General features: G+C 71.3%; 194 protein-coding genes and 2 pseudogenes (2 of these 196 cut by a window edge). 86 read left to right on the top strand and 110 right to left on the bottom strand.

Features of this window, described 5'->3' with window-relative positions; translation table 11 throughout:
* Positions 1–560: the 5' portion of a polyprenyl synthetase family protein gene (locus ACIBI9_RS06850; RefSeq protein WP_397220982.1), read on the bottom strand. 451 nt of this gene lie to the left of the window's left edge; only the first 560 of its 1011 coding nucleotides appear in the window; its start codon is at positions 558–560; its stop codon lies beyond the left edge, outside the window.
* Positions 561–739: 179 nt separating this feature from the next.
* On the opposite strand from ACIBI9_RS06850, the gene ACIBI9_RS06855 reads away from it, so the two are divergent.
* The 7 genes from ACIBI9_RS06855 (at position 740) to ACIBI9_RS06885 (ending at position 8199) form a co-directional block, all read left to right on the top strand.
* Positions 740–2029, top strand: a complete 1290-nt coding sequence (locus tag ACIBI9_RS06855) for a cytochrome P450 (RefSeq protein ID WP_397220983.1) — start codon at positions 740–742, stop codon at positions 2027–2029.
* Complete coding sequence (locus ACIBI9_RS06860) at positions 2026–2865, top strand: terpene synthase family protein (protein WP_397220984.1); 840 nt, start codon at positions 2026–2028, stop codon at positions 2863–2865. The genes ACIBI9_RS06855 and ACIBI9_RS06860 overlap by 4 nt, the downstream gene beginning before the upstream one ends.
* Positions 2862–4358 carry a prenyltransferase/squalene oxidase repeat-containing protein gene (locus ACIBI9_RS06865; protein WP_397220985.1) on the top strand — a complete coding sequence of 499 codons (1497 nt, stop codon included), beginning with the start codon at positions 2862–2864 and terminating at the stop codon, positions 4356–4358. The genes ACIBI9_RS06860 and ACIBI9_RS06865 overlap by 4 nt, the downstream gene beginning before the upstream one ends.
* Positions 4359–4525: 167 nt before the next feature.
* Positions 4526–6841 (top strand): nitrate- and nitrite sensing domain-containing protein, encoded by a 2316-nt coding sequence (locus ACIBI9_RS06870; protein WP_397220986.1) that lies wholly within the window; start codon positions 4526–4528, stop codon positions 6839–6841.
* Positions 6838–7257: a roadblock/LC7 domain-containing protein gene (locus tag ACIBI9_RS06875; protein ID WP_185077532.1), complete on the top strand. Its 420-nt coding sequence runs from the start codon at positions 6838–6840 to the stop codon at positions 7255–7257. The genes ACIBI9_RS06870 and ACIBI9_RS06875 overlap by 4 nt, the downstream gene beginning before the upstream one ends.
* Positions 7254–7631 carry a DUF742 domain-containing protein gene (locus ACIBI9_RS06880; protein ID WP_397220987.1) on the top strand — a complete coding sequence of 126 codons (378 nt, stop codon included), beginning with the start codon at positions 7254–7256 and terminating at the stop codon, positions 7629–7631. Before ACIBI9_RS06875 ends, ACIBI9_RS06880 begins: the two co-directional genes overlap by 4 nt.
* Entirely contained in the window at positions 7612–8199 is a 588-nt protein-coding gene (locus ACIBI9_RS06885) for a GTP-binding protein (protein ID WP_397220988.1), read from the top strand. The genes ACIBI9_RS06880 and ACIBI9_RS06885 overlap by 20 nt, the downstream gene beginning before the upstream one ends.
* A gap of 44 nt (positions 8200–8243) precedes the next feature.
* Here the strand turns inward: ACIBI9_RS06885 and pip are convergent, their stop codons facing one another.
* Positions 8244–9176: a prolyl aminopeptidase gene (gene pip, locus ACIBI9_RS06890; RefSeq protein ID WP_397220989.1), complete on the bottom strand. Its 933-nt coding sequence runs from the start codon at positions 9174–9176 to the stop codon at positions 8244–8246.
* A 31-nt stretch (positions 9177–9207) separates the two neighbouring features.
* On the opposite strand from pip, the gene ACIBI9_RS06895 reads away from it, so the two are divergent.
* Complete coding sequence (locus ACIBI9_RS06895; RefSeq protein ID WP_397220990.1) at positions 9208–9621, top strand: DUF6157 family protein; 414 nt, start codon at positions 9208–9210, stop codon at positions 9619–9621.
* Here the strand turns inward: ACIBI9_RS06895 and ACIBI9_RS06900 are convergent.
* Both ACIBI9_RS06900 and ACIBI9_RS06905 read right to left on the bottom strand, forming a co-directional pair.
* Positions 9618–10166, bottom strand: coding sequence for a dihydrofolate reductase family protein (locus tag ACIBI9_RS06900; RefSeq protein ID WP_397220991.1), 549 nt, complete (start codon positions 10164–10166; stop codon positions 9618–9620). The two genes, ACIBI9_RS06895 and ACIBI9_RS06900, sit on opposite strands and share 4 nt — an antisense overlap.
* 109 nt (positions 10167–10275) lie before the next feature.
* Complete coding sequence (locus ACIBI9_RS06905; protein WP_397220992.1) at positions 10276–10989, bottom strand: class I SAM-dependent methyltransferase; 714 nt, start codon at positions 10987–10989, stop codon at positions 10276–10278.
* Positions 10990–11223: 234 nt separating this feature from the next.
* Between ACIBI9_RS06905 and ACIBI9_RS06910 the strand changes: the two genes are divergently transcribed.
* The 5 genes and pseudogenes from ACIBI9_RS06910 to ACIBI9_RS06930 all read left to right on the top strand — a co-directional run.
* Entirely contained in the window at positions 11224–11490 is a 267-nt protein-coding gene (locus ACIBI9_RS06910) for a hypothetical protein (RefSeq protein ID WP_397220993.1), read from the top strand.
* Positions 11491–11517: 27 nt separating this feature from the next.
* A complete protein-coding gene (locus tag ACIBI9_RS06915) occupies positions 11518–11922 on the top strand; it encodes a hypothetical protein (protein ID WP_397220994.1) in 405 nt (134 codons plus the stop codon).
* A gap of 400 nt (positions 11923–12322) precedes the next feature.
* A complete protein-coding gene (locus ACIBI9_RS06920; RefSeq protein ID WP_397220995.1) occupies positions 12323–12922 on the top strand; it encodes an RNA polymerase sigma factor in 600 nt (199 codons plus the stop codon).
* A complete protein-coding gene (locus ACIBI9_RS06925) occupies positions 12915–13874 on the top strand; it encodes a CU044_5270 family protein (protein WP_397220996.1) in 960 nt (319 codons plus the stop codon). Before ACIBI9_RS06920 ends, ACIBI9_RS06925 begins: the two co-directional genes overlap by 8 nt.
* Before the next feature lie 210 nt (positions 13875–14084).
* Positions 14085–15143: pseudogene (locus ACIBI9_RS06930) on the top strand (IS701 family transposase); the annotation flags it as partial.
* 219 nt (positions 15144–15362) lie between these two features.
* Here ACIBI9_RS06930 and ACIBI9_RS06935 read toward each other — a convergent pair.
* Positions 15363–15668 (bottom strand): hypothetical protein, encoded by a 306-nt coding sequence (locus ACIBI9_RS06935; protein ID WP_397220997.1) that lies wholly within the window; start codon positions 15666–15668, stop codon positions 15363–15365.
* Positions 15669–15847: 179 nt separating this feature from the next.
* Here ACIBI9_RS06935 and ACIBI9_RS06940 point away from each other — a divergent pair, with 179 nt between their 5' ends.
* The gene (locus ACIBI9_RS06940) at positions 15848–17281 is read left to right on the top strand and encodes a hypothetical protein (protein WP_397220998.1); all 1434 of its coding nucleotides are present in this window, start codon (positions 15848–15850) and stop codon (positions 17279–17281) included.
* Here the strand turns inward: ACIBI9_RS06940 and ACIBI9_RS06945 are convergent.
* A complete protein-coding gene (locus tag ACIBI9_RS06945) occupies positions 17176–17643 on the bottom strand; it encodes a hypothetical protein (RefSeq protein WP_397220999.1) in 468 nt (155 codons plus the stop codon). The genes ACIBI9_RS06940 and ACIBI9_RS06945 overlap by 106 nt on opposite strands.
* Before the next feature lie 272 nt (positions 17644–17915).
* On the opposite strand from ACIBI9_RS06945, the gene ACIBI9_RS06950 reads away from it, so the two are divergent.
* Entirely contained in the window at positions 17916–19475 is a 1560-nt protein-coding gene (locus ACIBI9_RS06950; RefSeq protein ID WP_397221000.1) for a serine/threonine-protein kinase, read from the top strand.
* On the opposite strand, the gene ACIBI9_RS06955 is transcribed toward ACIBI9_RS06950, so the two are convergent.
* The 4 genes from ACIBI9_RS06955 to ACIBI9_RS06970 all read right to left on the bottom strand — a co-directional run bounded on the left by ACIBI9_RS06955 (position 19462) and on the right by ACIBI9_RS06970 (position 26639).
* Positions 19462–22008 (bottom strand): polysaccharide lyase family 8 super-sandwich domain-containing protein, encoded by a 2547-nt coding sequence (locus ACIBI9_RS06955; protein ID WP_397221002.1) that lies wholly within the window; start codon positions 22006–22008, stop codon positions 19462–19464. The two genes, ACIBI9_RS06950 and ACIBI9_RS06955, sit on opposite strands and share 14 nt — an antisense overlap.
* A gap of 59 nt (positions 22009–22067) precedes the next feature.
* Complete coding sequence (locus tag ACIBI9_RS06960) at positions 22068–23288, bottom strand: cytochrome P450 (protein ID WP_397221003.1); 1221 nt, start codon at positions 23286–23288, stop codon at positions 22068–22070.
* Positions 23289–23422: 134 nt separating this feature from the next.
* Entirely contained in the window at positions 23423–25750 is a 2328-nt protein-coding gene (locus tag ACIBI9_RS06965) for a tetratricopeptide repeat protein (protein ID WP_397221004.1), read from the bottom strand.
* A 184-nt stretch (positions 25751–25934) separates the two neighbouring features.
* Positions 25935–26639: a TetR/AcrR family transcriptional regulator gene (locus ACIBI9_RS06970; RefSeq protein WP_397221005.1), complete on the bottom strand. Its 705-nt coding sequence runs from the start codon at positions 26637–26639 to the stop codon at positions 25935–25937.
* Positions 26640–26733: 94 nt separating this feature from the next.
* On the opposite strand from ACIBI9_RS06970, the gene ACIBI9_RS06975 reads away from it, so the two are divergent.
* From ACIBI9_RS06975 to ACIBI9_RS06985, 3 genes are read left to right on the top strand one after another with little or no spacing between them, the layout of a single operon-like run.
* On the top strand, positions 26734–28140 hold the full coding sequence (locus ACIBI9_RS06975; protein WP_397221006.1) for an MFS transporter: 1407 nt from the start codon (positions 26734–26736) through the stop codon (positions 28138–28140).
* Positions 28137–28484, top strand: a complete 348-nt coding sequence (locus ACIBI9_RS06980) for a nuclear transport factor 2 family protein (RefSeq protein WP_397221007.1) — start codon at positions 28137–28139, stop codon at positions 28482–28484. The genes ACIBI9_RS06975 and ACIBI9_RS06980 overlap by 4 nt, the downstream gene beginning before the upstream one ends.
* A gap of 56 nt (positions 28485–28540) precedes the next feature.
* Positions 28541–29266, top strand: coding sequence for a DUF998 domain-containing protein (locus tag ACIBI9_RS06985; RefSeq protein ID WP_397221008.1), 726 nt, complete (start codon positions 28541–28543; stop codon positions 29264–29266).
* Here the strand turns inward: ACIBI9_RS06985 and ACIBI9_RS06990 are convergent.
* Positions 29208–30197, bottom strand: a complete 990-nt coding sequence (locus tag ACIBI9_RS06990) for a hypothetical protein (protein WP_397221010.1) — start codon at positions 30195–30197, stop codon at positions 29208–29210. The two genes, ACIBI9_RS06985 and ACIBI9_RS06990, sit on opposite strands and share 59 nt — an antisense overlap.
* Before the next feature lie 237 nt (positions 30198–30434).
* Here ACIBI9_RS06990 and ACIBI9_RS06995 point away from each other — a divergent pair, with 237 nt between their 5' ends.
* Complete coding sequence (locus ACIBI9_RS06995; protein ID WP_397221011.1) at positions 30435–31928, top strand: APC family permease; 1494 nt, start codon at positions 30435–30437, stop codon at positions 31926–31928.
* 99 nt (positions 31929–32027) lie between these two features.
* Here the strand turns inward: ACIBI9_RS06995 and ACIBI9_RS07000 are convergent, their stop codons facing one another.
* The 7 genes from ACIBI9_RS07000 to ACIBI9_RS07030 form a co-directional block, all read right to left on the bottom strand.
* Positions 32028–33668, bottom strand: coding sequence for a cation acetate symporter (locus ACIBI9_RS07000; RefSeq protein WP_397221012.1), 1641 nt, complete (start codon positions 33666–33668; stop codon positions 32028–32030).
* Entirely contained in the window at positions 33665–33994 is a 330-nt protein-coding gene (locus ACIBI9_RS07005) for a DUF485 domain-containing protein (protein WP_397221013.1), read from the bottom strand. The genes ACIBI9_RS07000 and ACIBI9_RS07005 overlap by 4 nt, the downstream gene beginning before the upstream one ends.
* A 210-nt stretch (positions 33995–34204) precedes the next feature.
* Positions 34205–37039 (bottom strand): glycosyl hydrolase family 95 catalytic domain-containing protein, encoded by a 2835-nt coding sequence (locus ACIBI9_RS07010; RefSeq protein WP_397221014.1) that lies wholly within the window; start codon positions 37037–37039, stop codon positions 34205–34207.
* 93 nt (positions 37040–37132) lie between these two features.
* A complete protein-coding gene (locus ACIBI9_RS07015; protein WP_397221015.1) occupies positions 37133–37957 on the bottom strand; it encodes a carbohydrate ABC transporter permease in 825 nt (274 codons plus the stop codon).
* Positions 37954–38838: a carbohydrate ABC transporter permease gene (locus tag ACIBI9_RS07020; protein ID WP_397221016.1), complete on the bottom strand. Its 885-nt coding sequence runs from the start codon at positions 38836–38838 to the stop codon at positions 37954–37956. Before ACIBI9_RS07020 ends, ACIBI9_RS07015 begins: the two co-directional genes overlap by 4 nt.
* Positions 38835–40091, bottom strand: a complete 1257-nt coding sequence (locus ACIBI9_RS07025; protein WP_397221018.1) for an ABC transporter substrate-binding protein — start codon at positions 40089–40091, stop codon at positions 38835–38837. Before ACIBI9_RS07025 ends, ACIBI9_RS07020 begins: the two co-directional genes overlap by 4 nt.
* Positions 40092–40124: 33 nt before the next feature.
* The gene (locus ACIBI9_RS07030; RefSeq protein ID WP_397221019.1) at positions 40125–41288 is read right to left on the bottom strand and encodes a trans-sulfuration enzyme family protein; all 1164 of its coding nucleotides are present in this window, start codon (positions 41286–41288) and stop codon (positions 40125–40127) included.
* Between the two features lie 11 nt (positions 41289–41299).
* On the opposite strand from ACIBI9_RS07030, the gene ACIBI9_RS07035 reads away from it, so the two are divergent.
* On the top strand, positions 41300–42340 hold the full coding sequence (locus ACIBI9_RS07035) for a LacI family DNA-binding transcriptional regulator (RefSeq protein WP_397221020.1): 1041 nt from the start codon (positions 41300–41302) through the stop codon (positions 42338–42340).
* 41 nt (positions 42341–42381) lie between these two features.
* On the top strand, positions 42382–44520 hold the full coding sequence (locus tag ACIBI9_RS07040; protein ID WP_397221021.1) for a helicase-associated domain-containing protein: 2139 nt from the start codon (positions 42382–42384) through the stop codon (positions 44518–44520).
* Positions 44521–44532: 12 nt separating this feature from the next.
* Here the strand turns inward: ACIBI9_RS07040 and ACIBI9_RS07045 are convergent, their stop codons facing one another.
* From ACIBI9_RS07045 to ACIBI9_RS07090, 10 genes are all read right to left on the bottom strand, one after another.
* Positions 44533–46020 (bottom strand): cation acetate symporter, encoded by a 1488-nt coding sequence (locus ACIBI9_RS07045; RefSeq protein WP_397221022.1) that lies wholly within the window; start codon positions 46018–46020, stop codon positions 44533–44535.
* A 67-nt stretch (positions 46021–46087) separates the two neighbouring features.
* Entirely contained in the window at positions 46088–46516 is a 429-nt protein-coding gene (locus ACIBI9_RS07050) for a hypothetical protein (RefSeq protein WP_397221023.1), read from the bottom strand.
* Complete coding sequence (locus ACIBI9_RS07055) at positions 46516–47262, bottom strand: LytR/AlgR family response regulator transcription factor (RefSeq protein WP_397221024.1); 747 nt, start codon at positions 47260–47262, stop codon at positions 46516–46518. The genes ACIBI9_RS07050 and ACIBI9_RS07055 overlap by 1 nt, the downstream gene beginning before the upstream one ends.
* A gap of 33 nt (positions 47263–47295) precedes the next feature.
* Positions 47296–48474, bottom strand: coding sequence for a histidine kinase (locus ACIBI9_RS07060; protein WP_397221025.1), 1179 nt, complete (start codon positions 48472–48474; stop codon positions 47296–47298).
* Positions 48475–48490: 16 nt separating this feature from the next.
* A complete protein-coding gene (locus ACIBI9_RS07065) occupies positions 48491–48895 on the bottom strand; it encodes an HIT family protein (protein WP_397221026.1) in 405 nt (134 codons plus the stop codon).
* Positions 48896–48904: 9 nt separating this feature from the next.
* On the bottom strand, positions 48905–49630 hold the full coding sequence (locus ACIBI9_RS07070) for a DUF1838 family protein (RefSeq protein WP_397221027.1): 726 nt from the start codon (positions 49628–49630) through the stop codon (positions 48905–48907).
* Between the two features lie 35 nt (positions 49631–49665).
* Positions 49666–50091 (bottom strand): protease inhibitor I42 family protein, encoded by a 426-nt coding sequence (locus ACIBI9_RS07075; RefSeq protein WP_397221814.1) that lies wholly within the window; start codon positions 50089–50091, stop codon positions 49666–49668.
* 51 nt (positions 50092–50142) lie between these two features.
* Positions 50143–50808 (bottom strand): DUF3618 domain-containing protein, encoded by a 666-nt coding sequence (locus ACIBI9_RS07080; RefSeq protein ID WP_397221028.1) that lies wholly within the window; start codon positions 50806–50808, stop codon positions 50143–50145.
* A complete protein-coding gene (locus tag ACIBI9_RS07085) occupies positions 50805–51185 on the bottom strand; it encodes a phage holin family protein (RefSeq protein WP_397221029.1) in 381 nt (126 codons plus the stop codon). Before ACIBI9_RS07085 ends, ACIBI9_RS07080 begins: the two co-directional genes overlap by 4 nt.
* A 257-nt stretch (positions 51186–51442) precedes the next feature.
* A complete protein-coding gene (locus tag ACIBI9_RS07090) occupies positions 51443–52204 on the bottom strand; it encodes a methyltransferase domain-containing protein (protein WP_397221030.1) in 762 nt (253 codons plus the stop codon).
* A gap of 89 nt (positions 52205–52293) precedes the next feature.
* Between ACIBI9_RS07090 and ACIBI9_RS07095 the strand changes: the two genes are divergently transcribed.
* Positions 52294–55257 (top strand): DEAD/DEAH box helicase, encoded by a 2964-nt coding sequence (locus ACIBI9_RS07095; protein WP_397221031.1) that lies wholly within the window; start codon positions 52294–52296, stop codon positions 55255–55257.
* Between the two features lie 2 nt (positions 55258–55259).
* Complete coding sequence (locus ACIBI9_RS07100) at positions 55260–56024, top strand: SWIM zinc finger family protein (protein ID WP_397221032.1); 765 nt, start codon at positions 55260–55262, stop codon at positions 56022–56024.
* Positions 56025–56046: 22 nt separating this feature from the next.
* Here the strand turns inward: ACIBI9_RS07100 and ACIBI9_RS07105 are convergent, their stop codons facing one another.
* The 8 genes from ACIBI9_RS07105 to ctaD form a co-directional block, all read right to left on the bottom strand.
* Complete coding sequence (locus ACIBI9_RS07105) at positions 56047–56985, bottom strand: diacylglycerol/lipid kinase family protein (RefSeq protein ID WP_397221033.1); 939 nt, start codon at positions 56983–56985, stop codon at positions 56047–56049.
* An 84-nt stretch (positions 56986–57069) separates the two neighbouring features.
* Complete coding sequence (locus ACIBI9_RS07110) at positions 57070–59814, bottom strand: immune inhibitor A domain-containing protein (protein ID WP_397221034.1); 2745 nt, start codon at positions 59812–59814, stop codon at positions 57070–57072.
* Positions 59815–59960: 146 nt separating this feature from the next.
* Complete coding sequence (gene frdD, locus ACIBI9_RS07115) at positions 59961–60302, bottom strand: fumarate reductase subunit FrdD (RefSeq protein WP_397221035.1); 342 nt, start codon at positions 60300–60302, stop codon at positions 59961–59963.
* Positions 60299–60682 (bottom strand): hypothetical protein, encoded by a 384-nt coding sequence (locus tag ACIBI9_RS07120; RefSeq protein ID WP_397221036.1) that lies wholly within the window; start codon positions 60680–60682, stop codon positions 60299–60301. Before ACIBI9_RS07120 ends, frdD begins: the two co-directional genes overlap by 4 nt.
* Entirely contained in the window at positions 60679–61401 is a 723-nt protein-coding gene (sdhB, locus tag ACIBI9_RS07125) for a succinate dehydrogenase iron-sulfur subunit (RefSeq protein WP_397221038.1), read from the bottom strand. The genes ACIBI9_RS07120 and sdhB overlap by 4 nt, the downstream gene beginning before the upstream one ends.
* Positions 61394–63127, bottom strand: coding sequence for a fumarate reductase (quinol) flavoprotein subunit (gene frdA / locus ACIBI9_RS07130; RefSeq protein ID WP_397221039.1), 1734 nt, complete (start codon positions 63125–63127; stop codon positions 61394–61396). The genes sdhB and frdA overlap by 8 nt, the downstream gene beginning before the upstream one ends.
* A gap of 4 nt (positions 63128–63131) precedes the next feature.
* The gene (locus ACIBI9_RS07135) at positions 63132–63365 is read right to left on the bottom strand and encodes a hypothetical protein (protein WP_394490852.1); all 234 of its coding nucleotides are present in this window, start codon (positions 63363–63365) and stop codon (positions 63132–63134) included.
* A 33-nt stretch (positions 63366–63398) separates the two neighbouring features.
* A complete protein-coding gene (ctaD, locus tag ACIBI9_RS07140) occupies positions 63399–65048 on the bottom strand; it encodes a cytochrome c oxidase subunit I (RefSeq protein ID WP_397221815.1) in 1650 nt (549 codons plus the stop codon).
* Positions 65049–65389: 341 nt separating this feature from the next.
* Here ctaD and ACIBI9_RS07145 point away from each other — a divergent pair, with 341 nt between their 5' ends.
* Together ACIBI9_RS07145 and ACIBI9_RS07150 are read left to right on the top strand one after the other, a co-directional pair.
* The gene (locus ACIBI9_RS07145) at positions 65390–66217 is read left to right on the top strand and encodes a TIGR03619 family F420-dependent LLM class oxidoreductase (protein ID WP_397221816.1); all 828 of its coding nucleotides are present in this window, start codon (positions 65390–65392) and stop codon (positions 66215–66217) included.
* A gap of 95 nt (positions 66218–66312) precedes the next feature.
* On the top strand, positions 66313–67518 hold the full coding sequence (locus ACIBI9_RS07150) for an aminotransferase class I/II-fold pyridoxal phosphate-dependent enzyme (RefSeq protein ID WP_397221040.1): 1206 nt from the start codon (positions 66313–66315) through the stop codon (positions 67516–67518).
* A 1-nt stretch (position 67519) separates the two neighbouring features.
* On the opposite strand, the gene ACIBI9_RS07155 is transcribed toward ACIBI9_RS07150, so the two are convergent.
* On the bottom strand, positions 67520–68089 hold the full coding sequence (locus tag ACIBI9_RS07155; RefSeq protein WP_397221041.1) for a hypothetical protein: 570 nt from the start codon (positions 68087–68089) through the stop codon (positions 67520–67522).
* A 100-nt stretch (positions 68090–68189) separates the two neighbouring features.
* Between ACIBI9_RS07155 and ACIBI9_RS07160 the strand changes: the two genes are divergently transcribed.
* From ACIBI9_RS07160 to ACIBI9_RS07190, 7 genes are all read left to right on the top strand, one after another.
* The gene (locus tag ACIBI9_RS07160) at positions 68190–69551 is read left to right on the top strand and encodes an FAD-binding oxidoreductase (protein WP_397221042.1); all 1362 of its coding nucleotides are present in this window, start codon (positions 68190–68192) and stop codon (positions 69549–69551) included.
* A gap of 204 nt (positions 69552–69755) precedes the next feature.
* Positions 69756–71894, top strand: a complete 2139-nt coding sequence (locus ACIBI9_RS07165) for a protein kinase (protein WP_397221043.1) — start codon at positions 69756–69758, stop codon at positions 71892–71894.
* A gap of 66 nt (positions 71895–71960) precedes the next feature.
* The gene (locus ACIBI9_RS07170) at positions 71961–72599 is read left to right on the top strand and encodes a TetR/AcrR family transcriptional regulator (protein ID WP_397221044.1); all 639 of its coding nucleotides are present in this window, start codon (positions 71961–71963) and stop codon (positions 72597–72599) included.
* A gap of 53 nt (positions 72600–72652) precedes the next feature.
* Positions 72653–74185, top strand: coding sequence for an acyl-CoA carboxylase subunit beta (locus ACIBI9_RS07175; protein ID WP_397221817.1), 1533 nt, complete (start codon positions 72653–72655; stop codon positions 74183–74185).
* Positions 74182–76056: a biotin carboxylase N-terminal domain-containing protein gene (locus ACIBI9_RS07180; protein ID WP_397221045.1), complete on the top strand. Its 1875-nt coding sequence runs from the start codon at positions 74182–74184 to the stop codon at positions 76054–76056. The genes ACIBI9_RS07175 and ACIBI9_RS07180 overlap by 4 nt, the downstream gene beginning before the upstream one ends.
* Entirely contained in the window at positions 76053–76814 is a 762-nt protein-coding gene (locus ACIBI9_RS07185; protein WP_397221046.1) for an enoyl-CoA hydratase-related protein, read from the top strand. Before ACIBI9_RS07180 ends, ACIBI9_RS07185 begins: the two co-directional genes overlap by 4 nt.
* Complete coding sequence (locus tag ACIBI9_RS07190; RefSeq protein WP_397221047.1) at positions 76811–78859, top strand: acyclic terpene utilization AtuA family protein; 2049 nt, start codon at positions 76811–76813, stop codon at positions 78857–78859. Before ACIBI9_RS07185 ends, ACIBI9_RS07190 begins: the two co-directional genes overlap by 4 nt.
* On the opposite strand, the gene ACIBI9_RS07195 is transcribed toward ACIBI9_RS07190, so the two are convergent.
* Positions 78848–79711 carry an ROK family protein gene (locus tag ACIBI9_RS07195; RefSeq protein WP_397221048.1) on the bottom strand — a complete coding sequence of 288 codons (864 nt, stop codon included), beginning with the start codon at positions 79709–79711 and terminating at the stop codon, positions 78848–78850. The two genes, ACIBI9_RS07190 and ACIBI9_RS07195, sit on opposite strands and share 12 nt — an antisense overlap.
* A gap of 27 nt (positions 79712–79738) precedes the next feature.
* On the opposite strand from ACIBI9_RS07195, the gene ACIBI9_RS07200 reads away from it, so the two are divergent.
* From ACIBI9_RS07200 to ACIBI9_RS07220, 5 genes are all read left to right on the top strand, one after another.
* On the top strand, positions 79739–80545 hold the full coding sequence (locus ACIBI9_RS07200; protein WP_397221050.1) for a GNAT family N-acetyltransferase: 807 nt from the start codon (positions 79739–79741) through the stop codon (positions 80543–80545).
* Positions 80546–80700: 155 nt separating this feature from the next.
* The gene (locus tag ACIBI9_RS07205; protein WP_397221051.1) at positions 80701–81714 is read left to right on the top strand and encodes a phosphotransferase family protein; all 1014 of its coding nucleotides are present in this window, start codon (positions 80701–80703) and stop codon (positions 81712–81714) included.
* A gap of 86 nt (positions 81715–81800) precedes the next feature.
* Positions 81801–82055, top strand: a complete 255-nt coding sequence (locus ACIBI9_RS07210; protein WP_397221052.1) for a hypothetical protein — start codon at positions 81801–81803, stop codon at positions 82053–82055.
* A 57-nt stretch (positions 82056–82112) separates the two neighbouring features.
* Positions 82113–82964, top strand: a complete 852-nt coding sequence (locus ACIBI9_RS07215) for a helix-turn-helix domain-containing protein (protein ID WP_394490826.1) — start codon at positions 82113–82115, stop codon at positions 82962–82964.
* A 69-nt stretch (positions 82965–83033) separates the two neighbouring features.
* Entirely contained in the window at positions 83034–83300 is a 267-nt protein-coding gene (locus ACIBI9_RS07220) for a hypothetical protein (protein ID WP_394490824.1), read from the top strand.
* A 376-nt stretch (positions 83301–83676) separates the two neighbouring features.
* On the opposite strand, the gene ACIBI9_RS07225 is transcribed toward ACIBI9_RS07220, so the two are convergent.
* From ACIBI9_RS07225 to ACIBI9_RS07240, 4 genes are read right to left on the bottom strand one after another with little or no spacing between them, the layout of a single operon-like run.
* Positions 83677–84642: an ABC transporter substrate-binding protein gene (locus ACIBI9_RS07225; protein WP_397221053.1), complete on the bottom strand. Its 966-nt coding sequence runs from the start codon at positions 84640–84642 to the stop codon at positions 83677–83679.
* 14 nt (positions 84643–84656) lie between these two features.
* Positions 84657–85604: an ABC transporter permease gene (locus tag ACIBI9_RS07230; protein ID WP_397221055.1), complete on the bottom strand. Its 948-nt coding sequence runs from the start codon at positions 85602–85604 to the stop codon at positions 84657–84659.
* Positions 85601–86410: an ATP-binding cassette domain-containing protein gene (locus ACIBI9_RS07235; RefSeq protein WP_397221056.1), complete on the bottom strand. Its 810-nt coding sequence runs from the start codon at positions 86408–86410 to the stop codon at positions 85601–85603. Before ACIBI9_RS07235 ends, ACIBI9_RS07230 begins: the two co-directional genes overlap by 4 nt.
* Positions 86411–86458: 48 nt before the next feature.
* On the bottom strand, positions 86459–88807 hold the full coding sequence (locus ACIBI9_RS07240; protein ID WP_397221057.1) for a GMC family oxidoreductase: 2349 nt from the start codon (positions 88805–88807) through the stop codon (positions 86459–86461).
* Between the two features lie 179 nt (positions 88808–88986).
* Here ACIBI9_RS07240 and ACIBI9_RS07245 point away from each other — a divergent pair, with 179 nt between their 5' ends.
* The 3 genes from ACIBI9_RS07245 (at position 88987) to ACIBI9_RS07255 (ending at position 92975) form a co-directional block, all read left to right on the top strand.
* A complete protein-coding gene (locus ACIBI9_RS07245) occupies positions 88987–90048 on the top strand; it encodes a hypothetical protein (RefSeq protein WP_397221058.1) in 1062 nt (353 codons plus the stop codon).
* Entirely contained in the window at positions 90045–90974 is a 930-nt protein-coding gene (locus ACIBI9_RS07250; protein WP_397221059.1) for an acetoacetate decarboxylase family protein, read from the top strand. Before ACIBI9_RS07245 ends, ACIBI9_RS07250 begins: the two co-directional genes overlap by 4 nt.
* A gap of 66 nt (positions 90975–91040) precedes the next feature.
* Entirely contained in the window at positions 91041–92975 is a 1935-nt protein-coding gene (locus tag ACIBI9_RS07255; RefSeq protein ID WP_397221060.1) for a peroxidase family protein, read from the top strand.
* 18 nt (positions 92976–92993) lie between these two features.
* Here the strand turns inward: ACIBI9_RS07255 and ACIBI9_RS07260 are convergent, their stop codons facing one another.
* The 6 genes from ACIBI9_RS07260 to ACIBI9_RS07285 all read right to left on the bottom strand — a co-directional run bounded on the left by ACIBI9_RS07260 (position 92994) and on the right by ACIBI9_RS07285 (position 100302).
* Positions 92994–93512, bottom strand: coding sequence for an N-acetylmuramoyl-L-alanine amidase (locus ACIBI9_RS07260; RefSeq protein ID WP_397221061.1), 519 nt, complete (start codon positions 93510–93512; stop codon positions 92994–92996).
* 197 nt (positions 93513–93709) lie between these two features.
* The gene (locus tag ACIBI9_RS07265; protein ID WP_397221062.1) at positions 93710–95767 is read right to left on the bottom strand and encodes an ArnT family glycosyltransferase; all 2058 of its coding nucleotides are present in this window, start codon (positions 95765–95767) and stop codon (positions 93710–93712) included.
* Positions 95764–96939: a glycosyltransferase gene (locus tag ACIBI9_RS07270; protein ID WP_397221063.1), complete on the bottom strand. Its 1176-nt coding sequence runs from the start codon at positions 96937–96939 to the stop codon at positions 95764–95766. The genes ACIBI9_RS07265 and ACIBI9_RS07270 overlap by 4 nt, the downstream gene beginning before the upstream one ends.
* Before the next feature lie 24 nt (positions 96940–96963).
* On the bottom strand, positions 96964–98337 hold the full coding sequence (locus ACIBI9_RS07275; protein ID WP_397221064.1) for a sensor histidine kinase: 1374 nt from the start codon (positions 98335–98337) through the stop codon (positions 96964–96966).
* On the bottom strand, positions 98334–99035 hold the full coding sequence (locus tag ACIBI9_RS07280) for a response regulator transcription factor (protein ID WP_394490800.1): 702 nt from the start codon (positions 99033–99035) through the stop codon (positions 98334–98336). Before ACIBI9_RS07280 ends, ACIBI9_RS07275 begins: the two co-directional genes overlap by 4 nt.
* Before the next feature lie 64 nt (positions 99036–99099).
* Entirely contained in the window at positions 99100–100302 is a 1203-nt protein-coding gene (locus tag ACIBI9_RS07285; RefSeq protein ID WP_397221065.1) for a cytochrome P450, read from the bottom strand.
* Between the two features lie 86 nt (positions 100303–100388).
* Here ACIBI9_RS07285 and ACIBI9_RS07290 point away from each other — a divergent pair, with 86 nt between their 5' ends.
* Positions 100389–100946: a TetR/AcrR family transcriptional regulator gene (locus tag ACIBI9_RS07290; RefSeq protein ID WP_397221066.1), complete on the top strand. Its 558-nt coding sequence runs from the start codon at positions 100389–100391 to the stop codon at positions 100944–100946.
* Positions 100947–101021: 75 nt separating this feature from the next.
* Here the strand turns inward: ACIBI9_RS07290 and ACIBI9_RS07295 are convergent, their stop codons facing one another.
* Complete coding sequence (locus tag ACIBI9_RS07295; protein WP_397221067.1) at positions 101022–102530, bottom strand: phytoene desaturase family protein; 1509 nt, start codon at positions 102528–102530, stop codon at positions 101022–101024.
* 220 nt (positions 102531–102750) lie between these two features.
* Here ACIBI9_RS07295 and ACIBI9_RS07300 point away from each other — a divergent pair, with 220 nt between their 5' ends.
* The 3 genes from ACIBI9_RS07300 to ACIBI9_RS07310 all read left to right on the top strand — a co-directional run bounded on the left by ACIBI9_RS07300 (position 102751) and on the right by ACIBI9_RS07310 (position 107041).
* Positions 102751–103677 (top strand): pseudouridine-5'-phosphate glycosidase, encoded by a 927-nt coding sequence (locus ACIBI9_RS07300; protein ID WP_397221068.1) that lies wholly within the window; start codon positions 102751–102753, stop codon positions 103675–103677.
* Positions 103674–104639, top strand: coding sequence for a carbohydrate kinase family protein (locus ACIBI9_RS07305; protein WP_397221069.1), 966 nt, complete (start codon positions 103674–103676; stop codon positions 104637–104639). The genes ACIBI9_RS07300 and ACIBI9_RS07305 overlap by 4 nt, the downstream gene beginning before the upstream one ends.
* A gap of 83 nt (positions 104640–104722) precedes the next feature.
* Positions 104723–107041 (top strand): hypothetical protein, encoded by a 2319-nt coding sequence (locus ACIBI9_RS07310; protein ID WP_397221070.1) that lies wholly within the window; start codon positions 104723–104725, stop codon positions 107039–107041.
* 14 nt (positions 107042–107055) lie between these two features.
* Here ACIBI9_RS07310 and ACIBI9_RS07315 read toward each other — a convergent pair whose 3' ends face one another.
* The 6 genes from ACIBI9_RS07315 to ACIBI9_RS07340 form a co-directional block, all read right to left on the bottom strand.
* Positions 107056–109986, bottom strand: a complete 2931-nt coding sequence (locus tag ACIBI9_RS07315) for an ATP-binding protein (protein ID WP_397221071.1) — start codon at positions 109984–109986, stop codon at positions 107056–107058.
* 47 nt (positions 109987–110033) lie between these two features.
* Complete coding sequence (locus ACIBI9_RS07320) at positions 110034–110468, bottom strand: GNAT family N-acetyltransferase (RefSeq protein WP_394490786.1); 435 nt, start codon at positions 110466–110468, stop codon at positions 110034–110036.
* Positions 110469–110538: 70 nt separating this feature from the next.
* A complete protein-coding gene (locus ACIBI9_RS07325; protein WP_397221072.1) occupies positions 110539–111675 on the bottom strand; it encodes an acyl-CoA dehydrogenase family protein in 1137 nt (378 codons plus the stop codon).
* A gap of 2 nt (positions 111676–111677) precedes the next feature.
* Positions 111678–112583 carry a hydroxymethylglutaryl-CoA lyase gene (locus tag ACIBI9_RS07330; RefSeq protein WP_397221074.1) on the bottom strand — a complete coding sequence of 302 codons (906 nt, stop codon included), beginning with the start codon at positions 112581–112583 and terminating at the stop codon, positions 111678–111680.
* Complete coding sequence (locus ACIBI9_RS07335) at positions 112583–114541, bottom strand: acetyl/propionyl/methylcrotonyl-CoA carboxylase subunit alpha (protein ID WP_397221075.1); 1959 nt, start codon at positions 114539–114541, stop codon at positions 112583–112585. Before ACIBI9_RS07335 ends, ACIBI9_RS07330 begins: the two co-directional genes overlap by 1 nt.
* A 3-nt stretch (positions 114542–114544) precedes the next feature.
* The gene (locus tag ACIBI9_RS07340) at positions 114545–116113 is read right to left on the bottom strand and encodes a carboxyl transferase domain-containing protein (RefSeq protein ID WP_397221076.1); all 1569 of its coding nucleotides are present in this window, start codon (positions 116111–116113) and stop codon (positions 114545–114547) included.
* A gap of 62 nt (positions 116114–116175) precedes the next feature.
* On the opposite strand from ACIBI9_RS07340, the gene ACIBI9_RS07345 reads away from it, so the two are divergent.
* The 4 genes from ACIBI9_RS07345 to ACIBI9_RS07360 all read left to right on the top strand — a co-directional run bounded on the left by ACIBI9_RS07345 (position 116176) and on the right by ACIBI9_RS07360 (position 119295).
* Positions 116176–116769 carry a TetR/AcrR family transcriptional regulator gene (locus ACIBI9_RS07345; RefSeq protein ID WP_397221077.1) on the top strand — a complete coding sequence of 198 codons (594 nt, stop codon included), beginning with the start codon at positions 116176–116178 and terminating at the stop codon, positions 116767–116769.
* An 84-nt stretch (positions 116770–116853) separates the two neighbouring features.
* Positions 116854–117459, top strand: coding sequence for a PadR family transcriptional regulator (locus tag ACIBI9_RS07350; RefSeq protein ID WP_397221078.1), 606 nt, complete (start codon positions 116854–116856; stop codon positions 117457–117459).
* A gap of 1 nt (position 117460) precedes the next feature.
* Positions 117461–118438 carry an ATP-binding cassette domain-containing protein gene (locus ACIBI9_RS07355; RefSeq protein ID WP_397221079.1) on the top strand — a complete coding sequence of 326 codons (978 nt, stop codon included), beginning with the start codon at positions 117461–117463 and terminating at the stop codon, positions 118436–118438.
* Between the two features lie 2 nt (positions 118439–118440).
* Positions 118441–119295 carry an ABC transporter permease gene (locus ACIBI9_RS07360; protein ID WP_397221080.1) on the top strand — a complete coding sequence of 285 codons (855 nt, stop codon included), beginning with the start codon at positions 118441–118443 and terminating at the stop codon, positions 119293–119295.
* Between the two features lie 66 nt (positions 119296–119361).
* Here the strand turns inward: ACIBI9_RS07360 and ACIBI9_RS07365 are convergent, their stop codons facing one another.
* Positions 119362–120651, bottom strand: coding sequence for a hypothetical protein (locus ACIBI9_RS07365; protein ID WP_397221081.1), 1290 nt, complete (start codon positions 120649–120651; stop codon positions 119362–119364).
* A 256-nt stretch (positions 120652–120907) separates the two neighbouring features.
* Between ACIBI9_RS07365 and ACIBI9_RS07370 the strand changes: the two genes are divergently transcribed.
* Complete coding sequence (locus tag ACIBI9_RS07370) at positions 120908–123130, top strand: thiamine pyrophosphate-dependent enzyme (protein ID WP_397221082.1); 2223 nt, start codon at positions 120908–120910, stop codon at positions 123128–123130.
* Positions 123131–123133: 3 nt separating this feature from the next.
* Here ACIBI9_RS07370 and ACIBI9_RS07375 read toward each other — a convergent pair whose 3' ends face one another.
* Both ACIBI9_RS07375 and ACIBI9_RS07380 read right to left on the bottom strand, forming a co-directional pair.
* The gene (locus tag ACIBI9_RS07375; protein WP_397221083.1) at positions 123134–124822 is read right to left on the bottom strand and encodes a protein kinase; all 1689 of its coding nucleotides are present in this window, start codon (positions 124820–124822) and stop codon (positions 123134–123136) included.
* A 45-nt stretch (positions 124823–124867) separates the two neighbouring features.
* The gene (locus ACIBI9_RS07380; RefSeq protein WP_397221084.1) at positions 124868–125566 is read right to left on the bottom strand and encodes a M50 family metallopeptidase; all 699 of its coding nucleotides are present in this window, start codon (positions 125564–125566) and stop codon (positions 124868–124870) included.
* A 34-nt stretch (positions 125567–125600) separates the two neighbouring features.
* On the opposite strand from ACIBI9_RS07380, the gene ACIBI9_RS07385 reads away from it, so the two are divergent.
* Genes ACIBI9_RS07385 through corA form a run of 3 tightly spaced genes read left to right on the top strand, consistent with a single transcriptional unit; the run spans position 125601 to position 128094 of the window.
* Positions 125601–126485, top strand: a complete 885-nt coding sequence (locus ACIBI9_RS07385) for an amidohydrolase family protein (protein ID WP_397221085.1) — start codon at positions 125601–125603, stop codon at positions 126483–126485.
* Between the two features lie 7 nt (positions 126486–126492).
* On the top strand, positions 126493–126960 hold the full coding sequence (locus ACIBI9_RS07390) for a nuclear transport factor 2 family protein (protein ID WP_397221086.1): 468 nt from the start codon (positions 126493–126495) through the stop codon (positions 126958–126960).
* 15 nt (positions 126961–126975) lie between these two features.
* Positions 126976–128094, top strand: coding sequence for a magnesium/cobalt transporter CorA (corA, locus tag ACIBI9_RS07395; protein WP_397221087.1), 1119 nt, complete (start codon positions 126976–126978; stop codon positions 128092–128094).
* A gap of 85 nt (positions 128095–128179) precedes the next feature.
* Here the strand turns inward: corA and ACIBI9_RS07400 are convergent, their stop codons facing one another.
* Complete coding sequence (locus ACIBI9_RS07400; RefSeq protein ID WP_397221088.1) at positions 128180–128947, bottom strand: Clp protease N-terminal domain-containing protein; 768 nt, start codon at positions 128945–128947, stop codon at positions 128180–128182.
* 33 nt (positions 128948–128980) lie between these two features.
* Positions 128981–129736 (bottom strand): IclR family transcriptional regulator, encoded by a 756-nt coding sequence (locus ACIBI9_RS07405; protein ID WP_397221089.1) that lies wholly within the window; start codon positions 129734–129736, stop codon positions 128981–128983.
* Positions 129737–129742: 6 nt separating this feature from the next.
* Between ACIBI9_RS07405 and ACIBI9_RS07410 the strand changes: the two genes are divergently transcribed.
* The 4 genes from ACIBI9_RS07410 to ACIBI9_RS07425 are packed head-to-tail and all read left to right on the top strand — an operon-like array spanning position 129743 to position 133454.
* The gene (locus ACIBI9_RS07410; protein ID WP_397221090.1) at positions 129743–130825 is read left to right on the top strand and encodes a cupin domain-containing protein; all 1083 of its coding nucleotides are present in this window, start codon (positions 129743–129745) and stop codon (positions 130823–130825) included.
* Positions 130822–131646 carry a fumarylacetoacetate hydrolase family protein gene (locus tag ACIBI9_RS07415; protein ID WP_397221091.1) on the top strand — a complete coding sequence of 275 codons (825 nt, stop codon included), beginning with the start codon at positions 130822–130824 and terminating at the stop codon, positions 131644–131646. Before ACIBI9_RS07410 ends, ACIBI9_RS07415 begins: the two co-directional genes overlap by 4 nt.
* Positions 131639–132310: a maleylpyruvate isomerase family mycothiol-dependent enzyme gene (locus ACIBI9_RS07420; RefSeq protein ID WP_397221092.1), complete on the top strand. Its 672-nt coding sequence runs from the start codon at positions 131639–131641 to the stop codon at positions 132308–132310. Before ACIBI9_RS07415 ends, ACIBI9_RS07420 begins: the two co-directional genes overlap by 8 nt.
* A gap of 49 nt (positions 132311–132359) precedes the next feature.
* Positions 132360–133454, top strand: a complete 1095-nt coding sequence (locus tag ACIBI9_RS07425) for an FAD-dependent monooxygenase (RefSeq protein ID WP_397221093.1) — start codon at positions 132360–132362, stop codon at positions 133452–133454.
* On the opposite strand, the gene ACIBI9_RS07430 is transcribed toward ACIBI9_RS07425, so the two are convergent.
* The 8 genes from ACIBI9_RS07430 to ACIBI9_RS07465 all read right to left on the bottom strand — a co-directional run bounded on the left by ACIBI9_RS07430 (position 133427) and on the right by ACIBI9_RS07465 (position 144013).
* Complete coding sequence (locus tag ACIBI9_RS07430; protein WP_397221094.1) at positions 133427–134980, bottom strand: heparinase II/III family protein; 1554 nt, start codon at positions 134978–134980, stop codon at positions 133427–133429. The genes ACIBI9_RS07425 and ACIBI9_RS07430 overlap by 28 nt on opposite strands.
* A gap of 54 nt (positions 134981–135034) precedes the next feature.
* Positions 135035–135784: a hypothetical protein gene (locus ACIBI9_RS07435; RefSeq protein ID WP_397221095.1), complete on the bottom strand. Its 750-nt coding sequence runs from the start codon at positions 135782–135784 to the stop codon at positions 135035–135037.
* Positions 135777–136388 carry an RNA polymerase sigma factor gene (locus ACIBI9_RS07440; RefSeq protein ID WP_397221096.1) on the bottom strand — a complete coding sequence of 204 codons (612 nt, stop codon included), beginning with the start codon at positions 136386–136388 and terminating at the stop codon, positions 135777–135779. Before ACIBI9_RS07440 ends, ACIBI9_RS07435 begins: the two co-directional genes overlap by 8 nt.
* A 58-nt stretch (positions 136389–136446) precedes the next feature.
* Positions 136447–137412, bottom strand: a complete 966-nt coding sequence (locus tag ACIBI9_RS07445; RefSeq protein WP_397221097.1) for a winged helix DNA-binding domain-containing protein — start codon at positions 137410–137412, stop codon at positions 136447–136449.
* A gap of 17 nt (positions 137413–137429) precedes the next feature.
* Positions 137430–139520 carry a DUF3488 and transglutaminase-like domain-containing protein gene (locus ACIBI9_RS07450; protein WP_397221098.1) on the bottom strand — a complete coding sequence of 697 codons (2091 nt, stop codon included), beginning with the start codon at positions 139518–139520 and terminating at the stop codon, positions 137430–137432.
* Positions 139521–139738: 218 nt separating this feature from the next.
* The gene (locus ACIBI9_RS07455; RefSeq protein WP_397221099.1) at positions 139739–140857 is read right to left on the bottom strand and encodes a DUF58 domain-containing protein; all 1119 of its coding nucleotides are present in this window, start codon (positions 140855–140857) and stop codon (positions 139739–139741) included.
* On the bottom strand, positions 140858–141907 hold the full coding sequence (locus tag ACIBI9_RS07460) for an AAA family ATPase (RefSeq protein WP_397221100.1): 1050 nt from the start codon (positions 141905–141907) through the stop codon (positions 140858–140860). It abuts the gene before it with no gap.
* A gap of 15 nt (positions 141908–141922) precedes the next feature.
* A complete protein-coding gene (locus ACIBI9_RS07465; protein ID WP_397221102.1) occupies positions 141923–144013 on the bottom strand; it encodes a hypothetical protein in 2091 nt (696 codons plus the stop codon).
* Positions 144014–144227: 214 nt separating this feature from the next.
* Here ACIBI9_RS07465 and ACIBI9_RS07470 point away from each other — a divergent pair, with 214 nt between their 5' ends.
* The 3 genes from ACIBI9_RS07470 to ACIBI9_RS07480 are packed head-to-tail and all read left to right on the top strand — an operon-like array spanning position 144228 to position 151120.
* A complete protein-coding gene (locus tag ACIBI9_RS07470; RefSeq protein WP_397221103.1) occupies positions 144228–145424 on the top strand; it encodes a hypothetical protein in 1197 nt (398 codons plus the stop codon).
* Complete coding sequence (locus tag ACIBI9_RS07475; protein ID WP_397221104.1) at positions 145424–147421, top strand: hypothetical protein; 1998 nt, start codon at positions 145424–145426, stop codon at positions 147419–147421. The genes ACIBI9_RS07470 and ACIBI9_RS07475 overlap by 1 nt, the downstream gene beginning before the upstream one ends.
* Before the next feature lie 33 nt (positions 147422–147454).
* Positions 147455–151120 (top strand): chromosome partitioning protein ParA, encoded by a 3666-nt coding sequence (locus ACIBI9_RS07480; RefSeq protein ID WP_397221105.1) that lies wholly within the window; start codon positions 147455–147457, stop codon positions 151118–151120.
* On the opposite strand, the gene ACIBI9_RS07485 is transcribed toward ACIBI9_RS07480, so the two are convergent.
* Entirely contained in the window at positions 151113–152414 is a 1302-nt protein-coding gene (locus ACIBI9_RS07485; protein WP_397221106.1) for a citrate synthase, read from the bottom strand. The two genes, ACIBI9_RS07480 and ACIBI9_RS07485, sit on opposite strands and share 8 nt — an antisense overlap.
* 85 nt (positions 152415–152499) lie before the next feature.
* On the opposite strand from ACIBI9_RS07485, the gene ACIBI9_RS07490 reads away from it, so the two are divergent.
* Complete coding sequence (locus ACIBI9_RS07490) at positions 152500–153720, top strand: LeuA family protein (RefSeq protein WP_397221107.1); 1221 nt, start codon at positions 152500–152502, stop codon at positions 153718–153720.
* Here ACIBI9_RS07490 and ACIBI9_RS07495 read toward each other — a convergent pair.
* Positions 153717–155003, bottom strand: coding sequence for an MFS transporter (locus tag ACIBI9_RS07495; RefSeq protein ID WP_397221108.1), 1287 nt, complete (start codon positions 155001–155003; stop codon positions 153717–153719). The genes ACIBI9_RS07490 and ACIBI9_RS07495 overlap by 4 nt on opposite strands.
* An 87-nt stretch (positions 155004–155090) precedes the next feature.
* On the opposite strand from ACIBI9_RS07495, the gene ACIBI9_RS07500 reads away from it, so the two are divergent.
* Entirely contained in the window at positions 155091–155726 is a 636-nt protein-coding gene (locus ACIBI9_RS07500; RefSeq protein WP_397221109.1) for an HAD family hydrolase, read from the top strand.
* A 28-nt stretch (positions 155727–155754) separates the two neighbouring features.
* Here ACIBI9_RS07500 and ACIBI9_RS07505 read toward each other — a convergent pair whose 3' ends face one another.
* The 3 genes from ACIBI9_RS07505 to ACIBI9_RS07515 are packed head-to-tail and all read right to left on the bottom strand — an operon-like array spanning position 155755 to position 161377.
* A complete protein-coding gene (locus ACIBI9_RS07505; protein WP_397221110.1) occupies positions 155755–156648 on the bottom strand; it encodes an NAD-dependent epimerase/dehydratase family protein in 894 nt (297 codons plus the stop codon).
* 55 nt (positions 156649–156703) lie between these two features.
* On the bottom strand, positions 156704–160267 hold the full coding sequence (locus tag ACIBI9_RS07510) for an AAA family ATPase (protein WP_397221111.1): 3564 nt from the start codon (positions 160265–160267) through the stop codon (positions 156704–156706).
* Positions 160268–161377 (bottom strand): exonuclease SbcCD subunit D, encoded by a 1110-nt coding sequence (locus tag ACIBI9_RS07515; RefSeq protein ID WP_397221112.1) that lies wholly within the window; start codon positions 161375–161377, stop codon positions 160268–160270. It abuts the gene before it with no gap.
* A 107-nt stretch (positions 161378–161484) separates the two neighbouring features.
* Between ACIBI9_RS07515 and ACIBI9_RS07520 the strand changes: the two genes are divergently transcribed.
* Positions 161485–162978 (top strand): alpha/beta hydrolase family protein, encoded by a 1494-nt coding sequence (locus ACIBI9_RS07520; protein WP_397221113.1) that lies wholly within the window; start codon positions 161485–161487, stop codon positions 162976–162978.
* On the opposite strand, the gene ACIBI9_RS07525 is transcribed toward ACIBI9_RS07520, so the two are convergent.
* Complete coding sequence (locus tag ACIBI9_RS07525; RefSeq protein ID WP_397221114.1) at positions 162951–163874, bottom strand: alpha/beta hydrolase; 924 nt, start codon at positions 163872–163874, stop codon at positions 162951–162953. The genes ACIBI9_RS07520 and ACIBI9_RS07525 overlap by 28 nt on opposite strands.
* A gap of 1 nt (position 163875) precedes the next feature.
* Positions 163876–164763 (bottom strand): crotonase/enoyl-CoA hydratase family protein, encoded by an 888-nt coding sequence (locus ACIBI9_RS07530; RefSeq protein ID WP_397221115.1) that lies wholly within the window; start codon positions 164761–164763, stop codon positions 163876–163878.
* 89 nt (positions 164764–164852) lie between these two features.
* On the opposite strand from ACIBI9_RS07530, the gene ACIBI9_RS07535 reads away from it, so the two are divergent.
* Positions 164853–166286 carry an LCP family protein gene (locus ACIBI9_RS07535; RefSeq protein WP_397221116.1) on the top strand — a complete coding sequence of 478 codons (1434 nt, stop codon included), beginning with the start codon at positions 164853–164855 and terminating at the stop codon, positions 166284–166286.
* Positions 166287–166297: 11 nt separating this feature from the next.
* Here the strand turns inward: ACIBI9_RS07535 and ACIBI9_RS07540 are convergent, their stop codons facing one another.
* From ACIBI9_RS07540 to ACIBI9_RS07555, 4 genes are read right to left on the bottom strand one after another with little or no spacing between them, the layout of a single operon-like run.
* Complete coding sequence (locus tag ACIBI9_RS07540; protein WP_397221117.1) at positions 166298–167242, bottom strand: asparaginase; 945 nt, start codon at positions 167240–167242, stop codon at positions 166298–166300.
* Entirely contained in the window at positions 167235–168059 is an 825-nt protein-coding gene (locus tag ACIBI9_RS07545; protein WP_397221118.1) for an amino acid ABC transporter permease, read from the bottom strand. Before ACIBI9_RS07545 ends, ACIBI9_RS07540 begins: the two co-directional genes overlap by 8 nt.
* A complete protein-coding gene (locus tag ACIBI9_RS07550) occupies positions 168056–168700 on the bottom strand; it encodes an amino acid ABC transporter permease (RefSeq protein WP_397221119.1) in 645 nt (214 codons plus the stop codon). Before ACIBI9_RS07550 ends, ACIBI9_RS07545 begins: the two co-directional genes overlap by 4 nt.
* Positions 168700–169608, bottom strand: coding sequence for a glutamate ABC transporter substrate-binding protein (locus ACIBI9_RS07555; RefSeq protein ID WP_364830572.1), 909 nt, complete (start codon positions 169606–169608; stop codon positions 168700–168702). Before ACIBI9_RS07555 ends, ACIBI9_RS07550 begins: the two co-directional genes overlap by 1 nt.
* A 106-nt stretch (positions 169609–169714) precedes the next feature.
* On the opposite strand from ACIBI9_RS07555, the gene ACIBI9_RS07560 reads away from it, so the two are divergent.
* Positions 169715–170851: an ROK family transcriptional regulator gene (locus ACIBI9_RS07560; protein ID WP_397221120.1), complete on the top strand. Its 1137-nt coding sequence runs from the start codon at positions 169715–169717 to the stop codon at positions 170849–170851.
* 37 nt (positions 170852–170888) lie between these two features.
* Positions 170889–171479 (top strand): annotated as a pseudogene (locus tag ACIBI9_RS07565) (phosphotransferase); the annotation flags it as partial.
* On the opposite strand, the gene ACIBI9_RS07570 reads toward ACIBI9_RS07565, so the two are convergent.
* Together ACIBI9_RS07570 and ACIBI9_RS07575 are read right to left on the bottom strand one after the other, a co-directional pair.
* Positions 171418–172623 carry a serine hydrolase domain-containing protein gene (locus ACIBI9_RS07570; RefSeq protein WP_397221121.1) on the bottom strand — a complete coding sequence of 402 codons (1206 nt, stop codon included), beginning with the start codon at positions 172621–172623 and terminating at the stop codon, positions 171418–171420. The pseudogene ACIBI9_RS07565 and the gene ACIBI9_RS07570 sit on opposite strands and share 62 nt — an antisense overlap.
* A 130-nt stretch (positions 172624–172753) precedes the next feature.
* Positions 172754–173218 (bottom strand): Lrp/AsnC family transcriptional regulator, encoded by a 465-nt coding sequence (locus ACIBI9_RS07575; RefSeq protein ID WP_397221122.1) that lies wholly within the window; start codon positions 173216–173218, stop codon positions 172754–172756.
* 103 nt (positions 173219–173321) lie between these two features.
* Between ACIBI9_RS07575 and ACIBI9_RS07580 the strand changes: the two genes are divergently transcribed.
* Positions 173322–173894, top strand: a complete 573-nt coding sequence (locus ACIBI9_RS07580; RefSeq protein WP_397221123.1) for an RBBP9/YdeN family alpha/beta hydrolase — start codon at positions 173322–173324, stop codon at positions 173892–173894.
* Positions 173891–174085, top strand: a complete 195-nt coding sequence (locus ACIBI9_RS07585) for a DUF1737 domain-containing protein (RefSeq protein ID WP_397221124.1) — start codon at positions 173891–173893, stop codon at positions 174083–174085. Before ACIBI9_RS07580 ends, ACIBI9_RS07585 begins: the two co-directional genes overlap by 4 nt.
* On the opposite strand, the gene ACIBI9_RS07590 is transcribed toward ACIBI9_RS07585, so the two are convergent.
* Positions 174086–174829, bottom strand: a complete 744-nt coding sequence (locus ACIBI9_RS07590) for a hypothetical protein (protein ID WP_397221125.1) — start codon at positions 174827–174829, stop codon at positions 174086–174088.
* A complete protein-coding gene (locus ACIBI9_RS07595; protein WP_397221126.1) occupies positions 174826–176193 on the bottom strand; it encodes an alpha/beta fold hydrolase in 1368 nt (455 codons plus the stop codon). The genes ACIBI9_RS07590 and ACIBI9_RS07595 overlap by 4 nt, the downstream gene beginning before the upstream one ends.
* Before the next feature lie 245 nt (positions 176194–176438).
* Between ACIBI9_RS07595 and ACIBI9_RS07600 the strand changes: the two genes are divergently transcribed.
* The gene (locus ACIBI9_RS07600; protein ID WP_397221127.1) at positions 176439–177287 is read left to right on the top strand and encodes a phosphotransferase family protein; all 849 of its coding nucleotides are present in this window, start codon (positions 176439–176441) and stop codon (positions 177285–177287) included.
* Here ACIBI9_RS07600 and ACIBI9_RS07605 read toward each other — a convergent pair.
* The gene (locus ACIBI9_RS07605) at positions 177284–179695 is read right to left on the bottom strand and encodes a xanthine dehydrogenase family protein molybdopterin-binding subunit (RefSeq protein WP_397221129.1); all 2412 of its coding nucleotides are present in this window, start codon (positions 179693–179695) and stop codon (positions 177284–177286) included. The genes ACIBI9_RS07600 and ACIBI9_RS07605 overlap by 4 nt on opposite strands.
* 59 nt (positions 179696–179754) lie before the next feature.
* Here ACIBI9_RS07605 and ACIBI9_RS07610 point away from each other — a divergent pair, with 59 nt between their 5' ends.
* Positions 179755–180624: an FAD binding domain-containing protein gene (locus tag ACIBI9_RS07610; protein WP_397221130.1), complete on the top strand. Its 870-nt coding sequence runs from the start codon at positions 179755–179757 to the stop codon at positions 180622–180624.
* A complete protein-coding gene (locus ACIBI9_RS07615) occupies positions 180621–181100 on the top strand; it encodes a (2Fe-2S)-binding protein (RefSeq protein ID WP_397221131.1) in 480 nt (159 codons plus the stop codon). Before ACIBI9_RS07610 ends, ACIBI9_RS07615 begins: the two co-directional genes overlap by 4 nt.
* 30 nt (positions 181101–181130) lie before the next feature.
* On the opposite strand, the gene ACIBI9_RS07620 is transcribed toward ACIBI9_RS07615, so the two are convergent.
* Positions 181131–181796: a GntR family transcriptional regulator gene (locus ACIBI9_RS07620; RefSeq protein ID WP_397221132.1), complete on the bottom strand. Its 666-nt coding sequence runs from the start codon at positions 181794–181796 to the stop codon at positions 181131–181133.
* A gap of 129 nt (positions 181797–181925) precedes the next feature.
* Here ACIBI9_RS07620 and ACIBI9_RS07625 point away from each other — a divergent pair, with 129 nt between their 5' ends.
* Positions 181926–183233 carry an MFS transporter gene (locus ACIBI9_RS07625; protein ID WP_397221133.1) on the top strand — a complete coding sequence of 436 codons (1308 nt, stop codon included), beginning with the start codon at positions 181926–181928 and terminating at the stop codon, positions 183231–183233.
* 92 nt (positions 183234–183325) lie between these two features.
* Positions 183326–183532, top strand: coding sequence for a hypothetical protein (locus ACIBI9_RS07630; protein WP_397221134.1), 207 nt, complete (start codon positions 183326–183328; stop codon positions 183530–183532).
* On the opposite strand, the gene ACIBI9_RS07635 is transcribed toward ACIBI9_RS07630, so the two are convergent.
* From ACIBI9_RS07635 to ACIBI9_RS07650, 4 genes are all read right to left on the bottom strand, one after another.
* Complete coding sequence (locus ACIBI9_RS07635) at positions 183533–185521, bottom strand: class I SAM-dependent methyltransferase (protein WP_397221136.1); 1989 nt, start codon at positions 185519–185521, stop codon at positions 183533–183535. It abuts the gene before it with no gap.
* A 24-nt stretch (positions 185522–185545) separates the two neighbouring features.
* Positions 185546–186550: an enolase C-terminal domain-like protein gene (locus ACIBI9_RS07640; protein ID WP_397221137.1), complete on the bottom strand. Its 1005-nt coding sequence runs from the start codon at positions 186548–186550 to the stop codon at positions 185546–185548.
* Positions 186551–186561: 11 nt separating this feature from the next.
* Complete coding sequence (locus ACIBI9_RS07645; protein WP_397221138.1) at positions 186562–187935, bottom strand: MFS transporter; 1374 nt, start codon at positions 187933–187935, stop codon at positions 186562–186564.
* Positions 187936–188008: 73 nt separating this feature from the next.
* Positions 188009–188743 carry a TetR/AcrR family transcriptional regulator C-terminal domain-containing protein gene (locus tag ACIBI9_RS07650; protein WP_397221139.1) on the bottom strand — a complete coding sequence of 245 codons (735 nt, stop codon included), beginning with the start codon at positions 188741–188743 and terminating at the stop codon, positions 188009–188011.
* 109 nt (positions 188744–188852) lie between these two features.
* Between ACIBI9_RS07650 and ACIBI9_RS07655 the strand changes: the two genes are divergently transcribed.
* Positions 188853–190295 (top strand): MFS transporter, encoded by a 1443-nt coding sequence (locus ACIBI9_RS07655; protein ID WP_397221141.1) that lies wholly within the window; start codon positions 188853–188855, stop codon positions 190293–190295.
* 42 nt (positions 190296–190337) lie between these two features.
* On the opposite strand, the gene ACIBI9_RS07660 is transcribed toward ACIBI9_RS07655, so the two are convergent.
* The 5 genes from ACIBI9_RS07660 to ACIBI9_RS07680 all read right to left on the bottom strand — a co-directional run bounded on the left by ACIBI9_RS07660 (position 190338) and on the right by ACIBI9_RS07680 (position 197634).
* Entirely contained in the window at positions 190338–191477 is a 1140-nt protein-coding gene (locus tag ACIBI9_RS07660; protein ID WP_397221142.1) for a VWA domain-containing protein, read from the bottom strand.
* The gene (locus ACIBI9_RS07665; RefSeq protein ID WP_397221143.1) at positions 191474–193738 is read right to left on the bottom strand and encodes a DUF5682 family protein; all 2265 of its coding nucleotides are present in this window, start codon (positions 193736–193738) and stop codon (positions 191474–191476) included. Before ACIBI9_RS07665 ends, ACIBI9_RS07660 begins: the two co-directional genes overlap by 4 nt.
* A 67-nt stretch (positions 193739–193805) precedes the next feature.
* Positions 193806–194870 (bottom strand): AAA family ATPase, encoded by a 1065-nt coding sequence (locus ACIBI9_RS07670; protein ID WP_397221144.1) that lies wholly within the window; start codon positions 194868–194870, stop codon positions 193806–193808.
* Positions 194867–196240 (bottom strand): DUF5691 domain-containing protein, encoded by a 1374-nt coding sequence (locus tag ACIBI9_RS07675; RefSeq protein WP_397221146.1) that lies wholly within the window; start codon positions 196238–196240, stop codon positions 194867–194869. The genes ACIBI9_RS07670 and ACIBI9_RS07675 overlap by 4 nt, the downstream gene beginning before the upstream one ends.
* Complete coding sequence (locus ACIBI9_RS07680; RefSeq protein ID WP_397221148.1) at positions 196237–197634, bottom strand: SWIM zinc finger family protein; 1398 nt, start codon at positions 197632–197634, stop codon at positions 196237–196239. The genes ACIBI9_RS07675 and ACIBI9_RS07680 overlap by 4 nt, the downstream gene beginning before the upstream one ends.
* A 112-nt stretch (positions 197635–197746) precedes the next feature.
* On the opposite strand from ACIBI9_RS07680, the gene ACIBI9_RS07685 reads away from it, so the two are divergent.
* From ACIBI9_RS07685 to ACIBI9_RS07700, 4 genes are all read left to right on the top strand, one after another.
* On the top strand, positions 197747–198292 hold the full coding sequence (locus ACIBI9_RS07685; RefSeq protein WP_397221149.1) for a cupin domain-containing protein: 546 nt from the start codon (positions 197747–197749) through the stop codon (positions 198290–198292).
* A gap of 22 nt (positions 198293–198314) precedes the next feature.
* Entirely contained in the window at positions 198315–201572 is a 3258-nt protein-coding gene (locus tag ACIBI9_RS07690) for an NACHT domain-containing protein (RefSeq protein WP_397221150.1), read from the top strand.
* A 71-nt stretch (positions 201573–201643) separates the two neighbouring features.
* Positions 201644–202516, top strand: coding sequence for a UTP--glucose-1-phosphate uridylyltransferase (locus tag ACIBI9_RS07695; RefSeq protein WP_357731356.1), 873 nt, complete (start codon positions 201644–201646; stop codon positions 202514–202516).
* Between the two features lie 76 nt (positions 202517–202592).
* Positions 202593–204143, top strand: a complete 1551-nt coding sequence (locus ACIBI9_RS07700) for an aldehyde dehydrogenase family protein (protein ID WP_397221151.1) — start codon at positions 202593–202595, stop codon at positions 204141–204143.
* A gap of 62 nt (positions 204144–204205) precedes the next feature.
* Here ACIBI9_RS07700 and glnII read toward each other — a convergent pair whose 3' ends face one another.
* The 3 genes from glnII to ACIBI9_RS07715 form a co-directional block, all read right to left on the bottom strand.
* Positions 204206–205225 carry a glutamine synthetase gene (gene glnII / locus ACIBI9_RS07705; protein WP_397221152.1) on the bottom strand — a complete coding sequence of 340 codons (1020 nt, stop codon included), beginning with the start codon at positions 205223–205225 and terminating at the stop codon, positions 204206–204208.
* 176 nt (positions 205226–205401) lie between these two features.
* On the bottom strand, positions 205402–208368 hold the full coding sequence (locus ACIBI9_RS07710) for an AAA family ATPase (RefSeq protein WP_397221153.1): 2967 nt from the start codon (positions 208366–208368) through the stop codon (positions 205402–205404).
* 10 nt (positions 208369–208378) lie between these two features.
* Positions 208379–209059 carry a hypothetical protein gene (locus tag ACIBI9_RS07715; RefSeq protein ID WP_397221154.1) on the bottom strand — a complete coding sequence of 227 codons (681 nt, stop codon included), beginning with the start codon at positions 209057–209059 and terminating at the stop codon, positions 208379–208381.
* Positions 209060–209339: 280 nt separating this feature from the next.
* Here ACIBI9_RS07715 and ACIBI9_RS07720 point away from each other — a divergent pair, with 280 nt between their 5' ends.
* Positions 209340–209675: a carboxymuconolactone decarboxylase family protein gene (locus ACIBI9_RS07720; protein ID WP_397221155.1), complete on the top strand. Its 336-nt coding sequence runs from the start codon at positions 209340–209342 to the stop codon at positions 209673–209675.
* On the opposite strand, the gene ACIBI9_RS07725 is transcribed toward ACIBI9_RS07720, so the two are convergent.
* Positions 209635–210813: a PQQ-dependent sugar dehydrogenase gene (locus tag ACIBI9_RS07725; protein WP_397221156.1), complete on the bottom strand. Its 1179-nt coding sequence runs from the start codon at positions 210811–210813 to the stop codon at positions 209635–209637. The two genes, ACIBI9_RS07720 and ACIBI9_RS07725, sit on opposite strands and share 41 nt — an antisense overlap.
* A gap of 25 nt (positions 210814–210838) precedes the next feature.
* Between ACIBI9_RS07725 and ACIBI9_RS07730 the strand changes: the two genes are divergently transcribed.
* Positions 210839–211588: an SDR family NAD(P)-dependent oxidoreductase gene (locus ACIBI9_RS07730; RefSeq protein WP_397221157.1), complete on the top strand. Its 750-nt coding sequence runs from the start codon at positions 210839–210841 to the stop codon at positions 211586–211588.
* A gap of 105 nt (positions 211589–211693) precedes the next feature.
* On the opposite strand, the gene ACIBI9_RS07735 is transcribed toward ACIBI9_RS07730, so the two are convergent.
* Positions 211694–212908 (bottom strand): ABC transporter ATP-binding protein, encoded by a 1215-nt coding sequence (locus tag ACIBI9_RS07735; protein ID WP_397221158.1) that lies wholly within the window; start codon positions 212906–212908, stop codon positions 211694–211696.
* A gap of 179 nt (positions 212909–213087) precedes the next feature.
* Here ACIBI9_RS07735 and ACIBI9_RS07740 point away from each other — a divergent pair, with 179 nt between their 5' ends.
* The gene (locus ACIBI9_RS07740) at positions 213088–214146 is read left to right on the top strand and encodes a LacI family DNA-binding transcriptional regulator (RefSeq protein WP_397221159.1); all 1059 of its coding nucleotides are present in this window, start codon (positions 213088–213090) and stop codon (positions 214144–214146) included.
* A gap of 22 nt (positions 214147–214168) precedes the next feature.
* Here the strand turns inward: ACIBI9_RS07740 and ACIBI9_RS07745 are convergent, their stop codons facing one another.
* The 3 genes from ACIBI9_RS07745 to ACIBI9_RS07755 form a co-directional block, all read right to left on the bottom strand.
* Positions 214169–215305, bottom strand: a complete 1137-nt coding sequence (locus ACIBI9_RS07745; RefSeq protein WP_397221160.1) for a hypothetical protein — start codon at positions 215303–215305, stop codon at positions 214169–214171.
* Positions 215306–215374: 69 nt separating this feature from the next.
* A complete protein-coding gene (locus ACIBI9_RS07750; protein ID WP_397221161.1) occupies positions 215375–216157 on the bottom strand; it encodes an SDR family oxidoreductase in 783 nt (260 codons plus the stop codon).
* A 51-nt stretch (positions 216158–216208) separates the two neighbouring features.
* A complete protein-coding gene (locus ACIBI9_RS07755) occupies positions 216209–216694 on the bottom strand; it encodes a glutathione peroxidase (protein ID WP_397221163.1) in 486 nt (161 codons plus the stop codon).
* Positions 216695–216906: 212 nt separating this feature from the next.
* On the opposite strand from ACIBI9_RS07755, the gene ACIBI9_RS07760 reads away from it, so the two are divergent.
* Positions 216907–217422 carry a GNAT family N-acetyltransferase gene (locus tag ACIBI9_RS07760; protein WP_397221164.1) on the top strand — a complete coding sequence of 172 codons (516 nt, stop codon included), beginning with the start codon at positions 216907–216909 and terminating at the stop codon, positions 217420–217422.
* A gap of 52 nt (positions 217423–217474) precedes the next feature.
* Here the strand turns inward: ACIBI9_RS07760 and ACIBI9_RS07765 are convergent, their stop codons facing one another.
* The gene (locus tag ACIBI9_RS07765; RefSeq protein WP_397221165.1) at positions 217475–218509 is read right to left on the bottom strand and encodes a WXG100 family type VII secretion target; all 1035 of its coding nucleotides are present in this window, start codon (positions 218507–218509) and stop codon (positions 217475–217477) included.
* Between the two features lie 725 nt (positions 218510–219234).
* Here ACIBI9_RS07765 and ACIBI9_RS07770 point away from each other — a divergent pair.
* Positions 219235–219684, top strand: a complete 450-nt coding sequence (locus ACIBI9_RS07770) for a lytic transglycosylase domain-containing protein (protein WP_397221166.1) — start codon at positions 219235–219237, stop codon at positions 219682–219684.
* Positions 219685–219711: 27 nt separating this feature from the next.
* Here the strand turns inward: ACIBI9_RS07770 and ACIBI9_RS07775 are convergent, their stop codons facing one another.
* On the bottom strand, positions 219712–220359 hold the full coding sequence (locus ACIBI9_RS07775) for a TetR/AcrR family transcriptional regulator (RefSeq protein ID WP_397221167.1): 648 nt from the start codon (positions 220357–220359) through the stop codon (positions 219712–219714).
* Between the two features lie 89 nt (positions 220360–220448).
* On the opposite strand from ACIBI9_RS07775, the gene ACIBI9_RS07780 reads away from it, so the two are divergent.
* Positions 220449–221561, top strand: coding sequence for a ferritin-like domain-containing protein (locus tag ACIBI9_RS07780; protein ID WP_397221168.1), 1113 nt, complete (start codon positions 220449–220451; stop codon positions 221559–221561).
* On the opposite strand, the gene ACIBI9_RS07785 is transcribed toward ACIBI9_RS07780, so the two are convergent.
* Together ACIBI9_RS07785 and ACIBI9_RS07790 are read right to left on the bottom strand one after the other, a co-directional pair.
* Entirely contained in the window at positions 221558–222895 is a 1338-nt protein-coding gene (locus ACIBI9_RS07785) for a sensor histidine kinase (protein WP_397221169.1), read from the bottom strand. The genes ACIBI9_RS07780 and ACIBI9_RS07785 overlap by 4 nt on opposite strands.
* A gap of 52 nt (positions 222896–222947) precedes the next feature.
* Entirely contained in the window at positions 222948–223421 is a 474-nt protein-coding gene (locus tag ACIBI9_RS07790) for a nucleoside deaminase (protein WP_397221170.1), read from the bottom strand.
* A 178-nt stretch (positions 223422–223599) separates the two neighbouring features.
* Here ACIBI9_RS07790 and ACIBI9_RS07795 point away from each other — a divergent pair, with 178 nt between their 5' ends.
* Entirely contained in the window at positions 223600–225384 is a 1785-nt protein-coding gene (locus ACIBI9_RS07795; RefSeq protein ID WP_397221171.1) for an ABC transporter ATP-binding protein, read from the top strand.
* Positions 225381–227213, top strand: coding sequence for an ABC transporter ATP-binding protein (locus tag ACIBI9_RS07800; protein ID WP_397221172.1), 1833 nt, complete (start codon positions 225381–225383; stop codon positions 227211–227213). The genes ACIBI9_RS07795 and ACIBI9_RS07800 overlap by 4 nt, the downstream gene beginning before the upstream one ends.
* Positions 227214–227217: 4 nt before the next feature.
* Here the strand turns inward: ACIBI9_RS07800 and ACIBI9_RS07805 are convergent, their stop codons facing one another.
* The 4 genes from ACIBI9_RS07805 to ACIBI9_RS07820 all read right to left on the bottom strand — a co-directional run bounded on the left by ACIBI9_RS07805 (position 227218) and on the right by ACIBI9_RS07820 (position 229295).
* Complete coding sequence (locus ACIBI9_RS07805) at positions 227218–227538, bottom strand: hypothetical protein (protein WP_397221173.1); 321 nt, start codon at positions 227536–227538, stop codon at positions 227218–227220.
* Between the two features lie 641 nt (positions 227539–228179).
* Complete coding sequence (locus ACIBI9_RS07810; protein ID WP_397221174.1) at positions 228180–228515, bottom strand: DUF202 domain-containing protein; 336 nt, start codon at positions 228513–228515, stop codon at positions 228180–228182.
* A gap of 17 nt (positions 228516–228532) precedes the next feature.
* A complete protein-coding gene (locus ACIBI9_RS07815) occupies positions 228533–228859 on the bottom strand; it encodes a YidH family protein (protein WP_185077672.1) in 327 nt (108 codons plus the stop codon).
* Between the two features lie 46 nt (positions 228860–228905).
* A complete protein-coding gene (locus ACIBI9_RS07820; RefSeq protein ID WP_397221175.1) occupies positions 228906–229295 on the bottom strand; it encodes a hypothetical protein in 390 nt (129 codons plus the stop codon).
* A gap of 72 nt (positions 229296–229367) precedes the next feature.
* Here ACIBI9_RS07820 and ACIBI9_RS07825 point away from each other — a divergent pair, with 72 nt between their 5' ends.
* A protein-coding gene (locus ACIBI9_RS07825) for a winged helix-turn-helix domain-containing protein (RefSeq protein ID WP_397221176.1) crosses the window boundary here: on the top strand, positions 229368–229370 show its 5' end (the start). 585 nt of this gene lie beyond the right edge of the window; only the first 3 of its 588 coding nucleotides appear in the window; the start codon lies at positions 229368–229370; its stop codon lies beyond the right edge, outside the window.

Consider the following 229370-nt stretch of genomic DNA (forward strand, 5'->3'; position numbering starts at 1 on the left):
GTCTTGCCCGCGACCATGTCCGTGTATTCGGCGATCGTGACCGCTTTGGGCCCGCGCCACGGCCGGTTCTCGAAGGCCATGTCCGCGGTCTGCCCGTTGACGAGCTCGATCAGCGCCGCCGACAGGTACGTCATCGCCTCGGGCCGTCCCGCGAGCTGGTTGACGGCCAGGGCCAGGAGGGCGTCGCCGGTCAGGAGCGCCGGCCCCACCCCGTACGCCTTCCAGAGCGCCTCCCGGTGCCGCCGCCGCTCGTCGTGGTCGATGATGTCGTCGTGCGCCAGCGAGAAGGCGTGCACCAGCTCCACCGCCACGGCCGCCGGGAGGGCCGACTCGGCGGTGCCGCCCACGGCCTCGGCGCTGAGCATCGCGATGGCGGGCCGCACGCCCTTGCCGCCGTCGCCTTGGTGCGGCCTCCCGTCGGCATCCGACCAGCCCAGCGCGAACGCGGCCATCCGGGCGCCCCACGGATGCAGGCCGGAAACCGCCTCGCGGAGGGCCGGGTCGAGCAGGGCCCGGCAGCGTGCCACGGCGGCGCCGCCTGGCTGATTGCTGAGATTCAAACGGTACTCCAACCCCGGTACGATCTTGAATCTACATGCACAAGCATGTGATACTCCACCCCGAACATTGACGTTTGTCAGGAAATGTCCGTCACTTGAGATGGACATCATGGAGGTTCGCAGTGTCGCTGGGCGGCGTGCCGTCGCATAAGGCCAGAACCCTTCCCTTCCTCCGATCCTTGGCCAAACACTCGCGAACACCCGTACACGCTTTCGAAGAGGCGAGCGACCGCGCCGGCGGCTCGCTCGTCCGGCTGAACATGGGTCCCTTCCGGCCGTACCTCGTCACCCACCCGGATCACGTCCAGCACGTCCTGAAGAGCAACCAGCCCAATTACGTCCGGGCCGGCATGTTCTGGGACCCGCTGGCGCCGCTGCTCGGTCAGGGCATCCTGTCGGAGGGCGAGGGCTGGGCGGCGAGCAGGAAGATCCTTCAGCCGGTGTTCACCGCCAGGTACGTCAACTCGCTCACCTCGCGCATGGCGCAGATCATCACCGGGCTCATCGACGCCATCGTCGTCCCCGGCCGCCGCTTCGACGTCGCCGAGGTCGTCTCGGCCCTCATCCACCCCACGATCGTGCGGCTGTTCCTGGGCGCGACGATCTCCGACGACGACATCAACCGGCTGGCCCCCGCCTACGACACGGGCGTCACGGCCAGGTCGATCAGGTTGCTGCTCCCATCCGTGCCGGAGCGCTTCCCGCTCCTCGGCGACCGGGCGTTCAAGCAGGCGATCAAGACCATCGACGAGGTCGTCTACCCCCGCATCCGCTACGCCAAGGCGCGCGGCGGCGCGGAGGCCGACCTGGTCTCACGACTGGTCAGCGCCCGCCAGAGCGAGCCCGACGCGGACCGGCTGATCAGGGACGACATGGTGGCCATCCACGGCGCCGCCACGGAGACCTCCGTCACCGCGCTCACCTGGGTCTGGCCGGTGCTGGACGCGCACCCGGAGATCGCCGCCAAGGTGTACGAAGAGGTCGACCGGGTGGTCGGGCGCGGGCCGGTGACCGTCTCGCACCTGCCCGAGCTCACTTATCTGAAGCTGTTCATGGACGAACTCGTTCGTCTCTACCCTCCGGGCTGGATCCTGCCCCGGACGGCGGCGGCGGCCGACCGCATCGACGGCGTCGAGATCCCGGCCGGGGCCACGATGGTGCTCAGCCCCTACCTGACGCACCGGCTGCCGGAGTTCTGGGAGCGGCCCCTGGAGTTCGACCCCGAACGGTTCGCGCCGGGCAACGACCGCGTGCGGCACCGGTACGCGTACTTCCCGTTCGCGGCGGGGCCGCACGTCTGCCTGGGGCCGCACCTGTTCATGATGGAGGCGCTGCTGCTGATCGCCGGGATCCTGTGCAAGTACCGTCCGGTGCTGCACACGACCGGGCCGGTCACCCCCCGCCTCACCTCGACGCTACGGCCCCCCACCGGGCTGTCGATGACGCTCGTCCCGGCGGGGCGCGCGTGAACAGCCTCGACGTCGCGGGCGACCTGGGCAGGACCAGCGCGCTCGCGGTCGAGTGCGCCCGCCGCCTCGCCGCGCACGCCGCCGAGCACCCGGAGCTCTTCCCGGCCAGGCCGTTCGACGCGGGCTTCTTCCACTCGCTGGGACTGGTCGGCGCGTTCGGCTCCCCCTGGGCCGCGGCGGAGGAGTTATGGGCGGTCAACCGCGCCGCGCTGTGGGTGTTCGCGGTGGACCTGCGCGTCGATCACGAGGCCACCTCACGCGAGGAGGTGACCGAGCTGGTCGCGGAGTGCCTGGCGGTGGCGGACGGGCAGGCGCCGCGCAGCCCGCTCACCCGGGTGCTCGCCGAGCTCCGCGACGGCTTACGGCGCGATCCCCGCTGGCGCGACCAGCTCGAACGCATGCTGACCGCCATGCTCAAGGAGTGGGACTGGCGCGAGTCGAAGGCCGGCCCCGCCCTGGAGACGTACGTCGCCAACGCCGACAGTTGCGGCTCCTCGTTCGTCAACCTCTCGCACTGGCTCCACACCGGCGACGCGTGGACCCTCACCCATCTCGACCTCGTCCGTGAAGCGGGTGACGAGGTGCAGCGTTACCTGCGGCTGCTGAACGACCTGGCCACGTACGACAGGGAAGCCCGCTGGGGCGACGCCAACGCCCTGACGCTCGGCGCCGGGCGCGATGAGGTGGCCCGGCGCATGGCCCGGCACGCGCGTACGGCGGCCGAGTTGATCGCCCCGCTCCACGAGACCAGCCCGAGAACCGCGCTCTATCTGGAGCGCCAGATCGGCTTCAACACCGGCTTCTACGGCGTTTCTGACTACTGGGGAGAGCTGTGAACATCGCCCAGGAGGCGGACGCGCTGATCGCCACGCTGATGGCAACGCCGTGGGGGCAGGTGTCCGCCTCGATCTACGAGACGGGGCGCCTGGTCACGCTGGCCCCGTGGCTGGCCGGACATGACGAGCGCATCGACTATCTCGTACGGACCCAACGACCGGACGGGGCGTGGGGCGCGCCGGACGGCTACAGCGTGGTGCCGACGCTGAGCGCCACGGAGGCGCTGCTGACCGCCGGGGCCACGGAACCCGCCCGCAAGGGGCTGGCCGCGCTGCACCGGCAGCTTCCGCGGCTGACGGACCTGCCCGACATGCCGGCCGCCGACCTGATCGTCCCGGCGCTGATCGCCCTCATCAACGCCCACGGTGCGGGCGACCCGCTGCCGCTGCCGCCCGGCCTGGACTCCTCCCGGATCGAACGCGTCCGGCGCGCGGTGTCCTCCGGCGCCACGCCGCCGGAGAAGCTGCTGCACGCGCTCGAGGTCGCGGGCCTGGTCTCGGGCGGCCAGAACTCCATCCGGCCGACGGCGATCGGCACCGTCGGCGCCTCCCCCGCCGCGACCGCCGCCTGGCTCGGCAGCGGTGCCCTCCCCGACGCCGACTCGGCCAGGCGGCACCTGGAGGCGGTCGTCACCAGGTACGGCGGGCCGGTCCCCGTCGGGCTGCCCATCACCGTGTTCGAACGCGGCTGGGTGCTGAGCTGGCTGGCCCGCGCGAACGTGCCCGTCGAGGTGCCCCCGGAAATGGTGGCGGACCTCAGGGCGGCGATCGGCCCCAGCGGCACGCCGGCGGGACCGGGACTGCCCGCGGACGCCGACACGACGTCCGTCGCGCTGCACGCGCTGGCGCTGCACGGCATGGCGCGCGATCCGGAGAGCCTGCTGGCGTTCGACGCCGGGGAGCACTTCTGCACCTGGCAGGGCGAGGACGGCTTCTCCATCAGCGTGAACGCCCACGTGCTCGACGCGTTCGGCGCGTACGCGGCCTCCCGGCCCGACCGGGCGGACGCGTACGCGGAGGTGCGGGAGAGGCTGGCGCGGCTGCTGGCCGAGCGGCAACGGCCGGACGGGAGCTGGGACGACAGGTGGCACGCTTCGCCGTATTACGCCACACTGAGTTGCGTGCTGTCGCTCAGCGAATACGGCGGCCCCGGCTTCACCTCCGCCGTGGCCAGGGCCCAGGCGTGGGTGCTGTCGACGCAGCGCCCCGACGGGTCGTGGGGCCGCTGGTCGGGCACGCCCGAGGAGACGGCGTACGCGATGCAGCTGTTGCTGCTGCCCGAGGCGATGCTCGATCGCGAGGTCGAGGAGGAGCACCAGCAGGCCGCAGCCCGCGGCTACGCATATTTGCAGCAGACAGGCGAAATGTCGGATTACCCGCCCCTGTGGCATGACAAGGACCTTTACACGCCGCTAGCAGTAGTCCGAGCGGCGATCCTGGCAGCCCAGCATGTCTATACGAGCCTAGCCCTAACTGGACAGATCCGGATGTAATACCACCGATCGGGATTTGCCCGCCTTGAGCGGGGTTTGAGGCATTGCTAAGGTATCCCGGTGCCGAATCCAAGAAATGGCCTCATATGCCTTGACATCCGGCTTAACGCAACCCCCGACCTGGACGGCTAAATATGCGTTTGCGCAACTTCGGCGTGCGGACAAAGGTGACAGCGCTGTTGGTGTCGCTGGTCGCGCTGTGGGCATTCGCCGCCTGGGTCACCTTGCGCGAGGGGGTGAACCTGCTCGGCGCCACGACCGTCGACAGCGGTGCGGTGCAACCCAGTGAGCGCCTGCTCGCCGAACTTCAGCGCGAGCGCCGCCTCACGCTGGTGTCCCTGGGCACCGGCGAGCGCGGCCCCGACAAGCTCATGCGCGATCAGCGGGCCAGGACCGACGCCGCGCACAAGGAGCTCGTGGAGTCGGCGACCAGTGCCAGCGTCCAGTTCGCGGCCGACGCCCCGCTGGCGCGCCGCATCGACGAGGCACTGACGACCGCCGAGGGAATCGACGCCGTCCGGAAGGGGATCGACGGCGGGCGCTCAGACCGCGGCCGGGCGGCCGACGCCTACAACCAGCTCATCGACTCGCTCTACCGCATGTTCGACTCGGTAGCCGCGCTTGACGACAAGGAGATCGCCAAGGACGCCCGCACCATGCTCCAGATCAGCCGGGCGAGCGAATCTCTGGCGCGCGCGGACGCGCTCGCCGCCGGCGCGCTGGCCAAGGGTGGGTTCACCCCGTCGGAGCACACCGAGTTCGTGCAGCTGACGGGCTTCTACCACATCTCACTCGACCAGGCCGCGGTCCAACTCCCGGCCGAGGACGCGGCCGCCTACAGCGCCTGGGCGAAGAGCCGCGCCGTGTCCCAGCTGCGCACGCTGGAACAGCGGATCGCGCAGGAGTCCGACGGCATGGCGCCGACGGTGACCAGCACGGAGTGGCGCACGGCCACCGAGTCGGCCCGCGTCGCGCTGGAGAAGTTCATCGCCGACGGCGGTGACCGCCTCGTCGACCGGGCCGTGCCCGGCGCCGTCGGCATCATCCTCCGGCTCGTGCTGGCCGGAGGTCTCGGCCTGATCGCGGTCGTCGCCTCGATCGTGCTGTCGATCACCACGACCCGGCAGCTGCTCTCCCAGCTGCAGAAGCTGCGCGACGCCGCGCACGAGCTGTCCGACGACCGGCTGCCCGGCGTCGTCGAGCGCATCGGCCGCGGCGAGGACGTCGACCTGGCCAAGGAGGTACCCGCGCTGGACTTCGGCGACGACGAGATCGGCCAGGTGGGCCAGGCGTTCAACACCGTGCAGCGCACCGCCATCAGCGTCGCCGCCGAGCAGGCCGAGCTGCGCCGCAGCATCCGCGACATCCTGCTGAGCCTGGCCCGCAGGACGCAGGGCCTGGTCCACCGGCAGCTCACCGTGCTCGACGTCATGGAGCGCCGCGAGACCGACCCCGAGGAGCTGAAGGAGCTCTTCCGGCTCGACCACCTCGCCATCCGCATGCGCCGCAACGCGGAGAACCTGATCGTCCTGTCCGGCTCGGCCCCCGCCCGTACGTGGCGCCGCTCGGTCCCCATGGTGGACGTGGTCCGCGGCGCGCTGGCCGAGGTCGAGGACTACACCCGCGTCACGCTCATGCCCATGGGCGACGTCGTGCTCGTCGGCCGCGCCGTCGGTGACGTCATCCACCTGCTCGCCGAGCTGATCGAGAACGCCGTGTCGTTCTCGCCCCCTTACACGAACGTGCAGGTCAGCGGCCAGCTCGTGGCCAACGGGTACGTGATCGAGATCGAGGACCGGGGCCTGGGCATGAAGCCCGAGGACCTCGATGCCGCGAACGAGCGCATCGCGGACCCGCCCGAGTTCCGCATCACCGGCACCGCCCGGCTGGGCCTGTACGTGGTCAGCCAGCTGGCCAGGCGCCACGAGATCCAGGTGGTGCTCAAGGCGTCGCCGTACGGCGGGACGACGGTCGTGGTGCTGCTCCCGCAGGAGCTCGTACAGCTCGATCCCACGCCCGAGCCGCAGGACGGCGGCCGGCGCGAGCGGCTGCCACGCAGGACGACGGCGGTGGCCGCGGCGGCCACCGGGATGGCCACCGGCGCGCGGCCGGTCACCGGGGAGAACGTGCGCACGCTCAAGCCCGCGCGCCCGATTCCGGTTCCGGCACCGGTCCCGGCGCCGGTCCCCCAGCCTTCCCGCCCGATCACCGCTGTGGAGACACAACCCGAAACGCCAGCCGAACCGGAGCAGAAGCCTGTGACCGAGTTCACGTCGAACGGGCTGCCCCTCCGGGTGCCCCAGGCCAACCTGGCGCCAGCGCTGCGGGACGACACGCCCACGCAGCCCGACTTCGAGGAGGACGATGACGAGCGCTCGCCGGAGGAGATCCGCGCGATGATGGGATCTCTGCAGTCAGGCACCCGTCTTGGCCGCACCGAGGCCGCCAAGATGCTGGATGAGCAGTCTGGAGATGAGGCATGACCCCTACCTCCGGCACCGACCTGAACTGGCTGCTCGACGACCTCGTCGGCCGTGTCAAGGAGGTCGAGCACGCCATCGTGCTGTCGTCCGACGGCTTGCTGATGGCCTCCTCCGCCGCGCTGCAGCGGACCGACGGCGAGCACCTGTCCGCCGTCGCCTCCGGGCTGCAGAGCCTGGCGAAAGGCGTCTCGGACCACATCTCCGGCGGCTCCGTGCGGCAGACGGTCGTGGAGTGGAAGAACCAGTTCCTCATCGTGACCACGGCGGGCGAGCGCGCCTGCCTGGCCGTCCTGTGCGCGCAGAACGCCGACATCGGGCTGGTGGCGTACGAGATGGCGATGATGGTGGCCCGCGTCGGCCAGTACCTCACCTCGGGTGCCCGCAACGCCGAGGCCGTGGCCAGGAGCGACCGGTGAGAGGCGCGGACGAACCGACGGATGAGCACTGGGTGGATCCGGAGATCATCCGCCCCTACGTGGTCACCCGCGGCCGCACGCAGCCCGTGCACGGCCGGTTCGACCTGATCTCCATGGCCCTCGCGGTGGGCCCGCTGCCGGGCCCCGACGCGGGGCTCGACCCGGAGCACCTGCGCATCCTCCAGCTCTGCCGCGAACCCAAGTCGGTCGCCGAGATCGCGGCATACCTCGACCTGCCGGCCGGCACCATCCGGGTGCTGCTCGGCGACCTGTTCGACCGCGAACTCGTCTCTGCCCAGGAACCACAATCCGAGGTGGACATGCACGACATGAAGATGTACAGGGCGGTGCTCGATGGTCTTCGCTCGCTCTGAGCGTCCGCGCCTGCCGACGGCGATCAAGATCCTGATCGCGGGCGGCTTCGGCGCGGGCAAGACGACGATGGTGGGCGCTGTCTCCGAGACCCGGCCGCTGCGCACCGAGGAGGTCCTGACCGACCGCGGGATAGGCGTCGACGACCTCACCTCGGTGGAGGCCAAGCGCACCACCACCGTGGCGATGGACTTCGGCCGGATCACGCTGGGCAACGACTACGTCCTGTACCTGTTCGGCACACCGGGCCAGGAGCGGTTCTGGTTCGTGTGGGACGAGCTGGCGGAGGGGTCGCTGGGGGCCGTCATCCTGGCGGACACGCGACGCCTGGCCGACTGCTTCCCGTCGGTCGACTACTTCGAGCGGCGCGGGACGCCGTTCGTGGTGGCCGTCAACTGCTTCGAGGGGTCGCCCACGTTCGAGCTGGACGAGGTACGGCTGGCACTCCAGCTCAGCCCCTCCGTCCCGATCATCATGTGCGACGCCCGCAAGCGCGACTCTAGCCGCGAGGTCCTGATCGCCCTGGTCAAACACTCGGCCCGGCTCCGCGCCGAGCCGGTCGGCAGCTAGCACCCGGGAGGCGCCCGTTCATCAGGGGCGCCTCCCGGGGTTCTTCAGCGGAATCGGTCCGTCGCGGCGATCATCTCCGCCATCATGTCCTTCCCGCCGTGTCCCTCGCCGCAGACCACGAGCTCGCTGCCGGGCCAGCTCTTGTGGAGCTCCCAGGCGGTCTCCAGGGGCCCGCTCACGTCGAGCCTGCCGTGGACCAGCACCCCCGGGATGCCCTTCAGCAGGTGTGCCTGCTCCACCAGGTCGCCCTTCTCCGGCAGGAAGCAGTCATTGCCCCAGTAGTGGGTCACCAGCCGCGCGAACGTCATCCGGAAGACGGGGTCCTGGAAGTGCGGGTTCGGCTGGTACTGCGGGTCGAGGCTCACGTGCGTGTCCTCCCAGTCGCACCAGTCGCGGGCGGCCTTCTCCCGCGTGCCCGGGTCGGCCAGGAGCCTGGCGTAGGCCGCGGCCAGGTTCCCGTCACGGTCCTGCTCGGGCACCCCGTCGCGGAAGCGCTCCCACTCCTTGGGGAAGACCCGTCCCACGTCCCGGGTGATCCACTCGATCTCCTTGCGGCGGCCCGCCGTGACCGCCAGCAGGATCACCTCGCTCACCCGTTCCGGGTGGCGCTGCGCGTAGGCCAGGCTCAGGGCCGAACCCCACGAGGCCCCGACCAGCTGCCACTTCTCGATGCCCAGGTGCGCACGCAGCAGCTCCATGTCGGCGATGAGGTGCTGGGTGGTGTTGACCGACAGGTCGGTCTCCGGCAGCCCGGCGTTCGGCGTGCTGCGTCCGCACCCCCGCTGGTGGAACAGGACGATCCGGTACGCCTCGGGGTCGTGGAACCGCCGCCAGTTCGCCGAGAACACGCCCCCTGGGCCACCGTGCACGATCAACGCCGGCTTGCCCGCCGGGTTGCCGCTCACCTCCCAGTAAACCTGGTTGTGGTCGCCCACGTCGAGCAGGCCCTGGTCGTACGCTTCGATCGGAGAATACATACGCGCCAAGGTAAGGGCTCATGATGGGACGGTGAACTATCTCGACACCTTGATCGCCGTGGCCGATGACTGCCCTGTCGAGAGCAGCGTGGTGCCCACCCCCCGCGCCGGGAAGAAGACCGTCGCGGTGCTGCAGTACGAACTCCTCCGCGAGCGGCCGTTCCAGCTGACCCAGGAGGACGTCCTGTTCCTGTCCTGGCTGATGCGCCAGTCGGGTTTCGAGGACAGGACGGACGACGAGGTGAGCGCGCTGCGTGACGCCTTCTTCGCCAAGGATCAGCCGTGCCTGCGGGCTTCGCCGCTCCCCAAGAAGTACGGGTTCGGATTGCTGGCCGACGCCGAGGGGCGGCTGGCCCTGTGCCCGATGGAGTCCGAGGCGTACCGGGCCGGGCTGGAAGACGGCGCCGTGACCGTCCTCAAGGCGCTGCGCTCGAGCCGCCGCTAATTGCCGCCGGCCGGGACGTAGGTCAGGTTGAGCACACCGGTCTCGAACGTCTCCGACTTGACCAGCTTCAGCGCGTGGGTCGGGCCGTCCTCGAACAGCCGCTGCCCATGGCCGACGGCGATCGGGTGGACGAGCAGGTTGAGCTCGTCGAGCAGCCCGTTGGCCAGCAGCCACCGCACGGTCGTCGCGGAGCCGGACACCTGGATGTCACCGTCGACCTTCTCCTTGAGCTCGCGCAGCTCGGCGGCGACGTCGCCGTTGACGACGGTGGTGTTCTCCCAGTCCGCCTTCTCCAGGGTGCTCGACACGACGTACTTGGGAACGGCGGCGAAGGTCGCGGCGACCTCCTTGTCGCTCTCCGCCGACGTCCAGTACGCGGACCACTCGTCGTACAGCTTGCGGCCCATCAGCATCGCCGCCGCGCTCTGCATGCCCGCCTCGACGACGGCGCCCATCTCGTCGCTCCAGTACGGGAAGTGCCACTGTTCGGGCGACTCGACCACGCCGTCGAGGGAGATGAAGAAGCTCGAAATGATCTTGGCCATGGTTCCGTTCCTTGCGTCTTGGAGGCGCCCTTTTCGGCGTGCTCAGAGCATAGGCAGGAGGGAATCCGCAGATCTTGTACAGAAGCGACACGGCCCCGGGGAGCCGGCCTTACCTGGCGTTCTTGCGGGCCATCAGCACCTCGAGGCGCACCGGTTCGACGAACCGGCCGGTCGGGTCGGCCGCGAGCAGAGCGTCGGCGATCTCTCGTTCGAAGGCGGGCCGCCGATCGCCGAGCAGGCGCCGCAGCGGCAGCGACGTCGAATACAGGTAGCCGATGATCCGCTTCGCCGTCCACGACCGCTCGAATTCATGGACCACCCGGGCGACATGGGGAAACGGCGAATCAGCCAGCACCACCGTATGAGGCTTGGCCGGCGTCCCGGCGGCCGTCGCCGGAAGGGGGCCCAGGAACCGGTGCTGTACTTCTTCGATGGCGTGCTGCCAGGCGGTGATCTGCCGCGCCAGGCAACCGTCATTGGCGATCACCACACCGCCTTCGTCCTCCACCATGCCGCCCAGCGCCTCCAGCACCTGCTCCCGCTCCATCCAGTGGAACGAGCGCCCCATGGTGACCAGCCGGAACCGCCCCAGCCCACCCGGCAGGTCCGCCGAGCCGCCGCGCACCCAGGTCACGTTGCCGACCTCACCCGCGAGCGCCTGGCGGGCGGCCTCGGCGAGCATGTCCGGCTCAGGATCGACGCCGACCGCCTCCGCGACGTGCCCGGCGAGCGGAAGGGTCAGCTGACCGGTGCCGCAGCCCAGGTCGAGCAGGCGCCCGGAGCCGTCGAGCCCGAAACGACGGATCAGATCGTCGAAGAACACCCCTGGATAACCCGGACGGAACCGCGCGTAGAACCGGCCCGTCCCGGCGAACAGCCCATTCCCAGACACGTTCCATTAGTATCCGTGCCGGATCATCCTCGACCAGTACTCCAGTGACAGTTCGCGATCATGGTTCGGATCTGCGGACAGCGGCGTGAAGCGTCGATACCGGGACGAGATCTCCGCCTGCGATGATCAACCCCGGCCCGGCCCCGTTTCGAGGAAGACGACCGCATGAGGCTTTGGGCGCTTGCCCTGACGATCACGTCCGTTGCCATGATCGTCCCGCCGTCGGCCGTAGCCGAGGCTCGCCTCGACCCTGTCGCCGCACTGCGCCGCCAGCTCGCGAGCGGCAACGGCGTCGAGGCTCGCCTCGACCCTGTCGCCGCACTGCGCCGCCAGCTCGCGAGCGGCAACGGCGTGACGTTCTCGAACGTCCTGGTCTCCACATCCTGGGATGGAGAGCCGCTGACTTTTCGGCGGTTGATCAGCAAGTCCTAGGAGCCCCTCGCCCTGACCTGTGGCGATATGCGGCTGAGCAACCCCGGAACGCTCAAGGCCCTGCTCGCCAGCACCAAGGCCAAGTACCCCGCCGGCGTGTATGACGGCACCCGCACCACCCTGCACGAGGGGATCATCACGCTGGGCGAGGTCGCCAAGGCGGACCCCGACCTCCTTGTCGGCGCAGATCGACCCACAGGCAAGTACGCAGGAGTCCGCATCGACTGGAAGCTCTGGATAGGGCAGGACCAGCTCGTCCGCCGATGCCATGTTTCCTACTTGCTGCCCGGCGTTCCGGGGATGGACGACTTCGACCCCCTGCAACTCGTCGAGGACGTCCGGTTGTCGCGGTGGGGCCGCGCGACCGACATCAAACCGCCTGCAGCCGATCAGGTAGCGACCCACGACGAGCTCATCAACATCCCCGAATAGACCCTCGCCAACGGCGGCCCAGGCTCGCCGACCGCCTTTCCGACGAGTGGGGAACGTCCGGCCGTCGTCGCTGCCAGCGGAGCTTCACAACGCGAACTCACCACCACGGCTCGGTGTCGCATGAAGGTAGATCATGTTCGTGGTCGTCACGGGACAGGCATACCGCCACTCACGCCAATCTCATCTGCGCAGGTCAGCAATGGTTCGCTACTAAACGCAGCCAAGATCTCTTGTCGTACGTCTCCGGTCTATCGTCAGAACTGCACTCGTTCCCGGCGCCTTGCCTCCCCGCTTTCCGCCTCTGGGTCTCGCGATCTTCCAATCTTTCTCATGCAGGCGAGAACTCAGGTCGGGGCTTCGGGTGAAAGAGGGTGACAACACCGAGGAACGGAGCACAGGCTTGACGGCTGATGTGAGCCTGGAGGACGCGGAGCTCATCCAGCGGTCCAGGCGCGATCCCACCGCCTTCGCGGCCTTATTCGACCGGCACGCACCCGCCTTGCACCGCTATGTGACGCGGCGGCTGGGCGACTCACTGGCCGACGACGTCGTGGCGGAAACCTTCTTGACTGCCTTCAAGCGCCGCGCCCGCTACGACGTCAGTTACCTCGACGCCCGTCCGTGGCTGTACGGCATCGCCGCCAACCTGATCGGCAAGCACCGTCGTGCAGAACAGCGGTTCTACTTCGCCTTGGCAAGGACCGGCGTCGACGGGGTGGCGGAGAGCTACGCCGATCGGGTCGAAGCTCGGGTGTCGGCGTCGGCGGCGCAGCGCGATCTCGCGGGGGCGCTCGCGGTGCTGTCGCCGGAGGATCGCGAGGTGCTTTTGATGATCGCATGGGCGGATCTGAGCTACGAGGAAGTGGCGCTCGCCCTTGGCGTCCCCATCGGCACGGTCCGCTCGCGGCTGCATCGCGCCAGGAAGAAGACGCGCGCGGCGCTGGGCGGCGTTGATCCGTCCGCCATCGTGGTGGATGAGGAGGAGGCAAACCGTGGATGACCTGAAGATCCTCGCCGGGATGCGGGCGGACGCACCGTTGCCGGACGCCGATCGGCTACGCAGGCTCCGCCGCCGGGCGACACGGCGCGGGCGTAGGTTCGCGATCATGCCGTCCCTGCTCGTCGCAGCCGTGGCGGCGGTCGTGATCGTGGTGGTCGCCGTCTCGGCGCTTCAGCGGACCTCGGAGGTGCGGCCCCTGCCCCCCGTGGGGACGATCCTGCTGAACTCGGAGACGGTGCTGGAGCGGGCGGCCAAGACGGTTGAGAAGCGGGCCGCCGCACCGGAACCCCGGCCCGATCAGTGGGAGTACACCAAGATCTTCAATGTCCAGCCTGCGGACGGCCAGACCAGGACGCACGAGAGCTGGCTGCGCTACGACGGCAAGCAGAGCGCCGGACGGGATCCAGAGGGGAACTTCCGGGTGCAGGATATTCCACCCGATCCGGGGGATGACGACCTGTCGCCCCAGCAATACCGGAAAAAACTGCTCAAGCTTCCCACCGATCCGGACAAGCTGCTCGCCCATGTCGCAGGCGACCGGCACTGGATCGACTATCCCAAGGAGAAGGGGGTGCCCAAGCAGGTCGAGGACCCGGCCTCGCGTGCCTATCGCATCCTCTCGCTGTATCTGAAGCAGGAGGCGGTCATGCCGCCCAAGCTCGAGGCGGCCATCTTCCGCGCGCTGGCGAAGATTCCGGGGGTGAAGATCGAACAGAACGTCAGGGACGCGACCGGGCGAACGGGGCTGGGCCTGTTCCGGTCCACTATCGGCGAGGAAGTCCGACGCCGCTACCTCATCCTCGATCCGCGCACCTATCGGGTCATGGCCGATCAGTCGATCTGGCTGCGCGATGAGATGATCAGGGGGGAGGTGGCATTCCGGAAGGGTGCGGTCTACGCCGATGTGTGGCTCGCGACCGGCATCGTCGACGAGCCCGGAGAGGTCCCCTAGCGTCTCGTGCTCTTGCCAACCAATTCTGTGAACCCACAGGCAGGGGCCCGCGTGGCGGGCCTCCCGGCCGCCTGAGATCCGTTGAATTGCCGAAGCACGGAGGCGTAATAGAGCAGGCAGCGTGTGGCGAGATGGGCCGTCGTCTGTTCCACGCCGGTCTGGCGGTCTTCCTGGTCAGGCCACGTGTCATCAAGGTGACTGCGGCACCAGGTGAGGTCGGGTCACGTGGCGACGGCCACCGCGCGATCATTCGGAGTTTGTGAAGGCCGGTTCGGCCGCGTCGAACCACGCCGCGCCGCGACCGCTTACGTGCGTGGACTACTTGCCGACATCGATCGCAAGAATTGCTGGAACCTGGCCCAACACGCCGGGCTTGCTGGCCCGCAGGCGCTGCGGCGGCTGCTGCGCACCGCTCGCTGGGACGCCGACGCGGTACGCGATGACGTCCGCGCTTTCGTCATCCACCGGCTCGGCCCCGACGGCGTGCTGATCGCCGAACCAACAAGGGCGGCGGTTCGGCGGGCGTGCAGCGGCAATACAGCGACACCGCAGGCCGGATCGAGAACTGCCAGATCGGCGTCTTCCTGGCCTGCGCCACCCCGGCGGGACGGACGCTGCTGGACCGGCGGCTCTACCTGCCCGAGCACACCTGGCTGGCCGACCCCGGCCGCTGCCTCGCGGCCGGTGTCCCGGACGAGATCGCCTTCGCCACCAAGCCCGCCCTGGCCACGGCCATGGTGCCGGCCGCCCTGGAAGCCGGCGTCCCCGCCCACTGGGTGGGCGGCGATGAGGTCTACGGCCAAGACCCGCGCCTGCGCGCCGCCCTGGAGGGACGCCGACTGGGGTACGTCCTGGCCATCGCGGGCAACCGGCGACTCGAGCTCGAGGGCGTCCAGGTGAGCGCGGCCGAGGTCTCAGCAAGAGTGGCCGACCGGCACTGGCACCGTTACCGCGCCGGAGCGGGGGTCAAGGGACCACGCTGGTATGCCTGGGCCCGGGCCCGCATCGACGAAAGCGAGACCCAGGGGTATCGGTGGCTTGCTGATCCGGCGCAACCTCACCACCGGCGAGCTTGCGTTCTACCGCTGCTACGCGCCCACCCAGCAGCCGCTGATGGCCCTGGTCAAGATCGCAGGAACTCGGTGGGCGGTCGAGGAGTCCTTCCAGACCGCCAAGGGCCAGGTCGGCCTGGATCACTACCAGGTGCGCGGCTGGACAGCCTGGCATCGGCGCATCACCTTGGCCATGCTCGCCCTGGCCCTGCTGGCCGCCGTCGCCGCCGCCCAGCCGTCCAGCATCACAGATGAACGCATCCCACTGACCCTGCCCGAGATCCGCCGACTGCCGGCCACCCTGCTGCTGACCCGGCACTACCCAATCAGCGATGTCCTGCGCTGGTCAGACCGGCGCCACCGGCACCAAGCCACCGCCCGAGACTGCCACTACCAGCGCAGAGCCGAACCATGATCGCGAAATGTCACTGGAGTGCTAGCCGAAGTTGTTGGTCTGCTCGTTGTGGTCGCCGATCTGCACGCCCTTCCCCTCGTGGATGTGCGCCACGGCCCCGGAGCCGGGCGGCGTGCGCGGCCCGAGCTCATCCTGCGCGGGTGCCTGCCGCTGCCTGATCCAGCCGGTGACGGCGAGCGTGAGTGCGGCCAGCTCGCAGAAGGCGGCGATCACCCCGGCCGGTCCCGCCGCCTTGTCCATCCCGGCCACCGCGACGTACGCGCCCAACCCCGCCGCGACGACCGCCCCGGCCGCCACGGCGGCCCACATCAGCACCCGCCACTTCATATCTCGCATCATTCGCCCGGACCGTGATCGATGCCTATATGGGGTTGGTTGTTAAGACCTTTCCGATACGTGGCGGCCAGGGATATCGCCTTGACGGCGGGCGGCGCGCGAGAGAAATGTGGAGGAGGCCAGGGGGGCGAGTCGGCATGGGCGCGTACAGGCGATACATCAGCAGGCCGGTGTCACGCTCGACGGAGCGGGACCAGCCGGCGGCTCGGTCGGTGTCCGCGGACGCCCGGCCGGGCCCGGCACCGCTCGGCCCGCCGCCGCTCGGCCCGCCGCCGCTCGGCGCGTCGGTGCTCGGCGCGTCGGTGCTCGGCGCGTCGGCGAACAAGTCGGCGGCACAACGTCTGGAGGAGCGGCGGGAGCAGATCGCCGCGGATCTCGACCGGCTCACGGCGGCCGTGCGCGGGCTGGAGGAGCACGCGCCTACACCGCGCCGGTCCGCTCAGGCGCGGAAGCACCTGGCCGAGATCAAGAGACTGGAGGCGGAGCTGCGGCGGCAGCCGGGGCGGCATCCGCTCGCGGCCGTCCTCGCGCCGAAGGACACGCCTTCGGCGAAGCTGCTGGCGAAGACGTCGAGTCTGCGGAGCCGGGTGGAGGCCATCATCTCCCCGGTGCCGGGCTCGCGGCCGGAGAGTGAGCGGCAACCGGTACGAGGCGAGACCAAGCCGCTGCAGGGCCCCGAGTCGCGAGCCGCGTCGGCGACCGTGCCAACGGCGACCGGGCCGGCGGAGACCGGGCCGGCGGTGGAGACCGTGCTGAGTGTCGGGCGGCAGTCCGCGGGCGGTGTCACCGTCAAGGAGACCGTGCTGGGCGAGCGGACCCGCAAGGTGGACATCCGCGGCTCCTGCGGCGTGGTGGTCGGCTCGGGCAACCGGCAGCACAACCACTTCCACTACCAGTTGGCCGACCGCCCGCTGTCCCTGGCGAAGGTGCTCAACGCGACGCCCGCCCACAAACGCGCCCTGGCCAACCTCATCGAGAACCCCGCCAGTGCCCGCGCCAACCACGCCATGCGCTCCCTCCTCGGCAAGGAGGCGGCCAAGGTCATGGCCCGCGACGACGCCGTCACCGCGAGGTCGGTGCCGAAGCGCGTCCGCCTGTCAGGGGTGCTCGGCCCCGGCGGCGAGATCGTGGTACGCGGCTCCGCGGGCGTCGTGGTCGGCCGGGGCAACGTCCAGAACAACCACTTCCACTACCGCATCGAACGGCCCGACGCGCTGCTCGCACGTGCCCTGGCCGAGAACGCGGGCGCCATGCGGGCCATCGGCGAGATGTACCGGGACCCGGCGGGCCGGATGGCCGACCGGGACCTGGGCGCGATGTTGACGAAGCTCGTCACGGCGAAGAGGCCGGCGGCCGACGTCGTCCAGGCCCACGGCGGCCGGACCGAGCGCGTACCGGACGGCCGCGGCGTCATGATCGGCTCGGACAACGTCCGGATCGACGAGGTCCACTCCCCCAGCCGTTCCGGATGGCGCGCGCTCCTCAGGAGCGCGCTCGATCAGAACGTCCCGGCCAGTGCCGACACCAGGCCGTCGGTCGACAGCGAAGCGGGGCAGAGCCGCCAGTCGCCCTCGTCGCTCAACCTGAGCAGGGACAGGTGGTAGCCGTCGCGCAGCACACCGACCGCGAGATGCGCCCTGCGGACGCCGAAGCTCTTGCCACGCCGCCACCTGCCGAGGCGGGTCACGACGGTCACCTCGGTCACCAGTACGCATCCGTGCACATCGTCCGGCCAGGTCACCTTGGCCAGCTCCGTCCCGAGATCGCCCGGACCGAGCGGGGTGAGCGGGATGGCCAGGAGGGCCTCCGGCGGCACCTCCTCCAGCGGGTCCAGGGGGTAGGCGACCCCGAGGTAGGTGTCGCGGTCGGTCAGGGCGTACATGCGGTGCGCCCCGTCCCATCCCTCACCTGCGGCGTCGCGCCCGGCCGCGATCACCGCGGCCGTCAACGCGTCGCGACCAGCCACGAAGGCATCATCCCCCTCGACGCGCGAGAGGAAAAGCGGGTTCCTCGCCGGCTTGGGCGATTCGTGCGGCAGCGGCTCATCGTGGCGGTGGGCAGCGCCGCCGGCCCAGTGCCCGCCGGCCGGCTCGGCGGCGGCCCCGGCAGGTGGCTCATCCGGTAGCGCGACGGCCCGGGCCCTGTTGCAGGGCCGACCCAAGGGGGCCATTGAGCCCATATCGACGTGACTGATGTGATACGTGTGGATCTCATGCGTGATCACCATGAGGAGCCGCTGTGCAGCCCCTGACGACGTCCGACCCGCGCGAGGTCGGACGGTATCGCCTGATCGCCGAGCTGGGACGGGGCGGCATGGGCCGGGTGTTCCTGGGCAGCGGCCCGGACGGGCGGCTGGCCGCGATCAAGCGGGTGCGTGCGGAGTTCGCCGAGGACGACGAGTTCCGGGCGCGGTTCGGGCGCGAGGTGGAGGCCTCCCGCAAGGTGTCCGGGGCGTACACGGCGGCGGTGATCGATGCCGATGTCCACGCGTCCGCGCCGTGGCTGGCCTCGGTGTTCGTTCCCGGCCCCTCCCTACGTGAAGCGGTCGACGCCGTGGGGGCGCTGCCCAAGCGGTCGGTGCTGCGGCTGGCCGCGGGGCTGGCCACGGCCCTGATGGCGATCCATCGGGAGAATCTCGTGCACCGGGACCTCAAGCCCTCGAACGTGCTGCTCGCCGACGACGGGCCCCGGGTGATCGACTTCGGGATCGCGCGGGCGGCCGACAACGACGGGCGCGGTCAGGTGACCAGCACCGGCTGGCTGATCGGCTCGCCCGGGTTCATGTCCCCGGAGCAGGCCGAGGGCCGGCCGGCGACTCCTGCCAGCGACGTGTTCTCCCTCGGGGCCGTGCTGGCCGTGGCGTGCACCGGCCAGGAGCCGTTCGCCGGGCCGGCGGCGCCGCAGATCCTGTACAACGTGGTGCACACCGACCCCGATCTGAGCATGATCCCGGAGGGGCTGCGCCGGATCGTCGAGGGGTGTCTGGCCAAGGATCCGGACCTCCGCCCCACCCCGGGCCGGTTGCTGGACTCCATCGGCCGGATCGCCCCGTCCTCGCAGCCGTGGCCCGCCGAGGTGCACGAGCTGATCGCGCGGCAGCGCACGGAGCTGGCCCGCCTCCTCGATCAGACCGCTCCGCTGAGCAGGCGCGTGAACGGCCATCATGTCCACGAGGAAACCCGCGAATACCCCGAAAAGGCTCTCGAGGTGTCGTGGACCGGCAAGGAGCCGATCACGGACTACGCGAAGCGGCATCGCCTGCACACGTGGTTCTACGGCACGCTCGCCCTGGTCGTGTTCGTCCTGTCGATGCTGGCCGACGTTCCGGGCGATCCGATCATGACCGGGTTGTTCGAGACCCCCAACGAGGTGCGCTGGGGCATGCTCGCCGTCAGCCCCTTCCTCTATTTCGCGGGATCGGCGCAGGCCGCGGCCGCGGCTCGCGGCGTCCAGCGGCGGATGGCGGCGTGGTCGCTGCGCATCGGCCCGCAGGGCATCACGGCCGGCGGCGGACCGCCCGTCCCGTGGACGGCGATCGAGGCGGTCCGGCTGGCCCCGGTGAAGGCCAACCCGCTGTATCAGGGAAACGCGGCCTGGCCGTACGTGTTCGACGGGCTTCATGTGAAGCTCGGCACGACGTCACCGACGCCCGATCCTCCGGCCGGATGGCCGTCGCCGGGCGGCGGGCCGAGCAGTCGTTCCGACGGCTGGATCCCGATCTGCGTGCTCGGCCCGCTGACCGCGCAACAGCGGAGCGAACTCGACGCGGCCCTCGCCCGGCACGTCAGCGCAGGGTAGCGGTGAAGGTGCGGCCGTGGGCGTGGCGGGTCGTCGCCTGGATGACGGTGCCGCCCGGCACGCGCCGTACCGTCACTCCCTCGTCGGCCGACTCGAGCCTGTGGGACGCGCCGCGCAGGACGACGGTGACGCGGTCGCGTTTCATCGTGGGGTCGGACAGGGCGACGACCGTACGCTCGCCGGACTTGACGATGACCGAGACGGGGCCGTCGACGATCAGGTGTCCGGCCTGGCGGGGGCCGTCGGAGAAGACGTTGGCGGCGACGATCCCGAGCGCCTTGTGCTTGACGGCCTGTACGTGCCGGTCGTTGGCCAGGACGGTCAGCGGGCCGTCCGCGTAGCGGCGCAGGCGGGCCTCGGTCGCGTTCGGGACCAGGGCGTAGGCGAGGGCGGGGACATCGCCGCCGGTGGGGTGGGTGATCGAGGCGGTGAAGACGTTCTTGGTGACGCTGGTGTCGGGGTTGGACGTACGTACGACCCTGCGGCTGCGGGTCACCGCCTCCAGCGCGGCCGCGACGGGCTGCCGGGTGAGGAAGGCGTACCCGATGGCGGTGGCGCGCGTGCCGTTGGCGTAGCGAAGCCAGCGCGGCGGCGTGGTGTCGCCCGGCTGCCAGGCCCGGCCGCCCCAGCTCTCGCCGGTGAGCGCGACCGTGTCGCCCGGGGCGGCGATGCGGCTGTCCACGGTGGTCACCGCGGCGCGACCGCCCTGACCGGAGACGCCCGCGGCCAGCACCACGATCTCGTCGTCGAACATGAACCAGGACTTGGTCGCGCGGGCGTTGCGGTAGGCGACGAAGTCGTCGGGCAGGATGCCCGCCTGTTTGGCGGTGTAGGCGGCGTCGTCGGACTGGACCATGCCGGCCGCGCCGTACGCGCCGAGCGTCGCCCCGCCGGAGAAGGCGTTCCCGGCCTTGGGGAAGTACACGTAGGTGTTCTGGGACTCCGAGGAGGAGGTGAAGTTCAGCGGGTGGCCCGGGTTCTCGTACCAGAGCCGGCCGTACAGTTCGGGCACCGTCCGCCGCTCCTCCACCGGCGCGGTCACCCCGGCCAGCCGGTACGGCGAGACGGCCGTGTAGTAGTCGACGCCGAACACCTGGCGCTGGTCCTCGCCCGCGAGGTAGAGGTAGTACGCGCCGTCGCCCTGGAACCAGGGCATGAGGTTCTCGCCGCTCATGTACTCGTATTTGCTGATCCGCTCGGAGCTGCGCGCCAGGGCGAAGGCGTAGCCGGGGCGGCGGTGGACGGTCCTGTCCATGGAGTTGAACGCCACGCAGCGCGCGGACGGGTTGAGGTCGGCGGCCGCGATGGCGGAGTCGGCGCGGATGGCCGCGTACCGGGCGACGCTGACCGGAGAGACGAAGGCGGCCGTGTCGGCGGCCGGCAGGAACCTGACGTACTTCTTCAGCGCGAGAGCCTCGGCGCCCTCGACGTGGTCGGCCAGGTCGGCGATGGCCTCCACGACCACCCCGACGTCGGCGTAGCCGGTGGTCGTGCGCGAGGCCGCCCGCCCCTTGACGATCTCCATCATCCAGCCCTCGAAGATCAGCGGGGCGAAGCCGTCGGCGACCCAGCGGTACACCACCCCGGCCAGCTCGGAGGATCCGCCGCTCGTCGCGCCCTCCAGCATCTTGAGGGTCTGGACGACGCGGGTCAGCAGGATGCGCCCGTAGGAGCCGGTGTAGGCGACCGAGTGGTGCTGGATGAAGGAGCCGTCGCGGTAGTAGCCGTCGGTGTTGCCGTGCTGGAGGTTGTAGGGGTCGATCGTGGCGAAGACGGTGGCCTGGTCGGTGATGGCCTTGCCGACGCGGGCGTCGTCGCCGGTGAGCGCGCCCTGCAGGATCCGGTTGGCGGTGATGTCGGCCAGGTTCGCCCCGGTGTGGAAGCGCGAGTCGAGGTCGACGTCGCCGTTCTTGCCGTTGCGCAGGTAGGCGTCCATCGAGGCGATGTACGTCGCGGTCAGGTCGGGCCGGTCCGCCCGCACGCGTTCGGCCAGCAGGGCCAGGGTCCTGCTCACGTGGGTGGAGATGCCGATCTCCCAGTTGTGCCAGTTGCCGTAGTAGCCCGCCGCCTGGTCGCCGTAGTAGCGCTCGTGCAACCACTGCAGGCCGTCGAGGACCCGCCGCTGGACGGCGGCGTCAGCGTCGAGCTGGCCGCCCGGCGTGCGGGTCGCGAGCGCGATCTCGTACAGGTACTGGTACGCCAGCCGCAGGCTGGCGTCGTCGGTGCCGAGCCTCAGCCCGGAGAACAGCTCCCCGGTGCCCGCCTGGTCCATGGCGGTCAGCCGCTGCCGGGCGGTCGCGGTGATCGACGCGAGCTTGGCGGCGACCTCGGGCCGGGCGTTGACGTCCGGGGTGCCCGCGAAGATCGCCACGGTGTTGGCGAGCAGCCGCGCGTGGTCGATCCCCGCGGCGGCGCGTGAAGGGGTGGCCGCGGCGAGCAGACCGGCGGCGGGGAGCAGGGAGAGAACCTGGCGGCGAGACATGTGCGGCACGGCGAGCTCCAGGCCGTTGGGGGGATATGCCGGGCTCACCATACATGATCTCTTTCGCCGGTCCAGGGAGGCGAAACCCATGCTCCCAGTCCGGCGGCACGTCAGGGCTGAGCGACACCGAGGTTGACCGGCAGCGACAGCGGGCCGATCGTGAAGAACGACGGCGAGTACGGGATGTCGTCGGGGTCGATCGCGAGGCTGAGCCCCGGCAGCCGCCGGTACAGCGTGGCGAGTGCCAGCCGGCTCTCCAGCCGGGCCAGCGGCGCCCCGATGCAGTAGCGGGGACCGTGGCCGAAGCCGAGGTTGGCGGGCTGCTCGCGGGTGATGTCGAACTCGTTCGCGCTTTCCCCGTACTCCGCCGGATCGACGCCGCTCGCCTGGTAAACCACGCCGACGGCCTGGCCCTTGGGGATGTGCACCCCGGCGATGGTCACGTCCTCCGCCGTGAAACGGAAGCTGGTCATCATCACCGAGTGGCGGTAGCGCACGGTCTCCTCGACCACGTCGGCCCACCGGTCCTCCGCCTTGGCCAGCGCGAGCTGATCGGGGCGCTGGGCCAGTGCCACGATGGCGTACCCGAGCAGGTGGACAGTGGTCTCGTGGCCGGCGACGAGCATGATCCACAGTACGCCGACCAGTTCGTCGGTGGTGAGCCTGTCGCCCTCGTCGCGGGCCTGGACCAGGCCGGAGGTGAGGTCGTCGCCCGGCTCCCGCTGCTTGCGCTCCACCAGTTCGTGCAGGAAGGCCTGGAGGTCGTTCTGCGTCGCGAACGCCACCTCCGGCGGAGTGGTGTGGGCGAGCAGCGTGGAGGTCCAGTTCCGCAGGCGGAGCCGGTCCTCGGCGGGGATGCCGAACAGCTCGCAGATCACCCACATCGGCAGCGCCTCGGTGAAAGCCGGCACCAGGTCGACGCCGTCGCCGGCGGCCACCACCTCGTCGAGCAGCTCGTCGATGATCTGCTGGATCCGCGGCTCCATGGCCTGCACCCGGGACGGCGTGAACGCCCTGCTGATCAGACCGCGCAGGCGCCTGTGGTCGTCACCGTCCATGGTGGACAGGTGACCGCCCTGGATGATGGCGCGCAGCGGCCAGTCCTCGGGGATCGATCCGTCGTGCAGGGCGGGCCAGTGCCGGGGGTCCCTGAGGAAGGTCTTGTTGTCGCCGGCGAGGATCTCCCGTACGGCCTTGTGGGTCAGAGCCAGGTAGGCGGGCACGCCCCCTGGGAACTCCACCTCGACCACGGGAGCGATCTCCCGGAACCGGATGCAGGTGTCGAGCGGGTTCTCGTCCACGGCGGGGAACGAGGGGAGGTTTGTCGTCATTTGCCGCCCTTGGGGGAAGAAGTCGGTAAGTGACCAGCGATCCCCATCAAATATCCGCTGTGATCAAGAAACAACAGCAGCCAGTGATCAGTAACGTGATGGTTACCTTGCGTTCGCCGGTGCTGGTCGGGAGTTCAGGACGACGGGCTCTCGGCCGACCAGCGGGCGAGGCTGGCGCGGGCGCCGCGGGTGAGGGGGTGGCCGGCGCCTGAGGCGCGCTCGCGGACGGGGAGCAGGTCGGCCAGGAGCCGGGCGGCGGCGGCAGGGTCACCCGCGCGGCCGGTGAAGTCGGCGTGCAGTTCCCTGGCGAGCAGGGTCTCGTTGGGATGCTCCCTGCCCCAGGCGCGTTCGAAGAGCGGGATCAGGTCCGCGAGGCGGTCGCGCGCCTCCCGCGGATCGCCTGCCTCGCCGATCCAGTTGGCGAGGTCCCGGGACGTGGCCAGGGTCTCGGGGTGGTCGGGACCGTTGCGGCGCTTGCGGAGGGCGAGCAGCGCGGCGTACTGGTCGCGGGCGCCGACGGCGTCTCCCGTCTGGCCGGCGAAGTGCGCCAGGCAGCCGCGCAGGGTCAGCGTGTCGGCATGTTCGGGTCCCCACACCCGTTCGGCGACGGGCAGCAGCGGCGTGGCCACGTCGCGGGCGCCGGCGGAGTCGCCCAGGTGGCTCATCCAGTTGGCGAGATCCATGCGCGCGTAGAGCGTCTGGGGATGCTCGGGGCCCAGGACCTTGTCGAGGAGGGGCAGCAGCCGCGTGTACTCGTCGTGGGCCTCGGACCTGGCCCCTGCCTCACCGGTCCACTCCGTGAGGCGGACGCGCAGGGTCAGGGTCTGCTCGTCCTCAGGGCCGAAGTGCCGCTCGAACAGGGGCAGCAGCCGGGCGTACCGGTCGCGGGCGGCGACGGCGTCACCCGCCATGCCCTCGAACCCGGCCAGCCTGGCGCTCGCGGCGAGCGCCGACGGGTGATCGGCTCCGGCGCGCTCGCGCGTGGCGTCGACGATGCGCCGCTGGAGCCGTACGGCGGTGGCGTAGTCGGCGATCGCGTCGAGATGGTCGACGGTCCGGCCCAGACCGGGAGCGTCCCCCTCCAGCAGGATCACGACGTGCGGCAGCAGGCGGGCGTAGACGGGCCGGCCTGCCGGGTCGGCGGGGTGAGCGGGCAGGCAGCCCTCCAGCGCCGCCGCGGCCCGCGCCCGCAGCGCGGCCCGCCGCCGGTCGTCGAGCTGGTGCAGGGTGACTGCCTGTACGAGCCGGTGCACCGAGACGCCGTCATCGACGAGATGGACCATGCTGAACGAGGCCAGCGTCCCCAGCGCTTCGGCCGTGTCCAGCTCGTCGGCGTCCACGGCGCGGACCAGCACGTCGCGGGGCAGGTCGTCAGGGGCGAAGCAGGCCAGCAGGTCGAGCAGGTCGATGGCGAGCGGGCCGATCTCCTCGATCCGGGCCCGGGTGACCGCCCAGGCCCTGGCCACGAGCCGTTCGGGGTCGCCGCCGGCCGGGGCGGAGGCGTACATGCGCGTCGGCGAGGCACGCAGCAGATCGCGGTAGCGGCGTGCGCCGACGCCGGGAGTGTGGGCGATGTAGGCACCTGCCTGGGCCAGGGCGAGCGGCAGATCCCCCAGTTCGCCGGCCAGAGCGTCCAGTTCCTGGGAGTCTTGGGAGCTCGTGAGCTCGGCCAGCAGGGAGACGGCCGCCTGCCGGGGCAGGACCTCGAGGGTGATCGGGGTGCACAGGTCGTGCCAGCCGACGGTTCGCCGGGTGGTGACCAGGACGTGCCCGCCGTGCAGCCGCCCCAGATAGGGCCGCAGCGAGGCCGCCTCGGCGATGTCGTCGAACACGAGCAGCCAGCCCGGATGGGCCGCCAGCCAGGCCATGGCCCAGGTGACCGCCTCCTCGTTGGTGGCCCGGCTCGCGGCGGACGACGCGGCGCCGGCCGCGATGCTGCGGGCCAGGTCGGCCACGCCGTTCTGCAGCGTTTCGGGGGTCGCGGCGTCGATCCACCAGATCAGGGAGTAGCGGCCGCGATTCCTGTCGGCGTACTGGAGCGCCAGCTGGCTCTTGCCGACCCCGCCGAGCCCGCACACGACCTGGACGGTCAGCCGGGCCGTGTCGTCGAACGCGCCCTCCAGCCGGGCCAGCTCCGGCTCGCGTCCGACGAACACGCGCGACGCGGGGCGGGGCAGGGCCGCCAGCCCGGACGGCACCCGTAACCGCGCGGCTTCCGGCAGGGGCTGCGGGGCCGCTTCCGCGGGGACGGCAGGGGCCGCCGAACCGAGGGAGCGGCGCGCCAGGACGAGCCCGTACACCGAGCCCCCGAAACCGGCGACCCCGACGAACGCGCCGATCACGCTGGCCAGTTTGTCGGCGTTGTCCAGACCCGTACGGAAGAACAGCACGCCCAACGCGAGGAACACCACGCCGGACGCGAGCGCGCCGACCCAGGAGATGACGTGCCGCCTGTTCGCCATGCCCTCATCATCGTCGCCCCCGTCCTCCTGGCACCATGGCTGACACGAGGACTTATAGTCCTTGACCGGCGCATCCCCGGCCGATGCGCTGACGACGGAAGTGCGCGGGTGTGCTGTGCGGTGGCTCGAGCGCGCGGGGCGACGAGAAACGGCCGGCTCGGGGACGGCCCGAAGGCGGGTGAGGTCAGGCGGGTGGGGTCAGGCCGAGGGACGTGATCAGGGCGATCATCTCGTCGCGGTAGATCGCGGCCGGGTCGCGCGTGAGTGTGCGCAGGTGGCCGTAGATCTCCAGCGCGACCAGGCCGTGCATGCGGCCCCACACCCGTAGCGTGAGCGCCACCGCGTCCGGCGGCAGGTCCGGGAACGTGGCCTGGATGTCCGCCGCCAGGCCGGGGTCGAAGTCGGACCAGGTGTAGGCGCCCGGGCCGGGCCCGGTCCAGGCGGCCGCGACCAGGCCCGTGAGCCCCCGGCACGCGCGATGTTCGGCCTCCTGCGCCGGGCCGTCCTCGGGGGGCTGGTAGCCGGGGACCGGGTCGCCGTAGATGAGGCGGAAGCCCTGCGGGTTGGCCAGGGCCCACTCGCGTACGGTTTGCGCCCAGGCCAGGACGCGGCCGCCCGGGTCGGCGGCGGGAACGGCGTCGCGGGCGGACTCCGCCCTGTCCACCAGGGCCGTGTAGAGGTCGCCGATGAGCGTGGTGACCAGGTCGTCGCGGGTGGCGAAGTAGCTGTAGATGGCGCCTGCCGTCATGCCCATGTCGCGGGCGATGGCGCGCAGCGAGATGGCGTCGGGGCCGCCGGCCGCCATGAGCTTGAGCGCGATCTCCTTGATCTCCGCCGTGGTCTCCGCGCGCAGCCGCTCACGCCTGCTCATCGTCGTCTGGTCACCCACGCTTGACAGTCTACAGCGTTGGACTACTGTTCCCCGTGTGCAAATTGAACGGCGTGTAGAAAGTCTTCGCCGTGTAAGAGGAGGGGATTCCGGAGTGACGTTTGCCGCCTCTCGTGCGCCGACCGACGTGGGCCGTTCCGGGCTCAGGCTGGCGCTGCTGGCGTTCACCCAGCTCATCGTGGCTCTCGACTACAACATCGTTTACGTGGCGCTGCCCGACATCGGGACGGCACTGGGCTTCAGCGCGCGATCCGTGCAGTGGGTGGTGAGCGCGTACGCCATCGGGCTCGGCGGGCTCCTGCTGCTCGGCGGCCGGGCCGTGGACAAGCTCGGCGCACGGCGCACGTTCATGCTCGGACTGGCGCTGTACGGCGTGGCCTCCCTGGCCGGCGGGCTGTCCCCCGGCTCCGGCGTGCTGATCGCCGCCCGCGCCGTCCAGGGCGTCGGCGGGGCGCTGCTCACCCCGGCCACGCTCGCGCTGATCTACCGGGGGTTCGAGGAGGGGCCCGCGCGCAACCGGGCGCTGGGCGCGTGGGGCATGGCCGGCAGCGCCGGGCTGGCCGCCGGGTCGCTGCTGGGCGGCGTGCTCACCAGTGCCCTGGGCTGGGAGTGGGTGTTCTTCGTGAACGTCCCGCTGGCCGTCGGCGCCGTCCTCGCCGCACCCCGGCTGCTCCCCTCCGACGGCCGTCCCGCGTCCGGGCTGCGCGGCTTCGACGTGCCGGGCGCGCTGCTGGCGACGGCGGGGTCGACGCTGGTGGTGTTCGGCCTGGCGAGCGGGCCGGAGGCCGGATGGGGGTCGGTACGCGGCGCCGGGTCGCTGGTCGCGGGCCTGGCACTGCTGGGGCTGCTGGTGCTGGTCGAGGCGCGGGGCCGGGATCCGCTGATCCCGCTGCGGCTGGTCCGGCGGCGCGGCCCGGCCACCACGATGGTGGTGATCGCCGTGTTCCAGGGCACGCTGGGCGGCGCCTACTACGTGCTCACCACGTACCTGCAGCCGGTCCTCGGCTACAGCGCCCTGGAGGCGGGGCTGACGTTCCTGCCGCTCACCCTCGTCTGCATGGCCGCCGCGCTGAAGGCCGCCCCGGTGATGCTCGGCAGGTGGGGGATCCGTACGACGCTCAGCGTCGGGATGCTCGGCGCCGGAGCCGGGATCGCCGCGCTGACCGCGGGCATGCCCGCGGGCGGCGGCTTCTGGACGCTGATGCCGGGCAGCCTCGTCTGGGGATTCTTCGGCGGCGTGGCCTTCGTCGCCCTGTTCGCGGCGGCCGGCGCCGGGGTGGCGCCGGAGGCGCAGGGCGTCGCGTCGGGCCTGGCCAGCACGGCCAAGGAGGTCGGCGGCGCGATGGGGCTGGCGGTCTTCGTCGCCGTCGCCACCGCCTCCTCCGACCTGTTGGGCGGTCTGCACGCGGCCGGCTGGGCCGCCGCGGCCGCCACCGTCCTGGGCGGTCTCGCCGCCCTGGCACTCGAACCGAACCGAACCACGGAAGGAATCACGTCATGATCGACGACCTCATCGGCAGGTACCTGGACGTCTGGAACGAGCGCGACGCCGCCGCCAGGGACCTCCTGCTCAAGACCGTGCTCACCGACGACTCCGTCTACTCCGACCCCGACTACGCCGGGCTGCGCGGGCACGCGGAGCTGTCCGAGGCGATCGGCCGGGCCCAGGAGAACTTCGGCGACCTGGTGTTCACCCTCGGCACGCTGATCGGCGCCCATCACGACACGGCGCTGTTCACCTGGCGGCTCGGCGCGCCGGGCTCGGACACGCCGGTGGCCACCGGCTACGACGTCGTGGAGTTCGCGGGCGACCGCATCAGCCGCGTGGTCGGTTTCTTCGAATAGACCTCCTTGTCAGGCTGGATTGACAGCGACTCGCCTGTCAGTCTAGCTTGACAAGCATGCGAACTCTCACACCTGCGGGCCCCGCCCCCATCGCGGGGCCCGCCGACCCGACGCCCAGGCGGCTGCTGCTGTGCGGGGTGGTCGCCGGGCCGCTGTTCGTCATCGCGTTCCTCGCCCAGGGTGCCCTCCGCCCTCACTACGACCCGCTGCGCCACCCGGTCAGCTCGCTCGCGCTCGGGCCGGGCGGCTGGGTGCAGGCGGTCAACTTCGTCGTGGCCGGCCTCCTGACGCTGGCCTTCGCCGCCGGGCTGCGGCGGACGCTCCGAAGGGTCTGGGGCCCGGCCCTGGTGGGGAGCTGGGGCGCCGGCCTGATCGGCGCCGGGGTGTTCACCGCCGACCCGGTGAGCGGCTACCCGCAGGGCACTCCCGACCTGCTGTCCGAGTACGGCAGCACACACGCGGCGTTGCACGACTACCTCTCGTTGGCGGGATTCGCGGCGATGGCCGCGGCCTGCCTGGTCTTCGGGGTGGGGTTCGCGCGGGACCGGGAGCTCGGGTGGGCGACGTACTCGGTCGCCAGCGGCGCCGGGTTCACGGTGGCGATGGCGCTGGCCACGATCGCCTTCAGCCAGAACCCGGCACTGGTCGCCCACGGCGGGCTCTTCCAGCGCGTGGCGGTGACCATCGGCTGGGCCTGGCTGACCCTGCTGGCGCTCCGGCTGCTCAGGCGGCGACCCGCCGGGCCGCGAACACCAGCAGGACGACCGCGCCGACCGTCATGATCGCGTTGCTGGCCAGGTCGGCCGCCGGGCTCGCGGGCGCGATCACCTTCCACGGGAACGAGTGCCACGCGTACGTGAGCACGGCCCCGGCCGCGAGCGCCAGCCGGTGCGCGTCCGACCAGCCGGCGCGATGCGACCAGCGCCTCACCAGGGCGCCGACCCCGGCGAACAACGCCAGATAGAGCAGCACGCTCAGCCACGCCGGGACGGACAGCGCGGCCAGCCAGGGCGAGAGGCCGGTGGGGTCGCACGCGTAGAGGAGCACGAAGAACGCGCCGGCCACCAGGGCGAACGCGAACACCACCCACGGACCAGGCGCCCGCCCCGCGACGGAGGGGGCGGTGCGGCGCAGGCGCAGGCCGAGCACGACGAGCGCGACGATCAGCACCCCGGCACCGGCGTACTGGATCGGGGTGGCGAACCAGCCGCCGAGCATGCCCGTGGCGAAGGCTCCGAAGACGAAGTAGATCGCGAAGAACACGGCTACGGCCCAGAACCCGCGTTTCTTCAGCCACGGCTCGGTGCGGCGCGGACCGGCCAGCGTCTCCATGATCGCGATCGGGACGCCGATGCTCCAGACGGTGTGCACACCCACCATGAACATCAGCCACGGCACCCCGGTCCCCAGCGCGGGAACGTAGCCGTAGTCGAGGATGCGCACGTCGTACCAGTTCCGGTTCCAGAGCGTCTGGGTGAGGAACGCCTCCTCGAACATCCCGTACGCCAGCCCGAACGCCAGCATGGCCGGCCAGCCGCGCCCGGTCCGCCGGACCGCCTCGCGGATGAGCAGGGCGCCGGTCCCGTAGAGGGGGATGGTGCCGACCACCGACACGACATCGGTGATCGCCATGTTCCCCATCAGGAACTCGGCGGTCAGCGGCGCCAGGAAGAACAGCCCGATCGCGGGCGCCACGCGAGCGAGTAAGGGCATCTGGTGAGTCGTTGTCACGACCTCCAGATAACACCACTTCGAGCAAAGTTACAATTGATGTAAAGATATTCGTGATGTAACAACCCTTCGACGTGACGGTCCTTCGAGCGGCACCTCGACCACCCGCGGGTGAGCGCCCCCCGCTACACGATCTCGGTGCCGCCGGACGCACGTGCTTGACGCCGGCCGTGGCCCGGCGGATCTTTGCAGGTAGGAGATCCGCCGGGAGGTCGCCCCATGGCCGAGAACATGGCCGAGAACGAGCTGCTGTCCGAGCGGGTGGCCGGAGGGATCCTGCCGCGGGTGCTGACCACCTTCGACATGGTGGCGATCTTCGTGTCGATCGTCCTGTTCATCACGAACGCCGCCGTCATCCAGTCCGCGGGCCCGGCCGCGTTCGGGTGGTGGATCATCGCGTTCGCGCTGTTCCTCGTCCCGTGCGCGATCGTCACCGGCCAGCTCGGCGCCATGTTCCCCGGCGAGGGCTCCATCTACCTCTGGACGACCAAGGCGTTCGGGCCGTTCTGGGGGTTCTTCGCCGGGTTCTGCGCCTGGTGGCCGGGTGTGCTGGTGATGGTGGCGACCGGGACGCTGACGATCTCGTTCCTCGGCTACGTCTTCCCGGCGCTCGGAGGGCTCTCCGTGCAGGCCCAGGGCGGGCTGATCGTGGTGATCCTGCTGCTCGCGGCCGTACTGGCGGTCCTGCGCTTCCGGCTGACGCAGAACGTGGTGAACGTCGTCTTCCTGGCGTACGGGCTGGCGATCCTGCTGATGTTCGCGGCCGGGATCGCGCACCTTGCCCAGGGGCACCCGGCGGCCACGAACCCGTGGGACTTCGCGGCGTGGAGCCCGTCGGCCGAGCACGGCCTCAACTTCGCGAGCTGGAGCTTCTTCGGCCTGGCCGTGCTGGCGCTGCTCGGCGTCGAGGTGCCGCTGAACATGGGGGTGGAGATCAGGCAGGAGCGGGCCGTGACCCGTTACCTGCTGTGGGGGTCGCTGGCCGTCATGGTCGCGTACCTGATCGCCACCTGGGGCGTGATGGTGTCGGTGCCCGCCGGGGAGGCGGCGAACATCACGGCCGTGGCCGACGCCGTGGGGATCGGGCTGGGCGAGTGGGCGGGCAGGCTGGTCGCGCTCGTGCTGGCGGCCATGTTCTTCATCATCACCGTCGTCTACAACTACTCCTTCGCCCGGCTGATCTTCGTGTCCGGGCTGGACCGGCGGCTGCCGAAGGCGGTCAGCCACGTCAACGCGCAGAAGGTGCCGGACGTGGCGGTCTGGATCCAGACCGTGCTGGCCGGAGTCTTCACGGTGGCGGCCTTCGTGGTGGTGCCCTTTGCCGCGGCCAGACCCGCCGACGCGCAGACCGAGGTCTACAACGTCCTGCAGGCCGCGGTCACCGTGATCTGGTGCCTGTCGATCGTGGTGCTGTTCGTGGACGTGCTGATCATCCTGCGGCGCTACCGCGACCAGTTCGAGGCGCGGCGGCTGGCCTCGCCCGCGGTGTTCTGGGTGGCCTCCGTCGTGGGGGCGCTGGCGTCGCTCGTGGGCGTGGTGGCCACGCTCTCCGGGTCGTGGACGCCGCTGATCTCCAACGACGCGGGCAAGGTCACGCTGTTCGGCGCCGAGATCGCGTACGGGATGTGGTTCTGGCTGGTCGGCGGGATCGCGCTGGCGTCGCTGCTGGTGGGCGCCCTGCTGTATCTGGTCGGGCGCCGGGCGCCCGCCTGAGGCGGGGCGGCACGGCGAAGGGCCCGGCCTCGCGGGAGGCCGGGCCCTCGGGTGCAGGCGCCTTCGGGGGCAGGGGGGAGGCGCCTTCAGGGGGGAACGTCAGTGCTCGGTCGCCTTCTCCGCGCCGACGCCGGTGAGGGAGCGGACCTCCATCTCGGCGTACTTCGCCGCGTTGTACTCCTTGCTGAGGATCGTGCCGAGCCACCCGAACAGGAAGCCGAGCGGGATCGACAGGATGCCGGGGTTGCTCAGCGGGAACCAGTGGAAGTCCACGCCGACGATCAGCGCGGTCGGCTTGACGCCGGCCGGGGGCGGCGGCGCCGAGACCACCGGCGAGAAGATGACCAGGACCAGGGCCGAGATCAGGCCGCCGTAGATGGCCGAGACCGCGCCCGTCGTGTTGAACCGCTTCCAGAACAGGCTGTAGAGGATCGCGGGCAGGTTGGCCGAGGCCGCGACGGCGAAGGCCAGGGCGACCAGGAAGGCCACGTTCTGGCCCTGGGCCAGGATGCCCAGGCCGATCGCGACGGCGCCGATGACCAGGGCGGAGATGCGGGCCACCACGACCTCCTGGCGCTCGCTGGCCTGGCCGCGCTTGAAGACGTGCGCGTACAGGTCGTGCGAGAAGCTGGAGGAGGAGGCCAGCGTGAGGCCCGCCACGACGGCGAGGATCGTGGCGAAGGCGACGGCTCCGATGAGCGCCAGCAGGATCGTGCCGCCGACCGAGCCGAAGATCTCCTGGCCGATGCGTTCGGCCAGCATCGGCGCGGCCGTGTTGCCCGCCGCGTCACCGGCGACGATCGCGGACTTGCCGACCAGGGCCGCGGCGCCGAAGCCGAGGACGAGGGTCAGCAGGTAGAACACGCCGATGATGCCGATGCCCCACAGGACCGACTTGCGGGCGTCCTTGGCGGTGGGGACGGTGTAGAAGCGGATGAGGATGTGCGGCAGGCCCGCGGTGCCGAGCACCAGGGCCAGGCCCAGGCTGATGAGGTCGATCTTGCCGGCCAGCCCCTGGGCCTCCGTGCCGTACTTCAGGCCGGGGATCAGGAAGCTGCCGGGGTTCGCCTTGGGGCCGCTGGTGGTGGCGGCCTGCCCGAGCAGGGCCGACAGGTTGAAGCCGAACTTGCCCAGCACCAGCACCGTCACCAGCGCGGCGCCGCCCATCAGCAGCACGGCCTTGACGATCTGCACCCAGGTGGTGCCCTTCATGCCGCCGAAGACCACGTAGACGATCATCAGCATGCCCACGCCGACGATGGTCCACGCCTTGCCCGCCGGGGAGGTGATGCCGAGCAGCAGGCCGACCAGCGCGCCCGCGCCGACCATCTGGGCCAGCAGGTAGAAGATGCTGACCACGATGGTGGACACGCCGGCCGCCGTGCGCACGGGACGCGGGCTCATCCGGAAGGCCAGCACGTCGGCCATGGTGAACTTGCCCGAGTTCCGCATCAGCTCGGCGACCAGCAGCAGCGCGACCAGCCACGCCACCAGGAACCCGATCGAGTACAGGAACCCGTCGTAGCCGGACAGCGCGATGATGCCGGCGATGCCGAGGAAGGAGGCCGCCGACATGTAGTCGCCGCCGATGGCCAGCCCGTTCTGCACGCCGCTGAACGAGCGCCCCCCGGCGTAGTAGTCGGCGGCCGTCTTGGTCTGCCGGCTCGCCCAGAACGTGATCCCCAGCGTGGCGGCGACGAAGGTGAGGAAGAGGATCATCCCCAGGGTTTGGGAGCTCATTTGGTCTTCTCCTCAACCTCGTGGCGGAGCTTGTCGGCGATCGGGTCGAGCTTCTTCTCGGCATGCCTGGCGTACGCCCACGCGATGAGGAACGTGGAGACGAACTGGAGCAAACCGAAGATGAGGCCGACGTTGATGTCGCCGAGCAGCTTGATCCCCATGAAGTCGCGCGCCCATCCGGACAGCACCACGTAGAGCAGGTACCACGCGAGGAACGCCACGGTCATCGGGAACGTCCAGGCGCGGAATCGCCGTTTCAGATCCTGGAACTCACTGCTCTCCTGAACTTCCTCATAGACCGATGCGTCATGTTCTTTAGTCGTCACGAGACCTCCACTGTGATGCGGATCACGCCCAACGTAAGAGCGCAACCTACCCGCCGTGGAGGTCCCCGGTGACGTTGTTCGGCGAGTCGCTGGGGTCCGGCGATTAGTTGGGGATGGGTTGCGGTGAAAGGTCTGTTGCGTGCGACGAGCGGTTGATCGCCCCTTTCATCGGGGTTCTTCTCAGCGGGGTTCTTCTCAGCGGGGTTCTTCTCAGCGGGGTTCTTCCAGGGAGAGCGCGAACAGGTGGAGCTGGGGCCGGGTGAGCGCGGGCAGGGTGAGCGAGCGCAGCTCCCTGGCCGGGTCGAGCGCCGCCTGCACCTCGAACAGCCCGACCCGCAACGAGTTGACGCCCGTGCGGCTGTGGCGGTGGGTGCAGCGGAGCACCTCCGTGGCGCCCGCCCCGGGCCGGCCGCCCCAGTCGGGCAGGACGAACGGCACCTGGGCGGTGGTCCCGTCGGCGTACGCGGCGGTCAGCGTGGAGGTGACGGCCCCGGAACTGGCCGCGCCCAGCAGCCGGACCTTGGCGTACTTCCCGGACGGCACGGCGATCGTCTGCCCCTGGCCGGCGACGTTGTTCGCGGCGCCGTCCCCGTACGCGGGGAAGACGAAGCTCAGTCCCTCGTGGACGAGCGGCCCGGCGGGCGGCAGTTCCTCGGCCGGATAGGTGTAGCCGGACCCGTCGAAGTCGCCGTCCGTCATCGCCTCGTGCGTGGAGACGCCGTCGTTGCCGAAGTACGCCGACAGGTCCACCGGCGTGGTGCGCCCGGGAGGCGGGACGGGCGGCAGTCCCCAGGCGTCCCCGGGCTTGCTCACCGGCACAGGTCCGATGACCGGGTCGGGCCGCGCGCCCGTGTGGACGAGCACCTCGCTCCCCTTGCCCAGGGCGATCTCCACGACGCCCTCCCCCAGGTCCTTCACCGGAGCGGGACGGCCGTCGGACAGCACGGCCGCGACCGGCCCGTCGAGCCCGTGCTTGAGCCTGAGCGGCGCCCCCGCCAGGCTCCTGATCCGGATGAACGAGGTGCGGCCGCCCTTGCGCACGGCCGAGACCAGGAACGCGCCCTGGGTCCGGAAGTCGTGGATCGCGACGTCCGCCCACGAGGCGGGCACGGCCGGGAAGACCCGGACGATCCCGCCCCAGCTCTGGCAGAGCATGTCGTGGAGGGACTGGGCGGCCGACAGCGGCGTCTCGATGACCGGCCCGGCCTCGGCGTAGTGGGTGTTGGCCGTGCACGGGTAGCGGCCGGCCGGGTCGAAGAAGCGGTCCAGGTAGGACAGCGAGGTGTCGCCCCGGCCCATCATGGCGTAGAGCGAGGCCGCGCCGGTGTAGCTGTAGCCGCGGTGCGCGCTCGTCAGCGACTGCCAGTGGGCGACCGACTTCTCGATCAGCTCGCGCTGCTCCGGCTGGTCCCAGTTGACCAGGTAGAGGGGGTAGATCATGAGGAGGTGGGAGTAGTGGCGGTGCGACTGCGCGTACGGCGTGCCGGCGCCGATCATGAAGCCGTCGGCGTCGGCCGGGTAGTCCACGAGCGTGGCCAGCACCTCCCGCCACCTCGCCTCGAGCGGGTCGTCGATCCCGAGCCGCTCGGCCGACTCGATCAGCGTCCGGCAGCCCCACCGGATCAGCGCCAGGTCGTAGTTGGTGTCCTGGGGCGGGGTGACCGGGTATTCGGGTGAGAGCGTGCTGGGCAGGTGCAGCCTGCCGTCCGCGCCCGCGGCCAGGAAGTGCAGGTAGTAGTTGATCGCCCGCCGCAGCAGCGGGAAGACCGTGTCGCGCAGCAGCCTGTCGTCCATGGTGTGCCGGTAGGTCAGCCACACGTTGTGCAGCGCCCACGTGAGGTCACCCACCTCCGCGCCCGAGCCGGGCGTGCCGACGCTCCGGTTGGCGAACATGTCGGAGCTGCGCCCCACCCCGGCCGAGTCGGCGCGGTAGGCGGCGGGCACGTTGGCGACGAGCTGGTCGCGGTTGCGGTCGAGCGTGCTGGTGAGCGAGTCGAGCTCCAGGTGGTTGGAGCCGTGGATGAGCCAGTACTCGAGCTGCACGTTGAGGTTCCACCACACCGCCGGCCACGGGGTGGACTCCAGCCAGGGGCCGGTGGTCGCCATGACCGGGCCGCCCGTCCGGCTGGCGCAGGCGACCTTGTAGAGCTGGATCCAGTAGAAGCTCTGCAGCCGCTGGTCGGGCAGGGAGACGAAGCTCTTGCCGTAGAAGTCGTGCCACCAGTCGCGGTGCCGCTTCTTCATGATCCCGTACGGCGGCGCGTTCCGGATCCTGGCGAGCGCGCTCTCCTGGGCCTCGGTCGCGGACGGGAAGCTGTGGCCCACGGTGACCAGGAGCGTCCCGTCCTTGGCGCGGTAGGCGGTGGCGGTCTGGCCGCCGCCCGTCAGCGGCTGGAGCACCTGCTCGACGTCGCCCGCGGTCGCGGTGGTCCAGGGCGGGTTGGGGGTGTAGCCACTGGGCGGGGCCTCGGAGACGGATCGGGGGCTGACGGCCTCCTCGGGGTGGAACGTCCAGCGGACCTGCTCCTCGCCGTCGGCCTCCGCCTTGGCCACGAGGATTTCGTCGTGGATGAACGCGGAGAAGGACAGCTTGCCCTTGTCCGTGGTGACGGTGCCGGTGGCCTCGGCGTCCCACAGGCTGAGCCGCCAGTCGACGGCTGTGATCGTGCCGACCGGGTCGAGGGTGACGTGGCCGACGGGCAGGCGGCAGGTGCCCCAGCCGCTGCCGAACTGGGGCCGGTGGTCCTGGACGCGGCCGTGCTGGACGGTGAAGCGGATCTTGTTCTGGCCGGGCTCCTGGTAGACCATGCTGCCCAGCAGGCCGTCGCCCAGGAACGGGCCCTCGTACCAGGACCTGGGCATCTTGCCCCAGAGCAGGTCCTGGCCCTTCATGAACTCGGCCCAGCGCACACGCTGCCGGAGCTGCCAGCCCCGGGCCGCCCCGGTGTGCTCGCTTTCCGCGAGCGCCGGGGCGGCGGGGACGAGGGCGAGGCCTAAGCCGCCGAGCACGGCACGGCGGGTCGGATCGTGAGAGGGGGGTGTCATGCGGACCTCACAGACGAGACATCGGGTCTTTCGCCTGTATGACACGCAAGGTGACCTCAGTCAAGGGTGGTCAGCCGAAATTCATCCGATGCATTACCCCTTAACGGCGCCCGCGGTGAGCCCTTCGACGATGTAGCGGCGGATGGCGGCGAACAGGACGAGGGTCGGCAGCACCGAGATCACGGTGGCCGCGGCCATCGAGCCCCAGTCGATGTCGTACTGGGTGATGAAGGAGTTCATGGCGACAGGGATGGTCTTGGCGTCCTCGCTGTCGATGAACGTGATCGCCAGGAACAGCTCGTTCCAGCACTGCACGAACGCGAAGATGAACGTGGCCGCGATGCCCGGCAGCATGACCGGGATGACCACCCGCACCATGGCCACCAGCCGCGAGGCGCCGTCCACCTGCGCGGCCTCCTCCAGCGCGACCGGCACCCGCTCGTAGAAGCCGCGCATGATGATCGTGGAGAACGGCACCAGCATGGCCACGTACACCAGCATCAGCCCGGCCAGCCGGTTGAGCAGGTCGAGGTCGGACATCAGCAGGTAGAGCGGGCCGAGCGCGATGAACAGCGGGATCATCTGCGTGACTAGGAACGCCAGCATCAGCGCGCCCCTGCCGGGGAAGGCGAAGCGGGCGAGCGTGTAGCCGCCCAGCACGCCGATCGCGGTCACCACGCCGGCCGCGACGAGCGAGACGAGCAGGCTGTTCAGCAGGTACGCGCCGAAGTCCGCGAACGAGAACAGGTCCTCGTAGTGCTCGAACGTCACGTTGCCCGGCCAGTACCTGAGCGGCATCGAGAAGATCTCGGGCTTGGGCTTGAGCGAGGTGACGACGATCCAGTAAAGGGGGAAGAGGGTGATCAGCAGCCAGGCGCCCAGCACGACGACCTTGGCAGCGGTCGCGACACGTCTCATCGGGATTTCTCGAATCTCGTCGCGTTCAGGTAGAAGACGCTGAAGGACAGCAGCAGGCCCAGGATGAGCAGGCCCACCGCGCCCGCCCGGCCGTAGTCGCCGCCGATGACCTGCTGGATGAGGAAGGTCGTGATGATGTCGGTGCCGCCGGCCGGGCCGCCGCCGGTCATCGAGTAGATGAGGTCGGGGAAGTTGAGGATCCAGATGATCCGCAGCAGCACGATGAGGGCGAGGGTGGGCCGGATGTGCGGCAGCGTCACGTGCCAGAACTGCCGCAACCGCGACGCCCCGTCCACGTCCGCGGCCTCGTACAGTTCCTTCGGCACCGACTGCAGCGCGGCCATGATCATGATGGCGAAGAACGTGACGCCGTACCAGATGTTGGCCACGATCACCGACGTCATCGCCCACCCGGGGGTGGCCAGGAAGCCGATGCGCTGGTCGATGAGGCCGGTCTTGAGCAGCAGGTCGTTGATCACGCCGAACTGCCCGTTGAACATCCACCGCCACAGCAGCCCGATCAGGAACCCCGACATGGCCCAGGGGAAGAACACCCACGCCTGGTAGAGACCCCGGCCGCGGAAGTGCCGTCGCAGCAGCAGCGCCAGCCCGAAACCGAGGAAGAACTGGAAGAAGAGCGACACGACCACCCACGTGCCGGTGTTCCGCAGCGCCGTCCAGAACCGGTCCTCCGACAGGACGGCCTGGAAGTTCTCCAGGCCGACGAAGGGCGTCGAGGTGATGTCGAACAGGTTGTAGCGCTGGAGGGCGATGACCGTGCCGCGGATCATCGGGTAGTACGTGAACAGGGCCACGAAGACCACGCCGGGCAGCAGGCACAGGGCGATGAACCTGGCCCGGCGGGCGGTGAACAGCCTCATGAGACCTTCTTGGCCTGGTCCGTCCAGAAGGCGTCCCACGACTTGAGCACCTCGGCCGTGGTCTTCTTGCCGGTGATCAGGGCCTGGACGTCACGGTCGGAGTCGACGAGGAACTGGCTCCAGCCCGGGTAGTCGACGGGCCTGATCGTGATCACCTGCTTGGGGTCCTGCTGGGCCTGCAGGTACGCCTTCCACGCCCCCTGCGAGAACTGCGGGTCGCTCTGGGCCTGCTTGGAGATCGGGATGAGCGAGTTACCCTTGGCGAAGGCGATGCTCTGCTTGGCCTCCGACAGGAACTGGACCAGCTTGACCGCCTCCTTCTGGTGCTTGGTGAACGAGGTGGCGCCCCATCCGGCGTAGCCGACGGGCTGGAAGGCGTATCCCGACGGGCCCTTGGGGATGGGGGCCGTCGACCAGGCCGTCATGCCGCTGTCCTGGACCGTCTTGATCACTTCGGGGTCCTGGATGAGCATCCCGGTGACGCCCGAGGTGAAACCCTGGACCATCTCGGGGTAGCCCCAGGAGACGGAGTCGGGCGGCGACGCCTCCTTGAAGATCTTCACGTAGAGGTCCATGGCCTGGGCGGCCTCGGGCGTGGAGAAGATCGTCCGCTTGTCCTTGAGATAGAACGATTTTTCGGGATTCAGGGCTTCGCCGTTGTACGCGCTGACCATCATGACCGCGTAGTCGGCCCCGCCCTTGCCGCCCCGGAACGAGTAGCCGAACCGGTCGCCCGAGGTCATCTTCTTGCCGGCCTCGTAGAGCTCCTGCCAGGTGGCCGGCGGCTGCGTCATGCCCCAGTCCGTACGGTAGAAGATCGTGCGCTCGTAGAAGCCGTACGGGATCAGGTACGCCTTGCCGCCGACCTCGACGGCCTTCTTCTGGGCCAGCTCGGTCAGGTCCGACCAGCCGGGCCACTCCGTGGTGGGCAGCTCGGCCAGCCAGCCGTTGTTGGAGAAGGACTTGGCCGTGTGGTCGCGTACTTCCAGCACGTCCAGGTCCTTCTTGGTCTGCAGGATCTGGGTGATCTTCTGGTCGGCGCTGTCGAGTGGCGGCGAGATCAGCTCCACCTTGATGCCCGGGTTGGCCTTCTCGAAGTCCTGCAGCAGCGTTTTGATGAGCTTCGTGCGTTCGGGACTGGTCAGGCTCTCGACCATGCGGAGCCGTACCTCTCCTGGGGACGACGAGCCGGAGCCGCAGCCCGCGAGCAAGAGCGTGGCGGCGGCCGCGGCCGCCAGGAGGGGGGTTCTCATGCTGAGCCTCCAGCTTTCAGACAGCGCTGTCAGTCACGCTAGGCGACCGACACCCTCCAGCGCTAGACCGAGATCCTTGATCAACGTGTCAGCGGGCTCCAGGCCGACCGACAGCCGCACGAGGCCGACGGGGATGCCCATGGTGGCCCGCACGCTCTCCTCGGTGGACAGGGCGGGGGCGTTCACCAGGCTCTCGAATCCACCCCAAGACACCCCAATCCTGAAATGTCGCAACTTGTCGAGGAAGAGTCCGACCTCCTGGCGCGATTCCGTGTCCAGCACGAGGCTGAACAGGCTGGAGAATCCCGACATCTGCCGCTTCGCGATGGCGTGCCCCGGATGGGACGGCAGCCCGGGGTGGTTCACCGCCCGCACGGCCGGATGCCCGGTCAGGAACTCGGCCACCGCCAGCCCCCGCTCCTGGTGCGCGGCCATCCGCACGGGCAGCGTGCGCAGCCCCTTGATCACCTTGGCCGCGTCGTGCGGCGACATGGCGGCCCCGTACAGCTGGTACTCGGTCAGCGCCAGCGGCCTGATCAGCCGGGAGGGGCCCACCACGACGCCGCCCACGAGGTCGCTGTGCCCGCCGACGTACTTCGACAGCGAGTGCACGACGAGATCGACGCCCATGGTCAGCGGCTTCTGGAAGATCGGCGTGGACCAGGTGTTGTCCATCACGCTCACCAGCCCGCGCTCCCGCGCCCACGCCGTGACTTCGGTGATGTCCACCACGGCGTAGGCCATGTAGGAGGGGGACTCGAAGTAGAGTAGACGGGTGCTCGCCCTGATAGCGCTGTCACACTCCGCGAGGTCGTTCACGTGCGTATGCGTGACCCCGAACTTCTCCAGGTAACGCAGGAACTGGGTGGTGGGCCCGTACACTGCGCCCAGCACCAGCACGTGATCCCCGGCCTTGACGAGCGAGGAGATGGTCGCCGAGATGGCTCCCATTCCCGACCCGAAACACTTGGCACGCTCTCCCCGCTCGAGCGCGGCGAGCTTACGCTGAGCGAGATCGACCGTCGGGTTGGTCCCCCGCCAGTAGACGTACCTCTCGTCCTCGCTCCTGATCGCCTCGCCGAGCTCCTGCGCGGTCCTGAACGTGAACAGCGAGTTCTCGAACACCGGCGGGTTGACCGCGCCCAACGCCCAGGGCTCGTCCTCGCCCAACCGGCCACAGATCCATTCGTCATCCATGGGGGCAGACTATGACAGCCAGGGATCTGGGTGACCGGGCGGCCTCGCGGGGCGAGGCCGCGGGCGCCCGCAAGCCGACCATGGCCGACGTGGCCAGGCACGCGGGTGTGAGCCTCAAGACCGTCTCCCGCGTGGTCAACCAGGAGCCGCACGTCAGGGCCTCGCTGCAGGAACGCGTGCAGGCGGCCATCAGCGCGCTCGGCTACCGCCGCAACGAGGCCGCCGCCCGCCTGGCCAGGGGCGCGACCATGCTGACGCTCGGGCTGGTGATGGAGAACATCTCCAACGAGTTCTACTCCCGCCTGGCCGCCGCCGTGGAGTCCGCCGCGGCCCAGTACGAGGCGCTGGTGGTCTTCGGCTCGTACGAGGAGAGCGCCGACAAGGAGCGCATGCTCATCGAGTCCATGTACGCCCGGGGCGTGGACTCCCTCATCGTCGTCCCCTCGGCGGCCGACCACTCGTGGCTGGCCGAGCACGCCTCGCTCACCACGGTGTTCGTGGACCGCGTGCCCCCGGGCCTGGAGTCGGCGGACGTGGTGCTGCTGGACGACGTGCGCGGCGGGCGGGCCGCGACCGAGCACCTGCTGTCCCGCGGCCACCGCCGGATCGCCCTGGTCTCGGACGACGACGGCATCAGCTCGGTGCACGACCGCGCGACCGGCTACCGCGCGGCCCTGCGCGCGGCCGGGCTGACGGCCGACGACGCGCTGACGGTCCGCGGGCTCTTCGACCCGTGGCGGGTCTCCCACGAGGTGAGCGGCCTCCTCGACCTGCCCGACCCGCCGACGGCCTTCTTCGCCACCAACAACCGCGCCGCGATCGGCATCCTTCAGGCGCTGCGGGAACGTCCGGAGCGGCCCGCGTACGTGAGCTTCGACGACTTCGCCCTGGCCGACGTGTTCAACCCCGGGGTGACGGTGGTCCGCTACGACACGGCCCGCCTGGCCCGTAGCGCGGTGGACCTCCTGCTGAACCCGTCGCCGTCGCCCCGCCGCGTCAAGGTCCCGGTCGAGCTGGTGGCCAGAGGCTCGGGCGAGCTGCCGCCCTCCTGAACACCGTGCGTGAGCGGTGTTCGTCTCGCTAGGGTCGAGGTGTGCCTCTTCCCGCCGCCGACCTCGCCCGGCTCCTTCGCAACCGGCCGGAGCTGGCCGCCGTCCCCTCCGCCGAGGCGCTCGAACGCCTGCTCGCGGCGCCGGAGCTGGCCGTGCCCGCCCTGCTCGCGCTCGACGCCGACTGCCACCTCGTCAGCCAGGCGCTGCAGATCCTGGGCGGCGAGGCGAGCCGCGCGGCGCTGGCCGAACTGCTCCACGACCCCGGCGACCGGCTCGGCGAGACGATCGAGACCCTGGCCGCGTGGGGGCTCGTGACCCTGAACGGGAGCACGGTGTCCTCGCCGCACCGGCAGGGCCTGTGGGCGAACCCGTTCGGGCTGGGCCGGCCGTTGCGCGAGCTGACCGCCGAGGACCTGAAATCCCTGGTCAAGGGGCTGGGCGGCAGGCCCAAGGGCCGCAAGTCGGAGCTGCTCGCCCAGGCGACCGAAATCGTGCGCGGCGGCCGGGCCGTACGCGCCCGCGCCGCCGCGTTACCGCGCGAGGCGGCGGCGCTGCTGGAGTCGATGGCCGGCGGGCAGCCGGTCTTCCAGCACTCCGTCTGGTACGGCTCCGGCGATGCGGACCATCCGGTCACGCGCCTGGCCGAGGCCGGGTTCGTGGTGCGGGACGGCTGGGAGTACGAGATGCCCATGGAGGTCGCGCTCGCGCTGCGCGGCGAGGGCTGGAAGCCGGAGCTCACGGGCCAGCCGGACGTGCCGTCCGTGGAGGTCACCGGGCACTCGGACGGGCTCGCCTCCGCGTTGGCCGCCGTCGACCAGGTGGAGGCGCTGATCGAGCTGACGGGGACGCAGCCCATCGCCGAGCTGAAGGCGGGCGGGGTGGGCGCGCGGGAGCTGAAGCGGCTGGCCAAGGCGCTCGGCGTTCCCGAGCAGGCGGTCGTGCTCTGGCTCGACCTCGCCTTCGGCACCGACCTGATCGCCTCCGAGGCGGGCGAGAGGCTGGCCGGCACCACGCTGGCCGATGAGTGGCTGGGCCTGGATCCGGCCTCGCGATGGCAGGCGCTGGTGGAGTCCTGGCTGGCGATGCCGCAGGCGGCCACGTTCAGGGTGACGGGCTGCTGCGACGAGCACATGACGCCGCAGGCGCCGCCGTACCAGTTCGAGTGCGGGGCCGGCGAGATCCGGCGGGCCGCGCTGCATGTGCTCCGGACGCTGCCTCCGGGGCGGGGATCGACCCCCGAGGGGTTGCTCCCGGCCGTGGACTGGCGGACGCGGGCGGCCAAGGAGTTCGCGCCGGCCGCCACCGGGTTCGTGGCCGCCGCCCTGCGCGAGGGCGAGCTGCTCGGGATGGTCCATGAGGGAGCGCTGACCGAGCTCGGCCGCGACCACCTCGACGGCGCCGGCGTGGCCGGCCGCTTCCCCAAGCCGACCACCACCGTGACCCTGCAGAACGACCTGACCGCGATCGTGTCGGGGGTGCCCGCGCCGCAGCTGACCGCGTTCCTGAACGGCTGCGCCGACCTGGAGTCACGCGACCGGGCCAGCGTGTGGCGCTTCTCGAACAAGAGCGTGCGCCGGGCGCTGGACGCCGGGACGACGGCCGACAGCCTGCTCGAGGAGCTGGCCCGCGTCTCCGCGAAGGCCGTCCCCCAGCCGCTGCGTTACCTCGTCACCGACGTCGCCCGCAGGCACGGCGCCGTCCGCGTCACCTCCGCCGCCGCCGTGGTGACCGCGGAGGACCCGGCGCTCATCACCGAGCTGTGCGGGACCAAGGCCCTGCGCAAGCTGGCACTGCGCGCCATCGCCCCCACGGTCGCCCTCAGCGCCCTGCCGCCCGACGAGACCCTTCAGCTGCTGCGGCAGGGTGGCCACGCCCCGGTCGCCGTGGCCCCGGACGGCACCATCAAGGCGGAGCCGCCCCGGCGCCACCGCCTGCCCGTGGAGCCCGACCCGGCGTGGGACGCCACCGCGATCCTCCAGGGCGGCGAGCCCGGCACGCCGGCCGAGGCCCTGTCCGTGGCCTCCGTCACCGGCGAACCGATCGTCATCGTCTGGCAGCGGCGCGAGCACTACATGGAGGACATCGAGCTCACCCGCGGCACGGTGTCCGGCTACTGCCACGACTGCGGCACCGAACACACCTTCCAGCGAGGCCGGATCAAGGAGGCGCACCTGCCCTGATCGTCGGCGGGATCACGAGGAGCGGGGGCGCCAGTCGCCGCGGTCGAGGTCGAGGTCCTCCGGGGTGTGCAGCCTGACCATGGTCCTGGCGACCCCGGGCGGCACGCGGTGCGGGGTCAGGAAGGACACCGACACCATCACCGCGAACGCGATCGGCACCGTCCACGCCGCCGGCTGGCCCAGTAGAGCCCCGGCGGGCCCGTCGTACGGACCGGCGACGATCGTGACGAGCACGGCCGCGCACGCCAGCCCGCCGCCCACGAACAGCCCGGCCAGCGCCCCCACGGTCGACAGGCGGCGCCACCAGATGCCCAGCACGAGCAGCGGGCAGAACGACGAGGCCGCCACCGCGAACGCCAGCCCCACCACGTCCGCCACCGGCAGCGCCCGCGCCCACAGCGCCAGCGCCAGCGGCACCGCGACCGCCATCAGCGTGGCGATCCTGAACGAGCGCACGCTGCCCTTGAGCAGGTCCTGCGCGATCACCCCCGCCACGGACACGGTCAGCCCCGACGAGGTGGACAGGAACGCGGCGAACGCCCCCGCCGTCACCAGCGCCGTCAGCAGGTCGCCCAGTGTGCCGCCGACCATCCGCCCGGGCAGCGTCAGCACGACCGTGTCGGTGCGGACCAGGTCGGGCGCGTAGAGGCGGCCGAGCCAGCCGTACACGGCGGGCATCAGGTAGAAGGCCCCGAGCAGCGACAGCACCACCAGCGTCGTGCGGCGCGCGGCCCGGCCGTCCGGGTTGGTGTAGAAGCGCACCAGCACGTGCGGCAGCCCCATGGTGCCCAGGAACGTGGCCAGGATCAGCGAGTACGTCGAGTACAGCCCGTACTCCTTGCCCCCGGCCAGCGGCACCTGCCAGGTGGCCGCGTCCTGCGGGCTGACCGAGGGCGCGCCGTCGCCCTTCCACGCCATCAGCAGGAACACCAGCGGCAGGGCCAGCGCCGTCAGCTTGAGCCAGTACTGGAACGCCTGCACGAACGTGATCGACCGCATGCCGCCGGACAGCACGTTCACCGCCACGACGACCGCGACCAGCAGGCCGCCCACCCACACGGGCGCGCCGGTGATCTCCCGCAGCACCAGGCCGGCGCTCTGGAACTGCGGCATCAGGTAGAGCCAGCCGATCAGCACGACCAGCACGCTCGCGGTGCGGCGCACGGCCATCGACTCCAGCCTGGCCTCGGCGAAGTCCGGCAGCGTGTACGCGCCCGAGCGCCGCAGCGGCGCCGACACCAGCACGAGCAGCACCAGGTAGCCGCCGGTCCAGCCGACGGGCAGCCAGAGCATGTCCACGCCGAACGACAGGATGAGCCCGGCGATGCCCAGGAACGAGGCCGCCGACAGGTACTCGCCGCCGATGGCCGAGGCGTTCCAGAGCGGGCTGACGGTGCGGGAGGCGACGTAGAAGTCGGAGGTGGTGCGGGAGACCCTGATCCCGAACGCCCCGATCAGCACGGCCGCCACCACCACGATCAGCACCGCCGTCAGACTCATGCGACCGGCTCCGCCGCTCGCATGAGCCTGAAAGGGCTGCGTCTGATTATTCGCTCGCTGCGCTCGCTCATCGGCGTTCGACCAGTTCGGCGAAGTGGCGCTCGTTGCGCTCGGCCTGGCGCACGTACAGCCAGGCGCCGATGACGAAGGCGGGGTAGATGAGCCCGGCGAGCACCGCCCACGGGAGCGGGATCCCGAGCAGGTGCACCGAGCGCAGCTCGGGGATGAGCAGGAACAGCAGCGGCAGCCCGCCGACCACGCACCCCAGCACCGTGCAGACGAACAGCGCCAGCCGGAACTGGGTGCGCAGGAACGAGCGCATGTAGACCTCGCCGAGCCGGGTCTGCTCGTCGATCTCCCGGGTGGCCGGGTAGCGGGGGCGGCGGGCGGCGGCCGTACGCGGGCTCATCACGGCCACCCGGCGCAGGGTCTCGCGCCGGGACGCCTCCGTGCGGGGCAGCGGCGCCCGCCGCCCGGGACGCGGTTCGGGGCTCATCACGACCTCGCCTTCCTGGCTCTGCGGACCAGCAGGTCGCGCAGCTCGCGCGTGTGGCGGCGGCTGACCGGCAGTTCGGTGTCCCCGACCCGCACCGTGCACTTGCCCGAGTCGATGTGCAGCTCCTCGATGTGCTTGACCGCCACCAGATGGCTCCGGTGCACGCGGACGAACCCGGCAGAGGCCCACCGCTCCTCCAGGGTGGCCAGCGGGATGCGCACCAGATGGCTGCCCGACGCCGTGTGCAGCCGCGCGTAGTCCCCTTGCGCCTCGACGTAGATCACGTCGGCGCTGGACACGAACCGCGTCACCCCGCCCAGTTCGACCGGGATCGTGTCGGTCTCCCCCACCTCCACGGGCACGTCGGCCGAGACCGCCACCCGCCGGATCGCCTCCGCCAGCCGCTCCGGGCGTACCGGCTTGAGCAGGTAGTCCTCGGCCTTGATCTCGAACGCGTCCACGGCGTGTTCCTCGTACGCCGTCACGAACACCACCCGGGGCGGGTTCGCGAACTGCGACAACAGCCGCCCGAGCACCACCCCGTCGAGCCCGCGCATCCGGATGTCGAGGAAAACCGCGTCGATCGGCCGGCCGTCGGCGATGGCGCGGTCGAGCAGCCGCAGCGCCGCCGCGCCGTCCCTGGCCGTGGCCACCTCGCCGATGCGGGGGTCGGCACGCAGCAGATACGACAGGTCTTCGAGGGCAGGCAGCTCGTCGTCGACCGCGAGGACCCGTAGTTGCGCCATAGACAGTGATAAAACCGACAAGAAAGATCGAGGTCAACGGGCAGAGACGCCTGGGTGATATTTCGGCAACCTGACGTTGACCTTGGTGCCCGCTCCCTGGGCGGTCTCGACCACGAGGCCGTACTCGTCGCCGTAGACCTGGCGCAGCCGCTCGTCCACGTTCGCCAGCCCGACGCCACCCGAGGCGGGGATGTCACCTGCGAGGATGCGGCGCAGCCGGTCGGGGTCCATGCCGAGCCCGTCGTCCTCGACGCTGATGCGGCACTCCGCCCCGGCGTCCTCGGCGATGATCGTGATGCGGCCGACGCCGTTGCGGCTCTCCAGACCGTGCCTGACGGCGTTCTCGACGAGCGGCTGCAGGCACAGGAACGGCACCGCGACCGGCAGCACCTCGGGCGCGATCCGGAGCGTCACCTGGAGCTGGTCGCCGAACCTGGCCCGCTCCAGGATCAGGTAGCGGTCGATCGAGCGCAGCTCCTCGGCGAGCGTGGTGAACTCGCCGTGCCGGCGGAAGGAGTAGCGGGTGAAGTCGGCGAACTCCAGCAGCAGCTCCCTGGCCCGCTCCGGGTCGGTGCGGACGAAGGAGGCGATCGTGGTGAGCGAGTTGTAGATGAAGTGCGGCGAGATCTGCGCCCGCAGGGCGCGTACCTCGGCCTCCATGAGCAGCGTGCGGGAGCGGTCCAGCTCGGCCAGCTCAAGTTGCGAGTCCACCCACCCGGCCACCTCCTGCGCGGCCCTGACCAGGCCGGCGGAGGCGTCCTGCCCGTAGGCGGCCAGGGCGCCCACGACCCGGTCGTCGGTGGTGAGCGGCACGACCACGGCCTGGCGGATCGGGCATTCGAGCAGCTCGCAGTCGATGGTCAGCACCTGGGTGCGGCCGTCCTTCAAGGTGGCCGCCGCGTGCTCGAACGCCTGGTCGGCGTGGTGCTCGCCGGCGCCGTCGTACACGAGCAGCCGTTCGCCGTCGGTGATGGCCAGCGCGGCCGAGCCGAGCAGCGCGCGCAGGTGCCGCGAGGCCCGCTCGGCGCCGTCGGCGGTCAGCCCGGCCCGCAGCGGCGGCCCGGCCAGCGAGGCGGTGTGCAGGGTCTCGAACGTGGCCCGCTCCGCCGGGCTGGTGCCCAGCTCGCGGCGGCCCCGCATGACCCGCCAGAGCACGATCGCGGGCACGCTGACGAGCACCGCGACCACGGCGACGCCCACCACATACTCCACGCCGCCTGAGCTTAACTCAGAGCGCCTTGGCTATCAGATCCGCGTACGACTCGGCCTCCTCGGTGGAGTCGTACTTGGTGCGCGGCCAGAAGAAGCCGCGCAGCCCGTCCTTCTTGTTGCGCGGCACGATGTGCACGTGCAGGTGGGGCACGCTCTGGCTGACGCGGTTGTTCATGGCCACGAACGTGCCGGCGACCTGCAGCCCCTCCTCCACCGCCCGGGCCATGGCCTGCACCCGCTCGAAGAACGGCCCCACGTCTGTCAGGTCGGCGAGCGTCTCCACGTGGGCCCTCGGCACCACCAGCACGTGCCCCTTGAAGACCGGCCGGACGTCCAGGAACGAGACCGCGACCTCGTCGGAGTGGACCATGGTCGCCGGTCGCTCGCCCGCGATGATCTCGCAGAACAGGTCAGTGCTCACCGCCCGACCTTATCCGCCTTGTCCGTCAGCCTGTCGGGCCCGTTCGGCGAAGGCCGTCCAGCTCGTCACGTTGGGCGCCGACCACTCGGCGGGGGCGTGCAGGAAGTGCTCGCCCACCCGCTCGCGCAGCCGCCGCGGCACCTCGGCCACCTTGGCGCCCCGGCAGTGGTAGACCAGCCCGCCCGCGCGCTGCCCCATCGCCATCCACGGCAGCCACGGCGAGACCCGGCACCACGAGAACACGCACGGCACGTCCGGCACGCCCGAGTCCAGGTCCTTGGCCGAGGCGAAGAACTGGAACAGCTCCAGCGCCCGGTAGGTGTCGTTCGCCGAGTTGTCGGGGTAGTCGGCGACCTTCAGGGGCGAGGGGTAGGCCAGGCGGATGTCGATGTTGTAGACCACCTGGTCGCCCAGGCGGGTCGTCGGCACGGGGTAGGCGCCGAGCCGCTGGTTGACCGGGTCGTTGAAGACGTGCTGCACCTCGACCGCCCGCTCCGTGAACGGGTTGTCCCAGGTGTCGAGCACCTCCCTCGTCTTCGGGTCGAGGTAGAGGGCCGCCTCCCTGGTCAGCAACTGCCAGCCGCCGTCGGTCTCGACCGCCCTGGCCACGTTCAGCCCCTCGAACCCGAACAGGTGGTGCGGCCCGCCGTCGTCCTGCCAGCCGTACACGTCGCCGGTCCAATAGGAGATGGTCTCCGCGCCGTCGGAGGAGGCGCGCACCCGGATGAAATCCATGATCCTCACAGTAACCGGCCGGCGGTCCGTGCGCTCTACCTGACCGTCACGGTGAAGACGGCCTCGCCCGACTGCTGCTTGCTCTGCTCGTCCGGCGGCGTCGTGGACTGGCCGCAACGCCAGCAGTCGTACAGTTTGATCTCCGTCGTGCCCGGGCGCTTGCTGTTGAACACGAAGTAGGTCGTGCCCCCGGCCCCGACCCCGCCGCTGCCCTCGGTCTTGTGCTCCTCGCTGATGAAGGAGGCGACCTTGGGGTCCGGCACGGCGACCAGCTTCCACTCGTCGCCCACCGACGGGTTGTCGGCGACGGCCAGCGAGAAGCGCTGGCCGGAGCGCAGCTCGACGGGCACGGTCGCGCCCTTGGTGCCCTTGACCACCATGCCGAAGTCGCTCACCGCTGAGCCCCCGCCGCACCCGGCCGCCAGCAGGGCGAGCATGGCGGCGGCGATCGTTCGACGCATCACCACGGCAGGGTATCGGCCCCCGCCGGCGCCGGCCGTACCCGTCCCTTTCTACCGGTGCGGGCGGCGGTGCCGACGCAGCATCATGCGGCGGACGACGAAGGCGGTCACGGCGCCGGCCGCGGCGACGAGCAGCATGGGCCGCTTCCGCGCCCGCCCTGCGGCGTCCTTGACCTGGTGGGGCGTGCCCTCGCGAACCTTGTCCGCCACCTCCGACGCCTTGTCCTTGACGGATCCGGCCATGCCCGCGGCCCTGTCCTTGGCGGTCTCGGCCACGTGGGCGGCCCTGGCCTTGACGTCGGCCTTGGCGGCCAGCGCTCCGACGGTGTCGCCCAGTTCCCTGCGGGTTTCCTCGATTTCCTTGCGCACGTCGCCTCCTTCTTCGTGGCGTACTCCCTGAGCCGTCCCGGACGAGTGGTGTGACCCGGACGAGTGATGCGTGCTGCTGTGGTGGCCACTGTGGTGGTGGCGCGGCGACTCCGCCTCGGCCCACTCGCGCTCCACGGCCGCGGTGTGGTCGTCGGGGACCGGGGGCTCGGGGAGAAATGTCTCATGCTCCGTACGTTCCTCCTCCGCCCGCCGGGCGTTCTCGGCCGCGCCCGGCCTGGTCGGAGGCACGTTGATGGACTCGCGTTCGGTCGGCGTGCCCACAGTCGCCCTGCGGGCGCCGACGTTTCCGGCGTGTTGCTCGCTGTATCCAGGGTCGGTCTCGCTCATCGCCGTGCCCTCTCCTTGACCATGTCGATGTCGGCCCTGACGCTCGCGAGGGTCTCCGACGGGACCGGCGACCCGGCGCGTCGCACCTGGCCCTTACCGACCAGGCCGAGCAGCCCGGCGATGACGAAGAGCACGCCCGCGACGATGGCGGCGGCGGCCCACGCGGGCAGGACCAGGGCCAGAAGCAGGATTGCTGTGGTCACGACCGCGGCGCCGCCGAAGAACGCGGCCATTCCCGCCGCGCCGAACAGCCCCGCGCCGAAGCCCGCGCGCTTGCCTTTTTCCGCCAGCTCCATTCTCGCCAGGCGGAATTCGTCCCTCACGAGCCTGGAGAATTGCTCGGAGAGGTCGTTGACCAGCTTGTGGGTGTCGTTCACAACGCTCGCCTCCTCCGCTGAGGAAGGCGACTACCCAGCCAAACGGCCTTCTATCACGCGGCTTTACCGCTTGGCGACCTTGAGCAGGAATCCGAGGGCCGACAACACCGGGTCTTTCTGCACGTCACACCAGTTGTCCGGCTGCTTGGGCTTGCTCCACGGAGACGGGAGCTCACAAGAGGGAGCCTGCGGCTTGGGCCGCTCACACCACGATCCGGGAGGGTTCATACCCAACATTCTACAACTTCAGGTATGGCTTATATAAGCCTTTCCTCACTCATTGCGCAGATGAGGTGGGCCAGCGCGGCCACCCTCCGGTAAGGGTCGGTCCGGCCCGCGCGCTCCTCCGCCGCCAGGATGTCGTCGATGTCCTCGGGCACGGGCGCGCCGTCGGGGGCGGCGTCGCAGAACACGCGCACGCCGTACCACTGCCGCACCTCCAGCCCCTGTACGGCCAGCCGCCGCGTGAGCTCGTCGAGCCGGTCGGCCCTGGCGGGGACGCCGAGCCGGTTGACGTAGCCGGTGGCCTCGAACGCCTGCAGCGCCCCCGCCCAGTCGCCCATGAGCCCGCTGCGCATGGCGAGGGCGTCGCCGTTGCGCACGAGGAGCGACAGCAGGCCGCCGGGCGCGAGGAGGCGGGCGAGGTCGGCGAGCAGCGGGTCGGGGTCGTCGAAGTACATCAGCACGCCGTGGCACAGGACGATGTCGAAGCTCCCCGGCTCGAACAGCTCCCGCAGCCGCTCGGCCTCGGCCCGGACCGTCCGGATGCTCATGCCCGGCTGGATCCCGGCCTCCAGGAGGTGGAGGAGGTCGCGGGAGGCGTCGAGGGCGGTGACGCGGTGGCCCCTGGCGGCCATCCTGAGCGCCTGAGTGCCCTGGCCGGAGCCCACGTCGAGGATGCGGCACGGAGTCCTGGGGAGGTGCTCGGCCAGCTGGCGGGTGACGAGGTCCTGCCGGACGACGTCACGCAGCGTCCCCAACCGGGCCGCCCATGTGCCCTCTGCCCCTGAGAACCTCATGTGCAGGATCCTAAGCGGGCCCGATCTTCCCCTCCTCGCGGGCCCCGGCCGGGAGCGGCGCGCCCGGGGGGAAGAGGTAGCCTGCCGGAGTGCTGGTACACGGGGTCTGGGCGGCCGGCGGGCTCGCCTTCTGGGCGGAGATCGCCGAGTCCGGCGACGCGTCCCACGGGGCCGCCCCGCGCCGGCAGACGGGGGGCGCGCTCCACCCGTTCGCCTCCCCCGCTTCCGGCGTCGCCGCCGCGCTCGGCCTCGACGACCCGCCGTCGCGGACGCTGGAGCTGCTCCTGCCGGGCTCGGCCAGGGAGCCGCTGCCCTCGCCCGAGACCGGCCGGCTCGCGGGGACGACCCGGCCGCGGCTGCGCCTGTGGCAGGTCCCCGCCGTCGTGCCGCCCGCCTCGGAGGCCCTGCACGTGCTGGACGGGCACGCCGGCACCGCGACCATGCGCCACTGGGCCGCCGTGGCGGCCTTCGCCCGCGACCTCGTACGCCGGGGCCGCGTCATCCCGCAGCTCGTCCCCTCCTCCACGAGCGGCGACCGTGGGTCCGAGGACGCCATGGCCATGTGGGCCGTGCCGGAGGCCGACGCGCGGGCCGTGTGGCGGCCGGTGGTGACCGGGGCCGACGCCGGATACTTCCGGGAGCTGGCGCTGGCCATGCCGCCCGCGTGCCGTACCTCCCGCGTCGAGCGGCCGTCCGCCGCCGTCCTCCTCGATGCCCTCGAGACGTTCGCCGACGCCCTCGTCCGCCAGACGCTCACCGAGCCCCTGGTCGTCCGGCCCAGGACCCTTCACGAACGCTGGCTGGCCGCCCTGACCGGCCCCGCGCCGCAGTGCCCCGACGTGCCCGGGCTGCGCCAGGAGCTGGAGCGGTGGCGCGAGAGCGTCGCGGCGGCCGAGGGCGCGACCCGGGTGTGCTTCCGGCTGCTGGAGCCCGCCGACACCGAGGACTGGCGGGTCGAGCTGGCGCTGCAGGCCGCCGACGACCCCAGCCTGTACGTCCCCGCGGCCCACGTCTGGAGCGGCGAGAAGGTGACGGGGCTGCCCGGCAGGCCCGAACGCGAGCTGCTTGCCGGGCTGGGGCGGGCCGTCCGGCTCTATCCCGAGCTCGACCGCGCCCTGCGCGGGCCCGCGCCGAGCGAGCTGGCGCTGGACACGGCCGGCGCGTTCGGGTTCCTGCGGCAGGCCGCGCCGCTGCTGCAGGCGGCCGGGTTCGGGGTGCAGCTGCCCCGCTGGGCCGGGCGTACGAGGCTGGGGCTGAAGCTGACCACCAGGGCCAAGGCGCAGACGGCGGCCACCGGCCAGGGGTTCGGCATGCGGGAGCTGGTCGACTTCCGCATCGACCTGGCGGTGGGCGACGAGACGATCAGCGAGGCGGAGCTGGCCGAGCTGGCCCGGCTGAAGGTGCCGCTGGTCCGGGTGCGCGGCCAGTGGGTGGAGCTGGACGACCGGCAGCTCAAGGCCGCGCTCAGGGCCGTGGAGGGCGCCCGTACGGGTGAGGCGAGCGCCGCCGACCTCCTGCGCCACGTGGTGCAGGAGGACGACGCCGAGCTGCCGCTGCTGGAGATCGACGCCGACGGCGTGCTCGGCGACCTGCTGTCCGGCCAGGCCGAGCGGCGGCTGACGCCCATCGCCACCCCCGCGGGGCTGGACGCCACGCTCAGGCCCTACCAGGAGCGCGGCCTGGCGTGGCTCAGCTTCCTGTCGGAGCTGGGCCTGGGCGGGGTCCTGGCCGACGACATGGGGCTGGGCAAGACGATCACCACGCTGGCCCTGCTCGTCCACGAGCGGGCCGCCACGCCCACGCTGCTCGTCTGCCCGATGTCCCTGGTCGGCAACTGGCAGCGGGAGGCCGCCAGGTTCGCGCCCGGCCTGCGCGTCTACGTGCACCACGGCGGCGGGCGTGACTCGGCGCTGATCCCCGGCGCCGATCTGGTGATCACCACGTACGGCACCGCCCAGCGCGACCTCGAGACGCTCGGGCGGCACGAGTGGCGCAGGGTCGTGTGCGACGAGGCCCAGGCGATCAAGAACAGCGGCACGCTCCAGGCCCAGGCCGTGCGCTCGATCCCCGCGGACGGCCGGCTCGCCCTCACGGGCACCCCGGTCGAGAACCACCTGGCCGAGCTCTGGTCGATCATGGAGTTCGCCAACCCGGGGCTGCTGGGGCCGCGCTCGCGGTTCAGGACCCGCTTCCAGGAGCCCATCGAGGCCCGCCAGGACGAGCAGGCCGCGCGGGCGCTGAAGCGGGCGACGGGCCCGTTCATCCTGCGCCGCATCAAGACCGACAAGTCGATCATCTCGGACCTGCCGGAGAAGCTGGAGGTCAAGGAGTGGTGCCCGCTCACCACGGAGCAGGCCACGCTCTACCAGGCGGTCGTGGACGACATGCTGGCCAAGATCGACGACAGCGAGGGCATCGAGCGGCGCGGCCTGGTGCTGGCCACCATGGCCAAGCTGAAGCAGGTCTGCAACCACCCGGCCCACCTGCTCAAGGACGGCTCCCGCCTGGCGGGCCGGTCCGGCAAGCTCACGCGGCTGGAGCAGCTGTCCGAAGAAATCTTGGCCGAAGGCGAAAAAGCCCTGCTTTTCACGCAATATGCCGAGTTCGGCACCATGCTGCAGCCGTACCTCGCCCAGCGGCTCGACACCACGGTCCTGTGGCTGCACGGCGGCCTGCCGAAGAAGACCCGCGACCGCCTGGTCGACCGGTTCCAGAATGACGAGGAGCCGATGCTGTTCGTGCTGTCGCTCAAGGCGGCCGGGGTCGGGCTCAACCTGACCGCCGCCAACCACGTCGTCCACGTGGACCGCTGGTGGAACCCGGCCGTCGAGGACCAGGCCACCGACCGGGCGTTCCGCATCGGGCAGCGCAAGAACGTGCAGGTGCGCAAGCTCATCTGCGCGGGCACCCTCGAGGAGCGCGTCGACCAGATGATCGAGCGCAAGAAGGCCCTGGCCGAGCGGGTGGTGGGCACCGGGGAGGACTGGCTGACGGACCTGTCGACCGAGGAGTTGCGCGAGGTGTTCAGGCTCACGGCGGAGGGGGTGGGCTGAGCATGCCGGACTGGTTCCAAGCCACCAGGCCGATCAAGGTCGAGGGCGGCATCCGGGCCCGCACCCAGCGCGGCTCCATCGGCTCCACGTGGTGGTCCAGGCGTTTCATCGACATCCTGGAGCGCATCTGCGACAAGGGCCGGCTCTCGCGGGGCCGCGCCTACGCCCGTCAGGGGCAGGTCCTGTCGATCGACCTGTCCCCCGGCGAGGTCAGGGCCGCCGTCCAGGGCTCGCGGCGGGAGCCGTACGCGGTCGTGATCAGGATCGAGGCGTACGACGAGCGGCGCTGGGCCGTCATCGAGGAGGCGATCGCCGAGCAGGCCGTCCACCGGGCCAAGCTGCTGGCGGGCGAGATGCCGGCGGAGATCGAGGAGCTGTTCGCGGCGCTGGGGATCGACCTGTTCCCGCGCGATCTCGACATGGACTGCTCGTGCCCCGACTGGGGGTTCCCGTGCAAGCACCTGTCGGCGGTGCTCTACCTGCTGGCCGAGTCATTCGACGACGATCCGTTCCTGGTGCTGGCCTGGCGCGGCCGGACCCGGGAGCAGCTGCTCGGCTCGCTGGCGGAGGAGGTGCCGGGGCTGGAGGTGCGGGACGTGCCGTTCGCCGACCGGCTGGCCGACTTCTACGCGCCCGGCGCCACGGCGCACCGGCCCGAGCGCCGCCCCGCGGCCGCCGCCCCCGACCTGCTTCTGCGCGTCTTCCCACCACCCGCCGACCTGGCCCGCACACTCACCCCGGCCTACCGGCGCCTCGCCGACTCCTGACACCCCCGCCGGTCGCGCGGGGTCAGCGGTCCTCGAAGGAGGAGGGCACCATGACGCGCACGCCGTTGGGGACCACGCGGAGGCGGATCGGGGTGCGTAGCCGTACCTCGCCGTCGACGTCGGCCGCCATCGGCGGGTCGGTCTCCAGCAGCATCTCCCGCCCCACCACGAACGGCCCGCCGGCCAGGCTGCGCCACCGCCCGGTGGTCGCCCTGATCAGGGTCTCGCCGAGCAGGCGCAGCTTCTTGCCCGAGCCGAGCTGGTAGGCCACCAGCATGCCGTTGTCGATGCTGATGTCCTTGGCCACCTGCCAGCCGCCGTGGAAGCGGCCGTTGGCGATGTTGAGCTGGTGGGTGAGCAGCTCGTGGCGCTGCCCCTCGACCGTGATGTACGCGCGGAACGGCGTGTGCCCCGGCAGGATCGTCAGAGCGGTCAGCGGGTAGGCCGGGCGCCCCACGACGCGCTTGAGCCACGGCTTGACCTTGCCCGCCACCTCGACGGACACCCCGAAGCTGGCCAGGTTGGCGAACGGCCGGTCGTCGGCCATGCCGAGGTCGATGTCGGCCACCTTGCCCTCGGCGAACACCCTGATCGCCCCCGCCAGGTCGAGCGGCAGGCCGAGGCTGCGGGCGAAGTTGTTGGTCGTGCCGAGCGGGAGCACCCCGAGCGCCACGTCGCGGTGGGCCACATGGCGCACGGCCGAGGAGAGCGTGCCGTCGCCACCGCCCACGACGAGCAGGTCGGGCTTGGTGGCCAGGGCCGAGTCGAGCAGCTCGCGCAGCCGCTTGGGGTTGTAGACCGACAGCTCCACCAGCGGCTCGAAGCCGAGGTTGTGGATCTGCTCGATCACCTCGAAATAGTGTCGGCGGCCGCGGCGCGAGCGAGTGTTCACCACCACTGCCACCTTGCGATCTCTCCGGATCGCCTCGGTGTGCTCGTCTTTGGTGCGCAATTCGCTCATGGTCACCAATGGTAGGTGCAGACCGCGCCACCTATGGCCGGACGTGGAAGGGCCGCCGGGACGCCCCGGCGGCCCTCCTGATCGTTACTTCTTCGGCGGGACGACCTGGACGATGGCGCCCAGGTTGCCCGGCAGCGGGCTCACCAGCTTGAACTGCACGCCCAGCGCCTTGCCCTCGTCACCGGGGTTGCCGGTGCCGAGCACCGAGCCGGAGGCCACCTGGCCGTACAGCTCCGTGGCGGGGGTGCCGTCCTGGTGCACCACGCGGGTGCTGTACGTCTGGTCGCCCTTCGACGGCACGACCACCGAGGCGTCGAAGTCACGGTAGTAGAGACTGCTGCCGATCTGCTCGAGGCCCGGGTACCAGGTCTTCGCGTCGGTGAAGGCCGGGACGCCCTTCAGCGCGGGCAGGTCCGTGCAGTACTCGCTGAACGGCTCGTCCGCCGCCTCCAGGCACTCCTTGAACGGGTACGTCTTGCCGAAACCGAACGCGGCGTTGGACGACTGGACGCGTCCCTGGAGGTTCTTCTGCAGCGTCGGGTCCTTCTCGGCCGCGGTCCCGGTGCGGCGCAGCGGGTCGAAGTGCGAGTCCACGACCAGCAGGCTGCCCTTGGGACCGAGGCTCGGCGGGAGCCGCAGGGTGTTGCCGATGTTGTTGTTGATGAACGTCGAGTCGCGGTACCACACCAGCAGGCCCGGCGCGTTGTACTTCAGCTTCTGCACCTTCCACGCCCCGTCGCGGGAGTAGTCGGTGTCGTAGGCGTACTGCAGGCCCTTGTCGAAGCCGTCGAAGTTGCGCCACTCGGCCAGGTAGAACCGGGAGATCTCGCGCTCGCCGTTGTTGCGGGTCCAGCCCTGGCCGCTGGTGTTGGTGAACGTGCCGCCGACGGCCTTCCACCCGTTGTCGCCGTTCTCGACGTCGTCGCTCCACACGGCCGTGCCGCCGTTGGTGAGCTGGAAGTCGTCGGCGTGCCAGCCGCGCTCCTGGAAGGCGGCGTCGGTGTTGTACGCCAGCCGCAGCTTGATCGTCTGCCCGGCGAACGGCGTCAGGTTGACGTAGTCGTGCCGCCAGCCGCCGGTGTCACCGGTGAGGCCGTACTTCTTCTCGCCGAAGGCGTGCAGATTCTTGTTCGGGTCCGGGTAGTCGTCGGGCGTGCTGACCTCGGCGCCGGCCTCGTTGAAGACCTTCTGCTGGGCCCAGGTCTGGCCGCCGTCGGTCGAGACCTCGACGAAGCCGAAGTCCCAGTCCTGCTCGATCACGTAGTTGTTCCACATCCACAACTTGAGATCGGACCCGGCGGGGACGGGCAGGTCGCGGGTCACCGTGAGGTTGGCCCAGTCCTGGTCGAGGCCGCTCCACCAGGCGTTCGAGCCGCTGTGGACGTCGATCATCTTGAGCGGCGTGGAGGCCAGGTTGACCCGGACGCCGTCCTCGGTGTACTTGGGCGTGCGCGAGGACTGTCCGACCGTGACGATCTTGGAGGCGTCGCCCGGGTTGAACGTCTTCGGGTTCGCCCAGCCGAGCACCCACTTGTCCCACAGGCCCATGTGCGACGGCATCGACTGGAAGATCGGGCCGGAGTGGGAGCCGCTGGACATCAGGTCCCAGAAGTCCACTGCCGAGCTGGCCTGGCCCGAGGTGTCGTACAGGTCGGGCAGGCCCAGGTCGTGGCCGTACTCGTGGGCGAAGACGCCGACGCCGGAGTCCTCGGGCTGCACGATGTAGTTGGAGATCCTCTTGTCGGTGCCGGGCACCTTGTAGCCGCCGGCGACCGCGCTGGAGTGGGCCCAGATCGCGTACGTGCCCTCGGCGCCGCCGTTGGAGGACTTGTCCTTGCCGGCGTGGACCAGCACCAGGTGGTCGATCACGCCGTCGGGCTCGTTGAAGTTGCCGTCACCGTCGGTGTCGGCGACGTCCTCGACGTCGTAGTCGGCCCACGGGAAGGTCGGCTGGGCCTTGACCAGGCTCTCGACCACGTCGATGGGCAGCTGCTGGGCGCCGCGCGGGTTGTCGGGGTGGCCGGACATGTCCTGGGGAGGACCGCCGCAGGCCGCGGCACCGTACCAGGCCTCGGAGTGCGGGACCTTGATCCAGCCGACCGCCGAGCCGGTGACGGAGTAGGCGCCCTTGGACATCTCCTCGTACATCTTCTTCATCGTGTAGCCGGAGATGTCGATGCCGGGCTTGCCGTCGCGCGGGTCCTTCAGGTCGGGGCGGACGCGCTCGGTGATGCCCTTGTCGGTGTAGAGCATCTTGTTGAAGTGCTCGGGGCTGAAGTCCTTGACCCAGAAGGAGTTGTTGTCCTTGTGCGGCAGCGTGGCCGGGTCGGGGATCTTGTTGTGCAGCGGCCCGTTCATGAGCGTGCCGGGCGGCTCCACCACGCAGTCGTTGGACTCGCTGTTGACCGTGCGCAGCCGGTTGAAGCCCGAGAAGTCGTCGTTGGCCTGCTCGTTGAACTCGACGAGGATCGTCAGGAGCTTGGCCGTGCGGGTCTGCTTGGAGTTCTTGAAAATCCATTCAGCGGGATTGCGGCCGGTCCTGATGGCCTCGTTCTCGCGCGCGGCGAGAATGCGGCCGGCGGCCGGATTTCCGCTGGTGAACTTGCGGTCGAACTTCTGTGCCGGACTGAGCGAGCGCTGGTTCTTGTCGTTGACCGACGGCTCCTGCGGGTCTTTCTCCACCGCCGGAGGAGCGTAGTTGATGTAGTAGTCCGCGGCGGTGGGCTCGTAGTTCGCGGCAGACGCCGCCTGAGCCGTGGGCGCGGACAGGGCGGCGCCGAGAAGGGCGACCGCCGGCAATGATGCTAATAAGCGCTTCGTGCTGGGCACCAGGAACCCTCTCTGCCCGGGGTCGCCGGGCGCATGGCCATAGGGGTGTGCAATGCCGGACGCTAGAGGGTGTTTCCACGAATCGTAAAGTACGTTGTTGAAATGTGATCAAAGGGGGACATTTACCGCACCGTTGGCATAAGAAATCAGAACAATATGAACCCGGCCACGATCCCGCCCGCGACCGCGCCCCCGTAGCAGATCACCGCGATGACCAGGTCGAACCTGGCGATGCCGAGCAGTTCCTCGCTGGTGAACCTGATCCGGTGCGCGGCGTGGAAGAGGCACAGCACGGCGACCCCGAGCAGCGCGATCCGTACCGGCACGGGGTCGAGCAGCGCGCTCAGCTGCTCAGGGGAGGGCCAGTCGACCACGCCGAGCGGCATGAGCACCCCGAAGAGCAGCACGAGCACCGGCAGCACGAATGCCGCCACCACTCCCCCGCCGCTGAAGAGCAGCCACAGGTACGGCTCCGGGGTGCGTCTCATGGCGACCTCAGGATGAAGTAGGCGATCAGGAGGGAGACCGCCACCCAGGCCGAGTGGTTGCCGCCCTGGATCATCCAGGCGGGCACCCGCCAGCCGTCCAGGCGGACGACCGTGGCCTTGGGGGCGAGGTTGAGGAAGGTGATCGTGTGGAAGACGGTGGCGGCCAGCGCGAGCACGTTGATCACGATCATCCACGGCCGGGCGGCCAGCGCGGCGAACTCCTGGAGGCCGCCGGTCAGCACCGCGTCGGCGAGCATCATCAGGAAGACGATCGACCAGGCCACGAAGACGCTGGTCAGCTCGCGCAGCACGAACACCGTGCAGTGGCGGGTGCGGACGAACCAGAGGCCGTCGCGCGGCGGGCGGTAGGTGGTCGTCATCGCCGGCTCCACGGCAGGACCGAGCGCAGGGCGGCGGTCAGCTTGTAGCGCTGGATGGCCTCGGCCGGGTCCACGTGCTTGGGGCAGACCCGCGTGCACTCGCCGACGAACGTGCACCCCCACACGGCGTCCTCCTGGTTGAGCACGTCGAACCGGTCGCCCATGTCGCGCGAGTCCAGGTTGTAGCGCTGGGCGAGCGCGATGGCCGCCGGGCCGAGGAAGTCGGGGTCGAGCACGTAGACGGGGCAGGCCGAGTAGCAGAGCAGGCAGTTGATGCACATGCTGTACTGCTTGTACGCCTCCAGCTGCTCGGGCGTCTGGGCGTACTCGGCGCTCAGCGGCAGCTCCTCGCCCTCCCTGATCAGCCAGGGCCGCACGGAGGACAGCTTGGCCAGGAACCCCTCGATGTCCACGACCAGGTCCCTGATGACCGGGAAGCCCTTCAGCGGCTCGATCCTGATCGGGCCCTCGCCGAACTCGGTGAGGAAGGTGCCGCAGGTCAGCCTGGGCTCGCCGTTGACGGTCATGCCGCACGAGCCGCACACGCCCATCCGGCACGACCAGCGGTACGACAGGCTGCCGTCGAGCTGGTCCTTGATGTAGTTGAGGCCGTCGAGGACCGCCCAGTCGGCCATGAGCGGCACGTCGTACCCCTGGAACACCGGCTCCTCGTCCTCGCCGGGCCGGTACCGGGCCACCTCCACCCTGATGTCAGTCACGGCCGTACACCCTTTCTCCCGGAGGCCAGCGGGTGATCGTCACGGGGACCAGCCCGACGGACGGGGTGCCGTCGGGTGCGCGGTGCACCAGCGAGTGCGCGAGGTAGGCGGCGTCGTCCCTGGCCGGGAAGTCGGTGCGCTGGTGCGCGCCACGCGACTCCTGCCGGTTCAGCGCGCAGGCGACGATGGTCTGCGCGACCTCCAGCATGGTGTGCAACTCCTGCAGGTTGATCAACTCGGTGTTGAACGCGGTGCTCGTGTCGTCGATGCGGACCTCCTCGGCTCGCTCGCGCAGCTCCGCGAGCGTGTCGACGGCCTTGGTGAGCACGTCGCCCGTGCGGTAGATGCCGGCGGCCCCTTCGAGCGTGTGCTGCATCTCCTCGCGCAGGTCGGCGATCCGCTCACCGGTGCTGCTGCCCTCCCGCACGCGTTCCAACCGGCGCCGCTCGTCGGCCCCCTGGCTCCGCACGGCGGCCGGCTCGCCGTCCCGGTGCGACCTGGCGAACTCGGCGGCGGCGATCCCGGCCCGGCGGCCGAAGACCAGGCACTCGGGCAGCGAGTTGGAGCCGAGCCGGTTGGCGCCGTTGATGCTCACGCATGCGGTCTCCCCGGCCGCGAACAGCCCGGCGACGGGGGTGGCGCCGTCGATGTCGGTGTGGACGCCGCCCATCATGTAGTGCACGACCGGGCGCACCGGGATGAGGTCGGTGGCCGGGTCGAGGTTCTGGTAGCTGCGGCACAGCTCCCGCACGAACGGGATGCGGGTGTCGATCTTGCCCTCGCCCAGGTGGCGCAGGTCCAGGTAGACGACCGGTCCGTACGGGGTGTCCACCGTGCGGCCCTTCTGCTGCTCGTGCACGAACGCCTGGGAGAGCCGGTCGCGCGGGCCCAGCTCCATGCTGCGCAGCTTCGGGGTGGGCGTGGGCGTGCCGAGGTCGTAGTCCTGCAGGTAGCGGTAGCCGTCCTTGTTGATCAGCCAGCCGCCCTCGGCCCTGGCCGCCTCGGTGATGAGGATGCCGGTGAACGGCAGGCCCGTGGGGTGGTACTGGACGAACTCCATGTCCTTCAGCGGCGCTCCCGCCCGGTAGGCCAGGGCCATGCCGTCACCGGTCTTGATGGCGGCGTTCGTGGTGAAGGGGAAGACACGGCCGCAGCCGCCGGTGGCCAGGATGACGGTCCTGGCGGCGATGGTCTCGATGCGGCCGGTCCTGATCTCGACGGCCACGACGCCGTGGACGCGGCCGTCGTCGACGACGAGCTTGGTGACGTACCACTCGTCGTACCGCAACACGTCCTGATATTTCAGGGTTGTTTGGAACAAGGTGTGCAAGAGGTGGAAGCCCGTTTTGTCGGCCGCGTACCACGTACGCATCTTCTTCATGCCGCCGAACGGGCGGACCGCCACGCGCCCGTCGCTCTCCCGGCTCCAGGGGCAGCCCCAGTGCTCGAGCTGGATCAGCTCCTGGGGCGCCTCCGCCACGAACGCCTCGACGGCGTCCTGGTCGCACAGCCAGTCACCGCCGGAGATCGTGTCGTAGCAGTGCTCGTCGAGCGTGTCGCCGACGCCGATCACCGCGGCGGCGCCGCCCTCGGCGGAGACGGTGTGGCTGCGCATCGGATAGACCTTCGAGACGACCGCCACCTTCAGGGACGGATCACTCTCGGCGACCGCGACGGCCGCCCGCAGGCCCGCTCCGCCTCCTCCGACGATGAGCACGTCGATCATTACGTCACTTCCCGTGGTCGGGTTGTATCGGGTCCTTCACCCGTTTGCCGTCGTGCCGGATGGCGGACAGGTGGATGCTGCCGTCGTGGTACTCGTGCCGGATCCGGCGGCAGCCGCAGTCGAAGAACTGGTCACGGATCACCAGGCCGTAGCCGTCGTCGTCGACGAGGCGCTCACCGCCGGACCTCTTCCCGCAGGGGGCCGTCTCGGGGGTGAAGGGGATTCGCGTGCCTGACATCGCCGATCTCCCTAGATAGGCGAAATTTCATGATCAGTCGGGATTCTCCGGGCGGGGCTCGGCCTCGGAGGATTCGTCGCGCTCGATCTCGGCCTCGTGCTCGACCACTGAGGGCACCTCCGCCTGCTCTCGGGGGTAGTGCAGGTCGAAGGCGGGCCGTTCGGAGCGGATCGGGGGCATGCTGACGAAGTTGTGGCGTGGCGGCGGGCAACTGGTGGCCCATTCGAGGGAGCCGCAGTAGCCCCACGGGTCGTCGAGCGTGACCTTGGGCGCGTGCCTGGCCGTCTTCCAGATGTTGTAGAGGAACGGCAGCGTCGAGGCCCCGAGCAGGAACGCCCCGACGGAGGAGATCTCGTTGAGCGTGGTGAAGCCGTCGCCCGGGCTGTAGTCGGCGTAGCGCCTCGGCATGCCGAGCTGGCCGAGCCAGTGCTGCACCAGGAACGTGGTGTGGAAGCCGACGAACAGCGTCCAGAAGTGCACCTTGCCGAGGCGGTCGTCGAGCATCCGGCCGGTCATCTTCGGCCACCAGAAGTAGAAGCCGGAGAACATGGCGAACACGACCGTGCCGAAGACCACGTAATGGAAGTGCGCGACCACGAAATATGTGTCGCTGATGTGGAAGTCGAGCGGCGGCGAGGCCAGGATGACCCCGGTGAGCCCGCCGAGCAGGAACGTCACCAGGAACCCGACGGCGAAGAGCATCGGCGTCTCGAAGCTCAGATGGCCCCGCCACATCGTGCCGATCCAGTTGAAGAACTTCACCCCGGTCGGGACCGCGATGAGGAACGTCATGAACGAGAAGAACGGCAGCAGCACCTGGCCGGTCGCGAACATGTGGTGGGCCCACACGGTCATCGACAGCCCGGCGATGGTGATGGTCGCGCCGACGAGCCCCAGGTAGCCGAACAGCGGCTTGCGGCTGAAGACGGGGATCACCTCGGAGATGATCCCGAAGAACGGCAGCGCGATGATGTAGACCTCGGGGTGGCCGAAGAACCAGAACAGGTGCTGCCACAGCAGCGGGCCGCCGTTCTCGCTGTGGAAGACCTGCGTGCCCAGCTTGCGGTCCGACTCCAGCACGAGCAGCGCCGCGGCCAGCACGGGGAACGCCATCAGCACGAGCATGCTGGTCAGCAGCACGTTCCAGGTGAACAGCGGCATCCTGAACATCGTCATGCCGGGCGCCCGCATGCCGATGATCGTGGTGATGAAGTTGACCGAGCCGAGGATCGTACCGAGACCCGACAGCGCCAGGCCCATGATCCACAGATCGCCGCCGATCTGCGGCGAGTACATCGCCGTCGACAGCGGCGTGTAGGCGAACCAGCCGAAGTCGGCCGCGCCGCCCGGGGTGAAGAACCCGGCCACCACCATCAGCCCGCCGAACAGGAACAGCCAGTACGCGACGGCGTTCAGCCGGGGGAAGGCCACGTCGGGCGCGCCGATCTGCAGCGGCATGACCACGTTCGCGAACCCGGCGAACAGCGGGGTGGCGAACAGCAGCAGCATCACCGTGCCGTGGATGGTGAAGAGCTGGTTGTACTGCTGCTGGCTGACCAGCTGCATGCCGGGGGCGACGAGCTCGGCCCTGATGACCATGGCCATGATGCCGGCCACGAGGAAGAACCCGAACGAGGTGATCAGGTAGAGATACCCGATGACCTTGTGGTCGGTCGTCGACATCCAGGAGGCGATGACGGTCCCGGTGCGGCGGCGCCTGACCCGCTCGATCGAGGTCTCGCGAACAGTCGTCACGGCTGCTCCCTCCAGTGCGGAGTGCTACCTGCGACGGACCGCTGGACGCCGCCCACCTCAGGCGCGATTCGGCTACCTGCGGCGGACCGCCGGCTGCGGCCCACCATGGCCAGCCCCGATCTACCCATTCCACGCCAACCAGCGCCGCTCGGGAAGGTGTTCTTTAACATTTGGCCCGGAAGCTTTGACATGCGGGCGAGGCATGCGACCCATGCGTGATCGTCGCTGGTGGATCGCATGAATCCGGCCTAGCGTTTCCAGGCGTGCCCATGACGTTCGGTTTTCACCTGCCCAACGGCTACGCCGGCGCCGGCCGCCACGGCGCCGCCAGGATCGCCGCGCTGGCGGAGGAGCTGGGCTACGACTCGCTCTGGACGGCCGACCACGTCGTGCTGCCCAGCCCGCGGGTCGAGCCCTCGCCGCTCGAACCCGACGCGCCGCTGCTGGACGCCGTGGTCTCGCTGGCGTTCCTGGCCGCGCACACCAAGCGGATCCTGCTGGCCACCGGCTGCGTGGTGCTTCCCCAGCGCGACCCGCTCGTGCTGGCCAAGCAGCTGGCGAGCGTGGACGTGCTCAGCGGCGGACGCCTGGTGTTCGGGGCCGTGGCCGGCTACCTGGAGCCGGAGTTGCGCGCGCTCGGCGTGCCCCTGGAGGGCCGCGGCGAGCGCACGGCCGAGTACCTGCGGGCGATGCGCGCGCTGTGGGAGCAGGACAAGCCCGCCTTCCACGGCCGGTACGTGTCGTTCGAGGGCGTCGATGCCCACCCGCGCCCGCTCGGACGCGTGCCGGTCGTCCTGGGCGGCCACACGCGCGCCGCGCACCGGCGGGCCGCCGAGCTGGCCGACGGCTGGTACGGCTGGATGCTGGGCCTGCGGGCGGCGGCGGCCCAGGTGGAGTCCGTACGCGCCGAGGCCGCCGCGGCGGGCACGATCCTGCACGTCTCGGTCACCCCGGCCCGCCCCCTCGACCCCGGGACCGTGCGCGCCTACGCCGACGCGGGGGTGGACCGTCTCATCCTGACCCACCGCCCCGGCCTGTCCCTGGCGGAGGTGGAGGACTTCCTGCGCCGCAACGCCCCCGACCGCCTCCTCACCTGACCCGCCACATGTCCCACATTGCGGATATCCGCAGGCTCATGTGGTGAGGTCTTCTATCCTTCGTAGCCGGACCCAACTTCGGAGGAGAAGATCCCGTGACTGCTCAGGCTGACTACGCCGCCCTCGTCCAGCGAGGGCTCTCGCTCGACCTCACCAGGGGCAAGCCGTCGCCGCGCCAGCTCGATCTCTCCAACGACCTGCTCAGGCTGCCCACGTCCTACCGGGCCGCCGACAGCACCGACGGCCGCAACTACGGCGGCCTGCAGGGCCTGACCGAGCTGCGCGAGCTGTTCGCGCCGCTGGTCCAGGTGCCCGCCGGCCAGCTCGTCGTCGGCGGCAACTCCAGCCTGGCCCTGATGCACGACACGATCGTGCACGCGCTGCTGACCAAGGTGCCGGGCGCCGCGCGACGGTGGGTGGAGGAGCCGGAGGTCACGTTCCTTTGCCCCGTCCCCGGATACGACCGGCACTTCACGATCACCGAGCGGTTCGGGATCAAGATGGTGCCCGTCCCGATGCACGCCGAGGGCCCCGACATGGACGTGGTCGAGCGCCTGGTGGCCGCCGACGCGAGCGTCAAGGGCATCTGGTGCGTGCCGAAGTACAGCAACCCGTCCGGCGTCACCTACAGCGACGAGACGGTCCGCAGGCTGGCCGCCATGCCGGCCGCCGCGCCCGACTTCCGCATCTTCTGGGACAACGCGTACGCGGTGCACCACCTCACCGACACCCCGGACGAGCTGGCCGACCTGCTGGCGCTCGCCGCCGGGCACGGCAACGCCGACCGCGTGTTCGTCTACGCCTCCACCTCCAAGGTGACGCTGGCGGGCTCCGGCGTGTCGTTCTTCGGCTCCTCGCCCGCGAACGTCGAGTGGTTCCTGCACAACACGGGCAAGCAGTCCATCGGCCCCGACAAGCTCAACCAGCTCCGCCACGTCGAGTTCCTGGGCGACCCGGCGGGCGTGGCCGCCCACATGCGGCGGCACGCGGAGCTGATCGGGCCGAAGTTCGAGCTGGTCGACAAGGTGCTGACCGAGCGGCTCGGCGACCTCGGCACCTGGACGAGCCCCGCGGGCGGCTACTTCATCAGCCTGGAGGTGCCGCACGCCGCCGAGGTGGTGGCCAGGGCCAAGGCCGCGGGCATCGCGCTGACGCCCGCGGGCGCGACGCACCCGTACGGCAAGGACGCCGCCGACCGCACGATCCGGATCGCCCCGACCTTCCCCGAGCTGGACGAGCTGGAGCAGGCCATCGAGGGCCTGACCGTCTGCGCCCGCGCGGTGGCGGAGGAGCTGGGCTGAGCTAGCGGCCGTTCCTGAAGCCGAAGATGTACTCGCGCGTCTCGCTCGGATGGAACGAGACGCCGACCCCCGGCTCGAACACGACGTTGTCGCGCGCGCAGTAATAGAGGTTCTCCCACACGGCCAGGGCCTTCTCCCTGGCCGGGGCCTCAATGGTGTCGCGCTTCCTGGCGCCGTACGAGCCGAGCACGTTCAGCAGCCCGAGCCCCCAGAACAGGCCGGTCAGGCAGAACGGGGCGAGCAGCACCTCGCCCCACTTGGGGTCCTGGCCCATGGCGATGACCAGCGACACGACCAGGTGCACCAGGGCCGCCACGAGGAGCAGAAGGTAGCCCTGGTTCCTGGCCCACGGGGTGTAGTGGCGGCTGGGGAACGACAGCCAGACCGCGAGCTGCGTACGGCTCATAACGTGTTTCGAGGCGCCCAGCGCCGCCGCCGTGGGCAGGTCGGCGACCTCGCGCACGCCGGGCAGCCGCACTCTGCCGATCTTGTACGTGGTCCCGGCGGCCACCGCGCCGGGGACCGCGACGACCTGGTCGGTCTCCGAACACACCGGGCACCTGACTTCCACCTGGGCAGTTTGGCCTTAAGTAACGACCTGCGCAAACCGGAAGGCGGAGCGTGTCCGGCCGGCCGTCCCGGCCGAGTGGTTTGCACCTAAAGTGCAAGGTGTGAAGCCGATTGATGCTTTGGTGAGCTCTCTGCCCGAAGGCCGTGTCCTGACCGACCCGGATGTGATCGACTCCTACGCCCGCGACCGGACGTTCGTGGCGCCGGGCAAGCCGCTCGGCGTGGTCCTGGCCGCCTCCCGCGACGACGTGGTCACGACGATGAAGTGGGCCACCGAGCACCGGGTGCCCGTGGTGCCGCGGGGCGGCGGCTCGGGCCTGGCGGGAGCCGCCGTCGCCGGCGACGGCTCGATCGTGCTGTCACTGGCCAGGATGAACGCGATCAGGGAGCTCTCCCCCGCCGACGAGATCGCCGTCGTCGAGCCCGGCGTCATCACCGCCGACCTGGACAAGGCCGCCAGGGAGCACGGGCTCATGTACGCGCCGGACCCCTCGTCGTACGAGATCTCCACGATCGGCGGCAACCTGGCCACGAACGCGGGCGGGCTGCGGTGCGTGAAGTACGGCGTGACCAGGGATTCGACGCTCGGGCTCGAGGTGGTGCTGGCCGACGGCCGCGTGATCGACACCGGCCGGCGCACGATGAAGGGCGTCACGGGCTACGACCTGACCGGCCTGTTCGTCGGCTCCGAGGGCACGCTCGGCGTCATCACCGCGGCCACGGTCCGGCTCAAGCGGGCGCCCGTGGCGCCCGCGGCCACGTTCGCGGCGGAGTTCGGCTCGCTCCGGGACGCGGGCGCGGCGGTCTCGGCGATCATGGCGGCGGGCTGCCAGCCGTCCCTCATGGAGCTGATCGACCGCGCCTCGCTGGAGGCCCTCGACGACTGGCTCAACATCGGGCTCGAACCGGACACCCAGGCCACGCTGATCGGCCAGTCCGACGCCATCGACAGCCAGGCCATGGTCGAGCGCATGGAGCGGTTGTGCCTGGAGAACGGCGCCTCGTTCGTGGCCGTGTCCTCGACCCCGCAGGAGGCCGAGGAACTGATCAGGCTGCGCCGGCTGGACTACCAGGCCAAGGAGCGGCTCGGGGCGTGCCTGGTGGAGGACGTGTGCGTGCCCCGGTCCCTGCTGCCCGACATGATCACCGCCATCGAGGAGACGTCCGCGCGGCACGGGGTGAAGATACTCACGGTGGCGCACGCCGGCGACGGGAACCTGCACCCGGTCTTCATCTTCGACCGCGGCATGGCGGAGCCGCCGGCGGAGGTGTGGGCGGCGGCGGACGAGGTGTTCACGCGCGCGCTGGAGCTGGGGGGCACGCTGACCGGGGAACACGGGGTGGGCCTGCTGAAACGGCGCTGGCTCGACCTGGAGTCGGGGCCGGTGGTCACCGAGGTCCAGCAGGGCATCAAGGCGGTCTTCGACCCCCTGGGCATCCTCAACCCGGGCAAGGCGATCTAGGTCTGGCCTGGTGGGTCTCGAACCGCGGGCACCTTGACCAAGCCGTGACATTGGGCCCGGATACCCGTTCGACCTGCGACGGAGGACTGACAGAGGCCTGACTTTCCTCGTCAAAACATGAAACTTCTGATAGGTCCGGCAGACGCCCCAACCATCACGCTGGTAGCGTTTTGCCCCATCTAATGGGTTGTAATGGGGGTCGACGTGAATCAGTTCCAGCCGCTGGCGGCGGACGATCCGCGGCGGCTGGGGACGTATGACATCGTCGCCCGGCTCGGCGAGGGCGGCCAGGGTGTTGTCTATTTGGGTAAGAGCGACTCCGGGGAGCAGGTAGCGGTAAAGCTGCTGCACCATGCCCTGGTGGCCGACGCCGACGCCAGGACCAGGTTCCTGCGCGAGGTGGCGGTGGCGCAGCGGGTGGCGAGGTTCTGCACCGCTCCGGTGCTGCACGCCGACCTGGACGGGAGCCGGCCGTACATCGTGAGCGAGTACGTCCCGGGGCCGTCGCTGCGTGAGATGGTCATCAACGAGGGGCCGCGGCGGGGTGCGGCGCTCGAACGGCTCGCGATCAGCACGGCCACGGCGCTCGCGGCCATCCACCGCGCCGGCATCCTGCACCGCGATTTCAAGCCCGCCAACGTGCTGATGGGGCCCGAGGGTCCCGTCGTGATCGACTTCGGCATCGCCCGCGCCCTCGACTCTCCCGGCGCGACGGCCACGGGGATGGCCATGGGCACGCCCTCGTACCTGGCGCCCGAACAGCTCAGCGGGGCGGCGGTGTCCGAGGCGGCCGACGTGTTCGCGTGGGGCGTCACGATGGTGTTCGCCGCGACGGGCAAGCCCGCCTTCGGCGCCGACTCCATTCCCGTGGTGATGAACCGGATCCTCAACGAGGAGCCGGAGCTCGGGCGGATGGAGGGGATGCTCGGGGAACTGGTCGGCCTCTGCCTCTCCAAGGACCCCGCGCAGCGGCCCAGCGCGGACGAGCTCATCGTCCGCCTCACCGGCCAGCCGGCCCCGAAGTCCGCCATCGAGCCGGTGACGGGCCAGCAACTCATCGGCGGCGCCGCCGCCGGCGCCAGTGCGGGCGCTGAGGCCGGCGCCCCTGCGGCGAAGGGCCAGGACGTCTACCCGGGCCCCTGGACCCAGCCCACCGGCCCCGCGGCACCTCCGCAGACGGGCCCGTACGGCCGCCCCGCCGCAGCCAACGCCCAGTCCGCCTCCCCCATGCCAGGCACCCAGCCCCAGGCCGGCCCCCAGCCGGGAACGCCCCATGGCGGTCCTCAGGCGCCTCACGGAGGCCCTCAGGCGCCGCAGGGCGGCCTGCAGGGTGCGGCCGCCGCGTCCGGAATGCCGCCGCACGGCCCCGGCACCCCTCAGGGCCAGCCACCCTTCCAGGCGGGAACCCCCGGCGGACCGGGCAGGCCCGGAGGGCAGGGCGGCCCCACCCGTCCCGGCGGCCCGTCAGGCCCCGGTGACGGCGCGCCCGCGAAGCAGCGCCGCACGCTGACGCTCGCCCTGTCCGGAGCCGCGGCCGCCGCCCTCCTCGTGGTCGTCGGCGCCGTGGTGGTGCAGGCCAACACCAAGCAGGTCCCGGTGGTGGCCGTCGGCAACTCCTCCAACAAGACCAACGGCGACGACGCCTCCGGCGGCGGCCAGCCCGTCGACCCGCCGCCCGGCGACCAGACCCCGCTGCCGCTGCCCACGGACACCTCGGTCTCGGTGCCCACGCTGAGCATCGAGCCGACGGAGAGCAAGAAGGCCAAGCACACCAAGCAGCCTGACCCCATCGTCCAGGTCCCGAACCCGGTCACCCAGGCACCTCAGCCCCAGACCACCACCAAGCGGCCGCAGCCCAAGCCGTCCGAGACCAAGACGAAGAAGAAGCCGTCCGACATGGTCGACCCGGTGGTGGAGCCGACGCTCAGCGACTCGACGGGCCAGCCGTCCTCCGGCCCGTCGACGACCCTTCGCCCCTCGGGCAAGCCGTCCAAGACCACCGCTCCGGGCAAGCCGAACCCGTACCAGGCGACGAGCCTGTGCGGCGCCGGTTACAAGGTCGTCGACTCCCGCTCCATCGCCGGCGGCAACGCCACCGTCTACCTTCTTTACAACACCGGCGCGGGCAAGAACTGCGTGGTCACGATGGCGCGTATGGTGTTCTCGCAAAAGGTCCAGATGAACGCGGTCCTCCAGGTGAAGGGCGGTTCCAGCGCCAGCAACCCCGGTAGCTTCTCCGCCTACGCGGGCCCCATCCGCCTGCCTGCGAAGCAGAAGTGCGTGATCTGGGGCGGCTCGTGGGGCGGTCAGACGTGGAAGTCCGGTTGGAGCCACTGCACCTGACCTGACGGCGACATCCGTTGAAAAGGGCCCCTTGTGCGGGGCCCTTTTTGCGTTAGCGTAGTTGACGTGATCGTCAGGTCTTCGGTGCCGACGTCCAGGGGCAGGCGGACGCGGGCCGCGCTCCTGCAGGCTGGGCGGGAGGCGTTCGAGGAGCACGGGTACGACGCTGTGCGGATCGACGACGTGTGCGGCCGGGCCAAGGTGTCCCATGGCACGTTCTACACCTACTTCGACTCCAAGGAAGCGCTGTTCGGCGAGGTCGCGGCGGCCGTGGTCGGGGAGATGTTCGCGGCGAGCGTGGTCGGCGCGGCGGCGGCCCCGGACGATCCGTACGCCCGGATCGAGGCGGCCAATCGGCTCTACCTGCGGGCCTGGGCGGCGAACTCGCGGCTGGTGCGGATGGTGGAGCAGGCGGCCACGTCCGAGGAGAAGTTCGGGCGGTTGCTGCTGGAACTGCGGGAGGTGTTCGTGCGGCGGGGCGCGGAGGGGTTGAAGCGGCTGCAGGAGCTGGGGCTGGCCGATCCGGAGCTGGATCCGCGGCTGACCGCCGTCATGCTGGGCGGGATGGTGGAGCACTTCGCTCATGTGTGGCTGGATCTCGGGGAGCGGGCCGACGAGCAGGTGGCGGTCGATCACCTGACACGGTTGTGGGCCAGGGCCATCGGGTTGACGGGAACGTCAAGTTCGTGGGAGGAGGGCGCGTGATCAGGAGCAGGCTCGACACCGGGGGCGACGACTACCGCGGGCGCCGCGAGGCCATGCTGGCCAAGCTGCACGAGCTCGACGCCGAGCACGCCAAGGCGGTGGCCGGGGGCGGCGAGAAGTACGTCGAACGGCACCGCGGGCGCGGCAAGCTCCTGGCCAGGGAGCGGATCGAGCTGCTGGTCGACCCCGACTCCCCCTTCCTGGAGCTGTCGCCGCTGGCCGCCTGGGGCAGCGAGTTCCCGGTCGGGGCCGGCATGGTGTCGGGGATCGGTGTGATCGAGGGCGTCGAGTGTGTGATCACGGCGAACGACCCCACGGTCCGCGGCGGCGCGTCGAACCCCTGGACGCTGAAGAAGTCCCTCCGGGCGGCCGACATCGCGCTGCGCAACAGGCTCCCGTACGTGAACCTGGTCGAGAGCGGCGGCGCGGACCTGCCGACGCAGAAGGAGATCTTCATCCCGGGCGGCCAGATATTTCGTGACCTGACCCGGTTGTCGGCGGCGGGCGTTCCGACCATCGCGTTGGTGTTCGGGAACTCCACGGCAGGCGGCGCGTACGTGCCCGGCATGAGCGACTACGTGGTGATGGTGCGGGAACGAGCGAAAGTGTTCCTGGGCGGCCCGCCCCTCGTGAAGATGGCCACCGGGGAGGAGTCTGACGACGAGTCCCTGGGCGGGGCCGAGATGCACGCCAGGATCAGCGGCCTCGCCGACTACCTGGCCCAGGACGAGCACGACGCGCTGCGGATCGGGCGGCGGGTCGTCCGTTCCCTCAACTGGCGCAAGCAGGGCATGAGCCCGCAGGCGGCGCGGGAGCCCCGATATCCGGCCGAGGAGCTGCTGGGGATCGTCCCCGAGGACCTGAAGGTGCCGTTCGATCCCCGCGAGGTGATCGCGCGGGTGGTGGACGGGAGCGAGTTCGAGGAGTTCAAGCCCCTGTACGGCGCCTCCCTCGTGACCGGCTGGGCGCGCGTCCACGGCTACCCGGTGGGCGTGCTGGCGAACGCGCGGGGCGTGCTGTTCAGCGAGGAGTCGCAGAAGGCCACCCAGTTCATCCAGCTCGCGAACCAGTCGCGCACCCCGCTCCTGTTCCTCCAGAACACGACCGGTTACATGGTCGGCAAGGACTACGAGCAGGGCGGCATCATCAAGCACGGCGCCATGATGATCAACGCGGTGTCCAACTCGACCGTCCCCCACCTCACCGTCGTCATGGGCGCCTCGTACGGGGCGGGCAACTACGGCATGTGCGGGCGCGCGTACGAGCCCCGCTTCCTGTTCAGCTGGCCGAGCGCCAAGTCGGCGGTGATGGGCCCGGCGCAGCTCGCCGGGGTGCTGTCCATCGTGGGCCGCGCGTCCGCGCAGGCCAGGGGGCAGGTGTACGACGAGGAGGCCGACGCGGCGATGCGCGCGATGGTGGAGGCCCAGATCGAGGCGGAGTCGCTGCCGTTCTTCCTGTCGGGCCGCCTGTACGACGATGGGGTCATCGACCCGCGAGACACCCGTACCGTCCTGGGCCTGTGCCTGTCCGCCGTCAACAGCGCGCCGGTGCCCGAACCGGCGGGATTCGGGGTGTTCCGGCCATGATCACCCGTCTGCTCGTCGCGAACCGGGGCGAGATCGCCCGCCGTGTCTTCCGCACCTGCGCTTCGCTCGGCATCTCGACGGTCGCCGTCTTCTCCGACCCCGACGCGGACGCGCCGCACGTGGCCGAGGCCGACCTGGCCGTACGGCTGCCGGGCGCCCGCCCGTCCGATACGTACCTGGACATCGGCCGCGTCCTGGACGCCTGCCGCGCCTCCGGTGCGGACGCCGTGCATCCCGGATACGGGTTCCTGTCCGAGAACGCGGAGTTCGCGCGGGCCGTGCTGGAGGCCGGGCTGGTGTGGGTGGGGCCGCCGCCCGAGGCCGTCGCGGCCATGGGGTCCAAGGTGGAGGCGAAGCGGCTGATGGCGGAGGCGGGAGTGCCCGTGCTTCCCTCGCTCGACCCGGAGGCGCCCGGGGAGTTCCCGGTGCTGGTCAAGGCGTCCGCGGGTGGGGGCGGGCGCGGCATGCGGATCGTCCGGGGGGCCGGGGAGCTGGCGCGGGAGGTCGAGTCGGCGCGGCGCGAGTCGGCGGCGGCGTTCGGCGACGGGACCGTGTTCGTGGAGCCGCTGCTGGAGAACGCCCGGCACGTCGAGGTGCAGGTGCTGGCCGACCGGCACGGCACGGTGTGGACGCTGGGCGAGCGCGAGTGCAGCGTGCAGCGGCGGCACCAGAAGGTCGTCGAGGAGTGCCCGTCGCCGGGCGTCTCGGCCGAGCTGCGGGGGCGGCTGTGCGAGGCGGCGGTCAGGGCCGCCCGGAAGATCGGCTATGTCGGGGCCGGGACGGTGGAGTTCCTGGTCAAGGAGGATCGGGTGGCGTTCTTGGAGATGAACACCCGGCTCCAGGTCGAACATCCGGTCACCGAGCTGGTCTACGGGGTCGATCTGGTGCGGTTGCAGCTCGAGGTGGCCGAGGGTGCCGCCCTGCCCGCGACGCCGCCCGAGCCTGCCGGGCATGCCGTTGAGGTGCGGCTTTATGCGGAGGACGCGGATTATCTGCCGCAGAGCGGGGTGTTGCGGCGGTTCGAGGTCTCCGGGGATGTGCGGGTGGATTCGGGGGTGGAGTCCGGGTCGGTGATCTCGCCGTACTACGACCCGATGCTGGCGAAGGTGATCGGGTACGGGCGGGTACGGGCGGAGGCGGTGCGGAAGCTGGTTACGGCGCTCCGGCGGGCGAAGCTCCACGGGGTCACAACGAATCGCGATTTACTCGTAAAAATCCTGACAAATCCGGCTTTTGGGGCGGGCGACACCCACACCGGCTTCCTCGCCCCCGACGGACCACTTCACGGCGTCCCCCCGGAGGGGGGCGACGAGCTGCCGGTGCTGGCCGCCGCCCTCGCCATGGCCGCCGGCAACCGCCGCCGGGCGAAGGTGCTGGCGGGCCTCCCGAGCGGCTGGCGCAACGTGCGCTCGCAACCGCGCCGGGCCCGCTTCGAGGAGGCCGAGGTCGTCTACGACCCGCTCCCCCAGGGCGTCACCGTGATCAGCGCGGAGCCGTACGAGGTGATCCTGGAACGCGACGGCGTCCGGCACACCTTCGAGGTGGCCTGCTACGACGAGGACGGCAAGGTCTACGTCGACCACGTCGGCGGATGCGCCGAGCTGACCCCGATCCCCCGCCTCCCCGAGCCGGTCGAGCACGTCGCCCCCGGCTCCCTGCTGGCCCCCATGCCGGGCAGCGTGCTCCGGGTCGAGGTGGAGCCCGGCGACCTGGTGACGAAGGGGCAGCCGGTGCTGGTGCTGGAGGCGATGAAGATGGAGCATCGGATCGCGGCGCCGTCCGACGGCGTGGTGTCGGACGTACACGTCGAAAAAGGCCAGCAGGTCGAAGCGGGCGCGGTGCTGGCGATCATCCAGGAGGGGACTTCATGACGAGTCTGGTGCACAAGGACCTGGTGGCGGGCGTCGCGACCGTCACGCTGGACTCGCCGCCCAACCGCAACGCCCTGTCCGTACGGCTCCTCTCCGACCTGTCCGACCGGCTCCGCTGGGCACTGGCCGAGCCGGAGGCCAGGGTGATCGTGCTGACCGGCACCGGGAACGTGTTCTGCTCGGGAGCCGACCTCAAGGAGCAGAAGGCCTCGGGCGCGGCGGTGACGGCGTCGTTCCCCGACGTCCTCACGCTGATCTGGGAGAGCCCGAAGCCGGTCATATGCCGCCTGAACGGCACGGCTCGGGCGGGCGGCCTGGGCCTGGTGGCGGCGTGCGACTTCGCGATCGCGCCGCTGACGGCGTCCTTCGCCTTCTCCGAGGTACGGCTCGGCGTCGTACCCGCCATGATCTCGGTGCCGGTGCTGCGCCGGGTCGAACCCCGGGCGGCGGCCGAGTACTTCCTGACCGGCGAGGTGTTCGACGCGGCCCGGGCGGCGGAGATCGGGCTGCTCACGCGGGCGGTACCCGAGGACGAGCTGGACGCGACCGTCGCGCACTACGCCGAGCTGCTGATCAAGGGCGGCCCCGAGGCGCTGGCCATCACGAAGCGGATGGTGCGGGAGGTGCCCGCGCTGTCGTTCGAGGAGGGCCTGCGGCGGATGACCGAGTTGTCCGCCGAGCGCTTCACCTCGGAGGAGGGGCAGGAGGGCATCGCGGCGTTCAGGGAGAAGCGGCCGCCCAAGTGGACCTCGCGATGACGCTGCGGATCGCGAACTGCAGCGGCTTCTTCGGCGACCGCCTCTCGGCCGCCAGGGAGATGGTCGAGGGCGGGCCGATCGACGTGCTCACCGGCGACTGGCTGGCCGAGCTGACCATGCTCATCCTCGCCGGGAACCGCCTCAAGGGCCGCCCGGGGTACGCGCCGACGTTCCTCCGGCAGCTGGAGGACGTCCTGGGACCCTGTCTTGATAAATCCATCAAAATAGTGACCAATGCCGGCGGCCTGGACCCGGCCGGCTGCGCGGACGCGGTCCACGACCTGGCCAACCGCCTCGGCCTCTCCCCCACGATCGCCCACATAACGGGCGACGACCTCACCGGCCGCCCCCTGGACCTGACCAACGCCGACACCGGCGAACCCCTCACCGCGACCCCCCTGACCGCGAACGCCTATCTCGGTGGCCGCCCGATCGCCACCGCCCTCGCGGCGGGCGCGGACGTGGTGGTGACCGGCCGCGTCACGGACGCCGCCCTGGTGACCGGCCCCGGCATCTGGCGCTACGGGTGGGGGCCCGAGGACCTGGACCAGCTCGCGGGCTCGGTGGTGGCGGGGCACGTCATCGAGTGCGGCTGCCAGGCGACCGGCGGGAACTACGCGTTCTTCCAGGACGTACCGGACCTGGCGCACTGCGGCTTCCCCATCGCCGAGCTGAACGCGGACGGCTCCGCCGTGATCACCAAGCACCCCGGCACCGGCGGGCTGGTCTCGGTCGGCACGGTCACGGCGCAGCTCGTGTACGAGCTCGGGAGCCCGCGCTACCTGGGGCCTGACGTGGTGGCCCGCTTCGACACGATCACCCTCGCGGACGACGGCCCCGACCGCGTCCTGATCTCGGGCGTCCGGGGAGAGCCACCGCCCGACACCCTCAAGGTGGCCGTCAACTACCTGGCGGGCTACCGCAACACGATGACCCTGGTGCTGACGGGCCTGGACGCGCAGGCCAAGGCCCGGGCCGCCGAGGACGCCCTGTGGGCCCGCGTCCCCCGTGACTCGTTCGACCGGGTGGACGTGGAGCTGACGGACTCGGGCCTGCTGCGGATCACCGTCATGGACGCCGACGAACGCCGCGCGGGACGGGCGTTCTCCTCCGCCGTGGTGGAGACGGGGCTCGCCAGCTACCCGGGCTTCTACGCCCTCACGCCACCGGGCAACGCCACGCCGTACGGGGTCTACTGGCCCGTCCTCATCCCCGCCTCGGAGGTCCGCCCCCGGATCTTCGTCAACGGCGACGAACTCCCTCCCCCCGCGCCAGGCATCGCCGGCACGCGGCAGGCCGCCAGTACCATCGCCACGCACTCCGTCCCGGCGCCGGAGACGGCGAGCGCGACGGGCCCAGTGGAGGCGGTGATCGCGGCAGGCGACGCGGTCGAAGCCACCACCCCGCACCCCGTCCCGGTGCCGGGTCGGCGGGAAGCAGCACGGCGCAGCTCGGCGCCTGCGGACGGCGCGCAAGGGGCTGGGAACGTCACCCGAAACGGCGGGCAAGAAGCCGGGAGCGGTGGTCAGGGGCTCAGGCGCTCAGGCGCGGGGCAGGCGTCCGCAGGTGACCGGCAGGCGGCTGGGGACGCGCCTTCGGGAGGCGTGCAGCCGACCGGGCAGACGTCGCCGATCGAGCCTCAGGCGGCTGAGCGGGCGTCGGTGATCGAGCCTCAGGCGGCTGAGCGGGCGTCGGTGGTCGGGTCTGAGGCGGGGGTACGGGTGCCGTTGGGGTGGATCGCCGGGGCGCGGTCCGGGGACAAGGGCGGGAACGCGAACCTGGGCGTCTGGGCCGACACCCAGGAGCGGTACGACTGGCTGGCCGCCCACCTCACCCCCGACACCCTCAAGCACCTCCTCCCGGCCCTGGCCCCGCACCGCGTCGACCGCTACGAGCTGTCCAACATCAAGGCGCTCAACTTCGTCATCCACGGCCTCCTGGGGAGGGGTGTGGCGGCGAGCCCGAGGATGGACCCGCAGGCGAAGGCGTTGGGCGAGGAGTTGCGGGCGAAGGAGGTGGACATACCTCCGCACCTACGCGGCTGATCGCCAGCCCAGCAGCCCGGCCCCGAGGAGCCCGGCCCGCACGCCGAGGGACGACGCCACCACCTCCGGCGCCCGCCGGAACGCCAGCCGTCCCGCCAGCCGCTCCCGCAGCGGCACCAGCAGCGCGTCCCCCGCCAGCGAGACCCCGCCCCCGATGACGATGCGGGCCGGGTCGAGCAGCAGGGTGTACGTGGCCAGCGCCAGGGCGAGCGCGTCCACGGCCGACGACCACACCTCCGCCGCCCGCGCGTCCCCCTCGGCGGCCAGGCGCACCACGTCCGCGGAGGTGCCCGAGCCGTACCGTGCCGCGATGGCCCCGCCCGACGCGTACGCGGCCAGGCATCCCCGCTGCCCGCACCCGCACGGCAACCCGTCGGGCCGGACCGGGATGTGACCGATCTGCCCGGCGAAGCCCCCGGCTCCCCCGTACAGCGAGCCCGACAGGACGACCGCGCCCGCGATACCCGTACCGATGGGGAGGAACAGGACGTCGTCCCCGCCCGCCCCGTAGGCCAGCTCGGCTTCCCCGGCCGAGCGGACGTCGTGCCCGAGCGCCACCGGCAGGTCCACGTCGGCAAACGACGAGACGGGCACGTCCCGCCACCCGAAGGCCGCGGAGTAGACGGCGTGGGTGGGCGTGACCAGCCCCGGCACCGCGAGCCCCACGGCGAGCGGGCGCCGCCCGGCGCGGGGCCGCGCCAGGTCGGCGACGAAGGCGGAGACGGCCGCGATCACCTGGTCGGCGCCACGAGGTGTCGCACGTCGCTCGAAATGCAGAATTGTCCCGTCACGGGCGACAAATCCGCCTTTGATGGTGGTACCGCCGACATCGACCGCAACGACGTAATCCATCGTGCCATCGTCCCCTAGGGTGCAATCATGACCATCCGCCGACTCACCCCACAGGACCTGGACGACTGCGCCCGCCTGGCCAAGGACCGCGGCTGGCCTCCGGAGCGCCACAAGTGGCGCCTCCTGCTCGAGGTCGGCGAGGCGTACGGCATCGACGCCCCCGACGGCGACGGCCTGGCCGCCACGAACGTCCTGACCCTCTACGGCGACGACCACGCCGTGGTCAGCATGGTCCTCACGGCGTCCAGGTACGCCAGGCAGGGGCTGGCCCGCCGGCTCATGGAGCACGTGATGGAGCGGGCCGGCAGCCGTACGGTCTCCCTCTTCGCCACCGACCACGGCCGCCCCCTGTACGAGCAGATGGGGTTCCGCGTCGTCGGCGGGGTCGTCAAGCACACGGGCGTGTTCGCGGGCGAGGCGTCGGGCCGGACCCGCCCGGCCGCGGAGTCCGACCTGGACGAGATCGTGAAGCTGGACGCGGAGTTGTTCGGGACGGACAGGTCGGCGCTGCTGCGGCGGATGTTCGACTTCGGCGAGCGGGTACGGATCGCGGACGGTGGCTTCGGCCACTGCTGGCGCAACGACGACAACACCGTGATCGGCCCGGTCGTGGCGCGGGACGAGGAGACCGCGCGGGCGCTGATCGGGGACCTCGCGCTGGACGTGGGCGGCGAGGTGCGGATGGACCTGGACGAGGCGATGGACGGCCTGGTCGCCTGGGCGGTCGCGCACGGCATGGGCGCCCCGTGGAGGACCGCGAGGATGGTGCACGGCGGCGACCTGCCGGGCGATCGCGCCTGCCATTTCCTGCCGTTCATGCAGGCACTGGGCTGACCGCACAGCGACAGGCGACGGGAAGGCGCCAAGCGACCCCACAGCGCCGGGCCGACTGGGCGGCGCCGGGGTGACGGGCCGGCGCTGGGTTGACCGGGTGTGTGGCGCTCTCGTAGGGTCGGGCGACCAGAATATGATTCTGCCGAAGGGCGATCATGACCTCCACCCACATCGACGTCAGCGCCATCGACTTCGCCGCGCTCGGCACGTGGATGGACACCCGGGGCCTGCCCGGCGGCCCGATCACGGGCGTCTCACCGGTCCTGGGCGGCACGCAGAACGTCATGGTCCGCTTCGAGCGCGGCGGCCGCCCGTACATCCTGCGCCGCCCTCCCCTGCACGCCCGAAGCAGGAGCAACGAGGTGCTGCGCCGCGAGGCGCGGGTGCTGGCGGCACTGCGCGACACGCCCGTGCCCGCGCCCAGGCTGGTGGCCGCGCAGTCCGAGCGGGAGCCGGTGTTCTACCTGATGGAGCCGGTCGACGGGTTCAACCCCTCGACGGGCCTGCCGGAGCCGCACGCCTCCGACGCCGCGATCAGGCACCGCATGGGGCTGGAGGCCGCCGCCGCGCTGGCCGAGCTGGGGCGGGTCGATCCGGGGGTGCTGCCGGGGTTCGGCAGGCCGGAGGGGTTCCTGGAGCGGCAGGTGCCGCGCTGGCTCAAGGAGCTCGACTCGTACGGCGAACTGGACGGCTATCCGGGCCCCGACATTCCGGGGCTGGCCGAGACGGCCGACTGGCTGGAGCGCAACCTGCCCCGGACGTTCACCCCGGGGATCATGCACGGCGACTACCACTTCGCGAACCTGATGTTCGCCTGCGACGGCCCCCGCGTGGCCGCGATCGTGGACTGGGAGATGAGCACGATCGGCGACCCTCTGCTCGACCTCGGCTGGCTGCTGGCCACCTGGCCCAGCAACAACGGCCACGTCCCCGGGCTGCCGGAGCCGCGCGAGCTCATCGAGTACTACGCGGCGCTGTCGGAGCGCGACCTGTCGGCCATCGACTGGTACGCGGTGATGGCCTGCTTCAAGCTCGGCATCGTCCTGGAGGGCTCGCACGCGCGGGCGTTCGCGGGAAAGGCACCAAAGGACATAGGGGACGTACTACACGCAACCACCCTGCAACTGTTCGAACGGGCACATCAGTTTATGGACGGTGTTCTCGGCTGATTTCCGGAAAAACGATCACTTCTTAACCCCCGAGTCGTACAATTGCGCGCAATTGCACCTGTTATCGGGGAAGGATCGTCATGCGAATGCGGTTCCTCGGCTCCACCTCGGAGGCGGGCGCCTGTCCCACCCTGTACGAGACCGACCGCGGCACCATCGTCGTGCAAGGTCTGCAAGTCACCGACGCGGAGGCGCTCGCGGACCTCCGTGACGTGCTCGACGGCGAGACCGCGGTCGAAGTTCCGCGCGAGCTCATCACCGAAATCGCCCGCCGGGTCCTCCCCGACGGCACGGCAACCGCTTTCCCGACCAGCGGAGAGACACCCTCGGCAACCGCTTGATCACAATTGCGAGTGACACTGGCATGATCGACGCAAGCAGGGCTAGCCTCTTGCGGCGTGACGTCGTTTCAGCAGGCGCGCATCGACCTCGGCGGCCAGTTACGACAGCTGCGCGAGGCCGCGCACCTGTCTGGCAAGGAGCTGGCCCAGCGGCTGGGCTGGCAGCCGTCCAAGGTCTCCCGCCTGGAGAACGCCCGGCAGACCGCCACGGAGGATGACGTGGTCGTGTGGGCGCAGGCCGTACGCGCCTCGCCCGACACGACCGACGAGCTCATCAGGCAGGCCATCGCGCTGCTCGAACGGCACGACGACTGGAAGCAGCGCCACCGCAGCGGCCTGGCCGCCCTCCAGGAGGACATCCGCGACCTGGAGGCGCGCACCAAGCTGTTCCGCGTGTTCGAACCGGGCATCATCGTGGGCCTGCTGCAGACCTCCGAATACGCCAGGCACGTCTTCCGCAAGGTCAAGCGCCTCTACAGCGCGGCCGACCAGATCGACGCGGCGGTGCGGGTGCGGATGCAGCGCCAGGAGATCCTGTACGACCGGACGCGCACGTTCAGGTTCGTGGTGACGGAGGCGGCACTGCGCACCGCCCTCGCCCCGCCCGAGGTGATGCGCGGCCAGCTCGACCGATTACTCGCCGTCAGCACACTGCCGAACGTCGAGTTCGGCGTCATCCCGTTCAGCTCGGAGCTGCCGTCGAGCCCGATCAACGGCTTCTGGATCTACAACGAGGCCATGGTCGCGGTGGCCACCATGACGAAAGACCTGATCCTTCGCGATCCCGATGACATCGCCTTCTACGTCCGGGCCTTCGATGACTACGCGAAGGTGGCGGAGTTCGACGAGCCGGGGCGGGAGGTCATCATCGGAATTCTTCACGATTACCGCAAACAAACATCACATTAACCGCAGCAATTGCTTGCCTCCCCACCCAAGATCGTGCAATTCTATCGCGAGACGTTGCGGAGGTGACGCATGATGCTTGATACCGCGCTCTGCCTCGAGCGATTCGCCTGGCACGCAGGTCGTCACGCTGACCTGACCGTCCAGAGCCTCGCCCTGTCGAGCGACCCGGCCTACGTGTCGGTCCGCAATCGTTTCTCGGCCACGCTGACGGAGACGGTGACGTGCTCGGACGAGGGCGCGTACATCACCTCGTGGGGCTACCGCCTGGGCACCGCCGAAGACGTCGAGTCCGCCGCCGCCCGCCTCGCCTTCCTCCTCGCCGCCCTCCCCGCCTGACCCTCACGGCGCCCGAAACACGGCTTACGGCCCCCGGCACGGATTTTCGGCCCGCACGCCCTGCGACGGGCCCCCGCCGCCTCAGCACCTCTCCGGCGGCGGCAGAAGCGCCCCTCCGGCACGGACTCCCACCACGGGCCCCACAACGCCGCCGCCAACACCCGCGCCTGCCAGAACACACCCCAGCGCCCCAGGACGCCCCTCACGCACGCCAGGCGCGCCGCTCAGGGCGCACCTCAACGCATGCCTCGCGCCGCGCCATCGGAGGCGCACGCCTGCGCGCCAGAGGACGGGCGACGGTCAACGCCGCTCGGTGCCGCCCGCCTCTCGGACACCCAGGCAGGGCCGGCACCGTTGCAGCGGTGAGCCGGGCTGGTCAGCAGCCGGCCTTGTAGAGGACCTTCTGCACCTCCGGCTGGTCCACGTTCTGCGCGGTGACGATGGTGGCGTCCGTCGGGATCGACGGCGTGACCTGCTGCCCCTTGACCGCCGCGACCGCCTGCTCCACCCCCTTGGCCCCGATGTCCCCGGGCAGCTGGGCGATGAGAGCCTGTACGACGCCGTCCTTGAGCTGCTTCACCTGCGCGGGCCCCGCGTCGAAGCCCACCATCTTGACCTGCCCCAGCTTGCCCGCCTGCTGGAGCGCGGACCCGGCGCCGGTCGCGGAGTTGAGGTTCGTGGCGAAGACACCGGCCAGGTCGGGATCCTTGGCCAGGGCGGCGTTGACGATCTTGGATGCCTCGCCGACGTCGTTGTGCGAGTACTGCACGCCCAGGTACGTGATCCCGGGATGCGAAGCCTTGATCTCCTCCTCGAATCCCTTGATGCGCGCGTCAACGGTGCTCACGCCCGGGTCCGTGGAGATGACCAGCGCCTTGCCCTTGTCGCCGATCTGCTCCGCCAGCGCCTTGGCCGCCGCCGCCCCGCCCTTGACGTTGTCGGTGCTGATCCTGGACAGGCCGATGCCCGGGTCCTCGACCACCGTGTCCACCAGGATGATCTTGATGCCCTGCTGCTTGGCCTGGGTCAGCGGCGCGATCATGGCCTTGACGTCGGTCGGCGCGATGAGCATGGCGTCCGGCTTGCTCGCCACCACGGAGTTGACGATCGGCGTCTGCAACGTCGGGTCGAACTTCTGCGGCCCCTGGACGTCCAGCGCCACGCCCAGCTCCTTGGCCTTGGCCTTCGCCCCGCAGGCCATGGTCTCGTAGAACTCCTCGCCCGCCAGCCCCTGCACGAGCGTCACCCTGATCTGGCCGCCGCCTCCGCTCTGCCCGCCCTGCCCGCCGCAGGCGGCGATCGTCAACAGCAGCGTTCCCAGAGCTGCCACAGCCTTGCGCATCGTGGTGCCTCCTCCTACTGGTCCCGGGCCCTGCGCCTCCACTGGTCGACGTAGACGGCGGCGACGAGCACGGCACCCACCACCACCTGCTGCCAGAACGGCCGCACGCCCAGGATCTGGAAGCCGTTCTGCAGCACGACCGGGATGAACACCCCGATGACCGTCCCGGCCACCGTCCCCACGCCGCCGAACAGCGAGGTGCCGCCGATCACCACGGCGGCGATGGCCTGCAGGTTGTCGGTGGAGTGGGCGGACACGCCGGTGATGCCGTACTTGGCGAGCGACAGCTGCCCGGCCAGCCCGGCCAGCAGTCCCGCCAGGCCGTACACCTTGATCAGGTGCCGGCGCACGGCCACGCCGCCGCGCCGGGCGGCCTCGGCGTTGGACCCGATCGCGTACGTGTGCCGCCCGAAGCGGGTCCAGGCGAGCATGAGCGCGAGCGCGGCGGTGATGGCGGCGCAGATCCACACGATCAGCGGTACGCCCAGCCAGCGCGCCAGCCCGAGGCCGAGGTTCAGGTCTGTGGGGGCGCGCAGATCGACCCCACCGGTGAGCAGCAGGGCCCCGCCGAGCGACATGCCCAGCGTCCCGAGCGTCACGATCAGCGCGGGGATGCGGCCCAGGGCGATCAGCACGCCGTTCAGCACGCCCCACGCCAGCCCCGTCACCAGGGCGGCCAGGGTGCCGAGCGCGAGCGAGCCGGTGGCGTCCATGACCTCGGCGGCCGCCACGGCCGAGAACACCAGCACTCCGCCCACCGACAGGTCGATGCCCGCCGTGATGATCACGTACGTCATGCCGGTGGCGAGCAGCAGCAGGATGGCCGCGTCGCTGACGAGGTTGAGCAGGTTGAACGAGGTCGGGAACGTGGTGGGCGCCAGGATCGAGAACGCCGCCAGCAGCGCGACCAGCACCAGGCCGATCCACACGACCTGCAGCTCGCCCAGCCGCGCACCCTTCATACGCCGCCCTCCCGCCCGCCGGAACCCAGCTCATCCGGCCGACCGTCCCCGTCCCGTGCTTCGAGCGCTCCGGTCATGGCCCCGACCAGCTCCTCCATAGAGACGCGCGCGGTCTCGAAGCGGGCCACCCGGCGTCCGAGCCGCAGCACCTCCACCCGGTCGGACACCGCCATCACGTCCTGCATGTTGTGGCTGATCAGCACCACGGACACGCCCGAGTCGCGCACGCCGCGGATGAGGTCGAGCACGCGCCGGGTCTGCACGACCCCGAGCGCGGCCGTGGGCTCGTCCATGAACACCGCCCGCCGCGCCCACGCCACCGCCCTGGCCACCGCGACGCCCTGCCGCTGCCCCCCGGACAGGGCGGAGACCGGCGCGCTCTGGGACGCGAGCCGCACGCCGAGCCGTTCGCACGCCTCGCGCGTGGCCCGGCGCATGGCGGCGTTGTCCAGCACTCCCAGCAGGCCGAGGAGGCCGGGCCTGAGCAGCTCCCTGCCCAGGAAGAAGTTGGCCGCGGGGCTGAGGTCGGCGCAGAGCGCGAGGTCCTGGTAGACGGTCTCGATCCCGGCGCCCCTGGCCTCCTCAGCGGAGCCGAACGCCACCGGCTCGCCGTCGACCTCGACCGTCCCGGCGTCCGGCCGTTCGACGCCCGAGAGGATCTTCGCGAGCGTGGACTTCCCCGCGCCGTTGTCGCCGATCAGCGCGACCACCTCGCCGGGCCGCAGGGTGAAGTCCGCGCCGCGCAGCGCCTCGACGTGGCCGTAGCTCTTCATGATCCCGCGGGCGGCGATCAGTGGTACGGCCATAAGAACATCAAGAAGGCGATTGACATCGTTGTCAAGGCCGCGCGGCCGTCAGGGCACCCGAGACACCCCCGCGAGGTCGTGGTAGGCGTCCCACAGCTCGCCCAGGAACAGCCGGCCGAACCGCACCAGTCCCGCCGCCCCGTCGGGCCCCCACGTGCGGAACGTCGTCAGCTGGTGCATGAAGTCCGGCAGGTGGATCCGGATGACCCCCGCGGCGACCACCTCGGCCTCCGCGTCGTCCGCCGGGCGGGTGTGCCCGCGCAGGACCCGGACGTACAGGGTGGAGGTGTCGGACCACACGTCGGCCCCGGGGTCGTCGTGCACGTCCTTGAACCCGGTGAGCGTCAGCGGGGCGTCCCCGTCGCCGGTGAAATGGAGGCGGTAGAGCATGCGCCGGCGGGCCGGGTCCTCGCCCGCCACGAACAGGTTGAACGACCCGTCCTCCACCCGCAGCCGGCCGCCGCCGAGCACGGGACAGGTCACCCACCCGGCGGCGGAGGCCTCGTGCCCGGCGTCGGCCACGAACCGCTCGACGTCGCCGGCGGTGATGGTCAGGTGGACCGCCAGCGGGTGCCCGTTCGCGCGCCCCAGCCGCTCGCCCTCCTCCGGGTCCGCGGAGCCGGGCATGACGTGGCCGCGCATCTCCTCGGTGAAGCTCAGGCCCGACGAGACCCCGGCGCGCCGCGCCGCCGTCCGGGGCGCGGTCTCCAGGACGTGCTCGCAGGCCCGGTCCGACAGGGCGGCGATGGTCAGGGAGGGGTTGACGCCGACAGGGCCGGGCACGCACGCCCCGTCCAGCACGTACAGGCCCGGATGCCCGAACACCTCGCCGTACTCGTCCACGACGCCCTCCGCGGGGTGGCGGCCCATCGGGGCGCCGCCGAGCGGGTGCACCGTGATCACCTTGCGGGCCAGCCACAGCGGGTTGTCGCGGTAACCGGCCCGCAGGACCCGGGCCACGTCCCGCATGGCCGCGCGCATCGTGGTGAAGTACTGCATGGACGTGCTGGTCGTCCAGTCGACGTCGAGGTAGCCGCGGCGCAGGCGCATGACGCCGTCGGGGATGTCGCGGCCCATGCCGAGCAGGCCCAGGGACCCGTCGGACAGGTGTCCGTCGCCGAGCAGCGCGGACAGTTCGGCGTTGATCCGGGTCCGCGGCGAGTGGCTCAGCAGGGCCCCGATCCTGCGCAGCACGAACCTGCCGGCCCTCCTGACCTGGCCGCGCACCCCGGCGAACTCCCCCAGCCACTCGGCGAAGGGCGGGTAGCCCGCGTCCTCGACCAGGAAGCCCCGGCGGTCCCCGTGCCCCGAGTCGGCCGCGTCCGGCACCCGGATGGCGCTGGTGATCACCGGGCCGCGGCTGCCCTCCAGCGAGCGGTGGCGGCCCGCGCCGTCGCGGGCGTCCGTGATCACGGTGAGCAGGTCGCCGTTGCCGCTGAAGCGGGCCCCGAGCATGGGGCTCAGTCCGGGGAACTCCGATCTGCAGGTCAGCAGCAGGTACGTCGTCCCGAGCGTGCCCGCGGCCAGGACGAGCCGGTCACAGGTGATCGTGCGCTGGGGCAGCCGCCGAGTGTTGACCCGGCGCCGCTCCTCGCCCGGTTCGTGCACCACGTAGCTCACGGCGTAGCCGCCGCCGGGCGCGGGGGCGAGCCACCGTACCTCGTGCAGGGTGCGCAGGTCGGCGCCGGCGTGCTGGGCCGCCGACAGGTAGGTGTGGTCGAGGGAGTTCTTGGCGCCGTCGTTGCAGCCCAGGTCGCACTCGCCGCGCAGCCGGCACGTCGTACGCGGCAGGCCGTGCAGGTTGCCGTACTCCGGGTCCGGGATGGGCAGGCCGGGAGCGGGCTGCCCGCCGGGCTCCGGGGCGAAGGCGACGGCCAGCGGCGGCAGCTCCCACTCCAGCCCCAGCCGCCCGGCCGCCTCGCGCATCGCGAGGGTCTTGGCCGTCGTGTCGTACGGCGGCTGGCCGAGGGGGTAGCGCTGGGGCTTGAGCATCCGCTCCACGGCGTCGTAGTGCGGGTCGAGGTCGGCCCGCGTGACGGGCCAGTGTTCGTAGCCGCCGCCGGGTAGCGGGCTCTCCTTGACGAACCACCGCTCCGGCTTGCGCAGCAGCACATTGGCGTAGATGAGAGAGCCGCCGCCGAGCCCGCTGGAGACGGCCGCGCCGAGCCCGCGGAAGCTCCACAGGTCGAACAGGCCGTACAGTCCCTCGCTCGGGTCCCACAGATTGCGTGCCATCGCGGCGGGCGCGCGCGGGAACGAGCCCGGCGGGTACGGCCGGCCGCGCTCCAGCACGACCACCCGCAGCCCGGCCTCGGCGAACCGGCAGGCCGCCACGGCGCCGCCGAACCCCGAGCCCACCACGACGACGTCGGCGTGCTCGCGGGCAGGACGTCTCACCTGGTCAGAACCGTTATGGCGCATTGTCTCTCCCTCGTCCGGAAGGGTCCGAAAAGCGGGGAGAGGTAGAATGTAAGAGTAACCGATCGGTGAGCTGAGCACCGGAATCAGAAGTCCAGGAGTCCAGACCAGGTCTGCCGGCCCGGAGCCGGCAGCGGCCCGAGATCGTGGCGATCGGTATGCATGGACGACCCGCTACACACGAACGCGTCGTACCCTTCACCGCCGGAGACGGCAAGAACCTGCGCCTCGTCAACGTGCGCGGTCACGCCCCGCCGACGAAGGCCCCGGTCATCCTCGTGCACGGCGCGGGGGTCCGGTCGAAGGTCTTCCGGGCGCCGGTGCCCGCCAACGTCGTCGACATGCTCGTCTCGCAGGGCTACGACGTCTGGCTGGAGGACTGGCGGGCCAGCATCGACCTGCCGCCCAACCCGTGGACCCTCGATCAGGCGGCGGGATACGACCACCCCGCCGCGGTGCGCAAGGTCGTTGAGGAGACCGGCGCGGACCGGATCAAGGCGATCATCCATTGCCAGGGCTCGACCTCGTTCATGATGTCCGCGTGCGCGGGCCTGGTGCCCCAGGTCGACACGATCATCACGAACGCGGTCTCCCTGCACCCGGTCGTCCCGCGCTGGTCACGCGCCAAGCTCCGGTACGCGGTGCCGGTCACGCACAGGTTCCTGTCCTATCTTGACCCGTCCTGGGGGGACCAACCGCCGCCGGGCGCGCCCGCGCTGATCACCCAGCTGGTGAAGGCCGCGCACGCCGAGTGCGGGAGCACGGTGTGCAAGCTGGTCAGCTTCACGTACGGCAGCGGCTGCCCCGCGTTGTGGCGGCACGAGAACCTCGGCGCCGCCACGCACGACCTCTGGATCCCGCACGAGTTCGGCCCGGTGCCGCTGACCTTCTTCCGGCAGATGGACAAATGCGTGCGCAGCGGCCGCCTGGTCGCCTATGAGCACATCGCCGGCCTGCCGGACGACTACACGGCGCAGGAGCCGCGTACCGACGCCCGGATCGTCTTCCTGGCGGGCGAGCTCAACCGCTGCTTCCTCCCGGAGAGCCAGCGCCGGTCCTACGATTTCTTCTCCCGCTTCGCCCCCCACCACTCCCTGCATCTCCTCTGCGGATACAGCCATCTGGACGTGTTCTTCGGCGAGCGCGCCCACCGCGACGTCTTTCCGCTGATCATCGAGGAGCTGGCCGGCACGCCGGCCCGGCACAGGGGGGACCCATGACCTTCACCGCACGACGCCGGCGCCCGGCCGGCAGAGTCGCCGGCCGATTCGCCAACGTGGACGGCATCCCGTTCCGGATGCCGGTGGGGACGCGGGGCAGCCCGGCGCTGATCGCCGCCTACCCGATCGACCCGCGCGGCGCGCGCGAGGCGCTGCCGGAGGAGCTCAGCCCGTACCGGATCCGCGGCGAGGGAGTGCTGCTGATCGCGGTCGTGGACTACCAGGACACCCCGATCGGCACGTACGTGGAGTTCTGCACCGGAATCCTGTGCACGCCGGGCGGCCGGCCCGCCCCGCCGCTGCTTCCGCTGCTGCTCCGCTCGGCCTTCGGCACCGGCGTCTACGTCGGCGACATGCCGGTGAGCACCGAGATCTCCGTCAAGGGCGGCCTCGGCATCTGGGGCATGCCCAAGCGGCGCGCCTCGCTCGACTTCGTCACCGACGAGTCCACGGTCAGCAGCCAGTACGACCTCGACGGCCAACTGGTCATGCGCGTGGACGTGCCGCGACCGCCGCACGCGTGGCTGCCGATGCGGTTCACCGGCATCGGCTACGCCTCCTTCCGCGGGATGCTCTGGAAGTCGTCCGTCACGCTCCACGGCCGGATGGGCCTGGCCTGGGGCGGCGGCCCGGAGAGCCGGCTTCTCCTCGGCGACCACGAGCGGGCGGCGTGGCTGAAGCGGCTGGACATCCGCGACCGGCCGTTCCTGACCGCCTTCATCCCCTCCGTGCGCGGGGTGCTCCACGACCGCGTGGAGGGCTGGTTCCGCACCTCGGCCACGCCTCCCCCGCCGCCCCGGGAGGGTCTGGAGTCCGTGGTCGGGCTGGGGCTCGGGCAGGACCGGCTGCCGCCTCCCGACCGCGCGGCGACGGACCGCCTGCTGGGCCCGTCCCGGCCGCCCGAGTACGCCGCGCCGATGCCGTAGCCGACCGCCCGTACCCGACCACCCGCAGCCGACCAACCCGCAGCCGACCGCTCACGGGGAGATCTGATGAAGCACCGCCTCCGTATCGCCGCGCGCCTCACGGCCGCCTCCACCCACGCCGCCGCGCCCGCACCCGAGCGCGCCGAAGCGCCCGAACGCGCCCGGCCGGCCGTCGGCCGGGAACCGCCGGTCGTCGGCGCGGGCTATCGCCGCTCGTGGTTCTGGACCGCCTACGACGCCGTGGCCCAGGCGCTCGACCACCGGTTCGGCTGGCACCGGCTGCCCACCCCGCTCGGCCTGGCGGTCCTGGTGGGCATCCGCAACCGGCTGCGCAAGCAGAACCTGTACGACACCGGCCGCCTGCCCTCCGCCGGCCCGCCGCCACCCGCCCCGGACCCGAAGGGCCACGACGTACGGCGGACCGCCAACGGCTCGTACAACGACGTGGACCACCCGGCCATGGGCATGGCCGGGACCCGGTTCGGGCGGAACGTCCCGTTCGACCACGCGTTCGCCGAGACTCCCGAGCGCGTCATGACGCCGAACCCGCGCGTGATCAGCCGGCGGCTCATGACCCGCACCGAGTTCCAGCCCGCGCGCTCCCTCAACGTCCTGGCCGCGACCTGGCTGCAGTTCATGATCAGGGACTGGTTCAGCCACGGGATCAGCCCGTCGGAGGACCCGTGGACCATCCCGCTGGAGCCGGGCGACGACTGGCCCGAACCCCTGCTGACGATCCCGCGGGTCCCTCCCGACCCGACCCGCCCGCCCGGCTACGAGGGGCCCGCGACCTCGCTCAACACGCTCACCCACTGGTGGGACCTGTCACTGGTCTACGGCCTCAGCGACGAGGAGCAGCGCGCCCTGCGTACCGGAACCCGGGGGCGGATCCGCCATCGCCCGTCCGGGCTCCGGGCGATGGCCGGCGGCAAGGCCGACCCGTCCCGCGAGCCGGGCTTCTGGCTCGGCCTGGTGATGATGCAGGGGCTGTTCGAGCGCGAGCACAACGCCATCTGCGAACGCCTCCACGCCGAATATCCCACCTGGAGCGACGACGAGCTGTTCGAACGCGCCAGGCTGATCAACGCCGCGCTCGTCGCCAAGATCCACACCGTGGAGTGGACGCCCGCGGCCATCAGCCACCCCACGGCGGTGACCGGCCTGCGGAGCAACTGGTGGGGCCTGGCCTCCGAGCCGATCAACAGAGCGCTGGGCAGGATCAGCCGGAGCGAGACGATCAGCGGCATCCCGGGTTCGCGCACCGACCACTTCGGGGTGCCGTTCAGCCTCACCGAGGAGTTCGCGGCCGTCTACCGGATGCACCCGCTGATCCCCGACGACTACAGCCTGCGCCACCTGCGCGACGACTCCGGGATCCGGAACACCACGCTGCGCGAGCTGTCCGGCCCCGCGGCGCTGCGGGTCGCCTCGGCCATCTCACCCGCCGACCTGCTGTACTCCTTCGGGACCGAGCACCCGGGCGCGATCGTCCTGCGCAACTTCCCGCGCCTGCTGCAGGAGTTCGAACGCCCCGACGGCAAGCTGGTGGACCTCGCGGCCACGGACCTGATCCGCTGCCGGGAGCTGGGCGTGCCCCGCTACAACGAGTTCCGCAGGCTGCTCCACCTGCCGCCGGCGAGCGGGTTCGACACGCTCACGGACGACCCGGCGCTGGCGGAGGAGCTGCGCGAGGTGTACGCGGACCGGCTGGAGGACGTCGACCTGATCGTGGGCATGTTCGCCGAGAAGCGCCCGGAAGGGTTCGCCTTCAGCGACACGGCCTTCCGGGTCTTCATCCTCATGGCCTCGCGGAGGCTCAACAGCGACAGGTTCTTCACCCCTGACTACGCCGAGCGCGTCTACACGAGGGCAGGGCTGGACTGGATCGCGAACAGCAGCATGGCCTCCGTGATCCTGCGCCACCATCCGGAGCTGCGCCCGGCCCTGCACCGCGTGGGTAACGCGTTCGCGCCGTGGCGCCGGTCCAGCGCCACGGCCTGAGGTGCCGTCCCCGCCGCGTCAGGCGAGCCGGTCGTCGTCCGACGGCAGATCGACGCCCGCCGCGGCGGGGACCGGCATGCCGGCCTCCACCCAGGCCAGCAGCTTCGAGCCGGGGCAGTCGGTGTTGCCCACGTGAGTGTGGGCGCGCTTGGCCAGCGTGCGGCCGGCCTTGGCGCAGGCCTCGTCGTACACGGCGCGGATCGCCAGCTTCACGGCGTCGGTCGGGTTGTCCATCCCGATGTAGGAGCATCCGATGCCGCTGATGTTGTGATCCGTGGCGTGGGCTCCCCGTACGTCCCAGCCGCGGCCCTCGTACACGGTGCCGTCGTCCCGCACGAGGAAGTTGTAGCCGATGTCGTTCCAGCCCCGGTCGTCCATGTGGAAGTCCTGGATCTGCCGCGGCGTCTGCGTCGTCGGTCCCTCGGTGTGGTGGACGACGAACTCCTTGCGCTTCGCCCACGGGACCTTGACGACGGCGTCCGGGTCTCTCGGCGGGCGGGCGTTCCATTCACTGCGCTTGACGATGTTGATCGCCATGGTCTCCCCCTAGTTGGTGCTCGACTTTCCGCACGTTAGGCGGCAGGCGAGCGGGAGAGCGGGGTGCGGCGCGCGGGCATGCCGGGATCGTTGGCCATATTTCATCCAGTCTTGGGCGACTTCGGCCTTGATGGGCAGCTGGCCCGAGAATGAGCGGGTTGATGGGTAGGGGCGCCGTCAAGGCGCCCCTTGCCCGGTTACGCGGCGCAGTCGTAGAGGCCGTCCTGGCCGTTTACGGCCTTGCAGTTCTGCTGGACCCAGGTGGTCACCTCGGTGTTGCCCCGGCCCGGCCCGCCGCGGTCGCCGCCCGACAGAACGTAGCGGAGTTGCCCGGAGGAGGTGAGCTCTTTGAGGCGATCCACGGTCATGGCGGCGTCACTGCCGGTGAAGCCGCCCATGGCCAGCACGGGCCTGCCGGTGGACAGGATGGTCGGCGACGCCTGCATGGCGCTGTTCACCGCGACCAGCCAGGTGGCCTTGCCCTGGTTCGCCAGGAGGTACTTGACCATGGAGTCGCTGATCCCGCCGCCGGGGCCGCCGCCCATGAAGCCCGCCCGGCCGACCCGTCCCGTCCCGGAGCCCGCGTCCTGCCCGCCGGGCGTCTGGTTGCTGGGCGTCTGGCCGTCAGGCGTCTGGCCTCCGGGGAAGTCGCCGCCGGGGAACTGACCGCCCGGGAACTGACCGCCCCGGAACTGGCCGCCCGGGCCGCCGCCCATCCGGCCGAAGCCCATTTGCCCCGCGTTCGGCCCGGCGGTCGGGTTCGTCCCGTTCACCTGCGAGCCCAGCGGCGTGACGGCGTACGCGGCGGGCCCCGCCAGCACCGCGACCACCGTGGCCGCCAGCGCGAGGGCCGCGATCCTGACCGTCACCTGCGCCCGTACCCTGGCCAGCACCAGCACCACCACGGCGGCCAAGGTCGCCCCGAGCACGACCCAGGCCAGCCACGGCGCCCAGTCGGGCGTGCGGCGCAGCACCACGAACGACCAGCCGCCCGTCAGGGCCACCGCCAGCGGCAGTGCCCAGGCCCAGGTCCGTGACCGCCGGTACTCCTGCCACATGGTCACCCCGCCCAGTCCGCACAGAGCCGCCACGGCGGGCGCCATCGCGGTCGTGTAGTACGGGTGGAAGGTGCCGCTGGAGAAGCTGAACACGACGTAGTGGACGACCAGCCAGCCGCCCCAGAGCAGCCACGCCGCCCCGGACGGACCCTCGATCCGGCGCACCCGCATGACCGCGGCGAACGCCAGCGCCACCACGCAGAACGGCAGCAGCCAGGAGATCTGCCCCGCCAGGACGTCGTTGAACAGCCGCCCGGCCCCGGACTCCCCGCCGAAGCCGCCGCCACCGCCGGGCCCGCCACCAGCTCCGCCGCCGGGGCCGCCGCCCTGGCCGAAGATCCGGCCGAGCCCGTTGTAGCCGATCACGAGGTCCCAGACGGAGTTGTCCGTGGAGCCGCCGACGTACGGCCGCGAGTCACTGGGCCAGAGGTCGACGATCACCATCCACCAGGCGCTCGACACCAGCATGACCAGGCCGGCCGCCAGCAGGTGCCCCACCCGCCTGAGCCACGGCACGCGGGCGCACAGCAGGTACGCCAGCGCGAAGGCCGGGACGACCAGGTAAGCCTGGAGCATCTTCGCGTTGAAGGCCAGCCCCACGAAGAGCGCGCACACCAGCAGCGACCGCAGGCGCCCGGTACGCAGCGACTCCAGGCAGAACCAGGCCGCCAGCACGAGCAGCAGCACGAGGATCGTGTCGGGGTTGTTGTCCCGGTTGATCGCCACGGTGATCGGGGTGAGCGTCATGACCACGGCCGCGACCAGGGCCGCCGCGTCGGCGTACGTCCTCCCGGAGCAGGCGCGGCGCACGGCCGAGTAGACGAGGCCGACGGCGGCCACCCCGGCCAGGGCCTGCGGGAGCAGCATGCTCCACGTGCCGTAACCGAAGATCCGCGCGGACAGCCCCATCACCCACAGCGCCAGCGGCGGCTTGTCCACGGTGATGAACGACCCGGCGTCCAGCGCGCCGAAGAAGAACGCCTTCCAGCTCTGCGTGCCGGACAGGACGGCGGCGGCGTAGTACTCGTTGGCGTTGCCGCTCAGCCCCCACGCGTACAGGACGAACGCGACGGCGAGCACCGCCCACATGGCGGGCCGCGACCAGCGCGGGTCCTCCTCGGCGCCCAGGAAGACGCGTGCGGGCAGGCTGCGGCTCGTGGCGGCCCGGTGCCCGGGCCGCATGGCGGTGGCGGTCATCGTGCCATCCTCCGCTTGGGGTTGAACACCCACACGCGCAGCAGCAGGAAGCGGACAAGCGTGGCCGCCGCGTTGGCGATGATGACCGCGACCAGCTCCCCCCCGTGCGAGACGCCGACGGGCAGCAGCGCGAGGCTCCCCGAGGTGAGCGCCAGCCCGACGAAGAACGCGATCAGGCCCTCGAACTGGTGCCGCATCGCCCCGACCGAGCCCTTGACGCCGAACGTGAAGCGGCGGTTCGCGGCGGTGTTGGCCACGGCCGTGACCAGCAGCGCGATCGCGTTGGCGGCCAGCGGGGAGACCATCTGCCGCAGCAGCGAGAACAGCGCCAGGTACGCCAGCGTGCTCACCACGCCGACGATCGCGAACCTGGGCAGCTGCTTGGCCATCCCCTTCGGCAGCTCGGCCCGCTGGACCCGGGCCGGCACCGGGATGCGGGCCGCTCCCCACAACGTCTTACGGGCGACCCTGGCCAGGCCGCGCAGGTCGTCGAGCGCGGTCTGGATGATGTCGACCCGGCTGTCCGGATCGTCCACCCAGTCCACGGGCACCTCGTGGATGCGCAGCCCGTGCCGTTCGGCGAGCAGCAGCAGCTCGGTGTCGAAGAACCACTGCTCGTCCTCGACGCCGGGCAGCAGCGCCTGCGCGATCTCCGTGCGGACGGCCTTGAACCCGCACTGCGCGTCCGAGAACCCGGCCCCCATCACCGAGCGCAGCAGCAGGTTGTACGAGCGGGAGATGAACTCGCGCTTCGGCCCCCGCTCGACCCGCGACGCCCTGGCCAGGCGGGTGCCGATGGCCAGGTCGCTGTGGCCGGACAGGAGCGGCGCGACCAGCGGAAGGAACGCGTCGAGGTCGGTGGACAGGTCCACGTCCATGTAGCTGACGACGTCGGCCTCGCTCTGCGACCAGACCAGCCGCAACGCCCGGCCGCGGCCCTTCTCGTCGAGGTGCACGGCCCGCACGTGCGGGAGCTGCTGGGCGAGCTCCGTGGCGATCTGCCAGGTGTTGTCACTGCTGGCGTTGTCGGCGATCGTGATGCGGAAGCCGTAGGGGAAGTTCCCGGTGAGGTACGTGTGCAGCCGGATGATGCTCCCGCGGAGCGCCCGCTGCTCGTTGTAGACCGGGACGACCACCTCGACCAGGCGCGTCCTTACTGCTGTTATCTCCATGCAGCCAGCTCACGGGTCGGGTCTTTAACGGGACTTATCCGATTCTGAGTTACGCATGAGAGTTCCGGGAAGGTCCATCGTCGCGATCGCTCCACCACCGGGCGCATTCGCCAGACGTACCTCTCCCCCGGCCTCCGCGACGGCCTGCGCCACGATCGCCAGGCCCAGCCCGGATCCGGGCAGGCCACGGGCGGACGGGGAGCGCCAGAAGCGCTCGAAGACGTGCGGCAGCTCCTCCTCCGGCAGCCCGGGGCCATGGTCGCGCACGGACAGCCGGCCTTCCCACAACGACACCTCGACCTGGCCGCCAGGACTGAACTTGGCGGCGTTGTCGATGAGGTTGAGCACGGCGCGTTCGAGGGAGGTGGCGCTGCCGACGACGTACCAGGGCCTGAGGTCGCTGACCACCTCGGCGCCGCGCAGCCTGGCCCGCTCGACGGCCGCCGTCACGACCTCGTGGAAGGCCAGCTCGACGTGCGGCTCGTGCTCGGTGTCGCCCCTGGCCAGCTGGAGGAGGTCGGCGACCAGCGTGGACAGCTCGGCGAACTGGGCCTTGACGTTGGTGAGCAGGCGTTTCTTGGCCTCGGGGTCGAGGCTGCGGCCGGTCTGCTCGCTGCGGAGGAGGAGGTCGATGTTGGTGCGCAGGGTGGTCAGGGGGGTGCGCAGCTCGTGGCCGGCGTCGGCGACGAGCTGTTTCTGACGCTCGCGGGAGCCGGCCAGGGCGGTGGTCATGGCGTTGAAGGAGGATGAGAGCCGGGCGATCTCGTCGTCACCTTCGACGGGGATGCGGGTGTCGAGGTCCTCGGTCCGCGCTATGTGCTCGACCGCTCTGGTGAGCCTGCCCACGGGGCGCAGTGCGGCACGGGCGATGAGCAAGCCGGCGGTCGCCGCGGCGAGCACGCCGAGCGCGGCCACCGCGCCAAGGAGCAACGCCACCATCTTCAGCGTGTTACGCAGCTGACCGAGCGGGACGGCATCCATCACGGCCATGCCCGGCCCCACGTTCTCGGTGAGGATGCGCATCTCCGTGCCGTCGTCGGCAACCCCGTTGTGCCAGTGCTTCGCCCCTGGGCTGGCGGCCACCCCTTTGTCCTCCTCGGTGACCACGAGGGCGGCGCTCGTGTAGCACGGAGGACGGTCGTCGGCGAAGATGAGCTGGGTGGTGCCCGGCGGGCCGTAATGGTCCTGAGGGTTCGGGACCGGGCCGCACTCGCGCTGGAGCCACTCCAGCTGCCCGCGTGGGCTCTTGCCGGGCGGGTTGCCGAGCTGCCGGTCCACCTGCTCATACAGCTGGTGTCGGACGATCATGAAGCACGCGCCCGCGCTGACCGCGACCGCCAGGGCGACGGCGACCGCGACCAGGAGTGTGAGCCGGGTGCGGAGGCTGCGCCAGATCACTGCGTGGCCCGTAGGACGTACCCCACCCCGCGCACCGTGTGGATCACGCGGGGCTCACCCCCGGCCTCGGTCTTGCGCCGCAGGTACATGACGTACACGTCGAGCGAATTGGACGTCGGCTCGAAGTCGAACCCCCACACCTCGCTGAGGATCTGGTCCCTGGTGAGCACCTGGCGCGGGTGCGCCAGGAACAGCTCCATCAGCAGGTACTCGGTCCGCGTCAGGTCCAGCCTGCGGTCGCCGCGCATGACCTCCCTGGTCGCCAGGTCCATGCGCAGGTCGCCGTACGTGAGCGTGTCGGCGCCCTCGTCGGGGCTCGCGCTCAGCGCGCCCCGCCGCAGCAGCGCGCGGACCCGGGCCAGCAGCTCGTCCAGCTCGAACGGCTTGACGAGGTAGTCGTCGGCCCCGGCGTCGAGCCCCGAGACCCGGTCGCCCACCGCGTCGCGGGCGGTGAGCATGAGGACCGGGATGTGGTTGCCCGAGGCGCGCAGCCGCCGGCACGCGGTCAGCCCGTCGAGCCGGGGCATCATGACGTCGAGCAGCACCGCGTCGTAGGTGTCGGCCGCGACCGCGTCCAGCGCCGCCTGCCCGTCGTTGGCCGTGACGACCTTGTAGCCCTCGAACTCCAAGCTCGACTGCAGCGCCTCGCGCAACGCGGGCTCGTCGTCCACTACCAGCAACCGTGCGGGCTCACTCATGCGACAAACGCTAGAGGCTCATCATGAAAACCTGATAAACGCAATCATGCGCGTTCCATGAGGATCACCACGCGACCGGCATCGCTTTGAGGCCGAAGATGGGGCCGTCGCTCTTGATCGGCAGCTGCTCGTCCGGCACGGTGACCCGCAGGCCGGGGATGCGCTCGAACAGCGTGCGCAGCGCGATCTCCATCTCGGCCCTGGCCAGGTTCTGGCCGAGGCACTGGTGGACACCGTACCCGAACGCCACGTGGTGGCGGGCCCCGCGCTCGACGTCGAACTCGTCCGGCCGCTCGAAAGCCCGCTCGTCCCTGTTGGCGGAGGCGCCGAGCACGAAGATGCCCTCGCCCTTCCTGACGAGCTGTCCGTCGATCTCCTGGTCCTCGACGGCCACCCGGTCGAAGGCCACCCAGTCCACGATCGAGTGGTAGCGCAGCAGCTCGTCCACCGCCATGGGCCACTTGTCGGGGCTCTCGCGCAGCGCGGCGAGCTGGGCGGGGTGGCGTATGAGGGTGAGGGCGGCGAGCGGGATCATGTTCGCGGTGGTCTCGTGGCCTGCGACGAGCAGCAGGAAGGTCACGCCCACCAGCTCGGCGTGTGTGAGCCGGCCGCTCTCGATCAGCCGTCCGAGCAGGTCATCCTCGGGCTGTTGCTCGGCCTTGGTGACCAGGGTGTCGAGGTAGTCCTTGAGCTCCATGATCGCGGTGTGGCTCGCGGTGGGGTCGTCGGCGTTGGAGAGCATCTCGCGGGTACGCGACTGGAAGAACTCGCGGTCGTCGACGGGGACGCCGAGCAGCTGGCAGATGACCAGCGACGGCAGCGCCAGCCCGAACGCCTCCACCAGCTCCGCCTCGTCGCCCTTGGCCAGCATGTCGTCGATGAGCTCGTCCACGGTGCGCTGGATGCCGGGCCGCAGCTCCTTGACGCGCCTGACGGTGAACTCGGGGATGAGCAGCCGCCGGAACCGGCCGTGCTCGGGCGGGTCGAGGTCGATGAAGTGTCCGACCGCGAACTCCTGTGCCGCGGCCAGCTCCTCGGGGGTGGGCGGCTCCGGTCTGAACTTCCAGTTGGGGTGACCGGGGGTCGCCGGGTTGGTGCTGATGCCCGTGCCCGACAGGACCTGTTTGGCCGCGGCGTGCCGGGTGACGAGCCAGATGTCCCCGCCGGGGAGCGAGGCTCGTACGAGAGGGGCCTGCTCGCGCATCCGCTCGTACTCGGGCGGGGGCGCGAACGGACAGGTGCGCTGGACAGGGAAGGTTTCAGCCATAGTCTGCTCCCGTACAAGCCGGATCGCATTGCTTACTTACGCGAAAGTAAGCAATCGTGGCCCGGCCGTCAAGTGATGGGAGCGGAATGGCAGGGCGGCGGACGGACACCCGGGATCGGATCCGGCAGGTGGCGCTGGAGCTGTTCGCCGAGCAGGGGTACGAGCAGACCACGCTGCAGGAGGTGGCGGAGCGGCTGCAGATCACCAGGCCGGCGCTCTACTACCACTTCAGCACCAAAGAGGCGATCCTGGAGAGCGTCGGGGAGCGGCTGGCCGAGTCGATCGACGAGCTGGTGGAGTGGGGGCACGCGCAGCCCAAGACCCCCGAGTCCAGGCGGGAGATCCTGCGGCGGATCGGCGAGCTGCTCGAGGGGCAGTGGCGTCCCCTGTTCAAGTTCGCGCAGGTGAACCAGGGCGTGATGCAGGGCCTGCCGGCCGGCGAGCGGATGCAGGCCGGGATCGTCAAGATGGTGTCCCTGCTGGAGGATCCGGAGGCCGGCCCGGTGCGGAAGTTCGAGGCCCGGCTGGCGGTGTTCGCGGTGATCCTGGGCAGCGTGCCGTTCCTCTTCGACCTGGACGTGCCGGAGGCGGAGCGGGCGTCCGTGGCCATGGAGGTGGCCACGAGGCTGATCGCCGAGGATTAAGCACAGGGGATCAGCGCTGGGGATCAGCGCTGGGGATCAGCGCTGGGGATCAGCGCTGGGGATCAGCGCTGGGGATCAGCGCTTCAGGACTGCCATGGCCGCGTTGTGGCCGGCGATCCCGCTCACGCCGCCGCCCCTGCGGGCGCTCGCGCCGCACATCAGGATGCGCTCGTGCCCGGTCTCCACGCCCCACCTCCCGCCCTCGTCCGCGTACGGCCAGCTCAGGTCGGTGTGGAAGATGTGGCCGCCCGGCAGCCCGGCCTCGTTCTCGAGGTCGACCGGGGTCTTGACCTCGGCGCACAGGGTGCCGTCGGGGGCCCTGAGCAGGCATTCCTCGATGGGCTCCGCGAGGACCGAGTTGATGGAGGCGAGGGTGGCGTCCAGAGCAGCCTTCCTCGCCTCATCCGGATTTTTCCGGAAAAGGCGGGCGGGCATGTGGAGGCCGAACAGCGTCATCGTCTCGGCCCTGCCCCTGAGCCTGGGCCCGAGGATGGACGGGTCGGTCAGCGAATGGCAGTAGACCTCGGCCGGCGGCAGCTCCGGGATCTCCCCGCGCGCCGCCTGCTCGTAGGCCGCGGCGAGCTGGTCGCGGCTCTCGTTGATGTGGAACGTGCCACTGAAGGCCGCCCGCGGATCCACGGACGCGTCCTTCAGCCGGGGCAGCCTCGTCAGCACCATGTTGACCTTCAGCTGCGCCCCCTCCGGCACCTCGCCGGGCCTGCCCAGCACCCGGTCGAGCACGGCCGGCGGCAGGTTGACCAGCACGTGGCCGCCGTTCACCGTGTGCTCGCCGCCCTCGTCCGCGAACGTGACCTCGCCGGACGGCGAGATCCCGACGATCTCGGCCCCGGTCCTGATCTCGGCGCCCGCCCGCCTGGCCGCCGCCTCGAGCGCCCCCGAGACGGCGCCCATGCCGCCGACGGGGACGTTCCACTCGCCGGTGCCGTCACCGATCACGTGGTAGAGGAAGCACCGGTTGGCCAGCAGGTCGGTGGCGGGGTCGGCGAACGTGCCGATGAGCGCGTCGGTCAGCACGACGCCGCGCACGGTGTCGTCCCCGAACCGCTCCTCCACCGTCCGCCCGATCGGCCGCCGGAACAGGTCCCGCCACGCCTCGGGGCCGACGAGCCGTTCGACCTCGGCGGCGGACGGGAGGGGTTCGAGCAGCGTGGGCGCCAGCGCCCGCGCCACGCGCGCGGTCATGTCGTAGAAGTCCTGCCACGCCTTGTGGTCGGCCTCGCCGCCGGTGACGCCCCTGAACGAGGCCGCCGTCGCCGCCGCGTCCTCGTTGTCGACGAGCAGGCCGGTGTCGCCCTTGGGCGTGTACGAGGCGTAGCGGCGGCGGCGCAGCTCCAGGTCCAGCCCCAGGTCGCGGACGATCGCGGAGGGCAGGAGGCTGACGAGGTAGGAGTAGCGCGACAGCCGTACGTCGACGCCGGGGAAGGCCTGCACGGAGATCGCCAGGCCGCCCACGTGGTCCTGCCGCTCCAGGACGAGCACGCTGCGCCCCGCTCCGGCCAGGTAAGCGGCCGCCACCAGCCCGTTGTGCCCGCCTCCGGCCACGATCACGTCATACGACCCCATCTCCGCACCATACGACCCCACCCACACCACCCGTCAACGCTCACTCTCGGACATTTCTCCAGATCCGCCGGGTCGCTGGCGGAGGCCGTACCCCCTGTGTGATCCTCAGGTGGACCGCCGCCCGATCAGCGCCGCAGCCTGCTGTGTTCCACAACAAATCCCGTAAAATACGCTTTTCGCCCTAGTAGGCCAGGACCACCCAAGGAGCACGAAACCCACCATGCGCAGCACCCCCGACTCCGTTCTGCAGCCGTCCGACGAGGTCGCCGAGGCCCTGGCGAGCGGCGCGCCCGTCGTCGCCCTGGAGTCCACGATCATCTCCCACGGGCTGCCGCAGCCGCGCAACCTGGAGGTGGCGCGCGAGCTGGAGGGGATCGTACGGGCGGCCGGCGCCGTCCCGGCCACGATCGCCGTGCTGGACGGCGTGCCCCGCATCGGCCTCAACGAGGTGGAGCTGGAGCGCATCGCGACCGAGTCCGGCCTGCGCAAGCTGGGACAGCGCGACCTGCCCGTGGCGGCGGCGCTGAAGGCCAGCGGCGCGACCACCGTGTCGGCCACGTCGTTCCTGGCCGCCCGCGCCGGCATCCGCATCTTCGCCACCGGCGGCCTCGGCGGCGTGCACCGCGGCTGGACCGAGGACCAGGACGAGTCCGCCGACCTCGACACGCTGGCCCGCACCCGCATCACCGTCGTCTGCGCCGGCGTCAAGTCGATCCTCGACGTGCCCGCGACGCTGCAGCGCCTGGAGACGCGCGGCGTGACCGTGGCGGGCTACCGCACGGACACCTTCCCCGGCTTCTACCTGCACTCCTCCGGCCAGCCCATCGAATGGCGGATCGAGTCGCCCGCCGACGCGGCGGAGATCATGCGGGGCCAGGACGCGCTCGGCGGCCAGGAGACGGCGCTGATCGTCGCCAACCCCGTCCCCGTGGACCAGCAGCTCGACCCCGAGCTCCACGACCGCGTGCTGGCCGAGGCGCTGGCCGCCGCCGAGCGGCAGGGCGTCAAGGGGCAGGCGATCACGCCGTTCCTGCTCGGCTACCTGGTGGACGGCACCGGCGGCGCCTCCCTGGAGGCCAACCTGGCCGCCGTGCGCGGCAACGTCGCCCTGGCCTCCCGGATCGCCCTGTCATGGCCGCGCCCGTGACGGACACCGTGACGGACACCGTGACGGGCACCGTGACGGGCAACGCCATCCTCGTCATCGGCGACGTGGTCACCGATGTGGTGGCGTTGCATGGTTCGCCGGTCATGTCGGGCACCGACACGGCGGCCGACATCCTCCTCCGCCCCGGCGGCTCCGGCGCGAACACCGCCGCCTGGGCCGCCCGCCTCGGCGCCGACGTACGCCTGTTGGCCAGGCTCGGCTACGACAGCAGCGAGTGGCACACCACCGAGCTGGCCAAGACGGGGGTCCGGCCGCACGTCACGGTCGATCCCGACCGCCCCACCGCCGTCGTGATCGCGATGGTGGACCGGAGCGGCGAGCGGACCATGCTCACCAACCGCGGCGCGGGCGGCCTGATCTCCGAGGCCGACTGGGACCCGGTCCTGCTCGACGGCGTCGCCCGGCTCCACCTGTCCGGCTACCTGCTGTTCGCCGAGGGCGGGCTGCGGCTGGCCAGGCTGGCGATGGCCGAGGCCGCCGCGGCCGGGATCGCGATCAGCATCGACCCGGCCTCCACGGGCCCGCTGCGCGACTTCGGGGTTGAACGTTTCATCCGCGAATCCGCCCCTGCCGGCCTGATCCTCCCGAATCTTGATGAGGCCCTCTTGCTGAGTGGAGCCACGACGGCGGAGCGCGCCGCCGTACTCTTGAGTGAGACATACGGCACAGCGATCGTGAAGCTGGGAGCACGGGGCGCGCTGGCCGCCGTGGACGGCGAGGTCGTCGCGGCGGCGGCAGGCGTGTCCACCGAGGTCGTGGACTCGACGGGAGCGGGTGACGCGTTCGCCGCCGGGTACCTCACCGGGGTCTTGCAGGGTGTCGGCGAGGAGGCGGCTTTGGAGGCAGGTTGCCGTGCTGGTGCCGCATGTGTGGCCCAGGTGGGCGGTCGGCCACGGTACGGTTTGGATCTGAACCGTCTTTACCCTATTCACACTGATTGATAGCTTGCCGCGTAAGCTGCACCATTAGCCACACGCGTTTCGGTCAGCACCACGCGGCTCACTGGGGAGGATAAGGTCCGCCGATGGAAGTCGAGTCATCGATCTGCCTGAGCGACCTAGTCCCTGCGCTGCGCTGGAGCCGCCCGCAGCAGGTGGCCGAAGCGCTGGGCGATCCGCGACTGCCGGCGGGATGGTGGCACTCCCTCGCGCTGTCGAGGGCGCTCGGCACGGCGGGGCTCGACTGGATCTGCGAGCGGCTGGCGCGGCTGGCCTCCTCCCGCTGGGACCACCTGCCGCTGGCCGACCTGCTGCCCGCGCTGACCGTCCACCACATCGATCCGGCGCTGCCGGGCTGGCCCGAGGACACCCGTACGGCGATCACCGGGCTCGGCGGCTGGCAGCGGCTGCGCCGCCTGTCCCCCAGCGACCTGGGCACGCCGTCGGCGACGCCCGAAGTGGTGATCGGCTCCGTCTTCCGCGAGATCCTGGGCCGCATCCCGGCCCAGCGTGAGGCTCCCGCCCCCGATCACCCCGAGGTCACCCGGCCGCTCATCCGGGGCACGGGCCCCTTCCCCGTCCAGGCCGATCCGGTGCCCCAGACCGGCATGTTCGCCGCCCAGAGCGGCGCCACCGAGCAGCGCCCCTTCCCGAACCAGGGCCAGGCCGACGCCGCGCCGCAGCGCCCGGCCGCCGCCGCGGACCAGCGCCAGACGGGCTCGTTCCCGGCCCAGCAGCCCTCGGGCACCGGGCCCCTGGCCGCCCAAGGGCAGGACAGCGGCCGCCAGACCGGTTCCTTCCCGGCACAGCCCGCGCCGGACGCCGGCGGGCCACAGCGCCAGACCGGCTCCTTCCCCGCACAACCGGCTCCGGACGCCCCGTCGCGGCAGACGGGGTCGTTCCCCGCGCAGACCGGCTCGTTCTCCGCGCAGCCGCAGAGCGGCTCGCTCCCGGCGCAGCCGCAGGGGTTCGCCGGCGAGGGCCTCCCGCCGCGCCCGGCCCCCGGCCAGTCCGACCGCGCCCCGCAGCGCCCCGCGGGCCCTCAGTCCGGCCCCCAGACCGGCCCCCAGCCTGTTCCCCAGCCCGGCGCCCAGCCCGGCCGCCAGGACAACGCCTCGGCCCCCGGCGGTCCCGTGTCCTCGGGCGGGCCCAGCACCGGGTCCATGCCCGCGATCCCGGGCGGGCCCAGCACCGGGTCCATGCCCGCGGTCCCCGGCGGTCCCAGCACGGGTTCCATGCCCGCCGTCCCCGGCGCGGCCAACGCCTCCAAGAGCAACGGCGCCCCGAGCTACGCGGCGCCCGTTCCCACCGCTCCGCCGGCCCCCAGCAGCCCCGTGCCGACCGACGCCGACCACGCGATGGTCCGGGTCGTGGACAACCTGTTCCGCAGCCTGGACAAGCTTGAGCTGGCCGTGGCCGTGCACCGGCTGTTCGCGGAGGACCCGGTCAGCCTGCGGACGCTCGCCCACAAGATGCTGGTCGACCGGGACGCGCTCTCCCAGGCCCAGCGCACGGCCGAGGAGCGCGTGCTGCACTGGCTGCGCTCCTCGGAGTCCGCGCCGGTCACGGGCCACATGTTCCGCCTGACCGAATGGCTCGGCGCGGCGGCCACCGAGGACCAGCTCATCGGTGCCGACCCCGCCCACCCCGTGATGGTCCCCTCGCTGCGCACCCCGCTCTGGCGCGTGCTGGTGACGCTCATGCCCGACCGCCGCCTCCAGGACGGCTGGCTGGTCGTGGGCGACCTGCACCGCCTGCAGGACCGTACGAGGCAGCTGCTGGCCTCGAGCCCGCCCGACGCGGACGTCGTGGAGCTGATGGGCGAGCTGGGCATCCGCGCCCACTCCGCCAGGGCCTGGTACGACGCCCTGCCCCAGGAGACGGACGCCGACCCGGTGGCCTCGGCCCCGTCGCCCGCCCAGCCCCTGCCCCGCCGCACGCCGGGCGCCAACGGCCACCACCACCGGGGCGGCCAGCCCATCCCGCCGGCCCCGGCGAACTCGATCGACCCGTCCGCGGCCCTGGCGACGCTGTCGGCGCTGTCGGGCGGCCGTTCGCCGATGCTCTCCGGGAACCTCGCGGGCGCTCCCCAGACGCCGCCTCCGCCGCTGCCGAGCCCGTCCTCGGACCCGCGCCGCTGGCAGCGCATCGAGGTGACCCCGGAGCATCTCAGGGGCGGCCCCGTGCCGGTGCCGGAGGGCTACGCGGCCCAGCTCGGCATGCGCCCCGGCACCCTGCTGTCGGTGACCGGTCCGGGGGACAACGCCATCGTCCTGGTCTGGCAGGGCCACCAGCCGGTCTTCGACTCCCTCCAGCCGGTGCTGATGCGCCTCAACGCCCGCCCCGGCGACCAGGTCTACGTCACGGTGGACGGCTACCGCCTGGAAGCCCAGCTGACGGGCTGAGCCTCACCCGCCGTTCACAGGGGCGCGTCGAACAGCCGCAGCCGGTAGGCGGTGGCGGCGGCCTCGCCCCGGCTGGCGACGCCCAGCTTGGCCAGGATGTTGGAGACGTGCACGCTCACCGTCTTCGCCGAGATGAACAGCGCCTCGGCGATCTCCCGGTTGCTCCGCCCGTTCGTCACCTCCCGCAGCACCTCCAGCTCGCGGGCCGTCAGCCCCAGCGGAAGCCCGTCGGCCGCCTCCTCGGCGCCCCCGATCCTGGCCCGCCGCCCGAAGGCGTCGAGCTGCTCCAGCAGCGGCGTCGCGCCCAACCGGCCGGCCAGCTCCCGCGCGCGGTCCAGCCGGGCCGCGGCCTCCTGCCGGTCGCCGCACGCCAGCGCCGCCTGCGCCGCGCCCACCAGGCACCGCGCCTCGGCGTACGGCTGCCGCAGCGCCGCCCACGCCCCCGCCGCCCGGTCCCAGGCCTCGAACTGCCACGCGGCCGGCTCGGCGGCGCCGTCGTCCGGCTCGGGACCCATCAGCGCCGTGAAGGTGAGGTGCTGCGCCTGCTGGAGGTCGCCGTCGACCTCGAGCTCCCGTCCCAGCGCCCGCAGCCGCGCCAGCGGGGTTTCCACATCCATGGTGGCGCGCCCTTGATGCGGCACCACGGAGCCGAGCAGGTCGGCGATGGTCACCAGCACCGGCCAGGAGTAACGCGGGGTCTCCAGCAGATCGCGCTCCTCCATGCCCCGCGCGGCCGCCTCCACCGCGGCCTCGGGCTCCCCGCGCGCCTGCAGCAACCGCACCTCCCTGCACAGGTGCGGCAGGACCGACTGGTCGCGGAAGGTCCCGCGCGACAGCACGCTCCGCGACGACCCCAGCAGCCGCTCCGCCCGGTCGAGCTCCCCGCGCGCCAGCGCGATGTCCACGGCGAACCCCTGCAGGCTGGCTTGGGTGGGCGCCGGCGGCGCGAGGTCGAGCGCGTGCTCGATCACCTCAAGCGCCTCGTCCCACTGCCCCAGTGACACCAGCGGCTCGGCCAGGTTGATCGCCAGGAACGCGCCGGACGTGCGGGCCAGCCCGTACTGGCGGGCCTCCTCGATGCCGTCGCGGGCCACCCGCGCGGCCCGCTCGTGGCGGCCCGCCCCCTCCAGCGCGTCGGACTCGGAGATCGCGCAGCGCATCAGCGCGTTGAACGCCTCGTCGCCGGCGGCGAGCCTGCGCGCCTCCGCGAACGCCTCCATCTGCGCCTCGATCTCGGAGAAGCCGAATCGCGCCCAGGCGAGGTCGATCAGCGCGTGCGCCTCCACCCTGCGGTCGCCCAGCTCGTGGGCGATCTCCATCGCGAGCCGGCCCGTGGTGAGCCGCTCCGACAGGGCCTCGCGCCCGTGGAGCATGCGGGACAGGGTCTCCAGGACCTGGGCGTGGAGTTGGCTCGGCTTGTCCGAGGCGACCAGCGCGGCCGCCTCGCGCAGGTCGTCGACGAAGCCGGGGCGGCCCAGGTCGTAGCGGGTCAGGCCGCGCTGGCGCAGCAGCTTGGCCGCCCTGACCGGGTCGGCGTCGCGGCCGATCTCGGCGAGGGCGGCGCTCGCCAGTGCGGCGGCCCGTTCGTACTCCCCGGCGAGGTGCGCGACCGTGGCCGTGTTCCTGAGCACGTCGATGCGGTCGCAGCCGATGCGCTCGGCGGCGTCGGGCACCTGGTCCCACAGCTCCAGCACCCTGGACAGCATCCCGAGCTGCTCGTCGTAGGCGGTGGACCTGCGGGCGACGCCGGCCGCCTGCCAGGCGCTGACCAGCGCCCAGGTGGAGTCGTGGGCGGAGTGCCAGTGGTGGGCCAGCTCGATCGCGCCGCGCGGGGCGGGCAGGATCGACAGGTCGCGCTCCAGCGCCTCGGCGTAGCGGGTGTGCAGGCGGGTGTGCTCGCCGGGCAGCAGGTCGTCGTGGAGCGCCTCGCGGATCAGCGCGTGCCGGAAGCAGTAGCCCTCGCCGTCGACGGTGAGCACGTTTCCCGCCACGGCGGGCCGCAACGCGCCGGAGAGCGCGCTCTCGTCGAGCCCGGCGACGGCGGAGAGCAGGTCGTGCTCGATGCGCTGCCCTCCGGCGCTGGCCACGCGCAGCAGCTCCTGCGTCTCGGCGGGCAGCCGCTCGACGCTGGCCAGCAGCAGGTCACGCAGCGACTCCGGCAGCGCGACGCCGCCTCCGTCGCTGAGCAGCGCCTCCACGAACAGCGGGTTTCCCTCGCTGCGCGCGTAGATCAGGTCCATGTCGGCGGCGGACGGCTCCCGCTCCAGGATGCCGGCCGCCTGCGCGACGGCCTCCCTGCGGGTGAGCCTGCGCAGCTCGATCCTGCGCACCCGCTCGACCCGGCCCAGCTCGGCGAGGAGCGGGCGCAGGGGGTGGGTGCGGTGCAGCTCGTCGGTGCGGTACGTGACCACGATCAGCAGGCCCGCCGCGGTCGGCTGGTAGCGGACCAGGAACGACAGCAGGTCGCGGGTGGACCGGTCGGCCCAGTGGGCGTCCTCGACGATCAGCAGCACGGGACGCTCTTCGGCCAGCCGCTCGAGCAGCCCCAGCACCTGCTCGAACAGCCGCGCCCTGGCCTCGGGCCCGTCTCCGTCCGGCTCCCCGAACTCGGGCAGCAGCCGCGCCAGCCCGCGCGTGGTGCCGCCGGGCACGAGCGCCGCCACCCCGTCGCGGCCCAGCTCGCGCACGAGCCCCCGCAGCACGGCGGTGAACGGCGCGAACGGCAGGCCCTCGGTGCCCAGCTCCAGGCACCCGCCGACGAGCACGAGCGCGTCGTCGGCCCGATCGGTGAACTCCTTGATCAGCCGTGTCTTGCCGACCCCGGCCTCGCCGCCGACGAGCACGGCGGACGACGCCCCGGCACGTGCTCCGACCAGCGCGTCGCCGAGGGCGGCGAGCTCACGGGCACGCCCGACGAAGCGGGGGCTGACGGCATGGATACTCACGCCCTAAGAATGCCATCAGATCAGGACAGAATTCCCAGCCGGCCGGGCTAGCGCAGGACCTTGCGGAAGAACGTGGCAGAGGCCTCGTAGCCCAGCGCGTGGTAGAACTCGGGCGCCCGCCGCGTGGCCATCGCCACGTAGCCCGCCTCCCGCGAGCGCGCCCACCGCTCGAACTCCTCCAGCAGGGCACGCCCGATCCCCTGGCGGCGCGACCCGGAGCCGACCATGGCCTCCTCGACCCAGGCCACCGGTCCGTTGGCGAACAGCGTCAGATGCACGAACCCCAGCAGGTAGCCATGAACGCGCCCGCCCACGACGGCCGCGAGCAGCAGGGCGTCCTCGTTGGCCAGCAGCTCGGGCAGGGCGGCGTCGAAGGCCCTGCGCTCTGGCCTGAACGTCAGACCGAACTCGCGCGCCAGCGCGAACACCTCGTCCGCGTCCGCCTTCTCCGCCCTCCTGATGAGAAGATCGTCAGCCGTCATGACTGACGACACTAGATCGTCCGAGGTCGCGGACGCAAACTCCGTCGATCCGGCGTCCCTCAGAAAACGCTCAAAGGTCGCCCAGGCCGAGCTGCCGGGCGATCAGCATGCGCTGGACCTCGCTCGTGCCCTCCCCGATCTCCAGCACCTTGGCGTCGCGGTAGAAGCGCCCCACCGGGAACTCGTTCATGAACCCGTATCCGCCGAACACCTGCGTGGCGTCCCGCGCGTTGTCCATGGCCGCGTTCGACGAGACCAGCTTCGCGATCGCGGCCTCCTTCTTGAACGGCGCCCCGGCCAGCATCTTCTCGGCCGCGTGGTAGTAGGCCAGGCGGGCGGTGTGGGCGCGGGCCTCCATGTCGGCGATCTTGAACTGGATGGCCTGGTAGTGGCCGATCGGGTGGCCGAACGCCTTGCGGTCCCTGACGTACTTGAGGCTTTCGTCCACGCACCCCTGGGCCAGTCCCACGCTGAGCGCGGCGATCGCGATGCGGCCCTCGTCGAGGGTCTGCAGGAACTGGGCGTAGCCGCGGCCACGCTCGCCCAGCAGGTTCGCGGCGGGGACGCGGCAGTCGCTGAAGGACAGCTCGCGCGTGTCGGAGGCGTTCCAGCCGACCTTGGAGTACTTCTTCGACACCGTGAACCCGGGCGTGCCGCTCGGCACGAGGATCGTGGAGATCTCCCGCTCGCCGGTGATCGCGGCCACGCCGACGACGGCCGTGATGTCGGTGCCGGAGTTCGTGATGAAGGCCTTCGTCCCGTTGATCACCCATTCGGCCCCGTCCAGCACGGCCGTGGTGCGCATCCCGCCCGGCACGTCGGACCCGCCGCCCGGCTCCGTCAGGCCGAACGCGCCCAGGGCCGAACCCGAGGTCAGCCTGGGCAGCCAGTGTTCGCGCTGCTCGCCGGTGCCGAACCGGTAGATCGGCATCGCGCCCAGCGACACCGCGGCCTCCAGGGTGATCGCCACGCTGGAGTCGACGCGGGCCAGCTCCTCCAGCGCCACGCACAGGGCGAAGTAGTCGCCGCCCATGCCGCCGTACTCCTCCGGGAACGGCAGCCCGAACAGCCCCATGGCGCCCATCTGCCGCACGATGTCGTACGGGAACTCCTCCCGTTCGTAGTAGTCGCCGATCACCGGCGCGACCACCTCGCGGGCGAACGACTCGACGGTCTTGCGCAGCTCTTCGTACTCATCCTTGAGCATGGTCAGCCTTTCGACAGCGCCTGTACGACGCGGGAGGGGCTGGGCCGGCCGAGCAGCTGCGCCAGCCAGGTGCTGGTGGACACGAGCTTGCCCAGGTCGAGCCCGGTCTCGATGCCGAGCCCCCGCAACATCCAGACCAGGTCTTCGGTCGCGAGGTTGCCGGTGGCGGACTCGGCGTAGGGGCAGCCGCCGATGCCGCCCGTGGAGGCGTCGATCGTGGTCACACCCGCTCTCAACGCGGCCAGGGTGTTGCCGAGCGCCTGGCCGTAGGTGTCGTGGAAGTGCACGGCGAGCCGCTCGGGGCGGCGGAACGCCTTGATCAGCGCGGTCACGTGCCCGGGCGTGCCCACCCCGATGGTGTCGCCGAGCGACAGCTCGTAGCAGCCGAGCCCGAGCAGCCGCTCCCCCACCGAGACGACCTGGGCGATCGGCGTCGGCCCCTCCCAGGGGTCGCCGAAGCACATCGACACGTACGCGCGCACCCGCACGCCGTTGTCCAGCGCCCGTGCCACGACCGGCTCGAACATCTCGAACTGGCTCTCCAGGCTGCGGTTGAGGTTCTTGGCGGCGAACGTCTCGGTGGCGCTGGCGAAGATGGCGATCTCGTCCACGCCGCGCTCGAGCGCCCGGTCGAGGCCGCGCAGGTTGGGGACGAGGACCGGGTAGCGCACGCCCGATTTCCTGCGCAGCCGGGCCAGCAGCTCGTCGGCGTCGGCGAGCTGCGGCACCCACTTCGGGTGCACGAAACTGGTCGCCTCGATCACCTTGTGCCCGGCGTCCGCGAGGCGGTCGATGAACTCGGCCTTCACCTCGACGGGCACGATCGAGGACTCGTTCTGCAGGCCGTCGCGCGGGCCGACCTCGTAGATCGTGACCTGCTGCGGCAAACCTTCCATCGGGTAAGGCATCAGCCCTCCTCCCCCACTACGGCCAGGACCGCGTCCATGTCGACCGGCTGACCGGCCTGGACTGCCAGCTCGGAGACCACGCCGTCGCGCGGGGCGGTGACCGTGTGCTCCATCTTCATGGCCTCGACGATCACCAGCGGCTGGCCTGCGGTGACCCGGTCGCCGGCCTGGGCCTTGACCACCAGGACGGTGCCGGGCATGGGACTCCTGACGACGCCGTCGCCCATGGCCGCCGCGCCTGGCCGGTCGCTGGGGTCGCCGATGAGGTGCCGGGTGAGCGCCCACGCCGCGCCGTCCCTGCCCAGCCAGAGCGTGTCGGCGTGGCGTACGCGCAGGTAGTGCTCGGCGCGGCCGCCGATCGTGACGGTCAGCTCCCCGTCGCCGAGCCGGATGCGCGCGGGCACGATCTCATCGTTCATCAGGACTTCTGCCGCTTCTTCGGGCAGGCCGCGGACCTGGACCGCGTGCACGCCGTCCCTCGACTCCAGCCGCCACGTCGTCCAGGCCCGCGCGCCCACCCGCCAGCCGTCCGTGACCTCCCACGGGTCGTCGCCCTGGGGCAGGGCGTGGAAGGCGAGCGCCGCCGCCGCGAGCACCTCGGCGGGCACGTCCGCGGACGGGACCAGCTCGGGGAGCACGCGCTCGACCAGCCCGGTGTCCAGCTCGCCCGCCTTGACGGCCGGGTGTTCGGCGAGGGCCCGCAGGAACGGGATGTTGGTGACCACGCCGAGGACGGCCGTGCGGGCCAGGGCGCGGTCGAGCGTCCTGAGCGCCGACGCCCGGTCCGGCGCCCAGGCGACGACCTTGGAGAGCATCGGGTCGAACTCGCTGCCCACGACGCCGCCCTCGACCAGCCCGGAGTCCACCCGTACGACGGGCGCGAGGCCGCCCGCAGCACCCCCGTCCGGCTCGCGCAACGCCAGCACGCGGCCGCCGGTCGGCAGGAAGCCGCGGGACGGGTCCTCGGCGTAGACGCGGGCCTCGACGGCGTGCCCGTCGAGCCGCACGTCCTCCTGCCCGAACGGCAGCGGCTCCCCGGCCGCGACCCGCAGCTGCAGCTCGACCAGGTCGAGCCCGGTCACCAGCTCGGTGACGGGGTGCTCCACCTGCAGGCGGGTGTTCATCTCCATGAAGTGGTAGGACCCGGTGGTCCCGTCCACGATGAACTCGACCGTGCCCGCCCCCACGTAGCCCACCGAGCGCGCGGCCTCGACCGCGGCCGAGCCCATGCGGACGCGCGTCTCGGGGCCGACGAAGGGTGAGGGCGCCTCCTCGATGATCTTCTGGTGCCTGCGCTGCAGGCTGCACTCGCGCTCGCCCAGGTGCACGACGTTGCCGTGGGTGTCGGCCAGGATCTGCAGCTCGATGTGGCGCGGGCTCTCGACGTACCGCTCGATCAGCAGGGTCGCGTCGCCGAACGCCGCGCGCGCCGTGCGCCGGGCCGACTCCAGGGCGTCGGGCAGCTCGGCGGCCGACCGTACGAGCACCATGCCCTTGCCCCCGCCGCCCGCGGAGGGTTTGATCAGCGCGGGGAAGTCGCGCCAGGACTCCAGCTCGTCGCCGGGCTCGGCCCCGCCGGGCACGACGGGCACCCCGGCCGCCGACACCGTGGCCTTGGCGCGGATCTTGTCGCCCATGGCGTCGATGGCCCCGGGCGGCGGGCCGACGAACACCAGCCCGGCCTCCGCGCACCGCCGCGCGAACGCGGCGTTCTCGGCGAGGAACCCGTATCCGGGGTGGACGGCCTGCGCGCCGGACGCCAGCGCCGCCCCGACAATTGCCTCAATATCCAGATATTTCGGCACTTGGTGGGATTGGTCGGCCTCCAGCACGTGCCGGGCTCCGGCGTCCGACGCCGTGTGCACGGCCACCGACGTGATGCCGAGCCGGCGCAGCGTGCGGATGACCCGTACGGCGATCTCGCCCCTGTTGGCGATCAGAACACGGTCGAACAACATGCGTCACATCCGGAAGACGCCGTAACCGGCGGGCTCGAGCGGGGCGTTGGCCGCCGCGGACAGCGCCAGGCCGAGGACGGTGCGGGTGTCGAGCGGGTCGATCACACCGTCGTCCCACAGCCTGGCCGTGGAGTAGTACGGGTTGCCCTGGTGCTCGTACTGGGCCCTGATCGCGTCGGCGTCGGCGGTGCCGACCGTGGTGAGCACGTTCGCGGCCTGCTCGCCGCCCATGACGGAGATGCGGGCGTTCGGCCACATCCACAGGAACCTGGGCGAGTACGCCCGCCCGGCCATCGCGTAGTTCCCCGCCCCGAAGGACCCGCCGATGACGACGGTGAACTTGGGCACCCTCGCGCACGAGACGGCGGTGACCATCTTGGCGCCGTGTTTGGCGATGCCGCCCGCCTCGTAGGCCTTGCCGACCATGAAGCCGCTGATGTTCTGCAGGAAGACGAGCGGGATCCGGCGCTGGTCGCACAGCTCGATGAAGTGGGCGCCCTTCATGGCGGACTCGCTGAACAGGATGCCGTTGTTCGCCACGATCCCCACCGGATGGCCGTGCAGGTGGGCGAACCCGGTCACGAGGGTCGAGCCGTACTCGGCCTTGAACTCCAGGAAGCGCGAGCCGTCCACGATCCTGGCGATCACCTCGTGCACGTCGTACGGCTGGCGGGTGTCGGCGGGCACGATCCCGTACAGGTCGCGCGGGTCGTGCCTGGGCGGCTCGGGCGCGATCGTGTCCCAGGGCCGCGGGGGGCGCGGGGCGAGGGTGGAGACGATGTCGCGGACGATGGCCAGCGCGTGCGCGTCGTCCTCGGCCAGGTGGTCGGTGACGCCGCTGACCCGCGCGTGCAGGTCGCCGCCGCCCAGCTCCTCGGCCGTGACCTCCTCGCCGGTGGCCGCCTTCACCAGCGGCGGGCCGCCCAGGAAGATCGTGCCCTGGCCGCGCACGATGACGGCCTCGTCGCTCATCGCGGGCACGTACGCGCCGCCCGCCGTGCACGAGCCGAGCACGGCGGCGATCTGCGGGATGCCGCGGGCGGACATGGTGGCCTGGTTGTAGAAGATGCGGCCGAAGTGCTCGCGGTCGGGGAACACCTCGTCCTGCTTGGGCAGGAACGCCCCGCCCGAGTCGACGAGGTAGACGCACGGCAGGTGGTTGTGCAGGGCCACCTCCTGCGCGCGCAGGTGCTTCTTGACCGTGATCGGGTAGTACGTGCCGCCCTTCACGGTGGCGTCGTTGGCGACGATCACGCACTCGCGGCCGGAGACCCGGCCCACCCCCGTGATGATCCCCGCGGCGGGCGCCTGGTCGTCGTAGAGGCCGTTCGCGGCCAGCGGCGACAGCTCCAGGAAGCGGGAACCGGGGTCGAGCAGGCCGTCGACGCGGTCGCGCGGCAGCAGCTTGCCGCGCTCGACGTGGCGCAGGCGCGAGCGCTCGGGGCCGCCCCGGGCGGCGACCTCCAGCCGCTCCAGCAGCTCGGCGGCCAGCCGCTCGTTGAGCTCGGCGTTGCTCTTGTACGCCTCGCCGCCGGGATCGGCGGACGACTTCAGCACCGGCCACTCGCTCATGACACCCCTCTCATAGCACGAGATGTTAGTCATCGTTAACGTAGTCGTCTAGCATGTGAGACGTGACCACCACCGCTCCTACCCGGAATCGCCGCAACAGGCGCGGGGAGATCCTGGAGGCGGCCGCCCGGCTGTTCGCCGCGCGCGGTTTCCACGGCGTCTCGATCGAGGACATCGGCGCCGCGGTCGGCGTCTCGGGCCCCGCGCTCTACCGGCACTTCAGCGGCAAGGACGCGCTGCTGTCGGAGATGCTGCTCGACGTCAGCTCGCGGCTTCGCGAGTCGGCCGCCGCGGTGGTCACCTCGTACCCGGGTCCTCAGGAGACACTGGACGCGCTGCTCAACGTGCAGATCACCTTCGCTCTCGAGCAGCCGGCGCTGATCACCTTGCACGACAGGGAGCTGGGCAACGTGCCCGAGCCCGAGCGGCGCCAGATCAGGCGGCTGCAGCGGCTCTACGTCGAGGAGTGGGTGACCGTGCTGGCCGAGCTGCACCCGGCCTGCCCGGCCGCGCGGCTGCGGGCCGCGACGCACGCCGTGTTCGGGCTGCTCAACTCCACGCCGCACAGCGCGGGTGAGCTGGGCGCGGGGGACATGCGGCCGCTGCTGCACGCCATGGCTCGGGCGGCCATCGCCGCCGCTGTTAGCGCTCGCTAACTTCCGGGGACATGCCCGAAATACCCTTCCCGTGCCAACTATCTAGATATATCGTCAAGATATCTCGATAGTTGGAGGTAAACCGTGGAAGAACCGGACCTCTGGGATCACCCCCACTCACCACCCCCGTTCCCACCCGGCCCGCCACCGGGTCCGCCGCCGGGGCCGGGCAACTTCGGACCGCCGTTCGCGCCGCACCCGCCGGGGCCCCACTTCGGCACCGTGGTCCACTGGGAGACGCCCGCTCCGCGGGTCCGCCGCGGCGACGTCCGGGCCGCCCTGCTGGCGCTGCTCCTCGAAGGGCCGCAGAACGGCTACCAGATGATCCAGAGCATCGAGGAGCGCAGCGGCGGCGTCTGGCGGCCCAGCCCCGGCTCCGTCTATCCGGCGCTGCAGCAGCTCGAGGACGAGGGCCTGGTGTCCGGCGACGAGTCCGGCGGGAGCCGTGCGTACCGGCTGACGGAGGAGGGCCGCCACCAGGCGGCCAGATACGCCGACGAGGCGCCGTGGGACGAGGTCGCCCGCACGGCCGTGCCGCCGGACCACCACGAGCTGCGCCTGCTCTGGGCCCAGCTCAACGAGGCGTTCTCCCATCTGATCCGCACGGCCGACGAGCGTCAGATCGCGGCGGCCAAGGAGCTGATCAAGAAGACGCGCAAGTCCATGTTCCAGATCCTGGCGGAGGGCTGAGATGGCGGCGGACGCGGCGGTCGCCGTGCGCGGCCTGCGCAAGACGTACGGGAAGGTCGAGGCCGTCAAGGGCGTCGACTTCGAGGTGCGCCCGGGCGAGGTGTTCGGCTTCCTCGGCCCCAACGGCGCCGGCAAGACCACCACCATCAGCATGCTCTGCACGCTGGTGAACCCCACCGGCGGCAGCGCCACCGTGGCGGGCCACGACGTGGTCAAGGACCGTGACGAGGTCCGCAGGAACATCGGCCTCGTCTTCCAGGACCCCACCCTCGACGGCTACCTGAGCGCCGAGCAGAACCTGCGCTTCCACGCCGAGCTGTACGGCGTGCCCAAGAGCGTGGTCGCCGACCGGATCCGGCAGGTCATGGAGATGGTCGCGCTGTGGGACCGCAAGGACGCCAAGGTGATGACGTTCTCGGGCGGCATGAAGCGGCGGCTGGAGATCGCCCGCGGCCTGCTGCACTCCCCGCGCGTGCTCTTCCTCGACGAGCCCACCGTGGGGCTCGACCCGCAGACCCGCTCGGCCATCTGGGGCTACATCAACCAGCTGCGGCTCCTGGAGGACATCACCATCTTCATGACCACGCACTACATGGACGAGGCCGAGTACTGCGACCGGATCGCGATCATCGACCACGGCGAGGTCGTCGTCATCGACTCGCCCGAGGCGCTGAAGGCCAGCATCGGCAAGGATCGCGTGCAGATCCAGACCTCCGACGACACGGAGGCGATCAAGGCGCTGCGGGAGCGGTTCGGGCTGGAGGCGGCCGTGCACGAGGGCGCGGTGACGTTCGCGGTGGCCTCGGGCGAGGAGTTCGTGCCGAGGCTGTTCGCCGAGCTCGGCATGCCGATCAGGTCGGTGAGCGTGTCGCGGCCGTCCCTGGACGACGTGTTCATGTCCTACACCGGCTCCACGATCCGCGACGCCGAGGCCGGCGACGGCAACATGGCGTTCATGAGAGCGATGGCGAGGCGATAGTCATGGCGACAGAGGCCATCAGCGTCCGCGTGCCGGTCCGCAGCGCCGGTCACGACCTGCGGGCGATCAAGGTCGTGCTCCACCGGGAGATGCTGCGCTTCGTCAACGACCGCACCCGCATGGCGTCCATGCTGGTGCAGCCCGTGCTCTGGCTGTTCGTGATGGGCACGGGGCTCGGGTCGCTGGTGCAGGGGGCGATCCCCGGGATCGACTACCGCACGTTCATGTACCCCGGCATGATCTCCATGACCGTGATCATGACCGGGATGTTCTCGGCCGGTTCCATCGTGTGGGACCGCGAGTTCGGCTTCCTCAGGGAGATGCTGGTCGCGCCCGTCTCGCGCGGGGCGATCGTGGTCGGCAAGTGCCTGGGCGGCGCCATCGTGGCCACCGGGCAGGGCATCCTCATCCTGGCCATGGCGGGGCTGGTGGGAGTCCCCTACTCGCCCACGCTCTTCGTGACGCTGCTGGCGGAGATGTTCCTCGCGGCGTTCACGATCACGGCCTTCGGGGTGATGCTGGCCGCCCGGATGAAGAACATGCAGACGTTCTTCGGTCTGATGCAGATGGCGATCATGCCCATGATGTTCCTGTCGGGGGCGATGTTCCCGCTGGCCAACCTGCCGTCGTGGCTGCACGTGCTGACCGTGGTCAACCCGATGACGTACGCGGTGGACCCGCTGCGCGAGGCGGTCTTCTCGCACCTCGACGTGCCGGCGCAGGTGAACGCGGTGCTGAACCCCGGGGTCCGGTGGTTCGACTTCCAGGTGCCGGTGGTCCTCGAGCTCGGCATCGTGGCGGCCCTGGGGCTGGCGCTGCTGGGGGTGGGCATCGCGGAGTTCAGGCGGGCGGAGTAGACGGAACGAGGCCCGGGGTGGTGTTCCCCGGGCCTCGTCCCCGCATCAGATCAGCGCTGCATCAGATCAGCGCTTGACCCGGACGTAGTCCGAGCCGCTGGTGGCGCCGTAGGTGTCGTCGTCACCGCCGAACACGAACCGCCAGCGGCCCGAGTTCCAGCCCTTGACCTTGGTGTAGAGCCCGCCGCCGTCGTTCGACCAGGTGGTCTTCACGTACTGCCACTTCTTCGAGCCCGCGGGCTTGAAGAACAGCGCGACCTTGCCCGAGTAGCCCTCCCAGGAGCCCTCGTCGAAGACCTGCAGGCGGCCCTTGAACTTCAGGTACTTGCCGCGCTTGACCGGCTCGGGGTACGCGTTGAACTTGATCAGCCGCGTGTCCGCCTTGGACGCCGTGGGAGGCGGCGCAGGCTCGTTGACCTTGACCCAGTCGGCGCCGCTCACCGAGCCGCGGACACCGCGGGTGCCCCCGTACTCGGCCCGCCACCAGCCCGAGGCCTGCGCGGGAGCGGAGGCCCAGAAGCGGCCGTCGCGGCCGGTCACGTCACTGGTGACGTACTCCCACCGGGACGAGCCGTCGGCCTTGAAGAAGATCGAGACCCGCTCGCCGGCCACGCCGCCGCGGTCCTCGACCAGCAGGGCGCCGCTGAACGTGAGCCGGTCGCCCTTGTCCACGGGCTCCGGACGGGCGTCGAAGCCGGCGATCCTGCTGCCCAGGGTGCCGCGCCTGACGTCGACCCGGTCGGTGTCGCTGACCGAGCCCTTGGCCGCGGACGTGGCCGCGAACTCGGCCCGCCACCAGCCCGTCTCGTCGGCGCGTACGGTGGCGCTGAACCAGCCGTTGCCACCGGTCGTCACCTTGGTGACATGGCGGTAGGCGTCGGTGCCGCGCTCGCGGAAGGTGACGGTGACGCTCTGGCCGCCGTACCCCTTGCCGTCGGCGAGGAGCTGGCCGGTGACCTTGATCAGGTCACCCTTGTCCACGGAGTCGGGGCTGGCGTCGAAGTCGACGATCTTGGTGTCGAGCACCTTCTTGACCGAGACCTCGAACGTGCCGCCGCGGGAGGCGCCTCCGGCGATGGCGAGCCAGCTCCACGTGCCGACGTTCGTGGAGTCGAAGGATTTGGTGCCGGACCACTTCGTCCAGTCGCCGTCCTTGGTGGAGGTCAGGTCGATGGGCTTGCCGACGCTGATGTCGCCCGGGGGCTTGAGCTGGAGCTCGGCCTTGTCGGCCCCCTTGGTGGCGAAGCTGAACGTGGCCGTGACCGCGCCACTGGTGACGTCGATCGGGGGGCTGGGACTGATCCCGACTCGGGTGATGACGGGATCCGCGGCCGCCGTCGCAGTGGAGGGGGCCATGACGATGGCTCCGGCTCCAAGCGCTATGGCGAGGGCGGCCACACGAATGCGTTGTAACATCCGGGTTCCTTTCTGGAGACCCAACGGTTCAACGCGGCATTGAGGGTGCCACGTGTGTCAATTAAGTAGACGTACGTGGCGACCGGAAAGTTTAGGATTCTGACAAACCGTTATATGTCGGGGTCAAACGGACCGCTCCACAACATGTCAGCCACGTCCGGCAGACGTCGGCGCCGATGAAAGACATAATCGAGGTGTGGCGCGCGACACAGTTGAGACTCATTTCACCCAGGCGGTTGCGACGCTGAAGGCGGGCCCCGCGCGAGATCCGGGGCTGCCGGTCCGCGAGGGCAGCTCGCTGACCGGCGAGCAGTGCATGAAGCTGTTCCTGCGCCAGCTCGACAGCCGCCTGCTGGACATCGCGGCCCGCTGGCTGCGCGAGCGTGACGAGGGCTACTACACGATCGGCTCCGCCGGCCACGAGGGCAACGCGGCGGTCGCCGCCGCCCTGCGGCCCACCGACCCGGCCCTGCTCCACTACCGCTCCGGCGCGTTCTACCTGACCCGGTCCGAGCAGGCGGGCAGGCTGCCCGAGCAGGGCATCCGCGACGTGCTGATGGGCCTGACCGCGGCGGCCGACGAGCCGATCGCGGGCGGCCGGCACAAGGTGTTCGGCCATCCCGACCTGGCCGTCATCCCCCAGACCTCGACGATCGCCAGCCACCTGCCCAGGTCCGTCGGCGTGGCGTTCGCCATCGAGCGGGCGGCGGCGGCGATCGGCTCGCAGGCTCGCTGGCCCGCCGACGCGATCGCGGTGTGCAGCTTCGGCGACGCCTCGATCAACCACGCGAGCGCCCTGAGCGGCTTCAACACCGCCTCCTACGCCACCTACCAGGGCCAGGCGCTGCCGCTGCTGTTCGTGTGCGAGGACAACGGCATCGGCATCAGCGTCCGCACGCCCAAGGGCTGGGTGGAGTCGGCCCTGCGGCGCCCCGGCATCGAATACTTCGCCGCCGACGGCTGCGACCTCGCCGCGGCGTACGACGCCGCGGTCCGCGCGGCCCGGCACGTACGCGAGCGCCGCTCCCCCGCCTTCCTCCACCTGACCACCGTCCGGCTCATGGGGCACGCCGGCTCCGACGTCGAGCAGGCCTACCGCACGCAGCGCGAGATCAGGGCCGACCTGGAGCGCGACCCGCTGGTGCGCACGGCGGAGCTGCTCCTGAGGGCCGGGCAGAGCACACCGGAAGAGCTGCTCAGGATGTACGAGTCACAGCGCGAGCACGTGCTGCGGCTCGCCCTGGAGACGACGCGCAGCCCGCGGCTCGGCTCCGCCAAGGAGGTCATGGAGCCGATCGCGCCGCGCAAGCCGGAGCTGATCGCCAAGATCAGCCCGATGGCGGCCTCGACCCCGGAGCGGGAGAAGGCGTTCGCCGGGGCGCTGCCCGAGCACGACAAGCCGATGACGCTCTCGCAGGCCATCAACCGCACGCTCGCCGACACGCTGACCGTCTACCCCGAGATGACCGTGTTCGGCGAGGACGTCGCCAAGAAGGGCGGCGTCTACGGCGTGACCAGGGGGCTGCAGAAGCGGTTCGGCGCCGGCCGGGTGTTCGACACGTTGCTGGACGAGCAGGCCATCCTGGGGCTGGCGCTCGGCGCCGGCGTGTCGGGGCTGCTGCCCGTGCCGGAGATCCAGTACCTCGCCTACCTGCACAACGCGCTCGACCAGATCCGGGGCGAGGCGGCCACGCTGTCGTTCTTCTCGCGCGGCTCCTACACCAACCCGATGGTGGTCCGGGTGGCCGGGTACGCCTACCAGAAGGGGTTCGGCGGCCACTTCCACAACGACAACGCGGTGGGCGCGCTGCGCGACATCCCCGGCCTGGTCATCGCCTCCCCCTCGCGCCCCGACGACGCGGCCGCCATGCTGCGCACGTGCCTGGCGGCGGCCCGTACGTCCGGGTCGGTGTGCGTGTTCCTGGAGCCGATCGCGCTCTACCACACGCGCGACCTGTTCGAGGAGGGCGACGGGGGCTGGCTCGCGCCGTACGCGCCGCCCGGGCGCTGGCCGGAGACGCACGTGCCGGTCGGGCAGGCGCGCTCCTACGGCGACGGGCGCGACCTGACGATCGTGACGTTCGGCAACGGCGTGCGGATGAGCCTGCGGGCCGCGGTGCGGCTGACCCAGGAGGGCTACGGGTGCCGCGTGCTCGACCTGCGCTGGCTGGCGCCGCTCCCGATGGAGGACCTGCTGCGGGCGGCCGAGCTGACCGGCAACGTGCTGATCGCCGACGAGACCCGGCACACCGGCGGCGTGTCGGAGGGCATCATGGCGGAGCTGGCCGACGCCGGGTTCTCCGGGAAGCTCGCGCGGGTGACCTCGTCCGACAGCTTCATCCCCCTGGGCGGGGCGGCCGACCACGTGCTGCTGTCGGAGGCGGAGATCGAGCAGGCGGCGCGCAAGCTCCTGGGGTGACCGCTACGGGTTCGAGCGGGCGACGGCGCCCCTGATGCACGTCGGCTTCGACCAGGCGACCGTCGAGCTCTCCGAGATGCGCAGCGGGACGCCCACCAGGAAGCAGTAGCCGCTGCCCGGGTCCAGTCCCGCGACGCGGGTGGCGGTGGTGCCCTGGCCCAGGGCGGTGATGGCCTGCTCGCCCTTCTTGATCGGGGAGCGCTGGAGGACCACCGGATAGCGTCGGGCGCTCGCGGGGAGCGTCCACTTCAGCTCGACGAGGGCGCCCTGGTCGGCGGTCACCTTCAGGCCGCGGGGGGCCAGCGCGGCGACGGACTGCTTGTCGATGGGCTCGGTGTCCTGGGTGCCCGGCTCGGACACCGAGGGCTGGGTGGTCTGCGATCGCTCGCCCTGCTGGAGCGACAGGTAGACGGCCGCGCTGGTGCCGCCCACGACGACGGCCGCCACGGCGGCGCCGATCACGAGGCCGCGCGGCAGGCGCCCCTCTCCGCCCGGCGCGGTCACCCCGCCCTGCGCCGGCGGGGTGGTGGCCGAGGCGATGGACGGCGGTACGGGCGCCCCCACCGCGTGGTAGCCGGGCGGCCCGCCGCCGGTGCCCGCTGCCCGCGCCTCCGGGGCGAACGGTGACGGCTGGGCTTCCGGTGCGAAGGGCGACGGCTGCGCCTCGGGGGCGAAGGGCGACGGCCGGCCGGGGCCGCCCGGCAGATGGTGGCCGGTGGACGGCAGGTGGTGGCCCGTCGTCGGGAGCTGGGGGCTCCCCGGGGGCCGGGGTTCGCCGGTCTGCGGTTCGTCGGTGCGGGGGCGCGGGACCGTGGACATCGCCGGTCCCGGGCCGGGGTCCTGGCCCACCAGGTCGGTCACCGACAGGCCCAGCTCGGCCTGCACCTCCTGCAGCCGCCGGGCGAACTCCCGCGCCGACCCGTACCGCACCTCCGGCTGCTTGGACATCGCCCGCAGGACCGTCTCGAAGACCGGCGGCGGCACGTCCGAGCGGTTGATCGGGGGTGGCTCGATGCTGAGCACCCGGTACATCAGGGGCGCGATCGACGGGTCCGTCGGGTTGTGGAAGGCGGGCTGGCCGGCCAGCAGGTGGTAGAGGGTCGAGCCGAGCGAGTAGATGTCGGTCGAGGCCGAGTGGGGCTGCCCGGTGAGCACCTCGGGGGCGGCGTGCAGCGGGGTGAACGCCTGCGACGTGGCCGAGATCTCCGAGGAGTCCACGACCCGGGCCACGCCGAAGTCAGCGATGGCGAGCTCGCCATATCGGGAGATGAGGATGTTCTGTGGCTTGATGTCGCCGTGCAAGACCCCGGCCTCGTGTACGGCGGCCAGCGCCCCGGCCAGCTTCACCCCGGCCCGCAGCACGTCGGGCACCGGCAGCGGGCCCTCCTTGCGGACCTTGTCGCGCAGCGAGCCGTTCTCGAAGTAGTCCATCGCGATGTACGGCTTGCCGGAGCGGGTGATGCCGGTGTCGAAGACGGTCACGACGTTCGGGTGGCCGGTCAGGCGGCCGGTGAGCTGCAGCTCGCGCTGGAACCTGCGCATCGTGCGCTGGTCGACCCGGTCGACGGACAGCACCTTGAGCGCCACGACCCGGTCGAGGCGCTCCTGATAGGCGCGGTACACGACGGCGAAGCCGCCCTGGCCCGCCTGATCGAGTACCCGGTAGCCGGGCGCGTCCTCGACTGGCAGCACGGCACTCCCCCCTGTTGCAGGCGAGTTTAGTGCGAATTTTGGGGGTTAGAGCGGATTCATGAGGTACGCGCCGAAGGCCGCGGACACGACCGACACCACCAGGAAGAAGAACACGTAGAACCCGCCGGGCAGGACCGTCAGCCTGGCCAGCTGGTCCGCGTCGGAGTCTCGCGCCTGCCGCCTGCGCCGCTTGCGCTGCAGCTCGATGATCGGCCTGATCCCGCCGAACAGCAGGAACCAGACCGCGACCAGGGCGACGACCTGCTGCACCTCGGCGGGCGCGTACATGATCAGGGCGAACACCGCGCCGCCGGTGGCGAGCAGGATCAGCGCGCCGTACAGGTTGCGGATCAGCAGCAGCATGCAGACCAGGAACAGCAGCACGCTCCAGATCAGCAGCGTGATGTGCCCCATCTCGGTCAGCCAGGCGGCGGCCAGCCCCAGCAGCGGTGGCGCCACGTAGCCGGCGAGCGCGGTCAGCACCATGCCGGGCCCGGTGGGCCTGCCCCTGGTCAGCGTCACGCCGGAGGTGTCGGAGTGGAGGCGGATGCCTTCGAGCTTGCGCCGGGTGACCAGCGCCATCAGCGCGTGGCCACCCTCGTGCGCGATCGTGATCAGGCCTCTGGTCACCTGCCAGGGCATGCGGAAGCCGACGAGCACGAACGCGGCGAGAGCCGAGACCCCCACGACCCAGGGGTCGGGGTCAGGCTGAACCTTGATCAGGTGGGCCCAGAGCTGTTCCATCGAGGAGAAACCCTATCCAGGTAGAGTCTCGTGCGTGGCCACAGAACAAGATTCTGACGCCCGGGTGCCGGACTGGTGGCGCGGGCTCGGGTTGCCCGGCCTCATCGACCTGCACGTCCACTTCCTGCCGGAGCGGATGGAGCGGCGGGTGTGGCACCACTTCAGGCATGGCGGCCCGCTGATGGGGAACGGCTGGAAGATCGAGTACGAGTGGCCGGCGGAGGAGCGGGTGGCGCGGCTGCGGGCCATGGGCGTGCGCGCGTTCCCCGCTCTCGCCTATGCGCACAAGCCAGACATGGCGCTCGATCTCAACGCCTGGACCCTGGATTTCGCCCGCCGTACACCTGAATGCCTCCCTTCGGCGACCTTCTACCCCGAGCCTGGCGTCGTGGAGTACGTGCGCCGGGCGCTGGAGGACGGGGCCAGGATCTTCAAGGTGCACCTGCAGGTCGGCGGGTTCGACCCGCGGGCCGTCGAGCTGGACGAGGTCTGGGGGCTGCTGGCGGACGCGGGGGTGCCGGTGGTGACGCACGCCAGTTCGGTGCCCGTGCCAGGCGGGCACATCGGCCCCGGGCCGATCGGCGAAGTGCTGCGCAGGCATCCGCGGCTGCGGGTGGTGATCGCGCATCTGGGGATGCCGGAGTACGACCCGTTCTTCGAGCTGGCCGCCCGCTACGAGCGGGTCGCGCTGGACACCACGATGGCGTTCACCGACTTCGCCGAGCTGGGCATGCCGTTCCCCGCGCGGCTGCGCCCGGCATTGCTTGATCTGGGCATTTCCGGCAAGGTGGTGCTCGGTAGTGACTTCCCCACGATTCCGCACCCCTACGCCCATCAGCTCGACGCGCTCGCCCGGCTCGACCTGGGCGATGTCTGGTTGCGGGCGGTGTGCTGGGACAACGGCAAGGCCATGATCTGATAGAGGAGTGAACGATCGGCACGTGGCGCTCATCAGCGCTTTCTATGACGCTCTGGGCCGTGCGGACTTCGCGGCCATGGAGCGCTGCTACCACCCCGAGGTCAGCTTCGGCGATCCGATCTTCCAGGAGGTCGAGGGGCGTGATCGCGTGATGACGATGTGGCGGCTGCAGCTCGGCGTGCGCGACGGCCTCAGGTCCGCCTACTGCGACGTGACGGCCGACGACTTCACCGGCACCGCGCACTGGACGGCCCGCTACACCTTCTCCAGGACCGGGCGCCAGGTCGTCAACGAGATCGACGCGCTGTTCAGGTTCGAGGACGACCTGATCGTCCGCCACCACGACGAATTCGACTTCAGGCGCTGGTCGAAGATGGCGCTGGGCAGGCCGCACGGGCTGCTGTTCGGCTGGACGCCGATGTGGCGCAAGACCATCAGAGACCGCGCCACGCAACGACTCGACGAGCTCTCATAGTTCCAGGAAGTGACCATGGCCAGGGTGAAGGGGTTCAGGCGCAGCGGCGACGTCCACGAGGAAGCGCCCGAGCACTCGATGGACCCGCGTGCCACGGAGGAGCGGCCCTACCGGCCGACCGTCATCGACAACGCCATCTACCGCGACGGCAGGCGCGTCGACACCCCCGGCTCCCTGGCCGACGCCTTCGAGCGCCTCAAGGATATGCCGGACAGCATGGCCTGGATCGGCCTCTACCGGCCGAAGGAGTGGGAGCTGGTCAAGCTCGGCGAGGAGTTCGAGCTGCACGAGCTGGCGCTGGAGGACGCGATCGTCGGCTCCCAGCGGCCCAAGGCCGACCGCTACGGCGACACGCTGTTCGTGGTGCTGCGGGCCGCCCGCTACCTGGACGACGTGGAGGAGGTCGCGTTCGGGGAGGTGCACGTCTTCGTCGGCCCCAACTTCGTGATCACCGTACGCCATGCCGAGGCCCCCGACCTGCAGGCCGTCCGCAAGCGCATGGAGTCCGAGCCCGAGCTGCTGCGGCAGGGCCCGCAGGCCGTCCTCTACGCCATCCTCGACGCGGTGGTCGACGGCTACGCCCCAGTGGTGGCCGGGCTGCAGAAGGACATCGAGGAGATCGAGGTCCAGGTCTTCGGCGGCGACCCGTCGGTGTCGCGGCGGGTCTACGAGCTGTCCGGCGAGGTGATCGAGTTCCAGCGGGCGACGGCACCGCTGGTGGGCATGCTCCACGCGTTCATCGCGGGGGCCTCCAAGCACGGGATGAACGACGAGCTGCAGAGCTACCTGCGTGACGTGGCCGACCACGCGATCACGGTGTCGGAGCGGATCTCCGCGTTCCGGCAGGTGCTGCAGGACATCCTGGTCGTCAACTCGACGCTGGTGACGCAGGCGCAGAACGCGGAGATGGCCCGGATGACGGAGGCGAGCATCCAGCAGGGCGAGGAGGTCAAGAAGATCTCCGCCTGGGCCGCCATCCTGTTCGCTCCGACGCTGGTCGGAACCATTTACGGGATGAATTTCGACTTCATGCCCGAAACGCACTGGGCATTTGGCTATCCATTCGCGATCGTGCTGATGGCGGCTGTCTGTCTGACCCTTTATCTCGTCTTCAAACGCCGCGACTGGCTCTGAGCGTCACCACGTGGCCCCGATCACGATCCCGACCACGATCAGGGCCACAAGGGTGACGCGGATGGCGGCGGACACCTCCTGATCCTCAGGCGTCCAGACCCACGTGCGCTTCCAGCCGTTCGAGCCGCTGGACGAGGGGCTGCAGCTCCTGGCGGACGGCGGCGGACAGCATCGCCTGTACGGCGGCGGGCTGCTGCGGGCCGCCCTGGGCCGCGGCGTCCTGCTGCGTCTGCGCCCGCAGGTGGACGTACCCGGCCAGGGCCGCCACCACGGCGCGCCGGGTGAGCCTGGGCTCGGCGCCCAGCCCGCGCAGGACCTGGCCGGCGGTCCCGTCGGGTTCGGCGACGAGGCCGAGCAGGAGGTGCTCGCAGCCGACGTAGTTGTGGCCGAGTGAGGTCGCCTCCGTGACGGCGAACTCCAGCGCGTTGGCCGCCGCCCCGCTGAAGTTGCGCGGCTCCGAATCGCCGGCCGCGCCGGAGGCGGGCAGGTGGCGGGCGAGGTCGCGACCGACCTGCTCGGGGTCGATCTCCACGGCCCGCAGGACGTGCAGCGCCAGGTTGGTCCCCTCGCTCAGCATGGCGCCCAGCAGGTGCTCGGTGCCGACGGCTGCCGCCCCTTCCGTCCGGGCCTGGTCGGCGGCCAGTTTGAGCACGGTGCGCGTCCTGGGCGTCAGGTGCCTCAGCGCCCCGGTCGGCTCCTCGAGGTCGAGGTCGCTCAGAACGGTCTCCCTGATGGCGGTCACCCGGCGGACCGCCTGCTCCAGCGCCCGCTGGCACACCGCAGACACCGGCACCCCGGCCTGCTTGACCGCTTCCGCGAGCTCGTCAGGCAGATAGACGTTTATCTTAGGCATACCCCTAAGATAACCCCCATGGGGTTACACACGTCAAGCGTCCGGGAAATCGGCCAGAGCCTGTTCCGCCTCCCTCACCGCGGCCATCAGCTGGGCCGCGAAGAACCCCACCCGGTCGGGGCCGAAGCGGGCCGAGGGGGCCGAGATCGACAGGGCGGCCAGGGCGGCGCCGTTCCCGTTGCGGAGGGTGGCGCCGATGGCGGAGACGCCGCGTTCCGTGCCGTCGATGTTGAGCGCGTAACCGCGGGCCCTGACGTCGTCGAGCTCGCGGGCGAAGGTGGCGCGCTCGTGGTCGGGAAGGTCGGGGTAGAGGTCGCGGAGCTGGTCGGGGGGCAGGGTGGCGAGCAGGACCTTGCCGCCGGAGGCCCGGCGGGCGGGCAGGATCGTGCCGCGGCGGTCGCCGACGTGGAGGATCTGCGACGACTCCACGCTGTCCAGGAAGCGCGCCTCCGTACCGACCCGGATCATGAGGTTCACGGTCTCCGCGGCCCGCGCGCACAGGGCCTCCATCGCGGGCCTGACCCGGGCGCGCAGCTCGCGCAGGACCGCCCCGCCCGCCCCGGCCTGTGTCGAGGTGAGGAACGGCCCCGGCAGGTACGTGTGCTGCTCGTCCTGCACGGCGAAGTCGCGGTAGACGAGCATGGCCAGCAGGCGGTGGGCGGTCGAGCGGGCGATGCCCAGCTCCCTGGCGACGTCGGCGACCTTGAGGCGGCCCTGGTCGCGCAGCATGTGCAGGAGCAGCAGCACGTTGTCGACGGAGCCCAGGGCGTACGCGGGCCTGTTCTTCATAGCAGAATGCTAGTGCCGTATGCAGAATCAACTCCTAGCGTGGGCTCCATGAACCCAGAGGAGAGGCTCTACGCCGACTTCGCGGCGGAAGGCCTGATTCCGTTGTGGACGCAGGTCGGCGACCTGATGCCGGAGCACCCGAAGCCGAAGGCCCGGCCGCACGTGTGGGAGTGGAAGACGCTCTACCCGCTGGCCGAACGGGCCGGCGAGCTGGTGCCCGTCGGGCGCGGCGGGGAGCGGCGGGCCATCGCGCTGGCCAACCCCGGCCTGGGCGGGATGCCGTACGCGACGCCGACCCTCTGGGCGGCCATCCAGTACCTGGGGCCGCGCGAGGTCGCCCCCGAGCACCGCCACACCCAGAACGCCTTCCGCTTCGTCGTCGAGGGCGAGGGCGTCTGGACCGTCGTGAACGGCGACCCGGTCGCCATGCGGCGCGGCGACTTCCTGCTGACGCCCGGCTGGCACTTCCACGGGCACCACAACACCACCGACGCGCCCATGGCCTGGATCGACGGGCTGGACATCCCGCTCGTGCACTACACCGACACCTCGTTCTTCGAGTTCGGCCCCGACCAGGTCACCGACACGACGACGCCGAGCGTGTCGCGTTCGGAACGGCTGTGGGCGCACCCGGGGCTGCGTCCCGTGTCGGCGCTGCGGGCCACGCCCAGCTCGCCGATCGCCGCCTACCGCTGGGAGCACACCGACCGGGCGCTGGACGAGCAGCTGGCGCTGGAGGACGAGGGCCATCCCGGGACCGTCGAGCCCGGCCACGCCGCCGTCCGCTACACCAACCCCACCACCGGTGGCGACGTCATGCCGACGATCAGGGCCGAGTTCCACCGGCTGCGGGCCGGGACCGCGACGGCCGCGCGGAGGGAAGTGGGGTCGTCGGTGTACCAGGTGTTCGACGGTGAGGGGTTCGTGACCCTCGACGGCGAGGAGCGGCGGCTGTCGCGCGGCGATCTCGTCGTGGTGCCGTCGTGGTGCGCGTGGTCGTTCCGCGCCGAGACCCGTTTCGACCTGTTCCGTTTCGCTGACACGCCCGTTTTCGAGGGCCTGCACCAATATCGAGAGGAGTCCGCGTGAGGCTCGCGACGCTGCGGCTGCCGAACCGTACGACCGCCGCCAGGATCGACGGCGACCACGCCGTGGAGGTCGGCGCGCCCGACGTCGGGGCGCTGCTGGCCGACCCGGGCTGGCGGGAGGTGGCGGCCGCCGCCGACGGGGCCAGGCACCCGCTGTCCACGGCCGACCTCGCCCCCGTCGTGCCCAGGCCGGGGAAGATCGTCTGCGTGGGGCTCAACTACCGCAACCACATCCTGGAGATGGGGCGGGAGCTGCCGGAGTATCCGACGCTGTTCGCCAAGTTCGCCGAGGCGCTGGTCGGGCCGTACGACGACATCGCGCTGCCCGCCGTCTCCGAGGCCGTCGACTGGGAGGGCGAGCTGGCGGTGATCGTCGGCACGGCGGCCAGGAACGTGTCGCCCGAGCAGGCGGCGGCCTCCATCGCCGGCTACTCCGTGATCAACGACGTGACCGCCCGCGACTACCAGTACCGCACGCTGCAGTGGCTCCAGGGCAAGACCTTCGAGTCGAGCACGCCGTTCGGCCCGTACCTCGTCACCCCCGACGAGCTGGAGGGCGTGACGATGACCATGCAGTGCGAGGTGGACGGCGAGGTGGTGCAGGAGACGGACACGTCCGACCTGGTGTTCGGCCCGGCCGAGCTGATCTCGTACGTGTCGCGGATCATCACGCTGCAGCCCGGGGACGTCATCGCCACCGGCACGCCCGGAGGCGTCGGCCACGCCCGCAAGCCTCCTCGGTACCTCGCCGACGGGAGCAAGGTCGTGACCCGGATCGCGGGCCTCGGCGAGCTGGTCAACGTGGCACGCCGCGATGCCTGAGCTGGGGTGGCTGGACGCCGGCACCGCGTACTTCGAGGCACAGGTACGCGGGGCCGACCTCGGACGGCCGAGCCGGCTGCCTGGCTGGTCGGGACGGCACGTGGTGGCGCACGTCGCCGCGAACGCCCGCGCTCTGGGCAGGCTGGTGCATTGGGCGCGTACGGGTGAGGAGCGTCCGATGTACGCCTCGGCCGAGGCCCGTGACGCCGAGATCGAGGACCTGGCCGCCCGGCTGGACGCCGCCGCGCTGGAGAGCCTGGCCGGTGAGACGTCCGAGGAGCTGCGCAAGGCCCTGGGCGAGCTGTCCGGCGACCAGTGGGACGCGCGGGTGCGGACCGCTCAGGGGCGGCTCGTGCCCGCGTCCGAGGTGGTCTGGATGCGGACGCGCGAGGTGTGGGTGCACGGCGTGGACCTGGGCGGGCGGTTCGAGGATCTGCCGGGCGAGCTGGTGGACGCGCTGCTCGCGGATGTGACGGCGCTGTGGGCACGGCGCGGCGAGGCACCCGCGATGGTCCTGCGCCCCACCGACCGCACCACCGCCTGGCCTCCCGGGGTGGACGGCCTGCCGGAGGTGCGGGGGACGGCCGCCGAGCTGGCCGCCTGGGTCACCGGGCGCGGCCCCGCCCCCGATCCCGCCGCCCCCGCCATCGGCCGCTGGCTCTGAAAGCGCGGCCGGGCGCGGGCGGCGAGGTGGTCAGCGGAGAGGAGGGCTCGTGGTCGAGGTGGTCGTCGTCGGAGGCGGCATCGGCGGGCTGGCGGCCGCCTTCGCGCAGGCGAGGGCCGGGCGGACGGTCCGGGTGCTGGAGCGGTCGGCCGAGTTCGGCGAGGTGGGTGCCGGGTTGCAGCTCGGCCCCAACGCCACCCGCCTGCTCCACCGCTGGGGCCTGCTGGACCAGGTGATCGAGAGGGGCGTGCTCCCCCGGCGGCTGGTCTTCAGGGACGCCCTGACCGGCGAGGAGCTCACCCATCTCGACCTGGGCGAGGACTTCAGGAGCCGCTACGGCGGCCCCTACGTGGTGGCGCACCGCGGCGACCTGCACGCCGTCCTGCTGCGGGCCTGCGCGGACGCGGGCGTGGAGCTCCTGAACGGCCGGCACGTCGAGCGGGTGGACGCCGGACGCGCCAGGGCCCATTGCGCGGACGGCGACGTGCACGAGGGAGACGTGGTGGTCGCGGCGGACGGCCTGCAGTCGGTCCTGCGGGCGCAGCTCGTCGCCGACCAACCCCACGATTCCGGATTTGTCGCCTATAGGGGTACGCGTCCGCTTCCGGGGGACTTCGACATCTCCGACGTGGTCGCGTACCTGGGCCCCGGCTGCCATTTCGTCCAGTACGCCCTGCGCGGCGGCGAGCTGCTCAACCAGGTGGCCGTCTTCCGCGGCCCCGGCGACCTGGCCCCGGCCTTCGACGGCTGCTGCGACGCGATCGGCAAGGGCCTGCCGTACCTGTGGCGCGACCGCCACTGGCCCATGCTCGACCGCCCGCCCATCGGCACCTGGGTGCGAGGCAGGCTCGCCCTCCTGGGGGACGCGGCCCACCCCATGCTCCAGTACCTGGCCCAGGGCGCCTGCCAGGCCATCGAGGACGCGCACGAGCTGGCCGAGCAGTCGGCGGCCGGCGACTGGGACCGGGCGCTGGCCGCGTACCAGGAGATCCGGGTGCCGAGGACGGCGCGCGTGCAGACCACGGCGCGGCTGTGGGGCGACATCTGGCACGTGGACGGCGTGGCCCGGGTGCTGCGCAACGAGCTGTTCCGGACCAGGGACCTGGCCGGCCACGACTACGTCGACTGGCTGTACGGCGGGTGAAGCGTGACGGGGCCGTCCGGGGTGTGGACGGTCAGCGCGTCGCCGGAGACCGACACGCGCGGATCGGCCGCGCCCGGCACGATCATGGTCAGCACGCCCGCGGCCGCGGGGGACACCACGGTCGCCACCTCGGCGGTCCGCAGGTAACCGGTCGAGACCAGCCCGGGCCGCACCCCCTGCCCCACCCCTGGGAACTGCAGCAGCGTCACCCGCCACTCCCCGTCCCCGAGCACCACCCGGCCGTCGTCCTGGGAGACCACCTTCAGCGACGGGTCGAAGTGCCACAGGCTGCGCAGGGTCCCGCCGGCGACGGAGTCGTGCACGGCCATCAGGTCGGGTCCGTGGTTGACGAGGACGCGCCGGGTCCTGGTCACCCCGTAGGCGTCGTCGGCCAGCTCGAAGGACTGGCGCGACGGCTCGACGGACGATCCGGCGAGCCGCGTGGCCTTCCCCGGCCGGAAGACCCCGTCCACGACGGGCACGTTGTGCGCCTCGGGTGAGCGCGTCCACTCCACGTACCCGGTGCGCTCGTAGGAGTGGAACCCGGCCTCGACGAGGATCCGGCGGCCCTGGGCGCTGTAGGTGACGCCGAGGTGGTCCTCGTGCCCGTGCAGCCGGCGGCCGGGCCCGAACCTGATCGAGTAGAAGGCGGACCGCGGGTCGTCCCAGGCGGTCCTGCCGAAGACATAGCCACCGTCGAACACCCGCACCACCGGCCCCTCGTGCGGGAACCCGTCGGCGCGGGCGTCGGCCGGGCTGTCGCCGATCGGGGCGAGGCGGCCGTCGGGCTGGGTGGCGTGCGCCACGTACGCCTCCAGCGCGGCCCGCCGGGCGATGAGCCGCTGGGGCGGTTCGGCGCCGCTCTCGCCGATCGCCCGCAGCGCCACGCCGAGCCGCCGGTGCACGTACAGGCCGTAGCGGGGGGCCTGCTCCTGGAGCACCCCCTGCGCGTCGACGGCCAGCTCGGCGGAGGCGGTCATCCTGCGGATGGCCAGATCGCGCCAGCGCGCCCGGCCGAGCCGGCAGCCGACGACGAGCAAGCCGATGTCCTGGTCCAGGCCGTGGTTGTGGCCCGCGCGGTAGAGCGACGAGTCGGCCAGGATCTCCCCGTGCTCGGCCAGGCTGTCCCAGAGTGTCCGGCTTCGTACGTGCTCGCTGAGGCACACGAGCGCGGGGGCGCGTAACGCGACCGCGTGCTCGGCCCACGCCCACGGGCTGACCGCGCGGCCGTGGCGCGGGTTCTCGCGGATCCAGTGCTCGGCCAGGGTGCTCGCGCGGTCGAGGTACGCGGGCTCGCCCGAGCGCTCGTACTCGGCGACCAGGCGGCCCATCCAGCGCAGCGTGTGCAGGTTCAGCGCCCAGGAGCGGTTGCCGTGCGGGTTCGCGGTCCAGTCGACGTCCGTGCCCAGCTCGACCGGCGGCAGGCCGACGAACGCGACCCGCCCGCTCATCACCTCCTCCACCTTGATCAAGGGAAACTGGTCGCTCAGGCAGATGGCTTTGCCCGAGGTCGTACGCCAGAACACGTCGGGGCTCCTGTTTCAGGGCGCGCGAAACCCACGCGCCGGCGTCGGAATGCTCTAGCGGGGACCCCGGTCGGTCCAGCCCGCCTCGATCACGCGCTCCGTGCGCGGGGACGGCCCGTCGTCGGTGCAGGAGAGCACCTGCGAGGTCGCCGGGTCGATGACGAGCGTGCGCTGGGTGCCGTCGGGCAGCATGTACGAGAACGCCTCCCCGGGGTGGCGCTCGCCCAGGTAACGGACCTCGGGCAGGTCGGCGAGCGCGCGGTATGCGGCGGCGCGCACGGCGGGCGGGGACGGCTTGGTCCACAGCAGGCCGCTGAGCGCGTCGGCGAGCAGATCCTTGGACGGCAACATGCCCGCCACCCGCTCCCTGAGCGCGACCGGGTCCGTGGGGAGGCTCTCGATCTGCTGGAACGTCAGGTCGCGCCCCGCCATGCTGAACGCCGACCGTCCCGTGACCGCCGTGATCCGGCCCTGGTCCGAGGTCCAGGCCCGGCCGTCCCTGGCCGCCCAGAGCTCGATCACCTGGGACCCGTTCCGGACCTTCTTGATGCGCCAGTAGGTCCCGTCGGGAACGTGGCCGGAGGCGGCGGTGCCGGCCGCCGCCAGCAGCACGGAACGTCCGGAGGCGGCCGGTTGGTAGATCACGAACGCCGCCGCCAGGGCCATCGCCACGGCGGGGAGCACCAGCCACGACAGCCGCCTGCGCCTGCGTGCCGCCGTCACCCGCCGCCACACCTTGGCCTGGGCGTCCGCATCGGGCTGCGGCCGGCCGTACAGCTCTCTGATGCGCTCCAGCTCATCCATGGACGAGCACCTCGATCTCGCCGAGCAGGGCGCGCAGCTTCTTCCTGGCCCGGCTCAGGCGGGAGCCGACGGTGCCGTACGGGATGCCGAGCGCGGTGGCGATCTCGTCGTGGCTCAGCCCGGCGAGCGCGACGAGCAGCAGGACGTCGCGGTCGCGGCGGTCGAGCTCGGCGAGGGCGGCGGCCAGCTCGGGGCGCAGGCTCTGGGCGCTGACGCGGCGGGCGACCGAGTCCTCGTGCCCGGGGGACTCGGGGTCGGGGGCGCAGCGGCCGAGCGCGCGCAGGGTGCGGGCTTCGAGGCGGCGCTGCTTGCCGATGAGGTTCGTGGCGATGCCGTACAGCCAGGCGCGCACGTTCGCGCGGGCCGGGTCGTACTGGGTCCGCTTGCGGAACGCGGTGAGGAACGTCTCGGCCACGACGTCCTCGGCGTGGTCGGGGCCGAGCCGCTGGGCGACGTAGATGTGGATCTCCCCGAAGTGGGCGTCGAACACCGCCGCGAACCCGTCGGCGTCGTCGAGAACGTTCGGCGGCGAGCTGCGCGTCCCCCCGTGGACGTGCGCGCGAGCCGTCCACGCCGCCGGCGTCGCGATGGTCTCCCCCGTCATGTGCTGCCTTCCGGTGAATCAGTGGTCATCTCTTATCACCCGATGCACCGGTTTGCTTTCACGGCCTCATTCCAGAAAACGGCGCCAGAAAACGGTGAACGTCGGCGACCTCGGCGTCGAGCAGGCCGTCCGGCAGCTCGTCGAACGGCTGGACGCTCACCCTCGCGCCCTTCCGCCCCCACACGCCCCTGATCACACCGCCCACCAGCACGACCGGCCGCAGGATCCCTCCCCCCGGGAACACCTTCCTGGCGTGCTCGGCGGCCAGGATCGGGTCGCGGCTGCGCCAGCCCATCAGGTACTCGTCGAAGGCGGGCGCGAGGCGGGCCACGGGCTCCTCATCGGCGAAGGCGGGCGGCGGTGGTTGGTCGGCGCTCAGGCGCCAGGCCGTGCGGGCCTCGCCGAGCGGCAGGCCCGACCAGGCGGCCAGGTCCTCGGGCTCGGCGGGGTGGTGGGCGCGGCGGTAGCGGATGCCCAGCTCCTTGAGCGCGCGGTCCCGGTCGGGCTCGGGGGTGATCGGGGCGCCCAGCCAGTCGGCGGCGTGCACGTACGTGGGCTTGCCCGCGCGGAGCGGGCCCAGCACGGCCAGGCCGTGGTGCGCCGCCAGCCCCACCAGGTGCACGACGCCCTGGCCGGTGGCCCGGCCCGCCAGGCGCTCCTCCAGGTCGGCCTTGGTGAGCGGGCCCTGGCCTTCGAGAGCGCCGGCGATGAGCCCGAGCAGGTCGTCGCCGGTGACGCCTTCCTCGTGGAGTCGGCGCAGGGTGTTCGTGGCGCGGCCGGTGAGGGCGTGCAGCCAGGGGAGGTCGTCGGCGTGCACGAAGTGGAGGGTGCCGCGCGGGCCCCAGGTTCTGACGATCTCGCGGGAGGTCACCGCGGCCTCGACGTCCTGCCTGGTGAGAGTGGCGGAGCGGGCGCGGAAGGCGAGCAGGGCGGAGGGGACGTCCTGGGCCTGCATCGCCGCCAGCTGTCCGACGATCTCGCCCGCCGTCAGGCCCGGGGGGCGGTGCAGGAGCTGGGGCTCCATGCTTCTCATACTCACCGTCATCTCAGGAGGAGGCGGTTGCGCAGGCGGGTGGTCAGGGGGGTTCGGGCGCGTACGGCTCTGCGGATGGCGTCGCTGCGCCGCCATGCCGCGGCGGCGGCGTCCTCGGTGACGGCCTCGGGGGCATACCGGACGAAATTCGAAATTTCGGCCAATGGCTGGATGTGAGTGGAAATATCCCCCGAGTCTGCCTGCCTGGCGACCACGTCCGCCGCCGTCAGAGCGTACTGGTCCCTCAACCCCAGGTCGTCACAGGTCTGCCGCCACGCGCCGAGCACCCGCTGCTCGGGCCCCTCGGCCCGGCGGCGCTTCCGCCTGCGCCACCACGGCAGGGCCACCACCACCCCGGTGTACGCCACCAGCAGCGCCCCGCCCGCCACCGACGCGATCAGCCAGATCGCCGGGCCGTTCGAAGGCTCCTCGCCGTTCCCCGTGGCCTGCGGCTGCGACGTCTTCGGCCGGTCGCTCCCGCCCTGGGTGAACTCGCCCTCCAGTTCCTCGCTCTCCTCGATGGCCGAGGACACGACGTCGTGGTCGTCCTTGGCTCCGCTGCGGCCCGGCGTGGGGTAGAACGGCCGCCAGCCGAGCCGATCGAACTTGATCTCCGCCCACACCATCACGTGACCCGATTTAACGCGATAAATCCCGCCGGACTCCTCGCCCGGCCTGAACCCCACCACCACCCGCGACGGCAGCCCGAGCGTCCTGGCCATGAGCGCGAACGTGGTCGCGAACTGCTCCGACGTCCCCCGGTGCGTCGTCTGCAGGAAGAACTCCAGCCCCTTGAGCGAGTGTCCGGGGGGCGCGGTGACGTCGTAACTGGCGTTGGTGCGCAGGTACTTCTGCAGCCGGTACGCCCGCGTGATCGGCGAGGTCGCGCCCTTGGTGGCCTCCTGGGCGAGCTTGCGGAACAGCCGCTGCTGCGGCCCGGCAGGGAACGCGGTCAGGGCCGGGTCGCCGACAGGCGTGGCGTCGAGCAGCTCCTGCTTGGACGGGCGGGCCACCTTCGAGGTCACCTCGTAGCTGAACCCCTTGGCGGGCTTGGCGCCGGCCAGCAGCGCGCCGCTCTCGGGGTCCACCACCAGCCCCCGTACGCCGCTGACCCGCTCGGGCCGCTCGGCCGCGGGCAGCCAGGTGCCCGGGAGCCCGTCGAACGTCACCTTCTGATGGACGACGTCCGCACTGCCCGTCCAGTCCGCCTCGGGCACCCGGCCGCCGGTGGGCTGGAACCGGGCCCCGGAGGTCCATCGGACGCCGTCGTACCGGTCGAGCACGGCCAGCCGCCAGTTGAGCGGTTTGTCGGCCTTGACGGTGAACAGCTCCCTGTCGGGGATCTGCAGCCACGCCGAGACCCGGTCCAGCGGGCTGACGCTGTCGACGCGTCGCGGGGGAGGGAGGTCGGCGTCCTGCCGCGGGTTGTACGGCTGCGCCGCGATGGGCAGCAGCGGGCCCACGACCAGCGCCAGCGCGGCCAGCGCGGCGGCGGCCGGCAATCCGGCCAGTAGCCAGATCGGGGGACGGTCGTCGCGCAGCAGCGCCAGCGCGGCGATCAGCACGAACAGCGCGCCCGCCACGGGGAGGTTCGAACCTTCGCCGTCCACGCCCAGCAGGAGCGCCGTGCCGTAGACGACCAGGGCCGGGACGGCGGCGGCGATCCTGGTGCGGGTGCGGGCCAGCGTCTCGGCGCCGATGACGGCGGCCGCCCAGACGAGGGTGTGGACGAGGACGAGGAGCTGCGGCTCGGGCTGGGCGGGGAGGAGGGTGGTGAGCAGGGCGTGCCACGAGTTCGCCACGTCGGCGAACACACCTGGGTTCGGGGCCTTGTAGAGGAGCACGGTGCCGGCGAACCAGAGGACGACGTCCAGGACCAGGGCGAGCCAGAGGGGGCGCCTGCCGAGGATCGCGGCGACGGCGGCGGGGGCGGTGGCGGCGGGGATCACGGCGGTCAGCAGCTCGGTGCCGGGGAACACCCGGTGGAACCCCCACCCGGCCGTCCCGGCGACGGCCGCCACCAGCACCAGCCCCGCCATCCGCCGCCACAGCGCCCCGCCCGCCCGCGACACGCCCTCACCGTCGGCACGCCCGCGCACCCCATCGCCACGCCGCCCCGCCCGGGACGATCTCAGGCCGCCACCGCTCGCCGACACCCCACCGGCCGCAGCCGCTGACGGCGCACTGACCGCCCAACCCGCGGGCGCACCGCCCGGGCGTCCCCCACCCCCCTGGGCTCCGGCCGCCGCCGCCCCGCCAGGCGTTGCAGCGCCCGACGTGCGCCCGTGCCGGCCGCCGCTCCTGGGGGACGGGGTGGTCATCGGGGCCCCCATGCGAGCGGGAGCGCGTCCAGGGAGCCGATCGGCAGGACCGACACCCCGGGGACCGCGACCGCCCCAGGGCCGACGTAGACGCAGATGACGCGGTCGAAGCGGCGGCGCACCCCCGCGACCCGTCCCGCCTCCGCGGGGTCCGGCGTGACCAGGACCAGGGAGCCGCCGCCCCGGGCCAGGCGCATCGGCTCCGTGACGCCGCCCGTGCCCGTCCGTACCAGGGCCAGGCGGTCCAGCACCGTCTCAGGGTCCTTGGCGTCCGGTACGGGGCCGTCGCCGGTGACGAGGCGCACAGGGAAGCCCGCCGTGGCGGCGGCGAGCGCGACCGAGGCGGCGGCGTCCACGGCCAGCTCCGTGAGGTCTCGGGTGTCCAGGACGACGGTGGTGGTGGGCAGGCTGGCGTCGATGAGCTGGCGGACCATGAGGGTCCCGGTGCGGGCGCTCGACCGCCAGTGGACGTGGCGCAGGTCGTCGCCGACGACGTACTCGCGGAGGGTGTGGAAGGTGACCGTGCCGCTGGGGGCGTTGTCGCTGGTGGGGCCCTCCAGGTGGTGGGCCCGGCCGGACGGGGGGACGGGGAGGGCGACCGTGCGGGGCCGTACCAGGAGGGTGACGGGCGAACCGTACGATCTGACGCGGCGCGTGAGCCCGAACGGGTCGGCCCGGACGAGCAGCAGCGGCCCCACCGGGATCTCGCCGCGGGCGTCCGTCGGCAGCGGGTACGACACCGTGCGGACGGCCCCCTTCGGCAGCCTGGGCAGGTCGACGGTGTGCTCCGCCGTACCGATCCGGTCCTGGGCGCGCAGGCCGGACAGGCCCCGGCGGCCGAGGTTGGTCACGTTCAGGACGGCGACGGCGGCGTCCCCGCGCGGCACCTTCAGGGGCGTGACCTCGCGCCGCACCTCCAGCCTGGGCCTGGGGGCGGTCCACGCGAGCGCGGCGGCCAGCGCGAGCAGGCCGCCGGTGGCGAGCACGACGGGCTCGGGGTAACCGAGCGCGAACCCCGCCGCGTACAGCGCGAGGGACCCGGCGAAGGTCCCCCAGCCCAGCGGGGTCAGCACAGTGGTGAGCCGCTGCCAGGGAGCCGGTGGCGGGGTTCGCACCTACGCCGCCTGCGGCACCGGCATCCCGGCGAGGATCTCGCCGAGCGCGGCCGCGGCGGTGACCTCGCGCAGCTCGGCCTCGGGCGTGAGGATCAGCCGGTGCGCCAGCACGGGCACGGCCAGCGCCTTCACGTCCTCCGGCACGACGTAGTGCCGCCCGGCCGCGGCGGCCTTGACCCTGGCCGCGCGCAGCAACGCCAGGCTGCCCCGGGGGCTGGCCCCGAGCCGCAGGTGAGGGCTGGTACGGGTGGCCGAGCACAGCGCGACGATGTAGTCGTACACGGCGTCGGCCACGTGGATCCGGGAGGCGAAGTCGATCATCCCGGCCACGTCCGACGACCGCGCCACCACCGGCAGCCGCTCGACCTGCGGCCCCGTCGGCATGCCCTTGAGCACCTCGACCTCGGAGACGTGGTCGGGGTAGCCGACGGAGATCTTCATCAGGAAGCGGTCGAGCTGGGCCTCGGGCAGCGGGTACGTGCCGTCCATGTCGACCGGGTTCTGCGTGGCCACCACCAGGAAGGGCCTGGGCACCGGATGCGGCTCCGCGTCCACCGTGACCCGGCGCTCCTCCATGACCTCCAGCAGCGCGGCCTGGGTCTTCGGCGAGGCGCGGTTGATCTCGTCGGCGAGCACGATGTTCGCGAAGACGGGCCCGTGGTGGAACTCGAACTTCTGGTGCGCCTGGTTGAAGATCGACACGCCGGTGATGTCGCTGGGCAGCAGGTCGGGAGTGAACTGGATGCGCCGCCACTCCGCGTCCACGCTGGCCGCGAGCGACCTGGCCAGCGTGGTCTTGCCGGTGCCGGGCACGTCCTCGATGAGCAGGTGTCCCTCCGAGAACAGGCAGATCAGCGCCAGCTCGATCGCCTCGTGCTTGCCCCGGATGATGCGCTCGATGTTGCCGGCGAGCAACTGGAAGCGCTGCGCGAACTGCCCGGCCAGCTGCGCGCTCTGCTGCGGCTGCTGCTGGTAGGACTGCTCAAGCCCCTGCTGCTGGTACGGCTGCGCGGTCTGCTCGAACTGGTCCTGGTAGTTGTACTGGGTCAACTGAGCCCCCCTCCCTCAGTCGGTGCACTCGAAGAGCGGCCCCTCGGGGAAGCCGCCGTCCGGAGTCGCCACCAGAGTGTCGCTGAGCCACCCGTTTCCGTACTGCGTTTCAACTTTGTTCCAAATGTCACTCGTGCTGCCGTCTTGCGACTCGGTGACAGATTGGCCCTTGACCTGGCAGATCACGGTCACCGTGATGTACTGGCCCTGCGGGATCTTGCCGACGTTGTCGGTGCCGTTCTTGGCGGGAGCGGGCCGGATCAGGGTGTTGGTCTGGTCGTTGTTCTTGTTCTTGTACTGCTGCCTCGGGTAGGCCAGGTCCACCTCGGTCGTGGCCACGTCCGGGCTCTCCCCCGCCGCGTTCTTGGCCTTGAGCTTGAACGCGTGCTTCTGGTTGTTCTTCAGCCCGTCCACCGTGAACGACGTGCCCTTGATGCCGTTGTCGGTCGCCGCGCCGGTCAGCTCGTACGTGACGCCGTCGTCGGCGTTCGCGGGGGCGCTCCAGCTCAGCTCGGCGCCCCGGTTCTTGGCCTTGGCGGTGAAGCCGGTCGGCGAGCCGGGCGCCACGCAGGGCTTGGCCCCGGCGCTGGGCTGCGACTCGACCTCGCCGCCCGCCCAGTGCGCGACCACCACGAACGTGTACTCGTTCGCGCAGTCCCCGCCCGTGAACTCGAACTGGAACGGCCCGTTCGCGTCCACCGACTGCGGCACGGACCGGCCGGCGCCGGACGAGGTCTTCAGCGTGTACCGCTCGACCTTGCCGCCGGTGGACGGGCTGAAGGTCACCGTCACCTTGCCGGGCCCGGACCTGGCGCTGACGGCGCCGGGCGCGGACGGCGCGCTCGCCGACGGGGTCGGCGTGGGCGATCTGGTGGGTCCGCGGCTCGGGGTCGGCGTGGGCTCGGCCTCGCGGGTCGGCTCGGCCTCACGGGTCTGCGTGGGACGCGGCTCGGTCCTCGTCGGTACGGGGTCGGGCCGGGTGTCCGTCTTGGACGGGTCCGGGCGCGGCGTCTGCTTGGGCTTGGGCGTGCTGGTCGGCCCCGGTACGTCGGAGTCGTCCTTGTCGACGTCGTGCTTGCGGCCCTCGGGGTCGATGACGACCGCCTTGTCGCCGTTCTCGTCGTTGGCCCAGAGCAGGCCGTCCTTGACGAACACGTCCACCGGGCCGGGCGCCTGGGTCACCTGGAGCGTGGTGGGCCGGCCGCCGGCCGCGCTGTCCCAGACGATGAGGGAGCCCTTGCCCTGGTCGGGCACGTACACCTTGGTGCCGAGCACCTGCGGCACCCCGAGCTTGGCGGGGTCGTCCGACTCGAACTTGGTGCTCAGCACCGAGTTGGACGAGGTGTCGATCACCACGAGCAGCCCCGAGCCGCCGGGCGTCAGGATCGGGACCAGCGGGCCCTCGGTCGTGGCGGGGGTGAGCGCGCCGCCCTTGGCGGCCTGGGCCACGCCCTTGGGCAGGGTGATCTCGCCGACGCCGCCGTCCGCGCCGATGACCGTGGCGGTGGCGGCCCGGCTGTTGACCACGACGGGCAGGCCGCCGGCGATCGTGACCGCCAGCTCCTCGCCCGGCTCGCCGACCTTGAGCGGGCTCGCCGCGGCGCCGTTTGACACCGGTACGACCTGGCCCTTCGCGGTCACGGGGACCCACAGCCGGCCGCCGCCGTCGATGCGGGCCGCGCCGAGCGGTCCAGGGAGGGTGATCGGGGCGCCGACGGCGTTGAGCGTGGCCGGGTCGATCCGCTGGACCTTGCCGGACGCCGGGTCCACCGCGTACCCGGTGTCGCCGGACACCGCGAGCTGGAGCCCTGCCGCGCCGAGGTCGCGGGTCTGGGAGACCTTGAGCTGGCTGGGGTCGATGCGGCTGACGTAGCCGGTGGCGTCGTCGACGAGCAGCACGTTCCCGCCGTCCTGCACGACGCGCAGTTGCCGGCCGGCCTTGTCGTCGAGATAGCCGTCGACCTCGCCGGACAGGCCGTTGACGTGCACGATCTTGCCCTTGGCCCGCGTCCAGAGCCAGGCGCCCACGTCGGCCAGCTTCGGGTTGGCGCTGGACACGCCCACGCCGAACCACGCCGCCGCGGCCACCATAACCACGGCGGCCACGCCCGCGATCACGGCCGTGGTTCGATCCCCTCGGAGCATGCGCAACTGCACGCGTAACTCACCCCGTATGTACGATTACAGAGCGTTTGCCCCCGTATTATCGGGCATCACACTAGCGCTCACCGGTCGCTTGTGCGTATGTACCGGCTGGTAGGGCTCGTGAGGTGGTTGTGGTGTGCCGAGACTGTCGGCGCGAAGCCGTACCTTAGTGCCCGTGTCCGAACAGCCCCTGACCCTCGACGCCGTCCTCACCGACGAGGCGGTCCTGTCGACCTACCGCCGGATGTTCGCCGCGCTGGCGCGCGACAGCGGCGCGGTCGTCGACGACCCTGCCCTGGTCGACATCGCCGAGACGCTGTTCTCGGCGTTCGCGGAGGCGGGCGAGGAGTGGCTGACGCACGAGCAGATGCGCTTCGCGTGCCGGGCCTATCCGGGCGACCAGTTCGACAACCGGCTGCGGGTGCTCAAGGGGCTCGGGGCCATCCGCGAGGTGTTCCCCAAGCCCAACCAGCTGCGTTACCGGGCCTCGTTCACGAGCGTGGTCGGGCTGATGTTCATCCGGCGGATGATGTCCGACGGCGGGCAGTCGGAGATGCACCGGCTGCTGGCGCTCGAAGACCTCAACGTCGCCGACCCCCGCACCACGATGGAGGAGGCCAGGCAGAGCGCGGTCAACCTGGCGCGGGCGTTCCGGCTGTGGGCGCTGGAGCTGATCACGCTCACCATGGGCACCATCGAGGAGCTGCGCGAGCAGGCGCCCAAGCTCTGGGGCACCGAGGAGATCGCCCGGCGCGCGCAGGGGCTGCACGGCACCATCCTGACGCGGTGGCCGGAGCTCGACCGGGTCTGCACCGACCTGCGGGCGGCCATCTACTCCTACAGCGACGCCTCCCGCCGCGCCGCCGGACGCCTGGCCGACTCGGCGGGCACCACCCGCAACCTGACGTTGCTGCCCACGGAGACGTGGCGCACGTTCTCGCAGACCGCGTCGCGGGAGCAGCTGGCGGGGGTGCTCGACGGGTTCGTGTTCGACGTGCCCGCACCCTGGCACGATCCGGCCGCCATCGCCCGCGCCGTGGACGAGGCCCCGCGCCCCGCTCCCGCCCAGCCCACTCCCCCGCGCTCCAACCTCCCCGACCCCGGTCCCGGCGACTCGCTCGACACCTCGCTCAGCGCGGCCATGGAGCGGCTGAGGGAGGTGGCGGAGTCGCTGCTGGGCGACGCCTCGCGGGTGGCGCTGGCCGACGTGCTGGGCTCCGACTGGCCCTCGGCGCGACGCGTGCTCGCCGACCTGACGACCGTGGACCTGCGGCCTGAGCTGCCTTACCGGCTGAAGTGGTCCGACGGGCTCTCGATCGACCCGGACCGCGAGCCGGCCTGGCTCTCCCAGGGCTACTTGGAGCGCACCTGATGCCCACCCCAAACCACCCGGACCCCGCTCACCCAGAAGCCGAGCACCTGGAGCCCAACCGCTCGGAGCCCGCCAGCACGGAGCTCACCCGCACGGAAGCCGGCCGTGCGGAGCCCGACCGTGCGGAAGCGTCCGCGCCCGACGCGCCTGCGCTCTCGGCGGGCGACGCCTCGGCGGTGTGGGCTGAGGCCCTGCCCGCCGACCGACCGGCCCCGGCACCGCACACCTCGGAGGCACCGCCCACCCTGGAGGCGGCCACCCGGGCCGACGCTGAAGCTGGCCCCCGCTCGACCACCCCTCGTGAGACCGATGGCCAAAGGACGGGAGTCGGCTCGCCTGCGCCGGGAGCCGAGCAGGCGGGCACGCCGGTGCGCGAGCGCTCGATGGGCGCTGACCAGGACGGCGCCCGTGCGGGGGCTCGTTCGAAGGGCGTCGCGAAGGCGCGGGCTCTGGCGGGTGCCCTTGACGGGCCGGCCGCGCATGTGCGGGTGCGGTCGGGCGGGCCGCTGTGGCTGGCGGCCGGGGAGCCCGCGCCGCCGGGCATGGTGCGGCTGACGCGGCCCGACTCCACCGGGCAGGCCCTGCCGGTGTGGCCCGACGGGGTGACGCCTTCGCTGCTGGAGGAGTACCAGGTGGCCCCCGTTCCGGTGGAGCGGTCCGGCGAGACCAGGCGGGTGCTGGCGGCGGTGCTCAAGTGCTGCTGGCCCGACCTGTCCGTGGACCCATGGCCGGGCGAGCCCGCGCCCGTGGAGCTGGTGCTCGACACGTACCGGGCGCTGATCGGCCGCACCGACGACCTGATGCGCAACTGGGCGATCGGCGCGATGCGGCGCCTGCACGACTCGGCGTGGATCGTCGTGGACGACGGCGTGGTCACCCTCGGCCCGCGCTGCGCGCTGTGGCCGGTCGAGTCGCACGCGCAGTTGCAAGAGCTGGTCCGCCGCCTGCCCGAGCCCGAACGTCCCGAGCTCACCGTGGTCGGCGACGCCGACATCGTGGCCGCCGCCCACCCGGCCGAGACCGTCCCCGACCCGGAGGCGGGGCTCGGGGGGCGGGTCGAGGGCGGATCCGCGGAGTTCGACGATCTGCTGGGGGCTTATGACGAGCGGCGGCGGGCGGAGCTGGTGGCGGCGTTCATGGTGGTGGAGCACGCCGCCGAGCCGGTGCAGGAGGTGCGCTTCGCCGCCCTGCGCGACCCGGCACTGCGCCACACGCTGAGCGAGATGCTGGCCAGGCGCGGCCGTACGCTGATCCAGCACCGCGACCGCTGGACCTCCGGCTACGACGACACCCAAGCCGCCGCCCTCACGACGCCCGCGACCATTACCCCGCACAAAGCCGCACACGAAGTCCCGCCCAAAGCCGCACACGAGGCCGCGCACGACGGCCCACACGAGGCTCCACGCAAGACCGCGCACGACGGCGGGCGTGAAGCCGCACACGAGGTCCCGCGCGAAGCCGCGCACGGGGCTTCTGAGGGTGCCGGCTCGGCTGCGGTGGAGAGCCTCTCCCCCACGGGCGCGGCTGTCGTCGGGGAGGCGGGCGAGGGCGTCGATCGGGCGGGCGGTGGCGAGCCGGTGGCCGCGCGGGCGGTGGGTCCTGCCGGTCGGTCCGCGGTCCCGGCGGGCGCGCGGTTGGGGGTGAGCGAGCGGGCCGTGCTGACGCTCGTCCTGGTGCACTCCGTCGCCATCCCGAGGGCCGAGGGGCTGTTGCCCGAGGACTCGTGGTTGTCGCCGCATCCCACGCCGGTGGACGAGCTGCGCCGCCACACCCAGCTGCCGATCGGCGAGCTGGAGGCGGCGTTGCGGGTGTTGCGGCACGCCGGGCTGCTTGGGCAGGTCAAGGCCGGTGAGGAGGCGGGCGGTTACGTGCCGGGGCCGCAGTTCCACCGGCTCACTCCGGCGGCTCGGCGGCGGTTGCAGGAGGAGCTGATCCTGGCGGCCGGGCCCAACACGCCGCTGGCGTCCGCCGTACGCGCCCGAAGATCGGCGAAGTGACCTCAACGGCACACGAATTCAGCGTCATGACAGATGGAAGGACTACGGGGGTTACAGGTGTCGCAGGTGGAGAACGTCGTCGGGGACCGGGTGCTGATCGCTGTTCAGGCGGTCAACATTTCGCGGCTCTCGACCCATCCGGTGCCCACCGTCCCCGGCACGCTCATCGTCGTGGCGGGCGCCGGGCCCAAGGACTCCAACGGCGCGGGCAAGTCGTCGTTCATCGCCTCGATCACGGCATTGCTCGGGGATGAGCAGTGGCGCTTCGCCTCGGGCGCCAAGGCGGTGTCGGAGCTGCTCTTCAACGCCGAACTGGCCAGCGGCGCCGGGTCCCGCCAGTGGGCGAGCGCCGACCACGGCTACATCGTGGGCGTCTTCGGCCCGCCCGGAATGAACGGCTTCGCCCCGTACGACGCGGCGGAGGCGGCAGTCGATGTTCCGGCAGGCGCGGCGGACGGTGCCGCGTCGGAGCGCGCCCAAGCTGGCACCGCGGCCCAGGGCGGCGCGGCGTCGACCGGTGTGGCGGGCGACGGAGCGGCCACGCGTGGCGCGACCGTCGCAGGGGGCGGGGGCGTCGCCGGTGGCGGCGGCGGGGAGTTTGTGCTTGAGAGTCAGGTGGCCGGGGCTGAGCTGAGTGGGGAGCTGTTCGAGGTGCCCGACACCTCGGGCGGGGCGCTCACCGTGTGGCTCAAGGTCAACCAGGAGGCGCCGCACCTGGAGATCCGGTGGCGGGAAGGGGTGCATCTGGCGGCCTCCCCGTCCGAGGCCGAGCGGGTGGCCCGGGCCGACGAGATCTGGGCGTCCCTGCCGAAGTCGGCCGGGCGGCGCGACGTGGTTGCGCGCGACCTCACCAAGGTGCTCTACGGCGACCGGATCAGGTGCGTGTCGTTCCTGTCCACGTCCGTACGCAGCAAGGTGGCCACGAACCTGCTCTCCCAGCCGCTCAACGAGATCTCGCCCGAACGCGTCTTCGAGGCCATCGCGGCCCTCACCGGCCTCGACGCCGAGCTGGAGCAGGAGCGGGAGGCCCGCCGCGACGAGCACGCCAAGCGGGTGCGCGCCGCGCAGGCGGCCGAACGGCTGGCGGAGTTCGAGACGGAGTCGAAGGCGCTGCTGACCACGTTCGACCGGCGTGATCAGGCGAGGATCCGGTTGGCGGACGCGCTGCGGTGCTGGCGCGGCAGGCAGGCGCGCAAGCTGGCCGACGCGGCGGGCAAGGACGAGGCGCTGGCCGCCGACCTGGAACGGCACCACGCGGCCGGTGAGGCGGCGGCAGAGGCGATCGCCATGGTCAAGGCGGAGATCGGCACGCTGCGGGAGGACACCCTCGACAGGCAGGTCTCGCAGGCCCGCAAGGAGCTGGCGGCGCTGCAGGCGCGGGCGGCCAAGCTGGACGCCGACCGTGCGGTGGCGGAAAACTCCGCCGACGAGCTACGCGGCCTGATCCCGGCGCTGGAGGAGACGCGCAGGTTCGCTGACGGGCGTGACGTGCCCACGGCGGAGCGGGAGCTGCGGGAGGTCCGGCTGCGGCTGAACGAGGCGCTCAAGGCGCTCGGGGTGGCCGACCAGGAGGTGTCCTCGGCGCAGGCGGCGCTGGACGACGCCGAGGGCGGTCCGGCGGCGGCCCAGCTCAACGCGCTGGCGGCGGCGGGCATCGGCGCCACCGGCCTGCTGGACGCGCTCGACGTGGCCGAGCAGGCCCGCGACGCCTCCCACACGCCCCCGGCCCAGTCCTCCGGCGGAGGTCGGGCACTACGCGGGGCGACCGGAGCGACCTTGGCCACTCCTGGGGCGGCTGGGGCCACCTTTGGGACGACCGGAGCCACACCTGGAGCGACCGGAGCGACGCCTGGAGCGCCTGGAGCTGCTTCTGGGGCGGGCGATGCCGAGGCGCTCGGCGCTGCCCTCAAAGCACGCTACGGGAAGACGCCCGGGGGCGGTCCGGGTGAGGTGGTCGCGCAGGGCGCCGGAAGCGAAACGGCTGGCGACGGCGACGGACAAGGTACCGGCGCCACGCAAGGCATCGGCACCGCGCAAGACGCTGGTACGGCGCAAGGCGCTGGACGAGGGTCGGCGAGTGGCGTCCGGGAGACCGGCGCGGCGAGTGGCGGTGTGGAGGGCGCTGGGCGCGGTGCGATGAGTGGTTCCGGTGGGCGGTTGGCCGGGGTGGCGTTGGGGGATTTGCGGGGGTGGCCGAATGAGCATGCGGTGATCGTCGATGCCGCGCAGCTCGACGACGCCGCTGCCGCCCTGGCCGAGTTGCCTGGGTCCGTGCTGGTCAGCTCGGCCGGGGTGAGCGTCGTGGGGGCGTTCGACGGGGTGGCGACCGGGCGGGAGGCCCGGATCAAGGCCGCCGAGCTGCGGCTCAACCGGGCCAAGGACGTCCAGGAGACGGCGGCGCAGGCCGTACGCGATGGAGAAGAGGACGTCGCGGAGGCGCAGCGGCGGCTGGAAGGGGCCAGGGCCGGGGTGCGCCTGGCCGAGCTGGAGGCGAAGCTGGGCGAGCGGCGGGCCAGGCTGACCGAGCTGAACGCGGCGATCGGCGAGCTGGCGCCGAAGGTGGCCGAGGCCGAGCGGCACACCGGGGCGCTGGACTTCCGGGCCAGGACCAGGGACATGGAGATCGAACGCCTGGAGGGGCGGCGGCACCGGCACGAGAGCGAGCGAACGCAGGCCCGCGATCAGGAGGCCAAGGTCGTCGCCGAGCGCGAGTCGCTCAAGCTCGACGCGCTGGCCGCCGACTGGGGCGGCACGGTCGAGACGGCCCGCGAATGGCTGAACGCGCTGCCCGAGGAGGAGCGGCCGAGGGCGGCCGAGGAGTGGTGGCGGGTCGCCGAACGCCACTTCGACCAGGCCTTGCGCGACACGTTCCCGGAGGAGGACGCGGAGATTCCCGAGGAGCTGCAGTTCCTGCTGAGCGAGCGGGGCGGGAGCACGGCGCGGGAGCAGGCGACGTTCGCGGCGGTGTGCGGGGCGCTGGCCTCCTATCTGAGGGGCCAGGAGGAGTACGAACGGCACCAGCGCCGCCAGATCGAGGCGCAGGTCGTCTCCCGGCAGCGCGACCTGTCGGCGGCGGCCAGAGGTGCCGAGGAGGCGGCGCAGTCGACGGCCGTGCACCGGGCGGCGCTGACGGCGGCGATCAAGGCGCGGCTGACGCGGGTGGCCGAGGAGTTCGAGAAGCTCGACACGTCGTACGGGGGTTACGGGGCGACGCTGGAGTTCCCGGTGCCGCCCGCGCCGGCCGATCCCGAGCAGCGCTGGCAGTGGCGGGTGACTCCGAAGTGGCGGCGCGGCGAGGGGCAGGGGTTCGTGCCGTACAACCGGCGGGCCAACACCGCGCTCATGGACGAGAAGGCCGTCAAGCTGGTGTGCGCGGCGGCCATCGCCTCGTCCGGAGGCGGCCACCTGTGCCTGGTGCTCGACGAACTCGGCCGCAACCTGGGCAAGGAGCACCGCAGGGAGGCGGTCTCGCTCTTCAGGCGGATCGGGGAGACGTACGGGATCACGGTGATCGGGGCGCTGCAGGACGACATGGAGCCGTACGCGATCGACGCCTGCGGGCAGTACATCAAGCTGCGGCGCTCGTCGGACGCGATGCCGTACAACGAGCCGCCGGTGATCGTCGGGCACGACCAGCACGCCGAACGGGTGCGCGCCCTGGCCGTCTACGTCGACAGGACGGCGGCGGCGCTCACTTGACGGGCGGGCCCGTGTAGGAGGCGCGCAGGCGGAGGAGGGCGCCTCGGTCGTACTCCTCCATCGCGTGCGCCAGCCACCCCGCCACCCTGGCCACCGCGAAGATGGCCTCGCCCGCGCCGCTCACCATGCCGCTGACGGCGGTGAGGGTGGCGAGGGCGAAGTCGACGTTGCGCTCCGGGAGGCGGCGCCTGCGCATCTCCTCCAGCACGGCGACCCCGGCGGTGATCCGGTCGTGCCCCGGTGCCGCCTCCTTGACCAGGTCGAGCAGGAGGGCGCCGCGCGCGTCGCCGTTCTTGTAGACGCTGTGGCCGAAGCCGGGGATGCGCTCGCCGCGGCGTACCCGCTCGGCGATCGCCCGGGCGGCCTGGCGCGGCTCGGCGACCTCGGCGAGCAGGCGTTCGGCGCCGTACGACGCGCCGCCGTGCAGCGGCCCGCCCAGCACGCCGAGCCCGGTCAGCACGACGGCGTACGGGTCGGCCTTGGCGGAGGCGGCGACCCTGGCGGCCAGGGTGGAGGCGGCGAGCTCGTGGTCGGCGAGCAGGACCAGGGCGGCCTGGACGGCGTTCAGGAGCCCGGGGGTGGCGGGGCGCGGGCACAGGCGGGACCAGAGCCGCTCGGCGATCGAGTCGCCCTGGGGCTCGCTGAGCTGCGGAAGCGCGTCGACGAGGCCCGCGATCATGCGGCGGCCGGTCGCGGCTACGGAGACGGGGTCGAGCTGGTAGCGCAGGGAGTCTGAGGCGCCCAGGACCGTGGTGATCACCTGTAGGCGGTCGAGGGGCAGGAGGTCGTCGGGGAGGCCGCGCTGTGCGGTCACGGCCGCCCGCAACGCATCGTCCTCGCACCGCCACGGCTCCGGCGTAGCGGGCGGCTGCGGGTCCCTTTGGTGGGCGGGCGCGGCGGACGGGCGGGGATCCGCCGACGTGGCGGGCGGGTGCGGCGGGGTGGTGGAGGGGGGAGGGGGTGAGGGGTGCCAGAGGGAGGGGTCGGCGGTCCAGAGCCAGGCGGCGACCGTTTCGAAGTCGCTGGTGAGCGCCAGCCCGAGCGCGTCGATCCCCCGGTAGTGGGGCCGGTCCACGCCCAGGGCTGTGATGGCCGACTCGATGACGAGCTCAGGCGGCTGGCTCCGGGGGCGGCCGCGGCGGGCGAGGCGCTCGATCTCCTCCGCCGAGAAGAGGCTGCGCCGCCCGTCCTCGCTGTGCCGCCGCTGCAGCACCCCACGGCTCACGTACGCGTACAGCGTGGCCGGTTTGACGCCGAGACGCTCGGACGCCGTGGCCGCGTCGATCCACTCCACGTCGGCGAGTCCCTCCGAACCGACAGATGATGGTTGATGAAAATCAATATTGATACACGTTGAAAGAGCATGTCAACGTGAAGGCATGCCAAAAGTTCACTTCCTCGATGTGACCAACCGGGACGGCGTGCAGACCGCGCGCACCGGCCTGTCGAAGTTCGGCAAGACCATGGTCAACTTCTATCTGGCCAAGCTCGGCGTGGCGCAGTCCGAGATCGGGTTCCCCTTCCTGTTCCACGAGGTCCCGTACGTCAAGGCGCAGGTGGCGCTGGCCGAGGCGGGGGCGTTCGGCGGGTTGCGGCTGTCGGGCTGGTGCCGGGGCGTGCCGCAGGACGTGGAGAAGGCGGCCCCACTCGGGCTCAAGCACTACAACCTGTCCATCTCGACGTCCGACTACATGATCCAGAACAAGTTCCGGGGACGGCTGGACCGGGACGCGATCATCAGGGAGATGACGGCCGCCGTGCGCACGGCCAGGGCCGCGGGCGCCGAGAGCGTGGGGGTCAACGCCGAGGACGGTTCGAGGACGGACGACGGGTTCCTGCTGGAGTTCGCGCTGGCGGCCAAGCAGGCGGGCGCCGACCGGGTGCGTTACTGCGACACGATCGGCGGCGACACGCCCGACAGGATCCGCGAGCGCTTCGCCAAGCTGGCCACCGCCACCGCGATGCCGGTCGAGACCCACTGCCACAACGACCTGGGCATGGCCGTGGCCAACTCCGTCTCGGGCGCCCTCGGCGACCTCGACGCGGGTCAGGACGCGTGGATCAACACGTGCGTGAACGGCATCGGCGAGCGCTCCGGCAACGCCGACCTGCTCTCGACCATCCTGGCCTTCCAGCATGGCTTCGGGCTCGACGCGGAGATCGGCGACGCCCTCGACCTGTCATGGGCCCGCAGGTTCGGCCTGTGGGCCGGCTATGCGTTCGGGCAGCCGCTGCCGTACAACCAGGTCGGGGTGGGACGCAACGCGTTCGCGCACGAGAGCGGCATCCACGCCGACGGCGCGCTCAAGGACCACGGCAACTACGAGCTGTACGACGAGGCCACGCTGGGCCCGTTCCCGGAGGACTGGCACACAAGGGCCGGCCGGGTGGTGCTGACCGGCGAGTACGGCGGCAAGGCCGGTTTCCGGCACGTCATGGACGGGCTGGGCACGGAGGTCCGCGAGGAGGACCTGGCGTTCCGGCTGGTGCAACTCTGCAACGCCATGACCGGCCGCCCCCTCACGGACGACGAGCTCCGCCTGATCGCCGCGTACCCGCGCGAGCTGTCGCTGCTGTTCCCCGGCTACGAGAACCCTTAGAGGCTGTCGTCGCCGGTCTCGGGAAGAGCGAGCAGGCAGAGCAGGCTCAGCAGGGCCATCGCCGAGACGTACGCGCCGACACCCATCACGCCTGCCCCGCTGGCCTGCAGGCTGGTGGCGACCAGCGGGGGCACCGCGCCGCCGAGCACGCCGCCCAGGCTGTAGGCCACCGAGGCGCCGCTGTAGCGGTACTGGGTCTTGAAGAGCTCCGGCAGGTACGCGCCCATCGGCCCGAAGACCAGCCCCATCACGCCGAGCGCCCCCGCCAGCGCCACGCCCACCAGGAGCACTGACCTGGTCTCCATCAGCGGGAACATCACCAGCCCCCACGCGACGGCCGCGCCCGTCCCGGTGAGCAGGGTGCGGCGGCGGCCCAGCCGGTCGGAGGCCATCGCGGAGACCACCGTGCCCGCGGCCATGAACACGACCCCGACCATGGTCAGAGCGAGCATGGTGGTCTTCGGGATCTTGAGCTCGGTGGTGCCGTACGCCAGGCAGTAGGTGGTGGCGGTGTAGAAGAGCGTGTAGGCGACGGTCATGGCGCCGGCCGCGAGCAGCACGCGCCGCCACTGGTGCCGCAAGAGGCCCGCGATCGGCACCTTGGCGATCCGGCGCTCGTCCATGGCCGCCTGGAAGACCGGCGTCTCGGAGATCTTGAGGCGTACGTACAGGCCGACGATCACCAGCAGCAGGCTGGCCACGAACGGCAGCCGCCACCCCCACGCCCCGAACTGCTCGTCGCTGAGCGTCTCCCCGAGCACGAGGAACAGCCCGTTCGCCACGATGAACCCGGCCGACGGACCGAGCTGCGGGAACATCGCGTACAGCCCGCGCCGGCCGGGCGGCGCGTGCTCGGTGGCCAGCAGCGCCGCCCCGCCCCATTCGCCCCCGAGCCCGATGCCCTGCGTGAACCTCAGCAGCACCAGCAGCACGGGCGCGATCACGCCGATGGCCGCGTAGCCGGGCAGCAGCCCGATCGCGACCGTGGAGAGCCCCATCACCAGCAGCGACACCACGAGCATGGACTTGCGGCCGACCCGGTCGCCCCAGTGCCCGAACAGGGCCGAGCCGAGCGGACGCGAGAGGAACGCCACCGCGAAGGTCGAGAACGCCGCCAGCTTGCCCGCCACCGGGTCCATACCGGGGAAGAACGCGGTGTTGAGCACCAGGGCCGCCGCGGTCCCGTAAATGTAGAAATCATAGAATTCGATCGCCGTGCCGACGAGGCTGGCGGCCGCGATCCTTGACCGGCTGGGTGCGGCGACCTGGGGGGACGTTGTCATATTTGTCTCACTATGCGAAATAGCGTCTTGTGAAGCGATACGAAGAAGCTATCAGCTGCGAAAAGACACCTCTGAAGGGAACGCGTCTTGGCTGTCGATCTTGTCATCTTCGACTGCGACGGAGTGCTCGTGGACAGCGAGCCGATCTCCGTACGCGTGGGCACGGCGGCGCTGCGCCGCCTGGGCTGGTCGATTGACGAGACGGAGTACATCGAGCGGTTCGTGGGCTGCACGAACGACTACTGGGACGAGCAGGTGGGCGAGACGCCGCCGGGCTGGCGCGAGCAGCTCATCGCCGAGTACACGGCGGCGGTCAAGGCCGAGCTGCGCGCCATCCGAGGCATCGAGGAGGCGCTCGACCGGCTCACCGTGCCGAGCTGCGTGGCCTCGAACGGCCGGCACAGCGTGATCCGCCACAGCCTCGAGCTCGTGGGGCTGGCCGGGCGGTTCGACGGGCGGGTGTTCAGCGCCGAGGACGTCGCCAGGGGCAAACCGGAGCCGGACCTGTTCCTGCACGCGGCGGCCACACTGGGGGCGGAGCCGGAGCGGTGCGTGGTGGTGGAGGACAGCCCGTTCGGGGTGACCGCGGCGATGCGCGCGGGCATGCGCTGCCTGGCCTTCGCCGGCGGCCTCATCCCCGCAGACCGCCTCGCCGGTCTGGGCGCCACCCTGTTCCACGACCCGGCCACGCTGCCGGAGCTGATCACCTCTCTCGAACACTGAGACGGCGGCGGCGCCCTGAACAGCGTCGTCACCCCTGACGGGTACGCCCGTCTTCATCCAGGTAGTCGCGCCACGACCGCTTCGGGGTCCAGCCCAGCAGCCGGTGGGCCTTGTCGCACGAGATGCCCGAGGAGTCCGTACGGGAGAGCGGCCGCAGCTCGATCCGCTCGCCGTAGTGCTCCCGCAGCTTGGCGGCGAAGTCGTGCCCGCCCGCGTTGTCGGGCGCGGCGATGTAGAACACCTCGTGACCGGGCAGGTCGGACTCGACGGCCAGGACGATCGCGTCCGCGAGGTCGTACACGTCGGTGTAGCTCCACAGCCCCGCGCCGATCACGGAGGCGTCGCGGACCTGCGGTCCGATGTTGCGCTCGTAGTTGCCCTCGTGCTGCACCCAGCTCGGCCGCAGCGAGATGCACCTGATGTCGGAGCGGCGCACCGCGGCGTCCATGAGCTGCTCGCCGAAGTGCTTGGACAGCGCGTACGGGTCCTGCGGCCGGGCTGGGTGCTCCTCGTCCACCGGCGCGTAGTCGGGCAGGAAGGGGCGGTCGGCGAAGAAGTAGCCGGGGACGGTCTCGCTGGAGATGTTCACGAAGCGGGGGACGCCGAGACGGATCGCCGCCTCGATCATGTTGAACGTGGCCATCAGGTTGTTCTGGAAGACCACGTGCGGCGCGTTGGCGGTGGGGTCGGGGATGGCGGCGGCGTGCACGACCGCGTCGGCCCCGTGGACCACGGCGTACGCCTGCCCGGCGTCGGTCAGCTCGGCCTGCTTGTAGGCGGGTTCGCCGGGCTCGTGCCGCTCCCAGATCGGGCGCGTGAGATCCACGCCGGTCACCTCGTGACCGGCCTCGGCCAGCGCCTTGACGGCAGCTCGGCCGACCTTGCCATGGGCTCCGGTGACGACGACGCGCATGGGCTCCACTCCTTCATGGGGTTCGGTGCGAGCAATCTACGCGAGGTCGCGCCGGCGTCGCCGCTCAGCCCACCCCCGACAGCGACACGGTCGACCCGGTGCGGGTCTTGGTGACCTTGAGCTGGGCCGTGATCCTCGAGCGCAGCTCGGCGACGTGGCTGACGATGCCCACGGCCCGCCCGCCGTCGCGCAGCCCGTCGAGGATGTCCAGAACGCCGTCGAGGGTGTCCTCGTCGAGGGTGCCGAAGCCCTCGTCCACGAAGAGCGTGCCCAGCTCCGTGCCCCCGGCCTCGGCCGTGACGACGTCCGCCAGCCCCAGCGCCAGCGCCAGTGACGTGATGAAACTTTCACCGCCGGACAGCGTGGCCGGATCGCGGTCGACGCCGGTCCACCCGTCGGCGACCCGCAGCCCCAGCCCGCCCCCGGAGCGCCCGCGGGACCCGGCCGTCTTGCGCAGGTCGTGGCGCAGTAGGTAGCGGCCCCCCGACATGTGGTCGAGCCGTTCGTTCGCGGCGTCCACCACCTGCCGCAGCCGCTCCCCCAGCACGTACGACGACAGGCTCATGCTCCACTGGTTGTCGCCGGACGTGCCGCTGGCCAGCGCCGCCATGCGCTCGGCCAGCCGGTGCCGCTCGGCCGCCGGGCGCCAGCGCTCGATGCGGTCGGACAGCTCGCCATGCAGCTGGGCCAGCCGCTCCGCCCTGGCCACGGCCCGGTCGCGCGCGCTCGACAGCCTGGTGTGCGCCTCCTCCAGCCGGTCGCGCTCGCTCCCGATCGAGGCCAGGTCGGGCGCGGGCGCTGCGGCGGCCGCGACCAGCTCGGGGTCGGCCAGGACGCTCGTGACGGCGGCGTGCTCGTCGTCCAGCCGGCGCAGCGCCTCCGCCCGCCGCTCCCGCTCCGCCGGGCTTCGGAACGCCGCCTCCGCCTCCGGCACGTCCGCGAACCCGGCCTCGGTCGCCGCCTCCTCCGCGGCCTGCCGGGCCCTGGCCAGCTCGTCGAGGGCCGCCACCGCCGCCTGCGTGGCCTCCAGGGCCTCCCGCAGCAGCTCGGCCTCGTCGTGGAGCCTCGACAGGCGCGCGGTCAGGGTGGGATCGTCGCCCCGCGCCGCGTCCAGCCGGGCGCTGAGCCGCCCGGCGTCCCCGCTCAGCTCCTCATGGCGGGTGCGGTACGACGCCAGCCGCGCCTCGACCCGCCGCCGCTCCTCCTCCAGCTCCAGGCGCTCCCGGTTGAGCGCCGCCGCCTCCCGCGCCAGCACCGGCTCCCCGTCCGCCGACGCCCGCAGCCTGCGCAACTCCCGCTCGGCCCGCGCCAGCACGGCCGGCCCGTCCAGAGGCGCGGGCTCCGGGTCTCCGGTGAGCCCACCCGGGCCGTCCGGACGAGCGGACTCCTGATCTGCGGTGAGCAGGGCCGTCTGGATGAGGCGGGTGCGTTCGGACTCCAGGTGGGTGTGGTGGGCGCGGTGGCCGGCGAGGGTCTCGGCGATCTCCCTGGCCTGGTCCCTGACCCGTTCGCGCTCGATCTCGACGCGTTCGAGCGCCGCGGCCAGGGCGGGCTCGCGGTCGGCCACCGCCTGGAGGCGGGCCAGCTCCTGCTCCGCCCCCAGCACCTGCGCCTCGGCCGTCTCGACGTCCAGGCCCCCGGTGGCCTCGACCACGTCGGCGTGCCGGGACTCGAGGGAGGCCAGGGCGCGTTCGGCGGCCTCGCGCTGGGCCAGGGCGGCTTCGTGGGCGCTCTCGGCCTCGTGCTCGTCGTCGGCCGAGGGCGCGCTGGGGACCGGGGAGGCGGGATCGGGGTGGTGGTCGGAGCCGCAGACCGCGCAGGGCCAGCCGTCGGACAGGTCGCGGGCCAGCTCCGCCGCCATGCCGTCGATGCGGGCCTGGCGCAGGTCGAGCCAGCGTTCGCGGAGCGTCTGGGCGTGGTCCACGAGCGCCTGGTGGGCGGCGGCGGCCGCCTCCAGCTCCGCGGCCAGGGCCTCGCGGCGGTGGGTGGCCTCCAGCGCGGCCCTGGCGGCGTCGAGGCCCGCGCCCGCGGCGGGGATGGCCGCCGCCTGCGCCTGCACCTCGGCGAGGGCCGCGGCGGCGTCGGCGATCCGCTCGGGCAGCTCGGCCTCGGCGGCGGACACCTCGGCCTCGCGCTGCGCCAGCGCGTCGAGCTCCGCGGCCAGCCTGGCCAGCTCGTCGTCGATCTCGATCAGGTGGGCGGCGGCGTCGCGTACGGCCTGCGCGGCCGGGATCCTGGCGGCGTCCACGCGCGCCTCGGCCAGCCTGCCCTCGGCCTGCTCGATGAGGGCGGGCAGGGCGGCCAGCCTGGCGCCGACGGCCTCGTCGGCGCCGACCAGCTGGGCCAGCTCCTCCTCCACGCGCAACAGGTCACGCCGGACCACCGACAGCCGGGCCTCCTCGGTGAGCAGCTCCGACAGCCGCGCGATCTCGGCCTGCCGCTCCCGCTCCAGCGCGGCCAGCTCACCCGGCGACGACTCACCCGCCGAGCGCCCGTCCGGCCCGGCGCCGACGGCAGATGAGCCCTCCGAAGACGAGCCGTCCGAAGGTGAGGGGCCGGGGGCGTCGGCCGCGTGCCGGGCGAGGAGGGGGCGGGCTCGGGCGAGGGCGTCGGCGGCCAGGGAGCGCGCCTTGGCGGCGGCCTCCGAACGCTGCCTGACCGCCGTGATCAGGGGCACCACGCGATCGGCCCTGGCGGCGTCGTCGAGGATGGCCTGCAGGTCGGCCCGTTCGTCCGCCCGCTCGTCAAGGGTGCGGCGCAGGGTGAGCGCCTCGGCGTGCCGGCGCTGCCGGTCGGCCAGCGCGGCGGCCTGCTCGAACCGCAGCCGCGCCGAACGCGCGGCCTGCCCGGCCACCTCGTGCTCCTCGCCCGCCCGGCCCACGACGGCCCGCGCGGCATCCAGCAGCGCCCCCGCCCACCGCAGGGGATCGTCCTCAACCGAGGAGGCCTCGTCCAGGTCGCCGCCCGCCGCCTCCTCGACCCGCTGGACGGCGAAGTCGACCTCCTGCCGGAGCTCCTGCGCCTCCCGGAAGGCGAGCTTGCGGTGCTCGGCCAGCCACGACTCCGCCTGGGTGAAGACCTTGACCGAGAACAGCCGCTCCAGCAGCCTGCGGCGCTCCTCCCCCTCGGCCCGCAGGAACTTGGCGAAATTGCCCTGGGGCAACATCGCCACCTGGCAGAACTGGTCGGCGTTCATGCCCAGCAGCCCGCCGATCAGGTCACCGGCCTCGTCCAGCCGGGTGGTCAGCCCCTGCCACTCCGACCCGTGCCACTCCGAGACGACGACCTTGGGCTTCTCCTCGGTGAACCCCGTCCCGCGCAGCTTGGGCCGCTGCCAGGACGGCGAGCGCTGGATGCGGAGTAACCGCCCGCGGATGGACACCTCCAGCGTGACCGAGGGCCCGGCCGAGGGCGGGGCGTGGTCGCAGCGCAGGCTGCGGGCGTCGTTGCGCTGCCCGGGCACCTGGCCGTAGAGGCCGAAGCAGAGCGCGTCGAGGATCGTGGTCTTGCCCGCGCCCGTGGGCCCGTGGACCAGGAACAGGCCCGCCTCGGCCAGCGCGTCGAAGTCGACCGTCTCGGTGCCCGGGAACGACCCGAACGCCGTCAGCGAGAGCCGGTGCGGCCGCATCTACGCCATCGTCTCCTTCACCCTCGACGCCTCGATCGCCTGTCTTAGCAGGTCTTCCTCGTCACGTGCGGCAGGCTCGCCGCGTACTTCCCTGACGAAATCGAGGGCCACCTCCGCCTCCGGCCGCCCACTCAGCCGCACGGGCCGGGCGGCTGGCGCGGCACCGACCGGGTCGAAGGAGAGGGCGAGGGTGTGGGGGAAGCGGGCGCGCAGCCGGTCCATGGCGGACCTGGGGCGAACGGCGTCGGTGAGGGTGACGTGCAGCCAGTGGTCCTCGTGCGGGGTGTGCCGCGGAGAGGTCAGCAGCTCCTCCAGGTCGCCCCGCAACCGCCCCACGGGCCGCGGCACCGGCGCCGGCACGAAGTCGACCCCCGAGCCGAGCGTGACCAGCCACGAGCCCTTGACGTGACCGACCTCCGAGAACGAGTACGCCAGCGGCGACCCCGAGTAACGCACCGTCTCCGACATGCGCTGCCGCCCGTGGAGGTGGCCCAGCGCGACATAGGACACCCCGTCGAAGGCCGACAGCGGAACGTGGGACACCCCGCCCACGCTGATGTCGCGCTCGCTGTCGCTGGCCTGGCCCCCGACGACGAAGCAGTGCGACAGCACCACCGAGGCGCGGTGGCGGGCGGCGTCGGCCCTGACGCGGTCCATCGCGTACGTGAGGGCGGCCGTGTGGCTCCGGTCGGGCAGCTCCCAGGCGTGGCGGACCAGCTCGGGCTCCAGGTAGGGGATGCCGTAGAAGGCCACGTCGTCGATCAGCACCGGCTCCCAGGCCAGGTCGGGCGAGGTGCGCACGTGCACCCCCGCGGCCTCGAAGAGGGCCGAGCCGAAGCGCAGCCGCAGCGCCGAGTCGTGGTTGCCGCTGATCAGCACCACCCGCGCCCCCGCCCCGCGCAGCCGCCCGAGCGCCGAGTCGAGCAGCGCGACCGCGTCGACCGGCGGCAGCGCGCGGTCGTAGACGTCGCCCGCGACCGCCACCACGTCGACCTGCTCCGCCCGGACCGTCTCCACCAGGTGGTCGACGAACGCCTGCTGCGCCGAGAGCAGGCTCTCGCGATGGAACGAGCGCCCCAGATGCCAGTCCGAGGTGTGCAGGATCCGCATGTCGCAGGAAGCTAACAGTTCTCACCGACAAATGCGGCCTCTTCCGTCCCGCGGGCCGGGAGTAGGCTAGAAGATCGGCGGGCAAACCAACGCACATGGGGAGGCCGATGCGCACTGGCCGTGGCACCTTGAGCGTCGCCGCCGGTCTGGTGCTGGTGGCTCTCGCGACGGTCGGATATGTACTGCCGCCCGCGTTCGATCCGCCACCGCTCAAGGTGGATCCAGCCTTCCAGACGATCCCGGCGCAGCCCGCGGGCGAGCTGCGGCCGGTGGTGGCGGTCGATCCCGTCCGCAGGGAGGAGATCTCCATCTCGGCGGAGGGCCAGCGCCTGGACGGAACGCTCCGGGTGCCGCTGACGCCTGGACGCCACCCGGCGATGGTGTTCGTGTCGGGGTCGGGCAACGGGTCGCGGACGGAGTTCACGCCGCAGGCGGAGTTCCTGGCCAAGGCGGGCGTGGTGACGATCGCGTTCGACAAGCGCACGATCGGCTACAACTTCCGCCACCGCGACTTCTCGCTGCTCGCCGACGACGCCCTGCGCATGGTGGAGCTCCTGCGTACGCGTCCCGAGGTCGATCCGGCGCGCATCGGCCTGTGGGGGGTCAGCGAGGGCGGCTGGGTGGTCCCGATCGCCGCGGCGAAGAGCACGGCGGTGGGGTTCGTGATCCTGGTGTCGTCCCCGAACGTCTCCCCGCTGCGCCAGGTCGCCTGGGCGCTGAACGAGCAGCTGCTCCGGCTGCGGGCCCCGATCGGCGCCCGCGACCTGCTGACCAGGGCCATGGGCGGGGTCGGCTTCAACTTCCTCAGATATGACGCGCTGCCGGCATTAAGCGGGATCAAGCAGCCGGTCCTGGCCTTCTACGGCACCACCGACCCCTCGATCCCGTTCGTCGAGTCCACCCAGGCGCTCATAAAGGGCATGAACAAAGCGGGCAACGACGACTACACGATCCGCTTCATGGCCAAGGGCGACCACGCCATGCGGGTGAACGGCGGCCCCTTCACCAAGGGCTACCTCGAGACCCTGGCCAACTGGATCACCGGCCTGCCCGGCACCGCGCGGCCCGCCCTGCACCTGGCGGGCACCACGCCGGTGCAGCGGTTCGAGGCCAGCGACGTGCCGGCCGCCCCCTGGTACGCGGGCGGCACGATGCTGGGGCTGACGATCTGCCTGGCCGCCGTCGGCTACGTGGCGGGCCCCGTCGCGGCCATGGTCGTACGCCTGCGCGGCCGCACCCAAGTCCCCGTCGAGACGAACGCCAGGCTGTGGCCCCCGATCAGGCGCCGGCTCAGCCGGATGGCCTGGACGGGCCTGGGCCTGCTGGCCTCGGTGCTCGCGTTCATCATGTTGCTGGTGCTGTTCTCGGTCAACCAGGCGGGCGCCTGGCCGGCCGTGCTGGCCGGCTGGCTGATCGTGCGGCTCCTCGCGGCGCTCATGCTGATCCAGGAGGTGACGGCCGTGGCGGCGTTCGTGTCGGCCCTGCGCGAGGGCATGCGGCCCGGCCGCTGGCAGCACGTGGCGGTCGCCGGCGTGCTGGGCGGCACGGGGCTGCTGCTGGTGGCGGCGGCCTACTACGGGCTGTTCTCCTTCCCCTGGTAGACATAGGCCTCCATCCAGCGGTCCAGCTCGGCGAAGACCTGCTTGCGCGCCGGCTCCGCCGACAGCACCAGGTCGTGCACGCCGTCCGGGATGCGCACGCACGTGACGTGCGGGCCGAGCGAGGTGGACCAGCGGGCGATGTGCTGGGGATCGAGCACGATGTCCGCCGAGCGGGCCTCCGGGACGAGGTCGCGTACCCGCAGCCCGTTGGTGGAGGCCAGCACGAGGACCGGTACGTCCACCGCGAGCCCCGCGTGCAGCCGCCGCTGCGCCCGGCGGATGGCGGCCAGCCACATGGCGTGCACGGAGAAGCCGCCCAGCGGCTTGAGCTCCAGGTCGTAGTCCCATTCGCCGCCCTCGCTGCGGTGCAGCGTCCGCCCGTAGACGGTGCTGATCCCCAGCGGGAGCGGCCAGCGCGTGTACGAGAGGGGCGTCTTGAACAGATCGGCGGCCACGCGCAGCGGGGTGGACACGTTCAGGTCGAAGAACGGGCTGTTGAGCACCATCCCCTGCACCAGCCCCCGCCCGCGGACCCGGTCGGCCCACAGGGAGGCGACCAGGCCGCCGGTCGAGTGGGCGTTGATCGTCAGCTCGTCATGGTCCTGCCTGACGATGCGGACGGCCTCGTCGATCTCGGGGAAGTAGTCGGTGACGCTCCTGATCAGGCCCCTGGTCTGGTGCGGCAACAACGAACGCCCGTATTTGCGCAGGTCGAGAGCGTAGAAGTCGATGCCGCGCTGGACGTAGTGGTCGGCGAGGTGGTCCTGGAAGAAATAGTCGGTGAACCCGTGCAGGTAGAGCACCGCCCTGCGGGATCCCGCCTTCCTGGAGACCAGCGTCGCGACGACCTCACCCTCGAAGTCGTCCGGCAGCTGCAGCACGGTGATCTCGTACATGCTAGCCACCATAAGGATTTTCCGGCCACGACGGGACACCGGGCGGCAGATCCTCGCTCACCCGCATCGGGAAGTCCGCGCGGCGCTTCTCCAGGAACGCCGTCACCCCCTCGACCGTGTCGGGCGCGCCGCCCAGCTCGGCCATGATGCGCGAGTCGGCCGCGTGCGCCTCCCACGGCGAGGTCGCCGACAGGCCCGACCACATCAGCCTGCGGATGGCGGCCACGGAGACGGCCGAGGTGTTGTCGGCGATCTCGCGGGCCAGCGCGTACGCCGCCGGCAGCAGCTCGTCCGGCGGATACACCCGCGAGACCAGCCGCCCTTCGAGCGCCTCGGAGGCGGGGAAGACCCGGCCGGTCGCGGCCCATTCCATGGCCTGGGCGATGCCGGCGATCCTGGGCAGGAACCAGCTCGACGCGGCCTCGGTGACGATGCCACGCCGCGCGAACACGAGCCCGAACCGCGCCGTCGCCGAGGCCAGCCGGACGTCCATGGGCAGCGTCATCGTCAGCCCGACGCCCACGGCGGGGCCGTTGATCGCGGCGATGACCGGCTTGAGCGAGCGGGCGATCCTGAGCGCGACCGTGCCGCCGCCGTCGCGCGGCACCCCGTCCACCAGCTCCCCGTGCGCGCCTTCCGCGCCGTGCGCGAAGGTGTCCCCGCCGCCGCTCAGGTCCGCCCCGGCGCAGAACGCGCGGCCCGCCCCCGTGACCACCACCGCGCGCACCCCGTCGTCGGTGTCGGCGCGGTCGAACGCCGCGATCAACTCCCTCCGCATCGTAAAGGTGAAGGCGTTCAGCCGCTCCGGGCGGTTCAATGTGACGGTGGCGATCTGGTCGGCGACTTCGTACTCGATCTCGGTGAAGTCTGTTCGGCTGCTGATGTTCATCCTCCGATAAAGACATATTTCGTATTAGGTGCGTAGGCTGCCGCCTCTGTAAGAGGCCTAAGGTTGTAATTCGGGGAAACGGGGAAGGCGTGCGGCAGGCAAAGGAACCCTCGAGCGCCGGAGCGGTCCTCGGATGGCTGGCGCTGGCGGCGCTGGCGCCCGGGGCCGCCCATCTTCGCGCCGGTTGGCGCAAGACCGGCCTCGCCCTGATCTCCTGCTACATCGTGGGCGTCCTGGCGCTGCTCGCGTTCGCGCTGACGACCGACAACCTGCTGGGCACGCTCGTCGCGCGGATGACGGCGATCATCGTGAGCGCCGCCGTGCTGGGCGTGACCTGGTTCGCCGTGATCGTGCACTCGTTCATCGTGCTGCGGCCGGGGCGGCTGCCACAAGGCGGTCAGATCGTCACCGGGACGCTGGCGGGGCTCCTCGCCGTCGCGGTGGTGCTCCCGTTCGGCGTGGTCACGCAGTACGTGTGGACCGCGCAGAGCACGATCAACGACATCTTCCAGGAGACTTCGTCCGACGCCCCGTCATCCGGCGCCGCCGCGGAGCGGCCGGAGGACCCGTGGGCGGGACGGCAGCGGGTCAACATCCTGCTGCTGGGCGGCGACGCCGACGACAACCGGATCGGCGTCCGCACCGACAGCATGAACCTGGCCAGCGTCGACGTGAAGACCGGCAACACCGTGCTGTTCAGCCTGCCGCGCAACCTGGAGAACGTGCGCTTCCGCCCCGGCACGCCGATGGCCCAGCACTTCCCCAACGGCTTCCGCCTGCCGCCCGACCCCGGCGGCGGGCGCAGCGACCTGCTCAACAGCGTCTGGGAGTACGCCGACGCGCACCCGGAGATCTTCGGCGGCAAGCAGCACCAGGGCCCCAGGGTGCTGATGGACACGATCGGCTACACGCTCGGCGTCAAGGTCGACTGGTACGCCCTGGTCAACATGTGGGGCTTCGCCCGGCTCATCGACGCCATCGGCGGCATCACGATCACCGTCGAGAAGGACGTGGTGTTCGGCAAGTACAACGAGGGCCTGGTCAAGGCCGGCACGCGCAAGCTCAAGGGCGCCGACGCCATGTGGTACGCCCGCTCGCGCACGTTCAGCGACGACTACACCCGGATGCGCCGCCAGCGCTGCGTGCTCGGCGCGCTGCTCACCCAGGCGGACCCGGCGACGGTGCTGATGCGGTTCAACCGGATCGCGCTGGCCACCAAGGAGCTGATCAGGACCGACATCCCGCGGGACCTGCTCAAGAACCTGGTGCCGCTGGCGCTGAAGGTCAAGAACGCCAAGGTGACGAGCGTGCAGTTCGTGCCGCCGCTGATCAACACCGGCTATCCCGACTGGGAGCGGATCCGCACCATCGCGGCGAAGGCGATGCGGGACTCGGGCGACACGAAGCCGCCCGTCGCCGCCACCGCCTCCGCCAGTCCTTCTCCCAAGAAGACGGCTGCCGCCAAGAGAGCCGGCCAGAACCCGGCGAAGGGCATCACGGACGGCTGCGACGGCTCGCTCTGAGCTCTCGCGGCCTACCCGCGGGCGACGATCCGGCCCACGGGGACCCCGCCGCCCAGCACGTCCACCTGCTCGAACGCCGCCGCCGTCGTGACGTCGCAGCCCATGCGCCGCAGGACCGCCAGGGCGACGGCCGTGGTGGCGCGCGGGCTGCCGTCGATGACCTTGACCGCCACCGAGTGGCCCGACTCCAGGGCCACCACCAGCACGCCCTCCGCGCCGCCCTTGGCCACGGCGCCGGGCAGCGCCCGCATCAGCTCGGTGTTCTGGTGCCCGGTCCCGCCCACGTACTCGGGGTGCGCGCGCATGGCGTCGGCGACCTGGCGGGGCGCGCTGCCCGGCGCGGCCAGCACCAGGCCCTGCACGGCCCGCGCCAGCCCGGTCAGCGACAGGCCGAACAGCGGCGCGCCGCAGCCGTCCACCGCCACGTGCGCGGCCTTCTCCCCCGCCAGCTCCTCGGTGACCGAACGGACCTGGAGCTGCAGGGGATGGCCGGCCGACAGGTAGCCGGGCACGTCCCAGCCGTTGGCCACGGCGGCGGCGAGCATGGCGGCGTGCTTGCCGGAGCAGTTCATGCGCTCGCGGGACGGGTCGGCGCTCTGCCTGATGAGCCCGTACATGGTGGGGCTGTCCTCCGGCCACGACGGCGGGCACGCCAGCGCGCCGAAGTCCAGGCCGTAGTCGTCGAGGATCTCGCGGACCAGCTCCACGTGGAAGTCCTCGCCCGTGTGGCTGCCCGCCGCGATGGCCAGCCGCGGCCCCGCCAGCGCCGCGCCTGCGGTGAGGCAGGCCAGCGCCTGGAACGGCTTGGCGGACGAGCGCGGCAGCACCGGCGCGTCCACCTGCCCGAGGGCCACCTCGGCGCGCCCGGACGGGTCCAGGCCGACGGCGCTGCCGTAATGGACGCTCTCCACGAATCCGGAGCGGATCACCTCGGCGAGCACGGCGTAGTCAGGCACTTACGGCCCTCCTTCTGGATTTGATGGACGTCACGGCCTGTCGGGCCTCCAACGTGCGGGCCAGCTTGGACAGGGATACGTTGACCGCCAGATAGACCAGCGCGACGACCAGGTACGTCTGGATGAGCAGACCGTTGTAGGCGGCCAGGACCTTGCCGCTGTAGAGCAGCTCGCCGTAGCTGACGACGAAGCCCAGCGAAGTGTCCTTGAGCAGGCCGACGGACTGGCTGACGATCGACGGCAGCACGCGGCGGGCCGCCTGGGGCAGCACGACGAGGCGCATGGTCTGGAGCTGCGTGAGGCCGACGGCCAGGCCCGCCTCGCTCTGGCCGCGTTCGATGGAGTTGATGCCGGCGCGGAAGATCTCGGCGAAGGCCGCGGCGTTCGACGCCGTCAGGGGCACGGCCAGCTTCCAGAACAGCGGCAGGTCCAGGCCGTAGCGCGGCAGCGCGAACAGCACCACGTACACCAGCAGCAGCGCCGGCACGACCCTGATGACCTCGACGTAGGCGGCGGCCGGGAGGCGGATCCACCTGCGGTGCGAGAGCCGCCCCAGGGCCAGGACCAGGCCGAACGCCATGGACAGCGCCGCCGACACGACGGCCGCCAGGAACGTGGACCACAGTCCCGTCAGAAGGTAGCGCCACATCGGCCAGGTCGCGTACGGCTGCCAGCGGGCGGCGTCGAGCTGCCCGTTCGCCGCGAACTGCCGCACGGCCAGGACGGCGAGCGCGACGGCGGCCAGGACGCCGAGCACGGTCGCGACGCGGATGCGCCTGCGCGCCTTGGGGCCGGGCTCGTCGAAGAGGACGGTCACCGCAGGATCACCAGCTTGCGTTCGAGTCGGCCGGTGACGAATCCCGCCGCCGCGGCGATCAGCGCGTACGCCAGGCCCGCGCCGACGAAGATCGGGATGGGCTGCGCCTCGACGAGGTTCACCCGGTTGGCGGCGGCCGTCAGGTCCACGACGCCGACGGCGGCGGCCAGGGCGGTGTTCATCGTGGTGGCGATGAAGATGTTGCCGAGCGGCTGGACGACCGTGCGCAGCGCCTGCGGCAGGACCACGTGCCTGAGCGACTGGCTGAACGTCAGCCCGATCGCCCGCGCCGCCTCGCCCTGCCCCTTGCCCACCGAGTTCACTCCGGAGCGCAGGGCCTCGCCGACGTACGCGGCCTCGTACACGGCGATGACCACGATGGCGGTGACCAGCGGCTCGGCCTTGATACCGATCTCCGGCAGGCCGAAGAAGGCCAGGACGAGCAGGACGAGGAGCGGCAGGTTCTGGAAGGACTCCACGTACGCCGTGCCGATGGCGCGCAGCACCCGCACCGGGCTGACCCGCAGGGCGCATACGAGCGCGCCCAGCACCGCCGCGCCCGCGAAGGACGCGGCGGTGAGCTGGAACGTCACGATCAGCCCCTGCCACAGCTCGGGCAGGTGATCGAGGAGAACGGACATCAGGACCCCGGCACGGAGCCGATCTGCGGCGGCTGGGGAGCGTCGCCGGTCACCACGGTGCCGATGGACTTCTTCCAGATCTCCTGCCAGACCCCGGTGTCCTGGGTCTTCTTCAGCCAGTCGTTGACGAACTTCTTGAACTGGTCGTCGCCGTGCTTGAGCCCGATCCCGTACGGGTCCACGGTGAACGGCTTGGTCACGATCTCGATCGACGGGTCCTTCTTGGCGTCCGCGATGAGGATCGTCTCATCCTGCACGTAGGCCACGCCCCGGTCCTGCTTGAGCGCCTGGACGCACTCCGGGTCGCTGCCGAAGGTGATGATCTCCGCCTGCGGCGCCAGCTTCTTGATCGCGGGGATGGCCGGGGTGTTCGCGCCCGCCAGGACCTTCTTGCCGTTCAGGTCCTCCGGCTTGGCGATGCCCGTCGTGCCCTTCTTCACCGCGATCGTCAGCCCCGAGGTGTAGTACGGGCCCGCGAACGCGACCTGCTTCGCCCGCTCCTCGGTGATCGTGTACGTCTGGAAGACGACGTCCACGGTCCCGTTGGCCAGCAGCGCCTCCCGAGTCTCCGACGCCGAGTTGACGATCTTCACCTTGGGCTCGCCCAGGATGTACTTGGCCAGCGCCTTGCCCATGTCCGCGTCGAACCCCTCGACCTCGCCGGTGGCGGGGTTCTGCTGGGAGAGCAGGGGCGCGTCCAGCGAGCCGCCCACGAGGAGCTCGCCGCGCTGTTTGATCTTCTCCATGGTGGAGCCGGGCAGGATGTCGGCCGCCGCCGCGACGGGCGCCTTGGCCAGGACGTCGCTGCCCTTCTCGGACGGCGCCCCTGGCACGGCGGGACTACTCGACTCACCACAGGCCGCCAGCCCTAACAGCGAGACGGCGACGACGGCGACAAACCTCTTCATGAACGGTCACTTCCTTCGATTTCGAAGATAGGCCGGACCGTAGTGGGAGATTTCGTAGCAAGTCAAGACGTTGTCGGTGGAAGTCTGGACATGGTAGGTATCTCACATGAAGCAGCGGCTGCCCGTGCAGGGGGCACAGGGCGACCTGCTGAGACTCGTCGCCACCGGCAAGGCCGAGTCCCGCGCCGACCTCGCGCGCTTATCGGGCCTGGCGGCGTCCAGCGTGTCGCTGCGCGTGGAGGAGCTCATCGACGCGGGCCTGCTGGCCGAGGAGGGCTCGGGCACCTCGCGCGGCGGCCGCCGCCCCCGCCGGCTGCGGCTCTCCCCCGGCGCCGGCGTGCTGGCCGTCGCCGATCTGGGCGCCCACCACGTACGCCTCGGCCTCCTGGACCTCAGCGGCACGCCGCTCGTGATCGAGGAACGCGGCTGCGAGATCACCGACGGCCCGCAGGTCACCCTCGACCGCATCGCGGACGCGTTCGACGAGATGCTGGCCGCCCACGTGCCCCCGTCGATCCCCCTGCGCGGGGTGGGCACCGGCATCCCGGGCCCGGTGGACCCGTCGAGCCTGCGCGTGGTGACGCCCTCGCGCATGCCCGGCTGGAACGAGTTCCCGGTCGCCGACCACCTGGCCGCCCGCTACGACCTGCCGATCCTCGTCGAGAACGACGCCAACCTGATGGCCGCGGGCGAGGCGCGCTGGTGGCCCGGCAGCCAGAACCTCATGATCGTCAAGGCCGGCACGGGCATAGGCTGCGGCGTCATCGTCAACGGTCATCTGCACCGGGGCAGGGGTGCGGCGGGCGACATCAGCCACGTGCGGGTGCGCTCGGACTCCTCGGTCGTGTGCGCCTGCGGGCATCCGGACTGCCTGGAGGCGTACGCGAGCGGCGCCGCCCTGATGGCGGCCCTGCGCGAGTCCGGCATCGAGGTGACCCGCACGGCGGACATCGTCACCCTGGTCAACGACGCCATCCCGGAGGCCACGAGCCTGGCCCGCACGGCGGGCCGCCGCATCGGCGAGGTCCTGACGGTGCTGGTGAACTTCTTCAACCCGGACGTGGTGGCGGTGGGCGGCAGCCTGTCGGCGGCGGAACCGCTGCTCACCTCGATCAGGGCGGCGGTGTGGGAACGCTGCCTGCCGCTGGCGACGCGCGACCTGGAGATAGCCCCGGCCCGGGGCGGCCGGGACGCGGCCCTGCTGGGCGCCGGCACCCTCCTGCTGGAGGCCGCCCTGGCTTGAGAAAACCGGTTGCCGCAGTCGGCGGGGCGATCTCGATCAGGCCGCCGCCGACCTCGCCGCGTTTGTGACCGCGCTGCGTCAGGTCGACCGGGCCGGTGCGCATCCGCGCGCCCGTGGCGCCCGCGGCGGGCCGCTCTCCGAGGGCGACGAGCATGTCCGCCGGTCGATCGCCCAGCTCGGCGACCGCGTCGACGGCGCCGCGGCCCTGCGCTCGTGGCAGGAGTCGCTCGACGCGCCCGCGTGGGACGGCCCGGAGGTCTGGGTGCACGGCGATCTGCTGCCGGGAAACCTGCTGGTCGTCGACGGCCGCCTGTCGGCGATCATCGACTTCGGCGGCCTCAACGTCGGCGACCCCGCCTGCGACCTCCAGCCCGCGTGGAACGTGTTCGCGGGCTCCAGCCGCCGGCGTTTCCGGGCCGAGCTCGGCGTCGACGACGCGTCGTGGCTGCGGGGCCGCGGCTGGGCGCTCTCCCAGGCGGTGACCGCGCTGGCGTACTACTGGGACACCAACCCGGGGATGATCCGCGGCCCTGATCGAGCGCCACGGCGGCTGACGTGCGGGTCGGTTACCACGACTTGGCCGTCCCGCCCGGCAGCCTGTACGGCTCGCCGCAGAAGTAGCGGTTGAGCGCGTCCACGGCGGACAGCAACATCTGCGCGACCGCCCGGTCGTTGCGCTGCACGTTGACCGACAGCGTCATCCGGCGTTCGCCCGTGGCGTCGGCGAAGCTGAAGGTCTGGTAGCCGGGGATCGAGCCGGTCGCGCCCCACGTCTCGCCGCAGGTGAGTCCCACCGACTCCAGCCCGAGCCCGTACCGGGGGAAGACCGGGGCCTGTGGCGTGGTGACGCCGGTGCGCATCTGCGTCAGCAGCTTGCGGCCGACGAGCCGGCCGCCGAAGAGCGCCTGGTAGAAGCGGTTCAGGTCGCGGGCGTCGGAGACCACTCCGTACGCGGCCCAGGCGAAGGACGGGTTCAGCCGGGTGATGGGCCGCAGCGAGCCCGGCAGGCCGGGGTCGGCGCCCGTGGGCAGGTGGTAGCCGGTGGCGTGCGGGCCGCGGATGCCGTCCCAGGTCGCGGGCAGGTAGGAGCGCGTCATCCCGGCCGGACGGAAGATCCTGCGGTCGAGCTCGGCGCTCAGCTCATGGCCCGTCACTTTCTCCACGAGGAGCCCGAGCAGGATGTAGCCGGTGTTGGAGTAGGAGAAGCGGCCCCGCTCGGGCCGGGGCAGCCGTTCGGCCTCGTCGATGAGCTGCCGCGGGGTGTAGGTCCGCTTGCCGTACTGCTCCGGGTCGGCGAACTCGGCGGCGCGGTCGTAGGTGGCCAGGCCGCCGGTGTGGTTCAGCAGCTCGCGCACGGTGATCCGGTCGCCGCCGTCGATCCAGCCGGGCAGGCGCTTGCCGATCGGCTCGTCCAGGCTCAGCCTACCCACCTGGACCAGTTGCAGGACGACCGCGGCGACCATGCTCTTGGTCACGCTGGCGACGCGGAAGCGCGCCTCGCGCGGCATCGGCTCGCGGGTGTCCAGGTCGGCGGTCCCGCTGGTGCCGATCCAGGTACCGTGGTCGTCGTCGATCCGGGCCAGCACGCCGGGGGCGCCGGCGGCCACGGTCGCATCGAGCGCCTGCCGCATTCCGGCGGGCTCTTCGCGCTGGGCCTGCCGTGATCCGGCGGGCTCCCGGAGCTGCGCCTGCGCGGCGGCCGGGACGGGTGACAACAGGCCGGCGACGGCGAGCGCGGCGACCGCCATGCGGGCGCCCTTCACTGGCGGCATGCTTCTTTCCTTCGGTGGGGGTCGTGGAAACGATCTCCATCCTGGCGACGCCGGCAGCCGTCCTCGTCCCCACTCGTGACGATCTTCGCGTGCGACCGCGGTCGCATCCCCCGTACTCTCCAGGCTGACCTCAGGCGGGACGGGGCGGGGTGATCGCCTTGGTCTCGTAGGTTCGCAGCACCAGCGACGTCGTGACGGGCCCGAAGCGGGCGATGCCGTCGACGATGGTCTCAAGGCGCCCGGCGCTGGAGGCGTGAACGTCGATCAGGAAGCAATCCTCACCGGTGAGCCGACGGACGTCGGTGACCTCGGGCAACCCCGCGAAGTGGTCGAGGCACGCGGAGATGCGGGCATGGGTGGTGCGCAGCCGGATCACCGCGTGGATGCTCAGGCCGAGGCGGGCGGGGTCGACCACGGCGCGGTAACCGGTGATGACACCCGACTGTTCCAGGCGCTTGATGCGCGCCGACACGGCCGGCTGCGAGAGGTTGACCCGTCGGCCGATCTCGGTGACACCGAGCCGACCCTCGGTCTGCAGGATGTCCAAGATCGCATGGTCGACCGAATCCAATGAAACCGTCGTCTCGCCCGTCATCGACCTTCCATCCATCAGCGGTAGGCGACTCTACTCGATCGTTCGCACATACTGACGCCCTGGACGCGGACAAAAGCCGCGAACGACGAAGGAATAACAAGCGATGCGCTATGTGATCATCCCTGGGATCAACGGCTCCGACGAGCACCATTGGCAGACCCTCTGGCAGGCGGAGTGGGGAGCCTGCGCCTCACGGATCTCCCCCTCCTCCTGGGACGAACCGGAGCTGGACGACTGGTGTCGAGCGATCGATCGGGCCGTCGACGAGCACCCATCGGCCGATGTGGTGCTCGTCGCCCACAGCCTGGGCTGCCTTGCCGCCGCCTGCTGGGTCGCCCGGCATCAGCCGGACATCCGCGGAGTGCTCCTGGTGGCCCCGCCGGACAACACCGGACCGAACTTCCCGGCCGAGGCGCCCACCTTCGCCACGGTGGACGCGACGCCTCTGCACGTGCCCGGCCTGGTCATTTCCAGCGACGACGACCCCTACTGCTCCGCGGAGGTCGCGCTGCGGCTGGCCGCTGACTGGGGGCTCCAGCATGTCGGCGTCGGCCTGGCGGGCCACATCAACTCCGCCAGCCGGCTGGGCCGATGGGATTCCGGGCACGCGCTGCTCACAGCCTTCACGGCCGGCACGCGTCGTCAGTTGGCCACCCAGCTTGAGGATCGCGCATGACCCACGTCGAAGATCTCCCGAGATACCGCGTTCTCACGGGCCCCGACGACGCTGCCTTCTGCTGGAGGGTCAGCGAGATGCTTGATCTCGGCTACGAGCTGCACGGCTCACCTTCGCTGACGTTCGACGGTGAGCGCGTCATCGTGGGCCAAGCACTCGTACGGAGGGACGCGCCCGTCACGCGGCCTTGATCATGGCGATGGCGATCGCGCTGCGGCCGGCATACGGAAGATGTCCGGGAAGGCCTGTCCTGCCGACAGCCGTTCGACGAGGGTTCGTACGCCCTCTTTCCCGCCGTTCGTCCCCGCCCAACGACTCACCTGGCAGGCGGCCTTGGCGTACAGCCGGGGATCCGCCGACGCCGCCCGCAGCCACTCCTCCAGCGTGGCCGGCAGCGGCTGACGGGAGTCGAGCAGGCACCGGTCGCCGGTCGGCGCTAGGTAGCGGGGATCGTCGCTGACCAGGACAGCCAGGCCCTCGTCGAACCACTGCGGGACTTCGGCACCGTCGAGACGCGCGTGAAGCTCGACGTGAGTCAGCTCATGCGAGGCGATCACGGGATCGACGCCGCGCGGGGACAGCATCACCGAACGGTTGAGCACCGCGATGCCGCGTTCGCCGCCGCCACCGATCCTGCGATAGCAGTCGTCGGACAGGCACACGAGGAGATCCGGAGAACTCTTCCGTCCTCCGAAGAAATCGCTCACCCGCTTGTTCGCCTGCTCGACGACCTCGCTCACCTGCCGGCGCTGAGCCTGCGGCAGGCCGGGTTCGGCGTACACGCCGGGCCGCAGCCGCTCCAGGCCGTAACAGCCGGGACAGGTGGTGGCCGCGACGGAGGGGAAGGCGATCGCCGTCACCACCACGGCGGCGGTGAGGAGGACCGCGATGACGGCGCCCGCGATCCACCAGCGTTTCCCTTTTCGACGCCTCATGAGCACATCGTCCCCCGGGGCGGCAGCCGGCGCTCGGTGACGTACTTGCTGACGTGGTCGATGACGCAGGGGTTGGCCATCGAGCCGAAGAGGTTGTGGCCGGGACCGTCGTGTTCGATCGTGCGGCTGCCGGGGATCTGCTCGACCGCTCGGCGGGTGGACGCGTAGTCCTGCCAGGTGCCCGCGCCCAGGAGCGGCGGCAGCGTACGGGGCATCGGCGCGGGCGGGTTGGTCACCCGGGTCGGCCAGCCGGCGCAGGTGAGTGGCAGGTGCCAGGCGAGGGGGAAAGCGGCGCCGGTGTCGGGCGCGATGGCGCGCAGCCGCTTGACCGTGCGCGCGACGTTCCGCTGGGTGGTCGGGCGTGGAAAGTCCAGGCATTCCTTGACTCCGCCGCCGGGCACACCCGGGTAGGGCTGTCGGCTCGACAGCGCGAAGCCTGACGCGTCGCCGGTCTCGGCCGCCGTGATGGCCGCGACAAGGTCGCCCCATCGGGTGGGGCCGGGCCGGAGCTTGAGGAACGCGAGCGACTGCAACTGCGTACCGTCGTAGCGGGCATCGGCTTTGGGGGCGGGGATCGGCTCGCGGTCCGCCTTGGCGACCAGCGCCCGCCAGCGTTTCTCCGTCCCGGCGGGCGCCCAGGCGAAGAACCGGTCCATGAAGCGTTCGTTGTCGCGGGCGATGGCGTCGAGTTCCCGGTCCCAGTCGCGCAGGCTGTGGTTGCCGATGCCGTCGACGTACATCGTGCGCACGCGCTGCGGGAACAGCCGGGCGTAGGACTGCGCGATCGTTCCGCCGTACGACAGGCCGAGGAAGTTCATCTTGTCCTCGCCGAGCGCCTTGCGGATGGCGTCGGCGTCGCGGGCGTCGGAGGCCGCGTCCATGTGGTCGAAGAGCTCAGGGTCGGTGGTGCGGCACTTGTCGCCCCTGGCCTTGTTCGCCGCGGCGAGCCGGTCGAGTTCGGCCTGGTCGGCGGGGAACGCCGGGGTGCGCACGAAGCCCCAGTCGCACTGGAGCACCGCGCCGCTGAGCCCCGGATACCCGCGCGGGTCCCAGGTCACGACGTCCATCGACGTACGGATTTTGTCGAAGATCTTGGTGCGTGAGCCCAGCGAGGCGATCTGGTACCCCTGGGGGCCGCCGAAGTTGACCAGCACGGATCCCTTCTTGGTGCCGGTGGCGGGCAGGCGGGCCACCTTCAGGGTGATCTTGCGGTCGCTCTTGGGCGACAGGGCGACGGGCAGGTCCGCACACTGAAGCTCCGGCGCGTCGGCGACAGGGCAGGAGCTCCACTGCAGGACCGGCTGCGGCGTCGCGGTGCTGACCGGCGTCGTGAGGACGGCAAGCGCCATGAGGGTCTTGAGCATGCGCAGAACGTTAGGAGCCGCGGGGGGTGGGGGTCTGCCCGCGAAAGTCATCGATGAGTGTTCACCAAAGTTGACAATGAGTGCCTGCGCGCCGAGGCGCATCCCGAAAATCTGAGTGCATCGGTAGAGGCTCGGATGCGATCCTCCAAACGTGGCATTCCAGATATCTCGCGTCACGTCGGCAGGGCGCCGAATCTCGCGGCCTCCGGGCTGACCCTGTGACGGGAATGAGGAGGCCGGTAGTCGTGAGCGATGCTGAGATGATCGAGTGCCTGTTGTCCCAACGCGTGACGGGGTATGAGCCGCTGTCCGGGTTCGCGGCCAACACGGTCGCCGCGGTGACCCTGAGGTCCGGTGTGCGCGCTGTCTTCAAGGCCGCCGCCGCACGCGAGGTCGAGGTGGAGCTGTGGGCCCTGCGGTCCATGTCGGAGAGGGGAGTTCCGGTCCCCGAGGTCATCGCCGGGGCTGCGGACGCGGAGATCCCGTACCTGGTGACGCGACTCGTCTCCGGCGAGCCGGGGATCGCGACGCCCAAGGCGGCGTCCGAGGTGGGACGGCTGCTGCGTGCCGTGCACTCTCTTCCCGTGGAGGGGGCGGCCTTTTTCAAGGAGGCGTCCGGCTCGCCACCATGCGCGGGCGAGAAAACATGGGCTGACCTGGTCGCGGGGCTCGCGGATCGGCTCGGCCCTGTCGCCGATGCCGGGATCCTGACCCCGACGTTCCATGCCCGATGCCGTGATCTTCTTCTGGACGGCACCCGGTGGGATCAGCCCTGCGTGTACGTGCACGGTGACCTCCATGCGCGGCATGTCCTGTCGGCCGGGTCCCGGATCGAGGGGATCATCGACTGGGCGGACTGCGGTGCGGCCGGCCCATGGCTGGACCTGGCCAGGATGGACTTCCGTGAGCCCGGCTTGCAGCGTGCGATGCTCGACGCGTACTTCCCCGCGGGCATTCCAGCCGACGCGCCGTCGCACCTGGCGAACCACCGGCTGCTCTACATGCTGCTGGCACTCGTGTGGGAGTACGAGTGCGGCGGGGACTGGCTGCACGAGCGCGTCCCCGGCATCGAATCGGCACTCGCCGAAACCTAGATGCGTCGGCGGGTTCCGGTGGTGGCTGCCCATACCGCGGCGGGGGTCAGGGGCATGTCGATGTGGTCGATGTCGAGGGCGTCGCAGACGGCGTTGACGATGGCCGGGGGGATGCCGATACAGCCGGCCTCCCCCGCGCCCTTGGCGCCCAAGGGGGTGTTGGGGTTGGGGGTGGCGGTCTCCAGGAGGGTGACCGGGGGCATGTCGGCGGCGGTGGGCAGGAGGTAGTCCAGGAGGGTCGAGGCGTGGGGCAGGCCGTTCTCGCCGATGACCGCCTGCTCGTAGAGGGCCTGGCCGAGGCCCTGGGCGATGGAGCCGTGGCCCTGGCCGGTGACGATCATGGGGTTGACGACCACCCCGTAGTCGTCCACGGCCACCAACTGGCGTACGTGGACGGTGCCCAGGTCAGGGTCCACCTCCACCACGGCGACGTGGGCGCCGTACGGGAAGGCCTGGGGTGGGGCGACGATCTCGTCGGCGCGCAGGGGGCCGGTGCGGGCGACCAGCTCGCCGATGGGCAGCCCGGGGAGAGGGCCGACCTCGACGTTGGGTGGCCCTGAGCAAGAGCCGGTCTCGGCGTTCAGCGCCGGGGCCTCCTCGGTGTCGCCCGGGAGGCCGGTGTGGGGGGCGCCGCCCACCACCAGGCGGCCCGCGGTGTACGAGACCTCCTCCTCCCCCACCCCCAGGAGCTCGGCGCAGCGGCGGCGGGCGGCCGCGACGAGGGCCTCGGCGGCGCGCCACAGGGCCGCGCCGCCCACCTGCATGGAGCGGCTGCCGAAGGTGGCGAAGCCGTAGGGCACCTCGCCGGTGTCGCCCTCGACGACGCGGACCCGGTCCACCTCCACGTCCAGGACCGAGGCCACCACCTGGGCGAACGCGGTGAAGTGGCCCTGACCGGTGGACGTCGATCCGACGCGGGCGATGAACGTCCCGTCCGGGCACGCCTCCACGCTCCCGAACTCGTCGCTGTCCGGCGGGCCCCCCGAGCGCTCGACGTACGTGGCGATCCCCACCCCGAGCGGCGGGCCGCCGTCCTCGCGGCGGCGGGCCTGCTCGGCGCGGATCTCGTCGTAGCCGACGGCGGCCAGGGCCCGGTCGAGGGCGGCGGCGTAGTCGCCCGAGTCGTAGGTGCGGCCGGTCGGCGTCAGGTAGGGGTACTGGTCGGGACGGATGAAGTTGCGGCGGCGCAGCTCGGCCGGGTCCAGGCCGAGCCGGCGGGCGAGCCGGTCCACGGTGCGTTCGAGGGCGTAGGCGGCCTCGGGGCGGCCGGCTCCGCGGTAGGAGGTGGTCGGGGCGGTGTTGGTGAGCACGCACCTGACGCGCGTGTGCACCCGGGGCGTGCGGTAGGCGCCGGTGCTCATCGCGCCGGTCATCATGGGGACGAAGGCGCCGAGGTGCGGGTACGCGCCGATGTCGGCGTCGACCAGCAGTTCGTACGCGAGGAAGGTGCCGTCCTCGCCGGCCGCCAGCCGTACGCGCTGGTGCTGGCCGCGGCCGCGCGGGCCCGCCAGCATGGCCTCGGCGCGGTCCTCGCACCAGCGCACCGGGCGGCCGAGGTGGACGGCGAGCAGGGCGGCGACCAGATACTCCGGGTAGGTCTGGCTCTTGGCGCCGAACGCCCCGCCGGTGGCCGGGACGATCACCCGGATCCGTTCCCTGTCCAGGCCGAGCGCCGCGGCGAGCGCGTCGCGCAGCCGATGCTGGGCCTGGTGGGAGACCCACACGGTGAGGCGGTGGTCGGGTCCCGGGTCCACCAGGATCGCCCGTGGCTCCAGGGACGTCGGGAGCAGGAGCTGCTCGCGGTAGGCGGCCTCGACGACGACCGGGGCGGCGGCGAACACGTCGTCGGCCGGTCGGCCGAAGGTGCGTTCGGCGGCCAGGTTGTCGCGGTCGTCGAAAAGGCGAGGCGCTTCCGCCGCCAAAGGGTCGCCGTAGAGGCGGAACGTTCCCGCCGTCGAGGAGTCGCCGGGCGTTCCCGGCGCCAAGGGGGCGCCGGACGTGCGCGGCTCGTCGGTGCGGGTGTGGGGCAGCGGTTCGAGGTTCAGGCGGACGGCCTCGGCGCCGTCCTCGGCGTGGGCGCGCGTGCCGGCCGCGACGACGGCGAGCGCCTCGCCCGGGTAGCGGACGCGGCCCGTGGCGAGCAGCGGCCACGGCGGCGTGCCCTCCTCGCCGGGCACCGTACGGGCGGCCAGGTACGGCAGGTCGGCGGCCGACCACGCGCCCGCCACCCCCTCCTCCTTGAGAGCGGCGGCGACGTCGACCCCGCGGACCACCGCGTGCGGCACCGGACTGCGGGTGAACGCGAGCTCCAGCGTGCCCGGGATCTCCAGATCGGCGACCCGGCGCGCCCGCCCGGTGACCAGGTCGCGATCCTCACGCCGCGCGAGCGGCATCCCGATGTACCGCAATGTTTGGACACCCCCGCTTTCGGTACCAACGTCGATATCGGATTCCCGGGATGGGGGACATGAAACCGGCACAATTCGACTACGTCGCTCCTGCCTCCGTACCCGAGGCGGTGGCCGTGCTGGCCGAGCGCGGGCCGGAGAGCCGCGTGCTGGCCGGCGGCCAGAGCCTGCTCATCGAGCTGCGCTACCGGACCACGCGCCCGGCCCTGGTGGTGGACGTCAACCGCATCCCCGGGCTCTCGAAGGTCGCGGTCGAGGACGGCTCCGTCCACGTCGGCGCGCTGGTCCGGCATGCCCAGCTGGAGCGGGCCCGGTTCGAGGACCCGCTGGCCGAGGTGTTCCGCCAGGTGGCGCCGTACGTCGGCCACCCGCCCATCCGCGCCCGCGGCACCTTCGCGGGCAGCCTGGCCTGGGCGCATCCGGCGTCGGAGTGGTGCGCGCTGGCCATGGCCCTGGACGCCGGGATCGAGGTGGACGGCCCCGCGGGGCCGCGTACGGTGCCCGCCGGATCATGGTTCCGCGGCGCGTTCGAGACCGCCTGCCTGCCGGAGGAACTCGTCACCGGCGTCCGGCTGCCGCGCCCGCCGGCCGGGGCCGTCTCGGCCTTCGCCGAGCACCGCCGCACGCACAGCGGCTTCGCCCTGGCCGCCGCCCTGGTGATGCTGCGCCTGGCCGCGGGCCGCGTCGAGTGGGTCCGCATCGGGCTCGCGAACGCGGCGGACGTCCCCCTCCGCGCCGTAGGGGCCGAGCGCCTGATGACGGGCGAGCAGCCGGGGCCGGAGCTGTTCGCGGAGGCCGGCGCGCGGGCCGCCGCCGAGGCGGACCCGCCCGAAGGGCCGCACGCGCCCGCCGCCTACCTCAGGCACGCGCTGTCCACGCTCGTACGGCGCTGCCTCGCCCGCGCCGCCCACCACGCGGGGACCGCATGAACGTGCAGCTCACCGTCAACGGCCGGACCCACCGGATCGACGTGGAGCCGCGGACCAGCCTGGCCGACGCGCTGCGCGACCGGCTGGGCCTCACCGGGACCACCTTGGGGTGCGAGCACGGGGTGTGCGGCTCGTGCACCGTACTGGTGGACGGCACGGCCATCCGCTCCTGCCTGGCCCTGGCCGTCCAGGCGGAGGGCGCCGACATCCGCACCGTCGAGGGGCTGGCCGACGGCGACGAGCTGCACCCGTTGCAGGAGGCGTTCGCGGCCGAGCACGCGGTGCAGTGCGGGTTCTGCACCCCGGGCTTCCTCATGCTGCTCGCCGGCGCGCTGGCCGAGGAGCCGGAGCTGGACCGGGACGAGCGGCGGCTCGACGCGGTGCTGGCCTCCAACCTGTGCCGCTGCACGGGGTACGCGGGCATCCGCCGCGCCGCCGCCCGCGCGGCCGAACGTATGCGTGCGAACGGCGGCTGAAGCGGTTCAGAGGACCCTGAGAACGTCCTGTCAGGGTCCCATCTGGAGGAAACGGTCGCGCGCGGCGGCGAGGTGGGCCCGCATGGCCTCGGAGGCGGCCTCCGCGCTGCCCGCCACGACGGCCTCGGCGATGCGGGCGTGCTCGGCCAGCGTGGGGTCGCCGTCGCGCCGGCCCGCGTACTCGATGCGGAACAGGTGCAGGTGGCAGTGGGTACGCCGGAGCGAGTCCCGCAACGCCTCGCTTCCCGAGAGCTCGGCGATCAGGTCGTGGAAGCGGGCGTCGTGGTCGGCCAGGCCGTGGTAGTCCTCGTACCTGGTGCCCTGGGGCGCCTTCGGGACGCTGGCCAGCTCGGCCCGCACGCGCTCCCCCGTCTCGGCCGTCACCAGCTCGGCCGCGCGCCCGGCCGCCCACGGCTCCAGGAGCAGCCTGAGCTGGTAGAGGTCGGCGATCTGTTCGGGCGTGAGCAGGGACGCCACGGAATAGCCGCGCAGCGCCTCCTTGGTCAGCAGCCCTTCGGACTCCAGCGCGGACAGCACCTCGCGCACCGGCGTCTGGGAGACCTCGAGCAGCCGGGCGATGGCGTAGATGTTGACGCGGGCGCCGGGCTCCAGGTCGCCGTTCATGATCAGGCCCTTGACGCGCTCGTGGACGTCCTCGGTGAGAACGCTCCGCCGGGCGGCCGGCACGCGCCCCATCAACCTCTTTTCGATCTCACTGGCCAACCTTCACGCTCCGGTACGAGTTTTTGACAGCCCTTGACGGGCCTCGCGCGATGTATGCAACATAGCCGAAATATCCAATAGGAAATATTACTGAGGATCGCGATGGCCACAACCCTCCGAACCACTGTCCGCGGCCGGTTGCGCTGGTACATGATCAGCTACGTCTTCGCCGGGCTCGTCATCAACTACCTGGACCGCGCGAGCCTGGGTGTGGCCCTGCCGTTCATGGGAGAGACGTTCAAGCTCTCCAAGACCGAGGAGGGCATGATCCTGGCGGCCTTCTTCTGGTCGTACGACTTCTTCCAGCTCGCCGCCGGCTGGTTCGTGGACCGGTACGGGCCGCGCAGGACGTTCACGTTCGCCTCCGTGTGGTGGTCGCTGTTCACCTCGCTGACGGCACTGGCCAACAGCTTCGCCGCGCTGTTCGGCGTGCGACTGCTGCTCGGCATCGGCGAGAGCCCGGCCGCCACGACCAGCGCCAAGGTCGTGGGCCGGTGGTTCCCCCGGCACGAGCGGGCGCTGGCCACCGGAATCTGGGACTCCGGCTCGCGCGTGGGAGGCGTCATCGCGCTGCCCGTGGTCACGGGGCTGATCGCGTGGCTGGGGTGGCGGTGGACGTTCGCGATCATCGGGGTGATCGGGCTGGCGTGGGCCGTCGGATGGTGGCGGGCGTACCGGGATCCGCAGGACCACCCGAAGATAACGGAGGAGGAGCTGGCGTACCTGCGCGAGGGCGGGGCCCGCTTCGAGGGCGACGACGACGGGGACGCGGCCAGGATGCGCTGGCGAGACCTGTTCCGCTATCGCACGATCTGGGCGATGATGCTGGGCTTCTTCTGCCTCAACATGGTCGTCTACTTCTTCCTCACGTTCTTCCCGACCTATCTGGTGGAGGAGCGCGACTTCAGCCTGCTGAAGCTCGGCCTGTTCGGCGCGCTGCCCGGCCTGGTGGCCATCGGCGGCGAGTGGCTGGGCGGCTGGCTGTCCGACCGCCGCATCGCCAGGGGCGACTCCCTCACGCGGGTCAGGAAGACGTTCATCGCGGGCGGGTTCCTGGTCTCGACAGTGATCGGCGTCGCGGTCTGGGTGCCGGAGGCGTGGATGGCACTGGCCCTGCTCTCGGTCGCCTACGCCGGCTCGACGTTCGCCGCCTCCAACATCTGGGCGCTGCCCGCCGACGTCGCCCCGGCCGACCGGTACGTGGCCTCGATCGGCGGCATCCAGAACTTCGCCTCGAACTTCGCCGGCATCATCAGCCCCATCATGATCGGCTTCCTGGTGGACAAGACGTCGTCCTTCACCGTGCCCCTGACGGTGATCTCGTGCGTGGCCCTGCTGGGCGCCTTGACGTACGCGGTGATCCTGAAGCGGGTCGAGCCCATCGGCCTTCCGCGGCGGGCGGAACCGTAAAGATCCGTTCTTGCCCCTGTGGCGGCGCGGCCCCTCCCCCGACCTGCCGTGATCTCCTGAGCGGTGTTCGTACCGTCACTCAGGAGGTCCGCATGCGCCGACGCGCTCACCTGCTCGCCACCGCCGCCCTGCTCACCACTCTCGCCCCGGCCGTCATCCTGGGCCCCGCGGCCCTGACCTCCGAGTTCCCCACCATCGGCCAGCGCCTCGTCAACTCCCTCGTCATGACGAACGGCTACGTCTCGCAGGTGAGCGACATCCTGGGCGACTCCCTGGGCAGCCTCAACCTGCACGTCTGATCACGCGGGCCGGTGGAAGGTCGCCCGCCAGCGGTGGCGCTCGCCGTCGCGCAGGTCCTCGACCTTCCCGCTCTCCAGCCCGCCGGTCGCGAAGCCCCCGATCTCTGACGGGGTCAGCGGCCACGGCGGCCCGAACGCCGGCCCGCTCTCCTCCCGGCCCGACGCGATCACCAGCAGCGTGCCGCCGGGCCGTACGAACTCCGCGATCGCGGCGATGGCCCGGCCGTGCAGGGGTTCCGGCAGCGCCTGCACGGTCATGATCTCGACCACCAGGTCGAACGCGTGCCGCCACTCCGGGGGCGGCGCCAGCAGGTCGGCGACCTGGTAGCGCACCTCGCTCCCGGGGAAGCGCTCCTGGGCGAGCCGGACGGCCGACTCGCTCACGTCGAACGCCACCGTCTCGTAGCCGAGGCCCGCCAGGTGCTCGGCGTCGTCGCCCAGCCCCGCGCCCACGACCAGCGCCCGCCCGAGGCCGGGACGGGCCCACTCCGTCAGCAGGAAGTGCGGGGACCGCGAGTCCCACGGCACGATCGCGTCGCCGCTCGCCGACTCGGCGTAGAGCCGCTCGAACCAGCCGGTCGGGTCGCCGTGGGCGAGCGACTCGGCGGCCAGCCTGCTGGCGTCGGCGTCCGGATCTCGTCCCGTCATCAGTCCTCCCAGCAGGATCCCGTACGACTCGCCCCGCTCCGCCTTGGCGGCCAGCTCCACCAGGTTGACCCGGTCCCCGAGAGGGCCGACCAGCTCGCGCTGGGCGAAGACGTGCTCGTGCACATATCCCCTGCGCCGCAGCGCCACGTCGAACAGCGGGAGCAGCGCGCAGACGCCGGGCGTGGGATGCGGGCACGGCTGGTCCTTGTGCCACCATTCAAGCTCGTTTGCGCGCCCGGCGACCACGAGCTCGACGACGTCCAGATTGGTGGCCTCACGGCCGAGCAGCTTGGTCGCCGCCTCGAGCACGTTCTCGCGCTGGTACTCGCCGACCTGCGCCCAGGCCCCCGCGGGAAGGTCCGCCATCCGGTACGGCCCCACGCCCAGCGCGAACCCGCCCCGGCCGAGTAACTTGTGCGAGATGACCTTCCCGAGCCGGATGGCCAGCTTGGACGGCACCTTCGACATCAGGCCTGAAGGCACCGGCATGAGCGCCACCCCGTCGGCGATCGGCTGAGCGGTGTCCCAGTCGATCTCCTCAGCCGCGTCGGGAACAGGGGGATCGGGCTGGGCGCGGGTCAGCAGCCCGTCTATCTGGATCTTCCACAGGAAACTCTCGTAGACGTCCGCGGCACCCCCCTTGCTCGAGAACGGCGCGACGTAGCGGCTCACGTGCCAGTTGAAGGCGCCTGTCAGCAGCAACTCGGTCCGCATGGCGGCGGCGAGGCGCTCGCTCCCGACCATGGAGCGGGTCTCGGCCCAGAGCTCCTTTCTCAGCCGCGCGCTGGCCTCGCCCAGCCAGGACCAGTCCGGATGATGCATCCTGAACAGGTGAACGGCCCAGCGCTCGTGCCAGCTCCACCTTTTGGCGGCGAGCAGTTCCCTGACCATGAGCGTGTGCAGCTCCGCCTCGTCCGCCGCCAGCAGCAGCGGCAACCCCAGCAGGAGGATCGGCTTGCCGCGGTTCGTCCGTCCCGCCTTCACCTCGTTCCAGGCCGACACGTGCACCTTGGGCACGGCGTCGAAACCCGCGAGCCGCGCCGCGTCCGCCACCAGCTCCCGGAGCCTCGGCTGATCATCCAGTGACAACGCGGGACAGCGCCATCGAAACCACCGCGGCCATCGGTCAGTGGTGAAGGCGACCGCGCAGGCCGCGAGACCGAGGATCACGAGGAGCACTCCCTCGATGCTCTCGTAAGCCACGCTGAGGAGCGTGCCCGCGACGCCTGCGCCGAGGATCACCGCCAGGCCGATGACGAGCTTCGCCCATTCAGGAAGGAAGCATGACAGAAAGTTCTTCGTCAGCAGGATCCATAACACCCGCCACCGCGTCAGTCGCACGGCCTAATGATCGGGCAGGAACCCTTACGCGTGAAAGGAGTCCTTTGCCAGCCTTCGGACCCGGGTCTCGTCGATGTCGTGCCCCAGCCCCGACTGCGTGAGGGGGACGGCGATGACGCCGGCGTTGGCGCCCACGATCGGCGTGACGATCTGGTTCTGGCGCGGCGGCTGCGTCACGTCGCACGGCAGCGTGCAGCCCGGCAGGCTCGCGACCGCCACCGTCGCCGCCCTGGCCAGCCCCGCGCCCTGGCCGCCCGCGCACTGGATGTCCAGGCCCGCCGCGGCGGCCCGGTCGTGCGCCCGGCGCGCCTCCGTCAGCGAGGGGAAGGCGTTCGGGCGCAGCAGCAGCACCCTGGCGGCCCGCAGGGTCAGGTAGTCGTCCAGCTGGGCGGTGGAGGCGACCTCGACCGCGACCGAGGCGGAGACCTGGTCCTGGAGCGAGGCGTGCGTGTAGACGTCGCCGACGGCGAAGGGCCGCTCGATGACCTCCAGCCCGTAGGAGTCGAGGGCGACGAGCTGGCCGAGGTCGGTGTAGGCGTTGCCGCAGTCGACGGCCAGGGTCAGCGCCGGATATGCCTGGCGCACCGCCCGCACGGGCTCGACGTCCCAGCCGGGCCTGATGTCCAGCGTGACGTGGCCGTACCCGGCGCAGACCTGCTGGTTGACCCGGGCCACGAGGCTCTCCACGGACGGGTCGGGGACCAGCCGGACGGTGGCCATGAGCGAGGTGCGGGTGCCGCCGATCGCCTCGGCGAGCGGCACCCCGCGCATCCTGGTCCACAGGTCCCAGCAGGCCATGTCGACCGCCGGATCGCCGCTCGCCACCGTGTCGGGGTGCTCCCAGTCGACGCCGATCAGCAGGGCGCCCAGCGACTCCTCCAGCCTGGACCACGTCTTCGGCTGGGGGGAGACGGACTCGCCCCAGCCGGTCATACCGCCGTGGTCGGTGAGCTTCACGAGCAGGGTCTCCGACTTCCTGCCGAACGGCAGGACAAGCCGGAAGACCTCAAGCTCCCGCACTCGCGGCATGTATCCCCCTTTTATGACGCGGCTCCCTCCATAGTGCCTGCTGTGCGGGACTGGGCAAAACGGGGGGCCAGCAGAAAGGCCACGGCCGCGAGCACGGCGGTGAAGGACAGGCCGATCGCGTAGTTCTCGGCGGTGGCGGTGAACAGGGCGCCGCTGATCGCGACGGCCACCACGGTGAAGACCGACTCGCCCACGCCGACGGCCGCGGTGTTCTGGCCCTCCTCGCCCTCCTTGGACATCTCCAGCACCAGTACGGACACCGTCGGGTGCAGCGCGCCGATGCCGAGCCCGGCGATCGCCATGGCCACGAACGCGATCGCGAGCGGCAGGGAGTCGACGAGCACGAGCGTCACCAGCGCGATGCCGGCGGTGACCATGGCGGCGCCGCCGCGGATGGCGGCCAGGTGGCTGATCGTGCCGCGGCCCTTGATCCAGGAGCCGGTGGACCAGCCGAGGGCGCCGACGGTGAGCACGAGGCCCGCGCCGGTGGCGGTCAGGCCGCGCTCGTTGATCAGCATGAGCGGGATCAGCACCTGGGCGGCCGTCAGCGAGCCGAAGGCCAGGCCGCGCAGCACGGGCGCGGTCGGCAGGCCGGGGGCGGCCCTGAGCGAGCCGGGCAGCAGCAGCCTGGGCAGGGCCACGGCCAGCAGGACGATCCCCGCGAGGAGCAGGGGCAGGCCCGCGAGCTCGAGCGCGCTGCCGTACTGGATCAGGGCGGCGGCCACGGCGGTCAGCGTGGCCCAGACGAGCTTGCGGCCGAGGCCGGGGGCGGGCCCGGCGATGCCGTCGCCCACCTCACGCCCCGCGGTGCCGCGCCAGAGCAGCAGCGCCGACGGGACGACGATCAAGGAGACGCCGATGAAGATCCACCGCCAGTCGATGTTCTGGGCCACGAACCCGGCGATGGCCGGGCCGACCATGGACGGCACCACCCAGGCCGCCGAGAACAGGGCGAACACCTTGGGATGCATGCTTCCCGGATAGACCCGGGCGACCAGCACGTACAGCGACACCTGGATCAATCCCGCCCCGAGGCCCTGCACGAACCGGCCCGCGACGAACACCTCCATGTTCGGCGCGAACCCGGCCAGCAGCAGCCCGGCCACGAAGCCCGCCACGCCGGTCGCGATCGGCTGCAGCGGGCCGCGCACGTCGCTCCACCGCCCGCCCAGGACCGTCGCGATCACGCTGGCCGCCAGCGTGGCACTGAAGGCCAGGTTGTACAGGTGCATCCCGCCCAGCTCGCGGGCCACCACGGGCATCGCCGTGGCCACCGCCATCGCCTCGAAGGCCACCAACATGACCAGCGCGACCAGCCCGATGCTGAGCGCGCGGTACTGCGGCGACACCACACCCGCCGCGGATCTCTCAACTGTCATCGTCATACCGGGCAAGCTATGGCGAACCCCCACGTCAGCACCTCCGGCGGGGGTCCTAGGCGGCCCTCGGCAATTGGGCCTAGGGCGTGCGGGGCATGCGGGCCTCGATGCCGTCGAGGAGCAGCTCCAGGCCGTACTGGAAGCGCTGCTCGCCGTCGTCGGCGATCAGGTCGTCCACGTACTTGGTGATGTGCGGGAACCGCGCCGCCGGCAGCGCCCGGTAGTAGCCGGCGATCTGCCCGACGAAGGACTCGAAGTATTCCCGCGCGTCGGTCAGGCCGGCCCCGCGCATCCTGGCGAAGTGGACGGAGCCCTCGTACGCGTCGCTGGTGACGTACAGGGAGATCCGGTCCATCGACAGGGACGCGTCCCTCGGCGACATGCCGGCCTCGATCAGCAATCCGAAGACGAACTCGCCCATGCGGATCGAGTTCTCCCCCGAGGGGATGTTGGCCAGCGCCACCCGGGCCAGGTCGGTGTGCTTCCCCAGCACCCGGTGCACCTCGACCATGTACTCCCGCAGCTGGTCCTTCCAGCGGCCCGGATCGCGCTCGGGCAGCCGGATCTCGCTGAGCACCCGGTCGTAGATCAGCTCCAGCAGCTCGTCCTTGTTGGCCACGTGCGCGTAGAGGGAGGCGGGCCCCGTGTCGAACTCCTGGGCCACGCGTCTCATGCTCAGCGCGTCGAGCCCTTCGGCGTCGAGGATCCGCAGCCCGGCCTCGACGATCAGGTCCTGGCTGAGCTGCCGCCGCAGCTGGGCGGGCTTGCGCGACTTACGCCATGGGGGGAGCGGGACGTCCTCGGATTCCGCCATGCGAGCCATCATACGAACACTGTACTTGACACGAACAGTGTTCGCCACTAAAACAGTGTTCGTAGCGAACAGCGTTCGTTCATAGAACACCGTTTCTTAAGGAGCCCCCATGACAGTCACCGCCTCAGCGGCGACCGAGATCCAGCCCTACCGCTGGCGCTGGGTCGCACTGTTCGTGATCCTGGCCGCCGAGGTCATGGATCTGTTAGACGCGCTCGTCACCACGATCGCCGCCCCCACGATCCAGAAGGAGCTGGGCGGCAGCGACAGCGTCGTGCAGTGGCTCAGCGCCGGATACACCCTGGCCATGGCCGTCGGCCTGATCACCGGCGGGCGCCTCGGCGACCTGTTCGGCAGGAAGCGCATGTTCGTGATCGGCGCGCTGGGCTTCACCGCCGCCTCGCTGCTGTGCGGCGTCGCGATGAGCCCGGAGATGCTGATCGCGAGCCGGGTGCTGCAGGGCCTGTTCGGGGCCGTCATGCTCCCGCAGGGCTTGGGGCTGATCAAGGAGATGTTCCCGCCGCAGGATCTGGGCAAGGCCTTCGGCATGTTCGGCCCGGTCATGACGATCTCGTCCGTGGGCGGTCCCGTGCTGGCCGGATGGCTGGTCGACGCCGACTTCTTCGGCACGGGCTGGCGCATGATCTTCCTGATCAACCTGCCGCTCGGCCTGGCCGCCGCGCTGGCCGGCATGCGCTTCCTGCCCGAGTACCGCCTCTCGAACGCCACCAGGCTCGACCTCGTCGGCGTCACCCTCGTCTCCCTGGCCTCGTTCCTGCTGATCTACCCGCTCATCCAGGGCCGCGAGCTGGGCTGGCCCGTGTGGACGTTCGTGTCCATGGCGGCCTCGATCGTGGTGTTCGCGATCTTCGGCCAGTACGAGTCGCGCCGCGCCAGGTCCGGCAAGGACCCGCTGGTCACGCCCGGCCTCTTCCGCAAGCGCGCCTTCACCGGCGGTCTGGTCGCCGGCCTGGCCTTCTTCTCCGGAATGATGGGCCTCGGCCTCGTCTTCAACCTCTACACCCAGCTCGGCCTCGGCTTCACGCCGCTCGAGGCCGGTCTCACCGGGCTGCCGCAGGCGCTCGGCGGCGTCGTCGGCTTCGGGCTGGCGATGTCCGGCCTGCAGGAGAAGCTGGGCCGCGGCCTGCTGCAGATCGGCACCGTCGTCATGGCCGTGGGCGCGGCCGCGCTCGCCCTGACCATCCACCTGGCCGGGGTCGACGTCAGCGGCTGGCAGCTGGCTCCCAGCCTCGCCTTCGTCGGCATCGGGATGGGCCTGACCATGGCGCCGTTCTTCGACATCGTGCTCGCCGGCGTCGAGCCGCACGAGTCGGGGTCGGCCTCCGGCACCCTGACCGCGATCCAGCAGCTCGGCGGCGCGCTCGGCACCGCCGTGCTGGGGACGCTCTTCTTCAACCTGCTGGCGCGCCAGTGGAGCTTCGGCTCGTCGATGCAGGTCACCGTGTGGGTCGAGGTCGGGCTGCTGGTCCTGACGTTCGCCCTGTCGTACCTGCTGCCGCGCAAGGCCAGGCCGGGCGAGTCCGGCCACTGACGCGCCGTGGCGGGGCGCACGGTGAACCAGCCGCATGACGACTCACACCGCGATGTGACGCTCGATCCACTGCGCGATGTCGCGCCGCTCGATCGCGGCCGCCATCAGGTCGGGGAAGGCGTCGGGCGTGCACGCGAAGGCGGGCACGCCCATCGCGGCCAGCGCGGCGGCGTTCTCGTGGTCGTAGAACGGCGCGCCCTCGTCAGAGAGCGCCAGCAGCACGATCACCTGGACGCCGGCCTGCGTCATCGCGGCCACCCGGCGCAGCATCTCCGCCCTGACGCCGCCCTCGTAGAGATCGCTGATGAGGATGAAGATCGAATCGGTGGGCCGCGTGATGAGGCCCTGGCAGTAGGCGATGGCCCGGTTGATGTCGGTGCCGCCCCCGAGCTGGGTGCCGAACAGCAGCTCCACCGGGTCGTGCAGCTGGTCGGTGAGGTCCACCACCGCCGTGTCGAACACCACCAGGGACGTCTTGAGCGACCGCATCGAGGCCAGCACCGCGCCGAACACGCTCGAATAGACCACCGAGGCCGCCATCGACCCGCTCTGGTCGATGCAGAGCACCACCTCGCGCTGCACCGACCGCTGCCTGCGGGCGTAGCCGACGAGCCGCGAGGGGACGACGGTGTTCTTCTCCGGCAGGTAGTTCTTGAGATTGGCCCTGATCGTCCGGTCCCAGTCGATGTCGGCCACCCGCTTGGGGCGGTTTGTCCTCGCCGAACGGTCGAGCGCGCCGGTCACGGCGGCCCTGGTCTTCTGGGCCAGCCTGCGTTCGAGCTCGTCCACCACCCTGCGCACCACGGCCCTGGCCGACTCGCGGGCCTGGTCGGGCATGACGCGGTTGAGCGCGAGCAGCGTGCCGACGAGATGCACGTCCGGCTCGACCGCCTCCAGCATCTCGGGCTCCAGGAGGAGCCTGGTGAGGTTGAGCTTCTCGATGGCGTCCTTCTGCATGACCTGGACGACCGTGGAGGGGAAGTACGTGCGGATGTCACCCAGCCAGCGGGCCACGCGGGGCGCGGACGCGCCGAGCCCGCCCTCCCTGCCGCCCTGGTCGTAGACGGCCGACAGCGCGGCGTCCATCCGCGCGTCCATGCCCTCCAGCCCGAGCCCCGTGCCGTCGGCGTCGCCGCCGCCCAGCACCAGCCGCCACCTGCGCAGGCGCTCGTCGTCGGTCATCCGTCTTCCTTTCCGAGGATCGCGAGCACGGTCGCGACGGCCGCCGCCGCGCGCCGCTCGTCCACGTCCTGTGTCCCTTCCCGCGCGCCGCTCCCGGCCGAGCGGACGCGCTCCCCGATCGCCCTGCGCTCGGGCGCGGCGAACCCGCCGAACGTACGGCGCAGCAGCGGCAGCACGTCGGTGAACTGCTCGCCGGACAGCTCCGCGAGCCACCCGTCCACCAGGCTCAGCAGGCGCGGATCGTGCACCAGCAGCAGCCCGCCGCCCGCCAGGAACCCCTCGACCCACGCCGCCGCCCTGGCCGGGACCTGCCCCCTGGACATGGCCCTGGCCATGCGGTCGCCCGCGTCGTCGAGCTCCCCCGCGTCCAGCAGGATCCTGGTGAGCCGCCCCTCGATGAGCCCGTGCAGGTCCTGCCGGTCGCTGACGCCCCGCAGGGTGACCAGCCACCGGCTCCGCGGCGACACCTCCCCGCCCGCGCCGTCCGTCTCGAGGAGCGCGACGGCCGCGTGCACGGCGTCCACGTGTTTGAGCAGGCCGGCCGCCGCGTCGTCGTCCAGCCCGGTCACCGCGACCGGCAGCCCCACGCAGATCCGCTCCAGCATCGAACGGACGATCACCGCCAGCCCCTCGACCGAGGTGCCGCGCACGTCGCCGTAGCGGTGGGCGCGCACCATCGCGGGCAGCGCCGCCATCAGGTGCGTCACGTCGGTGTCCAGCGCCGCCCTGGCCGACAGCGCGGCCAGCACCTCGGGCAGCGCCTCCGGCAGGTCGGCCAGCAGGCACTGCTCGACCAGCGACGTCAGGTCCGCCAGGGCCGTCCGGTCTGTCGCGGCCAGGTCTCCGGCCCGCCGCGCCGCCGCCCCGGCCACGGTGGTGCCCAGCGCGGCCTGCTCGATGAGCGCCAGGTCGTGCTCGGGCCGCCACCGCAGCGTCCAGGTCTCCCTGAACGTGCCCTTCCCGCGCGACTCGCCCAGCGCGCCCCAGTCGACGCCGAGCAGGCCGAGCCGGTGGAGCAGGTGGCTGCGGTCGAGGTCGAGCGGCTTGCGCAGGTCGAGGTCGATCTCGCGGTCGAGCGCCTCCGGCCTGAGCCGCAGCCGCCGCTGCTGGTCGCGCAGGTCGCGCTGGAGCGGCACCATCGGGGTGCCGTCGGTGACCTGGCCGAGCCGGTCGCCGACGACCATGCGTCGCTGGATCAGCTCGACGGCCAGGTCGTCGCCCTCGCACAGCACGGCCCTGGCCGCCTCGGTGACCTCGCCGAGCCCGGCCAGGGGCCTGCCGCGCAGGGCGGCCAGGCTGTGCGCCAGGCGTACGGACTCGATGACGTGCGCGGACGACACGGCCAGCCCCTCGTCGCGCAGCACCGCGGCGGCCTCGGCCAGCCACCGCTCCACGGGCCGGTCGGGCGCGCCGAACAGGTGGTGGTACCAGCCGGGCGAGGTGATCCCCGCGCCGTAGCCGCTCCACGAGGCCAGCCGCCCGTACGTCCACGGCACCCACGTCAGCTCGGCCTTGACTTTGGGCATCCCCCGCAGGACGGCGTTGTCCTTGGCGGCGGGCGGGAGCGGGCCGGTCAGTGCGGGGACGTGCCAGGCCCCGCAGATCACCGCGATCCGCCCGTAGCCCTCTTTGAGGGCCGCGCGGAGGGTCTTGCGCATGTACGCCTCGCGCCTGGCCTCCCGCTCGTCCGGCTCGTAGCCCTCGCGTACGGCGGCCATGGCCTCGGCGATCACCTCGAAGGGCGTGTCGCCGCGGTGCTCGACGACGTCCTCCCACCAGCGTTCGGGGTCGTCGTATCCGGCCGCCGCGGCGAGCGTGCCGATGGGGTCGGCCCGCAGACCGGGGGTCTCGGCCCGGTCTTCGTCCCGGTCTTCGTCCTCGGTCTCGCCCCGCTTTTCGTCCCGGTCTTCGCTCTCCGCCAGCGAATGGGCCGCCGGGAGGTCGCAGAAGCGCACCGGGACGCCGGCCGCGGTGCCGTACAGGATGGCCTGCCATTCGGGCGAGAACGCGGCGAACGGCCAGAACGCGGCCCGCGCGGGCGCCCCCGGCACGTGGGCCAGCAGCGCGACGGGCGGCTCCAGCTCGGGCGCGAGTGCGACGAGCGGGTCGGCCTCGGGCGGGCCCTCGATGAGGATGGCGTCGGGGCGCAGGCGCTCGAGCTCCTGCCGCACGGCCCGCGCGGAGCCCGGCCCGTGGTGGCGCACGCCGAGCACCGAGACGATCGGCCCGCCCTCGACGCCGGGGACCGGGAGGGCGCTCATGCGTCCTCCTTCGTCGGCCGCATGAGCACTTCGTGACCGTGTCCGATGGGTCGCTCGCTGCGCTCGCTCATGACACCTCGCGGCAGGCGCGGTAGAAGTCGCGCCAGTCGGAGCGCTCGCGCACCACGGTCTCGAGGTATTCGCGCCACACCACCCGGTCGGAGACCGGCTCCTGGACCACGGCTCCCACGATCCCGGCCGCCACGTCGGAGGGCCGCAGCACGCCGTCGCCGAAGTGGGCCGCCAGGGCGATGCCGCTGGTGAGCACCGAGATGGCCTCGGCCGTGGACAGGGTGCCGCTGGGCGACTTGACCTTGGTGCGCCCGTCCTCGGTGACGCCCGTGCGCAACTCGCGGAACACCGTCACCACCCGCCGGATCTCGGCCAGCCCGGTCGTCGTCTCCGGCAGCTCCAGGGCGCGGCCGAGCTGGGTGACACGGCGCGAGACGATGTCCACCTCCTCCTCGGCGGTGGCCGGGACCGGGAGCACGACCGTGTTGAACCGGCGGCGCAGGGCGCTGGACAGCTCGTTGACGCCCCGGTCGCGGTCGTTGGCCGTGGCGATCACGTTGAAGCCGCGTTCGGCCTGGACCTCGCGGTTGAGCTCGGGGATGGGCAGCGTCTTCTCCGACAGCACGGTGATCAGGGCGTCCTGCACGTCGGACGGCATGCGGGTGAGCTCCTCGACGCGGGCGACCCGGCCCTCGGCCATCGCGCGCATCACGGGCGACGGGGTCAGCGCCTCGATCGAGGGGCCCTCGGCCAGCAGCCTGGCGTAGTTCCAGCCGTAGCGGATGGCCTCCTCGGCGGTGCCCGCGGTGCCCTGCACGAGCAGCGTGGAGTCGCCGCTGATGGCGGCGGCCAGGTGTTCGGACAGCCAGGTCTTCGCGGTGCCGGGCACGCCGAGCAGCAGCAGCGCGCGGTCGGTGGCCAGCGTGGCGACGGCGACCTCGACGATGCGGCGCGCGCCCACGTATTTGGGGGTGACGCGGTCTCCGTCGCCCAGGATGTACGTGGTCACGGCCCACGGGGAGAGCTTCCAGCCGGGCGGCCTGGGCCGGTCGTCGTCCTTGGCCAGGAAGGCCAGCTCCTCGGCGTACTGGTCTTCCGCGTGCGGACGCAGAACAGTCATGGGTGAAGCTCCTTGTACATGTCGGCACGGAAACGCAGCAGGGCGGCCACCTGCTGGACGGACTCCACGGGCGAGTAGCTCAGCGCCAGCGGGAACAGGGCCGGGTCGATGCGCTCGCCGGCCAGCTTGACCAGCTCGCCGAGGTTCCACGGCTGCGTGGTGGCCACCTTCACGATCTTGCGGAGGACGGCCGTGGCCAGGCCCTCACGCCAGTGGGACGACACTCCGCCCAACACCATGATCAACTGGCTGTCCAAATCATGCTTTTTCACGAAATCGGCGGCGAGTTCCTGCTGCTCGTCGGGCGGCAGCGACTCCAGGAGGTCGGCGATCGGGTCCCAGCCGAACATCGCCCGCGCCCACTCCGGGTCCTTCTGCAGCACGGCGGCGCGCACCCAGGCGGCCTTCACCTCGGCGTCCCAGTCAGGGATCCTCATCTTGAGCAGCGTCGCGGGCGGGTGGCCCCAGATCGACAGCGGGGCGCGGGCGAGGATCTGCTGCAGCCACCAGGCCCGCTCGCCGATGCCCCTGGGCGGCTTGGGACGGATGCCGTCGCGTTCCATGGCCTTGTCGCACTCTCGGGGGGCCTCGGCCGCGATGACCTTCCGGGAGATGGTCACGCAGGCCCGCGCCCTTTCGGCCATTCGCTGGGACAGGCGCGAGCCGGGCAGGCGGGTGAGGAGGTTGGCGGCGGCCTGGCGCACCTCCCGGCGGCGGTCGTCGAGCGCGCTCTCCAGGAACGGCTCGTCGTCCATGCTCAGCCCGTCGGCCAGCACCTCCACGAACTCGGCCCGGTCGTCGGGCGTCTCGCGCTCCCACGTGCTCTCCAGCAGCCGCCTGGCCTGCCCGGGATCGGCCGTCCTGAGCGCGCGCAGGTGCGCCCGCCGGTCGGCGGCGCCGCCCAGCTCCCACGTCTCCCCGGTCGGCTCCTCCAGGAGGTAGTCCCAGGCGGGATTGAGCCCGGCCAGCCACCGGCCCCGCTGCCCGGCCAGGACGCCCAGGTGCACCCGGATCGAGCGGTCCCGCCGTCCTTTCTCCAGGAGCTCGGGCAGCACGTACGGCGGCACCCTCCGGCCGGTGGCGGCGGCCGCGGCCAGCCATTCGGGCAGCAGCCGCTCGTGCTCGCCGCCCATGATCCGCGCCAGCCGCTCCGCCGCCCGCCTCCCCACGGCCACCCGTTCCTCGGCAGGAGCGGCCTGGGCTTCGGGGGACGTTTCGGGAGACGCGTCCTGCGGCCCGGCCGCGCCGGTCTTGCGTCCTGCTCTTCTGCGCGCCACCTCCACGGCGGCGGCGTCGAGCAGATCGCCCTGGTACGGCCTGCGATCGGTCCCCACGAGCGCCGTCGAGGCCAGCTCCTCCCAGCCGGTCACAGGATCACCGCCGTTCCTTCGTCGTCCCAGGTGGTCAGGGGCCGCAGCCCGCGCGGCGTCCATTCGACGGCCACGGTGACCGGACGCCCTCCGGAGACGGCGATCAGCCGCCACGGGTCGCGGGCCGCGCGATGCAGCGGCAGGCCGCCGATCGAGTCGCGCCCCGGGACCACCCCGGCCAGCACGAGCGGCCACGACTCGGTCCAGGGATCCTCGCCCAACACCCCGGCCACCTCGTCGAGCGCCTGCTCCGGCGACACCCCGGGCGGCGTCCCTCCGGCGACCCCACCCCCGATCCCGCCTCCGATCCCGCCCGCGCCGGAGCCGGATCGGGCGGCGTCGTCCGCGCCCGGGTCGTGCCGGACGGCGACCAGCGCCCGCAAGGGTGCGGCCCCCGGGTAGTACGTGAGATCGGCCTCGATCGTCGTCCCCGTGACGAGGGAGGCGTCCAGCGGCTGCCCCTGCGGCGCGAACGACAGCACCAGAGCCGCCCGCCCGCTGCGGCGCCCCCGCAGCCAGACCCGCCGCGAGGTCAGCCGGTCCTGCTCCTCGTCCCGCCTGCCCAGCACGTCCCACTGATCGCGCACCGCGGGCCCGGCCAGCACCTCCTCCTTGGCGACGGGAAAGCCGACCCGGCTCAGCACGGTCTCGGCCAGCGCCCCGGGCAGCTCCGCCCGCCGCCGGTAGGCGACGGCGAGCAGATGGATCAGCGCGTATTCCTCCAGCAACCGCCCCGGCCAGTCGTCGCCCGCCCGGACCCGGACCAGCCTGGAGACGACCCCCGCCACACCGGGCGCCTGAGCGTCGATGAGCCGCTTGGCCAGCCCCTCCCATTCGTGCTCGGCGGCCCCCGCCAGCCCCTGCCGCACCTGGTCGTCGAGCCACCGCTCCAGCTCGCTCAGCCCGGCGGCGACGCGCCCGTGGCGGACGGACTCCGCGCCCGGCCTCGACGATCCGCCGGACCGCCCGGCGCCGGGAGCCCCGCCGTCGCTCTCACCCGAGGACACCTCGGCGGCCTTCTTCGCCCGGGCCGCCTCGATCTTGGCCGCTTCCTTGGCGGCCCGCTCGGCCCGCGTCTCCATCCACTCGGTCACCCACTGCGGCGCGCCCTGCTCGACGGGCACCCCGTCGGCCGCCCACATGAGCAGCAGCCCGAGCGCGTGCTTGCACGGAAACTTCCGGCTCGGGCAACTGCACCGGTAGGCGGGCTCGGCCAGATCGACGCAGGCGAGATAGGGCCTGGCGCCGCTGCCCTCGCACTCGCCGTACACGACCGTGCCCGTCGTGCCGCACGCCGACCATTTCCCGGGCGCCGACACCTTCTGCGCGGCCGACCGCGACGCCGCGTCCGGGGCCAGGGCGAGCACCTGATCACGGCTCCACCGTTCGATCACCTGCCGCAGACTAGCCACCTCCACCGACATTTCGCGCCCCGTCCGCGAGATGCCCATCGGCCGGGAATGAACCACCCACCTTGTCCCGATTTATCGGCATAAACTCTCCAAGGTGGAGTTGCGCACCTACCCCGACGGCCCGCCCATCCAGGTACCCGACGAGGCGGCGGCCCTGGCCAGCCCGCTCGACGGACAGCTCGTCCTGGACGGGAACCTCTTCCTGCGCAGGGACGTGACGGGCGCCCCGGTGGCGTTCGTCGAGCGCCCGCCCGTCGCGGCGGCCCTGGACCTGCTCCCCCACCCCGAAGGCGGCTGGTTCAGGGAGACGTGGAGATCGTCCGTGACCTTCCACCCGGACGGTTACCCGGGGCCTCGGTCCAGCGCCACGGGCATCTACTTCCTGCTGAACCCGGGCGAGGAGTCGGTCCCGCACATGGTCAGGTCGGACGAGGTCTGGCTGTGGCACCGCGGCGGCCCGCTGGGCCTGACGATCGGCGACTCCGTGGTCATGCTGGGGCCCGACGTGGAGCAGGGGCAGGTGCCCCAGGCGATCGTGCCCGGCGGCGTGTGGCAGTCGGCCCGCCCGGCCTCCGACGAAGCGGTACTGGTGAGCTGCATCGTGTCCCCGGGCTTCGATTTCGCCGACTTCACGGCCTAGCAAAGCCTGTATATAGGGAGGCATGCCAGGCATTGAGGCGGCGCTGACGGCCGCGGGCAAGTCGATCGCCGAACGTGCCATGCGGGAGTGGCTCGCCACCCGGGCCGCGCGCAACGAGCGCGGTTCGGAGCTGAAGGACCTCATCCAGGGCGGCTTCCGTGACCGGCTGGCGCCCAGGAAGTTCGACAACCAGCTCCAGGGCATCGCGCTGGCGGTGGAGGGGCGGCTGGCCCGGCTGCTGGAGCAGGAGTTCCGCGGGCTGGACGAGCAGGCGAGGGCCGCCGTGCTGCTGGAGGTGGTCCACGCCCTGCGGCAGGCGGACCTGTCCGACGCCGCCCTCTTCGAGGCCGACGCCGACCCCGCCAAGCTCGCCGAGCGCGTCATCTCGCGGCTGCCGGAGCCCCGGCTCGGGGAGGCGGAGGACCAGCTGTACGGGGTGCTGCTCGCCGAATGCGTCGAGTGCCTGACGGGCATGATGCGCCAGCTCCCCCAGTACGTGCCGCGGGCGGCCACGGAGAGCCTGGCCCGGCTGAGCGGCCTGGCCGAGGGCATGGAACGCCTGCTCGCCCGCATCCCCCTGCGCACGCTGGAGGCGCCCGAGGGCCGCCAGGACGACGACGCGTTCCAGCGCCACTACCTCGGCTTCGTCAGCCGCACTCTGGACGAGGTGGAGCTGTTCGGGGTGCGGGTGGAGAACTACCGGCCCCGTACGTCGTTGAGCGTCGCCTACATCAGCCTCAACGTCTCGGCGGGCGAGCGCGGGCGCCGCGCCCCCGAGCGCCTCTCGGTCGCCTCGCTCACCGGCCGCCCCGCCGGGGAGCTCGGCACCGAGCGCATCGAGTCGGCGCTGGGCCGCGAACGCCTCATGTTGCTGCGCGGCGACGCGGGCTCGGGGAAGAGCACGCTGCTGCGCTGGCTGGCCGTCACCGCCGCCCGCGGCGACTTCTCCGGCGCCCTGTCCGGCTGGAACGGCTGCGTACCTCTGATGATCAAGCTCCGCAGCCACGCCGGCGGCAGGTTCCCCGCGCCGTCCGCGTTCCTGGACGACGTCGCCCAGGAGGTCTCCGGGCGCATGCCGCGCGGGTGGGTGGAGCGGGTCCTGGAGTCCGGCCGCGGGCTGCTGCTGGTGGACGGCGTGGACGAACTGCCGGTACGGCACCGCCCGGCCGTCCGGGAGTGGCTGTCGCGGCTGCTGGCCGCGTACCCGGGGATGCGCGTGGTGGTGACCTCGCGGCCGACGGCGGCGGACGCGCGGTGGCTGGCGGACGAGGGGTTCGCGGCGGCGACGCTGGAACCGATGACGCCCGGGGACCTGCGGGAGCTCATCCGGCAGTGGCACGTGGCGATGCGCGACTGCCCCAGCCTGCCGTGCGCGCCCGAGGAGCTGGAGGGCTACGAGCTCGCGCTGCTGGCCCGCATGGAGTCCAACCCGCACCTGGGGGTGGTGGCGTCCACGCCGCTGCTGGCCGCGATGTTGTGCGCGCTCAACCTCGACCGCCGCACGCAGCTGCCGCGCAATCGGATGGGCTTCTACGACGCGGTGCTCAGCCTGCTGCTGGAACGGCGGGACGCCGAACGCCGGATCGCCGACGAGGTCTCCCTGGACCCTGACCAGAAGGTCTGGATCCTGCGCGACCTCGCCTGGCGGCTGGTGTCCATGGGCCGGTCGGAGCTGTCGAAGGCCACGGCGCTGAAGAGCGTCGAACGCAAGCTGGCCCTGATGACCCGCATGCCGTACCCGGCCGCCGACGTGCTCGAACACCTGCTCCGCCGGTCCGGCGTGCTGCGCGAGCCGGTGCCCGGCCGCATCGACTTCGCGCACCGCACGGTGCAGGAGTACCTCGCGGCGGGACAGCTCGTGGAGGACGAGGACGTGGAGGCGGCGGTCGAGCGGGCGCATCTCGACCAGTGGCGCGAGGTCGTGGTGATGGCCGCCGGCCACGCGACCGGCCGCGTGCGCAGGGAGCTGCTGGCGGGCCTGCTGGACCGCGCCGACCACGGCGGGCCGCACGCGCGACGGCTGCGGTTACTGGTGGCGGGGTGCCTGGAGACTATCCAGGAGATCCCGGTGGAGCTGCGCGACCGCATCGAGGCGTGCCTGGCCAGGGTGATCCCGCCGCGCTCGGAAGTGGAGGCGGGCGTGCTCGCGGCGGTGGGCGAGGAGATCCTGCGGCGGCTGCCGGACGATCTGTCCCATCTGACGCCGCTACGAGCGGCCAACACAGTGAGGACCGCCTGGTTGATCAACGGTCCGGAGGCACTGGACAAGCTCGCCGGGTACGCGGCCGATCAGCGGTGGGAGGTCCGCAAGGAGCTCAACGAGGGTTGGAATTACTACGACGCCGACGCCTACGCGCGACGCGTGCTGGCCGGAGTCGACGATGTCACGATCCCGAACGCCCGTCTCCTTCGCGCCGCGGCGCACCTGCGGAAGGTGGAGAACCTGACCGTCACCGTGGAGGAGCCGCTCACCGACCTGGGTTTCCTGCGAGACCTGCCGCAGTTGAAGAGCCTGAGCCTGCAGAACGTCGCCACGGACTCCCTGAAGGACGTGGAGGCGTTGCCCGTTCTGGAGAGCCTCTGGGTCGACCTCGCCGAAACACGCGCTGTCGACCTGGCGGCGCTCAGCAGCCTCCCCCGATTGAGCGATCTCACGCTCTGGAAGGTCGAATTCGACGATCTGGCCTTCCTCGACCGGATCCCGCGCTTGGAGGCGCTGACACTGGACCTCCCGGCGCGCGACCCGGCCGGCTGGACGGGGCCGCTGTCCCGGCAAACCGAGCTGCGGTATCTGTCCCTCGGTCGTGACTACCTGCCGATACCGCCTGCGGTGTTCTCCGGGATGCGCAATCTGAGAACACTGACGTTGGCCACCCCTACGGGAGCCGGCGACTGCCTGAAGGTCCTGCCGCAATCCTGTCCCGCACTGAAGTCGCTGCAGCTCACCGGCCCGGCCCGGTTGGACCTGGCAGAGCTCGAGCACTTCCGCTTGGAGGCCCTTTGGCTGCGGGGTCTCGACATCGAGGATCTGACTCCACTCCGGCGTCAGGAGGGCCTCATCCAGCTGGGCTTGGACGATTGCGGCCCGGTGACCGACCTCGCGCCGCTCGCGCATCTGCCCCATCTGCGGACATTGCGCCTTCTACGCGCGGCCGACGGTATCGACCTCGGCCCTCTGGCGGGAAAGCACGGTCTCGTCGTGATCCTCAAGGCCGGTCAGCGGGTCACGAACGAGCATCTCCTTCGCGGCACCGTCAAAATCCGGCACCTCGGCGTCTGACCTCAAAAATCGGCTGAGGTAACGTCGGCTCTCTCCCCGCACGATCAAGCCGCTCGATCAAGGAGAGACGCATGGTCCACAAAGCCGTCATCCCCGTGGCAGGCCTCGGATCGCGGCTGCTGCCGCTGACCAGGGCGCTGCCCAAGGAGATGCTGCCGATCGGCGACAAGCCGGTCATCGAGCACACCATCCGGGAGCTCGTGGACTCCGGCATCGACGAGATCACCATCGTCACCTCGTCCCGCAAGGATCTCATTCAGCGGCACTTCGCCCCCGACGCCGACCTCGAGCTCCAGCTCCGCGCCGCCGGCAAGGACGACCTGGCCGACGCGGTGGCGGAGCTGTCGTCGCTGGCCCACATCACGTACCTGTACCAGAACGGCCCCTACGGCAACGGCACGCCCGTGCTCAACGCCGCCCGCGTCATCGGCGACGAGCCGTTCATGGTGCTGTGGGCCGACGACGTCTTCGTGGCCGAGGTGCCCAGGGCCAAGCAGCTCAAGGCCGCGTACGACGCCACCCACGCCCCCGTGCTGGCCCTGATGCCGATGGCCGTCGAGGACGCCTCGCGCTACGGCGTGCCGATCGTCAAGGAGGACCTCGGCGGCGGCCGCCTGCTGATCTCCGGGCTGGTGGAGAAGCCGTCCCCCGAACAGGCCCCCTCCCGGTACGCCGCCATCGGCGGATATGTCGTCACCCCGGGCGTCGTCGAGGAGCTCCACGAGCAGACGCGCAGGTGGCACGAGAACCCGCAGGGCGAGATCTACCTCACCGACGCCCTGCACCGGCACGCCGCGGACCATCCGGTGTACGGGCAGGTGATCGACGGCACCTGGTGGGACACGGGCTCGCCGCTCAACTACCTCAAGGCCCAGTTCGCCGCCGCGCTCGCGCACCCGAGGTTCGGGCCGGAGCTGCGCAAACTCGCCCAGGAGAGCGGCTGACATCTTGGGTTCTTTCCGGTTGGGTTTTTTTCGGCGAGATGATTGTCTGACCGAAGGAACTATGAGGAGGACACCGGTGAGCCGTCAGATCGTTTCCATCGTGGGTGGCAAGGAGACGGGAAGCGCCACCACGTACCCGTCGACCAACCCGGCGCGCACCGGCGAGGTCGTGGCCCACGTCGGGCTGGCCGACGCCGCCACGTTCGCCGCCGCCTGCCGCACCGCCAAGGAGGCCCAGCGCGAGTGGGCCAAGGTGCCCGCGCCCGTGCGCGGCCGGGTGATCGCCTCCATCGGCCGGCTGGTCGAGGCCAACGCCGAGCGGCTGGCCCGCCTGGTGACGGAGGAGATCGGCAAGCCGTACGCGGAGTCCCTCGGCGAGGTGCGGGAGATCGTCGACACGTGCGACTTCTTCCTGGGCGAGGGCCGCAGGCTGTACGGGCAGACGGTCCCGTCGGAGATGCCGGCCAAGAACCTGTTCACGTTCCGCAACCCGATCGGCGTGGCGGCGGTCGTCACCGCGGGCAACTTCCCGGTCGCCGTCCCCTCGTGGTACCTGGTCCCGGCGCTGCTCTGCGGCAACGCCGTCGTCTGGAAGCCCGCCGAGTACGCCGCCGCCTCCGCGCACGCCATGTTCCAGCTCTTCGCGGCCGCCGGGCTGCCCGACGGCGTGCTGAACATCGTGTTCGCCGACGGCGCCGAGACGTACCAGGGCCTGGAGCAGGCCCTCGGCGAGGGGAGCGTGCAGAAGGTCGGGTTCACCGGCTCCAGCGAGGTGGGCAGGAAGATCGGCGAGCTGACCGGGCGGCACCTGCAGTCGGCCTGCCTGGAGCTGGGTGGCAAGAACCCGATGGTGATCATGCCGGACGCCGACCTCGACCTGGCCGTGGAGGGCGCGCTGTTCTCCGGCTTCGGTACGGCCGGCCAGCGCTGCACCAGCCTGGGCACGGTGATCGTGCACGAGAGCGTGCACGACGAGTTCGTGGAGCGGTTCGCGCGGGCCGTGGGCAAGGCCAGGATCGGCGACCCCGAGGAGGACGTGCTGGCGGGTCCGCTGCTCGACCAGAAGTTCGCAGACCGGTACGAGGAGTACCTGACCTGGATCCAGCCCCACCACAAGGTCGTATCCGGAAATATCGGGAAAATTACGGGGGACAACCCGCGCCGTGACTTCGACGGCGGCAGCCCCAACGGTGGGGGCCTCTACTACCACCCGGTGGTCGTCGACGGCGTCCGGCCCACCGACCGCCTGTTCCTGGAGGAGACGTTCGGCCCGATCGTCGGCGTGACCACCTTCAGCACCCTCGACGAGGCCATCGAGCTGGCCAACCTGCCCGGCTACGGCCTGTCGAGCTCGATCTACACGACCGACCCGCAGCACGCCTTCCGCTTCCGCGAGGGCATCTCGGCGGGCATGGTCAGCGTCAACAACTCGACCTCGGGCGCCGAGGCCCACCTCCCGTTCGGCGGCAACGGCAAGTCCGGCAACGGCAGCCGCCAGTCCGGCATGTGGGTGCTCGACCAGTTCACCCGCTGGCAGGCGATGAACTGGGACCATTCGGGCCGCCTGCAGAAGGCCCAGATGGACGTCGCCGAGATCGAGCCCGACCTGGCCTTCCGCCTGCCGTGATCAACGCGAAGAACGGGCCCCTCGGGGACGAGGGGCCCGTTCTTTTCCGCTTGCGGGGCAGGTCAGACCTGGCCGGCCTTCTCCAGGGCGGAGCAGCAGGTGTTCACCAGCAGGCGGGTGACCACGTACGGGTCGACGTTGGCGTTCGGGCGACGGTCCTCGATGTAGCCCTTCTTCTCCACCTCGACCTGCCACGGGATACGCACGGACGCGCCGCGGTTGGACACGCCGTAGCTGTACTTGTTCCACGGGGCGGTCTCGTGGTGGCCGGTGAGACGGGACTCGATGTCGGCGCCGTACTGGGTGACGTGCTCCATCGGCTTGTCGCCCTCACCGAGCGACTCGCAGGCGGTGATGATGGCGTCGTAGCCCTCGCGCATGGCCTTGGTCGAGAAGTTGGTGTGCGCGCCGGCGCCGTTCCAGTCGCCGCGGGCGGGCTTGGCGTCGAGGGTGGCCTCGACACCGAACTCCTCGGCGGTCCGGTAGAGCAGGTAGCGGGCGATCCACAGGTGGTCGGAGACCTCGAGCGGGCCGGCCGGGCCGACCTGGAACTCCCACTGGCCGGGCATGACCTCGGCGTTGATGCCGGAGATCTTCAGGCCGGCGGCGAGGCAGCGGTCGAGGTGGAGCTCGACGATCTCGCGGCCGAACACGGCCTCGGCGCCCACGCCGCAGTAGTAGTGGCCCTGCGGGGCGGGGAAGCCGCCCTCGGGGAAGCCGAGCGGGCGGCTGCCCTTGAAGAAGGTGTACTCCTGCTCGATGCCGAACCAGGAGTCCTGAGCGGCGTACTTCTCGGCGATCGGGCGGAGCAGGGCGCGGGTGTTGCTGACGTGCGCGTCGCCGTTGATCTCCTCGACCTCGGAGAGGACCAGGACGTGGTCACCGCCGCGAATCGGGTCGGGGCAGACGAACACCGGACGGAGCACGCGGTCAGACGAGTGGCCCTCGGCCTGGTTGGTGCTGGAGCCGTCGAAGCCCCAGACCGGCGGCTCGGCCCCGTCGGCGAGGATCCTCGTCTTCGAGCGCAGCAGAGCCGTGGGCTCGGTGCCGTCGATCCAGATGTACTCAGCCTTGTAGCTCACGGCGGTCCTTTTCTTCACGGTGTTTCACAGCCACGCCGAGTCTTACGGACAGCCGTTTCCCGGTTTTTGCCCGAATGTGAACGCCGTGTTAATCGGGCCGCGAAAAGTAAAGGATGCGACGACGGCGCATGGCGCGGCGCCGGGGGGCACCACGCCATGCTGTCAGGGCTTTCGTGTCAGGTACGGCCCTCCGTTCCGTTCCCGTCGTAGCCGAGCAGCCGCATCGCCGTGTCGGGATCCATCGCCGCCGCCAGGAGCTGGGCGCGGGCGTGGGCCTGGTCGCGTTCGCGCTCGGCCTTGGCCTGCGCGGCGCGTACCCCCTTGATCGCGACGAACGCGAGCCCGGCGCCCACGATCACCGCGACCACCACGACGAACAGCAGGAGCAGCAGCCCCGGCGAGGCCACCGTCGAGGTGGCCGCGTTCGTGCCGACGCCCGCCACCGTGCCCGTCACCGCGAGCGCCGCGATGATGGACAGCGCCACGAGCCCGAGCAGGCTGGCGACGACCAGCCAGACCCGCCCCGCGCGCCGCCGCGCCGGGGGCGGGACCGGAGCCGCGGTAGGCGTCCCCACCACGACGGACACGGGCGTGGGAGGCGGCGAGGCCGCCGCCCACGGCACGAACTCGGGGCGGTCGGCCGCCTCTCCGTTCACGTCGTGCGTGATGGGCGCCGGAGCCTGGATCACCGAGGGCTGCACCGTCGGGGGTGCCAGCTGGACGGCCGTCACGCTGGGGGCGCCGTAGGCGACCGGCTGCAGCTCCACCGGCTCCTCCGCGGGCCCGGGCAGGTCGCGCTCGATGTGGCTGTGCTCCTTGTGGGCCCTGGCCGCGTCGCGGTGGTAGTCCTCCAGCTCCCGGCAGAGCTCGTCGGAGGCGTAGATCGTGCCGTCGATGAGCGGCCCGGGCTCCCTGCGGATGATGGCCACCACGTCGTCGCCGTTGAGCGTCTTGTGCGTCTCCAGCGCGTGCGCCACGCAGAGCACCTCCCTGCGGTGCTCCTGCAGCAGCTCCTCGGTCTTCTCCAGCAGGCGCACCAGGTTGAACTCGATCCGCTCCCCCAGCACGTCGGGGGTGAGGTCGGGCTGGTTCCTGGCAGGCTCCCTCTCGGTGATGCCGATCGAGCCGCCACCACCGGGACGGGCCTTGCGCATGGCCTTGCCGCCCATGATCTCCAGCTCCTGGAGAGCCGGCAGCGAGGTGACGCCGGAGCCCATGCCCCAGTACGACTCCATCATGGCGGTCAGGTACGTGGCCGAGTACAGGTCGCCGGAGACGCCGGAGGAGTTGTCCTCCCCGAAGAACATCCGCTCGCCGGCCAGCGAGGCCAGGGAGACCATGATGTCGGCCTCGTGCTCGGACTTCCACCGGGTGAACTGGTCCTCGGGCTTGATCGAGGCGACCATGCCCAGGTAGTCGGCGCCCTTCTCGATGGTGGCGATGTCGATCTCGAGGTGGAAGCGGGTCACGTACGCCACGACGGCGTGGCAGGCCTCGTGCACGGCCACGGCGTGCCGCTCGCGCTCGATGTACTCGACGTCCTCGGGCGGGCCGAGCTGCTTGAGCCGCTTGGCCCGCAGCACGTCCGACCAGGTGATGATCTCGCGCCCGTCCCTGATGGCGGTGATCAGCGACTCGTTGACCAGGTCCTTGATCGTGGCGCCGGTGGCGTACGGGGTGATCGTGGCGAGCTTGTCGATCTGCTCCGGGGTGAGCTCGTGCCACACCTTGTCGAAATAGCCCTGGTACGTGCGGACCCGACCGGCTTTGGACGGGTAGCCGACCTTGTAGATGCGGTCGATGCGGCCTGGCCGCAGCAGCGCCTCGTCGAGCGCGTCGGGCCGGTTCGTGGCCATCATGACGAGGATGCGGTACTTGGGCGGCGGCTTGGGCCGCATGCCGAGCAGTCGGCGGACGAGCCGGTTGAAGAACCCGCGCGGCTTCTTGAGCCCGGACAGCTCGGTGAGCAGCGCCTGCAGCGTGCCGGGGTCGCCCGAGCCGTTCATGCCGCCGCCCATGAAGAAGCGGTTGCGCCGCTCCGGCTCGTCGGGCGACTCGCGCCTGGCCCGGAAGGCCAGCACCTGGCGGGTCTCCTCGGACAGGTAGTTGAGCCCGTGGCAGCCGTTGACGCCGGACAGGCCGGAGAAGCCGCCCTGTCCGGGCGGGCCCTGCTGGGCGAGGCGGCCGCGCTTGCCGAGCGAGTCGGCCTCGTCGAAGAAGACGATCACTCCGCCGTACCGGAGCGCCAGCTTGCGCAGCTTCCTGAACAGCGCCTTGACCTTCAGGATGCCGACGCCCATGAACATGTTCGTGAACGCGCCCGGATCCACGAACACGTACGGCTTGCCGGTCTCACCCGCGACGGCCTCGGCCATGAGGGTCTTGCCGGTGCCCGGCGGCCCCCACAGCAGCAGGCCGCTGGGGACGTACCCGCCGCGCCGCTCGATCTCGTCGGGGCGTTCGAGGAAGACGATGTTCTCCCGGACGCGCTCGACCACGTGGTCCTGCCCCCACACGTCGTTGAAGCGGGTCTTGATGTCGTCGGGGAAGTACGTCTCCACCCCGCCCCTGGACAGGAACCAGAACAGGCCCACGAACTGGATGATGACCACGAAGAACAGGAAGACGATCTGGATCAGGAACGGCATCGCGTTCCAGAGCAGCGCCGGCGCCTGCATCACCGCCACGAACGGGCTGACGTCCAGCACCGCCCCCAGCACCAGGGCCGTCAGCACCACGAAGAAGGTGACCTTGAGTGCCCGCGAGAGCCGGTACCTCGTCCAGTCGTCGAAGCGCCGGTGCGTCCAGCGCTCGAAGCCGCCGAACACCCGCTGGCTCCAGAAGCGGTGGTAGGCCGACCAGTGCTCGCTGATGACGAAGTGGAGTTGCCGCACGACCTCCACGCCGAGCAGCCAGAGGATCCACTGGTATTCGTACGCGATCCTCTGGGCGGCCTCGGGGAACACGACGATGCCCTGGAAGTCGGCCATCACCTTCCACGTGAGGATGAGGTAGGCCACCACCAGGGCGATGAGGAATTTGCTCCGGTCCCAGAACTGCATCTTCTTTCTGGTCACGGATTCGGGGTCGGAGGGCCCGCTGCCGGGGGCGCGCAGCCCTTCATGGTGATTGGTCGTGGTCAATGGTGCTCCCTCATCCAGGCAGCCGGAGCAGCTTGAACGTACTCTCGATCTTGTCGAACTCGGCGGCGCGCTTCCGGAAACAGACGGATTGGCAGCCGATGAGCATGACGGAGACCGTGGCGCCCTTCTCGTCGAGGATGGCGGTCTGGTCGAACGTCTGGACGTCGTCGCCGATCTGGTACTCGAAGCGGACCCGGACTCCCCTGGCGCCGTTGTCCATCGTCATGACCTCGTCGTTGATGAGGAGGAAGTTCTTGAACATCGACGGCTGGCCCGTCGCCATGGCCTGCTGCGCGTAGAGCTCGCGCATCTGCGAGGTCACCGGCAGCACGAAGTCGCGCAACCGGTTCAGCGAGATCGCGTCCCGCTGCTCCTCCGTGAGCTGGTGCACGGTGGCGTAGACGAACGGCTCCGTCGAGCCGAGCAGGTGGTTGACCGACGGCTCCGCGGCCTGGTCGAAGGCGGTCGACCACACCCGCTGGGCCCGGAGCAGGGCCGCCTCCGAGTTCGGATGGTCGCCGGACAGGTACAGCTCGATGGGATAGGCGTTGAGCTGCGTGAACGAGGACGGCACCTTGAAGTAGGTCGTGCCCGCCTTGTCGCGTACGTAATGGAATTCGGGCTGTCCGGCGCACGCGGACAGCATCAGGATCGCGACCGTGACCGCGATCAAACCCCGTGCCTTTTTCACCAGGGCTTACCTCCGCTTTACGGACCAACGGAGTTGTTGTGCCCGCTTTCCGACACAATGAGCGCGAAGCGGAGGGAAAAATCTTGACCAAATCTTGGCCATGCCTTGGCTTTACTTGTTACAGATCAATTAAGGCTTTGTGCACGGTCCGTAGCACTCCGTGGCGGGGTCACCTCGGGGGCCGGTTCATGTGGCTACAACGTTCATGCAACCCCCATTGGTTCAACTGGGGAAGTAGCGAAAGATATGAGGATCCCTTCCGACCGCCCCGGGAGCGCAAATGTCAGAACCCGCAATGGAGACCGTCGACTCTTTCGGCATGACGGCGGAACGGCAGTTCGCCGAGGTCTGGTCGAGGACGGTCCTGTCGGTGCGGGAGCGCCGCCTGCTCCTTCTCGGGCTGCTCGTCGGCCAGGGCCTCCACGAGCAGACGGACGTCCAGCTCGACACCGCGCTGCGCTCGTGCGAGCTCACCGAGACCGAGCTGCGCGAGGTGGTCGTCTTCCTGACGCTCTACGCGGGCTGGGCCCGGGGGAGCAAGCTGAACGACCAGGTCGAAGGGCTGATCGAGCGGGTCAGGCAGGCTCGATCCGGTAGAGCGGACCACGCAGGCTGAGCGCGTACAGCTCGCCGTCGTGCCCCTCGCCGAACGACGAGAGCTGCTCGACCTTCCCGACCTCGGCCCCGTCCTGCGGCGCGTCGGCGGGTGCGGCCTTGATCCAGCCGGCGCAGAAGTCGCCGTACAGGAACCGGCCCCGCAGCCAGGGGATCTTCTCGCCGCGGTAGACGTATCCGGCGATCACGGAGCAGTTTCCGCCCTCGTCCAGGGAGTACGTGATCACCGGGTCGACCATGTCGCGGCCCTTGGCGCCCCGGAAGCGGCTCTCGCCCTCGCGGGTGTTCCAGCCGTAGTTCTCGCCGCCCCGCGACCCGGCCGGCTGGTGGTCGACCTCCTCCCAGGCGTTCTGCCCGACGTCGCCGATCCACAGGTCTCCCGTGCCGCGGTCGAAGCCGAACCGCCAGGGGTTGCGGAGCCCGTAAGCCCATATTTCGGGTTTTGCGCCCTTCTTGTCGGCGAACGGGTTGTCCTCCGGGATCTTGTACGGCCGGCCGCCGCGCGGATCGATGCGCAGGATCTTGCCGAGCAGGGTCGCCAGGTCCTGGCCGTTGCCCTGGGGGTCGCCGGCGCTGCCGCCGTCGCCGAGCGCGATGTAGAGGTGGCCGTCGGGGCCGAAGGCGAGCTGGCCGCCGTTGTGGTTGGGATAGGGCTGGTCCTGGGTGAGCACGTCGCGCCTGGCCGTGGCCTTGGAGCCGTCGAAGGCCCACTCGGTGACGTGGGTGTCGCCCCGCGCGTCAGTCCAGTCGAGGTAGACCCAGCGGCCGGAGGGGTGGAACGCGACGCCGAGCAGGCCCTGCTCGTTGCCGCCGCTCACCTCGCTGGACAGGTCGATCACGACGTCGCCGTCGGAGGTGCGCAGCCTGCCGGTCTGCTCGGCGACGTAGAGGCGGTCGTCGCCCTTGCGCACGGCGAACGCCACCGGCTGCTCCAGCTTGGCGATCTGCTTGAAGCGCAGCTTCCCGCGCTCCGGAGGCTCCGTCTCGGCGGGCTCCGTCCCGGCGGACTCCGGCGCCGGGGTGGCGCTCTCCACGGGGTCGAGCGGGACCGGCGCGGGCGGCGCCGGCTCCTGCGCGCACGCGGTCAGGGTCACGAGGACGAGGGCCGCTAAGGCCGCCACGGGTCGCACGGAGCCCATCCTCGCACGGCATTAGGGTTCAGGTATGCCTACCGCATTGATCACCGGCGCGACCTCCGGCCTCGGCGCCGCCTTCGCCCGGCGCCTGGCCGCCGACGGCTTCTCGCTCGTCCTGGTGTCCCGTGACGAGCAACGGCTCTCCGAGAGCGCCGACCAGCTCAAGCTCAGGTACGGCGTCGCCGTCGAGGTGCTGGCCGCCGACCTCGCCACCGAGGAGGGGCTGGCCAGGGTGGAGTCCAGGATCGCCGGCGGCGTCGACCTGCTGGTCAACAACGCCGGCTTCGGCCACCCGGGCCGGTTCCCCGAGGTGCCGGTCGAGGACGAGGTGCGCATGCTCAAGGTGCACTGCGAGGCCGTGCTGAGGCTGACCCTGGCGGCGCTGCCCGGCATGCGGGAGCGCGACCGGGGCGCGATCGTCAACGTGGCCTCGGTGGCGGCCTTCTTCACGCGGGGCACGTACAGCGCGTCCAAGGCGTGGGTGGTGAACTTCAGCGAGTCCGCCGCGAACGAGGTGGGCAACCCGCGCATCAAGATCATGGCGCTCTGCCCCGGTTTCGTACGGACCGAGTTCCACCAGCGGGCCTTGATGGACGTCTCGGGGATCCCCGGGTTCCTGTGGCTGAAGGCCGACGACGTGGTGCGGGAGGGCATGCGCGACCTGGCGCTGGGCAAGCGGGTGTCCGTTCCCGACCTGCGTTACAAGGCCATCGTCGCGATCGGCAAGCTCGTGCCGCGCGGCCTGCAGTCCCGCGTCTCATCGAGCATCGGCCGCTGAGCCCGTACCAGGGCCCTATGGAACGGGCCCCCGCCGCGGGAGGGGGTCGCGGTGGGGGCCCGAGCGGCCGTGAGCGGGGCTCACGACCGGGAATGCAGGAGTCGGCTAGCGGTTGGCCTCGTGGCCGATCGACAGGCCGCTCTCGGGGTCGAAGAAGTGCAGGTTGTGCGTGTCGAGGACCAGGTCGATGTTCTGGCCGGGACGGGCGTGGCTGCGGGCGTTGACGCGGGCGGTCCACAGGGACTTGTCGCCCGACAGCGGCAGCGCGGCCTCTTCGTCGTCACCGGCGTCGGCGGCGGCGACGGTGTCCTTGTGCTCGACCGGCGGGGCGTCGATCAGGAACAGCACGTTGATCTCGGAGCCCAGCTCCTCGGTGACCTCCGCCTTGACCGGCAGCGTGGCCCAGCCGTTGGCGTGGTTGCCGGCCGAGGCGGCGTCCTCGAAGTCGGAGGGGCGGATGCCGAGGATGATCTTCTTGCCGACGTACTGGTCGAGGCCCGGCTTGTCGGAGAAGGTCGAGTCGGGGATCGGCAGCTTGATGCCGGCGAAGGAGACGGCGGCGGCGCCGCCGTCGCGGACGAGCTCGGCGGTGGCGAAGTTCATCGAGGGCGAGCCCATGAAGCCGGCGACGAACAGGTTGACCGGCTTGTCGAACAGGTTCTGCGGGGTGTCGACCTGCTGGAGCAGACCGTCGCGCAGCACGCAGACGCGGTCGCCGAGGGTCATGGCCTCGACCTGGTCGTGCGTGACGTAGACGGTGGTGACGCCGAGGCGCTCGTGCATCTGGTTGAGCGAGGCGCGCATGGAGACGCGGAGCTTGGCGTCCAGGTTGGACAGCGGCTCGTCCATGAGGAAGGCCTGCGGCTCACGCACGATGGCGCGGCCCATGGCGACACGCTGGCGCTGACCACCGGAGAGGGCGGCCGGCTTGCGCTTGAGGTACGTCTCGAGGCCGAGCATCTTGGCGGCCTCGTTGACCCGCTTCTGGATCTCCGGCTTGGGCATCTTGCGGAGCTTGAGGCCGAAGGCGAGGTTCTCCTCGACCGTCATGTGGGGGTAGAGCGCGTAGTTCTGGAAGACCATCGCGATGTCGCGGTCCTTGGGCGGCAGGTGGTTGACCACCTTCTCGCCGATGGCGATCTCGCCACCGCTGATGTCCTCGAGGCCCGCGATCATCCGGAGGGCGGTCGACTTACCGCAACCGGATGGGCCCACCAGGACCATGAACTCGCCGTCCTTGATCTCAAGGTTGAGCCCGTTCACGGCCTTCACGCCACCGGCGTAGACCTTGTCGACGTTCGTCAGAACGATGGATGCCATGACATTCCTTCGCGCTCCAGGGCGGGTGGCCCGGACGTTGTTACCGTGACCCACTCACGTGGATACGTTTTCAAGCATCTCACCCGAAACGGACATCGGTGTCAAGGGTTACCGCGTGACCAGCCGTTGTCGGCAGGCGAGTCTTCCCGATTTCCGGAAACCATGATGGAATCGTTTCCATGGAGAAGCGGGCGACGATCAAGGATGTGGCCGAGGCGGCCGGCGTGGGCGTCGCGACCGTGTCCAGAGTACTGTCGGGCGGCTCGGCCAGCCCGGCGACCAGAGAACGCGTCCTGGCCGTCGCCGCCCAGCTCGACTACCGCCCCAGTGCCCTGGGCCGCAACCTGCGCCAACGCCGCACGGGCGGCATCGGCCTGCTCGTCCCCGACCTGACCGACACCTTCTACGGCCAGCTCTCCGAGGGCGTGCTCGCCTGCGCCCGCTCGGCCGGCGAGCCCGTCGTGATCGGCTCCACGGGCGGCGACCCCGAGCAGGAGGCCGACCTGATCGGCATGCTCCTGGAGCAGAGCGTGGACCGCCTGATCGCCGTTCCGTCGGGCGACGCCGACACCTGGTCCCCGGCGCTCCGCGCGGGTATGACGGTGGTCTTCGCCGACCGCCTCCCGCTCCAGTCGTCCCCCGAGGACGTGCGGGCGGCGGCCGTGGCCGACCTCATGGCCCTGGACGGCCTGTCCGCCGCCGCCCCGGCCCGCCCGCTGGACGTCCCCGCCGTGGTGGCCGACGACCGGGCCGGCGTCCGCACGGCCGTGCGCTACCTGCGCGGCCTGGGCCACAAGCGCATCGCCTTCCTCGGCGGCCCCGGCCAGGAAAGCCGGGTGCACGCCTTCAGGGAGGCCGTGGGGGCGCCGGTGGACGAGGAGCTCGTCGTGTTCGGCACGGGCAGCCGCGACTCCGCCTACGCCGCCGCCTCGGGCCTCTTCCAGAGCCGCCCCGACCTGTCGGCCGTGGTCGCCGGGGGCAACGTGCTGGGCGAGGCGGCGGTGCTGGCGGCCAGGGAGCTGGACCTGCGGGTGCCCAGGGACGTGTCGCTGGTGATGTACGACGACGTGCCCTGGGCCGAGCTGTGCTCCCCGCCCCTGACGGTGATCGCCCAGCCGGGCCGGGACATGGGCTACCGGGCGGCGGAGCTCGTGCTCAGGGCGGGCGGCAGGAAGCCGCGCAGCGTGGTCCTGCCGACGGAACTCATCATCCGCGGCAGCTGCGGCCCCCACCGCTAGCCGGCGCCGTTGGAGGGCACCGCTAGCCGGCGGCTCCCCCGCCGGTGTAGCGCCGGGGCAGGATCATGATCGGATTGTCGTCGAGGATCACGTCCGGCGGCCCGAACCGCGCCGCGACCTCCCTGATCTCCGGCTCGTCGAGCATCAGCAGGCGCCCGTTCTCGATGAACAGCTCCCCGTCCACCAGGACGGTGGGCCGGTCGACCTGGCAGTCGCAGTGCGCGAAACCCGGGCCCGTCGTGACCGGCTGCCCGTCGGTCAGGCCGTCGATGCCGCAGTAGAAGGCACCGGCGTGCTTCTCCCGCTCGAACTGGTTCCCCCCGGCCACCCGCACCTTCGGGTTGAGCCCGATCAGGCCGTGACGCATGTAGAAGCCGCCGGGCGCGTAACGCCGCAGCTGCTCGGCCGCGGCCCCGCCCTCGATCTTGCGTACGAGGTTGCCCTCCAGGGTGATGCGCAGGGACTCCTCGGGCACGCCGGTGACCGTGCTGTCCTCGATCATGAGGACGCCCTCGGTGTCGGCCGGCCAGAAGTTGGCGCCCCCGTACGGGAAGGGCCGCCAGTCCCCCGGCCGCATCGCGCCGGGGTCCGGGTCGAACGTCAGCCCCGAGAACGTCACGTCCGTCCCCCGCGCGGACGTCACCCGGATCGAGCGGGCGCCCGACATCTGCCGCAGCGTCCGGCGCAGCAGCGCGTAGAAGACCTCGGCGGGCAGCCGCCCCCCGGTGAGCAGCGCCCCCGCGGTGGCCGTCATGTGCAGCGACAGGAAGCGGGAGGAGCGTGACTTGATCTGGTCGAAGAAGAGCGGCGCGGTGTGCACCTCGCCCCACCAGGTGCCGCTGATCACCAGGTCGGCCTCGCGGAAGGCGGCCGTCTCGATGTGCAGCGACGCCTCCCTGTCCCACCCGCCCGGGCTGAACGGCGGCACGGACAGGATGCGCACGTCGGCGTCCCGGTAGGCCGCGGCCGCCGCGATGGCCTGGACGACGACCGGGTCGACGGTGTGCTCCATGAGCAGCAGCACGCGCTCGCCCGCCTCGAGCCCGGTGTACTCCAGCAGGTTCCGGACGCCGGGCATCAGCTCCACGATCGAGTACGGCCCCACGGCCGGCTCGGTGGCGTAGCTGAACGGCGAACCTGCGTACGGGTTGATCGTCATCGCGTGCTCCCTGCGGGACGTTCAGGCCAATGCCTGGACCCTTACCCGTCACGGAGCGCAATCACACGATTACGAAAACCAGCGGCGGAACCCTCCCTCGGAGTTGATCACCTGCCCGGTGATCCAGGCGGCCTCGTCCGAGGCGAGCCAGCGCACCAGCCGGGCCACCTCCTCCGGCCGCCCCCAGCGCCCCGCCGGAAGCGAGCGGCCGACATGCCGGGTGAGCTCGGGATCGGCCCAGCCCGTGTCGACCGGTCCCGGATTGACGGTGTTGACGGTGATCCCCCGGTCCGCGAGCGCGTCGGCCAGGCTGGCCGTCATCTGGTGGATCGCGCCCTTGCTGATCGCGTACGGCAGCTCGCCCGGCATCGGGGCCAGATGCTGGCCCGAGGTGAACAAGATCACCCTGCCGCCGGGCCGCGTGTCGTCGTGCTGGGCCGCGAACGCCTGCGTCAGCAGCGCGCTGGCCCGGCCGTTCACCGCCCACGACAGGTCCAGCTCGGCGGCCGTCAGCTCCTCCAGCGACTGCCGGTTGCTGCGGGCGTGGTTGGCCACGAGCACGTCCACGTGCCCGAACCTGCCGACCGCCTGCTCCATGACCCACGCCGGCGCCGCCGGGTCCGCGAAGTCCGCCTCCACGTGGTGCAGCCGGTCACCGACGCCTCCCAACGTCTCCAGCACGCCGTCCATGCCCGCCGGGTCGATGCCCCACGGCATCTCGGCGTCATGCGGGGTCCACGACTGCACCAGCACCTTCGCGCCCGTCGCCAGCAGCTCCCGCGCGATGGCGTAGCCGATCCCGATCCGCCTGCTCACTCCGGTCACCACGGCGACCCTCGTCCCGGACGTCATCCGATCATCTTCGCCGACCGCTCGCGGGGCGTCGAAAGGTTTTCCCGCCCCTCAGAGGAGCTTCTCGATGGCCGACGTGACCGCCGGGTCGTCCGGGGTGGTGCGCGGACGGAAGCGGGCCACGACCCCGCCCTCCCGGTCCACCAGGAACTTCTCGAAGTTCCACTGCACGTCGCCCGCCTCGCCCTGCTCGTCGGAGGTCCGCGTCAGCTCCTCGTAGAGCGGATGCCGGCCGGGGCCGTTGACGTCGGCCTTCTCCAGGAGCGGGAAGTCCACCCCGTACGTCGCCGAGCAGAACGCCTGGATCTCCTCGGCCGTGCCCGGCTCCTGGCCGGCGAACTGGTTGCAGGGCATGCCGACCACCGTGAAGCCGCGCGGGCCGTACTGCTCCTGGAGCTTGACCAGGGCGCCGTACTGCGGGGTGAGGCCGCATCGCGAGGCCACGTTGACGACGAGAACGGCCTTCCCGGCCGCCAGCTCCCCGAAGGTGGTGGGGGTGTCGTCGAGGGTGCGGAGCTGGATGTCAGTGAGGCTCATGCACCGAACCCTACGCCTCCGGAACGTGATTCGGTCTCGTGCCCTCCCTCGGCGAGGGCTGCTAAGATCGCGGCGGCGCAAGAGGCGCCTGATCACTCCGGGACGAAGGAGGTTGATGAATATGGCTGCCAGCAGCCGTCATCAGCATGCCCTTCTCCGGTCCGCGCGACCCTAGAGCGCGGCCCGATCGTTTCAACGACCTGGAGTCACAAATGTCTTCTTCCTTCTCGATGTCCGGCACCGACCTGACCACCGACCGCCTCGTCCTGCGTCCCTGGACCCCCGGCGAAGTCAGCGCCGTCCTGGGCGGCACCCGGTCCGCGCACTGGGCCGAGGACTTCCCCGCCGAGGGCGACCACGTCATCGCCGGCCTGTTCGCCGAGCACCCCTCGTGGTTCGGCGAGTACGGGCACCGCCAGATCATCGAGCGCGACAGCGGTCTCGTGGTCGGCTCGCTCGGCCTGTTCTGGCCGCCCGCCGACGGCACCCTGGAAATCGGGTACGGCATCGTCACCTCCCGCCAGGGCCGCGGCTACGCGTCCGAGGCGGCGCGGGCGCTGACCGAGTTCGCGCTCACGGCGCCGGAAGTGCACACGGTGTGCGCCGGCGTGGAGCTGTCGAATCCTGCCTCGATCAGGGTGCTGGAGAAGGCCGGGTTCCAGCGGTCGCACACGGACGCTGAGGCGAACACGGCCCGGTACGTGACCACGTCGACGGCCCAGCGGTAACAACCCCACGGGATCGGCGGCGGCACGTGGCCGCCGCCGATCCTGCGATCCCTCACGAGTGATACGTAAGCCTGTCCTCTGGGTGGATGAGACCCGGGAGGTCGATCCGGATGTACTGCGGGAAACGCGCGAGCACTTCTTGCGACAATTGCGTGTCGACTTCTCTCAAGAAGTTGCGGGCGGAACTGTCGTCGTCGTCCTGGAACAGGTCGGTGAACCAATTTTCGTCGGCAACGGCGTGATCGAAGCGCGCCTTGGCGGGCGCAATGATGTCGTCAGCGCACCTGCGGGCGAGCGTACTGAGCGAATTGTGCGCGTCGACCAACGGGCCGAGGGCCTCATAAATCTGCTTCAGCGCCCCCTGCGCCTTCTCCGCCGCGGCACCGCCCCACTTGTAACTGACGCCATCCGCGTGCGACCGCAGCTTGCCCTTCAATCCGTCCAGGTCGTCGGCGATCGCCTTCGTCACCTTGGAAAAATTTCGCATCCCGCTCTCGTCGCCGGTCATCAGCAGCGCCCTGATCTCCTCCTTGCTGAGGCCGTCGTAATCATGGCTGCCCTCGATGCCCTCCCAGTCGGCCGCGAAGCCTCCCGACGGATAGTGACGACTGAGCGCGTAGCCCTTCTCCACGTCGCTCCAGTTGCTTCTCGGCGTCGGCGCGTGGGGGCTCACTCCGGTGGTGGGACCGTGGCCTCGATTCCAGAATGACTGCCTCGTCAGCCAACTGTGGTTCTCGGCGATGTCGTAGTTCTGACCGGCGGTGGCGACGCCGCAGGCGGCCGCCAGACACTCGACCACCGCGTCACTGGCGACACAGAACAGATCGTCCGAGAATCTGCGAAAGAGCACAGAAACGTCATTGGCCCGGCCCCAGTCGCCGGCGTTGAAACCCGGTTCACGCCACCAATGGGGGATGTCGATGTCATTGAGGTCGACCACGAGACGTATGCCGGTCTCCCGCAACGCCCCGCGATCGACCTCGAAACCGTCTCTGACCATGTCGCCGAGCCCCGGCCATTCGTCCACCGGTCTGGGAAGAATGCCTCCGGCCACTCCATCGGTCTCAGGGTCGGTTCTCAGAGCCACGCGACATCACCTTCGTTGACTTATTCGACTTACGGCGGGCGACGTCGTCCAACGCTAGCCAACTCGATGAGAACCCCCGACTACGTGCGACCGAACTGACGGTGAATACTTGCTGGAGTCAGTATTTTGAAGTCAGACACGCCTCTCAGGTTGAGACCCCGGCGCCCGGACGGACAACACTGCGACGAGCCGACAGGCGAGCACATCGAGGTCGCGATCACCTCCACCCGGAACGGCCCGGGATCCCCGAATCCCTCCCAGGCAACGACACCCATGGGGCCACTCCGCCGCGCGAGTCGCGGGTGTAGCGAGCGAGCTTGGGGTGGGCTCCAGCAGGCGCGCGAAGCGCCCAATCGTGGAAGGCCGTGCTTACCCGCAGTTCGCGCACGCCCAAACCCCATAGTTGGTCGCGGTTTGCGGCAAGGGCCGTTCAGCCGGACTACGGGGCGGGCAAGGTCGGCCCTGCGAGAGGGACTTATATCCGCAACGCTCGCGCAAACACCTCTCCACCGCGTGTCGAGATGTATGACCCGCGGTGACCGAACGTAATAGGAATCGTGCTAGAGGACACGTCGCGGCGCCCTTCGGGCCGCCCAGCGGGATCGGGCGGTGCCGGATTCCCGGAGGGCCGCGCGGACCCTCCGCGTCCGAGCCACGGACGCGGATCGGCAGGGGCGCCCGATGCAGTGCGCCTGTCCGCACGCGACCCGACAGCAAGGATCGACTTGGACAGCAAACGCGCGCTCATCAGCGTCACCGCATTCACCGCGTTCACCGCGATCGGGGCACCTGCGGCCTGGGCCGAGCGCCCGCCCGTGGTGCGGATCGGGACCTGGACGACGAAGGCGCAGCCCAAGGCCGCGGTGGCGACGCCGAGCAAGAACAAGAGGATCGCGCTGGACCAGGTGGTCCAGCGGTCCTGGAACCTGCAGGAGTTCCGCTGCCTGGACAATCTCTGGACCAGGGAGAGCAACTGGAACCATCACGCACGCAACCGCTCGTCCGGCGCGTACGGCATCCCGCAGGCACTGCCCGCGGGCAAGATGCGCGGCGCCGGCCGCGACTGGAAGTCCAACCCGGAGACGCAGATCCGGTGGGGACTTTCCTACATCAAGGGGAGGTACGGCAGGCCGTGCGGCGCCTGGGGACATTGGAGATCGCACAACTGGTACTAGCCGAAGGCGGGCGAGGGCACCCGGTGTTCACCGGGTGCCCTCCCTGCGCGCCACGTGCACCTCGATCGCCTGGATGAGCAGCTCCAGCCCGAACTCGAACTCCGCCTCGTGATCGCACTGGTCCAGCAGCGGCGCCAGTGAGTGGACCTCGGGGAACAGCGCGGGATCGACGCCCTCGGCCTTGACCAGCCGGTTGTGGACGGGCGCGAACGTGGGCGTCACCCCCACCTCCCGCAGCAACGAGCCCACGATGTACGCGATGAACATCCGCAGCATCCTGACCGCGTCCGCCCCGTCGAACCCGGCGCTGCGCAGCGTGGCCAGCGCCCGCTCGACCGGCAGCAGCCCGGCCGTGGAGTGGAGCTGGCGGCTGACGACCACCATGGTCGAGCGCGGATGATCGTGGGCGATCTGGCGGAACGCCCGAGCCTGCATGCGCACCCGCTCGGTCCAGTGCGCGCCGGGGTCGTCGGTGAACTCGATCTCGCTCAGCACCGCCTCGGCCACCCCGTTGAGCAGGGCGTCCTTGTTGGGCACGTGGTTGTAGAGGGACATCACACCGACGCCGAGCTCGGCCGCGATGCGCCGCATGGAGACCGCGTCGGCGCCTTCGCGCTCGATGAGGTCGATGGCCGTGGCGACGATGCGGCCTCGCGAGAGGGGCTCCGTAGGCATACCTCATTCTATTGACGTACGTACGGTGTACGTGGAACTCTCGGAAGGCGGACGTACGTACGGTGTACGTGACCCCCTCGGGAGGTTCCATGTCGACCCACGATCTCTACACCATCCCCGCCGAGCTCTCCACGTGGAACGTCGAGATGGCCGGGGCGAGCCGATTCACCTGGGAGTACGACGACGGCCGGGACCGCATGCTGGCGCTCTACCAGAAGGGCAAGGACAAGCAGTGGGACTCGACCAAGCGCATCGACTGGGACCTCGAGGTCGATCCGTACAACGTCCTGGGCGTCCCCGACCAGACCATCGCGATCCACGGCACCCCGCTCTGGGAGCGGATGAGCGAGCAGACCCGTAACGAGGTGCGGCGGCACGGCGCGGCGTGGCAGTTCTCCCAGTTCCTGCACGGCGAGCAGGGCGCGATGATCTGCTCGGCCAAGATCGTGGAGTCGGTCCCCGACCTCGACTCGAAGTTCTACGCCGCCACCCAGACGATGGACGAGGCGCGCCACGCCGAGACGTACGCGCGCTTCCTGCAGGAGAAGGTGGGCCTGGCGTACCCGATCAACGAGCACCTCAAGGCCCTGCTCGACAGCACGCTGAGCGACTCCCGCTGGGACATGCCCTACCTCGGCATGCAGGTGCTCATCGAGGGGCTGGCGCTGGCGGCGTTCGGGGTGATGCGCGACATCACGACCAAGCCGCTGCCCAAGCAGATCCTCGCGTACGTGATGCAGGACGAGGCCAGGCACGTGGCCTTCGGCCGGATGGCGCTGCGCGACTACTACCGGAGCCTGTCGGAGACGGAGCTGCGCGAGCGCGAGGACTTCGTCATCGAGGGCTGCTACCTCATGCGCGACCGGCTGCGCGGCCGGGAGACCTGGGAGAACCTGGGCCTGTCGAAGGCCGAGGTCGACGAGGCCATGGAGGCCACCGACCACTCCGAATACCTGCGGCTGTTCAGGTCGCTGCTGTTCAGCCGGATCGTGCCGTGCGTCAAGGACATCGGGCTGTGGAGCCCGCGGCTGCGGCAGGCGTACGCGGAGATGGGAGTGCTGGAGATGGCGGGCCAGTCCCTGGACGCCCTGATGCGCCAGGACGAGGACATCGCCGACAAGCTCGACGCGGAGCGGTTCGCCCAGGAGGAGGCCGAGCGGCACGCCGAGGTGGCCGAGACCGTCGAGCTCGGCAAGTCCTAGAGCCGCGTCGCGTCGGGTGCGGGCAGGCTCTGCGGCAGGCGCAGGATCATCCGGGCCCCGGGGCCGTCCCCGATCTCCAGCGTCCCGCCGTGGGCCTTGGCGATGTCGCGGGCGATCGGCAGCCCCAGCCCGGTGCCCCCGGTGTCCCGTGACCGGGTGTGATCGAGGCGGGTGAACCGCTCGAACACCCGGTCCCGCATCTCCGCCGGGATCCCCGGCCCGTCGTCCAGCACCTCCACCACGGCCTGGTCCGCCCATCCGCGCACGGAGATCCACACCCGGGAGTCCCCGTACCGGTCGGCGTTGGACAGCAGGTTCGTCAGCAGCCGGGCGAGCCGGAGCCGGTTGCCGCGGACGAAGAGCCCCGGCTCCACGTCCATCGTCAGCGGCAGCCGGCAGGTTTGCCGCGCGACCTCCTCCTCGACCAGCTTCCCCAGCTCGATCCGCTCCTGCTCGGGTTGCACCCCCGCGTCCAGCCGGGCCATCAGGAGCAGGTCGTGGACGATGTCCGACAGCCGCTCGGCGTCCTTGATCGCCGCCCGCCACTCGCCTTCGTGCAGGTCCGCGAGCCCCGACTCCAGCCGTACCAGAAGCCCGGTGATCGGCGTCCGCAGCTCGTGGGAGGCGTCGGAGACGAAGCGCCGGTGCCGGGCCACGGCGTCCTCCAGCCGCTCCAGGGTCTCGTTGACCGTGGCGGCCAGCTCGGCGACCTCGTCCTGCGTGTCGGGCACGTCGATGCGCCGGCTCAGGTCCTGGGCGCTGATGCGGGCCAGTCCCGACCTGATCCGCTCCACGGGGTCCAGCACCCGGCCGACCCCGTACCAGGAGCCCCATCCCGTCAGCGCCACCAGCACCGCCCCGAAGGCGGTCAGCACCAGGGGCAGGAACGGCGAGCTCAGCAGGAACGGCTCCCGCAGGGCCGCGAAGGCGGTGACGGACCCGTACGCGCTGGCGGGGTTGCTCGTCCCCACGACGACCATGCACCTGCCGGAACACACCCGGGTCTGGACCCGCAAGTCGCCTCTCCTGGGCCAGGCCCGGGTGAGCGGCGGCTGGCCGGCGAGTCCGGTGCTGGCGGCCAGCACGTCGCCGGCGGAGTTCACGATCTGGAAGAGGTAGACGCCCTTCCGCGGCGGGATGGGGCCGCTGAACCGTTGCTCGGTGATGGTCATGGCCAGGTGCCGGCTGGCGTCGTCCGCCTGCTGGACGAGGTCCGCCCGCGCCCGCACGGGGTAGGTCAGCGAGATCGCCAGAACCCCCAGAAGGACGACGGCCCCGAAGACCACCACCGTCGCGATGGTCATCCGGGCCCTGATCGAGCGGCCGAACACCATGGCCGTACTCTGTCACGGAGAGTACAAACCCCAGGTAAAACGGTATATTTGCTCAGCCGTGGAAACGGCGGTGCAGCTCGTGGACCTCCTCGGCCAGCTCCGGCACCGGGCCCTCGACCACCACTCCGGGCGCGACCTCATTGATCGGCAACGTGCGTACGGGCGGCTGTGGGACGCCGAGCTCCGACAGCCACGCGGCGAGCTGCTCCGACGAGGCCACGTACACGATGCGGCCCAGCCCGACCCACGCGTGGGCGGCGGCGCACATCGGGCAGTGCTCGCCGGAGGTGTAGACGGTGGCGGCCGCCCGCTCCTCGGGCGTCAGGTGGGCCGCCGACCAGCGGGCCAGCGCGAACTCCGGATGCTGCGTGTTGTCGCCGCCGGCCACCCGGTTGTGGTCCTCGGCCAGCACGGTCCCGTCGCCGGCGACCAGCACCGAGCCGAACGGTTCGTCGCCCACCTCCAGCGCCCGCGTGGCCAGCTCGACGCAGCGGCGCAGGTGCGGCATCTCCGATTCAGCGATCATGAGTCCCCCATCCTAGACGGCCGCCGAGCAGGGCGAAGAACATACCCCAACAGATCACAACAAAAGTAACGGTCCGCCGAATGTGCAAGATCTTTCACCGTTTCTGCACGTCACGTACAAGAACCGCACTCTTCGGGCTACTGAAAATCGGTTGAACCCTCGTATTAGCCTAGAAGGGATGCCTCCCGATACGCACATACCTCAACGTCCCCTGCTCTCCTCCAACTCCCTGTGGCGGATGAAGTCCTACCTCCGCCCCTACGTCGTCAGATTGGTGTTCATCTGGCTGGCGGCGATCGTCGGCATCGCGGCCGGCATCGCGCTCCCCCTCATCAGCGAGAAGGTCATCGACGGCCCCGTGGCCCACGGGGACTCCGGCGCGCTGCTCCCCCTCGGGCTGCTCGCGATCGGCGTCGGCGTCGTCGAGGCCCTGCTGATCCTCCTGCGGCGGTGGGCCCAGGTGAAACCGGTGCTCGGCCTCGAGACCGCGATCCGCGACGACCTCTACGAGCACCTGCAGCGGCTGCCCATGGGCTTCCACGGCGACTGGCAGTCCGGCCAGCTGTTATCCCGGGCCACGACCGACCTGTCGACCATCCGGCGCTTCCTCGGCTTCGGCATGCTCTTCCTGGTCATGAACATCCTGCAGCTGATCACCGTGACCGTGCTGCTGCTGAACAAGTACTGGCCGCTCGGGCTGCTGGTGCTGGCCTCGGCCGTACCGATCGTGTGGCTGTCGCTGCGGTTCGAGAAGCGCTACATCAAGACCTCCCGCCAGGTGCAGGACGAGCAGGGCGACCTCGCCACGCTCGTCGAGGAGTCCGCCCTCGGCATCCGCACGATCAAGGCCTTCGGCCGCCGCCACTACGTCTTCGACCGCTACGACGAGGGCGCGCTCAAGGTCTACGGCACCTCCATGGACAAGGCCCGGCTGCTGGCCAAGTTCTTCGCCTTCCTCGAGATCATCCCCAACATCACGCTCGCCCTGGTGCTGCTGCTGGGCGCGCTGGCCGTCGGCACGGGCGCGCTGACGCTGGGCGCGCTGGTCGCGTTCACCACGCTGATGCTCCAGCTCGTCTGGCCGATCGCGAGCATGGGCTACATCCTGGCCATGGCCCAGGAGGCCATGACCTCCGCCGACCGGCTCATGGAGGTCATGGACACCGTTCCCGCCATCGAGGGCGGCACGCGGACCATCGACAGACCCCACGGCCACCTGCGCTTCGAGGGTGTCGGGTTCCGCTTCCACGACTCCGAGGAGCCGGTGCTGCGCGACGTCTGGCTGGACGTGCGCCCCGGTGAGACGGTGGCCGTCGTCGGCGCGACCGGCTCCGGCAAGACCACGCTGACGGCCCTGGTGCCGCGGCTGATCGACCCCACCGAGGGCCGCGTCACGATCGACGGGTACGACGTGCGCGACCTCGAGCTGACCAGCCTCCGCTCGGTGGTGGCCACGGCGTTCGAGGAGCCGACGCTGTTCTCGATGAGCGTGCGGGAGAACCTCACGCTCGGCCGGCTCGACGCCACCGAAGAGGAACTGGCCGAGGCCGTCCAGACCGCGCAGGCCATGTTCGTGTACGACCTGCCGTGGGGCCTCGACACCCGCATCGGCGAGCAGGGCCTGTCCCTGTCCGGCGGCCAGCGGCAGCGCCTGGCCCTGGCGCGGGCCGTGCTGAGCAAGCCGCGGATCCTCGTGCTCGACGACACCCTCTCCGCGCTCGACGTGGAGACCGAGGCGCTCGTGGAGGAGGCGCTGCGGCACGTGCTGCGTGACGCGACCGGCATCGTGGTCGCCCACCGCGCCTCCACCGTGCTGCTTGCCGACAAGGTGGCGCTGCTGCGGGGCGGCACGATCACGCACGTCGGGCAGCACCACGAGCTGCTGGCGCAGGTGCCCGAATACCGCGAGCTGCTGGCCCAGGACGCCGACTTCGACGACGCCTCGGAAGGAGCGCTGCGATGACCACGACCACCACGGCGTCCTGGCGGGGTGTGGGCTCCGAGGACCAGGACGAGCTGCCGGAGAAGGTGTCCGTCCTGCTCCGGGAGCGCTCCCGGCGGCTGCTCGGCGACCTGCTCAGGCCGTACCGGAAGAAGATCGGGCTGCTCGTCGCGATCATCGTCGTCTCCAACGCGGCCGGGCTCTCGATCCCCTTCCTGGTCTCCATCGGGATCGACGAGGGCATCCCGCCGATCACGAGCGGGGCCGGCCCCGCCGTCCTGCTGACCGTGGTGGGGGTGATCCTGGCCGCGGCGATCACGCAGGCGCTCACGCGACGGGCGTTCCTGACGCTGTCGGGCCGGATCGGCCAGGGCACCCTGCTCGAACTGCGCAGGAGGGTGTTCGACCACTTCCAGCGCCTGTCGCTGAGCTTCCACGAGCAGTACACCTCAGGGCGCGTCATCTCGCGGCTGACCTCCGACATCGAGGCCATCGCCGAGCTGCTCCAGTCGGGGTTCGACGCGCTGGTCAAGGCCGTGCTGACCATGGCGGGCACGGCCGTGCTGCTGCTGGTGCTGGACGTGCACCTGGGCCTGCTGGCGCTCGTCCCGCTGCCGTTCCTGCTGCTGTTCACCCGGTGGTTCCGGCAGCAGTCGGCGATCGTCTACCGGCGTACGCGGGAGACGGTGGCGCTGGTGATCGTGCACTTCGTGGAGTCGATGACCGGCATCCGCGCGGTGCAGGCCTTCCGCAGGGAGCCGCGCAACCAGGAGATCTTCGAGCAGCTCAACGACGACTACCGGGGCGCGAACGCGCGCAGCATGCAGCTCGGCGCGACGTTCATGACCGGGATCAAGCTGATCGGCAACCTGACGATCGGCGGCGTGCTGCTCTACGGCGGCTGGCTGGCGCTGGAGGGCGAGGTCAAGGTCGGCGTGCTGACCGCTTTCCTGCTCTACCTGCGCCAGTTCTACGAGCCGATGCAGGAGGTCAGCCAGTTCTACAACACCCTGCAGTCGGCCGGCGCGGCGCTGGAGAAGCTGTCGGGCGTGCTGGAGGAGGAGCCCTCCGTGCCCGAGCCGCGCGAGCCGGCCAGGCTGCCGGACGGCAGGGCGCGCGGCAAGGTGCGCTTCGAGGGCGTCACCTTCGCCTACGTCGAGGAGATGCCGATCCTGCCCCGGCTCGACCTGACGATCCCGGCCGGGCAGAGCGTGGCGCTGGTCGGGGCGACGGGCGCGGGCAAGACGACGCTGGCCAAGCTGATCTCCCGCTTCTACGACCCCACCGACGGGCGCGTGCTGCTCGACGGCGTCGACCTGCGCACGCTGGACGAGCCGGCGCTGCGCCAGGCCGTCGTCATGGTGACGCAGGAGAACTTCCTGTTCAGCGGCACGGTCGCCGACAACATCAGGTTCGGCCGGCCCGACGCCACCGACCGGGAGGTGCGCGAGGCGACCAAGGCCATCGGGGCGCACGAGTTCATCTCGAGCCTGCCCGACGGCTACGACACCGAGGTCGGCAAGCGCGGCGGCCGGATGTCGGCCGGGCAGCGTCAGCTCGTCGCGTTCGCCAGGGCGTTCCTGGCCGATCCCGCCGTGCTGATCCTCGACGAGGCCACCTCCAGCCTCGACGTGCCGAGCGAGCGGCTGGTGCAGCGCGCGCTGCGCACGATCCTGGCCGACCGGACGGCGCTGATCATCGCGCACCGGCTCTCGACGGTGGAGATCGCCGACCGGGTGCTGGTGATGGACCGCGGCGAGATCGTCGAGGACGGTCCGCCGGACCGGCTCATCGCGGCCTCGGGCCGCTACGCCGGGCTGCACCAGGCGTGGCTGGAGAGCCTCAGCTAGCTCCCTAGTGGTGTGCCACGGCCACGGCGTTCGCGTACAGCTCGTACCCGACGAACAGCGCCAGCGGCACCCCGAGCGCGATCAGCAGCCTGCCGGGCAGGTGAGTCCGCGGTGCGGACACCCTGCCCGGCTCCGGCGTCGCCGCGGCGAAGACCGGCGCGGGCTCCGGATCCGGGGCGGGCACGAGTTCGGGATGCCGCGCCAGGTATCCCGTGGGGAAGGAGGTCACGTGGTACGCGCCGCAGTGCGGGCAGCAGGTGCCCGACCAGGGCGGCGGCACGGTCACTCCCGCGCTGAGCCAGAGCTCCACCTCGTTGCCGTGCACGTCTGAGAGATGTCTGACGACGAAATTCTCCTCCCAGACGTATAAGCAGCGAAGGCACTCGAAAGGCCACGTCTCGCGGGTGTCGAACCCTTCGGTCACTGGGACCACCCCCCGGCTTCTGATCGCCGTCGATTCCGAGTGTCCGCTTGACTTCGCGCGCCCGCAAGACGGGCTTTATGACACTTGCCGCTACGAAATGCTCACCAAGTGTCAGGTTAGGCGTTCATGGCGTGGTCGGGGTTGTCCCCTGCCTGAGACCACGCGTTCCGCGGCATCGAGGTAATGCGGCCTGGGGACCGGGCTGAGCAGCGGAGTCGCGTCTGGCCCGGGGGACTCCGCGGGCGGGATCAGCTCCGGATGTCGGGACAGGTAACCGTCCGGGAAGGTCGTGGCCTGCTGACTCCCGCACCTCGGGCACATGACGCCCCCCGGTGACGGCGGCAGGACGGGGAGCCCGGCGCGCAGCCAGATCTCCCGCTCGTTTCCGTGACGGTCATCGATGCGCCTGACGAGGTACTCCTCTTCCCAGACGTGCCAGCAACCGCGGCACTCGAAAGGCACGATCCTGTGTTCTTCTTCCAACGAGGTCACCCCCCTCACCTCCGAGTGTGTGCCTCCTTCTCCAGATCTGGCAACCGCGCTTACCGAATCCCGAAGACAAAGGTGAGGGCGCCGGCCACCACGCACAGGGTGCCGAGCCAGGCGAACAGCACGTCGAGCCCCGGGTCCAGCGGCTTGCCGCCGTGCAGGGCCTCCTGCACGCGGCGGAACCGCGCCCCGGTCCTGATCAGCAGCACGGCGCCGCAGAGCGCGGCCAGCGCGAACGCCACCACCGAGGGCACGGGCAGGCCGTGCCTGAGGGACAGGCCGGCCGCGCCGAGCCCGCCGGTGGCCAGCGCCACGGCCGTGCGCACCCAGGCCAGCCGGGTGCGCTCGCTCTGCAGCCCCTCGTCCCAGATCTCCTTCTCCGGGGCCATCGGGTCCGGCCTCCGGCTCAGGCGGCCAGGATGATCAGCACGAGGGCAATCACCGCGACGGCCGCCACGCCGTACCCGAAGACCGCCGCGAGCGCGGGCGGCGGCAGCGGCGCCTGCTGGCGCAGGGCGCGCTGGATGTTGCGCCAGCGCGGATACGCCATGCCCGCCGCGAGCGCGGAGAGCGTCACCAGCACCACGGCCAGCGCGGTACGGATCCACGGCACGAACACGTGCTCCGGCACCGCCGCCATCGCCACCCCACCCGCACTGAGCGCCAGCGCCGTGCTCAGCCAGGTGAGGAAGGTTCGTTCATTGGCCAAGGTGAAACGCGGGTCGGGTTCCATGGGAAAAACGGTAATTCGTCCCCATTTCCCCTAGAGAAGTTGGGATTCACCCAGTGCAGGCCTTGGCCACCTTCTCGGCGTAGGCCGCGCTCTCGGTGAGGACCTTCTGGGTCGCGTCCACGGCGTCGTTGACGTCCTTGACGTTGATGCCGCTCAGCGTCTTGGCCAGGTCGTCGGAGGCCTCTTTGATCGTGGTGTTGGCGGCCTTGTCGGCCACGTCGTTGAGCTTGGTGGCGGCGTCGTCGAGGGCCTTGTCCATGGCCTTGGGATCGTCGGCGAGCGTCTTGAGCTGGGCACCCAGGTCGGCGACGATCTTCGGGGCTTCGAGGCACGCTTGGGCCTTGTCGATGGTGCTGTTGACCTCACCACATCCGGCGGCGAAGACACAGACAGCGAAGGCGGCCAGGGGCACGAATCGGCTCTTGAGGAGTCGCATGCTTCGACCCTACCCAACGTATTCCAAAGGATCCCTTGACATCTTCGGCGATAGCCGCCCAACATTCCAAGCATG

It is taken from the genome of Nonomuraea sp. NPDC050451 (assembly GCF_044458585.1).

Bases quoted from the DNA above. Each gene is read 5' to 3' on its own strand.
- ACIBI9_RS07335 (WP_397221075.1), bottom strand. From the start codon at position 114,541: ATGTTGTTCGACCGTGTTCTGATCGCCAACAGGGGCGAGATCGCCGTA.
- ACIBI9_RS07625 (WP_397221133.1), top strand. From the start codon at position 181,926: ATGGCCACAACCCTCCGAACCACTGTCCGCGGCCGGTTGCGCTGGTAC.
- ACIBI9_RS07190 (WP_397221047.1), top strand. From the start codon at position 76,811: ATGACGCTGCGGATCGCGAACTGCAGCGGCTTCTTCGGCGACCGCCTC.
- ACIBI9_RS07695 (WP_357731356.1), top strand. From the start codon at position 201,644: ATGGTCCACAAAGCCGTCATCCCCGTGGCAGGCCTCGGATCGCGGCTG.
- ACIBI9_RS07510 (WP_397221111.1), bottom strand. From the start codon at position 160,267: ATGCGGCCGCACCGGCTCTCGCTGACGGCGTTCGGGTCGTTCCCGGGC.
- ACIBI9_RS06875 (WP_185077532.1), top strand. From the start codon at position 6,838: ATGACCCCTACCTCCGGCACCGACCTGAACTGGCTGCTCGACGACCTC.
- ACIBI9_RS07800 (WP_397221172.1), top strand. From the start codon at position 225,381: ATGACCACGACCACCACGGCGTCCTGGCGGGGTGTGGGCTCCGAGGAC.
- ACIBI9_RS07495 (WP_397221108.1), bottom strand. From the start codon at position 155,003: ATGACAACGTCCCCCCAGGTCGCCGCACCCAGCCGGTCAAGGATCGCG.
- ACIBI9_RS07050 (WP_397221023.1), bottom strand. From the start codon at position 46,516: ATGAGCCCCGAACCGCGTCCCGGGCGGCGGGCGCCGCTGCCCCGCACG.
- ACIBI9_RS07645 (WP_397221138.1), bottom strand. From the start codon at position 187,935: ATGACGATGACAGTTGAGAGATCCGCGGCGGGTGTGGTGTCGCCGCAG.
- ACIBI9_RS07400 (WP_397221088.1), bottom strand. From the start codon at position 128,947: ATGCCTAAGATAAACGTCTATCTGCCTGACGAGCTCGCGGAAGCGGTC.
- ACIBI9_RS07205 (WP_397221051.1), top strand. From the start codon at position 80,701: ATGACCTCCACCCACATCGACGTCAGCGCCATCGACTTCGCCGCGCTC.
- ACIBI9_RS07595 (WP_397221126.1), bottom strand. From the start codon at position 176,193: ATGCTCAAGACCCTCATGGCGCTTGCCGTCCTCACGACGCCGGTCAGC.
- ACIBI9_RS07340 (WP_397221076.1), bottom strand. From the start codon at position 116,113: ATGAGCGAGTGGCCGGTGCTGAAGTCGTCCGCCGATCCCGGCGGCGAG.
- ACIBI9_RS06900 (WP_397220991.1), bottom strand. From the start codon at position 10,166: ATGGCCAAGATCATTTCGAGCTTCTTCATCTCCCTCGACGGCGTGGTC.
- ACIBI9_RS07290 (WP_397221066.1), top strand. From the start codon at position 100,389: ATGGCAGGGCGGCGGACGGACACCCGGGATCGGATCCGGCAGGTGGCG.
- ACIBI9_RS07580 (WP_397221123.1), top strand. From the start codon at position 173,322: ATGCGCTATGTGATCATCCCTGGGATCAACGGCTCCGACGAGCACCAT.
- ACIBI9_RS07610 (WP_397221130.1), top strand. From the start codon at position 179,755: ATGAAACCGGCACAATTCGACTACGTCGCTCCTGCCTCCGTACCCGAG.
- ACIBI9_RS07405 (WP_397221089.1), bottom strand. From the start codon at position 129,736: ATGAAGAACAGGCCCGCGTACGCCCTGGGCTCCGTCGACAACGTGCTG.
- corA (WP_397221087.1), top strand. From the start codon at position 126,976: ATGGCCAGGGTGAAGGGGTTCAGGCGCAGCGGCGACGTCCACGAGGAA.
- ACIBI9_RS07260 (WP_397221061.1), bottom strand. From the start codon at position 93,512: ATGGCGATCAACATCGTCAAGCGCAGTGAATGGAACGCCCGCCCGCCG.
- ACIBI9_RS07820 (WP_397221175.1), bottom strand. From the start codon at position 229,295: ATGCGACTCCTCAAGAGCCGATTCGTGCCCCTGGCCGCCTTCGCTGTC.
- ACIBI9_RS06960 (WP_397221003.1), bottom strand. From the start codon at position 23,288: ATGACGACAAACCTCCCCTCGTTCCCCGCCGTGGACGAGAACCCGCTC.
- ACIBI9_RS07585 (WP_397221124.1), top strand. From the start codon at position 173,891: ATGACCCACGTCGAAGATCTCCCGAGATACCGCGTTCTCACGGGCCCC.
- ACIBI9_RS07045 (WP_397221022.1), bottom strand. From the start codon at position 46,020: ATGAGTCTGACGGCGGTGCTGATCGTGGTGGTGGCGGCCGTGCTGATC.
- ctaD (WP_397221815.1), bottom strand. From the start codon at position 65,048: ATGTCGACGACCGACCACAAGGTCATCGGGTATCTCTACCTGATCACC.
- ACIBI9_RS07650 (WP_397221139.1), bottom strand. From the start codon at position 188,743: ATGGCGGAATCCGAGGACGTCCCGCTCCCCCCATGGCGTAAGTCGCGC.
- ACIBI9_RS06990 (WP_397221010.1), bottom strand. From the start codon at position 30,197: ATGCCCTTACTCGCTCGCGTGGCGCCCGCGATCGGGCTGTTCTTCCTG.
- ACIBI9_RS07210 (WP_397221052.1), top strand. From the start codon at position 81,801: ATGCGGTTCCTCGGCTCCACCTCGGAGGCGGGCGCCTGTCCCACCCTG.
- ACIBI9_RS07420 (WP_397221092.1), top strand. From the start codon at position 131,639: ATGCCTGAGCTGGGGTGGCTGGACGCCGGCACCGCGTACTTCGAGGCA.
- ACIBI9_RS07780 (WP_397221168.1), top strand. From the start codon at position 220,449: ATGTCGACCCACGATCTCTACACCATCCCCGCCGAGCTCTCCACGTGG.
- ACIBI9_RS07225 (WP_397221053.1), bottom strand. From the start codon at position 84,642: ATGCGCAAGGCTGTGGCAGCTCTGGGAACGCTGCTGTTGACGATCGCC.
- ACIBI9_RS07670 (WP_397221144.1), bottom strand. From the start codon at position 194,870: ATGACTGTTCTGCGTCCGCACGCGGAAGACCAGTACGCCGAGGAGCTG.
- ACIBI9_RS07055 (WP_397221024.1), bottom strand. From the start codon at position 47,262: ATGGCGCAACTACGGGTCCTCGCGGTCGACGACGAGCTGCCTGCCCTC.
- ACIBI9_RS07570 (WP_397221121.1), bottom strand. From the start codon at position 172,623: ATGCCGCCAGTGAAGGGCGCCCGCATGGCGGTCGCCGCGCTCGCCGTC.
- ACIBI9_RS07475 (WP_397221104.1), top strand. From the start codon at position 145,424: ATGCCCACCCCAAACCACCCGGACCCCGCTCACCCAGAAGCCGAGCAC.
- ACIBI9_RS07720 (WP_397221155.1), top strand. From the start codon at position 209,340: ATGTCAGAACCCGCAATGGAGACCGTCGACTCTTTCGGCATGACGGCG.
- ACIBI9_RS07795 (WP_397221171.1), top strand. From the start codon at position 223,600: ATGCCTCCCGATACGCACATACCTCAACGTCCCCTGCTCTCCTCCAAC.
- ACIBI9_RS07725 (WP_397221156.1), bottom strand. From the start codon at position 210,813: ATGGGCTCCGTGCGACCCGTGGCGGCCTTAGCGGCCCTCGTCCTCGTG.
- ACIBI9_RS07640 (WP_397221137.1), bottom strand. From the start codon at position 186,550: ATGCCGCGAGTGCGGGAGCTTGAGGTCTTCCGGCTTGTCCTGCCGTTC.
- ACIBI9_RS07035 (WP_397221020.1), top strand. From the start codon at position 41,300: ATGACAGCCAGGGATCTGGGTGACCGGGCGGCCTCGCGGGGCGAGGCC.
- ACIBI9_RS07740 (WP_397221159.1), top strand. From the start codon at position 213,088: ATGGAGAAGCGGGCGACGATCAAGGATGTGGCCGAGGCGGCCGGCGTG.
- ACIBI9_RS07755 (WP_397221163.1), bottom strand. From the start codon at position 216,694: ATGAGCCTCACTGACATCCAGCTCCGCACCCTCGACGACACCCCCACC.
- ACIBI9_RS07490 (WP_397221107.1), top strand. From the start codon at position 152,500: ATGCCAAAAGTTCACTTCCTCGATGTGACCAACCGGGACGGCGTGCAG.
- ACIBI9_RS07135 (WP_394490852.1), bottom strand. From the start codon at position 63,365: ATGTCAGGCACGCGAATCCCCTTCACCCCCGAGACGGCCCCCTGCGGG.
- ACIBI9_RS07380 (WP_397221084.1), bottom strand. From the start codon at position 125,566: ATGGAACAGCTCTGGGCCCACCTGATCAAGGTTCAGCCTGACCCCGAC.
- ACIBI9_RS07735 (WP_397221158.1), bottom strand. From the start codon at position 212,908: ATGGCATCCATCGTTCTGACGAACGTCGACAAGGTCTACGCCGGTGGC.
- ACIBI9_RS07010 (WP_397221014.1), bottom strand. From the start codon at position 37,039: ATGACACCCCCCTCTCACGATCCGACCCGCCGTGCCGTGCTCGGCGGC.
- ACIBI9_RS07525 (WP_397221114.1), bottom strand. From the start codon at position 163,874: ATGTACGAGATCACCGTGCTGCAGCTGCCGGACGACTTCGAGGGTGAG.
- frdD (WP_397221035.1), bottom strand. From the start codon at position 60,302: ATGAGACGCACCCCGGAGCCGTACCTGTGGCTGCTCTTCAGCGGCGGG.
- ACIBI9_RS07180 (WP_397221045.1), top strand. From the start codon at position 74,182: ATGATCACCCGTCTGCTCGTCGCGAACCGGGGCGAGATCGCCCGCCGT.
- ACIBI9_RS07080 (WP_397221028.1), bottom strand. From the start codon at position 50,808: ATGAGCGAGACCGACCCTGGATACAGCGAGCAACACGCCGGAAACGTC.
- ACIBI9_RS07295 (WP_397221067.1), bottom strand. From the start codon at position 102,530: ATGGGGTCGTATGACGTGATCGTGGCCGGAGGCGGGCACAACGGGCTG.
- ACIBI9_RS06980 (WP_397221007.1), top strand. From the start codon at position 28,137: ATGATCGACGACCTCATCGGCAGGTACCTGGACGTCTGGAACGAGCGC.
- ACIBI9_RS07440 (WP_397221096.1), bottom strand. From the start codon at position 136,388: ATGACGGGGGAGACCATCGCGACGCCGGCGGCGTGGACGGCTCGCGCG.
- ACIBI9_RS07300 (WP_397221068.1), top strand. From the start codon at position 102,751: ATGCGCAGCACCCCCGACTCCGTTCTGCAGCCGTCCGACGAGGTCGCC.
- ACIBI9_RS06910 (WP_397220993.1), top strand. From the start codon at position 11,224: ATGAGGCTTTGGGCGCTTGCCCTGACGATCACGTCCGTTGCCATGATC.
- ACIBI9_RS07185 (WP_397221046.1), top strand. From the start codon at position 76,053: ATGACGAGTCTGGTGCACAAGGACCTGGTGGCGGGCGTCGCGACCGTC.
- ACIBI9_RS07025 (WP_397221018.1), bottom strand. From the start codon at position 40,091: ATGAGAACCCCCCTCCTGGCGGCCGCGGCCGCCGCCACGCTCTTGCTC.
- ACIBI9_RS07810 (WP_397221174.1), bottom strand. From the start codon at position 228,515: ATGGCCCCGGAGAAGGAGATCTGGGACGAGGGGCTGCAGAGCGAGCGC.
- ACIBI9_RS07660 (WP_397221142.1), bottom strand. From the start codon at position 191,477: ATGACCGACGACGAGCGCCTGCGCAGGTGGCGGCTGGTGCTGGGCGGC.
- ACIBI9_RS07435 (WP_397221095.1), bottom strand. From the start codon at position 135,784: ATGGATGAGCTGGAGCGCATCAGAGAGCTGTACGGCCGGCCGCAGCCC.
- ACIBI9_RS07555 (WP_364830572.1), bottom strand. From the start codon at position 169,608: ATGAAGAGGTTTGTCGCCGTCGTCGCCGTCTCGCTGTTAGGGCTGGCG.
- ACIBI9_RS07175 (WP_397221817.1), top strand. From the start codon at position 72,653: ATGCTGGCCAAGCTGCACGAGCTCGACGCCGAGCACGCCAAGGCGGTG.
- ACIBI9_RS07000 (WP_397221012.1), bottom strand. From the start codon at position 33,668: ATGAGCTCCCAAACCCTGGGGATGATCCTCTTCCTCACCTTCGTCGCC.
- ACIBI9_RS07775 (WP_397221167.1), bottom strand. From the start codon at position 220,359: ATGCCTACGGAGCCCCTCTCGCGAGGCCGCATCGTCGCCACGGCCATC.
- ACIBI9_RS07070 (WP_397221027.1), bottom strand. From the start codon at position 49,630: ATGGATTTCATCCGGGTGCGCGCCTCCTCCGACGGCGCGGAGACCATC.
- frdA (WP_397221039.1), bottom strand. From the start codon at position 63,127: ATGATCGACGTGCTCATCGTCGGAGGAGGCGGAGCGGGCCTGCGGGCG.
- ACIBI9_RS07590 (WP_397221125.1), bottom strand. From the start codon at position 174,829: ATGAGGCGTCGAAAAGGGAAACGCTGGTGGATCGCGGGCGCCGTCATC.
- ACIBI9_RS07145 (WP_397221816.1), top strand. From the start codon at position 65,390: ATGACGTTCGGTTTTCACCTGCCCAACGGCTACGCCGGCGCCGGCCGC.
- ACIBI9_RS07655 (WP_397221141.1), top strand. From the start codon at position 188,853: ATGACAGTCACCGCCTCAGCGGCGACCGAGATCCAGCCCTACCGCTGG.
- ACIBI9_RS07030 (WP_397221019.1), bottom strand. From the start codon at position 41,288: ATGGATGACGAATGGATCTGTGGCCGGTTGGGCGAGGACGAGCCCTGG.
- ACIBI9_RS07520 (WP_397221113.1), top strand. From the start codon at position 161,485: ATGCGCACTGGCCGTGGCACCTTGAGCGTCGCCGCCGGTCTGGTGCTG.
- ACIBI9_RS06915 (WP_397220994.1), top strand. From the start codon at position 11,518: ATGCGGCTGAGCAACCCCGGAACGCTCAAGGCCCTGCTCGCCAGCACC.
- ACIBI9_RS07015 (WP_397221015.1), bottom strand. From the start codon at position 37,957: ATGAGACGTGTCGCGACCGCTGCCAAGGTCGTCGTGCTGGGCGCCTGG.
- ACIBI9_RS07750 (WP_397221161.1), bottom strand. From the start codon at position 216,157: ATGACGTCCGGGACGAGGGTCGCCGTGGTGACCGGAGTGAGCAGGCGG.
- ACIBI9_RS07105 (WP_397221033.1), bottom strand. From the start codon at position 56,985: ATGAGCGAATTGCGCACCAAAGACGAGCACACCGAGGCGATCCGGAGA.
- ACIBI9_RS07445 (WP_397221097.1), bottom strand. From the start codon at position 137,412: ATGGAGCCCCAGCTCCTGCACCGCCCCCCGGGCCTGACGGCGGGCGAG.
- ACIBI9_RS07730 (WP_397221157.1), top strand. From the start codon at position 210,839: ATGCCTACCGCATTGATCACCGGCGCGACCTCCGGCCTCGGCGCCGCC.
- ACIBI9_RS07515 (WP_397221112.1), bottom strand. From the start codon at position 161,377: ATGCGGATCCTGCACACCTCGGACTGGCATCTGGGGCGCTCGTTCCAT.
- ACIBI9_RS07480 (WP_397221105.1), top strand. From the start codon at position 147,455: ATGGAAGGACTACGGGGGTTACAGGTGTCGCAGGTGGAGAACGTCGTC.
- ACIBI9_RS07360 (WP_397221080.1), top strand. From the start codon at position 118,441: ATGGCGACAGAGGCCATCAGCGTCCGCGTGCCGGTCCGCAGCGCCGGT.
- ACIBI9_RS07785 (WP_397221169.1), bottom strand. From the start codon at position 222,895: ATGGTGTTCGGCCGCTCGATCAGGGCCCGGATGACCATCGCGACGGTG.
- ACIBI9_RS07690 (WP_397221150.1), top strand. From the start codon at position 198,315: ATGCCAGGCATTGAGGCGGCGCTGACGGCCGCGGGCAAGTCGATCGCC.
- ACIBI9_RS07270 (WP_397221063.1), bottom strand. From the start codon at position 96,939: ATGGAGATAACAGCAGTAAGGACGCGCCTGGTCGAGGTGGTCGTCCCG.
- ACIBI9_RS07285 (WP_397221065.1), bottom strand. From the start codon at position 100,302: ATGGCTGAAACCTTCCCTGTCCAGCGCACCTGTCCGTTCGCGCCCCCG.
- ACIBI9_RS07575 (WP_397221122.1), bottom strand. From the start codon at position 173,218: ATGACGGGCGAGACGACGGTTTCATTGGATTCGGTCGACCATGCGATC.
- ACIBI9_RS07355 (WP_397221079.1), top strand. From the start codon at position 117,461: ATGGCGGCGGACGCGGCGGTCGCCGTGCGCGGCCTGCGCAAGACGTAC.
- ACIBI9_RS07120 (WP_397221036.1), bottom strand. From the start codon at position 60,682: ATGACGACCACCTACCGCCCGCCGCGCGACGGCCTCTGGTTCGTCCGC.
- ACIBI9_RS07745 (WP_397221160.1), bottom strand. From the start codon at position 215,305: ATGACGATCAACCCGTACGCAGGTTCGCCGTTCAGCTACGCCACCGAG.
- ACIBI9_RS06985 (WP_397221008.1), top strand. From the start codon at position 28,541: ATGCGAACTCTCACACCTGCGGGCCCCGCCCCCATCGCGGGGCCCGCC.
- ACIBI9_RS07230 (WP_397221055.1), bottom strand. From the start codon at position 85,604: ATGAAGGGTGCGCGGCTGGGCGAGCTGCAGGTCGTGTGGATCGGCCTG.
- ACIBI9_RS07530 (WP_397221115.1), bottom strand. From the start codon at position 164,763: ATGAACATCAGCAGCCGAACAGACTTCACCGAGATCGAGTACGAAGTC.
- ACIBI9_RS07630 (WP_397221134.1), top strand. From the start codon at position 183,326: ATGCGCCGACGCGCTCACCTGCTCGCCACCGCCGCCCTGCTCACCACT.
- ACIBI9_RS06885 (WP_397220988.1), top strand. From the start codon at position 7,612: ATGGTCTTCGCTCGCTCTGAGCGTCCGCGCCTGCCGACGGCGATCAAG.
- ACIBI9_RS07330 (WP_397221074.1), bottom strand. From the start codon at position 112,583: ATGCCTTACCCGATGGAAGGTTTGCCGCAGCAGGTCACGATCTACGAG.
- ACIBI9_RS07100 (WP_397221032.1), top strand. From the start codon at position 55,260: ATGCCGGACTGGTTCCAAGCCACCAGGCCGATCAAGGTCGAGGGCGGC.
- ACIBI9_RS07245 (WP_397221058.1), top strand. From the start codon at position 88,987: ATGCATGGACGACCCGCTACACACGAACGCGTCGTACCCTTCACCGCC.
- ACIBI9_RS07325 (WP_397221072.1), bottom strand. From the start codon at position 111,675: ATGCTCAAGGATGAGTACGAAGAGCTGCGCAAGACCGTCGAGTCGTTC.
- ACIBI9_RS06965 (WP_397221004.1), bottom strand. From the start codon at position 25,750: ATGGCGAACAGGCGGCACGTCATCTCCTGGGTCGGCGCGCTCGCGTCC.
- ACIBI9_RS06995 (WP_397221011.1), top strand. From the start codon at position 30,435: ATGGCCGAGAACATGGCCGAGAACGAGCTGCTGTCCGAGCGGGTGGCC.
- ACIBI9_RS07620 (WP_397221132.1), bottom strand. From the start codon at position 181,796: ATGGGGCGCGTGCCGGCCGCCCGGCGGAGCGTTCTCACCGAGGACGTC.
- ACIBI9_RS07665 (WP_397221143.1), bottom strand. From the start codon at position 193,738: ATGAGCGCCCTCCCGGTCCCCGGCGTCGAGGGCGGGCCGATCGTCTCG.
- ACIBI9_RS07815 (WP_185077672.1), bottom strand. From the start codon at position 228,859: ATGGAACCCGACCCGCGTTTCACCTTGGCCAATGAACGAACCTTCCTC.
- ACIBI9_RS07265 (WP_397221062.1), bottom strand. From the start codon at position 95,767: ATGACCGCCACCGCCATGCGGCCCGGGCACCGGGCCGCCACGAGCCGC.
- ACIBI9_RS07220 (WP_394490824.1), top strand. From the start codon at position 83,034: ATGATGCTTGATACCGCGCTCTGCCTCGAGCGATTCGCCTGGCACGCA.
- ACIBI9_RS07195 (WP_397221048.1), bottom strand. From the start codon at position 79,711: ATGGATTACGTCGTTGCGGTCGATGTCGGCGGTACCACCATCAAAGGC.
- ACIBI9_RS07235 (WP_397221056.1), bottom strand. From the start codon at position 86,410: ATGGCCGTACCACTGATCGCCGCCCGCGGGATCATGAAGAGCTACGGC.
- ACIBI9_RS07200 (WP_397221050.1), top strand. From the start codon at position 79,739: ATGACCATCCGCCGACTCACCCCACAGGACCTGGACGACTGCGCCCGC.
- ACIBI9_RS07320 (WP_394490786.1), bottom strand. From the start codon at position 110,468: ATGACGGCTGACGATCTTCTCATCAGGAGGGCGGAGAAGGCGGACGCG.
- ACIBI9_RS07550 (WP_397221119.1), bottom strand. From the start codon at position 168,700: ATGTCCGTTCTCCTCGATCACCTGCCCGAGCTGTGGCAGGGGCTGATC.
- ACIBI9_RS07090 (WP_397221030.1), bottom strand. From the start codon at position 52,204: ATGAGGTTCTCAGGGGCAGAGGGCACATGGGCGGCCCGGTTGGGGACG.
- ACIBI9_RS07560 (WP_397221120.1), top strand. From the start codon at position 169,715: ATGAAGCAGCGGCTGCCCGTGCAGGGGGCACAGGGCGACCTGCTGAGA.
- ACIBI9_RS07280 (WP_394490800.1), bottom strand. From the start codon at position 99,035: ATGAGTGAGCCCGCACGGTTGCTGGTAGTGGACGACGAGCCCGCGTTG.
- ACIBI9_RS07410 (WP_397221090.1), top strand. From the start codon at position 129,743: ATGCTAGTGCCGTATGCAGAATCAACTCCTAGCGTGGGCTCCATGAAC.
- ACIBI9_RS07365 (WP_397221081.1), bottom strand. From the start codon at position 120,651: ATGGCCCCCTCCACTGCGACGGCGGCCGCGGATCCCGTCATCACCCGA.
- ACIBI9_RS07250 (WP_397221059.1), top strand. From the start codon at position 90,045: ATGACCTTCACCGCACGACGCCGGCGCCCGGCCGGCAGAGTCGCCGGC.
- ACIBI9_RS07760 (WP_397221164.1), top strand. From the start codon at position 216,907: ATGTCTTCTTCCTTCTCGATGTCCGGCACCGACCTGACCACCGACCGC.
- pip (WP_397220989.1), bottom strand. From the start codon at position 9,176: ATGTATTCTCCGATCGAAGCGTACGACCAGGGCCTGCTCGACGTGGGC.
- ACIBI9_RS07255 (WP_397221060.1), top strand. From the start codon at position 91,041: ATGAAGCACCGCCTCCGTATCGCCGCGCGCCTCACGGCCGCCTCCACC.
- ACIBI9_RS06955 (WP_397221002.1), bottom strand. From the start codon at position 22,008: ATGGTGAGCCCGGCATATCCCCCCAACGGCCTGGAGCTCGCCGTGCCG.
- ACIBI9_RS07790 (WP_397221170.1), bottom strand. From the start codon at position 223,421: ATGATCGCTGAATCGGAGATGCCGCACCTGCGCCGCTGCGTCGAGCTG.
- ACIBI9_RS07020 (WP_397221016.1), bottom strand. From the start codon at position 38,838: ATGAGGCTGTTCACCGCCCGCCGGGCCAGGTTCATCGCCCTGTGCCTG.
- ACIBI9_RS07615 (WP_397221131.1), top strand. From the start codon at position 180,621: ATGAACGTGCAGCTCACCGTCAACGGCCGGACCCACCGGATCGACGTG.
- ACIBI9_RS06935 (WP_397220997.1), bottom strand. From the start codon at position 15,668: ATGAAGTGGCGGGTGCTGATGTGGGCCGCCGTGGCGGCCGGGGCGGTC.
- ACIBI9_RS07075 (WP_397221814.1), bottom strand. From the start codon at position 50,091: ATGCGTCGAACGATCGCCGCCGCCATGCTCGCCCTGCTGGCGGCCGGG.
- ACIBI9_RS07310 (WP_397221070.1), top strand. From the start codon at position 104,723: ATGGAAGTCGAGTCATCGATCTGCCTGAGCGACCTAGTCCCTGCGCTG.